Source organism: Ruegeria sp. HKCCD7255 (assembly GCF_013031565.1).
Taxonomy (GTDB): domain Bacteria; phylum Pseudomonadota; class Alphaproteobacteria; order Rhodobacterales; family Rhodobacteraceae; genus Ruegeria.
In genome coordinates this window covers 1-228,038 of sequence record NZ_WQAG01000005.1, presented here as the reverse complement: position 1 = coordinate 228,038, position 228,038 = coordinate 1, and the positions used below count along the sequence as shown (strand labels likewise).

General features: G+C 57.6%; 224 protein-coding genes, 2 tRNA genes and 1 pseudogene. 104 read left to right on the top strand and 123 right to left on the bottom strand.

The genetic code is table 11. The features are described from left to right. Positions 1 to 224 precede the first annotated feature (224 nt). The 5 genes from GOX45_RS11855 to GOX45_RS11835 form a co-directional block, all read right to left on the bottom strand. The gene (locus GOX45_RS11855; RefSeq protein WP_171101132.1) at positions 225 to 1,529 is read right to left on the bottom strand and encodes an FAD-dependent oxidoreductase; all 1,305 of its coding nucleotides are present in this window, start codon (positions 1,527 to 1,529) and stop codon (positions 225 to 227) included. A gap of 497 nt (positions 1,530 to 2,026) precedes the next feature. Beyond that, positions 2,027 to 2,311: a hypothetical protein gene (locus GOX45_RS11850; protein ID WP_217350389.1), complete on the bottom strand. Its 285-nt coding sequence runs from the start codon at positions 2,309 to 2,311 to the stop codon at positions 2,027 to 2,029. 790 nt (positions 2,312 to 3,101) lie between these two features. Next, positions 3,102 to 3,178 (bottom strand) — tRNA-Arg (locus GOX45_RS11845). A gap of 21 nt (positions 3,179 to 3,199) precedes the next feature. After that, positions 3,200 to 3,676 carry a GNAT family N-acetyltransferase gene (locus GOX45_RS11840; RefSeq protein WP_171101128.1) on the bottom strand — a complete coding sequence of 159 codons (477 nt, stop codon included), beginning with the start codon at positions 3,674 to 3,676 and terminating at the stop codon, positions 3,200 to 3,202. Then, entirely contained in the window at positions 3,677 to 3,988 is a 312-nt protein-coding gene (locus tag GOX45_RS11835) for an ETC complex I subunit (protein ID WP_171101126.1), read from the bottom strand. A gap of 267 nt (positions 3,989 to 4,255) precedes the next feature. Here GOX45_RS11835 and uvrB point away from each other — a divergent pair, with 267 nt between their 5' ends. After that, positions 4,256 to 6,442, top strand: a complete 2,187-nt coding sequence (uvrB, locus tag GOX45_RS11830) for an excinuclease ABC subunit UvrB (RefSeq protein WP_171101124.1) — start codon at positions 4,256 to 4,258, stop codon at positions 6,440 to 6,442. A 90-nt stretch (positions 6,443 to 6,532) separates the two neighbouring features. After that, positions 6,533 to 6,961 (top strand): hypothetical protein, encoded by a 429-nt coding sequence (locus tag GOX45_RS11825; protein ID WP_171101122.1) that lies wholly within the window; start codon positions 6,533 to 6,535, stop codon positions 6,959 to 6,961. 120 nt (positions 6,962 to 7,081) lie between these two features. On the opposite strand, the gene GOX45_RS11820 is transcribed toward GOX45_RS11825, so the two are convergent. Next, complete coding sequence (locus GOX45_RS11820; protein ID WP_254446007.1) at positions 7,082 to 7,345, bottom strand: hypothetical protein; 264 nt, start codon at positions 7,343 to 7,345, stop codon at positions 7,082 to 7,084. 249 nt (positions 7,346 to 7,594) lie between these two features. Here GOX45_RS11820 and GOX45_RS11815 point away from each other — a divergent pair, with 249 nt between their 5' ends. After that, positions 7,595 to 8,302 (top strand): ORF6N domain-containing protein, encoded by a 708-nt coding sequence (locus GOX45_RS11815; protein WP_171101118.1) that lies wholly within the window; start codon positions 7,595 to 7,597, stop codon positions 8,300 to 8,302. Between the two features lie 6 nt (positions 8,303 to 8,308). On the opposite strand, the gene GOX45_RS11810 is transcribed toward GOX45_RS11815, so the two are convergent. From GOX45_RS11810 to GOX45_RS11800, 3 genes are all read right to left on the bottom strand, one after another. Next, positions 8,309 to 8,749: an excalibur calcium-binding domain-containing protein gene (locus GOX45_RS11810; RefSeq protein WP_254446006.1), complete on the bottom strand. Its 441-nt coding sequence runs from the start codon at positions 8,747 to 8,749 to the stop codon at positions 8,309 to 8,311. Between the two features lie 80 nt (positions 8,750 to 8,829). After that, on the bottom strand, positions 8,830 to 9,237 hold the full coding sequence (locus GOX45_RS11805; RefSeq protein WP_171101116.1) for a universal stress protein: 408 nt from the start codon (positions 9,235 to 9,237) through the stop codon (positions 8,830 to 8,832). A 73-nt stretch (positions 9,238 to 9,310) separates the two neighbouring features. Next, positions 9,311 to 9,628, bottom strand: coding sequence for an antibiotic biosynthesis monooxygenase (locus tag GOX45_RS11800; protein ID WP_171101114.1), 318 nt, complete (start codon positions 9,626 to 9,628; stop codon positions 9,311 to 9,313). A 13-nt stretch (positions 9,629 to 9,641) separates the two neighbouring features. On the opposite strand from GOX45_RS11800, the gene GOX45_RS11795 reads away from it, so the two are divergent. After that, a complete protein-coding gene (locus GOX45_RS11795) occupies positions 9,642 to 10,442 on the top strand; it encodes a hypothetical protein (RefSeq protein ID WP_254446005.1) in 801 nt (266 codons plus the stop codon). 41 nt (positions 10,443 to 10,483) lie between these two features. Here the strand turns inward: GOX45_RS11795 and GOX45_RS11790 are convergent, their stop codons facing one another. The 3 genes from GOX45_RS11790 to GOX45_RS11780 all read right to left on the bottom strand — a co-directional run bounded on the left by GOX45_RS11790 (position 10,484) and on the right by GOX45_RS11780 (position 14,925). After that, entirely contained in the window at positions 10,484 to 12,769 is a 2,286-nt protein-coding gene (locus tag GOX45_RS11790; protein ID WP_171101113.1) for a glycosyl hydrolase family 28-related protein, read from the bottom strand. Positions 12,770 to 12,900: 131 nt separating this feature from the next. Further along, positions 12,901 to 13,302: a DUF4864 domain-containing protein gene (locus GOX45_RS11785; RefSeq protein ID WP_171101111.1), complete on the bottom strand. Its 402-nt coding sequence runs from the start codon at positions 13,300 to 13,302 to the stop codon at positions 12,901 to 12,903. A 48-nt stretch (positions 13,303 to 13,350) separates the two neighbouring features. After that, entirely contained in the window at positions 13,351 to 14,925 is a 1,575-nt protein-coding gene (locus GOX45_RS11780) for a lysine--tRNA ligase (protein WP_171101109.1), read from the bottom strand. 170 nt (positions 14,926 to 15,095) lie between these two features. On the opposite strand from GOX45_RS11780, the gene GOX45_RS11775 reads away from it, so the two are divergent. Together GOX45_RS11775 and GOX45_RS11770 are read left to right on the top strand one after the other, a co-directional pair. Beyond that, the gene (locus tag GOX45_RS11775) at positions 15,096 to 16,847 is read left to right on the top strand and encodes an adenylate/guanylate cyclase domain-containing protein (protein WP_171101107.1); all 1,752 of its coding nucleotides are present in this window, start codon (positions 15,096 to 15,098) and stop codon (positions 16,845 to 16,847) included. Positions 16,848 to 16,940: 93 nt separating this feature from the next. Then, the gene (locus GOX45_RS11770) at positions 16,941 to 17,363 is read left to right on the top strand and encodes a tellurite resistance TerB family protein (protein WP_171101105.1); all 423 of its coding nucleotides are present in this window, start codon (positions 16,941 to 16,943) and stop codon (positions 17,361 to 17,363) included. Positions 17,364 to 17,381: 18 nt separating this feature from the next. On the opposite strand, the gene dacB is transcribed toward GOX45_RS11770, so the two are convergent. The 3 genes from dacB to GOX45_RS11755 form a co-directional block, all read right to left on the bottom strand. After that, complete coding sequence (gene dacB / locus GOX45_RS11765) at positions 17,382 to 18,860, bottom strand: D-alanyl-D-alanine carboxypeptidase/D-alanyl-D-alanine-endopeptidase (protein ID WP_171101253.1); 1,479 nt, start codon at positions 18,858 to 18,860, stop codon at positions 17,382 to 17,384. Between the two features lie 66 nt (positions 18,861 to 18,926). Continuing rightward, a complete protein-coding gene (locus tag GOX45_RS11760) occupies positions 18,927 to 19,547 on the bottom strand; it encodes a nicotinate-nucleotide adenylyltransferase (protein WP_171101103.1) in 621 nt (206 codons plus the stop codon). A gap of 32 nt (positions 19,548 to 19,579) precedes the next feature. Beyond that, complete coding sequence (locus GOX45_RS11755) at positions 19,580 to 20,047, bottom strand: MOSC domain-containing protein (protein WP_171101101.1); 468 nt, start codon at positions 20,045 to 20,047, stop codon at positions 19,580 to 19,582. A gap of 233 nt (positions 20,048 to 20,280) precedes the next feature. Here GOX45_RS11755 and GOX45_RS11750 point away from each other — a divergent pair, with 233 nt between their 5' ends. The 5 genes from GOX45_RS11750 (at position 20,281) to GOX45_RS11730 (ending at position 26,004) form a co-directional block, all read left to right on the top strand. Then, positions 20,281 to 21,564, top strand: a complete 1,284-nt coding sequence (locus GOX45_RS11750; RefSeq protein ID WP_171101099.1) for a reverse transcriptase family protein — start codon at positions 20,281 to 20,283, stop codon at positions 21,562 to 21,564. Between the two features lie 76 nt (positions 21,565 to 21,640). Further along, a complete protein-coding gene (gene ettA, locus GOX45_RS11745; protein WP_171101097.1) occupies positions 21,641 to 23,296 on the top strand; it encodes an energy-dependent translational throttle protein EttA in 1,656 nt (551 codons plus the stop codon). Between the two features lie 857 nt (positions 23,297 to 24,153). After that, the gene (locus GOX45_RS11740; protein ID WP_171101095.1) at positions 24,154 to 24,894 is read left to right on the top strand and encodes a hypothetical protein; all 741 of its coding nucleotides are present in this window, start codon (positions 24,154 to 24,156) and stop codon (positions 24,892 to 24,894) included. Positions 24,895 to 25,086: 192 nt separating this feature from the next. Next, complete coding sequence (locus GOX45_RS11735) at positions 25,087 to 25,293, top strand: cold-shock protein (RefSeq protein ID WP_170378838.1); 207 nt, start codon at positions 25,087 to 25,089, stop codon at positions 25,291 to 25,293. Between the two features lie 153 nt (positions 25,294 to 25,446). After that, a complete protein-coding gene (locus GOX45_RS11730; protein ID WP_171101092.1) occupies positions 25,447 to 26,004 on the top strand; it encodes a L,D-transpeptidase in 558 nt (185 codons plus the stop codon). Here the strand turns inward: GOX45_RS11730 and GOX45_RS11725 are convergent. Beyond that, positions 26,001 to 26,645 (bottom strand): arylesterase, encoded by a 645-nt coding sequence (locus tag GOX45_RS11725; protein ID WP_171101090.1) that lies wholly within the window; start codon positions 26,643 to 26,645, stop codon positions 26,001 to 26,003. The genes GOX45_RS11730 and GOX45_RS11725 overlap by 4 nt on opposite strands. A gap of 42 nt (positions 26,646 to 26,687) precedes the next feature. On the opposite strand from GOX45_RS11725, the gene GOX45_RS11720 reads away from it, so the two are divergent. Both GOX45_RS11720 and GOX45_RS11715 read left to right on the top strand, forming a co-directional pair. After that, on the top strand, positions 26,688 to 27,383 hold the full coding sequence (locus GOX45_RS11720) for an ABC transporter ATP-binding protein (protein WP_171101087.1): 696 nt from the start codon (positions 26,688 to 26,690) through the stop codon (positions 27,381 to 27,383). Next, positions 27,380 to 29,908 (top strand): ABC transporter permease, encoded by a 2,529-nt coding sequence (locus GOX45_RS11715; protein WP_171101085.1) that lies wholly within the window; start codon positions 27,380 to 27,382, stop codon positions 29,906 to 29,908. The genes GOX45_RS11720 and GOX45_RS11715 overlap by 4 nt, the downstream gene beginning before the upstream one ends. Here GOX45_RS11715 and GOX45_RS11710 read toward each other — a convergent pair. After that, positions 29,905 to 30,357, bottom strand: coding sequence for an Rrf2 family transcriptional regulator (locus GOX45_RS11710; protein WP_171101084.1), 453 nt, complete (start codon positions 30,355 to 30,357; stop codon positions 29,905 to 29,907). The genes GOX45_RS11715 and GOX45_RS11710 overlap by 4 nt on opposite strands. A gap of 95 nt (positions 30,358 to 30,452) precedes the next feature. On the opposite strand from GOX45_RS11710, the gene GOX45_RS11705 reads away from it, so the two are divergent. Further along, entirely contained in the window at positions 30,453 to 31,022 is a 570-nt protein-coding gene (locus GOX45_RS11705) for a gamma-glutamylcyclotransferase family protein (RefSeq protein WP_171101082.1), read from the top strand. An 81-nt stretch (positions 31,023 to 31,103) separates the two neighbouring features. On the opposite strand, the gene gltX is transcribed toward GOX45_RS11705, so the two are convergent. Continuing rightward, complete coding sequence (gltX, locus tag GOX45_RS11700) at positions 31,104 to 32,429, bottom strand: glutamate--tRNA ligase (RefSeq protein ID WP_171101080.1); 1,326 nt, start codon at positions 32,427 to 32,429, stop codon at positions 31,104 to 31,106. 215 nt (positions 32,430 to 32,644) lie between these two features. Between gltX and GOX45_RS11695 the strand changes: the two genes are divergently transcribed. Continuing rightward, on the top strand, positions 32,645 to 33,577 hold the full coding sequence (locus GOX45_RS11695; RefSeq protein ID WP_171101078.1) for an MBL fold metallo-hydrolase: 933 nt from the start codon (positions 32,645 to 32,647) through the stop codon (positions 33,575 to 33,577). A 144-nt stretch (positions 33,578 to 33,721) separates the two neighbouring features. Here GOX45_RS11695 and GOX45_RS11690 read toward each other — a convergent pair whose 3' ends face one another. The 4 genes from GOX45_RS11690 to GOX45_RS11675 form a co-directional block, all read right to left on the bottom strand. Continuing rightward, positions 33,722 to 35,125 carry a calcium-binding protein gene (locus GOX45_RS11690; RefSeq protein WP_171101076.1) on the bottom strand — a complete coding sequence of 468 codons (1,404 nt, stop codon included), beginning with the start codon at positions 35,123 to 35,125 and terminating at the stop codon, positions 33,722 to 33,724. 246 nt (positions 35,126 to 35,371) lie between these two features. Further along, complete coding sequence (locus tag GOX45_RS11685; RefSeq protein WP_171101074.1) at positions 35,372 to 36,703, bottom strand: FAD-binding oxidoreductase; 1,332 nt, start codon at positions 36,701 to 36,703, stop codon at positions 35,372 to 35,374. A 143-nt stretch (positions 36,704 to 36,846) separates the two neighbouring features. Continuing rightward, complete coding sequence (locus GOX45_RS11680; RefSeq protein ID WP_171101072.1) at positions 36,847 to 37,155, bottom strand: hypothetical protein; 309 nt, start codon at positions 37,153 to 37,155, stop codon at positions 36,847 to 36,849. Between the two features lie 266 nt (positions 37,156 to 37,421). Beyond that, positions 37,422 to 39,077, bottom strand: coding sequence for an NAD+ synthase (locus tag GOX45_RS11675; RefSeq protein ID WP_171101070.1), 1,656 nt, complete (start codon positions 39,075 to 39,077; stop codon positions 37,422 to 37,424). A gap of 156 nt (positions 39,078 to 39,233) precedes the next feature. On the opposite strand from GOX45_RS11675, the gene GOX45_RS11670 reads away from it, so the two are divergent. After that, complete coding sequence (locus GOX45_RS11670) at positions 39,234 to 40,700, top strand: MORN repeat-containing protein (protein WP_171101068.1); 1,467 nt, start codon at positions 39,234 to 39,236, stop codon at positions 40,698 to 40,700. 7 nt (positions 40,701 to 40,707) lie between these two features. Here GOX45_RS11670 and GOX45_RS11665 read toward each other — a convergent pair whose 3' ends face one another. After that, entirely contained in the window at positions 40,708 to 41,373 is a 666-nt protein-coding gene (locus GOX45_RS11665; RefSeq protein ID WP_171101066.1) for an SDR family NAD(P)-dependent oxidoreductase, read from the bottom strand. Positions 41,374 to 41,658: 285 nt separating this feature from the next. Here GOX45_RS11665 and GOX45_RS11660 point away from each other — a divergent pair, with 285 nt between their 5' ends. Further along, positions 41,659 to 43,233, top strand: coding sequence for a 2-isopropylmalate synthase (locus GOX45_RS11660; protein WP_171101063.1), 1,575 nt, complete (start codon positions 41,659 to 41,661; stop codon positions 43,231 to 43,233). A gap of 155 nt (positions 43,234 to 43,388) precedes the next feature. Here the strand turns inward: GOX45_RS11660 and GOX45_RS11655 are convergent, their stop codons facing one another. Next, complete coding sequence (locus tag GOX45_RS11655) at positions 43,389 to 44,174, bottom strand: 23S rRNA (adenine(2030)-N(6))-methyltransferase RlmJ (protein ID WP_171101061.1); 786 nt, start codon at positions 44,172 to 44,174, stop codon at positions 43,389 to 43,391. 156 nt (positions 44,175 to 44,330) lie between these two features. On the opposite strand from GOX45_RS11655, the gene GOX45_RS11650 reads away from it, so the two are divergent. From GOX45_RS11650 to GOX45_RS11625, 6 genes are read left to right on the top strand one after another with little or no spacing between them, the layout of a single operon-like run. Beyond that, the gene (locus GOX45_RS11650; protein ID WP_171101059.1) at positions 44,331 to 45,377 is read left to right on the top strand and encodes a rod shape-determining protein; all 1,047 of its coding nucleotides are present in this window, start codon (positions 44,331 to 44,333) and stop codon (positions 45,375 to 45,377) included. Between the two features lie 56 nt (positions 45,378 to 45,433). Beyond that, the gene (mreC, locus tag GOX45_RS11645; protein ID WP_171101057.1) at positions 45,434 to 46,336 is read left to right on the top strand and encodes a rod shape-determining protein MreC; all 903 of its coding nucleotides are present in this window, start codon (positions 45,434 to 45,436) and stop codon (positions 46,334 to 46,336) included. Continuing rightward, a complete protein-coding gene (locus GOX45_RS11640; protein ID WP_171101055.1) occupies positions 46,329 to 46,865 on the top strand; it encodes a rod shape-determining protein MreD in 537 nt (178 codons plus the stop codon). The genes mreC and GOX45_RS11640 overlap by 8 nt, the downstream gene beginning before the upstream one ends. After that, positions 46,862 to 48,811 (top strand): penicillin-binding protein 2, encoded by a 1,950-nt coding sequence (gene mrdA, locus GOX45_RS11635; protein WP_171101053.1) that lies wholly within the window; start codon positions 46,862 to 46,864, stop codon positions 48,809 to 48,811. The genes GOX45_RS11640 and mrdA overlap by 4 nt, the downstream gene beginning before the upstream one ends. Continuing rightward, positions 48,808 to 49,947: a rod shape-determining protein RodA gene (gene rodA / locus GOX45_RS11630; RefSeq protein ID WP_171101050.1), complete on the top strand. Its 1,140-nt coding sequence runs from the start codon at positions 48,808 to 48,810 to the stop codon at positions 49,945 to 49,947. Before mrdA ends, rodA begins: the two co-directional genes overlap by 4 nt. 14 nt (positions 49,948 to 49,961) lie before the next feature. Then, a complete protein-coding gene (locus tag GOX45_RS11625; protein ID WP_171101048.1) occupies positions 49,962 to 50,894 on the top strand; it encodes a glyoxylate/hydroxypyruvate reductase A in 933 nt (310 codons plus the stop codon). On the opposite strand, the gene GOX45_RS11620 is transcribed toward GOX45_RS11625, so the two are convergent. The 6 genes from GOX45_RS11620 to GOX45_RS11595 all read right to left on the bottom strand — a co-directional run bounded on the left by GOX45_RS11620 (position 50,891) and on the right by GOX45_RS11595 (position 57,536). Beyond that, the gene (locus GOX45_RS11620) at positions 50,891 to 52,906 is read right to left on the bottom strand and encodes a M3 family metallopeptidase (protein WP_171101046.1); all 2,016 of its coding nucleotides are present in this window, start codon (positions 52,904 to 52,906) and stop codon (positions 50,891 to 50,893) included. The two genes, GOX45_RS11625 and GOX45_RS11620, sit on opposite strands and share 4 nt — an antisense overlap. A gap of 144 nt (positions 52,907 to 53,050) precedes the next feature. After that, entirely contained in the window at positions 53,051 to 54,100 is a 1,050-nt protein-coding gene (locus GOX45_RS11615; RefSeq protein WP_171101044.1) for a molybdopterin-synthase adenylyltransferase MoeB, read from the bottom strand. Continuing rightward, positions 54,100 to 54,555, bottom strand: a complete 456-nt coding sequence (dut, locus tag GOX45_RS11610) for a dUTP diphosphatase (protein WP_171101042.1) — start codon at positions 54,553 to 54,555, stop codon at positions 54,100 to 54,102. The genes GOX45_RS11615 and dut overlap by 1 nt, the downstream gene beginning before the upstream one ends. Before the next feature lie 24 nt (positions 54,556 to 54,579). Beyond that, positions 54,580 to 55,773, bottom strand: coding sequence for a bifunctional phosphopantothenoylcysteine decarboxylase/phosphopantothenate--cysteine ligase CoaBC (gene coaBC, locus GOX45_RS11605; RefSeq protein ID WP_171101040.1), 1,194 nt, complete (start codon positions 55,771 to 55,773; stop codon positions 54,580 to 54,582). A gap of 63 nt (positions 55,774 to 55,836) precedes the next feature. After that, a complete protein-coding gene (locus tag GOX45_RS11600) occupies positions 55,837 to 56,661 on the bottom strand; it encodes a ChaN family lipoprotein (RefSeq protein ID WP_171101038.1) in 825 nt (274 codons plus the stop codon). Then, complete coding sequence (locus GOX45_RS11595; RefSeq protein WP_171101036.1) at positions 56,658 to 57,536, bottom strand: RNA polymerase factor sigma-32; 879 nt, start codon at positions 57,534 to 57,536, stop codon at positions 56,658 to 56,660. Before GOX45_RS11595 ends, GOX45_RS11600 begins: the two co-directional genes overlap by 4 nt. Before the next feature lie 102 nt (positions 57,537 to 57,638). On the opposite strand from GOX45_RS11595, the gene cobU reads away from it, so the two are divergent. From cobU to GOX45_RS11575, 4 genes are read left to right on the top strand one after another with little or no spacing between them, the layout of a single operon-like run. Then, entirely contained in the window at positions 57,639 to 58,160 is a 522-nt protein-coding gene (cobU, locus tag GOX45_RS11590) for a bifunctional adenosylcobinamide kinase/adenosylcobinamide-phosphate guanylyltransferase (RefSeq protein WP_171101034.1), read from the top strand. Next, positions 58,157 to 58,735: a histidine phosphatase family protein gene (locus tag GOX45_RS11585; RefSeq protein WP_171101032.1), complete on the top strand. Its 579-nt coding sequence runs from the start codon at positions 58,157 to 58,159 to the stop codon at positions 58,733 to 58,735. The genes cobU and GOX45_RS11585 overlap by 4 nt, the downstream gene beginning before the upstream one ends. Before the next feature lie 58 nt (positions 58,736 to 58,793). Beyond that, positions 58,794 to 59,669 (top strand): glutathione S-transferase, encoded by an 876-nt coding sequence (locus tag GOX45_RS11580; protein ID WP_171101250.1) that lies wholly within the window; start codon positions 58,794 to 58,796, stop codon positions 59,667 to 59,669. 58 nt (positions 59,670 to 59,727) lie between these two features. After that, positions 59,728 to 61,242, top strand: coding sequence for a YifB family Mg chelatase-like AAA ATPase (locus GOX45_RS11575; RefSeq protein WP_171101030.1), 1,515 nt, complete (start codon positions 59,728 to 59,730; stop codon positions 61,240 to 61,242). Here the strand turns inward: GOX45_RS11575 and gshB are convergent. The 3 genes from gshB to rsmI all read right to left on the bottom strand — a co-directional run bounded on the left by gshB (position 61,239) and on the right by rsmI (position 63,475). Then, complete coding sequence (gene gshB, locus GOX45_RS11570) at positions 61,239 to 62,171, bottom strand: glutathione synthase (RefSeq protein WP_171101028.1); 933 nt, start codon at positions 62,169 to 62,171, stop codon at positions 61,239 to 61,241. The two genes, GOX45_RS11575 and gshB, sit on opposite strands and share 4 nt — an antisense overlap. Before the next feature lie 73 nt (positions 62,172 to 62,244). After that, complete coding sequence (locus tag GOX45_RS11565) at positions 62,245 to 62,616, bottom strand: YraN family protein (protein WP_254430549.1); 372 nt, start codon at positions 62,614 to 62,616, stop codon at positions 62,245 to 62,247. A gap of 1 nt (position 62,617) precedes the next feature. Continuing rightward, complete coding sequence (rsmI, locus tag GOX45_RS11560; protein WP_171101026.1) at positions 62,618 to 63,475, bottom strand: 16S rRNA (cytidine(1402)-2'-O)-methyltransferase; 858 nt, start codon at positions 63,473 to 63,475, stop codon at positions 62,618 to 62,620. 87 nt (positions 63,476 to 63,562) lie between these two features. Between rsmI and GOX45_RS11555 the strand changes: the two genes are divergently transcribed. Genes GOX45_RS11555 through murJ form a run of 3 tightly spaced genes read left to right on the top strand, consistent with a single transcriptional unit; the run spans position 63,563 to position 69,052 of the window. Next, positions 63,563 to 64,735: a penicillin-binding protein activator gene (locus GOX45_RS11555; protein ID WP_171101024.1), complete on the top strand. Its 1,173-nt coding sequence runs from the start codon at positions 63,563 to 63,565 to the stop codon at positions 64,733 to 64,735. Then, on the top strand, positions 64,695 to 67,514 hold the full coding sequence (locus tag GOX45_RS11550) for a [protein-PII] uridylyltransferase (RefSeq protein WP_171101022.1): 2,820 nt from the start codon (positions 64,695 to 64,697) through the stop codon (positions 67,512 to 67,514). The genes GOX45_RS11555 and GOX45_RS11550 overlap by 41 nt, the downstream gene beginning before the upstream one ends. Continuing rightward, positions 67,511 to 69,052 carry a murein biosynthesis integral membrane protein MurJ gene (murJ, locus tag GOX45_RS11545; protein WP_171101020.1) on the top strand — a complete coding sequence of 514 codons (1,542 nt, stop codon included), beginning with the start codon at positions 67,511 to 67,513 and terminating at the stop codon, positions 69,050 to 69,052. Before GOX45_RS11550 ends, murJ begins: the two co-directional genes overlap by 4 nt. Here the strand turns inward: murJ and GOX45_RS11540 are convergent, their stop codons facing one another. Beyond that, on the bottom strand, positions 69,053 to 69,739 hold the full coding sequence (locus GOX45_RS11540; RefSeq protein ID WP_171101017.1) for a rhomboid family intramembrane serine protease: 687 nt from the start codon (positions 69,737 to 69,739) through the stop codon (positions 69,053 to 69,055). Between the two features lie 85 nt (positions 69,740 to 69,824). Between GOX45_RS11540 and trpS the strand changes: the two genes are divergently transcribed. From trpS to GOX45_RS11475, 13 genes are all read left to right on the top strand, one after another. Then, positions 69,825 to 70,853, top strand: a complete 1,029-nt coding sequence (gene trpS / locus GOX45_RS11535) for a tryptophan--tRNA ligase (RefSeq protein WP_171101015.1) — start codon at positions 69,825 to 69,827, stop codon at positions 70,851 to 70,853. A gap of 69 nt (positions 70,854 to 70,922) precedes the next feature. Next, positions 70,923 to 71,786: a branched-chain amino acid aminotransferase gene (locus GOX45_RS11530; RefSeq protein ID WP_171101013.1), complete on the top strand. Its 864-nt coding sequence runs from the start codon at positions 70,923 to 70,925 to the stop codon at positions 71,784 to 71,786. Between the two features lie 68 nt (positions 71,787 to 71,854). Further along, positions 71,855 to 72,310: a universal stress protein gene (locus GOX45_RS11525; protein ID WP_171101011.1), complete on the top strand. Its 456-nt coding sequence runs from the start codon at positions 71,855 to 71,857 to the stop codon at positions 72,308 to 72,310. A gap of 9 nt (positions 72,311 to 72,319) precedes the next feature. Continuing rightward, on the top strand, positions 72,320 to 72,913 hold the full coding sequence (locus tag GOX45_RS11520) for a 2-hydroxychromene-2-carboxylate isomerase (protein ID WP_171101009.1): 594 nt from the start codon (positions 72,320 to 72,322) through the stop codon (positions 72,911 to 72,913). Positions 72,914 to 72,982: 69 nt separating this feature from the next. Further along, on the top strand, positions 72,983 to 73,546 hold the full coding sequence (locus tag GOX45_RS11515) for a NifU family protein (protein ID WP_171101007.1): 564 nt from the start codon (positions 72,983 to 72,985) through the stop codon (positions 73,544 to 73,546). Continuing rightward, positions 73,536 to 74,126 carry a tRNA (adenosine(37)-N6)-threonylcarbamoyltransferase complex dimerization subunit type 1 TsaB gene (gene tsaB, locus GOX45_RS11510; RefSeq protein ID WP_171101005.1) on the top strand — a complete coding sequence of 197 codons (591 nt, stop codon included), beginning with the start codon at positions 73,536 to 73,538 and terminating at the stop codon, positions 74,124 to 74,126. The genes GOX45_RS11515 and tsaB overlap by 11 nt, the downstream gene beginning before the upstream one ends. Beyond that, positions 74,123 to 74,536: a GNAT family N-acetyltransferase gene (locus GOX45_RS11505; RefSeq protein ID WP_171101003.1), complete on the top strand. Its 414-nt coding sequence runs from the start codon at positions 74,123 to 74,125 to the stop codon at positions 74,534 to 74,536. The genes tsaB and GOX45_RS11505 overlap by 4 nt, the downstream gene beginning before the upstream one ends. A gap of 163 nt (positions 74,537 to 74,699) precedes the next feature. Further along, complete coding sequence (locus tag GOX45_RS11500; RefSeq protein WP_171101001.1) at positions 74,700 to 75,698, top strand: BMP family protein; 999 nt, start codon at positions 74,700 to 74,702, stop codon at positions 75,696 to 75,698. A 95-nt stretch (positions 75,699 to 75,793) separates the two neighbouring features. Then, the gene (locus GOX45_RS11495; protein WP_171100999.1) at positions 75,794 to 77,323 is read left to right on the top strand and encodes an ABC transporter ATP-binding protein; all 1,530 of its coding nucleotides are present in this window, start codon (positions 75,794 to 75,796) and stop codon (positions 77,321 to 77,323) included. A gap of 3 nt (positions 77,324 to 77,326) precedes the next feature. Then, positions 77,327 to 78,421, top strand: coding sequence for an ABC transporter permease (locus GOX45_RS11490; RefSeq protein WP_171100998.1), 1,095 nt, complete (start codon positions 77,327 to 77,329; stop codon positions 78,419 to 78,421). Next, positions 78,421 to 79,389, top strand: coding sequence for an ABC transporter permease (locus GOX45_RS11485; RefSeq protein ID WP_171100996.1), 969 nt, complete (start codon positions 78,421 to 78,423; stop codon positions 79,387 to 79,389). Before GOX45_RS11490 ends, GOX45_RS11485 begins: the two co-directional genes overlap by 1 nt. Before the next feature lie 258 nt (positions 79,390 to 79,647). Continuing rightward, positions 79,648 to 80,565: a sulfite exporter TauE/SafE family protein gene (locus tag GOX45_RS11480; protein WP_171100994.1), complete on the top strand. Its 918-nt coding sequence runs from the start codon at positions 79,648 to 79,650 to the stop codon at positions 80,563 to 80,565. 2 nt (positions 80,566 to 80,567) lie between these two features. Continuing rightward, entirely contained in the window at positions 80,568 to 81,332 is a 765-nt protein-coding gene (locus GOX45_RS11475) for a TIGR02186 family protein (protein WP_171100992.1), read from the top strand. 28 nt (positions 81,333 to 81,360) lie between these two features. Here GOX45_RS11475 and GOX45_RS11470 read toward each other — a convergent pair whose 3' ends face one another. The 6 genes and pseudogenes from GOX45_RS11470 to GOX45_RS11445 all read right to left on the bottom strand — a co-directional run bounded on the left by GOX45_RS11470 (position 81,361) and on the right by GOX45_RS11445 (position 87,541). Further along, complete coding sequence (locus tag GOX45_RS11470; protein ID WP_171100990.1) at positions 81,361 to 82,893, bottom strand: ATP-dependent RecD-like DNA helicase; 1,533 nt, start codon at positions 82,891 to 82,893, stop codon at positions 81,361 to 81,363. Between the two features lie 61 nt (positions 82,894 to 82,954). Then, positions 82,955 to 83,592 (bottom strand): annotated as a pseudogene (locus GOX45_RS11465) (acyl-homoserine-lactone synthase). Positions 83,593 to 83,675: 83 nt separating this feature from the next. Further along, on the bottom strand, positions 83,676 to 84,395 hold the full coding sequence (locus GOX45_RS11460) for a LuxR family transcriptional regulator (protein ID WP_171100988.1): 720 nt from the start codon (positions 84,393 to 84,395) through the stop codon (positions 83,676 to 83,678). Continuing rightward, positions 84,334 to 84,552 (bottom strand): hypothetical protein, encoded by a 219-nt coding sequence (locus GOX45_RS11455; RefSeq protein ID WP_171100726.1) that lies wholly within the window; start codon positions 84,550 to 84,552, stop codon positions 84,334 to 84,336. The genes GOX45_RS11460 and GOX45_RS11455 overlap by 62 nt, the downstream gene beginning before the upstream one ends. A gap of 202 nt (positions 84,553 to 84,754) precedes the next feature. After that, positions 84,755 to 86,047 (bottom strand): crotonyl-CoA carboxylase/reductase, encoded by a 1,293-nt coding sequence (gene ccrA / locus GOX45_RS11450; protein WP_171100986.1) that lies wholly within the window; start codon positions 86,045 to 86,047, stop codon positions 84,755 to 84,757. 135 nt (positions 86,048 to 86,182) lie between these two features. Then, positions 86,183 to 87,541: a 1-acyl-sn-glycerol-3-phosphate acyltransferase gene (locus GOX45_RS11445; RefSeq protein WP_171100983.1), complete on the bottom strand. Its 1,359-nt coding sequence runs from the start codon at positions 87,539 to 87,541 to the stop codon at positions 86,183 to 86,185. A gap of 147 nt (positions 87,542 to 87,688) precedes the next feature. Here GOX45_RS11445 and GOX45_RS11440 point away from each other — a divergent pair, with 147 nt between their 5' ends. The 3 genes from GOX45_RS11440 (at position 87,689) to deoD (ending at position 90,810) form a co-directional block, all read left to right on the top strand. After that, a complete protein-coding gene (locus GOX45_RS11440; RefSeq protein WP_171100981.1) occupies positions 87,689 to 89,656 on the top strand; it encodes a protein meaA in 1,968 nt (655 codons plus the stop codon). Positions 89,657 to 89,772: 116 nt separating this feature from the next. Further along, positions 89,773 to 90,081 carry an H-NS family nucleoid-associated regulatory protein gene (locus GOX45_RS11435; protein WP_171100979.1) on the top strand — a complete coding sequence of 103 codons (309 nt, stop codon included), beginning with the start codon at positions 89,773 to 89,775 and terminating at the stop codon, positions 90,079 to 90,081. A gap of 18 nt (positions 90,082 to 90,099) precedes the next feature. Next, positions 90,100 to 90,810 carry a purine-nucleoside phosphorylase gene (gene deoD, locus GOX45_RS11430; RefSeq protein WP_171100977.1) on the top strand — a complete coding sequence of 237 codons (711 nt, stop codon included), beginning with the start codon at positions 90,100 to 90,102 and terminating at the stop codon, positions 90,808 to 90,810. Positions 90,811 to 90,834: 24 nt separating this feature from the next. On the opposite strand, the gene GOX45_RS11425 is transcribed toward deoD, so the two are convergent. The 11 genes from GOX45_RS11425 to GOX45_RS11375 all read right to left on the bottom strand — a co-directional run bounded on the left by GOX45_RS11425 (position 90,835) and on the right by GOX45_RS11375 (position 100,865). Beyond that, positions 90,835 to 91,698: a DUF1989 domain-containing protein gene (locus GOX45_RS11425; RefSeq protein ID WP_171100975.1), complete on the bottom strand. Its 864-nt coding sequence runs from the start codon at positions 91,696 to 91,698 to the stop codon at positions 90,835 to 90,837. 377 nt (positions 91,699 to 92,075) lie between these two features. Next, positions 92,076 to 92,855 (bottom strand): succinate dehydrogenase iron-sulfur subunit, encoded by a 780-nt coding sequence (locus GOX45_RS11420; protein ID WP_170414955.1) that lies wholly within the window; start codon positions 92,853 to 92,855, stop codon positions 92,076 to 92,078. A gap of 97 nt (positions 92,856 to 92,952) precedes the next feature. After that, positions 92,953 to 94,611 carry a glycosyltransferase gene (locus GOX45_RS11415; protein ID WP_171100973.1) on the bottom strand — a complete coding sequence of 553 codons (1,659 nt, stop codon included), beginning with the start codon at positions 94,609 to 94,611 and terminating at the stop codon, positions 92,953 to 92,955. A gap of 71 nt (positions 94,612 to 94,682) precedes the next feature. After that, a complete protein-coding gene (gene sdhA / locus GOX45_RS11410) occupies positions 94,683 to 96,488 on the bottom strand; it encodes a succinate dehydrogenase flavoprotein subunit (protein WP_171100971.1) in 1,806 nt (601 codons plus the stop codon). An 18-nt stretch (positions 96,489 to 96,506) separates the two neighbouring features. Beyond that, positions 96,507 to 96,878: a succinate dehydrogenase, hydrophobic membrane anchor protein gene (sdhD, locus tag GOX45_RS11405; protein WP_171100969.1), complete on the bottom strand. Its 372-nt coding sequence runs from the start codon at positions 96,876 to 96,878 to the stop codon at positions 96,507 to 96,509. An 11-nt stretch (positions 96,879 to 96,889) separates the two neighbouring features. Further along, positions 96,890 to 97,276, bottom strand: a complete 387-nt coding sequence (gene sdhC, locus GOX45_RS11400) for a succinate dehydrogenase, cytochrome b556 subunit (RefSeq protein WP_171100967.1) — start codon at positions 97,274 to 97,276, stop codon at positions 96,890 to 96,892. Between the two features lie 215 nt (positions 97,277 to 97,491). Continuing rightward, positions 97,492 to 98,154, bottom strand: a complete 663-nt coding sequence (locus GOX45_RS11395) for a DUF1194 domain-containing protein (RefSeq protein ID WP_171100965.1) — start codon at positions 98,152 to 98,154, stop codon at positions 97,492 to 97,494. Positions 98,155 to 98,199: 45 nt separating this feature from the next. Then, on the bottom strand, positions 98,200 to 99,228 hold the full coding sequence (locus GOX45_RS11390; protein WP_171100963.1) for a MaoC family dehydratase: 1,029 nt from the start codon (positions 99,226 to 99,228) through the stop codon (positions 98,200 to 98,202). Further along, on the bottom strand, positions 99,228 to 99,434 hold the full coding sequence (locus GOX45_RS11385; RefSeq protein WP_171100961.1) for a DUF1737 domain-containing protein: 207 nt from the start codon (positions 99,432 to 99,434) through the stop codon (positions 99,228 to 99,230). Before GOX45_RS11385 ends, GOX45_RS11390 begins: the two co-directional genes overlap by 1 nt. 12 nt (positions 99,435 to 99,446) lie before the next feature. Then, a complete protein-coding gene (locus tag GOX45_RS11380) occupies positions 99,447 to 100,001 on the bottom strand; it encodes an NnrU family protein (protein ID WP_171100958.1) in 555 nt (184 codons plus the stop codon). A gap of 6 nt (positions 100,002 to 100,007) precedes the next feature. Beyond that, positions 100,008 to 100,865, bottom strand: coding sequence for a CoA ester lyase (locus GOX45_RS11375; protein WP_171100956.1), 858 nt, complete (start codon positions 100,863 to 100,865; stop codon positions 100,008 to 100,010). A 183-nt stretch (positions 100,866 to 101,048) separates the two neighbouring features. On the opposite strand from GOX45_RS11375, the gene GOX45_RS11370 reads away from it, so the two are divergent. Continuing rightward, complete coding sequence (locus GOX45_RS11370; RefSeq protein ID WP_254446010.1) at positions 101,049 to 101,342, top strand: hypothetical protein; 294 nt, start codon at positions 101,049 to 101,051, stop codon at positions 101,340 to 101,342. Here the strand turns inward: GOX45_RS11370 and GOX45_RS11365 are convergent. Continuing rightward, on the bottom strand, positions 101,339 to 102,094 hold the full coding sequence (locus GOX45_RS11365; RefSeq protein WP_171100953.1) for a sulfite exporter TauE/SafE family protein: 756 nt from the start codon (positions 102,092 to 102,094) through the stop codon (positions 101,339 to 101,341). The two genes, GOX45_RS11370 and GOX45_RS11365, sit on opposite strands and share 4 nt — an antisense overlap. 161 nt (positions 102,095 to 102,255) lie before the next feature. Between GOX45_RS11365 and mdh the strand changes: the two genes are divergently transcribed. The 9 genes from mdh to lpdA all read left to right on the top strand — a co-directional run bounded on the left by mdh (position 102,256) and on the right by lpdA (position 113,450). Beyond that, a complete protein-coding gene (mdh, locus tag GOX45_RS11360; protein WP_171100951.1) occupies positions 102,256 to 103,218 on the top strand; it encodes a malate dehydrogenase in 963 nt (320 codons plus the stop codon). A gap of 319 nt (positions 103,219 to 103,537) precedes the next feature. Next, a complete protein-coding gene (sucC, locus tag GOX45_RS11355; RefSeq protein ID WP_171100949.1) occupies positions 103,538 to 104,731 on the top strand; it encodes an ADP-forming succinate--CoA ligase subunit beta in 1,194 nt (397 codons plus the stop codon). Positions 104,732 to 104,737: 6 nt separating this feature from the next. Beyond that, positions 104,738 to 105,355 carry a hypothetical protein gene (locus GOX45_RS11350; RefSeq protein WP_171100947.1) on the top strand — a complete coding sequence of 206 codons (618 nt, stop codon included), beginning with the start codon at positions 104,738 to 104,740 and terminating at the stop codon, positions 105,353 to 105,355. Then, entirely contained in the window at positions 105,355 to 106,236 is an 882-nt protein-coding gene (gene sucD / locus GOX45_RS11345; protein ID WP_170462664.1) for a succinate--CoA ligase subunit alpha, read from the top strand. The genes GOX45_RS11350 and sucD overlap by 1 nt, the downstream gene beginning before the upstream one ends. Positions 106,237 to 106,678: 442 nt before the next feature. Next, positions 106,679 to 107,218: a DUF805 domain-containing protein gene (locus GOX45_RS11340; RefSeq protein WP_171100946.1), complete on the top strand. Its 540-nt coding sequence runs from the start codon at positions 106,679 to 106,681 to the stop codon at positions 107,216 to 107,218. Beyond that, the gene (locus GOX45_RS11335; protein WP_171100944.1) at positions 107,215 to 110,172 is read left to right on the top strand and encodes a 2-oxoglutarate dehydrogenase E1 component; all 2,958 of its coding nucleotides are present in this window, start codon (positions 107,215 to 107,217) and stop codon (positions 110,170 to 110,172) included. Before GOX45_RS11340 ends, GOX45_RS11335 begins: the two co-directional genes overlap by 4 nt. Before the next feature lie 2 nt (positions 110,173 to 110,174). After that, positions 110,175 to 111,686 carry a 2-oxoglutarate dehydrogenase complex dihydrolipoyllysine-residue succinyltransferase gene (gene odhB, locus GOX45_RS11330; RefSeq protein WP_171100941.1) on the top strand — a complete coding sequence of 504 codons (1,512 nt, stop codon included), beginning with the start codon at positions 110,175 to 110,177 and terminating at the stop codon, positions 111,684 to 111,686. 2 nt (positions 111,687 to 111,688) lie between these two features. Then, positions 111,689 to 111,958, top strand: a complete 270-nt coding sequence (locus GOX45_RS11325) for a hypothetical protein (RefSeq protein WP_171100940.1) — start codon at positions 111,689 to 111,691, stop codon at positions 111,956 to 111,958. Between the two features lie 103 nt (positions 111,959 to 112,061). Further along, complete coding sequence (lpdA, locus tag GOX45_RS11320) at positions 112,062 to 113,450, top strand: dihydrolipoyl dehydrogenase (RefSeq protein WP_171100937.1); 1,389 nt, start codon at positions 112,062 to 112,064, stop codon at positions 113,448 to 113,450. 20 nt (positions 113,451 to 113,470) lie between these two features. On the opposite strand, the gene GOX45_RS11315 is transcribed toward lpdA, so the two are convergent. Next, positions 113,471 to 114,049: a TetR/AcrR family transcriptional regulator gene (locus tag GOX45_RS11315; RefSeq protein ID WP_171100935.1), complete on the bottom strand. Its 579-nt coding sequence runs from the start codon at positions 114,047 to 114,049 to the stop codon at positions 113,471 to 113,473. Positions 114,050 to 114,150: 101 nt separating this feature from the next. Here GOX45_RS11315 and GOX45_RS11310 point away from each other — a divergent pair, with 101 nt between their 5' ends. Beyond that, entirely contained in the window at positions 114,151 to 114,744 is a 594-nt protein-coding gene (locus GOX45_RS11310) for an NAD(P)H-dependent oxidoreductase (protein ID WP_171100933.1), read from the top strand. Positions 114,745 to 114,757: 13 nt separating this feature from the next. On the opposite strand, the gene GOX45_RS11305 is transcribed toward GOX45_RS11310, so the two are convergent. The 4 genes from GOX45_RS11305 to GOX45_RS11290 are packed head-to-tail and all read right to left on the bottom strand — an operon-like array spanning position 114,758 to position 117,663. Then, on the bottom strand, positions 114,758 to 115,363 hold the full coding sequence (locus GOX45_RS11305) for a pyridoxamine 5'-phosphate oxidase family protein (RefSeq protein ID WP_171100931.1): 606 nt from the start codon (positions 115,361 to 115,363) through the stop codon (positions 114,758 to 114,760). Continuing rightward, positions 115,350 to 116,090 (bottom strand): 1-acyl-sn-glycerol-3-phosphate acyltransferase, encoded by a 741-nt coding sequence (locus GOX45_RS11300; protein ID WP_171100929.1) that lies wholly within the window; start codon positions 116,088 to 116,090, stop codon positions 115,350 to 115,352. The genes GOX45_RS11305 and GOX45_RS11300 overlap by 14 nt, the downstream gene beginning before the upstream one ends. After that, positions 116,090 to 116,989 carry an ABC transporter permease gene (locus GOX45_RS11295; RefSeq protein ID WP_171100928.1) on the bottom strand — a complete coding sequence of 300 codons (900 nt, stop codon included), beginning with the start codon at positions 116,987 to 116,989 and terminating at the stop codon, positions 116,090 to 116,092. The genes GOX45_RS11300 and GOX45_RS11295 overlap by 1 nt, the downstream gene beginning before the upstream one ends. Then, a complete protein-coding gene (locus GOX45_RS11290) occupies positions 116,986 to 117,663 on the bottom strand; it encodes an ATP-binding cassette domain-containing protein (protein ID WP_171100925.1) in 678 nt (225 codons plus the stop codon). Before GOX45_RS11290 ends, GOX45_RS11295 begins: the two co-directional genes overlap by 4 nt. Positions 117,664 to 117,848: 185 nt before the next feature. On the opposite strand from GOX45_RS11290, the gene GOX45_RS11285 reads away from it, so the two are divergent. Next, positions 117,849 to 118,604, top strand: coding sequence for a zinc-ribbon domain-containing protein (locus GOX45_RS11285; RefSeq protein ID WP_171100923.1), 756 nt, complete (start codon positions 117,849 to 117,851; stop codon positions 118,602 to 118,604). A gap of 9 nt (positions 118,605 to 118,613) precedes the next feature. Here GOX45_RS11285 and GOX45_RS11280 read toward each other — a convergent pair whose 3' ends face one another. The 5 genes from GOX45_RS11280 to argH form a co-directional block, all read right to left on the bottom strand. Next, positions 118,614 to 121,154 carry a TIGR02302 family protein gene (locus tag GOX45_RS11280; RefSeq protein ID WP_171100921.1) on the bottom strand — a complete coding sequence of 847 codons (2,541 nt, stop codon included), beginning with the start codon at positions 121,152 to 121,154 and terminating at the stop codon, positions 118,614 to 118,616. Between the two features lie 36 nt (positions 121,155 to 121,190). Then, positions 121,191 to 122,456, bottom strand: coding sequence for a diaminopimelate decarboxylase (gene lysA, locus GOX45_RS11275; protein WP_171100918.1), 1,266 nt, complete (start codon positions 122,454 to 122,456; stop codon positions 121,191 to 121,193). 68 nt (positions 122,457 to 122,524) lie between these two features. Continuing rightward, positions 122,525 to 122,674, bottom strand: a complete 150-nt coding sequence (locus tag GOX45_RS11270; protein WP_171100916.1) for a hypothetical protein — start codon at positions 122,672 to 122,674, stop codon at positions 122,525 to 122,527. Between the two features lie 22 nt (positions 122,675 to 122,696). Next, positions 122,697 to 122,879 (bottom strand): argininosuccinate lyase, encoded by a 183-nt coding sequence (locus tag GOX45_RS11265; RefSeq protein ID WP_171100915.1) that lies wholly within the window; start codon positions 122,877 to 122,879, stop codon positions 122,697 to 122,699. Further along, a complete protein-coding gene (argH, locus tag GOX45_RS11260; protein ID WP_171100913.1) occupies positions 122,879 to 124,267 on the bottom strand; it encodes an argininosuccinate lyase in 1,389 nt (462 codons plus the stop codon). The genes GOX45_RS11265 and argH overlap by 1 nt, the downstream gene beginning before the upstream one ends. Positions 124,268 to 124,288: 21 nt before the next feature. Between argH and GOX45_RS11255 the strand changes: the two genes are divergently transcribed. The 7 genes from GOX45_RS11255 to GOX45_RS11225 all read left to right on the top strand — a co-directional run bounded on the left by GOX45_RS11255 (position 124,289) and on the right by GOX45_RS11225 (position 130,597). Continuing rightward, positions 124,289 to 124,855, top strand: a complete 567-nt coding sequence (locus GOX45_RS11255) for a TlpA disulfide reductase family protein (RefSeq protein WP_171100911.1) — start codon at positions 124,289 to 124,291, stop codon at positions 124,853 to 124,855. Positions 124,856 to 125,085: 230 nt separating this feature from the next. After that, a complete protein-coding gene (locus GOX45_RS11250) occupies positions 125,086 to 125,277 on the top strand; it encodes a hypothetical protein (RefSeq protein ID WP_171100909.1) in 192 nt (63 codons plus the stop codon). A gap of 94 nt (positions 125,278 to 125,371) precedes the next feature. Beyond that, positions 125,372 to 126,205, top strand: a complete 834-nt coding sequence (locus GOX45_RS11245) for an EAL domain-containing protein (RefSeq protein ID WP_171100907.1) — start codon at positions 125,372 to 125,374, stop codon at positions 126,203 to 126,205. 193 nt (positions 126,206 to 126,398) lie between these two features. Next, the gene (locus GOX45_RS11240; protein ID WP_171100906.1) at positions 126,399 to 127,574 is read left to right on the top strand and encodes an acetyl-CoA C-acetyltransferase; all 1,176 of its coding nucleotides are present in this window, start codon (positions 126,399 to 126,401) and stop codon (positions 127,572 to 127,574) included. 189 nt (positions 127,575 to 127,763) lie between these two features. Next, positions 127,764 to 128,486, top strand: a complete 723-nt coding sequence (phbB, locus tag GOX45_RS11235) for an acetoacetyl-CoA reductase (RefSeq protein WP_170379024.1) — start codon at positions 127,764 to 127,766, stop codon at positions 128,484 to 128,486. A 303-nt stretch (positions 128,487 to 128,789) separates the two neighbouring features. Further along, positions 128,790 to 129,734 (top strand): transcriptional regulator GcvA, encoded by a 945-nt coding sequence (locus GOX45_RS11230; RefSeq protein ID WP_171100904.1) that lies wholly within the window; start codon positions 128,790 to 128,792, stop codon positions 129,732 to 129,734. After that, on the top strand, positions 129,731 to 130,597 hold the full coding sequence (locus GOX45_RS11225) for a DMT family transporter (RefSeq protein WP_171100902.1): 867 nt from the start codon (positions 129,731 to 129,733) through the stop codon (positions 130,595 to 130,597). Before GOX45_RS11230 ends, GOX45_RS11225 begins: the two co-directional genes overlap by 4 nt. Here the strand turns inward: GOX45_RS11225 and GOX45_RS11220 are convergent. The 3 genes from GOX45_RS11220 to GOX45_RS11210 form a co-directional block, all read right to left on the bottom strand. Next, complete coding sequence (locus GOX45_RS11220) at positions 130,594 to 130,758, bottom strand: YdcH family protein (RefSeq protein WP_170350663.1); 165 nt, start codon at positions 130,756 to 130,758, stop codon at positions 130,594 to 130,596. The two genes, GOX45_RS11225 and GOX45_RS11220, sit on opposite strands and share 4 nt — an antisense overlap. Before the next feature lie 124 nt (positions 130,759 to 130,882). Further along, positions 130,883 to 131,653 (bottom strand): tRNA1(Val) (adenine(37)-N6)-methyltransferase, encoded by a 771-nt coding sequence (locus GOX45_RS11215; RefSeq protein WP_171100900.1) that lies wholly within the window; start codon positions 131,651 to 131,653, stop codon positions 130,883 to 130,885. Further along, a complete protein-coding gene (locus GOX45_RS11210) occupies positions 131,650 to 131,865 on the bottom strand; it encodes a DUF2007 domain-containing protein (RefSeq protein ID WP_170353555.1) in 216 nt (71 codons plus the stop codon). The genes GOX45_RS11215 and GOX45_RS11210 overlap by 4 nt, the downstream gene beginning before the upstream one ends. Positions 131,866 to 131,921: 56 nt before the next feature. On the opposite strand from GOX45_RS11210, the gene GOX45_RS11205 reads away from it, so the two are divergent. After that, positions 131,922 to 132,920: a polyprenyl synthetase family protein gene (locus GOX45_RS11205; RefSeq protein ID WP_171100898.1), complete on the top strand. Its 999-nt coding sequence runs from the start codon at positions 131,922 to 131,924 to the stop codon at positions 132,918 to 132,920. Here GOX45_RS11205 and GOX45_RS11200 read toward each other — a convergent pair. The 4 genes from GOX45_RS11200 to soxR form a co-directional block, all read right to left on the bottom strand. Further along, positions 132,913 to 133,722 carry a 4-(cytidine 5'-diphospho)-2-C-methyl-D-erythritol kinase gene (locus tag GOX45_RS11200; protein WP_171100896.1) on the bottom strand — a complete coding sequence of 270 codons (810 nt, stop codon included), beginning with the start codon at positions 133,720 to 133,722 and terminating at the stop codon, positions 132,913 to 132,915. The genes GOX45_RS11205 and GOX45_RS11200 overlap by 8 nt on opposite strands. After that, positions 133,712 to 135,424, bottom strand: coding sequence for a tetratricopeptide repeat protein (locus tag GOX45_RS11195; RefSeq protein WP_171100894.1), 1,713 nt, complete (start codon positions 135,422 to 135,424; stop codon positions 133,712 to 133,714). The genes GOX45_RS11200 and GOX45_RS11195 overlap by 11 nt, the downstream gene beginning before the upstream one ends. Before the next feature lie 103 nt (positions 135,425 to 135,527). Then, entirely contained in the window at positions 135,528 to 137,174 is a 1,647-nt protein-coding gene (locus GOX45_RS11190) for an electron transfer flavoprotein-ubiquinone oxidoreductase (protein ID WP_171100892.1), read from the bottom strand. A gap of 124 nt (positions 137,175 to 137,298) precedes the next feature. Then, positions 137,299 to 137,766: a redox-sensitive transcriptional activator SoxR gene (gene soxR, locus GOX45_RS11185; RefSeq protein WP_171100891.1), complete on the bottom strand. Its 468-nt coding sequence runs from the start codon at positions 137,764 to 137,766 to the stop codon at positions 137,299 to 137,301. A gap of 84 nt (positions 137,767 to 137,850) precedes the next feature. On the opposite strand from soxR, the gene GOX45_RS11180 reads away from it, so the two are divergent. The 3 genes from GOX45_RS11180 (at position 137,851) to GOX45_RS11170 (ending at position 139,946) form a co-directional block, all read left to right on the top strand. After that, the gene (locus GOX45_RS11180) at positions 137,851 to 138,231 is read left to right on the top strand and encodes a VOC family protein (protein ID WP_171100889.1); all 381 of its coding nucleotides are present in this window, start codon (positions 137,851 to 137,853) and stop codon (positions 138,229 to 138,231) included. A gap of 234 nt (positions 138,232 to 138,465) precedes the next feature. Beyond that, a complete protein-coding gene (greA, locus tag GOX45_RS11175; RefSeq protein WP_171100886.1) occupies positions 138,466 to 138,936 on the top strand; it encodes a transcription elongation factor GreA in 471 nt (156 codons plus the stop codon). Between the two features lie 14 nt (positions 138,937 to 138,950). Then, positions 138,951 to 139,946 (top strand): hypothetical protein, encoded by a 996-nt coding sequence (locus GOX45_RS11170; protein ID WP_171100884.1) that lies wholly within the window; start codon positions 138,951 to 138,953, stop codon positions 139,944 to 139,946. Here the strand turns inward: GOX45_RS11170 and glp are convergent. The 5 genes from glp to GOX45_RS11145 form a co-directional block, all read right to left on the bottom strand. After that, positions 139,943 to 142,018: a gephyrin-like molybdotransferase Glp gene (gene glp / locus GOX45_RS11165; protein ID WP_371808971.1), complete on the bottom strand. Its 2,076-nt coding sequence runs from the start codon at positions 142,016 to 142,018 to the stop codon at positions 139,943 to 139,945. The genes GOX45_RS11170 and glp overlap by 4 nt on opposite strands. Further along, positions 142,015 to 142,506, bottom strand: a complete 492-nt coding sequence (mobB, locus tag GOX45_RS11160) for a molybdopterin-guanine dinucleotide biosynthesis protein B (RefSeq protein WP_171100882.1) — start codon at positions 142,504 to 142,506, stop codon at positions 142,015 to 142,017. The genes glp and mobB overlap by 4 nt, the downstream gene beginning before the upstream one ends. Then, a complete protein-coding gene (mobA, locus tag GOX45_RS11155; RefSeq protein ID WP_171100880.1) occupies positions 142,503 to 143,147 on the bottom strand; it encodes a molybdenum cofactor guanylyltransferase MobA in 645 nt (214 codons plus the stop codon). The genes mobB and mobA overlap by 4 nt, the downstream gene beginning before the upstream one ends. A 59-nt stretch (positions 143,148 to 143,206) precedes the next feature. Beyond that, complete coding sequence (locus tag GOX45_RS11150) at positions 143,207 to 144,160, bottom strand: AEC family transporter (protein ID WP_171100878.1); 954 nt, start codon at positions 144,158 to 144,160, stop codon at positions 143,207 to 143,209. 110 nt (positions 144,161 to 144,270) lie between these two features. After that, on the bottom strand, positions 144,271 to 145,161 hold the full coding sequence (locus GOX45_RS11145; protein ID WP_171101245.1) for a formate dehydrogenase accessory sulfurtransferase FdhD: 891 nt from the start codon (positions 145,159 to 145,161) through the stop codon (positions 144,271 to 144,273). Positions 145,162 to 145,210: 49 nt separating this feature from the next. Here GOX45_RS11145 and GOX45_RS11140 point away from each other — a divergent pair, with 49 nt between their 5' ends. Then, complete coding sequence (locus GOX45_RS11140) at positions 145,211 to 145,921, top strand: AzlC family ABC transporter permease (protein ID WP_171100876.1); 711 nt, start codon at positions 145,211 to 145,213, stop codon at positions 145,919 to 145,921. After that, positions 145,918 to 146,250 carry an AzlD domain-containing protein gene (locus GOX45_RS11135; protein ID WP_171100874.1) on the top strand — a complete coding sequence of 111 codons (333 nt, stop codon included), beginning with the start codon at positions 145,918 to 145,920 and terminating at the stop codon, positions 146,248 to 146,250. Before GOX45_RS11140 ends, GOX45_RS11135 begins: the two co-directional genes overlap by 4 nt. On the opposite strand, the gene GOX45_RS11130 is transcribed toward GOX45_RS11135, so the two are convergent. The 7 genes from GOX45_RS11130 to GOX45_RS11100 all read right to left on the bottom strand — a co-directional run bounded on the left by GOX45_RS11130 (position 146,239) and on the right by GOX45_RS11100 (position 152,756). Beyond that, on the bottom strand, positions 146,239 to 146,871 hold the full coding sequence (locus GOX45_RS11130; protein WP_171100872.1) for a hypothetical protein: 633 nt from the start codon (positions 146,869 to 146,871) through the stop codon (positions 146,239 to 146,241). The two genes, GOX45_RS11135 and GOX45_RS11130, sit on opposite strands and share 12 nt — an antisense overlap. 21 nt (positions 146,872 to 146,892) lie before the next feature. Then, positions 146,893 to 147,027: an aa3-type cytochrome c oxidase subunit IV gene (locus GOX45_RS11125; protein ID WP_171100870.1), complete on the bottom strand. Its 135-nt coding sequence runs from the start codon at positions 147,025 to 147,027 to the stop codon at positions 146,893 to 146,895. A gap of 68 nt (positions 147,028 to 147,095) precedes the next feature. Beyond that, the gene (locus tag GOX45_RS11120) at positions 147,096 to 147,656 is read right to left on the bottom strand and encodes a hypothetical protein (RefSeq protein ID WP_171100868.1); all 561 of its coding nucleotides are present in this window, start codon (positions 147,654 to 147,656) and stop codon (positions 147,096 to 147,098) included. Then, on the bottom strand, positions 147,643 to 149,484 hold the full coding sequence (locus GOX45_RS11115; RefSeq protein WP_171100866.1) for a glycerophosphodiester phosphodiesterase family protein: 1,842 nt from the start codon (positions 149,482 to 149,484) through the stop codon (positions 147,643 to 147,645). The genes GOX45_RS11120 and GOX45_RS11115 overlap by 14 nt, the downstream gene beginning before the upstream one ends. Positions 149,485 to 149,549: 65 nt before the next feature. Further along, positions 149,550 to 150,002: a DUF6173 family protein gene (locus GOX45_RS11110; protein WP_171100864.1), complete on the bottom strand. Its 453-nt coding sequence runs from the start codon at positions 150,000 to 150,002 to the stop codon at positions 149,550 to 149,552. 4 nt (positions 150,003 to 150,006) lie between these two features. Beyond that, positions 150,007 to 151,053 (bottom strand): MBL fold metallo-hydrolase, encoded by a 1,047-nt coding sequence (locus GOX45_RS11105; RefSeq protein ID WP_171100862.1) that lies wholly within the window; start codon positions 151,051 to 151,053, stop codon positions 150,007 to 150,009. Continuing rightward, positions 151,053 to 152,756 carry an acyl-CoA dehydrogenase gene (locus GOX45_RS11100; protein WP_171100860.1) on the bottom strand — a complete coding sequence of 568 codons (1,704 nt, stop codon included), beginning with the start codon at positions 152,754 to 152,756 and terminating at the stop codon, positions 151,053 to 151,055. Before GOX45_RS11100 ends, GOX45_RS11105 begins: the two co-directional genes overlap by 1 nt. 125 nt (positions 152,757 to 152,881) lie before the next feature. Between GOX45_RS11100 and GOX45_RS11095 the strand changes: the two genes are divergently transcribed. Continuing rightward, complete coding sequence (locus GOX45_RS11095; RefSeq protein WP_171100857.1) at positions 152,882 to 153,829, top strand: L-threonylcarbamoyladenylate synthase; 948 nt, start codon at positions 152,882 to 152,884, stop codon at positions 153,827 to 153,829. On the opposite strand, the gene GOX45_RS11090 is transcribed toward GOX45_RS11095, so the two are convergent. After that, on the bottom strand, positions 153,826 to 154,380 hold the full coding sequence (locus GOX45_RS11090; protein WP_171100855.1) for a YqgE/AlgH family protein: 555 nt from the start codon (positions 154,378 to 154,380) through the stop codon (positions 153,826 to 153,828). The two genes, GOX45_RS11095 and GOX45_RS11090, sit on opposite strands and share 4 nt — an antisense overlap. A gap of 162 nt (positions 154,381 to 154,542) precedes the next feature. On the opposite strand from GOX45_RS11090, the gene GOX45_RS11085 reads away from it, so the two are divergent. After that, entirely contained in the window at positions 154,543 to 155,349 is an 807-nt protein-coding gene (locus tag GOX45_RS11085) for a protein-disulfide reductase DsbD domain-containing protein (protein ID WP_371808973.1), read from the top strand. A 4-nt stretch (positions 155,350 to 155,353) separates the two neighbouring features. Next, a complete protein-coding gene (locus tag GOX45_RS11080; protein WP_171100851.1) occupies positions 155,354 to 155,773 on the top strand; it encodes an NUDIX hydrolase in 420 nt (139 codons plus the stop codon). Here GOX45_RS11080 and GOX45_RS11075 read toward each other — a convergent pair. The 6 genes from GOX45_RS11075 to GOX45_RS11050 all read right to left on the bottom strand — a co-directional run bounded on the left by GOX45_RS11075 (position 155,770) and on the right by GOX45_RS11050 (position 163,268). After that, complete coding sequence (locus GOX45_RS11075; protein ID WP_171100849.1) at positions 155,770 to 159,171, bottom strand: efflux RND transporter permease subunit; 3,402 nt, start codon at positions 159,169 to 159,171, stop codon at positions 155,770 to 155,772. The two genes, GOX45_RS11080 and GOX45_RS11075, sit on opposite strands and share 4 nt — an antisense overlap. Before the next feature lie 5 nt (positions 159,172 to 159,176). After that, positions 159,177 to 160,631: an efflux RND transporter periplasmic adaptor subunit gene (locus GOX45_RS11070; protein ID WP_171100847.1), complete on the bottom strand. Its 1,455-nt coding sequence runs from the start codon at positions 160,629 to 160,631 to the stop codon at positions 159,177 to 159,179. A gap of 107 nt (positions 160,632 to 160,738) precedes the next feature. Next, positions 160,739 to 161,281, bottom strand: a complete 543-nt coding sequence (gene moaB / locus GOX45_RS11065; protein ID WP_171100845.1) for a molybdenum cofactor biosynthesis protein B — start codon at positions 161,279 to 161,281, stop codon at positions 160,739 to 160,741. A gap of 6 nt (positions 161,282 to 161,287) precedes the next feature. Continuing rightward, entirely contained in the window at positions 161,288 to 161,908 is a 621-nt protein-coding gene (locus GOX45_RS11060) for a LysE family translocator (RefSeq protein ID WP_171100843.1), read from the bottom strand. After that, on the bottom strand, positions 161,905 to 162,504 hold the full coding sequence (locus GOX45_RS11055) for a metallophosphoesterase (RefSeq protein ID WP_171100841.1): 600 nt from the start codon (positions 162,502 to 162,504) through the stop codon (positions 161,905 to 161,907). Before GOX45_RS11055 ends, GOX45_RS11060 begins: the two co-directional genes overlap by 4 nt. Next, positions 162,501 to 163,268: a uracil-DNA glycosylase family protein gene (locus GOX45_RS11050; protein ID WP_171100839.1), complete on the bottom strand. Its 768-nt coding sequence runs from the start codon at positions 163,266 to 163,268 to the stop codon at positions 162,501 to 162,503. The genes GOX45_RS11055 and GOX45_RS11050 overlap by 4 nt, the downstream gene beginning before the upstream one ends. Positions 163,269 to 163,340: 72 nt before the next feature. Between GOX45_RS11050 and GOX45_RS11045 the strand changes: the two genes are divergently transcribed. The 9 genes from GOX45_RS11045 (at position 163,341) to GOX45_RS11005 (ending at position 169,118) form a co-directional block, all read left to right on the top strand. Then, positions 163,341 to 163,976 carry a scavenger receptor class F, member 2 gene (locus GOX45_RS11045; RefSeq protein ID WP_254446004.1) on the top strand — a complete coding sequence of 212 codons (636 nt, stop codon included), beginning with the start codon at positions 163,341 to 163,343 and terminating at the stop codon, positions 163,974 to 163,976. Positions 163,977 to 164,035: 59 nt separating this feature from the next. Then, complete coding sequence (locus GOX45_RS11040) at positions 164,036 to 164,971, top strand: aspartate carbamoyltransferase catalytic subunit (RefSeq protein WP_171100837.1); 936 nt, start codon at positions 164,036 to 164,038, stop codon at positions 164,969 to 164,971. Beyond that, complete coding sequence (locus GOX45_RS11035; protein ID WP_171100835.1) at positions 164,968 to 165,486, top strand: hypothetical protein; 519 nt, start codon at positions 164,968 to 164,970, stop codon at positions 165,484 to 165,486. The genes GOX45_RS11040 and GOX45_RS11035 overlap by 4 nt, the downstream gene beginning before the upstream one ends. After that, complete coding sequence (locus tag GOX45_RS11030; protein ID WP_171100833.1) at positions 165,471 to 165,857, top strand: hypothetical protein; 387 nt, start codon at positions 165,471 to 165,473, stop codon at positions 165,855 to 165,857. The genes GOX45_RS11035 and GOX45_RS11030 overlap by 16 nt, the downstream gene beginning before the upstream one ends. Beyond that, positions 165,854 to 166,315, top strand: a complete 462-nt coding sequence (locus GOX45_RS11025; RefSeq protein WP_171100831.1) for a hypothetical protein — start codon at positions 165,854 to 165,856, stop codon at positions 166,313 to 166,315. Before GOX45_RS11030 ends, GOX45_RS11025 begins: the two co-directional genes overlap by 4 nt. Further along, entirely contained in the window at positions 166,312 to 167,592 is a 1,281-nt protein-coding gene (gene pyrC / locus GOX45_RS11020; RefSeq protein ID WP_171100829.1) for a dihydroorotase, read from the top strand. Before GOX45_RS11025 ends, pyrC begins: the two co-directional genes overlap by 4 nt. Then, complete coding sequence (gene plsY / locus GOX45_RS11015) at positions 167,592 to 168,197, top strand: glycerol-3-phosphate 1-O-acyltransferase PlsY (protein ID WP_171100826.1); 606 nt, start codon at positions 167,592 to 167,594, stop codon at positions 168,195 to 168,197. The genes pyrC and plsY overlap by 1 nt, the downstream gene beginning before the upstream one ends. Beyond that, entirely contained in the window at positions 168,194 to 168,469 is a 276-nt protein-coding gene (locus tag GOX45_RS11010; protein ID WP_171100824.1) for a hypothetical protein, read from the top strand. Before plsY ends, GOX45_RS11010 begins: the two co-directional genes overlap by 4 nt. 172 nt (positions 168,470 to 168,641) lie before the next feature. Next, on the top strand, positions 168,642 to 169,118 hold the full coding sequence (locus GOX45_RS11005; RefSeq protein WP_171100822.1) for a YHS domain-containing (seleno)protein: 477 nt from the start codon (positions 168,642 to 168,644) through the stop codon (positions 169,116 to 169,118). Positions 169,119 to 169,175: 57 nt separating this feature from the next. Here GOX45_RS11005 and GOX45_RS11000 read toward each other — a convergent pair whose 3' ends face one another. The 3 genes from GOX45_RS11000 to GOX45_RS10990 form a co-directional block, all read right to left on the bottom strand. Continuing rightward, positions 169,176 to 170,159, bottom strand: a complete 984-nt coding sequence (locus GOX45_RS11000; protein WP_171100820.1) for a quinone oxidoreductase — start codon at positions 170,157 to 170,159, stop codon at positions 169,176 to 169,178. A 66-nt stretch (positions 170,160 to 170,225) separates the two neighbouring features. Continuing rightward, a complete protein-coding gene (locus tag GOX45_RS10995) occupies positions 170,226 to 171,212 on the bottom strand; it encodes an NAD(P)H-quinone oxidoreductase (RefSeq protein ID WP_171100818.1) in 987 nt (328 codons plus the stop codon). A 60-nt stretch (positions 171,213 to 171,272) separates the two neighbouring features. Next, positions 171,273 to 171,965: a COQ9 family protein gene (locus GOX45_RS10990; protein WP_171100817.1), complete on the bottom strand. Its 693-nt coding sequence runs from the start codon at positions 171,963 to 171,965 to the stop codon at positions 171,273 to 171,275. Positions 171,966 to 172,075: 110 nt separating this feature from the next. On the opposite strand from GOX45_RS10990, the gene rpsU reads away from it, so the two are divergent. Both rpsU and GOX45_RS10980 read left to right on the top strand, forming a co-directional pair. Continuing rightward, positions 172,076 to 172,282, top strand: coding sequence for a 30S ribosomal protein S21 (gene rpsU, locus GOX45_RS10985; RefSeq protein WP_005614280.1), 207 nt, complete (start codon positions 172,076 to 172,078; stop codon positions 172,280 to 172,282). 313 nt (positions 172,283 to 172,595) lie between these two features. After that, positions 172,596 to 173,717, top strand: coding sequence for a CAP domain-containing protein (locus GOX45_RS10980; protein WP_171100816.1), 1,122 nt, complete (start codon positions 172,596 to 172,598; stop codon positions 173,715 to 173,717). Positions 173,718 to 173,769: 52 nt separating this feature from the next. Here GOX45_RS10980 and ppk2 read toward each other — a convergent pair whose 3' ends face one another. Next, positions 173,770 to 174,687, bottom strand: a complete 918-nt coding sequence (gene ppk2 / locus GOX45_RS10975; protein WP_171100815.1) for a polyphosphate kinase 2 — start codon at positions 174,685 to 174,687, stop codon at positions 173,770 to 173,772. 243 nt (positions 174,688 to 174,930) lie between these two features. Between ppk2 and GOX45_RS10970 the strand changes: the two genes are divergently transcribed. Continuing rightward, positions 174,931 to 175,770, top strand: coding sequence for a CPBP family intramembrane glutamic endopeptidase (locus GOX45_RS10970; RefSeq protein WP_171100814.1), 840 nt, complete (start codon positions 174,931 to 174,933; stop codon positions 175,768 to 175,770). Here GOX45_RS10970 and GOX45_RS10965 read toward each other — a convergent pair whose 3' ends face one another. Further along, positions 175,771 to 176,229: an Lrp/AsnC family transcriptional regulator gene (locus GOX45_RS10965; protein ID WP_171100812.1), complete on the bottom strand. Its 459-nt coding sequence runs from the start codon at positions 176,227 to 176,229 to the stop codon at positions 175,771 to 175,773. 135 nt (positions 176,230 to 176,364) lie between these two features. Between GOX45_RS10965 and ald the strand changes: the two genes are divergently transcribed. After that, the gene (ald, locus tag GOX45_RS10960) at positions 176,365 to 177,483 is read left to right on the top strand and encodes an alanine dehydrogenase (RefSeq protein WP_171100810.1); all 1,119 of its coding nucleotides are present in this window, start codon (positions 176,365 to 176,367) and stop codon (positions 177,481 to 177,483) included. A 183-nt stretch (positions 177,484 to 177,666) separates the two neighbouring features. Here the strand turns inward: ald and GOX45_RS10955 are convergent, their stop codons facing one another. Then, a complete protein-coding gene (locus GOX45_RS10955; protein ID WP_217350384.1) occupies positions 177,667 to 178,479 on the bottom strand; it encodes a mechanosensitive ion channel family protein in 813 nt (270 codons plus the stop codon). A 217-nt stretch (positions 178,480 to 178,696) separates the two neighbouring features. Here GOX45_RS10955 and GOX45_RS10950 point away from each other — a divergent pair, with 217 nt between their 5' ends. Beyond that, entirely contained in the window at positions 178,697 to 179,395 is a 699-nt protein-coding gene (locus GOX45_RS10950; protein WP_171100806.1) for a glutathione S-transferase family protein, read from the top strand. A 45-nt stretch (positions 179,396 to 179,440) separates the two neighbouring features. On the opposite strand, the gene GOX45_RS10945 is transcribed toward GOX45_RS10950, so the two are convergent. Both GOX45_RS10945 and GOX45_RS10940 read right to left on the bottom strand, forming a co-directional pair. Further along, on the bottom strand, positions 179,441 to 179,890 hold the full coding sequence (locus GOX45_RS10945) for a YtoQ family protein (RefSeq protein WP_171100804.1): 450 nt from the start codon (positions 179,888 to 179,890) through the stop codon (positions 179,441 to 179,443). An 86-nt stretch (positions 179,891 to 179,976) separates the two neighbouring features. Further along, positions 179,977 to 180,609, bottom strand: coding sequence for a class I SAM-dependent methyltransferase (locus GOX45_RS10940; protein WP_171100802.1), 633 nt, complete (start codon positions 180,607 to 180,609; stop codon positions 179,977 to 179,979). Positions 180,610 to 180,695: 86 nt separating this feature from the next. On the opposite strand from GOX45_RS10940, the gene GOX45_RS10935 reads away from it, so the two are divergent. Then, a complete protein-coding gene (locus GOX45_RS10935) occupies positions 180,696 to 181,571 on the top strand; it encodes a LysR family transcriptional regulator (RefSeq protein WP_171100800.1) in 876 nt (291 codons plus the stop codon). Positions 181,572 to 181,616: 45 nt separating this feature from the next. Here GOX45_RS10935 and pheT read toward each other — a convergent pair whose 3' ends face one another. From pheT to GOX45_RS10895, 8 genes are all read right to left on the bottom strand, one after another. Continuing rightward, the gene (gene pheT, locus GOX45_RS10930; RefSeq protein WP_171100798.1) at positions 181,617 to 184,013 is read right to left on the bottom strand and encodes a phenylalanine--tRNA ligase subunit beta; all 2,397 of its coding nucleotides are present in this window, start codon (positions 184,011 to 184,013) and stop codon (positions 181,617 to 181,619) included. Between the two features lie 78 nt (positions 184,014 to 184,091). Then, positions 184,092 to 184,898, bottom strand: coding sequence for a PHB depolymerase family esterase (locus GOX45_RS10925; RefSeq protein ID WP_171100796.1), 807 nt, complete (start codon positions 184,896 to 184,898; stop codon positions 184,092 to 184,094). A gap of 265 nt (positions 184,899 to 185,163) precedes the next feature. Next, positions 185,164 to 185,439, bottom strand: a complete 276-nt coding sequence (locus GOX45_RS10920) for a hypothetical protein (RefSeq protein WP_171100795.1) — start codon at positions 185,437 to 185,439, stop codon at positions 185,164 to 185,166. 21 nt (positions 185,440 to 185,460) lie between these two features. Continuing rightward, positions 185,461 to 186,534 carry a phenylalanine--tRNA ligase subunit alpha gene (gene pheS / locus GOX45_RS10915; RefSeq protein ID WP_171100793.1) on the bottom strand — a complete coding sequence of 358 codons (1,074 nt, stop codon included), beginning with the start codon at positions 186,532 to 186,534 and terminating at the stop codon, positions 185,461 to 185,463. A gap of 84 nt (positions 186,535 to 186,618) precedes the next feature. Continuing rightward, entirely contained in the window at positions 186,619 to 187,989 is a 1,371-nt protein-coding gene (locus GOX45_RS10910; RefSeq protein ID WP_171100791.1) for a glutamate--cysteine ligase, read from the bottom strand. A 64-nt stretch (positions 187,990 to 188,053) separates the two neighbouring features. Next, positions 188,054 to 188,581 carry a hypothetical protein gene (locus GOX45_RS10905; protein WP_171100789.1) on the bottom strand — a complete coding sequence of 176 codons (528 nt, stop codon included), beginning with the start codon at positions 188,579 to 188,581 and terminating at the stop codon, positions 188,054 to 188,056. Continuing rightward, the gene (locus GOX45_RS10900; protein WP_171100787.1) at positions 188,578 to 189,423 is read right to left on the bottom strand and encodes a GNAT family N-acetyltransferase; all 846 of its coding nucleotides are present in this window, start codon (positions 189,421 to 189,423) and stop codon (positions 188,578 to 188,580) included. The genes GOX45_RS10905 and GOX45_RS10900 overlap by 4 nt, the downstream gene beginning before the upstream one ends. Further along, the gene (locus GOX45_RS10895; RefSeq protein ID WP_171100785.1) at positions 189,420 to 190,145 is read right to left on the bottom strand and encodes a 16S rRNA (uracil(1498)-N(3))-methyltransferase; all 726 of its coding nucleotides are present in this window, start codon (positions 190,143 to 190,145) and stop codon (positions 189,420 to 189,422) included. Before GOX45_RS10895 ends, GOX45_RS10900 begins: the two co-directional genes overlap by 4 nt. Positions 190,146 to 190,157: 12 nt before the next feature. Here GOX45_RS10895 and ubiA point away from each other — a divergent pair, with 12 nt between their 5' ends. The 3 genes from ubiA to GOX45_RS10880 all read left to right on the top strand — a co-directional run bounded on the left by ubiA (position 190,158) and on the right by GOX45_RS10880 (position 193,418). Further along, on the top strand, positions 190,158 to 191,120 hold the full coding sequence (ubiA, locus tag GOX45_RS10890; protein ID WP_171100783.1) for a 4-hydroxybenzoate octaprenyltransferase: 963 nt from the start codon (positions 190,158 to 190,160) through the stop codon (positions 191,118 to 191,120). Between the two features lie 66 nt (positions 191,121 to 191,186). Continuing rightward, a complete protein-coding gene (locus GOX45_RS10885) occupies positions 191,187 to 193,097 on the top strand; it encodes an OmpA family protein (RefSeq protein WP_171100781.1) in 1,911 nt (636 codons plus the stop codon). Beyond that, positions 193,098 to 193,418: a hypothetical protein gene (locus GOX45_RS10880; RefSeq protein WP_171100779.1), complete on the top strand. Its 321-nt coding sequence runs from the start codon at positions 193,098 to 193,100 to the stop codon at positions 193,416 to 193,418. A 6-nt stretch (positions 193,419 to 193,424) separates the two neighbouring features. Here the strand turns inward: GOX45_RS10880 and GOX45_RS10875 are convergent, their stop codons facing one another. Genes GOX45_RS10875 through pgsA form a run of 3 tightly spaced genes read right to left on the bottom strand, consistent with a single transcriptional unit; the run spans position 193,425 to position 194,789 of the window. Then, positions 193,425 to 193,868: a molybdenum cofactor biosynthesis protein MoaE gene (locus GOX45_RS10875; protein WP_171100777.1), complete on the bottom strand. Its 444-nt coding sequence runs from the start codon at positions 193,866 to 193,868 to the stop codon at positions 193,425 to 193,427. 4 nt (positions 193,869 to 193,872) lie between these two features. Then, positions 193,873 to 194,118 carry a molybdopterin converting factor subunit 1 gene (gene moaD / locus GOX45_RS10870; RefSeq protein WP_171100775.1) on the bottom strand — a complete coding sequence of 82 codons (246 nt, stop codon included), beginning with the start codon at positions 194,116 to 194,118 and terminating at the stop codon, positions 193,873 to 193,875. 2 nt (positions 194,119 to 194,120) lie between these two features. Next, a complete protein-coding gene (gene pgsA, locus GOX45_RS10865; RefSeq protein WP_171100773.1) occupies positions 194,121 to 194,789 on the bottom strand; it encodes a CDP-diacylglycerol--glycerol-3-phosphate 3-phosphatidyltransferase in 669 nt (222 codons plus the stop codon). Between the two features lie 179 nt (positions 194,790 to 194,968). Between pgsA and GOX45_RS10860 the strand changes: the two genes are divergently transcribed. Beyond that, positions 194,969 to 195,853, top strand: coding sequence for a DMT family transporter (locus GOX45_RS10860; protein WP_171100771.1), 885 nt, complete (start codon positions 194,969 to 194,971; stop codon positions 195,851 to 195,853). Here the strand turns inward: GOX45_RS10860 and uvrC are convergent. The 6 genes from uvrC to GOX45_RS10830 all read right to left on the bottom strand — a co-directional run bounded on the left by uvrC (position 195,850) and on the right by GOX45_RS10830 (position 202,517). After that, a complete protein-coding gene (gene uvrC, locus GOX45_RS10855; protein ID WP_171100769.1) occupies positions 195,850 to 197,712 on the bottom strand; it encodes an excinuclease ABC subunit UvrC in 1,863 nt (620 codons plus the stop codon). The genes GOX45_RS10860 and uvrC overlap by 4 nt on opposite strands. A gap of 290 nt (positions 197,713 to 198,002) precedes the next feature. Next, a complete protein-coding gene (locus GOX45_RS10850; protein WP_171100767.1) occupies positions 198,003 to 198,782 on the bottom strand; it encodes an SDR family oxidoreductase in 780 nt (259 codons plus the stop codon). A 15-nt stretch (positions 198,783 to 198,797) separates the two neighbouring features. Beyond that, the gene (locus tag GOX45_RS10845; protein ID WP_171100765.1) at positions 198,798 to 199,760 is read right to left on the bottom strand and encodes a calcium/sodium antiporter; all 963 of its coding nucleotides are present in this window, start codon (positions 199,758 to 199,760) and stop codon (positions 198,798 to 198,800) included. Positions 199,761 to 199,928: 168 nt separating this feature from the next. Then, entirely contained in the window at positions 199,929 to 200,726 is a 798-nt protein-coding gene (locus GOX45_RS10840) for a S49 family peptidase (protein WP_171100763.1), read from the bottom strand. A 103-nt stretch (positions 200,727 to 200,829) separates the two neighbouring features. Beyond that, positions 200,830 to 201,591, bottom strand: coding sequence for an ABC transporter permease (locus GOX45_RS10835; protein WP_171100761.1), 762 nt, complete (start codon positions 201,589 to 201,591; stop codon positions 200,830 to 200,832). Then, positions 201,588 to 202,517, bottom strand: coding sequence for an ABC transporter ATP-binding protein (locus GOX45_RS10830; protein WP_171100759.1), 930 nt, complete (start codon positions 202,515 to 202,517; stop codon positions 201,588 to 201,590). The genes GOX45_RS10835 and GOX45_RS10830 overlap by 4 nt, the downstream gene beginning before the upstream one ends. Before the next feature lie 152 nt (positions 202,518 to 202,669). Here GOX45_RS10830 and GOX45_RS10825 point away from each other — a divergent pair, with 152 nt between their 5' ends. Further along, a complete protein-coding gene (locus GOX45_RS10825; protein ID WP_171100757.1) occupies positions 202,670 to 203,797 on the top strand; it encodes a CaiB/BaiF CoA-transferase family protein in 1,128 nt (375 codons plus the stop codon). Between the two features lie 42 nt (positions 203,798 to 203,839). Here the strand turns inward: GOX45_RS10825 and hemE are convergent, their stop codons facing one another. Beyond that, positions 203,840 to 204,874 (bottom strand): uroporphyrinogen decarboxylase, encoded by a 1,035-nt coding sequence (gene hemE / locus GOX45_RS10820; RefSeq protein WP_171100755.1) that lies wholly within the window; start codon positions 204,872 to 204,874, stop codon positions 203,840 to 203,842. Between the two features lie 107 nt (positions 204,875 to 204,981). Between hemE and hemC the strand changes: the two genes are divergently transcribed. Then, the gene (gene hemC, locus GOX45_RS10815) at positions 204,982 to 205,938 is read left to right on the top strand and encodes a hydroxymethylbilane synthase (RefSeq protein WP_171100753.1); all 957 of its coding nucleotides are present in this window, start codon (positions 204,982 to 204,984) and stop codon (positions 205,936 to 205,938) included. 205 nt (positions 205,939 to 206,143) lie between these two features. Here hemC and GOX45_RS10810 read toward each other — a convergent pair whose 3' ends face one another. From GOX45_RS10810 to GOX45_RS10800, 3 genes are read right to left on the bottom strand one after another with little or no spacing between them, the layout of a single operon-like run. Beyond that, the gene (locus GOX45_RS10810) at positions 206,144 to 208,393 is read right to left on the bottom strand and encodes a CHASE2 domain-containing protein (RefSeq protein ID WP_254446003.1); all 2,250 of its coding nucleotides are present in this window, start codon (positions 208,391 to 208,393) and stop codon (positions 206,144 to 206,146) included. Between the two features lie 39 nt (positions 208,394 to 208,432). Continuing rightward, positions 208,433 to 209,404, bottom strand: a complete 972-nt coding sequence (locus GOX45_RS10805) for a FecR domain-containing protein (RefSeq protein WP_254446002.1) — start codon at positions 209,402 to 209,404, stop codon at positions 208,433 to 208,435. Between the two features lie 27 nt (positions 209,405 to 209,431). Next, entirely contained in the window at positions 209,432 to 209,626 is a 195-nt protein-coding gene (locus GOX45_RS10800) for a hypothetical protein (protein ID WP_171100750.1), read from the bottom strand. 78 nt (positions 209,627 to 209,704) lie between these two features. Here GOX45_RS10800 and GOX45_RS10795 point away from each other — a divergent pair. The 3 genes from GOX45_RS10795 to GOX45_RS10785 all read left to right on the top strand — a co-directional run bounded on the left by GOX45_RS10795 (position 209,705) and on the right by GOX45_RS10785 (position 211,019). Further along, positions 209,705 to 209,794 (top strand) — tRNA-Ser (locus GOX45_RS10795). A gap of 147 nt (positions 209,795 to 209,941) precedes the next feature. Beyond that, the gene (locus GOX45_RS10790; RefSeq protein WP_254446001.1) at positions 209,942 to 210,337 is read left to right on the top strand and encodes an Arm DNA-binding domain-containing protein; all 396 of its coding nucleotides are present in this window, start codon (positions 209,942 to 209,944) and stop codon (positions 210,335 to 210,337) included. Between the two features lie 532 nt (positions 210,338 to 210,869). Beyond that, the gene (locus GOX45_RS10785; protein ID WP_171100748.1) at positions 210,870 to 211,019 is read left to right on the top strand and encodes a hypothetical protein; all 150 of its coding nucleotides are present in this window, start codon (positions 210,870 to 210,872) and stop codon (positions 211,017 to 211,019) included. A 406-nt stretch (positions 211,020 to 211,425) separates the two neighbouring features. On the opposite strand, the gene GOX45_RS10780 is transcribed toward GOX45_RS10785, so the two are convergent. Then, a complete protein-coding gene (locus tag GOX45_RS10780) occupies positions 211,426 to 212,529 on the bottom strand; it encodes a GFA family protein (RefSeq protein WP_171100746.1) in 1,104 nt (367 codons plus the stop codon). A 382-nt stretch (positions 212,530 to 212,911) separates the two neighbouring features. On the opposite strand from GOX45_RS10780, the gene GOX45_RS10775 reads away from it, so the two are divergent. Genes GOX45_RS10775 through GOX45_RS10765 form a run of 3 tightly spaced genes read left to right on the top strand, consistent with a single transcriptional unit; the run spans position 212,912 to position 218,132 of the window. After that, the gene (locus GOX45_RS10775; RefSeq protein WP_171100744.1) at positions 212,912 to 216,496 is read left to right on the top strand and encodes a PAS-domain containing protein; all 3,585 of its coding nucleotides are present in this window, start codon (positions 212,912 to 212,914) and stop codon (positions 216,494 to 216,496) included. Next, a complete protein-coding gene (locus tag GOX45_RS10770) occupies positions 216,493 to 216,879 on the top strand; it encodes a response regulator (RefSeq protein ID WP_171100742.1) in 387 nt (128 codons plus the stop codon). Before GOX45_RS10775 ends, GOX45_RS10770 begins: the two co-directional genes overlap by 4 nt. Then, complete coding sequence (locus GOX45_RS10765) at positions 216,876 to 218,132, top strand: response regulator (RefSeq protein WP_171100740.1); 1,257 nt, start codon at positions 216,876 to 216,878, stop codon at positions 218,130 to 218,132. The genes GOX45_RS10770 and GOX45_RS10765 overlap by 4 nt, the downstream gene beginning before the upstream one ends. Positions 218,133 to 218,646: 514 nt before the next feature. Here GOX45_RS10765 and GOX45_RS10760 read toward each other — a convergent pair. Further along, positions 218,647 to 219,603, bottom strand: coding sequence for a helix-turn-helix domain-containing protein (locus GOX45_RS10760; RefSeq protein WP_171100738.1), 957 nt, complete (start codon positions 219,601 to 219,603; stop codon positions 218,647 to 218,649). A gap of 106 nt (positions 219,604 to 219,709) precedes the next feature. Between GOX45_RS10760 and GOX45_RS10755 the strand changes: the two genes are divergently transcribed. From GOX45_RS10755 to GOX45_RS10745, 3 genes are read left to right on the top strand one after another with little or no spacing between them, the layout of a single operon-like run. Then, positions 219,710 to 219,865, top strand: coding sequence for a hypothetical protein (locus GOX45_RS10755; protein ID WP_170380012.1), 156 nt, complete (start codon positions 219,710 to 219,712; stop codon positions 219,863 to 219,865). A gap of 14 nt (positions 219,866 to 219,879) precedes the next feature. After that, positions 219,880 to 221,553 carry a sulfatase-like hydrolase/transferase gene (locus GOX45_RS10750; protein ID WP_171100736.1) on the top strand — a complete coding sequence of 558 codons (1,674 nt, stop codon included), beginning with the start codon at positions 219,880 to 219,882 and terminating at the stop codon, positions 221,551 to 221,553. A 47-nt stretch (positions 221,554 to 221,600) separates the two neighbouring features. After that, positions 221,601 to 222,386: a hypothetical protein gene (locus tag GOX45_RS10745; protein WP_171100734.1), complete on the top strand. Its 786-nt coding sequence runs from the start codon at positions 221,601 to 221,603 to the stop codon at positions 222,384 to 222,386. 636 nt (positions 222,387 to 223,022) lie between these two features. Here GOX45_RS10745 and GOX45_RS10740 read toward each other — a convergent pair. The 4 genes from GOX45_RS10740 to GOX45_RS10725 form a co-directional block, all read right to left on the bottom strand. Next, positions 223,023 to 224,339 (bottom strand): DUF1214 domain-containing protein, encoded by a 1,317-nt coding sequence (locus GOX45_RS10740; protein WP_171100731.1) that lies wholly within the window; start codon positions 224,337 to 224,339, stop codon positions 223,023 to 223,025. 122 nt (positions 224,340 to 224,461) lie between these two features. Then, positions 224,462 to 225,526 carry a DUF1254 domain-containing protein gene (locus tag GOX45_RS10735; RefSeq protein WP_217350378.1) on the bottom strand — a complete coding sequence of 355 codons (1,065 nt, stop codon included), beginning with the start codon at positions 225,524 to 225,526 and terminating at the stop codon, positions 224,462 to 224,464. A gap of 80 nt (positions 225,527 to 225,606) precedes the next feature. Then, positions 225,607 to 226,551 (bottom strand): transporter, encoded by a 945-nt coding sequence (locus GOX45_RS22100; RefSeq protein WP_254446000.1) that lies wholly within the window; start codon positions 226,549 to 226,551, stop codon positions 225,607 to 225,609. A gap of 101 nt (positions 226,552 to 226,652) precedes the next feature. Beyond that, a complete protein-coding gene (locus GOX45_RS10725) occupies positions 226,653 to 227,624 on the bottom strand; it encodes a helix-turn-helix domain-containing protein (protein ID WP_171100728.1) in 972 nt (323 codons plus the stop codon). Between the last annotated feature and the right edge of the window lie 414 nt (positions 227,625 to 228,038).

Here is a 228,038-nt window from a genome sequence, read left to right as displayed (position 1 = left end):
TGTTGGGCAAAGGAGACTGTTTATCCGTCCTGTTGGTTTGTTAACGGATTCCGCAAAGCGCGGAAAGCGAACGTTCGCGTAAAACACTGTAAGACAGGTTTGTGCCGCATCGCAGTCATTAATGTATTGCAGAGAGAATGGCTCCTTTGCGAACTGAGCTGCCCTTCACATCCGACGATCGAACGTCCGCATTTGCGTAGTTACCATTATCGGCTGCCAACCCGTCACGACACGTCGTGTTCAAGCACTCTTAACCGGTTGATGCCATTTGCAGACAAGCGCCGAACCAGATTCTTCGTTGGGACGGCCTGAACTGCGATGCCTGATCCCAGGGCCATCGCCGCTGCTGTCCCGGTGGCTTGCCCCATCGCCATGCATTGCGGCATGCCACGCACGGAGGCGAATGCAACCGCGTCTGCTGACAGGATCCGCCCCGCAAACATGAGGTTCGTGATCTCTTCAGGTACCAGCGACCGGAATGGAATTGTATAGTACTGCCCGGATTGGATGGCGGCGTGATGGGTCATGTCGCCCTCAGCACGCATCACATCATCGATAGGGTTGTCACAGGCTACAATCCCATCCTCGAACTTGGTCGCAGATGCCAAATCCTTTCCTGTCAAGCGATACATGCCTTGTAATTTGCGCGTCTCGCGCACGCCAACCGTTGGTGAAAGCATGGCCATATGGGCCCGCTCAAAGCCTGGGACGTCACTACGCAGGAACGCAGCCAATTGGCGGCACCTGCGGCGCCCCTCTTGGGTGGCAGCACTCACGGCCAGAGGATCCGTGCCGTCTACCCCACGGACGTGGACAGAATTACAAAAGACCGTCCCCTCATGAAAGCCGCGCATGAGGTACAGCTTCATAAGATCGCTGTGCAACCTGCCATCTGCAACACCAATCGCTGCGTATTTCTGGAAATACGGGTCCGGATCGGCGAAAGCGCGGTCCCAGTCCACACAAATCATGAAGAAAGAAATCGTCACCGCCATCATGTTGCCGGACGCATCGCCAAGAACGTAGGGCACTCCAGCCTTGGCTGAGATGTCGCCGTCACCCGAGCAATCGATCACGATCTTCGGCTGAATTGTAAAAGGCCCGTGTCGGTCACAGCACGAGACTGATGCAATTTTAGTGCCTTGCATCTTGGGTTCGAGCGCGATGGCACCTAGCCTGATACGCACGCCCGCTTCTTCGAGCATCTCAAACATCGTGAGCGTCGCCACATCATGGTCATATATGATTTCAGGTCCGAAATTGTCGAGCGTGCAAGCCCGCTTCTCGGCGGCTGGCGGGATCATCGATGCAAGACGCTCTGTGAGTTCCTCAATGATGCCGCCGATAATTTGATCCATCGGATAGGCACCGCCCCAGGGCATACCAGGGCAGAACGCCATTACGCCGCCGATCTTGCTGGTCGCTTCCAGCAAAGTGACCTGAAGCCCTTCGCGACCCGCAGCGATCGCAGCACCGAATCCGGCTGTACCGCCGCCAATAACGAGGATGTCAGTGTGTTCTGTCTTCATCGCTGTCTGGCATCCCTGGTGTTGAAGAAACCGTCCGTTCCGAAACGACGCTGATCCTGCAAAATCAATTCGTCAAGACAAGAAAGCCGCCGTTGGTGCAACGCGCAGCATCGGTCACTTTGGGCTCAAAGCAGTCTTTTGCCGCGTAGTGCATCAATGACCGCTATGCGGACAAAGCCGCCATTTATTGTCCAACGCAATCTGCACTCGAATTACCTCGGTCGGTGAATACTCCGCACTAAATTTGTTCACTTTCCAACCGGCGTCGGTTCTATTGACACCATACTTATTGGTCACCCAGAGATATGGTAGTGTACTTGCGCAGACAACACGTTGGATCGCGAATTGACCGAGTTTAGGTTTTCCCCGTCGAAGTATCCCCACCTACAATGCACTGCCACCAGCAAACGTAGTGGCAAGCGCTGTAAACGATGTCGTCGCCCTGGGTGGGCCGTATGCCGGATGCATGGGGCTGGAGGCCGATGCACAGAGGCACGTCAAAAACCAGAACCTAGTGTTGGATCGAATAACCAGAAAAATCGGATGGTGAAGATGGGACGCCGCCTCGCGCGCACCGCCGTTAGCGTGTCCAACCCCGGGTAGACCGCGACGTCCTTGTCGATGTCACCAATAGTGATGTGGCCTTTGTCCTCACCTTCGTATTTGACCAATCGTGCAGCCATTTCCGGATGTTGTGCATCTGGTGCGTCGCACTCGAAAACACGCTCTTCCGCGAAGGCGGCAATCGGTAGAAAAATGAGGAAAAGTGGCGAGAATTTCATTTGGAGTTCGGTCCATTTCTTATGTGGCATTTCAGCCGCGCATATTGACCGTTTCGGGCGGGAATTTGTCTAAATTCAGGCGGTTATACATTGAATTTTTCTGTTACGCGGCAGAACGCTTCTCCACTCAGATACCGAGCGGATCGTAGAAATAGAAACAGGCACACTGATGCGCAGAGCGCTTTAGACAAAGCGCCGTCTTTGGCTGTCTCAACTCGATGAATGCGATACCTAAAACACGGAAATCAAAACGCTCGCAGCTCCTGCGAAACCGGCAAATGCCGCCACGCTTGCTAAGGTAATACAAATTATTTCCACTGCCGTGAGTTTCATTTCGAACCTCGCCTATGCCTCGCGACCGAAATAGATCAACATGCACGTATCGCAAAGTGAGCTAAAACTAACGTAGCGGAAAGCTGCTGCGCATACGGCGTGTATTCGCTCAAACCGCTGACTGAACGATTCCTCCCCGGTTGTTGAGATACGAATTGAACCTTGACCTGTGGCACATGCGCATCATCACTCGTTCCGCCAATGAGAAAAGGGCGTACTCGCATCGAGTACGCCCCAGTGGCAGGGAGGACAGTGAAAAAAACTCGCGCTCGCAACACAACATGAGCGCTAACTCTTTAACTGCATCCAATTTGAACGAGTTTGCGCATGCGTTCAGTGAAGCGGATTACATAGCGCTGACTTTTTTGACGAACGGAAAAATTCGCCAATTTGTGGCTTACCGCGATACCACCCGAGCAAGAACCCGCGACACAATACTGTAACCCGCTGTTTTTGATGGCGATCCCTGAAGGACTCGAACCCTCAACCTGCTGATTAGAAGTCAGCTGCTCTATCCAGTTGAGCTAAGGGACCGCTGCGCCCTTCTTGCGGTTTTTACGATCCGGGTTCAAGAGCCAAGCGCATGAAGGCGCTGTTTGGGTCTAGGGCATAGCCATAGATCGGGTCACAATAGGAATATCCCAAGGCTTCATACAGCTTACGCGCAGCGTCGTATTCGGGCAGGTGCGCCGCCCCGGTTTCCAACACCAAGGCAGACAGCCCCTCATCCCGTGCGAGATCAGCCAAATGTGTCATCATGACCCGAGCCAGCCCACGCCCCCGCGCCGCTGCGATCACATGTACGGATTTCACCTCGGCCGTTCCATCTGGCAGGGTTTTCAACGCGCCGCACCCCAAAGCTGTATTGTCCTCATAAAGCGCCCAAAAGCGGATACCCGGCTCGCGCAGAGCTTCTACATCCAAGGTGTGATTGGATGTCTGCGGTGTTGCGCCCCAGCTATGGGCCAGATGGGCCTGGATGATGGGGCGAAGATCCTCGGATCCCGGATCAGCTTCGCGAATGTCGATCACTTAGTGCGTCCAAGGGTTGCGGCGGTCCGTTGCGAAATTCTCACCATACCCGCGCGGACGCAGGTTCGGTTTGCGCTTATGCGGCTCGCTGACCTGCACCTCGATCCCATTGTCTTTGGCGTAATCCAGCGCTTCTTCTTTGGTCTCGAATTTAAGGCGCACCTGGGTCTGCGTATCGTTGGACGAGGTCCAGCCCATCAGCGGATCCACCTCGCGCGAGGATGCAGGGGCATATTCCAGAACCCACTTGCGGGTCTTGGCCATCCCCGAGGTCATCGCGTTTCGCGAAGGCTGGTAAATCCGTGCGCGCATGTCGCCTCTCCGTACTCACTTGGCTGACCCGTTTATGCGTCAGCGGAAGCCTCGGGACAAGATGTCAATTGTCACAACTGGTCACGAGCGCTGATGTCAAAAACTGTCATGAGCTGCGCCTATCAAGGGCGCAGAATTTTGAAACATCGACCAAGATAGTCATTGATGCACACAGCCTCTGATCCCGGAAACAGACCTGAATCCCGATCCGCCCTTGCAGCCGGACAAAATAAGAACAAATGTAAGGGCCTGACTCGGAGCCCAACCATGCCCTATGCCCATTCCGACAAAACCCAACTGACCGCCGAAGACGTGCGTGCTCGCCTGAAACTGGAAGGCGGCAAGCAGTTCGTCATGCAGACCGAATTCAACCCTGCGGGTGATCAGCCGACAGCGATCAAGGAACTGGCGGGCGGTGTTCTGGCTGGCGAGCGCGATCAGGTTCTGCTGGGGGCGACGGGTACCGGCAAGACCTTTACCATGGCCAAGGTGATCGAAGAGACTCAGCGCCCGGCGATTATCCTAGCCCCCAACAAGACGCTGGCGGCGCAGCTATACGGAGAGTTCAAGGGCTTCTTCCCCGACAATTCCGTCGAGTATTTCGTCTCGTATTATGACTATTACCAGCCCGAAGCCTATGTGCCGCGCAGCGATACCTATATCGAGAAAGAATCCCAAATCAACGAACAGATCGACAGGATGCGCCACTCGGCCACACGGGCTCTGTTAGAGAGGGACGATGTGATCATCGTAGCCTCGGTCTCATGCATCTACGGCATCGGCTCGGTCGAAACCTATGGGGCGATGACGCAGGACCTGAAGGTGGGCAAAGACTATGACCAGCGGCAAGTGATGGCCGATCTGGTCGCCCAGCAATACCGCCGCAACGATCAGGCATTTCAGCGCGGCTCGTTCCGGGTACGCGGGGACAGCTTGGAAATCTGGCCTGCCCACCTTGAGGACCGCGCCTGGAAGCTGTCTTTCTTTGGTGAGGAACTGGAACAGATCACCGAGTTTGACCCCCTGACAGGGGAAAAGACCGACACGATGGAGCATATCCGTGTCTATGCCAATTCCCACTACGTGACGCCCAAACCCACGATGCAGCAGGCGATCATCGGGATCAAAAAGGAACTGCGGATCCGGTTGGATCAACTGGTGGGCGAAGGCAAACTGCTGGAAGCGCAGCGACTTGAACAGCGCACCAATTTCGACCTTGAGATGCTTGAGGCCACCGGCGTTTGCAACGGGATCGAAAACTATTCGCGCTATCTGACCGGCCGCGCGCCGGGCGAGCCACCCCCGACCCTGTTCGAGTTCATACCAGACAACGCCATTGTCTTTGCCGATGAAAGCCATGTCAGCGTGCCGCAGATCGGTGGCATGTACCGGGGCGACCATCGCCGCAAATTCACCCTGGCCGAACACGGGTTCCGCCTGCCCTCCTGCATGGACAACCGCCCGCTGAAGTTCGAGGAATGGGACGCCATGCGCCCGCAATCCGTCTTTGTCTCGGCCACCCCGGCTGCGTGGGAGCTGGACCAGTCAGGCGGCGTCTTCACCGAACAGGTGATCCGCCCCACCGGGCTTTTGGACCCCGAGGTCGAAATCCGCCCTGTCAGCATGCAGGTCGATGACCTGCTGGACGAGGTCCGCAAAGTGGCCGCCGATGGTTTCCGCACGCTGGTCACAACTCTGACCAAACGGATGGCCGAGGATCTGACCGAATACCTGCACGAACAGGGCATCAAGGTGCGCTACATGCATTCCGATATCGACACGATCGAACGCATCGAAATCCTGCGTGACCTGCGCTTGGGCGCGTTTGACGTGCTGGTCGGCATCAACCTGCTGCGAGAGGGCCTCGATATCCCCGAATGCGGCTTGGTCGCCATTCTCGACGCGGATAAAGAGGGGTTCCTGCGATCCGAGACCTCACTGATCCAGACCATCGGCCGCGCCGCGCGCAACGCCGAGGGTCGGGTGATCATGTATGCTGACAAGATCACCGGCAGCATGGAGCGCGCGCTGGGAGAAACCAACCGTCGCCGCGCCAAACAGATCGCCTATAACGAAGAACACGGCATCACACCTGAGACGGTCAAAAAGAATGTCGAGGACGTTTTGGCCGGGCTTTACGAAGGCGATGTCGACATGAACCGCGTCACCGCGACCATCGACAAACCGATGCACGGTGCGAATTTGGAAGCGCATCTGGACGGCCTGCGCGAGCAAATGCGCAAAGCCGCCGAGAACCTGGAATTCGAAGAGGCCGCCAACATCCGCGATGAAATCAAACGCCTCGAAGCGGTCGACCTGGCCGTCGCCGACGACCCCATGGCGCGCCAATGGGCGGTCGAGAAAGCCTCAGAGGACGCTGTGAAATCGCGCGGACGGTCAACGGCGGGGCGACCGGGGCAGCGGGGCGGGAATGTGAAGCGGAGGAAGAGGTAGACTGACAACGGCTTAATTCAAAGATGCTGCGCTCGGTGTCATTTGATTCAGCCGCCTTGCCTAACTGAATTCTGTAGCTAGTTTCAGGTTATGCGAGCCGTTCTGTTATTAATGATCCTTAGCACCCCCGCCTACGCGTGGGATGCAACCGTTGGTCAAATTTGCACCCTCTCACACCAGTCCGAAGCGTCGACGATATTCCTCACCTACGATCCGTCAAAACCGCTTTATTCAATCACCGTGACCCAAACGAACTCCGTTTGGACACAGACGCCATGGTTCGCGATGCGTTTCGAGGGCTCGTCACCGATCGAGATTGCTACATCCCGCCACGTTCTTTCGGATGGCGCAACCTCTTTGACGGTTACGAATACGGGTTTCGGCAACGTGCTTGATGGGTTGGAATACAACCAAAAAGCTTACGCATTCACGCAGGATCAGGTGACCGAATTCTCGCTGGTCGGCGCTGCGGAACCGGTGAGGGTTTTCCGCGAATGCGCGGGAGCTCAGCTGTCCTAAGTCAGTTGAGATTCCTAGAATCCAGATAGATTTCGACGAACGCTTTCAATTCGTTTGCAACTAATCTCAGACGCTAGAAACGCTGTGACCCGAGCGAGTTTTTTTCGCTCGGGCACGTATTTACCCCTTATCCCAATGCGCAATCACATCGAATCCGACGGGTGACGGCGGGCCTTCCATGAACTCGGCGAAATGGCCCCATAGTTCGGCCACTTTGGGCGCGTTTGCATTCGATGTTGCTTCGCTCTCGACCACAGAGATCACATAGCCAGAGCCATCTTCGTTCATAACATTGGTGAAACTATGTATCCCGGGCATGCCCATAATCTCGGATTTCAGTTCATTCATTTTTGCCGTCGCCGCCTCACGCGAACCAGGCTTCATTTTGTATTGAGTAATCCGTGCAAACATAACTTTCCTCCCTCGTCTGGCGAAATTGCCCTAGGGCGCTGCCGGAACGGCTTCGCCTAGTGAAAGTTAGCACGGCAGTATTAAATCTCGTATTGATACTTAGAGATTCAGCGTTTTTTCAACCTTATGCCTCAACCAATTTTGGACACCAACACTTCAAGGTTGCAGCCCAGCGCCCTCTCCGCCACGTTGACATCACAAATTGTGATTCCAAACGCTGCCATGACGAACCCCAACACCCTGCCCAGCACGCATGAGGTCCAAAGCGCCATTCATAAGGTGCGCGGTACCCGCGTGGTTTTGGCCGAGGATCTGGCGCAGTTCTACGGAAAGTCCGTCAGCGCCTTCAATCAGGCCGTATCGCGCAACAAGGACCTGTTCGAGGGCTATCGCTTTCAACTGACCGATGCTGAGGTTGCCGATTTGCAATCACAGAATGTGATTTCAAAACCGAAAGGTCGCGGCGGGCGGAGGGTTAATCCGTGGGTCTATACGGATTACGGCGTGGCCATCGCCTCAGCCCTGTTCAAAGACCCGCGCGCCATCAAGATCACACGGATGATCACCGAAGCCTTTGTCGATGGCGCAAACGCGCTGGCTGAAACCCCGCGCAGCGTACCGGAAATTCTACCGCCCGAGGGAGCTCCCGCGCCTCTGCTGCCAAATGGTGAACAACTGCGCATGCTGGCCGAAAACATCCTCGATTCCGGCCAGCAGAGCCTTGTCGATTACATCGCCAACCCAACCACCAAGCGGAAGCAAGCGGTGGCGGTGATCATGAAGACACTGGCCGAAACAGCCGGGGAAGAAGTGCGCACCCAACAGGAGCGTCTGCGCCTGCGCATCGCCGAACGATTGGCGACCGGAGATTATGTCGATGATGCGGATCGCAGGGGCCTGTTAGACTTGCTGAACGCGATGAAGGCCTAGCCCTCGTTAGTTCTCCGGGGTGATGAATTTAGCGCTGCCAACAGATCGGGGAGCTGGAGCTTGTGTGCTCACCGGCTTCAGAGCTTCGGCGGTCAGAGGAACCTGAGCGTGAAAGACCGACGGGCATGAGACACCGTCGCCATCGGGATCATATTTCTTGTGATACCCGGGCTCACCCTCGCGGAAATGCCCAAATCCAATAGCGGCAACAGCGTCGCATCCGGCCATGGCGACCAGATGGATAATCGCCTCATGTCGTTCGAAACTAGTGGCGCGTGGATAGATCGCCAACACAAGCATGGCCGTGGTCAGCGGAAGCGCCACGATCATCAGAAGGATACGCAAGGGCGACAATGCCTTCTTGCGCAGCCTTTCCGCCTTGGCATGCCGCCGTTTCGCGGCTCGCCCAAGTTTTCGTGATGTCTTTGGTTCCGGGGCCGCTGTCATGACCCAACCGGTACAGCCCGGATGTGGCAACTCTATGGCACAGCTTGCGAAACCGCTGCCTTGGCGTCTAAGTGACTGTGTCAGCGCACTACATGAACCGCACATTTCGCGTGCCGGACAACATGCGCTGCAGTTGAGCCAAGCAAGAGGTCCTGCATACCCGGCCGGTGCGAGGCCATGATAATCAGGTCGGGCTTGTTGGCTTCGACCCAGTCCAGAATGGTCCGCCCGGAATGCCCTTCAACCACTTCGCCTTTTGCATTCGGCAGCTGCGCCGCCAGCGTGTCCAGTTCGACCTTTACCGCCTTGCGCGCTTCGGTCAGATATTCCGAGGGCACATAGGTGATCGCATAGTCAGGTATATGTTCGACAACATGCAAAAGCGTGACCTTCGCATCCGGTGTGGCCAGAACCTGAGCCAGTTTCAAAGGGCCTGACGTGTCGCGTTCGGCGTCGAATGAAATCGGAACGAGGATATTGTGATACATGGGCTGCGCCTCCTTCATTGCGCCGCCACGATGCATCTTTTGCCGAATTTCAGCTTTGATTCAGGTCAGAAAGTCAAAAGGTTTCGGCCACATCGTACATGACCGGTTCAAAGCTTTTGCACAGCTCGTTGATCTTCCGGTTCCGCTCGCGCATCTCGGGTGTCCTGAGCATCGCAAGGAAATCATCACGATTGACCCATTGGGAATAGTTCGCGATCCGCGTTTGGGCATCATTCACATGCAGCCCAGCGGATATGAAACCGGGTTGTTTCGAGATGAAGGACGCATAAGCATCGGTCAACGCCTCGAGCAAATCCTGGCAGGTGCCGGGCGTCATCTCGAAGGTTGTGATCACTGTCTGACAGCTGGCGTCTTTTGAGATTTTGGGCATCTGGATCCTCCTCTTGGCTGATCTCAGCCTAGCACAGCTTTGCAAACAACGATGTGTTTCCGACGGAAATATCGCATCGCAATGGAAATTTCTCGAAATCGAAACCTTTACTAACGATGCGTTAACCATGCTTGGTGATGCTGCACGAATGTGTCGTTTTGTGTCTCTTCTACTAGTATGTCTAGCGCTATGCGGTCCCGCCTGGTCAGGCGCCTGGCTGCGCGAGAAAGGAACAGCATTTACAGCGTTTTCAGCTACGGCATTTAAGGAAGACCACGGCATCTACTCCTACAAGACCAGTTTCTACTCGGAATGGGGTCTGCGGCCGAAACTGACCATAGGTTTGGATGCAGAAGAGAGGCACGACTATTACGGGCACGCGCTGGTTTTCGCCCGCTTTCCCCTGGCGGATTTCAACGCAAAAGGCCGTCTGGCTGGCGAGATCGGCGTTGGCGCCCACCATGAGGGGCTGCGCGCGTGGGCCTTGTACAAAGCAACGCTGTCCTACGGAAAAGGCTTTGACTCAGCTTTTGGGAACGGTTGGATCGCAATCGATTCAGCGCTTGAATATCGACACCCTTTAGATCTGTTCCGTAAACTGGATTTCACCGTCGGGCTGTCTTCGAAACGTCGGTTCGACCCGCTCCTGCAGATCGAAACCACATATATTTCGGGGCAACCTCTTTATTGGGCTGCGAGACCTTCGCTGATGTACCGCCCAAAGTCGGGGAAGCAGACCTGGATTATTGGCATCGAAGCAAACGCAGTTCAAAATCGGCCAGGACTGAAATTCGCTCTATGGCAAACCTACTGAAAGGCTGGCCGCTTCTGTAAGGCGGCCAACCTCAACTTGCTCTATTGCTCGACACGCATGGTTACCGAGACCGTCCCGCGGACTGCTTCGGGCCACTGTAATTTCACGTTGTTTCCCGAAGATCCCTGCGCCAATTCCACATATGGCGAATAGAAAGTATCCGCATTCAAATTATTTCTCATGCGGCTCAATGAAACAACCGAGTCACAACTTCGCGCTTTACCCCCGAAAGGCAACCGACCGCCAGAACCAATGGTCCACCCCTTGGCGTTTGAGCTCTGAACATGTCTGATCCTCAGCGGGTTCGCACAAAAAGTAGTAATCCCATGGAATGTGTTGTTATCAAAAGTAACGTTCGCATAGCGGTCTTTGTTTAGATTGGCGAATGTCGTATCGACGCTATCAACCCGAGAGATACTGCCTGCGTTTGACCTGAAAGTATTCCCGGTAACGGTCAACCCGTTCAGGAAATGTCCTGAACCATAAGGTCGCACGACGATATATCTGAACCATGGCGCTACATCGCTGCAATAAAAGACATTGTCCGTAATACTCAACGCACTGAACGAAAAGCTCGAACTAAAGTTTGGATTGGCATCACGTTCGTTTGTCCATTGGATGAAGCAATTGTCGACATAGTTCTCTGCGACGGATGAGCTGTTATAAGCACCGATCAACACGAGCCCCGCGTTGCGAACGCCATTTGGTACTGAATCGCCTTGAAAGAAGTGGTTGCCCAGAACAAGGTTATTGCTGCCGCCCAGCACGGCGAAATGGTGGAATCGATTGGCCCGGTTGTGGCGCAGCTTCACGTCGTTGCCATTGGAATTGACCGCAATCGAAGTTCTGTCCGCAACGTCCTCGCCTTCTTCGCTGGACAGAAACTGGCACCCGTCGATCAGCATACCCTGGCACCCCGAACCGATCGAGGTGATGCCGCGATCCATGGGACGGCTGACAAAGCAGTCTTTCAAAGCAAAGGTATTACCCGTCGGCGCGAGACGGATCGCGCTGCATCGGCTGTTACACTGGAACTCGATGCTTTCCATGTTGAACTTCTGCACCATGCTGAAGCCGCTGAAATCCAACAGGTACTTGAAATCTGTGAACGTAAAGGTTTGGGTCCCAGCCGCGTTGTAGATGGGGGCGCTCAGCGTGATCTGAGCCGCGCCAACATTCTTGTCCCGCACATAGATCTCGCGCCCTACACCGCTGCCGGTGACCAGTGATCCCACTGGAATATTCGCCACATTGGCCACGTTGGACAAGTGCGAGGGATCACTTGTCGAATAGGTCGCGACCGAAGTGTAGACATCGGTATCCCAGGCGGAACTGCTTTTAACGTCGAACTGCCCGTTACGAATGACCCGACGTGTGGCATAGCTGTCGCGGTTGGGGACAGCGGCCTGCATATCAATGGGTTCGCTCACCGAAATCTTGCGCCCGCCTAAATCCAACGAGTCATGGTCGGAGTTGTTCAACAGCGCCTGAAACGCCTTTTTGAACGCCAGCGTCTCGTCCCCGAAGGCCGAGATATAGGTGGGCAGATCAAAGCTCTTTGTCAGCAGCAACATTGTCTCAGGCGCCATGGTCACAGTGCCATCGAACACCGCCTCGGAATTCAGGCTGACGTCCTGCCCCAGGAAATAAACACCTTCGGGCACATAGACCTTCCGGCCATTCGCCGCCTGATCCGCGGCCTCGAACGCGGCGGCATCATCTGCAACACCGTCGCCAATAGCACCGAAATCGCGCACATCGACGATACCGATCATGTCGCGCAGGAATACGCTGGTTGCATCGGTGATCTCAATATCATCCACCCGCACAACCGCGCCATTTGTACCTTCGATATCGATGCCAAAATGCCCATAAATCGCGGTGGGCCCCCAGGGCATATCCACACCCGCACGGTAGCCGGTACCAACGATTGCCGTGATCTCATGCACCGTCCCATAACCGCTGAGCTGCGTGGCCGGCCCCTGCTGCACAACTCCTGCAACGTTGACATCCCCGGCGGCCCCAGCCCAACCCGCTATCGGGACCTGCGGCAGCGGGCCACTGATCGCTTTGACCCGCGCCTTAATCTGCAAATAGCAGCCAGGCTGCAATGGCGTCTGTCCCATATATCGCAGCTGCTGGGTCGGGTTGGTTTTGAAGATTTCCAGGCACCCGGCGAAATCCGCATCAGAGGGCACGAACGCCCCGCTACCCGATCCGTCATAGGTCGGTGTACCCGGCGTCCCGTCGCCGCTGGACCACACCCCCAGGCCATTTGCAAAAGCAGGTGGCATGAACACGATGCCGTCGGTGATTGCCTTGTTCATAGAAATCCCTTTCCCAATCGCGCCAAGCGCAGGCGCGCCAAACCATTTGCCCGGGGCATGCCCGGACGCGCTGGTTTGAGTAAAGGAAAGGAGTTAACTGCCGCTCTGCCCACCGTGACGGTGGTGTTGCATCAAGCGGCAGGGTCGGCATTCCCCAAAAGCTGAACCCCGTTGATCTTCCAGCCGTTTTCTCTCTGGATCATCTGATAATCCAGCAGGTGAACCTGCCCCGAGCCATCCGTGATCATGACCTTCTGCCAGAGCGTGCCCGAGATTTCACGCAGCTCCAAAAACCGCACATCGGCAGGCCGCCAAACCATCGGATAGCCGTTGCGCACCATGGCGCCAAAGTTCTCGGGCGTTTGGAACAGTCTTTGAATATTCGGGCTGGCGAAGGTGAAGGCGGTGGCAAAGTCATCCGCCTTGAACGCCTGTATCTGGGCCGCGATATTCGCCTCGATCTCATCACTCTGGGCCAAGGCCGCGGATGTCAGTCCTGCGCTCAGGAAAACGGCTAACAATAGGTTTCGCATGGGGCTACCTCCTGCATCAACAGTAGCCCCTTGCGACCCCGGGTCAAATTAGACCAGCTCTCCGGCCAAGGCTTTGTCTATCAGCGCGATGGTCTCGGGCACACCATAGAGCGCGATGAACCCCCCAAACCTTGGTCCTTGTGAGGCCCCCAACAGCACCTCGTAGAGTGCCGTGAACCAACCCCGCAACGGATCAAACCGATCGCGCCCCACGGCATAAACCACCGATTGCAACGCCTCGTCCTCAATCGGTCCATCATAGGCTTCCAGTGCCGTTTTAAGCGCCTCCAGTGCCTCGCGTTCCTGATCCGTTGGCGCACGGTGTTTGCGCGTCGGTTTGACGAAATCGTTGAAGTAACGCACAGCAAACCCAGCGGCCTGATCCAGATCGGGATGCGTTTCGGCTGTGGCTTCAGGTGCGTAGCGGCGGATAAAGCCCCACAGCGCCTCTTTGTCTTCCGCCCCAGAAACCGAGGCAAGATTCAACAACATCGCAAAGGGAACGATCAGCGTCGATTCAGGCACATCCCCACCGTGGATATGCCAAACCGGGTTGTTCAACTGCGCCTTCAGATCCTGCCCCGGATAGGCCCGCAGCTGCTGATGATATTCATCATAGGCTTTCGGGATCACATCGAAATGCATCCGTTTCGCCGTCTTCGGCTTTTGGTACATGAAATAAGCCAGCGACTCGGTCGGCGCATAGGTCAGCCATTCGTCAATCGACACACCATTGCCGGACGACTTCGAAATCTTTTGGCCATTCTCATCCAGAAACAGCTCATAGCTGAAATGCTCGGGCGCGCGGCCACCCAAGCCTCGGCAAATTGCGTCATAGATCTTTTCGTTTGTCGCATGTTCCTTGCCATACATCTCGAAATCCACGCCCAGCGCCGCCCAGCGCGCACCGAAATCCGGCTTCCACTGCAACTTGACGTTGCCACCGGTGACGGGAACGGTCCACTCTTTGCCGGTCTCGTCGTCGAAGGTCACTGTATAGGTCTCGGCACAGACCTTCTTCATCGGCACATACATCACCCGACCGCTTTCGGGGTGCAACGGCAGGAAGATCGAATAGGTCTGCTGGCGCTCCTCGCGCAGGCTTTTCAGCATGATCGCCATGATCTCGTCATAGCGTTCAACCGCGCGCTTGAGGATCTCGTCGAACTGACCAGACTCATAGAACTCCTTGGCCGAGTAGAACTCATACTCGAACCCAAAAGTGTCCAGAAACCGACGCAACATCGCGTTGTTATGCGCGCCAAAGCTGTCGTATTCGCCAAACGGATCCGGCACAGATGTCAGTGGGCGCTGCAAATGCTGTTCCAAAACCTCGGGATTTGGCACGTTGCTTGGTACTTTGCGCATCCCGTCCAGATCATCCGAGAAACAGATCAGCTTGGTCGGAATATCCGACAACGCCTCGAACGCGCGCTTGACCATCGTAGTCCGCGCGACCTCACCAAACGTCCCGATATGGGGCAAGCCCGAGGGGCCATATCCGGTTTCAAACAGCACATATCCCTTCTCGGGCGCACCCTGCCGGTAGCGTTTGAGCAACCGGCGCGCCTCTTCGAAAGGCCAGGCCTTAGACGACATCGCGGTTTCACGCAGTTCAGACATAGTTTCAGCTCCAAAGGGATAAGCGCCGATTGCCCCGTGCAACCGACCGCGCCCCTCCTATTGTGCTGGCGCAGCATGAGTCAATAAAGCGTCCACAAAATAGCCGGTAAACACCGCAAAACATCGATTTTCATTAGGTGATAAACCATAGGGGGGATAGGGTCTGGAAAATGTCGGACCAGTATCAAAGAAAACTCACTTCGATCTTTGCTGCGGATGTCGTCGGGTATTCCGCCATGATGGCCGAAGACGAAACCGGAACCATCAACGCTGTTCGGGCGCTCAAAAACGATCTGATCGAACCGATTGTACAAAGCCATTCCGGACGGATCGTCAAAACAATGGGTGATGGGTTCCTGATAGATTTCCCGTCGGTCGTGGACAGTGTCGAGGCAGGAATTGCGCTTCAAAACAAATTGTCAGACGCCGAGGGCGAGCCTCTGAACGACAAAAGTATCGCGCTTCGGATTGGCATCCACCTGGGCGATATTGTAATCGACGACGGGGATATTTTCGGCGACGGCGTCAATATCGCCGCGCGTATCGAACCGTTGGCCCAATCCGGAGGCATCAGTCTTTCAGACGAAGCCTATCGTCAGGTTCGGGACAAGGTTGACGTCACATGGGCCGACGGGGGCGAGCATACCGTCAAGAACATGAACCGCCCCATTCGCGTTTGGCATTGGGAAAACGGAAAAACACTGCCCGCGAAAGACCCCGAGTTGAACTTACCGGATCTTCCTTCGGTCGCGGTGCTGCCCTTCGACAACATGTCCAGCGATGGCGAGCAAGACTATTTCGCTGACGGGCTGACCGAAGATCTCATTACCGACCTGTCAAAAATCTCGGGCCTGTTTGTTGTCGCGCGCAACTCGACATTTGTCTTCAAAGGGCAAGCCATCGACATTCCGACCATTGGTCGGCGACTTGGGGTGGCAAATGTGATCGAGGGCAGTGTGCGCAAGCTTGGTCAACGGGTCAGAATCAATGTCCAGTTGATCGATGCCAAAACAGGCGGCCACGTTTGGGCAGATCGCTATGACGGAACTCTGGATGAGGTTTTCGAGTTGCAGGATCTGGTTTGCAACGCCGTGGTCGACGCTATGTCGGTAAAGCTGTCAAAGTCTGAAACCAAACGGCTGGGTACAATTCACACCACTGATATTGATGCCTACGAGCTGTTCGTGAAGGCAAAATCAACGCCCTACCCGCCAATCCCGGCCCGTATGGCCGCTGCCAACGAATTGTTTAAACAAACCGTCCAGAAAGCCCCCGACTTTGCCGGCGGCTATGCCGGTCAGGCTTGGATTGTTGGGTTTGGCGCCTTGTGGGGACATGAGGATCCGCAACCGATTGGCCTGCGCGCCGAAGCTCTGGCGTATAAGGCCATATCGCTTGACCCCGAGTTTGGGTGGTCGCAAACCGTCCTCAGCCTTGCCTTGCTTGCGCAACGCAGGTTTGACGAAGCGCAACAAGCTGCAGAAAAAGGTCTTTTGCTGCTGCCCGGCGATGCGGACGCCCATGTGTTTTCTGCCATTGTCAACGGAGTGCGTGGGAACTTCGCCGCTGCGGTTGACGCTGCCGAAGCTGCGTTCCGTTTAAGCCCGAATTTCGTGAACGGGCCCTATTTGAACGTGATTGCCCACGCAAATTTCATGGCAGGAAACCATCACGCCGCACTTGCCGCATATGAACAGAATGTCGCCCGGGGTGGACCAGTAGGACCGCCTGCTTTGTGCTGGGCTGCGGCCTGCTATCATGCGACCGGCCAAGCAGACAAAGCCAGCATGACCCTACAGGATTTGACGGCAGGGTTTCCACAGTTCCGTCTGTCGAACTGGAACTTCATCAAGCTGATCGAAACGGAGCACACACGCCGGGTCATCGAATCCTCGTTTAGGGACGCTGGCCTGCCGTTTTGACTGGCGAAAGGTCGCAAGCGAAAACAAGCTGTTGAACCTGCCAGCGCCGCCCCATATCGTGCGGATGCAATTTTTGGATGCAGGACCAGAACAATGCCCGAACAGAACACTCACTCCTTGTCCCCGCAAGACTGCCTTGTGGCAATCATGGTCGCCGTTTCTGTCTCGGATGAGAAAATTCGAACCGCAGAACTGGTCAAGATCGAAGCAGCCGTGAACCTGCTACCGGTTTTTGCGGATTACGACATAGACCGCACGCGTCGCGTGTCGCAGATCGTGTTTGATCTGTTCGAACAAGAAGACGGGTTGGACGCACTGTTCGGATTGATCCGCGAGAACTTGCCCGACCGTTTGAATGAAACAGCATATGCTTTGGCATGCGATGTGGCAGCCGCAGACGGATCTTTGGCCGAGACAGAATTACGATTGCTGGAAGAAATCCGTTACGAGTTGAACGTCGATCGCCTGCACGCCGCCGCTATCGAGCGTGGCGCCCGCGCGCGTCACGTCGTCTGATCCGCCCGTGCACGAACTCTAGCTACCGTACAAAGCTCCCCACCGCTCGATCAAAGCCCGTTGCATCTTTCGCGACCGACTGTTCCAACTGCGCGCTCCGCTGGGGCGTTCGCGTTGCGATCGTGGGATTGTGGCGCGATGTTCGACATCGGCAGTGAATATGGCAAAGGCCAGTTCCGAGCCACCCGCAGTGGTCAAAAACCCTCCAAGACCCGACACAAAGTTCAACGTCCCGGTTTTGGCATCCACCTTGATCGGATGATCCCGCACCACGCGCCCCTGACGATCCGTCAAAGCAAATGGCTTCAGCAACGGTCGCAAAGCCCCAGTTTTCCGTGCTATGACCAAAGCAGCGACCAGGTCTCCCGGGGCCATCCGCGACATATCACCAAGACCCGAATGATCAACCATTGCGATCCGGTCGACACCATAGGTCTCAGCCGCCCAACGGTTCATCTCCTGCGCCGAATCCTGCAAGTTTCGAATATCGGCGCCGCGTTTAATCGAAGCCGCCATGCCAACCATTTCGGCAGTGATATTGGTCGAGTATTTCAGCATTCCCCTCAGAATGCTCTCAAGCGGATCACTTTGATGAACCACTAGAACCTTGCCGCTGGGCATTTCACGCGTGATTTGCGCGTCTTTCAGAACAATACCGTTCGCCCGAGCCAAAGTGCGGAAAACATCGCCAGCATACCGACCTGGCTTTCGAACGGGTAACCAGCGCGCACCTTCCGCACCCAAAGCCGCGCGTGCGACGCTCCATCGGTCCTGTCGTGCGCTGCGGCTGTAGGTGTAGATCGGTGTTTTCCGAGGCTCGACGCGCATCGTCGCCATGTCCACATCCGGGCGGTACTTGGCACTGCGCGCATCCATGGTCACCGCATATGTACTACCGCTGCGTTTCCACTCAAAGTGAACTCTGTTGAAGTTCAGTGAAATCCCGCTGATCGATGGGCTATACCCGACATGATCCGGCTGTTCAGGATCGATGCTGAAGACATAGGGCAAAGCACCAACATAGACCTTAAAGGCACCGCGAACCTCAGTAATACCCGCCTCGCGCAGAGCAGTGGCCATTTTGGCCAGGTCATCAGTGTCCAGCAAAGGATCACCACCGCCGACAAGGATAAGGTCACCGTTGAGAATACCATTTTCAATGGCTCCGGTCGCCAGCAGCCGAGTTTCAAACCGATGGTCCGGCCCCAAAACGTCAAGTGCGTATAGCGCAGTCAGCGCCTTGGCAACGCTGGCCGGAGGCAGACCCATGTCGCCACCCATTTCTTCAAGTTGAACACCGGTCGAGACGTCAGCCACCGCAAAGACCACATCCCCTTTCAACCCCGCCGCCTGCACGATCCGCTCTGCACCCGACGGCTGCGCGCCTCGCAAAACCGGCCGCAATGACACAAGCGGCGCGTCGGCAAGAGCCGGAGCAGAGATCGCCATCGACCCAAGCCCGGTTAGAAACAATCGGCGTGACAGATGTTGAACCATGAAGAGATTAAAATCCCAGCGCTGAATCTCAGACAACAGTCGAAATTCAATATCAGCGAAAGGGGGCTATTCCGGCAACACTCCATCCTGCCAGATGCCGCGATTGCGAAGATCCGTTGAACTCAAGTTGATCATCGGAACGTTCACAAAGCACCAGGCGGGCGCTTCAGCGCGGCCCAGCAGGTGGCGCGCCTGCCCATCCACCCGGTATTTCGCATAGACCCGCGCTGCAGGCGACATACGGGCCGAAATTCGATCCCCGGGGCGCGCCACAACGCCAACGGGCACGCTGTCCATGATCAGCCGCCAATCCTTCCACTTGTGGAACTGCGCCAGATTATCGGCCCCCATCAGCCACACGAACTTTACCTGCGGGTATAGTTTGCGCAGCGCGGCCAGGGTATCCGCCGTTGCCCGCGTCCCGGTCAGGGCTTCGATATCAGTGACCTCTACATCAGGGTGCTGCATTACTTCCTTTGCAGCGCGCAATCGCTGCGAAAGTGGCGCAGGCCCCCTTTGCTTCAGGGGGTTTCCAGGAGACACGAGCCACCAGACGCGGTCCAGCCCAAAGGCTTTCATCGCCTCAAGCGTGACATGCACATGTCCGCGATGCGGCGGGTCAAAGGACCCTCCGAACAGCCCGATGACCTGCCCGGGTGCGGCGTATGGGATGTCAAATCGTTCCATCCCCCGCTGATGTTCAGAACTCTTGCGGCTTGTCAATCGACTGGTTGAACCGGATCACCTAACCGGGCCTGCCCTGGCTTCAGAACCTCAGCACACCAGCCGCCATGTCCGCGCACCGCAGAATACCCGCCCTCGCCCAACGCCTCCTCCATCCGGCTGCACGGCGCGCAAATGCTGGTGAACCGCAATACCGCTTGTCCCACCTGCACCTCTCGCCCCTTAAGCGCCGACAGATTGATCCCCGAGACCACCAAATTGCGCCGCAACACATCGGGTGCCACCGCTCCTCGCCCCAAATACCCGCCAATTGCACTCAAATGCTCGTGCTGGATCAACGTCACTGCCCGTTTGCCCGCACGCGCCCAGTCGCCCTCGATCCCATCGGTCAGAATCATCGCGGCCTCCACAACCTGCATCCCGGCCCGGCGCTGGGGCCGCAGACCGATCCATTCGATACGACCCGGCTGTGCCCAACCTGCGATAAGCTCTGACAGCGACATTTACTACTCCAACTGCAAACCGATTGACGACCAATCCAAGTTCTGTTGATCTTCCCGTGTCAGGCCGCCCCTCAAGACCGTGGGCAACCACATTCTGCGGGGTTTCCCCGTGGCTTACGACCTGACTGCATACATTCGGCGCATGACCCAGGCTTGCCGTTGGCAAGGACAGGTCATGCCGAACAGAGATATGGTTGAGGGACGGTTCTGATCAGACCAAAGCTATTAAAAAGATGCATTTACAACAAGCCATTCAGTCCCTTGCGGCTTCACTCTCTCAGGCGCAGTGGACCTATTTTGATACAAAACTGATCCTTCAGCAGCGCCTGCCACCCAGACTGCAACACCTGGCGCCAAGCTTGGCCCGCAGGCTGGTGTCTGCCCTGCCGCAACCCTATGCGCCATCCGCAAGGACAATCGCTCAAACATTGGCGAGCTTTCCTGAAACGGGGCAGATTGCGCGATATGCTGAACCCCGCAAGCTTGTTGCGCCGTTTCCGATCGCGCCTCAGAAATTTGCCCCCATCGACATCTTTCAGTCGCTCAACCTGCCTGACCTGTCCAGTTGCGATGAACTGGCTGAATGGCTTGCAATCCCTCCGATCCAATTGGTGCGCTTTGCCGACCTGAACGGGCTGTCAAATCGAACCAAGAATGCGTTTGCCCCTCACTACCGGTTCCATATCATTCCAAAAAGCGACGGCACATCGCGCCTGATCGAGGAACCCAAGCCCGTCCTCAAACGTCTGCAAAGACGCGTTCTGCGATCCATGCTGAACCAGGTTCCCGCCAGTCCCCACGCCTTTGGATTTGTGCAAAAACGAACCTGCATTCAGGCTGCGGCGCGTCATTGCGGTGAACCCGTGGTGGTTTCGTTCGACCTGAAGAACTACTTCACATCCATCACCTATCCACGCATCTTCGGCGTATTTCGATGCTTGGGATACCCCGCCGACGTCGCCCGACACCTGACCGGCCTGGTCACTCTGGTGACCCCGGCACATGTTCGCGCCCAATTGGGGCGAATTGGCCATCACGACCTGCGCCGCCGACATCTTCCTCAAGGCGCACCGACATCGCCCGCACTTGCAAACCTGTGCAGTTTTAACCTGGACCGACGCCTTGCTGGGCTCGCACAGAGCCTTGATGCGACCTATACGCGATATGCCGACGATCTCACCTTTTCCGGTGAAACCCACATTGCGCGAACCCTGTGCCGCGCGGTCCCAGATATCATCCGAGACGAAAGGTTCACGACCAACCCAGACAAAACGCGCGTCATGCCAAGCCATAGATCTCAGGTCGTGACCGGGATCGTCGTCAATCACCATGTCAAAATCACTCGCAAAGACTTCGACCGGCTCAAAGCACGCATCCATCGCCTCAAGTCGCAGGGCAAAGACCAGCCGGAAACACTCCAACATCTGGACGGCCAAATCGCATGGGTGGAACAAGTCAATCCACACAAGGGTGCAAAGCTGCGCCAGCGCTTCGAACACGCATTGTCTTTGACCTGACCAACTCCATTGCCCCCACCAACCGCATCCGCTATCACACCGGCCAATTCAATTTCCCCGACCCAGAGGACGCGACATGGCCGCCTATCAATATGTCTACCACATGCAGGGTGTCTCAAAGACCTATCCCGGTGGCAAAAAGTGTTTTGAAAACATCCACCTGAGCTTTCTGCCCGGCGTGAAAATCGGTGTCGTCGGTGTCAACGGCGCGGGTAAATCGACCCTGATGAAAATCATGGCCGGGCTCGACAAGGATTTCACCGGCGAGGCCTGGGCGGCCGAAGGCGCCAAGGTCGGATATCTGCCGCAGGAACCGCAGCTCGATGAATCCCTGACCGTCCGCGAAAACGTGATGCTGGGCGTGGCCGAGAAAAAAGCCATTCTGGATCGCTATAACGATCTGGCCATGAATTATTCCGACGAAACCGCCGATGAGATGGCCAAGCTGCAAGATGAGATCGACAGCCAGAACCTGTGGGACCTCGACAGCCAGATCGATGTCTCGATGGAGGCGCTACGCTGCCCGCCGGACGATGCCAATATCGCCAACCTCTCGGGCGGTGAGAAACGCCGCGTGGCGCTCTGCAAGCTGCTGCTGGAAGCGCCCGACATGCTGCTGCTCGACGAACCGACCAACCACCTGGATGCCGAGACCATCGCCTGGCTGCAGCAGCACCTGATCGACTACAAAGGCACCATCCTGATCGTCACCCACGACCGCTATTTCCTGGACGACATCACCGGCTGGATTCTCGAACTCGACCGGGGCCGTGGCATTCCGTATGAGGGGAACTACTCCTCGTGGCTGGAACAAAAGGCCAAACGGCTGGAGCAGGAGGCCCGCGAGGACAAGTCCAAGCAGAAGACCCTGCAGCGCGAGTTGGACTGGATGCGTCAGGGCCAGAAGGCCCGTCAAGCCAAATCCAAGGCTAGGATCAACGCCTATAACGAACTGGCCGAACAGTCCGAACGCGAAAAGCTGACCCGCGCCCAGATCGTCATCCCCAACGGCCAGCGCCTTGGCGGCAAGGTGATCGAGGTCGAAGGCCTGTCGAAACACATGGGCGACAAACAACTGATCGAAGGGCTGGACTTTGCCCTGCCCCCCGGCGGCATCGTCGGCGTCATCGGCCCCAACGGTGCAGGTAAATCGACCCTGTTCAAAATGCTCACCGGACAGGAACAGCCCGACAGCGGCACCATCACGCTGGGCGACACCGTACAGCTGTCTTACGTGGACCAGTCCCGCGACGATCTGAAAGACAACGACACCGTGTGGGAGGCGATAACCGGCGGGGCCGAGATCATCCAACTGGGTGACGCCCAAGTCAATTCCCGCGCCTATTGCTCGTCGTTCAACTTCAAGGGTGGCGACCAGCAGAAAAAGGTCTCGTTGCTGTCAGGGGGTGAACGCAACCGCGTCCACATGGCCCGCCTGCTGAAAGAGGGCGGCAACGTCCTGCTGCTGGACGAACCGACCAACGATCTGGACGTCGAAACCCTGCGTGCACTGGAAGACGCCCTAGTCGATTTCGCCGGCTGCGCCGTTGTGATTTCCCACGACCGCTTCTTCCTCGACCGGATCTGCACGCATATCCTGGCATTTGAGGGCGACGCCCATTTGGAGTGGTTCGAGGGCAATTTCGAGGATTACGAAGAGGACAAAAAGCGCCGTCTGGGACCGGACGCGCTGGAGCCCAAGCGATTGAAGCATAAGAAGTTCGTTCGATAAATCGCAACGCGATTTTCGGACGGGCGCGAGGCAGCGTCCGCATAGCGGGCGCGTTCGCGCTCCGTAGCTTTGAGTGCAAGCTTGGCATCTATTGCACCTTCTCTACACAGCTACTACATTTAGTGCCGGTAGCGGAGGTGCTCAAACCACCGCGTGGCGAGCATGAGACCCACGAAGTGGGTAACCTCAGCGTTTGCCCAGAAGCTGCAAGTGCTTAGCGGCGCTATGTTGAAACCTTAGCAGGAAGTAAGCTAAGGCGGTCCGACAGGACTCGTGGTGGTGCCACGAATAATCTGAGCGGGTGACCGTCGAACGGCAGTTCCAAGTGATCATAGGAGCATGCCAAACCGCTAATAATTGGGGCGGTATATAAACACTGAGCGAAGTGTAACGCTCATCCGGATGAGCATCGCTGAGGTAAAATCCAATGCGGTTTTCATTCAAATTGAAAGGGCGAGTGTCTTATGCCGATGTTATTGGCACTATTTCACTCTTGCTAACGATACTCGGACTATTCTTGTAACGTTGGGCGGTCTTCTGGCCGCCCTTTCAACTTCAGTCTAGAATAGACTGTGACTACAAGTATGGGACGGGTTGACCGATCGTGTCTTCTTCCACCAATCCACCCGAGATTACCCAACCAGCGCGGGCGTCACCGTTAGCCAGTGAATACGACCAATCGGGCGGGAGTCTCGCCGAAGCATGTTCAAGTGATCTGAACAGAAAAGACGCACTGCGTAAGTCCCACCTAACCCCAACCCCTTTTGAGGTGGCACCCCGCCACTCTTCCATATAGTATTAACGAGATACGTTCCCGAAACGGGGCGGCAACCGATTAAGCACAAGACATTCTCGCGATGAGTGACGTTCTGAAGAAGTGTTCAACCCGGTGGATGCGTAGCGCGCAGAAGAAGGTTGCGCTTGTGCGTTCTCAGATTCAGCCGGAACGGCGTCTGAAGCATCGGGTGATTGTGGCCAGCAATGGGCGCGCGGGCAGCACGTTGACCTATTCAGCCTTGATGGAAGGTCTGAACAAGACCGACCCTCGACCCGTCAAACGGGCGCGGTTTGTGCCTCGGCTGGCCCATGCGGAACACTCGGCGCCCTGCCTGTTCAAGACGCATGATTTCCCCGCAGCCCTGGGCGCCTGGCCCGAGACCACGCGGGCGGTGTTCTGCTTTGGCGACACGCAGGATTCGGCGCTGTCGGTCTATTCCGCCAAGTCGCGCTACGGCGACGAATGGGTTACGGAACATTTTGAGCATCTTCAGGCCACCGGCAGCTTTGACGAGTTGTTCGAACGCGATGTGCTGCAACAGGCGCGCCAGGTCAAGGAATGGGCCATCTTCGAACAGGTGCCCGTCCTGTGCGTTCACTATGATGCACTGTGGGATCATGAAGAGACCATCTCGGACTTCACCGGGATCGCCTTCAAGGCCCCGCCCAGACGCGCTCGCGTCGCCAAGGACATCCCATCGGATCTCAGACAAGCGGCCGAGCGGCTTTATGGGCCGATTGATGCGCTGATCAACCAGCTTCCCAAGTGTTTCGTGGCCGGGCCGCAATACAAAGGTTTGGTCAGCAAACTACCCTCCTGAAGCCTGCGGAAATTTGCTGGGGCGTTCATAAGCTACTCTTGCGTCAGACCATTCGGAGTGACATACCAATGGGGCTTACGTTTTTCTATTTCGACCTACTGTCTCCTATCACGGCGCTCAGTCACTCGATCCAGACCGACGACGCCAGGCTGCCGCAACCCCGTGGGCAGCATCAATCAGGAGACAACGGATATGCCCGCAGGCACCGTTAAATGGTTTAACACCACCAAAGGCTACGGCTTTATCGCGCCCGAAGACGGCGGCAAAGACATCTTCGTCCACATCTCGGCCGTCGAACGTTCGGGTCTGACCGGATTGGCCGACAACCAAAAAGTCACGTACGAGCTGCGCTCGGGCCGTGATGGCCGCGAAAGCGCGGACAATATCGAGCTTGCATAAGCTCTGAAAGGGCAGGGTCTTTCCCTGCCCTTTGCACCGGCAACACATGTCAGAAAGAACATGTGAAATTTGAATACGCCCTAAAATTGACCAATTGTGCTATCATACTTTCGGTAAAGTTTTGATTGTAATGGTTAATTGATGAGGCCTGCCATGTTCACGCGCCGCACGTTCCTTGCCGCGACGGCGAGTTCCAGCCTTCTGCCCACGTTCGCTCAGGCAAAGAAGGCCGTCGAATACGACCCGACACCGCAATTTGTTCGCATCAAAAAGCAGTTCCTGCCGGGGCAATTGCTTGTCGTTCCGCGCTCATTCTATCTGTATTTCGTGACCGAGCCGCGCAAAGCGATCCGGTACGGGTGCGGTGTCGGACGGGCCGGGTTAGAGTTCACCGGATCCGCCACGATCGACGTCAAGAAAGAGTGGCCGACCTGGCGGCCCACTCAAGAGATGATCGAGCGTGAGCCGATCACCTATGCCCGATTCAAGGACAATGACTATGTTCAACCCGGTGGCAGCGACAACCCGCTGGGCGCGCGCGCGCTTTATCTGTTCCAGAATGGGGTCGACACCTATTTCCGAATCCATGGCACGACACAGCCGCAAACCATTGGGCACGCTGCGTCAAACGGATGTATTCGTATGCTGAACGAGCATGTGATCGACCTTTATCAGCGTGTTCCACTGGGTACGGTTGTCACCGTAGTCTAATCCCGGGCCTTGGCCACAAGCTCCAACACGTGCGGGCCCAGCCCCTCGACGATCTGGGTTACGCCGCTTGTATTTGGGTGAATGCCGTCACTTTGCATCAGATGGCGCGCGGCCTGTAAATCCTGCCCGTTCGGGAAACCCTGAAAAAAATTCGGCGCGTATAGCGTGCCGAAGGCCTTCGCCAGTTCTGGGTATATCCCGTCGAAAGCGCGCTTGTATGCGGCCCCGTAGTTTGACGGAGCTTCCAGCCCCACCAACAGGACCTCGACGTCAGCAGCGCGCGCGGCCTTGAGGATCTTGCCCAGGTTCAAACGCGCGTATTCGGGATCAAGCCCCCGCAGCAGATCATTCCCGCCCAAAGCCACGATCATCGCGTCCACCTCTGGCGTCAGCGTCCAATCCACCCGCACAGCTCCTCCGGCTGTGGTATCCCCCGACACGCCTGCGTTTATCAGGCGTACATTCGCCCCCTGCGCCAGCAGCCAGCGTTCCATCTGCGGCACAAATCCGTGCTGAACCGGCAGCCCATAACCTTGGGTCAAGGAATCGCCCAAAGCGGCAACAACAATGGTTTCCGCTTTGGCAGCAAGACCACACAGAACGAAAATGAATGACACCAAGACCTTGCGTATCAGCTGCATCGCGCCATATCCCACATTATCGCTCTCCTTTCCGGACCGACCATGACCGAACCTGTACTTGCCCTTCAAAATGCATCACTGTCCCTGGATGGCAATGCCGGGCGCGTGGATATTCTACGCGATATCTCACTGACCGTTAACCATGGAGACTCCGTAGGCCTGATCGGGCCATCCGGTTCGGGCAAATCCTCACTCTTGATGTTGATGGGCGGCTTGGAGCAGGCGACAAGTGGAACGATTACCGCGTTGGGGCAAGATCTGACGTCACTGTCCGAAGACGCACTCGCCCGCTTTCGCCGTGATGCGATGGGCGTGGTGTTTCAGAACTTCCACCTGATCCCGACGATGACCGCGCTGGAAAACGTGGCGACCCCATTAGAACTGGCGGGGCACACCGACGCCTTCGCCCGCGCCGAGGCCGAGTTGGATGCGGTTGGCCTTGCCCACCGCCGAGACCACTACCCCGCACAGCTATCGGGTGGAGAGCAACAGCGTGTGGCGCTGGCGCGTGCGTCTGCCCCAAGACCAAAGATATTGCTGGCCGACGAGCCGACGGGCAATCTCGACGCCGCCAACGGACAGGCCATCGTCGATCTCTTGTTCGGCCTGCGCGACCGCCATGGCGCGACCTTGGTGCTTGTCACCCACAGTCACAGCCTGGCGCAAAAATGCGATCGAGTGATCCGGCTGCGCGATGGTAAGATCTCGGAAGACGCCTTGAATGAGGCCGCTGAATGAGCCTGAAACAAGCCAGCAGGCTGGCGCAGCGCGAGCTGCGGGGCGGCCTGCTGGGGTTTCGTGTGTTTCTGGCCTGCCTTGCCCTGGGTGTCGCCGCCATCGCTGCAGTAGGCTCGGTCCGGCAGGCGATACAGACCGGGTTGGCCCAAGAGGGCGCTGCTCTACTCGGCGGCGATGCCGAGCTGGAATTCACCTATCGCTATGCCACGGACGAAGAACGCGCCTGGATGACGACAAACGCGCAAACGGTGTCCGAGGTGGTCGACTTCCGTTCTATGGCGGTGAAAGACCCCGACGGGGCACCAAAACGCGCGCTTACGCAGGTCAAATCGGTCGATGACGCCTATCCGCTGATCGGTGTGCCGGTCTTGGAGCCCGACATTTCGTTGGCCGATGCACTGGACGGCGCGGATGGCCTGCCCGGTGCGGTCATGGATCCGACGCTCATTGCACAGCTGCAGTTATCTGTCGGCGACAGGTTTGCGCTAGGCACCCAAAGCTTTGTGCTTTCTGCAGCCCTGATCCACGAACCGGATGGGGCTGCTGACGGGTTTGCCCTTGGGCCCCGCACTCTGGTGCGCACGACCGACCTGCAAAACTCAGGCCTGTTATCTGCGGGCACTCTGTTCTCGACCAAATACCGCCTTGATCTGCCCAGCGACGCGGATCTTGCCCAGGTTTCGCGCGACGCAGAGCAAAGCTTTGACGGCACCGGAATGCGTTGGACCGACGCGCGCAACGGTGCCCCGGGGATTACCGAGTTTGTCGCCCGTCTCAGCGCGTTCCTGGTTCTGGTTGGTCTTTCTGGCCTTGCGGTAGGCGGCATCGGCGTGTCCGCCGCTGTGCGGGCTTATCTGACGCAAAAGACCGAGACAATTGCGACCCTGCGCACTTTGGGCGCCGACCGTGCCACGGTATTCCAGACCTATATGATCCAGATTGGCATCCTCTCGGTTGTCGGCATTGTTGTCGGGCTTGTGCTGGGGAGTGGCGTCCCGTTGATGCTGGCCCCCATCATTGAAAGCCAACTCCCCGTCCCCGCCGTCTTTGCGCTCTATTTCGGCCCTTTGGGCGAGGCCGCGCTTTACGGCTTGCTTACCGCATTCCTCTTCACCCTCTGGCCTTTGGCGCGGACCGAGGAGGTACGCGCCGCGACCCTGTTTCGGGATGCGATGACCACCACACGCGGCCTGCCGCGTCTGCCCTATCTGGCAGCCACAGCGCTTGGGTTGGCTGTGCTGATTGCCGCAGCCGCTTGGTTCAGCGGCTCGCCCCGTTTGACCCTATGGACAGCAGGCGGCTTGGCTGGTGCGCTGTTGCTGTTGTCCCTGGCCGCCGTTGCAATCCGGTGGCTAGCGCGTCGCGCCGCCCCTCTGGCGCGCGGCTGGCCTGCGTTGCGTTGGGCGCTGTCCGCCATTTCCGATGCCCGTGAAGGGGCCGCGTCCGTTATTCTATCTCTTGGCCTTGGACTTTCGGTTCTGGCCGCCGTGGGCCAGATCGATGGCACCTTACGCAATGCGATCACGGGCAATCTGCCAGACGTCGCACCGTCGTTCTTTTTCGTCGACATCCAGAAAGACCAGATGCCCGGCTTTACCGCGCGCCTCGACAGTGATCCCGCGGTCACGCGGCTGGAAAGCGCCCCAATGCTGCGCGGCGTGATCACCCAGATCAACGGTGCCCCGGCGCGCGACGTCGCCGGTGACCATTGGGTTCTGGATGGCGACCGTGGAGTCACCTATTCCGAACAACCGCCCGAAACCACGCGCATCACCCGAGGCTCATGGTGGCCCGAGAATTACGACGGTGCGCCACAGATAAGCTTTGCGGCAGAAGAGGCCGAAGAAATGGGGCTCGAACCCGGTGACGAGCTGACAGTTAACATCCTGGGCCGCGATATCATCGCCGAGATTACATCATTGCGCGAGGTTGACTTTTCGACCGCTGGCATGGGCTTTGTCATGTCCATGAACCCGGCCGCTTTGGCCGGGGCGCCACACAGCTTCATCGCCACTGTCTATGCAGAAGAACAGGCCGAGGCGGCGATCCTCAGCGATTTGACCGGTCAGTACGCCAATATCACAGCGATCCGTGTCCGGGACGCAATCGACCGTGTCTCAAACCTGCTCGCTGGTCTGGCTGCAGCAACATCCTATGGCGCAGGGGTGTCCATCCTGACAGGGTTTTTGGTTCTGATCGGAGCCGCAGCAGCCGGTGAACCTGCGCGACGCTACGAAGCTTCGATCCTGAAAACCCTCGGCGCGAACAGACGCCAAATCCTCGCCAGCTTCGCGCTACGGGCGGTTTTGCTGGGAACAGCCGCCGGATGCGTCGCACTGACCACCGGAATCCTCGGGGGATGGGCGGTTGCGCGCTTTATCTTCGAGGTTGACTATGCCGTTATCTGGCCTTCGGCTTTGGGGATCATTATCGCAGGTATCGCGGTCACGCTGGCAGCAGGACTTGGCTTCGCCCTGCGCCCGCTGTCGGTCCGCCCGGCGCGTATTCTGCGGGCCAGCGACTAAGCGCTGTGGGCGCAGGCCAAAGGTTGCAAAATCTTCAATAAAGGCGCGTTGTCACAAACCAGCGCGTCCAGCGTAATGTGGTCAAGCGATGCGTAAAAAGCCTGCGCCGCATCTTGCAGCGCAAGGCGCAATCGGCACGCGGCAGTCAGTGGGCAAGTATTGTCCGCATCTGCAAAGCACTCAGCAATCGGCAGCTCACCTTCTACGTCGCGAAACACAGCCCCAATCCGGATTTGATCCGCAGCTTTGGCCAAGGTCATGCCACCATTCCGGCCGCGCTGCGTGGCAAGATACCCCAACTGTGCCAGCTGATTGATAACCTGGGCTAGATGGTTCTCCGAGACATTACAGACCTCTGCAATCTCGGATTTTGTCACCAATCGGCCTGGATGCGCTGCACAATACATCAGCAAACGCACAGCGATATTGGTCCGTTTAGTAATCCGCATGAGGCCCTCCCGGTTTTGTCGATGCTGCGTTATTGCATGATCGGGAAAAAACCGGTTTGACATACATCAATCGGCCTTAAAGGACAGAACAGCGCATGGCAGACCCCTATTTCTTTGGCTACGGCAGCCTGGTGAACCTGGCCACGCATGACTTCCCCGACCCGCGCCCTGCCTCTCTTAAAGGCTGGCGGCGCGTTTGGCGGCACACCGACCTGAGGCCCGTTGCGTTCCTGACGGTCGAACGTGACCCCTCCACCGAAATCGAAGGTATGGTCGCCCATGTTCCCCGCAATGATTGGGCAGCCCTGGATGCGCGCGAATGGGCTTACGATCGCGTGCCCGCCACACAGGCTGTGTCACACCCTCTGCGACACGAGGTCGAAATCGCGGTCTATGCCGTGCCTGAGTCCCGACAGAACGCGCCAAGCGATACTCATCCGCTGCTGCTCAGCTATATTGATGTGGTGGTCCAGGGATATCTGCGAGCGTTTGGCCCCGAAGGCGCCGACCGGTTCTTTGCCACAACCGATGGCTGGGATGCGCCAATCCTGAACGATCGCGCCGAACCACGATATCCGCGCCACCAACAACTCAAACCAGACGAAACCGACTTCGTGGATCAGCGCCTGCACCAACTCTCGGTCCGGCTTTTACAACCCAGCTAGAGAGCCAAGGCTAATAGCTCCCACAGCTTCTTCTGTTCAAAAATACCTCTGCCGGAGGCATGTGCCGACAGGCACAATCGCCTAGCCGCGCGCGCGGATGACTTGCAGCAACGGCAACAGAGTCGCCATCTCAGGCCCCCGCTCCATCCCGGTCAACGCCTTGCGCAGCGGCATGAACAGCCCTTTGCCCTTGCGACCGGTCGCCTCTTTCACAGCTTTGGTCCAAGTCCCCCAAGTGTCACCATCGAACGGGCCGTCCGGTAGCAGATCCATTGCCTCGGCGATAAACGCGCGATCCTCGTCATCGATCAACGGCTCAGCCCCATCGCGGCACAGATCCCACCATGCTTTGAGATCCCCCAGAGTTGTGATGTTCTCACGCGCCATGGTCCAGAACGGCTCTGCCAGATCAGCCGGAACACCTGCGTCCGCGACAGCCTCGGACACGTCGGCCAAGGGCAGCGATTGCAAATGCTTCGCGGTCAACGGAAACAGATCTTGCACGTCAAACTTGGTCGGCGCCGCACCAAAGCGGCCGATATCGAACCCGTCAATCAGTTCAGACATGTCCGCGCGCAGCTCGACCGGATCGGACGAGCCCAACCGCGCCATCAGGCTCAGCAAAGCCATTGGTTGCACACCCTGTTCGCGAAGATCGCGCAGCGCCAGAGTACCCAGACGTTTTGACAACGCTTCCCCTTGCGGGCCCGTCAACAAAGAATGGTGCGCAAAGCGCGGGCAGGTTCCGCCCAGCGCCTCGATGATCTGGATCTGTGTGGCCGTGTTGGTCACATGATCTGATCCCCGCACAACATCCGTGACCCCCATTTCGGTGTCATCGACGACCGACGCAATCGTATAGAGAACCTGCCCATCACCGCGGATCAGAACCGGATCCGAGACCGAGGCCGCATCGATAGAGATATCGCCCAGAATCCCGTCGTTCCATTCAATCCGCTCATGATCCAGCTTGAACCGCCAGACGCCATTGCCACGCTCTGCGCGCAAGGCTTCCTTTTCGGCCTCACTCAAGCTCAGCGCAGCGCGGTCATAGACCGGGGGTTTGCCCATATTCAGCTGCTTCTTGCGTTTCAGGTCCAACTCGGTGGGCGTCTCAAATGCTTCATAGAACCGGCCAATCTCGCGCAGCTTGTCCGCCGCCTCGGCATAACGATCCAAACGGTCAGACTGACGCTCAACGCGGTCCCAATGCAGGCCCAACCACTCCAGATCCTGCTTGATCGCATCGACATATTCTTCTTTCGACCGCTCAGGATCGGTATCGTCGATGCGCAGAATGAATGTCCCGCCCGCCTTACGGGCGATCAAGTAATTCATCAAAGCGGTACGCAGGTTGCCCACATGGATATAGCCGGTGGGCGACGGGGCGAAACGGGTGGTGGTCATGGAGTTCTCCTGTTGGCGCGGCTCTTGTCACAAAGCCGCGTTTTTGTCCAGCAGGGGTTTCATTCACCCCAGGCAGTCAGAACCCGCGAGATCGCGAAGTGATCAAAAATGAACACGTAATGTTCATCCGTGCAGGCCGAAGACCGGGCTATACACTGGCGCATGGCCCACTTTGGGCTAGCTCGTACTGGACGACCTGACAGGGAGACGACGACATGGCCATTAACTTGACACGCAGAGCGGCCCTGGGTGCCGCAGCAGCCCTTCCATTTGCGTCAGCGGCAACACCGCTGTTGGCAGCCGGGGCCCAGACCAAGGCGAACACCACTATTGCCAGATCATTCCAGCTTGGCGACTTCACAGTCACAACCCTGCTGGACGGCAGCCTGCCGCGCGACGGAGCAAAGGAAATCTTTGGCGGCGGCGCATCTGACGAAGAGTTTGCAAAAGTATCCGCCGAGAACTTCATCTCGCCCGACGTGGCACAGTTCTTCTTCACGCCGACATTGGTGCACACCGGATCAGAGCTGGTTCTGTTTGACACAGGGCTCGGACAAGGTGGCATTCAGGCTGCGCTGGCAGATGCCGGCGTTTCGCCCGACCAGATCGACGTTGTTGTCATCACCCATATGCACCCTGACCACATCGGCGGCATGACGACAAATGATGCAGCAACGTTCCCCAACGCGCGCTATGTCACAGCGGCACAGGAATATGACTTTTGGGCAGCCCAAGAGGCCGGAAACCGCGTGGGCGATCTGGTTGCCGCCAAAGTAACACCGCTGGCCGAGAAGATGACCTTTGTCGAAGATGGCGGCGATGTCGCGTCCGGCATCACCGCGATGTCCGCCTTTGGACATACCCCGGGCCATACGGTCTTTCACCTCGAAAGCAACGGTCAACGTTTGATCCTGACAGGTGACCTGGCCAACCACTATATCTGGTCCTTCGCACATCCCGAGTGGGAAGTGCGCTTTGACATGGACAAGGCCGCAGCCACAGAATCGCGCCGCAAGGTCCTGGGCATGCTGGCCGCCGATAAAGTGCCCATGGTCGGCTATCACATGCCCTTCCCCGGCGCAGGCTTTGTAGAAACACGCGGCGACGGCTTCCGCTTTGTGCCCGTCAGCTATCAGATGATGGGCTAAGCTTCCGCGGTAATGGACCGGCACTGCCGTTCTTTCAGGAGGTTTTGTGACATTGTACAAAACCTCCTAACCCACCCGGTGAACCACGTCTAAACAGCGATTTCGCCAAAGCTAGAAACCGTGGCTTTTGACTTTTCTGCTTTGTCAGAGCAAGAACACGTCGTCGATGTAGAATTCATCCCCGACACCTGCTTCTACGGTGAATTGAACCACGTCGGTCGCGTTTGTGAATTCCAAAACTCCATTGGCATCCAAGTCGGCATCCGTGACAGTAACCGAACCCAGAACATTTCCGCTTTCATCAGCGAAATAGAAGTTCGCTTCTTCACCCGGATCAAGCCCCACGATTGTCATGCCGCCCAGGTCAAAGGCCTCATTGTCCTTGTGCTTGAAATTCATTTCATGCGTGGTTCCGTCAAGGTCGGTCCAAACACGAAATTCATCGTCGCCATCGAGGTCATAGTCGTAGTTGCCACCCGCAGACAGATCTCGTTCTTCGAACCAGTTCGTGGCATTGGTTAGCTGGCTTATCCAATATTCTCCATTTGGACCATCCTGGTAGATATGCCCCAGAATTGCCGAGGCGAACGGGTCGTAAAGTGGCACCATCGACTCAAAGGTTACATCGCCCGGTGGTGCAGGATACGTGACCTGAAAAGTCACGTCGCCATAAGCCGTGGCTCCATTTCTATCGCTCGCCTCATACCAAAAAGACACGGTTGGCGAGGTGCCGTCGTTCGACTGATAGACACCGTTCGGGTCCCAAGTCACGGTTCCGTCTGCCAACACTGTCAAAATCGATCCATCATTCAGCAGGCCGCCATTGCTGTAGTATGATAGTGGCTCACCATCAGGGATCAGGTCGTAGTCGTTGATCCCATCGCCATTCAAATCAAGCTGAATGTCATCGATTGCAGAAAGTGTCAGACCTTCACCCAGGTTCCCACCCTCGATGTAGTCGTTGGCAAGTACATTGACGGTTATTGTCGAAGCATTATCGACAGAGGCAAAATCACCCTGCGTGATAATCTCCCCGGCTTGAGGAACAACTTCGATATTCACGCTCGCCACATTGGTAATATAGTCAACGTCGCCCGAACCATCGTTGGCAAACACTTCGTAGGCAACCACGACTTCTTTGGCTTTCTTTCCGTTGCCTTGGATCTCGGTAATCTCGTTGATTGTATAGTCCGTCTCGCTGTTGGCGAAATACAAGACTGTATCAATTCCGCTACCGCCATCGATGATGTCACTGCCTGCGCTTCCGATGATCAGATCTGCACCATCACCACCATTGATAATGTCGTCACCGTCACCACCGTTCAGAGTATCGTTTCCGGCTCCGCCTTCGATGGTATCGTTCCCTGATCCACCGTCGATCTCATCGTCACCGTCAAGGCCCCAAATGACGTCGTCCAATGGTGTGGCACTCAGGGGTGATGAGGTGGGCGTAATGACGTCGGCGCTATCTGTGCCAACGATCGCTCCGGGCGGTGGAGCTACAGTATCTTGGTTCTTCCCCCCACCGTTGCTGTTAGGCTTCGGCATTTTTCTTCTCCAATCCAGACACGAGCCGCCTCAGCCTAAAAATCTGGCAGATCGGCGACTATGTAGAGACGAAACCACAATAAAGGCGTAAGTAGGTCGGATTCTCGCCTTTTTGTGCCCATTGTCCCGTGCAGAGAGCGGATAAATTCGGAATCAGAGCTTTGTTTCTAAAAATTCGAATATGATCTTACTTTGTTCTTTCACGTCCAAAACTGCGAAGCAGCCGATAACCGTCAAGGATTTCAACTAGTATCCCGGATTCGGCCGCACTTTTGACCCATCCGTAAAACGGGATAAGCGAAAGGCGGTCGGGTCCACGCAGGGTTTCGACCGCGTGACCATCTCGGCCACTAAGCGCCCTGCGCCAGGACCTATTCCAAAGCCGTGTCCGGAAAACCCGGTGGCGATGAACAGACCCGGCAAGTCATCTACATCCGAAATAACCGGGATGGCGTCCGGGGTGACATCAATCATCCCGGCCCAGCTTTCGACGACCTCGGTAGACTGCAATTCTGGAAACGCACGGCGGGCATTGTCCCAAGATTTTCTGAGCAATTTTTGCGACGGTTCAGGATCCAGCACGCGACATTTCTCAAACGGAGTAACGTCACTGGGTAACCACGTCCTGTCCTCGCCCGCTTCAATACGCCAGCGTTTAGAAAGGCGAAAGCGCAGCGAGCGCCATTCCTGCGCGAAGGCAGGCATAAACGCGCGCGCCAGACGGAAACTGTCAGGCACGATATCCACGGTGTTCTGGTTGCCCATCGCGATGGTGAACCCACCATCGGCACGCCTGCGAATGGCAAAATCATCCGACCACAAAGCCGTCTCGGGGCCAGCATCGACCGGAGCTGTACGCAATACAGTGTTCAGCACCTTCAACTGAGGCAGCGCGATCCCCGCATTTCCCGCAAACAGGCGCGACCACGCCCCACCGGCCAATACCACTTGCGTGCAGGCAACACGGCCTCGCTCTGTAAATACCCCGCTCACGCGCCCATCCTGCGTGTCAATGCTGCGCACCGCGCAATTGGTCATCACGGTGGCGCCATTGTCGCGCGCGGCCTCGGCAACCGCAGGTGCGGCCGATTGCGGTTCGGCCCGCCCGTCCTGCGGGGTATAGAGCCCTGACGACAGTCCAAGCGTGTTGCCTGGCAGCAAATCCTCAAGTTCAGGCCCCAAAACCATGCGGGCCCCTGTGCCCAGCCCTTCCAGGTTGCGCAGCCAGCGGTTCAATTGGCTTTCCACTTTGGTGGTCGCTGCGCCAAAAACTATGCCGGACTGCACATACCCGGTATTGCGCCCAATGCGCGTGTCCAGGTTTTCCCAAATACGGATGGATTCCTGCATCAGCGGGATTTCACGAGGGTCACGCATGGCCAGACGCACCCAGCCCCAATTGCGCGAACTTTGCTCGCCCGCGATCCGTCCCTTCTCGCACAGCAAAACAGAACGTCCTCGCCGGGCCAGTTCGAACGCGGTACTGACCCCGATTATTCCACCGCCGATCACGACCACCTCGACCGATTTCGGCAGGTTGAGATCTGATTCTACTGGGGAAGGTCTGGGACCAGGCATCGACCGCTCGAACTGTTTGCTTGGGCCGACATCAGGCCTCAGGACATCGGCACTGACAATCCGAAAAACAAAGGTGGCCTGCAATACAGGCCACCTGTGGCGCAATCGCCATGCGCATATCTATATTTCGTCAGCAAAAACCGTTACGCGGCACCCGACAGATGCGCCCAAGTCTGGCGCAACAGATGCTTGACGCCATTTTCCTCGGCTGCGAGCTCTTCATCGATGATTTCATCCACCTCTTCCTGCGCCGCTAGCTCGGGCAGGTCACGGCCGGGCTCTGGTTCCAGATCGCCCTCGGACCCGAGATCGCTGATGAGGCTTGAAATTGCCGCGTCAACTTTTTGCTCGTCCAGTTCCTGACCGGGCGACTTCATCATCTTCATGCGCGACGGCGCATGCAAAGGCTTGTCGTATTCATTAAACATATCGACCACCAACACTCTGTACATCAGCACCCAAAAACACAGGCGCCTGGTTTCCCAATGCAACGACGCAAATTCACAGGCCAACATCGGCTCGACATCCACATCGCGTCACGATTGCCAAACATAAGGCAAACCCCGGCCATAAATGTGTCAAAAAAAGGACAAGCTGGCAAGCAAAACAGAAGAAAACGACGGCTAGGCCGCTGATAATAATAAACAATCCAGAAGCCAGATTAGGATTGTCCACAAGAGGTGAACGATCAACGAATTCTTACCGCTTTTACCGCGACTCAGCGGTCACGCCAGCGATTAACAATCGGGTATCTGCGGTCCAGCCAGAAGGCTCTGGGCGACAGTCGCGTCCCCGGTGCAGACTGAAAACGCTTGTATTCGCTGATATAGATCAGATGCTCGACCCGCCGCGCGACATCGGCATCAAATCCGGCGGAAACACAGTCGGCGATCGAGCCATCCTGATCCACCAATATGTCCAGTATACCGTCCAAAACCGGATAGTCAGGCAAGCTGTCGGAATCCTTTTGATCCTCACGCAGCTCGGCACTTGGCGGTTTGTCAATAATGGAGGGTCGAATCACCTCTCCGCCCGGTCCTTGCATCCAGTCACGATGGTTGGCGTTTCGCCAGCGGCAGGTCTCAAAAACCCGGGTCTTATAGAGATCCTTTATCGGGTTATAGCCACCGTTCATGTCGCCATAGATCGTGGCATAGCCCACCGCAATCTCGGACTTGTTGCCTGTGGTCAGCAACATGTCACCAAACTTGTTCGAAATCGCCATCAGCAGCAGCCCGCGCAACCGCGACTGGATGTTCTCTTCGGTCAGATCCTCGTCACGCCCGACAAACAATGGCGCCAGTGTGTTTGTGATCGCCGCCCGCCCTTCGGAGATCGGCACAAAGTCGTATTGCACGCCCAGCGCTTTGGCCAAGGCCTCGGCATCATCCAGCGACGACTGGCTGGTATATTCCGAAGGCAACATGACACAGCGCACATTCTCGGCCCCGATCGCGTCAACGGCGATTGTGGCAACCAGGGCCGAGTCGACCCCGCCCGACAACCCCAGAACCGCGGATTTGAACCCGGTCTTGCGCATATAGTCGCGCAACGACTCGACCATGGCGCGGTAATCCTGCTCCCACACATCGGGTTGCGGAACAATCTCGGCCGGAACAATGCGCCAGCCTTCGTCGCCGCGCTCCAGATCGACATGGGTGATGGCGGTGTCAAAGACAGGCATCCGGAACGCCAGTTCTCCACCCGGGTTCAGGCCAAAGGTTGCCCCGTCAAAGACCTGATCGTCTTGCCCGCCCACCATGTTCAGATAGATCAGCGGCAGATCGGTTTCGACAACGCGCGAAACCATGTGGTTCAACCGAATGTCGTATTTGTCGCGAAAATAGGGCGATCCATTGGGGATCAGCAGAAACTCAGCACCGGTCTCAACCAAAGTCTCGGATACATCTTCGTGCCAGCCATCCTCGCAAACCGGGCTGCCGATCCGGAAGTTGCCAACTGAATAAGGTCCGCCCAGCGGACCCGCATCATACAGGCGCACCTCATCAAACACCGTTTCATTTGGCAAATGGTGTTTCAGCACCTTGCTGGCGATCCGACCGCCTTTCAGGATGAGATAGGCGTTATACAGTTTCCCATCTTCCGCCCAGGGCCCACCGATTGCCAGGGCGGGGCCATCTGCGCAGGATGTCGCCAAATCCTCGACAGCGCGCATGGCGGCCAGATGGAAAGAGGGCTTGGCGATCAGATCCTGCGTATTGTAGCCGGTGATGAACATTTCGGGCAGCGCCACAAGGTTGGCCCCCGCGTCGCGCCCCTTTTGCCAGGCATCCTTCGCTTGGGCAGCGTTACCATCGATATCGCCGACGCACGGGTTCAATTGCGCCAGTGTGATGCGGAAACGGTCGGCCATCGATGCCCTCTTATGTTCATCGTTTCCATCGCATTTAGCAGATCGGGCGGCGAGGAAAAGCCAAATGCTGCAAAAGCCGTTGCCCTGCGTTCAGCGGTGGCCTAGTTTTGCGCCAGTTGTGTGGGAACCTTAGAACAGGGCAAACCAGTTAGTACCATGAGTGTAATCCGTAATATCCTTGCTATCTCCGCCCTCAGCCTTTCGGCGCAGCTTGCCTCTGCACAAGACGGGCAAATCATCACCAAGGATGACGAGGTTGGCGGTGTCTATGAAGGCACTTTCCAAAACGGCCTGCGCCATGGCACCGGAACGTATCGTTTGCCCAGTGGGTTTGAATATACCGGTGAGTGGGTCGAAGGCGAGATTCAGGGCCAGGGCACGGCCCGCTATGCGGATGGGTCGATCTATGAAGGCACGTTTGTCAAAGGCCAACCCGAGGGTCTTGGCAAGATCACATTTGCCAATGGCGGCACCTATGAGGGCGAATGGCGCGACGGCGCGATCAACGGCAACGGCATCGCACAATACACCAACGGTATGCGCTATGAAGGCGGCTTTCGTGACGCTCAGCGCCACGGCGAAGGCGTTCTGACCGACCAGAAGGGTTATGTCTATGATGGGGGCTGGGTCGACGGGGTGAAAGAAGGGTTTGCCAAAATCACGTATGCCGATGGTGGCACTTATGAAGGCGACATGAAGGCCGGCCAGCGCCACGGCAAAGGCACGGTGACCGTACCCGACAGCATGACCTATACCGGTGATTGGCTGGAAGATCAGATCACAGGCACCGGCAAACAGGTGCTGTCCAATGGCGACGTGTACGAAGGCGAGCTGATCAACGGTCGCCGACACGGCAAAGGCAAGGAAACCTATGCCAATGGTACCGTTTATGAGGGCGATTTTGTCGACGACCTGCGCCATGGTCAGGGCACCCTGACCGGGGCGGATGGCTACAGCTATACTGGCGCCTGGGTGAATGGCCATATCGAAGGATTGGGTGAGATCACCTATCCTGATGGCGCGGTCTACACCGGGGATCTGCTCGACGATCTGCCCCATGGCAAAGGCCGGACCACATATCCCAATGGGACCTCTTATGATGGCGAATGGATTGCCGGAGTGTTCGAAGGCACGGGCACCGCGACTTATTCCAACGGCACTATCTACACCGGTCAGTTCAAGAACGCGCAATATCACGGTACCGGAAAACTGACCCATCCGAACGGTTATCAATACGAAGGCGACTGGGTGGAAGGTGTTCGCTCTGGGACGGGAAAAACCACATTCGCCGATGGCTCGGTCTATGAAGGTGACTTCAACAATGGCGAACGGCACGGCAAAGGCACGCTCACCACGCCCAACGGTTTCAAATATGAAGGCGACTGGCGCGAAGGCGCGATCAACGGTATCGGCACGGCGACTTATGCCACCGGCGATGTCTATGTTGGCAGCTTTGTCGACAACAAACGTCAGGGTGACGGCACGATGACCTATGCCAATGGTGTGGTGGAATCCGGCACGTTCGAAAACGGTGTTTTTGTCGAAGGCTCTGGCACCACCGAGCCTGCAGCACAAGACGAGCCGACAGAGAGCCCCGCGGAAGACACAAGCTCGGACGGCTAAGCGTCTCTCACCACGGGATAGGCTTACCGGCCCAATCGAAAAACCCGCCGGACTGATCCGGTGTCAGGCTCTCGATTACACGCAACAGGTTTTCGGCAGCCGCTGACGGTTCGACCGCTGGATGGCGGCCCAGGTATTTTTGCGTGAACTTGGTTTTGACCGTACCGGGGTGCAACGCCACACAAACACCTTTGGGATGGGTGCGTTTCAGCTCAATAGCTGCCGTGTGGACGATCTGGTTCAATGCCGCCTTGGCCGCGCGATAGCTGACCCAACCGCCCAGCCCATTATCTCCGATCGACCCGACTCGCGCCGACAGCACCGCAAACACCGAAGGCCGGTCACGGGGCAACAAACGAACGGCGTGTTTCAGAACCAAAGCCGGTCCAACCGCATTCAGCGCAAACTGGTCCATCATGGCTTGCGCCGTGACTGCGCGCAGCGACTTTTCGGGCACGGCGCCATCGATCTCAAGCGCCCCCGTTGCCACCAGCACCAGATCGAAAGGGCCAGCGATGCGGTCCAGAATGGGCTCGGCCAAGTCGGGCCGGGTCAAATCCAACCCGTGTTCCGACCGCGACAACCGGGTAACCGCAACCCCTGAGGATTCAAGTCGGGTGCAGACCGCCTGCCCGATCCCGCCGCTTGCCCCGATGATCAACGCTGTGCTCATGACCCTCAAGCTAGAGGCCCAACCACCAAGATCAACGCGGGCCCTCGGATACCTGGCACCGACATCGGCATCATTTTCCCACTTTTCATTCCGACCCCGCGTTGTATAAGGTCGTCCTCATGATCGACCGCGCAGATATCACACTTGTCGACACCGCCCTTCGCGGTGCATCGCTGCGTGGCCTACTGATCCTAATCCGCCTCTGAGCGTGCCATCCGGCGCGCCCGCTCAGAGGAGGACGCCGGCGCGCCATAGGCTTTAGGACAGAAGAAGAAAGAGAATCCCATGACCAACGTGACCGACCAAGACCGCGTCTTGATCTTCGATACCACTTTGCGCGACGGCGAACAAAGCCCCGGCGCGACCATGACCCATGATGAAAAGCTGGAAATCGCCGAACTGCTGGATGACATGGGCGTCGATATCATCGAGGCTGGCTTCCCCATCGCCTCGGAAGGTGATTTCAAGGCCGTGTCCGAGATTGCAGAACGGTCCAAAAACAGCCGCATCTGCGGACTGGCGCGCGCCAATTTCGCCGATATTGACCGCTGCTGGGAGGCGGTGAAGCACGCCAAGAAGAACCGCATTCACACCTTTATCGGCACCTCGCCGCTGCACCGTGCGATCCCGAACCTGACCATGGATGAGATGGCCGACAAGATCCACGAAACGGTCAGCCATGCACGCAACCTGTGTGAAAACGTTCAATGGTCGCCCATGGATGCAACCCGGACGGAATGGGATTACCTGTGCCGTGTGATTGAGATTGCGATCAAGGCGGGGGCGACCACGATCAATATTCCCGACACTGTCGGTTATACCGCTCCAGTGGAAAGCGCCGACCTGATCAAGCGCCTGATCGAGACTGTTCCGGGCGCTGATGAGGTGGTCTTTGCCACCCATTGCCACAATGACCTCGGCATGGCGACCGCGAATTCTCTGGCGGCCGTCGCGGGTGGAGCGCGTCAGATCGAATGCACCATTAATGGTCTGGGTGAGCGCGCGGGCAATACCGCGCTGGAAGAGGTGGTGATGGCGCTTCGTACCCGCAACGATATCATGCCCTGGAACACGGGTATCGACACCACCAAGATCATGCATATCTCACGCCGTGTGGCGACCGTGGCTGGTTTTCCGGTTCAGTTCAACAAGGCGATCGTCGGCAAGAACGCCTTTGCCCATGAAAGCGGTATCCACCAGGACGGGATGCTGAAAAACCGCGAGAATTTCGAGATCATGCGCCCCGAGGACATCGGTCTCTCCGGAACCTCGCTGCCGTTGGGCAAGCATTCGGGCCGCGCCGCGCTGCGCGACAAGCTGGAAACACTGGGTTATGAGGTCGGGGACAATCAGCTCAAGGACATCTTTGTGCGGTTCAAGGATCTGGCCGACCGTAAGAAAGAGGTCTTTGACGACGACCTGATCGCTCTGATGACGTTGGACGATGACGAGGCGAACGATCACCTCCATCTGGTGTCGATGAAAGTCACCTGTGGCACTGGGGGCCAAGCGGAATCAACCGTCGAACTGGAAGTGGATGGTAAGGATGTGATCGCCACCGAGCATGGTGACGGCCCCGTTGATGCGACCTTCAAAGCAATCCGTGCGATCTATCCGAACAAAGCGCATCTGCAGCTCTATCAGGTGCACGCCGTCACCGAAGGCACAGATGCGCAAGCAACAGTGTCGGTACGTCTGGAAGAGGACGGCATGATCGCCACCGGACAATCGGCCAACACCGACACGGTGGTTGCCTCGGCCAAAGCCTATATCCACGCCCTGAACCGCCTGATCATGCGCCGCGAAAAGGCGGGCCCCGGGGCGGACACGCGCGAGATCAGCTACAAAGACCTGACCTGATCGCCGCTGGCTGGCAGGGCTCCCGCACCCGCGGCTGTCCGGCTACGCCGAACATCCTGCCGGCTTTGGGCCCGGCACCGCGCTTTCGCGGTGCCGGGCCCAACACGTTTGACCGCATCTTTGATGCTGGCAAACGGGGCGGGCGCTTCTGCGGGTCACAACTTCTGAAACAACGTTGTCAGGCGCGCGGCTTCGTCTTCGATGCCAAAGGGTGCGTTCAGAAAGAACATACCAGACCCGACCATGCGGTGGCCTTCGCGCGCGGGAGGGAAGCGGACTTCATGACAGAATGCTTTCGGAAACCCTTGCGCCTTCAGTGCTGCAAGCATCGGCTTATGCCGACCATCAGTCAAAACGGGATACCAAAGCGCGATGATCCCCACATTCCATTTCCGGTGCAGTTTGGCGATCAGTTTGGGCAGACGCTCGTAATCCGCCTTCACCTCATAGCTTGGATCAATCAACATCATTCCGCGCCGAGGCGTCGGCGGTAGCAAGGACTGTGCAAGCTCAAACCCGTCCTGCGGATAGGTTTTCGCCCCGAATGCAGAGGTCGCAAGCTCCAAGGCCGCATATTCCCGCGGATGCAGCTCGGCAAAGTGCAGGCTGTCATGTTCCCGCAACTCATGAGCCGCAATCAAAGGCGATCCAGGATAGGCCAAGGCCCCATGGCTCGCCTGCACTCGGCGCAATACATCCGACATCGGGTGATCAGGGCCAAACCACCCCTCGCGCTGCGCCCTCAGAATGCCGGCCTGCGCCTCACCTGTCCGAACCGCCTCTGCCGCATCCAGCTGATACAATCCACGCCCCGAATGGGTCTCGATATAGCTGATTGGCTTGTCCTTTTGCGTCAGATACCGCAGCGTCCACGCCAATAATGCGTGCTTTTGTACATCAGCCAGATTTCCAGCGTGGTAAATATGTTGATATGAGAGCATTTTGCCTTCTAAAGTCCGTATCAATAAGGCGGAAAGGTGCTGATTGTCGCGGAATCAACCCTTTTACCGGGCGGGTTCGCACCCTATAAGGCATCCGTCCCGGAACCGTCGAGTCGCGGGCAGATTATAAGAACGTACAAGCAGGATCAGGGACATATGGGATTCTTTGGCAATCTGGGCGGTCTGTTTACAGCAGATATGGCCATCGACCTAGGTACAGCGAACACGCTGGTCTATGTCAAGGGACGCGGGGTCATCCTGTCGGAGCCCTCGGTGGTTGCCTATCACGTCAAAGACGGTGTCAAAAAGGTCCTGGCCGTTGGCGAAGATGCCAAGCTGATGCTGGGCCGCACACCCGGTTCAATCGAAGCTATCCGCCCGATGCGTGAAGGTGTCATCGCCGATTTCGACACCGCCGAAGAGATGATCAAGCACTTCATCCGCAAGGTGCACAAACGCTCGACCTTCTCGAAGCCCAAGATCATCGTCTGCGTCCCCCACGGAGCCACCCCGGTTGAAAAACGCGCGATCCGTCAATCTGTGCTGTCTGCCGGAGCACGCCGCGCCGGGCTGATTGCCGAGCCGATTGCTGCTGCAATCGGGGCGGGCATGCCGATCACTGACCCGACAGGCAACATGGTCGTGGATATCGGCGGCGGTACCACTGAGGTTGCTGTTCTGTCACTGGGTGACATCGTCTATGCGCGCTCGGTGCGTGTGGGTGGTGACCGGATGGATGAGGCAATCATCTCGTATCTGCGCCGACAGCAGAACCTGCTGGTGGGTGAGTCCACTGCTGAGCGGATCAAAACCACCATCGGCACCGCACGGATGCCCGACGATGGCCGGGGCCAATCAATGCAGATCCGGGGGCGCGACCTGTTGAACGGTGTGCCCAAGGAAATCGAAATCAGTCAGGCGCAGGTGGCCGAAGCGCTTTCGGAACCTGTTCAGGCGATTTGCGAGGCGGTGATGACCGCTCTGGAAACCACTCCGCCAGATCTCGCCGCTGACATCGTTGACCGTGGCGTGATGCTGACAGGTGGCGGTGCTTTGCTGGGTGATCTGGATCTGGCACTGCGCGAACAGACCGGCTTGGCCGTGTCGATTGCCGATGAAAGCCTGAACTGCGTGGCCTTGGGCACCGGCAAGGCTTTGGAATACGAAAAACAACTGCGCCACGCGATTGACTACGAAAGCTAAGGCGCGCACCCTTCTTAGGGTAAAAGACGGATACGAGCAGCACGGGAAGGTAACCTGTGGCAAAGGACCGTTCACAGCGCGATGAATACACAACCCCTCTGCGCAGATTGCTTACGGGTCTTGTTGTGTTGTGCCTGCTGGGAATTTTCCTGATCTGGCGGATCGACAGCCCGCGGGTCGAGCGGTTTCGGGCTCAGGTTGTTGATGCCGTGGTCCCGTCGATGGAATGGGCCATGGTCCCGGTCACCGGGCTGGTCAATCTGTTCAGAGACTTCCAAAGCTACCAACGGCTCAGCGAACAAAACCGCGAACTGCGCAGTGAGCTGCGCCTGATGCGCGCCTGGAAAGAAGCCGCGCTGCAGCTGGAGCAGGAAAACGCGCGCCTGCTGGACCTCAACAATGTACGGCTTGACCCGCGTCTGACCTATGTCACGGGCGTTGTCATGGCTGATAGCGGATCCCCCTTCCGCCAGTCGGTTCTGCTGAATGTTGGTGAGCGCGATGGCATCGTCGATGGATGGGCAACGATGGACGGGATCGGTGTTGTCGGTCGGATTTCCGGCGTCGGACCAGATACGGCGAGGGTTATCCTGCTGACTGATGCATCCAGCGCCATTCCGGCGACCATTCAACCCTCTGGGCAAACCGCGTTGGTGACCGGCGACAATACCTCAGCCCCGGTGATCGAATTTCTGGAGAACCGCGAACTGGTACGTCCCGGAGATCGCGTTGTGACCTCGGGCGATGGTGGCGTGTTCCCGGGTGGGTTGCTGATTGGTCAGATTACAGCTGATCCGGGTGGGCGATTGCGCGTGCGCCTGTCAGCCGATTTTGAACGGTTGGAATTTCTCCGTGTCCTCCGGTTTCAATCCGCCCCGGCGATCCGCGACCCGGGCGGGCTTGTTGGCCCGCAGCGCCCCGAAGCCGCCCTGACACAGCCGGAGGCCGGCGATGGATAGACCGGTTTCACAGCTTTGGGGCAAACGCTGCCTATATCTGGGCCTGGCATTGGCGATCATGTTCCTGCACCTGTTACCGCTGGATACGAAACCTGATCGCTGGCCGTTTCCCGATTTTTTGATCGCACTGACCTTTGCTTGGGTGATGCGCAGACCCGAATTTGTACCAATCGTCAGCGTCGCTGCAGTCATGCTGATGGCTGATCTTCTTCTACAACGCCCGCCCGGCCTGCTGGCCGCTTTGGTTGTGCTTGGCACCGGTTATCTGCGCAACGCGGCACCGGGGATGCGAGATGCCGGGTTTCTTGCTGAGTGGAGTACAGTTGCGGCTGTGATCACTGCAATTTTTGTCCTGAACCGGATGATCCTTGCTATTCTGTCGGTGCAACAAGCTGCGTTAGGTCCAGTGGCGATACAAGTGATGCTGACAATCGCGATTTATCCGATCATCGTTCTGCTGAGCCAGAGCGCCTTTGGCGTACGCAGATTCTCGGCCGCGGATACGGGCGCGATAGGAGCACGGGGATGAAGCGGCCAACGCAGAAAACAGAAGGCCGCGCCTATAAGCGCCTGCCGCGCCGTGCTCTGGTGCTGGGCGGGTTGCAAGCCGTTTTCATAGGCGGGCTGGCCGCGCGCATGCGGTACATGCAGGTGGATCAAGCCGACGAATACCGCCTGCTGGCCGAAGAAAACCGGATCAATATTCGCCTGATCCCGCCAACCCGGGGCCGGATTTACGACCGCAACGGGCAGATCATCGGGCAGAACTCCCCCTCTTACCGCATTGTCATCGTGCGCGAAGATGCCGGTGATATCGACAAGGTCATCGCCAAGCTCTCGGAGCTGATCCCGCTGACACAGGAAGAGATCGACCGCGCCAAGACTGAAATGCGCAGGTCTGCCCCGTTCCTGCCCGTGACTTTGGCAGACCAGGTCACGTGGGAAGACATTTCGAAAGTGGCCGTGAACGCCCCCGCCCTGCCCGGCGTGATCCCCGAGGTCGGCTCGACTCGGCAATACCCCCGTTATGAGGATTTTGCTCATGTGGTGGGTTATGTTGGCCCGGTCAGCGACTATGACCTGAGCCAGATCGAAGATCCCGAACCGGTGTTGCGCATCCCGCGCTTTCAGATCGGCAAGGTGGGGCTAGAAGCCAAACAGGAAGGGTCGTTGCGCGGCAAAGCAGGTGCTAAGCGGGTCGAAGTCAACGCGACCGGGCGAGTGATGCGCGAGTTGGACCGGCAAGAAGGCATTGCAGGCGCCGATCTGCAACTTTCGGTCGATGCCGACCTGCAGCAATATGCACAGGCGCGGTTGGCGGGTGAAAGCGCCGCTGCGGTGGTGATCGATTGCGAAACCGGCGACATTCGGGCCATCAGCTCGGCCCCCAGCTTTGATCCGAACCTGTTTGTGCGCGGGATTTCGGTGGCAGACTACCGCGTACTGACCAACGACAAATATCGCCCACTGGCGAACAAAACCGTGCAAGGCACTTATCCGCCCGGCTCCACCTTCAAGATGATCACCGCGCTGGCGGCGCTAGAGGCGGGTGTTATTGCACCCTCCAGCACCGTTTACTGCCCGGGCCACCTGAAGGTCGGCAGCCGCCGCTTTCACTGCTGGAAACGCGGCGGTCACGGAACGGTTGATCTGGAAACCTCGCTGAAACGCAGTTGCGACGTCTACTACTATGACGTCGCTCTGCGTGTGGGCATCGACAAGATATCGGACATGGCCCGCACCTTCGGGTTGGGTGTGAAACATGACATCCCGATGTCGGCGGTGGCCGCTGGGCTGGCCCCCAATCAGGAATGGAAACAACGTGTCCATGGGCAGGACTGGCTGGTGGGCGACACCGCCAATGCCTCGATCGGGCAAGGCTTCATGCTGGCCTCACCGCTGCAATTGGCGGTGATGACGGCGCGGATTGCCACCGGTCGCGCAGTGTCTCCGCGCCTGGTGCGGTCGGTCAACGGGGTCGAAGAACCGTCGGGCGCGGGCGAACCGCTGGCGGTGAACCGCAACAATCTGGAACAGGTTCGCCACGCGATGTGGACTGTTTCGAACGACCGACGCGGCACCGCCTATCGTAGCCGTATCATTGCCGATGATTTTCGCATGGCTGGCAAGACCGGTACCAGCCAGGTGCGCAACATCACCAAGGCCGAGCGCGCCGCAGGCGTGATCCGCAACGAAGACCTTCCATGGGAGCGCCGCGACCACGCGCTGTTTGTCAGCTTTGCACCCTACGACAAACCGAAATACGCCATTGCTGTTGTTGTCGAGCACGGTGGTGGTGGTTCAAAAGCCGCGGCCCCTGTTGCCCGCGACATCATGCTTCAAGCGCTCTATAACGGAACCCCCCCGCTCGAAGCCTATCCCGCAGCAGACCGCGAACGCATCAAAGAGCAGCAGATCCAGCTTGAGGGCGACCCCCGCCCCAAAGCGCGTCCTGACGCGAAGGACCGCGCATGAGCTATCTTGAAAGTACCGTCAAATCCACACCATCGGGATTTCGCAAAATCCTGTATCTGAACTGGCCCCTGACCCTGTTGCTGATCAGCGTTGCAAGTGCCGGTTTTCTGATGCTGTTCTCGGTCGCAGGCGGGTCATGGACCCCTTGGGCCGAACCTCAGATGGAGCGTTTCGGGCTTGGCCTGACAGTGATGTTCATCGTCGCCATGGTGCCCATCTGGTTCTGGCGCAACATGTCGGTACTGGCCTATCTGGGATCAATCGCACTGCTGGTCTTTGTGGAGCTGTTCGGCACGGTCGGCATGGGCGCGCAGCGCTGGATCGACCTGGGGTTCATGCGTCTGCAACCGTCCGAGCTGATGAAGGTTACGCTGGTGATGCTGTTGGCCGCCTATTACGATTGGCTTCCATCACAGAAAACCTCGCGCCCGATCTGGGTGATCATCCCGGTACTTCTGATCCTGATCCCGACCTTCATGGTGCTGCGCCAACCTGATCTGGGCACGTCTATCCTGTTGCTCGCAGCTGGTGGCGGGCTGATGTTTCTGGCTGGCGTCCACTGGGCCTATTTCGCGGCGGTGATCGCGGCAGGCGTCGGGCTTATCGCAACCGTGTTCAACAGCCGAGGCACGGAATGGCAATTGCTCAAAGACTATCAGTTCCGGCGCATCGATACGTTTCTGGACCCGTCGACCGACCCGTTGGGCGCGGGCTATCACATCACCCAGTCAAAGATCGCTTTGGGATCAGGCGGCTGGAACGGGCGGGGCTTTATGCAAGGCACGCAATCGCGCCTGAACTTCCTGCCGGAAAAGCACACCGATTTTATCTTCACCACTTTGGCAGAAGAGTTCGGCTTTGTAGGCGGGATCACCTTGCTGGTCCTTTATGCGCTGATCCTGATCTTCTGCATGGTTACAGCTTTGTCGACAAAAGATCGCTTCTCGTCTCTGGTCACCCTTGGGATCGCGCTGAACTTCTTCCTGTTTTTCGCTGTCAACATGTCCATGGTGATGGGGCTGGCGCCGGTCGTAGGCGTCCCGCTGCCAATGGTCAGTTATGGTGGTTCGGCCATGCTGGTGCTAATGGCCGCCTTCGGCATCGTGCAGAGCGCACATATCCACCGACCTCGCTAACTCAGAGGCTTTAGATGACCGTCAACATCCTGTTTTCCGCGCGCCCAGCCTTATGGCCGGTCTATGAACCCCTGCTTCGTCAAAATCTGTTGGACGCAGGGCTGGAATTTCATCTGTCGACGGATATCCCGCCGGATCAGGTCGATTATGTCATTTATGCCCCCAATGGCGGTCTGCGCGATTTCACACCCTACACGCGGCTCAAGGCTGTACTCAGCCTGTGGGCCGGAGTGGAAAGCATTGCTGACAATGAAACCCTGACCGTACCATTGGCCCGCATGGTCGATCACGGATTGACCCAGGGCATGACCGAATGGGTCGTTGGCCATGTGCTGCGCTATCATCTCGGGATGGACCAGCACATCACAACGCAGGATGGCACATGGGAGCCAGACCCACCGCCGCTGGCCTCAGAACGGACGGTCGGCATTTTGGGGCTGGGCACATTGGGCACCGCGTCGGCCTGCGCCTTGAACAGCCTGGGCTTTGACGTCATCGGCTGGAGCCGCTCGGCCAAAGAGATCGCAGGGATCACATGTTTGCACGGGCCTGAAGGTTTACGAGAAACTCTTTCGCAAGCAGAAATCCTGGTTCTGCTGCTGCCCGACACAGCTGCAACTGAGAATACGTTAAACACTCAGACCCTTGCGCTGATGCCCAAAGGTGCCAATATCATCAATCCGGGGCGCGGCCCTTTGATCGATGATGAGGCGCTGTTGGCCGCGTTGAATGCAGGCCAGATCGGACACGCGACGCTAGATGTCTTCCGTGTCGAGCCCCTGCCCACCGATCACACCTTTTGGGCGCACCCCAATGTGACGGTCACGCCTCATATCGCATCCGAGACCCGGCCACCGACCGCGGCTCAGGTCATTGTCGAGAATATCCGGCGCGGTGAGGCGGGAGAGCCCTACCTTCACCTCGTAGACCGCACTCTGGGCTATTAGGCCGCGATCAGACCCCGACCTTTCAGCAAAGCCTCAACGCCCGGCAGGCGCCCGCGGAAGGCTAGGTAGAGATCCTCGGCCTCGCGCGAACCACCGGTTGACAGGATATTGTCCTCCAGAGCCTTTGCCCGTTCAGCATCAAACGCGCCACCTGCTTCCTCAAAGGCTGCGAAAGCATCCGCATCCATCACTTCGGACCACATGTAGGAATAATAGCCCGAGCTATAGCCATCGCCCGCAAAAACATGGGCAAAATGCGGTGTGGCGTGCCGCATCCCGATTGCGTGTGGCATACCCAATTCGGCCAGCATCTCGGCCTGTTTTACCATCGGATCCGCCGGGGCAGCACCGTCGTGGAAGGCCAGATCAACAAGGGCCGAGGCCACATATTCAACCGTTTGGAACCCCTGATCGAAATTGGCCGCGTTCAACACCTTCGCCAGCATCTCTTGCGGCATGGGTTCGCCTGTTTCCGCATGTGTCGCGTATTCGGCCAGAACTTCCGGTACTTCCAGCCAATGCTCATAAAGCTGGCTTGGCAGCTCAACAAAGTCCCGCGCCACAGAGGTACCGGAGATGCTTTCATAGGTTACGTTCGACAGCATCTGGTGCAAGGCGTGACCGAACTCGTGAAACAAAGTGCGCGCGTCATCATAAGACAGCAAAGCCGGATCACCTTTGGCAAAGTTGCAGACGTTGATCACGACCGGCGCCTGCACCTTCGGGAATTTCGCCTGCGCCCGCATCGCGCTGCACCACGCGCCCGACCGTTTTGAGCCCCGCGCAAAATAATCCCCGATGAACACGGCCACATGCTGGCCATTGCGGGTCACCTCCCACGCGCGGCAATCGGGGTGATAGAGCGGCACATCCAAGGGGGCAAATTCCAGCCCGAACAAGCGGTTCGCACAGGCAAATGACGCCTCGATCATGCGATCCAGCTGCAAATAGGGCTTCAAAGCCGCCTCATCCAAATCATGCTCGGCCTTGCGGCGTTTTTCGGCGTAGTAGCGCCAGTCCCACGCCTCGAGCGGGCCATTGACACCGTCGTCCTGCATCATCTCGGTCAGAACCTCGGCATCCGCATCGGCCTGGGCCGTGGCCGGCTCCCACACCTGCATCAACAGATCCCGCACACGGCCCGGTGTGCGTGCCATCTCGGTTTCAAGTTTGTAGTCGGCAAAGCTGTCATAGCCCAAAAGCTGGGCGCGTTCCTGGCGCAGTGTCAGGATCTCAGCAGCGATTTCGCGATTGTCCGTCTCTCCGCCATTGGCCCCGCGGGCCGTCCAGGCCCGATAGGCCTTTTCCCGCAGGTCGCGGCGGGGTGAGAATTGCAGAAACGGAACGATGATCGAGCGCGACAGGGTCACCACCGGCCCGTCTACACCCTTTTCTTTGCCCGCCGCGCGCGCTGCATCGACAACAAAGTCCGGTAAGCCGTGCAGATCATCCTCGCTCAGGTCCATGTACCAATCGCGCTCATCGGCCAGAAGGTTCTGGGTGAAGCTTGTCCCCAAAGTGGCCAGGCGCGACTTGATCTCTTGCATCCTTGCATCAGCATCGCCTTCCAGCGCCGCCCCCGCCCGCACAAAGCCCCGATGGGACAGCATCAACACACGGGCCTGTTCTTCGGTCAAATCCAAACCGTCACGCCTGTCCCACAGATCTGCGACACGGCTGAACAGCGCCTTGTTCGACGAAATCGCCGCAAAATGCGCCGCCAGCTTGGGTGAAAACGCGCGCTGGAGCTCTTCACGTTTCGGGTTGCTGTCAGCCCCGGCCACTGTGAAAAACACCGACAAGACTTTGTTCAGATCCTCACCCGCTGCCTCCAGAGCCTCAACCGTGTTGGCAAAACTCGGTGCCTCGGTATTCGCGGCAATCGCATCAATCTCGGCATTATGCGCCGCCATCGCCTGATCCAATGCGGGCGCAAAATCATCGTCTGAAATCTGCGCAAAAGGTGCAAGTTCGAACGGGGTGGTCCAATCAGACAGGATCGAGTTGGTCATTGAGATCTCCTTTGCCAATCAAGCTAGGGAGGGCGGGCGCGATGGTCCAGTGGTTGAGCTTGGAAAACTCACTGGTAGGGAAGGAGAGGATGCGTCTTGGCGGTGTCGGCCCGGGCCGCGTGCCTTTGGCATGCGGCAATTGAGTTAGGGGTGCGATCCCGCGCAGATCGGGCAGTCGGGGTTTTGCGACAGGGTGATCTTGCGACTTTCCCCGTAGAGCGCGTCATAGATCAGCATTTCGCCACGCAGGGCTTGCCCCGCACCCGTGATCACCTTGATCGCCTCGACCGCCATCATCGACCCGACAACACCGGGCAAGGGGCCGATGACGCCAGCTTCGGCACAGGAGGGTGCCAGACCAGCGGCTGGCGCCTCGGGGAAGATGCACTGATAGCAGGGGCCGCCATTGGCGGGATCAAAAACGCTCAACTGTCCTTCCCACTGAGACAGAGCGCCGGATATCAGCGGTTTCCCCAGTGCAACGGCTGTGCGGTTGGCCAAATAGCGCGTGTCGAAATTGTCTGTGCCGTCAAGGATCAGGTCAAAGTCCTGGAACAGTTCGATCGCAATGTCCGGGCTCAGGCGACGGTGATAGGGGCGCACTACGACATTCGGGTTCTGCGCCTCCATCGCCTGCTGGGCCGAGAAGACCTTGGGGATGCCAATATCGGCGTCGCGGTGGATGACCTGACGTTGCAGATTGGCGTTCTCGACTACATCGTCGTCGATTACCCCGATGGTCCCCACCCCTGCGGCGGCCAGATACTGCAGTGCAGGTGCGCCCAGCCCGCCTGCACCGATCACCAGAACGCGCGCTTGTTTCAGGCGTTTCTGTCCCGGGCCGCCCAACTCTCGCAATACGATGTGGCGGGCATAGCGGTCGAGTTCGGTTTCGCTAAAGGTACCTTGGGGTTTTGGCATGTCCTGTTCCGGTTCTGCTGTTGCTCGGGAGCGCAGCGCCTTTACAACTTGGCCATAGCCGACCGCCAAAGCCGCAAAGCCAGCCAGCATCAACCAAAGGGCCGCAGACCCGCCGGTGGCCTGACGCAAAGGGTGCCCATCCGGTAGCACCAACTGCGCCAGGATCACGCCGATCAAAAGCACCGAGACCGAAACGACGCGCGCCGAGCGCGAGACACCGGCCAGATAGCCGATGCCCCAAAGACCTGCCGCCATAAGCAAAACCAGCAGCATCAGGCGCGTCCCGTCGACCCAAAGCCGCCAGCACCACGTTCGGTTTCGTCCAAGCTATCAACCAGCTCGAACGAGGCCTGCACGACCGGGGCGACCACCAGCTGAGCGATACGCTCGCCATGGGTGATCTCAAAACTCTCCTGCCCCGCGTTCAGCACGATGACACCCAGCGGGCCGCGATAATCACTATCGATCGTCCCCGGCGTGTTGGGCAGAGTGATGCCGTGTTTCAGCGCCAGCCCCGAACGTGGACGGACCTGTATCTCGAACCCTTGGGGGATTTCGACCCTCAGACCCGTCGGGATCAACGCGCGTGCGCCGGGTTCAAGCCGCACCGATGTTGCGTCAGGCAGGTTGGCACGCACATCAGCACCTGCCGCACCTTCGGTTTCGTAAGACGGCAGAGGAATGCTGGGATCAGCACCCTCATCACGGATGACACGGATAGATACCATGCTGGGTCCTTTGTTCTGTGTTTGTCAGCTCAGCGCCTCGGCAATCCGAAGTGCAAGACGGCGCGCAACCTCATCCTTGCTCATGCGGGGCCAATCTTCGGCGCCGGTATCGGAAATCAGCACGACCGCATTCTCGGACCCGCCCATGATCCCGGTTGACGGGCTGACATCATTGGCCACGATCCAGTCACAGCCCTTTCGGTCGCGTTTGGACGTTGCATTTTGGACCAAGTCATCGGTTTCCGCTGCAAAACCGACAACAAGTGTTGGACGCCCCTGCTCCATACGGGCCACTTGCTTGAGAATGTCTGGATTTTCGGCAAATTCCAGAACCGGCAGGCCATCCCGGCTTTTCTTCAACTTGCGATCCGAGGCTGAGGACACACGCCAATCGGCGACGGCTGCTGCAAAAACCCCGGCATCAACCGGTAGCGCAGCGTCGACCGCGTCGGCCATCTGTTGGGCCGTTTCAACCGGGACAACCTGAACGCCCTGCGGTGGAGGCACGTCTGCCGGACCCGTCACAAAAACAACCTCGGCACCCAGCGCCGCCAAGGCAGCAGCCACCGCGCTGCCCTGCGCCCCTGACGACCGGTTGGCGATATAGCGTACGGGATCAATGGGTTCATGCGTCGGGCCAGAGGTTACCAGAACCCGTTTGCCTTTCAGCGGCCCGTCACCCAACGCGGCTTCGACGGCCGACACGATCTCAAGCGGCTCGGACATGCGACCGGGGCCGAATTCTCCGCAGGCCATGTCGCCTTCATTCGGGCCCACAAAGCGGATGCCATCCGCCTGCAACTGCGCCAGATTGCGCTGTGTGGCGGGATGATCCCACATTCGGACATTCATGGCAGGTGCGCATAATACGGTCGTATCAGTGGCCATCAGCAGGGTGGAGGCCAGGTCATTGGCCAAGCCTCCGGCCATCTTGCCCATCAGATCTGCTGTCGCTGGGGCCACCACGATCAAATCAGCGGATCGAGACAGTTGGATGTGACCCATCTCGGCCTCATCCGTCAGATCAAAGAGGTCACGGTAAACCTTCTCTCCGGCCAGAGCGGAGACGGACAAAGGTGTCACAAACTCTTCGGCTGCACGGGTCAGAACAGGAGTTACGGCAGCGCCACGTTCATTCAGGCGCCGGATCAGATCCAGCGATTTATAGGCCGCGATCCCGCCGCCGATAATCAGCAGGATACGTTTGGATGCCAGCATGTTCAGCCCTTCCTGTCCCGGTCAGCGCCAAGCTTAGGCAAGGCGGGCAGACAGTTCCAGCGGTTAATTGCTGGTTTCAAAGGCTTTGCACGGGTCTTCCCGCTCGGGTGCCGGGCTGTCGACAACCGCGTCAAATTCCCCCGTGATCGCACCATCTTCGGACTGCCCCAGGGCAAAGACTTTCAGGCCCGGACGCAAGCGCGCCAGATAGGTTGGTATCCCCCAATCCTTGCGCGCATGTCCGTTACCCGTGATCACGGCAATCGGCCCTCCGGTCTCTGCTTCAGCCCGCAGGATCGCGCGTGCCAGCACCGCATCGCGCAGCCTTTGAATGGCCACCATCTGCGGCATGGCTTCGGCAGGAAGAGCATTGCAATGCGCCGCCATCTGTTCAGCTTTACGTGCGGCTTGCTCTGCTGCAGATAGGGGGATGGTGAGTCCAAACCGTGCCGCATCAGCTCCTAAAGCCGTCGCAGCCCCACGCTCCATCGCAGCACGGGCGGCTGATCGTGGCACCATGGCACCATAGACCGGAGCACGTGTCGCCTGAAACAAAGGGTAATACATGCTAAGCGGCGGCCAGCCGGATTCAGCCCAGCGCAAGATACGGGACAATTCATCAGGGTTTGAGACCGCGGTTTGCGCAAGCCGCTGCGCGCCTTCCTCGGTTACCATTTCCCAGACAACCGCAGACGGATCAATCGCCTCTAATGCCTCTTTCTGGACATAGTGGTGATCGGGATTGTCGTGGATTTCACCCAGAATGACGACATCCGCAGATTGCATCTCTGCGATGATCTCATCAGGTATCAGATCCGCTGCAACAGCCGCGCGACTTGCACCAAGGCACGCAACTGCGGCAACCACCAGAATCGCAAAAGTTCTCATGCGAGGAAGTGTTGCACCTCGCGCGATTGGGCTTCAAGGTTCTTACGCATTTTTGAAAAGGCGGCGGCTTCAAGCTGACGGACCCGCTCTTTGGACAGGCTCAGCTCCTGCCCCAGACTTTCAAGGGTGCGTGCCGGCTCACGCAATTTGCGTTCACGGATAATAAACCGTTCGCGATCATTCAAAGCGTTCATCGCCGCCAGCAACCATTCGCGCAATTGCTCGGTATCGTGGCTGTTCTCGACGGTCTCGGCAGCTTGCTCGCGCTCATCCTCAAGCGCGTCAATCCACTCGCGCCCGTCCTCATCCGCCGATTGCACCGCATTCAGCGAAAAATCCGAGCCCGACAGGCGACCTTCCATCATCTCGACATCGCGCAGTGGCACGCCAATCTCGGTTGCGATCAACTGATGCAATTGATGGCGATCCAGCTCTACCCCTTCGGTGGCGGCCTCACGCTCAAGCCGCGCCTGCACGCGCCGCATATTGAAGAACAGCGATTTTTGCGATGAGGTCGAACCGGTCCGCACCATCGACCAATTGCGCATTACATAGTCCTGAATACTGGCTTTGATCCACCACACGGCATAGGTAGAAAACCGCACCCCGCGATCAGGATCGAACTTGTCGGCGGCTTTCATCAAGCCCAGCCCGGCCTCTTGGATCAGATCGTTCATCGGCGCGCCATAGCGTTTGAACTTGGCGGCCATGGAAATCGCCAGACGCATATAGGCGGTGATCAAACGATGCAGCGCTTTTTCATCGCGGTCATCGCGCCATGCATAGGCCAGTTTCAACTCTGTCTCGGCATCAAGCAATTCGGCCTTCATCGCCTGCCGGGACATCGAAAAATCGTTTGCATTGTCCAAAGCCATGCAAATCTCCCTTTTTTACATAGGCGTTGGCCGGGCTTGCCTTGCCGACCTGGTGTCGATACGCAGGACATCACCGGTTGGATCACCAGAAAGGTATGATTTATGCGTCCCGATTTAACCTTAGTCTTGGGGGGCGCTGCATCTGGAAAGTCCGCATTTTCCGAACAACTTGTTGTTTCGTCTGGGAAAAACAGAGTTTACCTTGCGTCATCACAAGTGTTTGATGACGAGATGCGCCAGAAAGTCGAGCGACATATTGTCCAGCGCGGTGCGGGTTGGACCACGATAGAAGCTCCGTTCGATCTGGACCCGGCCCTTTGTGATTTGACCGCCGATGATGCCTGTTTAATCGATTGTGCCACGATGTGGCTGACCAACCATCTGCTGGCGGAACATGATTTGCAGGCCCAGCAGGACGCTCTGTTGCAAGCATTGCGCGATTGCGCCGCACAGGTTGTCATCGTCTCGAACGAGGTCGGGCATGGTATTGTGCCAGACAACGCCCTGTCCCGCAGGTTTCGCGAGGCACAAGGCCGCTTGAACATCGCGCTGGCCGCGCAGGCAGATTTGGTTGTTCAGATCACCGCCGGTCTGCCGCTGGTGCTGAAAGGGCAATTGCCGTGACGCGGCTGCATTTGGTGCGCCACGGGCCGACCCATGCGAAAACAATGGTCGGATGGTCCGATCTACCCGCAGACCTGAGCGACACCGCAGCCATCGCGCGCCTTCACGAACACTTGCCCGCGCAGGCCCTTGTGATTTCGTCCGACCTGACCCGCGCGGCAGACACCGCGTCGGTCATACAGGGGCAACGCCAGCGATTGGCTCATCGGGCAGACCTGCGCGAGATCAACTTCGGCACGTGGGAGCTGCGCGGGTTCAAAGAAATAGAATCTGAGGACCCGGAACTGGCCTTTGCCTATTGGGACAACCCCGGTGACGTCCGTCCACCCGGGGGCGAAAGCTGGAACGAACTGCGCGCGCGCGTCGATGCAGCCGTTGACGCGTTGATTGCCCAGTTCAGCGGTCAAGACCTAATCATCGTGGCGCATTTCGGGGTGATCCTGACACAGGTGCAACGCGCGCTGGATTTGACTGCTTATGAAGCGTTCAGCCATCGCATCGACAACCTCTCGGTCACCGAGGTGACCCATCATGGCGACCGTTGGTCCGTGGGACGGATCAATCACCGCCCGTGATCAGGCAGCGCACAAATCACTGATTTACGGATCACGACCCAGACGCCATCGTGGCGCCATGACTTATGATTTGTTTATCGGAGACCGCCTGTTTTCCAGCTGGTCGATGCGCGGCTGGTTGATGTTGGGAAAGTTCGGCCTGCCTTATCGAAGCCATATGATCGGCCTCTATTCTGGAACCATGGAGGAAGACATGAAGCCCCTCGCGCCGGCACGGCTGGTTCCCACCTTGCGCCTGCCCGACGGAACTGTCGTGGGCGAAAGTCTGGCTATGGCGGAAACACTGGCCGAACGCCATCCCGATGCAGGCTTCTGGCCCAGTGCCCCTGCTGCACGCGCAACAGCCCGCTGGTTATGTGCCGAGATGACAGCCGGGTTTTCTGCCTTGCGGGGTGAATGCCCGATGCAATTGAAACACTGCTGGCACGGGTTCAAAGCATCCCCAGAAACGCTGAAGGATTTACAACGGGTTGAAGAGCTTTGGGCCCACGCCCGCACGGTTTCAGGCAGCGATACCGGCCCGCTGTTTGGCGACTATTCTCTGGCGGATGTGTTTTATACCCCGGTCGCGGCTCGTATCATTGGGTATGACCTGCCGGTGTCTTCTGACAATAAGGACTATTGCCTGTTCCTTCTGGCCGACACCGCGGTGCGGCAATGGCGCGCGATGGGTCTGACGGTCAATTATGATCCCTTCCCCTATCAACAAGGACTGTCGCATCAACCTTGGCCGGTCGGCGGTACGTCAAAAGCAAAACCGGTGTCGCAGGGCCCGTCGCGCAATACGCATTGCCCGTATTCAGGCGACCCCGTGCGCGACTTTCTGGAACTGGACGGTCAGGTCTGGGGCTTTTGCAACCCGTTCTGCCGCGACAAAACCGTCGCAGACCCCGAGGCCTGGCCAAAATTCACCGCGATGATGGCCCAGCATTAACCATTCTTAAACCGCGCCCATGGCAGCAACGACCTGTTAACCAAGAAACAGGATCGCCATGGTCGCCTTTGCTCATACCGTTGCCTTTCAGGGGGTCGATGCCCGCCCGGTTGAGGTGCAATGCGCCGTATCCCCTGGGTTGCCTGCCTTTTCCATCGTCGGCCTGCCGGACAAAGCCGTGTCCGAGGCACGCGACCGGGTGCGCAGCGCGCTCAGCGCGATGGCCATTGCGTTGCCGTCCAAACGGATCACCATCAACCTGTCACCGGCGGATCTACCAAAAGAAGGCAGCCATTTTGATCTGCCGATTGCGGTTGCTTTGCTGTCCGCGCTTGAGATCATCCCCCGCGACGCCGCCGAAGGTGCCGTTTCGCTGGGCGAGCTTTCGCTGGACGGATCGCTCGTGCCCGTAGTGGGGGCTCTGCCCGCCGCGATGACGGCCGCTGCCGAAGACCGCACGCTGCTCTGCCCCCGCGCCTCCAGCGCCGAGGCGGCTTGGGTCGACGCGACGCAGGTAATCGGTGCGGGTTCCTTGGGCGATGTGGTACGCCACTTCACCGGACAATCGCCGCTGGCCGCTGCGACACCAGGAGAGGTCACATTGGACACGAGCCCGCGTGATCTACGAGACGTCAAAGGGCAGGAACGCGCCAAGCGCGCGCTAGAGATCGCCGCCGCAGGACGACATCATCTGATCATGATCGGGACACCGGGGTCGGGTAAATCCATGCTGGCGGCACGCCTGCCGGGCATCCTGCCGCCTCTGACCCCGACCGAGGCGCTGGAAACCTCGATGATCCAATCCCTCTGCGGCCTGTTGGACGAAGGCGGTATCAGCCGCACCCGCCCGTTTCGCGAGCCCCATCATACCGCCTCGATGGCGGCAATCGTGGGTGGTGGCAAAGGTGCGAAACCGGGCGAGATATCATTGGCGCATAACGGCGTTCTGTTCATGGACGAGTTTCCCGAATTCCCGCGCACAGTGTTGGAAACCCTGCGCCAACCGATTGAAACCGGCGAAGTGATGGTGGCCCGTGCCAATGCCCATGTGAAATATCCCTGTCGGTTCATGCTGGTTGCCGCTGCAAACCCGTGCAAATGCGGCTATCTCACCGATCCCGCCCGCGCCTGTTCCCGCGTTCCTGGATGCGGAGAAGACTATCTGGGGCGCATTTCAGGCCCTTTGATGGACCGGTTCGATTTGCGGATCGAGGTTCCTCCGGTCGCTTTCACCGATCTGGATCTGCCACCGTCTGGCGACAACTCAACCGCCGTTGCGGCCCGCGTGGACGCAGCGCGGCAGATACAGGCAGACCGATTCAAAGACACACCCGATACCCGCCAAAACGCGGATGTGGAGGGGAAACTGCTGGAAGAAATCGCCGCGCCTGATCCCGAAGGCAAAGACTTGTTGTTGAAAGCCGCCGAACGCTATGGCCTGTCGGCCCGCGCCTTTCACCGCATCCTGCGCGTGGCTCGCACGATTGCTGATCTGGCCGGCGAGGACGAAATCCGCCGACCGCATGTGGCCGAGGCGCTGAGTTTTCGCATCAGCGCCAAGGTGGCGGGTTAAAGCTTGGCCTCGATCGCCTGCCAGATCTTTTCGGCGATGTTCACGCCATCAAAGCGTTCCAGTTCCTGAATGCCGGTGGGCGAAGTCACGTTGATCTCGGTCAGGTAATCGCCGATCACGTCGATGCCGACAAAGATCTGACCTTTTTCCTTCAACAAAGGCCCGATGGCCGCACAGATCTCTTTATCGCGTTCGGTCAGACCGATCTTTTCGGGGCGCCCGCCCACATGCATGTTCGACCGCGTTTCGCCTTTGGCAGGCACCCGATTGATCGCGCCAACCGCTTCGCCATCAACCAGAATGACGCGTTTGTCGCCATTGCTGACATCCGGCAGGAATTTCTGAACGATCAGGGGTTCACGCGAAAACCCGGTGAAGAGCTCATGCAATGAGGTCAGGTTGCGATCATTGGCATCCAGCCGAAACACACCCGCGCCCCCGTTGCCATAAAGCGGTTTGAGGATAATATCGCCGTGCTTTTCCTTGAACGCTTTGATGGTCTGCAAGTCACGCGCGATGGTGGTAGGCGGCGTCAGCTCAGGGAAGTCCAGCACCAGCAGCTTCTCGGGATAATTCCGCACCCAAAACGGATCATTCACCACCAGCGCCTTGCCTTTGAGCCGGTCCAGAAGGTGGGTCGAGGTGATGTAGTGCATGTCAAAAGGCGGGTCTTGCCGCAGCCAGATCACGTCGAAATCGGCCAGATCAACCTCACGCTCGGGGCCCAATACAGCAGGATCACCCGGCACGCGCTGAACCGTCATGTCCTGTCCGCGCGCGGTAATGCGACCTTCCTGATAGGCGAGCTGATCGGGTCCGTAGAAAAACAGAGTATGCCCACGGGCCTGCGCCTCTTCGGCCAGACGGAATGAGCTGTCGGCGTTGATATCCACGGCCCCGATCGGGTCCATCTGAAAGGCAATTTTCATGGCGCGTCCCTCGTATTTACGCCTGATACATGGCGTAGCAGCGCCCCAGGTTCAATGGCGATTTCAATGGCGATCAAACCTGTCCGAAGGCATTTTCAATAATTTGAACCGCGCCCGAGGCGTCAACAAGCGCCGCGTCAAACCGCGCATTGGTCAGCTGCCCGGCCGGTTCGGTTTCCAGAAACTGCGCTGCCGATGCGTAAATACGTGCCATTTGGCGCTTACTGATACGGGCCGCAGCGGCGTCAAAGCTGTGGCTTTTCTTGACCTCGATAAAGACCAGACCTTCGCTGTCGCGCGCGATCAGATCAATCTCACCCCCGGCACCGCGCCAGCGGTGGTGGAGGATCCGGTATCCGCGCCGCGCATAGTCATCGGCCACCGACATCTCTGCCGATTGGCCTGCGTGATAGGCGAGTGTGCCGCGCGTGGATCGTGTGGCCAATTCATCCCTTTCCCAGCTTCAGCGCCTTTTGATATATCGGGCGGCGCGGCAACTTGTACATCTGCGCCACCAGATCCGCCGCATCGCGCACCGAATGGCTTTCCAAAGCGTCTTTCAACGCTTGATCTACGTCAGATTCGTTAACGCTTGGCGAATGGCTGCGGTCGACCAGCAAGACCACCTCACCCTTGACGGTGGTGGATTCATAATCCGAGGCCAATTGCGCAAGTGTTCCGCGCCGCACTTCTTCGAACTTTTTCGTCAACTCACGACAGATGGCAACCTGTCGATCACCGCCCAGCACATCGGCCATATCCGACAGGCAGGCCGCCAACCGCTTGGGCGATTCGTAAAAGACCAGCGTGCCGGGGATATCGCGCAGCGCCTCGATACGCGCTTTGCGGGCACCGGTCGCATTGGGCAAAAACCCGGCAAAGAAAAACGCATCTGTGGGCAAGCCCGCAAGCGTCAGCGCCGTCAACGCAGCCGACGGCCCGGGCGCGCAGGTGACCATGAACCCCGCCTCGGACGCCTGCCGTCCAAGGTCGTACCCCGGGTCGGCGATCAGGGGCATCCCCGCTTCGGACGCATAGGCAACGGACTTGCCGTCGCGCAGTGCATCAAGGATTTTCTCGCGCGCGCCTGCGCCGCTGTGATCGTGATAGGCCTGGATCCGCCGACCTTCCGGCGGGATGCCGTGGATCTCCATCAACCGGCGCAAACTGCGGGTGTCTTCTGCGGCGACTACATCTGCCGAGGCGAGTACGTCCAAAGCCCTCAGCGTGATGTCGCGCGCCGTTCCAATCGGCGTGGCCACAAAATACAGCCCGGCGTTCAATTTAGTTTTTACAAAATTCAAAGCTGGACCCTCACAGCGTGACGTTTATTATCGCGGCGCAATAGTATAGCAGCGTGCCAAGCCGCCGATCAGGGAGTTCTCATTTAGATGTTTACCGTTTGCAACCCCGTACGCAAGCTGGCGCGTTTCGCGACCGTTCTGGTCGCCGCAGCCGTGCTGGCCGCCTGTGAACCCGGTGGATTTGGTGGAGGTCCGTCGATCAATACCTCCGAGCCTGTGCCCGTTGCTTTGCTGGTTCCAAGCGGTTCGCCCCAATCCGGTGATGCAGAGCTTGCCCGCAGTCTTGAGAATGCCGCGCGTCTGGCCATGTCGGATCTGCCAAATGTGCTGATCGATCTGCGGGTCTATGATACTGCAGGCAGCGCCAATACAGCCGCAGCAGTGGCGCAGCAGGCTGTTGCCGACGGTGCCAAGATCATTCTGGGGCCCGTCTACGCCCAGGCTGCGAACTCGGCAGGCCTGGCTGTTTTGAACAACAACGTCAATGTGCTGTCCTTCTCGAACAACACCAGCATCGCGGGTGGCAACGTTTATGTTCTGGGCCCAACCTTCCAGAACACCGCCGACCGTCTGGTCAGCTATGCAGGCCGCCAGGGCAAGTCGAGCGCTGTCATTGTCAGCAGCAACGACGCCGCTGGTCAGCAAGCGCAGTCGGCAATTGCCTCGGCTTTAGGCAGCAGCCCGGTGGCCAATGCGGGGACGATTAATTTCGAACGTTCGCAGCAAGGTGTGATCGACTCGATCCCAACAGTCAAAGCGACTGTAGACGCCAACAACGCCGACGCGATGTTCCTAACCGCCACAACGGCGGGGGCCCTGCCGCTGTTCTCGCAACTGCTGCCGGAAGCAGGTGTATCACCGGCCACCACGCAGTATATCGGCCTGACTCGCTGGGATATCCCCGCGCAGACACTTGAATTGCCCGGTGTGCAAGGCGGGTGGTTCGCTCTACCCGACCCTGCCAAGGCGCAAGCCTATCGCCAGCGGTACAACAACACGTATGGCGAAGCGCCGCATCCAATCAGCGGGTTGGCTTATGACGGCATCGCTGCTATCGGCGCACTGGTCAGCCAGGGGAATTCCAACGCACTGTCCGGCGCCGCCCTGACCCAAGGGGCCGGCTTTCAAGGTGTCGGAGGCATCTTCCGCCTGCTGCCCAACGGAACAAACCAACGCGGCCTCGCGGTCGCGACAATTCAGAACAAACAGGTGGTTGTGATTGACCCTGCCCCACAAAGCTTCTCTGGCGCCGGATTCTGATTGGGCCCTTCGGATCGCTCCCCCGCTGGGGGAGCTGATTTGCCCGGCAGACGAAATCTTCGACAGCGCCGCGGTCAGCACTCAGCTTGCCAACGCATTCGAGACCATCACGGATAACACCGCATTACGTGCCGAAACGGTGCGCATTCTGCGGGACACCCAAAAAACAGGACGCAAAGCTATAGCAGAGGCTTTTGCCGAACGTCCTTTTGATGCCCGACCGCTGACCCGCTCATACGCCTATCTTACCGACCAACTCGTCTGCGTTGCCATGCAGGTATCCAGCGAAAAGCTACACCCGCTGGCCACGCCTACGCGCGGAGAGCGGATCGCAGTGATGGCGGTGGGCGGCTATGGTCGTGGCGAAATGGCCCCAGCTTCGGATGTCGACCTGTTGTTCCTGACGCCCTACAAGATCACCGCCTGGGCCGAGAGCGTCATCGAATCCATGCTGTACATCCTTTGGGATCTGCGGCTCAAGGTTGGCCATTCCTCGCGCACGATCAAGGATTGCCTGCGCCTTGGGGCCGAGGATTTCACGATCCGCACCGCAATGCTGGAACACCGACAACTGGCAGGCGACAGCGCCCTGGCGCAAGAGCTGGACACCCGGCTGCAAGAAGATCTGTTCAAAGGTTCTGAAAAGCAGTTCATCGAGGCCAAACTACAAGAACGCGAAGCGCGGCACCTCAAGCAGGGCCAACGCTATGTGGTCGAACCCAACGTCAAAGAGGGCAAAGGCGGGCTGCGCGACCTGCAATCGCTCTACTGGATCGCCAAATACATCTACGGCGTACAGGACGTGGCTGAATTGGTGCCACTCGGCCTGTTTACCGCCGAGGAGTTTCGGGGCTTTGTCCAGGCCGAAGAATTTCTGTGGGCGGTCCGGTCTCATCTTCATTTGGTTACCGGCCGGGCAACCGAACAACTGACCTTCGACCTGCAGGTCGAAGTGGCCGAGCGCATGGGGTACAAAGACCGCGCCGGGCGTCGCGGCGTCGAAATCTTTATGCAGCGCTATTTCCGCGAAGCCACAAGCGTGGGCGAACTGACCCGGATCTTCCTGACCAAGCTGGAAGCTGCTCATGTCAAAAGCGCGCCTCTGCTTGAACGGATCTTCCGCCGCCGCCCGCGGGTCAAGGACGGGTACAAGGTTGTACACGGGCGTCTGGATGTTGCAGATCCAGACACGTTCCTGGCCGACAAGCTGAATATGCTTCGACTGTTCGAAGAAGGTCTGCGCACCGGAATGCTGATCCACCCGGACGCGATGCGCCTGGTCTCAGCCAATCTGGATCTGATCGATGAAGATATGCGTAACGACAAGGAAGCGCAGCGTATCTTTCTGGATCTGATGCTGAAGCACGGAAACCCCGAGCGCGCATTGCGGCGCATGAACGAATTGGGTGTTCTGTCGACCTTCCTGCCCGAGTTCGAGCCCATCGTCGCGATGATGCAGTTCAACATGTATCACAGCTATACGGTGGACGAGCACATCATTCAGTGCATCACACATCTGGCCCGAATTGAACGTGGTGAGCTGATCGAAGCTTTGCCTTTGGCGTCCTCGATCCTGAAAAACGGGGTGAACCGCAAGGTTCTCTATGTCGCTTTGTTGCTGCATGACATTGCAAAAGGCCGCCCCGAGGATCATTCAATCCTGGGCGCCCAGATCGCGCGGAAGGTGGCGCCACGCTTAGGGCTCGGCAAGTCCGAGTGCAAAACGGTGGAATGGCTGGTGCGTTATCATTTGCTGATGTCGGACATGGCACAGAAACGCGACATCTCGGACCCGCGCACAATCCGCGATTTTGCCAAGGCGGTGAAAACCGTCAAACGACTGGATCTGCTGACGGTCCTGACCGTCTGCGATATTCGCGGCGTTGGGCCAAACACTTGGAACAACTGGAAAGCCACGTTGTTGCGCGCGCTACATGCCGAAACCAAGCGCGCGCTTGAGACCGGTATGGAAGACCTCAACCGCGCCAATCGCGGAGCTGAGGCGAAGAAGGCGCTGCGAGCCCAACTTGCAGATTGGCCCAAGGCGGACCTCAAGACCGAAACCGGGCGGCATTACGATCCCTATTGGCAGGGCCTCAACACCGCGACCCAGGTCGAATTTGCCGAGATGCTGCGCGCATTGGAAACCAGCGGAGACCCTGGCGCGATGGAGATCCGCCTGCATCCCGACGAGGATCGCGACGCTACCCGTGCCTGTTTCGCCATGGCAGACCATCCGGGCATTTTCGCGCGCATTGCGGGGGCTTTGGCGCTTGTTGGGGCCAATGTGGTGGATGCCCGCAGCTATACGACCAAAGATGGCTACGTGGCTGACGCCTTCTGGCTGCAGGATGCGCAGGGCCGGCCGTTCGAGGCTGATCGCCTGCCGCGTCTGACCAAGATGATCAGCCGAACGCTGAAAGGCGAGGTCGTGGCGCAAGAGGCGCTCAAATCCCGCGACAAGATCAAGAAGCGCGAAAAAGCCTTTAACGTTCCCACGCATATCACTTTCGACAATGAAGGGTCCGAGATCTATACGTTGATCGAGGTCGATACCCGCGATCGCCCTGGTCTGCTCTATGACCTGACGCGCGCGTTGGCGGCATCGAATGTCTACATCGCCAATGCAGTGATCGCCACCTACGGCGAACAGGTGGTCGATACATTCTATGTCAAAGACATGTTTGGCCTGAAATACCACTCGGAAAGCAAACAGCGCGCCTTGGAAAGCCGGTTGCGCAAGGCCATTGCCGACGGCGCCGAGCGCGCCGCGTCATGAAACAGATCCGTCTGTTCTCGGGCCTGTTCACAGTCGGGTTCTGGACGCTTGCCAGCCGTATCCTTGGTTTCGTTCGAGAGATCCTGCTAACAGCCTATATCGGACCCGGACCGGTGATGGATGCCTTTGTAGCAGCCTTCCGCTTGCCCAACATGTTCCGCCGGTTCTTTGCCGAAGGCGCCTTCAACGCGGCTTTTGTGCCGATGTTTTCCAAGCGGCTGGAAGGGGGCGAGGATGCGCAGGGCTTTGCCCAAGATGCGTTCAACCTGCTGGCCGTCGCGGTTCTGGCGCTGGTTGGGCTGGCCATGGTGTTCATGCCAGCCCTGGTCTGGATCACCGCCGAAGGGTTTTATGGCGACGAACGCTTCGACCTTGCGGTTGACTACAGCTATGTGGTGTTTCCCTACATCCTGTTCATGGCTTTGGCGGCCCTGTTTTCTGGGGTGCTGAACGCAACAGGCCGGTTTGCCGCCGCAGCAGCAGCCCCCGTCCTATTGAACATATTCGCCTGCTCGGCCCTCGTTTTCGGGGCGATTTCGGGGGGCGAAGTCATTCGTTGGCTGATCGCCGTCATCCCCGTTGCCGGGGTGGCCCAATTGGCGCTGGTCTGGGTTGCAACCGAACGCGCCGGGGTCGTAATCCGCCCCGGGCTGCCAAAACTCAGCCCCGAAATGCGCCATATGGTCCGCGTTGCTGTGCCTGCCGCTCTGGCGATGGGGGTCACTCAGGTCAATTTGGTGGTCGGGCAATTGGTGGCATCCAAGACCGAAAAAGCCGTGAGCTGGCTTTTTGCCGCTGACCGTCTCTATCAATTGCCGCTGGGTGTGGTGGGGATTGCGGTCAGTATCGTATTGCTGCCCGACCTGTCGCGCCGTTTGCGCGCTGATGACAAGGACGGCGCTCGCAACGCGTTTTCCCGCGCGGGCGAATTCACCTTGCTGCTGACCATTCCTTCGACCGTGGCTTTTGTCATCATCCCGCAACCGTTGGTGTCGGTCCTGTTTGAACGTGGCCAGTTCAGCACCGAGGATACAATCGCAACCGCAATGGCCGTGGCAATTTACGGCATCGGGCTGCCTGCCTTCATGCTGCAGAAACTGCTTCAGCCATTGTTCTTTGCCCGCGAAGATACCAAATCGCCGTTTCGCTCTGCGGTGGTGGCCATGGTGGTCAATGCGGTGCTGGCGTTCGGGCTCTTCCCGCTGGTGGGCTGGATCGCCCCGGCAATTGCGGCCTCGGCTGCGGGTTGGGCGATGGTGCTGTTGCTGGCCATTGGCGCGCGCCGCATGGGTGATGAGGCCCGATTTGATGAGCGTTTCAAACGCAGGATCTGGCGGATCATGGCGGCATCAGCCGGAATGGGTGTGGTGCTTTACGCCGCGATCGAACTATTCGGCTGGGCATTCCAGCTAGAGGGTTGGCGCTATTTGGCCCTGATTTTGCTGATCATGATTGCGGCGCTGGCCTATTTCATCCTTGGCCATCTGCTCAAGGCGTTCCAATTGTCCGAGTTCAAACGCGCCTTGCGACGGTCGTAATCACTCGCGACGGATGCGGCTTACGATCCGGGACCAGCCGCCCGGTGCCAGAAAGAAGGACAAACCAAACCCCGTAGCGAAACCGCCCAGGTCAGCGACCCAGTCCGACGTCCCCCCAAACAGCAAACCAAACACAAGCTGAATGCCCATCAGCATCGCAATCAGGCTGAAAGCCCGCGACTGGTTTTCTCCGATCAAAGACAATCTGCGCCACAACAGCCAGGTAAACGCGCCGATCAACCCATAGACCGGAGGGAACCCTCCGACCAAGGGATAGGCCGGGTCCAACAGCAGCACATAGGCCAAAGCGCCGCCCACACCGGACAGCACAAAGATCACCAGCATCTGCACGCCACCAAAAACCTCGGCCACCATCTTGCCCATCGCCAGTAAAAACACGGACACAAAAATGGCCTGAGTGAAGTTGCCCGAGACAAACGGATAGGTGACAAAGCGCATCACATAGTCCAGCGGCCAGCGCCCGTTTTGCACCATCCAGTTGAAGACATTGGGCGAAAACGAATATTTCTCAAGCGCCAGCAGCCGCCATCCGACAGCTTCGGGTCCGCCGATCAATCCGCGTGCGCCAAGGGTAAAGGCCAGCTCGATCCCCATGATACACAAAAACAGCGCCACAACGGCGGGTGGCAAGGGGTTCACGGCGTGTACATTGTGGTCACTGCTCATTGGGCGGCCCTTTGCGGCTGTTGACGTCCCTTGACCTCATGGGTAAGCGACGGGGGCTGATTTTTCCAGACGGGAGTTTCCTTCGATGACCGAGACCCAGTTCACGCCGCGCGTGTTTTCGGGCATCCAGCCTTCGGGCGGGTTGACCCTGGGCAACTATTTGGGCGCGATGAAACGCTTTGTGGACATGCAGGGCGCCGATTTCGAAACCATCTATTGCATGGTTGACCTGCACGCGATCACCACCTGGCAAGATCCAGCAGCATTGATGCACAACACCCGTGAACTGTGTGCCGGTTTCATTGCCGCAGGCATCGATCCAGAACAATCGATCCTGTTCAACCAAAGCCAGGTACCTGAACACGCCCAACTCGCATGGATCTTTAACTGTGTCGCCCGCATGGGCTGGATGCAGCGCATGACCCAGTGGAAGGACAAGGCCGGCAAGAACCAGCAGAACGCCTCGCTGGGCCTGTTTGCCTATCCGTCGCTGATGGCTGCAGATATCCTGATCTATCACGCGACACACGTTCCAGTGGGTGAAGACCAAAAGCAGCATCTAGAGCTGACCCGCGACATTGCGATCAAATTCAACAACGATTTCGGCGTTGATTTCTTTCCCATCACCGAGCCGGTTATCGAAGGAGCTGCCACCCGTGTCATGAGCTTACGTGACGGGTCCAAGAAGATGTCCAAATCCGACCCCTCAGATATGAGCCGCATCAACATGACCGATGATGCTGACACGATTGCCAAGAAGATCCGCAAGGCCAAAACTGACCCGGATGCTTTGCCCTCTGAGCTCAAGGGGCTGGACGACCGTCCCGAGGCGCGCAATCTGGTCAATATCTACGCGGCCCTCAGCGACAAGTCTGCTGCGCAGGTGCTGGGCGAGGTGGGTGGCAAGCAATTCGGGGAGTTCAAACCGATGCTGGCCGAGCTGGCGGTCGAGAAACTGTCTCCGATCTCGTCGGAAATGGCGCGCCTGATGGGTGACCAGTCCGAGATTGATCGCATCCTGGCGCGCGGGGCAGAACGCGCGAGAGAGATCACCGCACCGATCCTGCGCCAGACCTATGAGATCGTTGGAATGGTCGGCGCGGGTTCCGATTAAGCCGCGCTGACAATCCGCTGGACCTCTGCGTGATGCCCTCCTAGTTTGGCCCAAACTGTGGAGGGCATCATGGCAGTCGGAAAGAATATCCGTACCTATTTCGAAGGTCAGTGGCACGATGGCGACGCGCCGATCATGCGCGCTGCGGATCATGGCGCGTGGCTGGGCTCGTCAGTCTTTGATGGGGCGCGGTATTTCGATGGCATGGCTCCGGATCTCAATGCCCATTGTGCGCGGGTGAACCGGTCAGCCGAAGCTTTGATGCTGAACCCGACCGTGACACCCGAGCAAATGGTCGAGATCGTGCGCGAAGGCCTTCAATCCTATGCACCAGACGCCGCAGTCTACATCCGCCCAATGTATTGGGGTATCGACGGCGACATCACGGCAATTGTCCCGCAAAGCGACACGACCGGATTTGCCATCTGCCTGGAAGAGATCCCGATGGCACCCGAGGCTGCCTCCGTCACGCTGACAACCACCCGGTTCCGCCGTCCGGTCTTGGAATCTTCGGTGGTCAATGCCAAGGCCGGATGTCTTTACCCCAACAATGCGAGAATGCTGAAAGAGGCGCGGTCCAAGGGGTTTTCGAACGCGCTGGTGACGGATGCAATGGGCAACGTCGCCGAAACAGCAACCGCGAACATCTTCATGGTTCGCGACGGAGAGGTGTTCACCCCTGTCCCCAATGGCACTTTTCTGGCCGGGATCACCCGCGCGCGACATATGAAAAACCTGCGCAGCGATGGCGTCAAGGTCCACGAAACAGTGCTGAGTTTCGATGATTTCCACGCAGCAGACGAAGTATTCATGACGGGGAACATGAACAAGGTGACACCGGTAACTGCCTTGGATGAAACGCAATATCAGGTTGGCCCCATTGCTCGCCGCGCCCGCGAGATGTATTGGGATTGGGCTGCAAGTGCGGGTTAACCCAAACCGCTCTGGTTGCCAGCCTGTTCAGCTTCGGGCATGATCTGGGAAAAAGAAAGAGGACAGTAATGCGCAAGTTTCTGGTTGTTCTGGATGACAGTCGCGAATGCCTGAACGCGATGCGCTTTGCGGCGATGCGTGCGGCCCATACCGGTGGTGGCGTCACCATCCTTTCGGTCATCCCTCCAGACGAATTCAATCACTGGATCGGCGTGGCCGAAGTGATGCGCGAAGAGGCGCGCGAACGTATCCATGCCCATTACGAGGTCTTTGCAAAATGGATGCGTGACAAGCAAAAGGTTGAACCTGTGCTTGCGATCCGCGAAGGCGACCCGGTGGCTGAGATCATTGCACATGTGCAATCAGATCCGGAAATCGGTGTGCTGGTTCTTGGTGCGGGGACCGACAAGAAGGGCCCCGGCCCTCTGATCACGCAGTTGACCAAGAACTCGGGCAGCTTGCCGATCCCGATCACTATCGTTCCCGGTGACCTGAGCAAGGAAAAGCTGGAAGAAATCACCTGAGGGATCACCATGGGCGCGCAGCTTGAATTCTGGTTCGATTTCGCGTCCACCTACTCATATCTCAGCGCGATGAGGATTGAAGATGAGGCCGCCCGGTGCGGGGTGTCTGTGTCTTGGCACCCTTTTCTTCTGGGGCCGATCTTTGCCGAACAGGGCTGGGCGACATCCCCCTTCAGCCTTTACCCGGCCAAAGGGCGCTATATGTGGCGCGATATGGAGAGGTTGTGCGATGAACGCGGCCTTCCCCTGCACCGTCCGGAACCGTTTCCGCAGAACAGCCTGAAAGCCGCACGGTTGGCCTTGGCCGTCGATGCCCAGACGGATCGTACAGCGTTTTGCCGGGCCGTTTTTTCGGCCGAATTTGGCGAAGGCCACGATATTTCTCAGGACAGCGTGTTGACTGAATGCCTGCGAAAGGCGGATTTACCTGCCGAAAGCCTCGCGCTGGCGGCCGACCCCGCGATAAAAGCCGCCTTGTTTGAACAGGGCGCGCGGGCCAAGGCCTTGGACCTGTTTGGTGCGCCCAGTTTCGTGGTCGAGAGCGAGGTATTTTGGGGTGATGACAGGTTGGACGCTGCCCTGTCATATGCCAGCGCACTTTAGAACGATTCCAATTCTTGACTTCCTTGGCCCTCGGGCGCATATCTGAACCAACAGAAACGGAGCCGCGTCATGTTCATCCAAACCGAATCCACACCAAACCCGGCCACGCTGAAATTCCTGCCCGGACAGACGGTTCTGGACGCAGGCACGGCTGATTTTCCGTCCCCCGAAGCTGCCGAAAAATCACCGTTGGCGCAGCGTATTTTTGGCGTAAATGGCGTAACGGGCGTGTTCTTTGGCAATGACTTTGTCACAGTGACCAAAACCGACGATGTGCAGTGGGATCACATCAAACCGGCGATCCTTGGCGCGGTGATGGAGCACTACCAATCCGGTCAGCCGGTGATGGGCGAGGATGCGCAAGCCGCCTCGGGCCATGCTGAACATACCGGCGAGGATGCCGAAGTCGTCAACCAAATCAAAGATTTGCTTGACAGCCGCGTGCGTCCGGCGGTCGCGCAAGACGGGGGTGACATCACCTTTCACGGGTTCGACCGCGGTGTGGTTTACCTGCATATGCAAGGGGCCTGCGCGGGCTGCCCGTCTTCAACCCTGACGTTGAAAATGGGTATCGAGAACCTGCTGCGCCACTACATCCCCGAAGTGACCGAGGTACGCCCGGTTGCCGTCTGAACCCATAATACTGGCATTCGACACATCGGCCGCGCATTGCGCGGCCGCTTTGTTGCGGGGCGACGACATTCAATCAGCGCGGGTCGAGGCGATGACCCGGGGGCAGGCCGAACGGTTGATGCCTCTGCTGGAGGAGTTGTTGACGGACAGCAACTGCGCTTGGTCGGATCTGGATGCAATCGGTGTCGGAACCGGGCCCGGCAATTTCACGGGTATTCGTATCTCGGTCTCGGCTGCGCGTGGTCTTGCACTGGGGCTGGGCGTTCCTGCGATTGGCGTCACTGGGTTCGAGGCTCTGTCCCGCCTGGCCCCGCAGGATCAGCTTGCCGCGATCCCCGCCCCACGCGAACAGATTTATGTGCACCCAACGGGGCAAGACCCGCAGCTCATACCGCAAGACGCGGCTGCAAAGCTTGGTCAATTATTCATTTGTGATGACCCCAAAGATCATGTCTGCGCGATTGCGCATATAGCGGCGCAGCGCGCCTCGGATCCGGCTTCACCCCCTGCTCCGCTCTATATTCGCGCAGCCGATGCGGCCCCATCAAAAGACCGTCCACCGGTTCTGTTGGACGAATGACACCGCAAGAGATGGCCGATACCCATGCCGCTGCCTTCGTCACAGCGCGCGCCTGGACAGCAGACGAATTCGCCGACCTGAGCGCCAACCGGTTTACACATATTTTGGGCGACCCTCGGTGTTTTGCTGTGTTCACAGTAATCGCGGACGAGGCGGAACTGCTGACCATCGCGACTCACCCCAGGTTTCAACGTCAGGGTTTGGCCCGACATTGCATGACCCAATGGCAGGCCAGAGCCGCAAAATTGGGCGCGACACGGGCTTTTCTTGAAGTGGCTGCAGATAATTCCGCCGCGTTCGCGCTTTATGCGGCAAGCGGTTACCGCGAATGCGGCGTAAGAAAAGACTATTATTTACGCGACCATGGGCCCAAGATCGATGCGATTTTGATGGAAAAGCAGCTGATTTGACCCTTTATCGTGATTTTTTTGACCAATCGGGCAAAAAACCAGTTGATAGTCTCTGTTGCAAACCGGATAAATTCTCTTCATCACAATAGATATGCTCGCTCTGAGTGGGTGACCGGGGTTGTTGCGGCCCTGGACCAACGACAAAAACCAACGGGAGTAAAAAATGACCCTGATGAAATCTTTGATGGGTGCCGCCGCTGCTGTCGCTTTGACCGCAGGTGCCGCATTGGCTGAACCTGCGCTGATCTTCGACCTTGGTGGCAAGTTCGACAAATCTTTCAACGAAGCGGCTCATAATGGCGCGCAGCGTTGGGCCGACGAGACCGGTGGGACATACCGCGAAATCGAGCTGCAGTCCGAAGCGCAGCGCGAGCAAGCTCTGCGCCGCTTTGCTGAGGCCGGCGCAAACCCGATCATCACAATGGGCTTTGCCATGGCGGATCCGCTGTCTGCTGTTGCAGGCGACTATCCGGACACAAAATTCGTTGCGGTTGACGTGACCTGGCTGGACGCGCCGAACATCCGCCAGATCGGTTTTGCCGAACATGAAGGATCGTACCTGGTTGGCATGATGGCCGCGATGGCGTCTGAATCAGGCACAGTCGGCTTTATCGGCGGCATGGATATTCCGCTGATCCGTCACTTTGGTTGCGGCTATGCACAAGGCGCCAAAGCTGTGAACCCTGATGTCGAAGTTGTTGCCAACATGACCGGCACCACCCCGGCGGCCTGGAACGATCCGGTTAAGGGCTCGGAACTGACCAAAGCGCAGATCAGCCAGGGCGCTGACGTGATCTATGCGGCTGCGGGCGGCACCGGTGTTGGTGTTCTGCAAACTGCAGCCGACGAAGGCATCCTGTCGATCGGTGTGGACAGCAACCAGAATCACCTGCACCCAGGCAAAGTTCTGACATCGATGCTTAAACGCGTAGACGTTGCCGTTTATGACGCGATGAAAGCCGGTGAAAACCTTGAAACCGGTGTCTTCGCAATGGGTCTGGCCGAAGAAGGCGTGGGCGTTGCGATGGATGAGAACAACGCGCCGTTGGTCAGCGACGAGATGAAAGGTGCAGTCGACAAGGCGCGCCAGGACATCATCGACGGCAACGTGACTGTTGTTAGCTACTACGAAAACGACAGCTGTCCTGCTCTGCAGTTCTGATGTCTATTCAGATGGGACGGGGGATCACCTCCGTCCCATTTACGTTTTGCTGCGTTGCCATACGCAGGCACCCCTTCGGCAATTGAGGACAAGACATGACCGTCCCCGCCATTGAGCTCAAAGGGATTTCCAAAGCCTTTGGGCCGGTTCAGGCCAACAAGGACATCTCGATCAGCGTCGCCCCCGGCACGATCCACGGGATCATCGGTGAAAACGGTGCGGGCAAATCCACGCTGATGAGCATCCTCTATGGGTTTTATAAAGCCGATAAAGGTGAGATTTGGATCAACGGCACCAAAACCGACATCCCTGACAGCCAGGCGGCAATCGCCTCGGGCATCGGGATGGTATTCCAGCATTTCAAACTGGTCGAAAACTTTACCGTTCTGGAAAACATCGTGCTGGGCGCGGAAGATGGCGGGCTTTTGGCCCCCTCTCTGGCCAAGGCCCGTAAGGAACTGAAAGAGCTTGAGCAGGAATACGAACTGTTCGTCGATCCAGACAAGCGCATCGACGAGATTGGTGTCGGCATGCAACAGCGGGTAGAGATCCTGAAGGCGCTGTATCGTCGGGCCGAGATTTTGATTCTGGACGAACCCACCGGTGTTCTGACCCCTGCCGAGGCCGATCAGCTATTCCGCATCCTCGACCGTCTGCGCGCCGAAGGGAAAACGATCATCGTGATCACGCACAAGCTGCGCGAGATCATGGAGAACACTGACACCGTCTCGGTCATGCGACGCGGTGAGATGACGGCCACCGTCAAGACATCTGAGACCAGCCCTGAAGAGCTGGCCGAGTTGATGGTGGGCCGCAAGGTTCTGTTGCAGGTCGATAAAGCCCCGGCCACCCCCGGTAAGCCTATCCTTGAGGTCGAAAACCTGCGTGTCTTCGATCAAGCGGGTGTCGAACGTGTGAAAGGCATCGACCTGACCGTGCGCGCCGGCGAAATCGTGGGGATTGCAGGCGTTGCGGGCAATGGTCAGTCCGAGTTGCTTGAGGTTCTGGGCGGTATGCGCCCGGGCCAGGGGGTTATTAAACTGAATGGCACGCCCTTGGCGCTCAGCGGGGCGGGATCAGACGGCCAGGCGCGCCGCGCGCAGCATATTGCCCATGTGCCCGAAGATCGGCAGCGCGAGGGTCTGGTGATGGACTTCCACGCTTGGGAAAACGTGGCCTTTGGCTATCACCGCGACCCGGCATATCAGCGCGGGATGTTAATGAACAACGCTGCTTTGCGGGCGGACACCGAAGCCAAAATCGAAAAGTTCGACGTGCGCCCACCCGATCCTTGGCTGGCAGCCAAGAGCTTTTCCGGCGGCAACCAGCAAAAGATCGTGGTTGCCCGAGAAATCGAACGCAACCCAGACCTGTTGCTGGTCGGGCAGCCAACACGTGGCGTCGATATCGGAGCGATTGAATTCATTCACAAACAAATCGTCGCCCTGCGCGATCAGGGCAAGGCAATCCTGCTGGTCTCGGTCGAGCTGGAAGAGATCTTCTCGCTCTCGGATCGGATCGCGGTGATGTTTGACGGACATATCATGGGCGAACGTTTGCCTCATGAAACCGATGAAAAAGAGCTGGGCCTATTGATGGCCGGTGTTGCGGGAGAGGCCGCGTGAACCATGGATAAAATGCCCAAATGGGCCGATGTCGTACTGATCCCTCTGATCAGCCTGATCTTGGCCACGATCCTGTCGGCACTGGTCATTCTTGCCATCGGAGAAGACCCGATCGAGGCCGTGAACCTGATGGTGACCGGCGCTCTGGGGTCCACTTATGGCTGGGGCTACACGCTTTATTACGCGACCAACTTCATCTTTACCGGGCTGGCCGTTGCCGTGGCCTTTCACGCACGGCTGTTCAATATCGGTGGTGAAGGTCAGGCGATGTTGGGCGGGCTTGGCGTTGCGATTGTCTGTCTGTCGGTACAATGGCCGCATTGGACCATCGCTTTGCTGGCTGCCTCGGCCGCGGCAATGGTCTTTGGAGCGGCCTGGGCGGCCATCCCGGCCTATCTTCAGGCCAAGCGTGGCAGCCATATCGTGATCACCACAATCATGTTCAACTTTATCGCCGCCGCCCTGCTGAACTACATGTTGGTCAACATCATGCGCCCGCAGGGCTCGCAGGATCCGGCAACTGCGCGGTTCCCCGAGGCAGTGCATCTGCCCACGTTCCAATCCATGTTCTCAACCGCCGAAAACGTGATGTTCCGAGGCGCGCCCGCCAACGTGACCTTTTTCATCGCTTTGCTTGCCTGTGTGGTGGTCTGGGCGCTGATCTGGCGCACCCGTCTGGGCTATGAAATCCGTGCCTATGGCAAGACCGAAACCGGCGCCGTTTACGCTGGCATTTCGCCCGTTCGGATCACCATCATTGCCATGCTGATCTCTGGCGCACTGGCGGGTCTCATGGCTATCAACAACGTCATGGGCGAGGCGGAACGGTTGGTGCTGAACTCTACCGAAGGTGCTGGTTTCATCGGCATCGCGGTGGCGCTGATGGGGCGGTCGCATCCGTTTGGCGTGTTGCTGGCTGCGCTGCTATTCGGGTTCTTGTACCAAGGCGGTGCCGAATTGGCGCTGTGGACGTCGATCCCACGTGAATTGATCGTGGTGATCCAGGCGCTGGTCATCCTGTTCACCGGCGCGCTCGACAACATGGTCCGCATGCCGCTTGAAAAACTGTTCCTGGGTATGCGTCAGGGGGCCAAGTGATGGAGTTCTTTGTCACCCTCGTACAGGTACTCGATTCAACCATTCGCCTGGCCACGCCGCTGCTGCTCGCCTGTCTGGCGGGGCTTTATTCGGAGCGCGCTGGCATTTTCGACATCGGGCTTGAAGGCAAGATGTTGATGGCCGCATTCTTTTCGGCTGGTGTTGCCGCTGTGACCGGTTCGGTCTGGCTGGGCCTGTTGGCCGGAATCGCGGCCTCATTGCTGTTGTCGGGCCTGCACGGATTGGCCTCGATCACGTTCCGGGGCAACCAATTGATCTCGGGCGTCGCGATCAACTTTCTGGCCTCAGGTCTGACTGTTCTGATCGCGCAGAGCTGGTTCCAACAAGGTGGACGCACGCCCTCGCTTTTTGGTGAAGGACGGTTCGAGCCTATTGAGTTTCCGTTTGCCGAAGCTCTGAGCGGTGTGCCAATTTTGGGACCTATCTATGCCGAATTAATCTCCGGGCATTCGATCCTGGTCTATGTGGCCTTTCTGATGGTCCCGGCGACCTGGTGGATCCTTTATCGCACCCGCTTTGGTCTGCGTCTGCGTGCCGTGGGTGAAAACCCGGCCGCCGTCGATACAGCCGGTGTTTCGGTGGTTGGCTTGCGATTTGCAGCCGTTGCTATCTGCGGCATCCTTTGCGGCATTGCGGGCGCCTATCTTGCAACTGCATTGCAGGCGGGCTTTGTGAAAGAAATGACCGCAGGTCGCGGCTTTATCGCCCTGGCCGCCCTGATCTTTGCCAAGTGGCGTCCCTGGCATGCCATGTGGGCCTGTCTGTTGTTCGGTTTGCTGCAAGCCATTGCACTCCGGTTCCAGAATATCGATCTGGGTGGCGTGGTGATTCCGGTACAGGTCATGGACGCCCTGCCCTATATCCTGACAGTGGTTATTCTGGCTGGTTTTGTCGGCAAAGCCATTCCGCCACGTGCCGGGGGCGAACCCTACGTAAAAGAGCGGTAATGAGTCCAGTTCAGGACTGATCTTCAGTCCTGTTCGCTGCAAAGCGGCATACAGAGTTGATTTTGTGTGCCGCAAGCGCTCTAAGGGGGCACAGACGTGCTTCGCCACAGTTTCGCAGCATTCGAAATGCCCTGCCTTTTGCTTCTGAACCGGAACAGTCTGACAGGTCTGACTGTCGCGCGCATCGTCTTTTAAGTTTGAAATCCGCAACGGTTTTGTCGCATTCCGCGACGGCACCAGTTCCCGTTAGAAGAAACCATGCAAATCTACCTTCCTATTGCCGAAGTCTCCGTAAATGCTTTCCTGTTGTTGGGCTTAGGCGGCATGGTCGGGATTTTATCGGGGATGTTCGGCGTCGGCGGTGGCTTTTTGATGACGCCGCTTTTGTTCTTTATCGGCATCCCTCCGGCAGTGGCGGTTGCGACCGAGGCGAACCAGATTGTTGCCTCGTCCTTCTCCGGCGTTCTGGCCCATTTCCGGCGACGAACTGTTGATTTGAAAATGGGAACCGTCCTGCTATTGGGCGGCCTGACCGGCGCGGCTTTGGGTGTTGTTGTCTTCAACTACCTCAAAAGCCTGGGGCAGGTCGATCTGCTGGTGCGGCTTTGCTATGTCGTCTTCCTGGGCGTGATCGGCAGCCTGATGTTTGTCGAAAGCCTGAACGCCATCCGCAAGACGCGCAAAGGTGCAACGCCTGCCAAACGGCGTCAGCGCGGGTGGATCCATGCCCTGCCCTTCAAGATGCGGTTTCGGACCTCTGGTCTTTATATCTCGGTCATTCCGCCACTGGTCGTGGGTCTGCTGGTAGGTGTGCTTTCAGCCATCATGGGTGTTGGCGGTGGCTTTATCATGGTTCCCGCGATGATCTATCTGCTGGGTATGCCAACCAAAGTCGTTGTGGGTACATCCCTGTTCCAGATCATCTTCGTCACAGCCTTTACAACAATGCTGCATGCCACCACCAACTTCACGGTGGATGTGGTGCTGGCTGTGCTTTTGCTGGTTGGTGGGGTGATCGGTGCTCAAATCGGTACCGTGATCGGTGCCAAACTGCCCGCTGAACAGTTGCGGGTGATGCTGGCCGCTCTGGTTTTGGCTGTGTGCATCAAGCTGGGCCTAGACCTTCTTTTGCAACCGACCGAGCTCTATTCGCTCGGTACTGCAGGAGGGCACTAAGCATGTATCGTCTGATCGCCGCCCTATGCCTGTTCTGCTTGCCCGCAGCCGCCGCCCAAGAAGAGGTTGTGCTGGGTCTGAGCCAAGACCGCGTGTCCATCACTGCGGACTTCGACGGATCCGAGATCCTGATTTTCGGCGCTGTCAAACGCGAAGCGCCGATCCCCGAAGGGCCGCCACTTGAAGTTGTGGTCACTGTCGCCGGCCCGTCCGAGCCTGTTATCGTGCGCCGGAAAGAACGGAAGTTCGGTATCTGGGTCAATGCCGACAGTATCGAAGTTGATTCAGCGCCCAGCTTTTATGCTGTTGCAACCTCAGCCCCGTTTCACGACTCGCTGACCAACACCGAAGACTTGCGATACAAAATCTCAGTTGAACGTGCCATCCGTTCCGTTGGTGCCGACATGAATGTGGAAGGTGCTCAGGATTTCGCAGCTGCTGTTATCCGAATTCGCGAGAACGAAGGGCTTTATTCCATCCTTGAAGAGACCGTTGCTGTTGACGAACAAACCTTGTTTCGAACGTCAATTCAAATGCCCGCCGACCTGACCGAAGGCGACTATGCGGCGCGTATTTTTCTGACTCGCGGTGGCAAAGTCGTATCGACGTTTGAAACCTCGATCGACGTCCGCAAAGTGGGTTTGGAGCGCTTCTTATACAACATGTCACGCCAGCAACCCATCTGGTACGGGCTTATGTCCCTGGTGATCGCGATCGCCGCTGGTTGGGGTGCATCGACCGTGTTTCGCCTGCTGCGCGAAAACTGACCAAGGTTTTCGCGCGCGCACGTTGGCGTTAAAGCTCCTCGGCTTCCAACGTGAGCGAAGCCGCTGGAACCTTGCGCAGGTCGTCCACACGCAGCGGGTGCGTCGGCTTGGACAGCCGGTTACGCACAACCCAGATCAACCTGTCCTGCGCGCGCGTGATGGCCACATAGGCCAATCGCTTCCACAAAGGCTGCCCGGCCTCAGACCGCCCCATGCGCGCCGCTGCATAGATATCGGGCGCGAACACCTGAACCGTATCCCATTGCGAGCCCTGCGCTTTGTGGATCGTCACCGCCGCCCCGTGCAGAAAAGTTGCGCCCATGCGCGCGGCATAGGGGATGAAGGGCTCTTCCTCATCCGGCTTTTCGATCTGGACAATAGACGCCGCGCTAACCTGTGGGTCTTCTGCCCCCATGACATGCAGCCGCGAAAACCCTGGCTTGCGACCGGGGCCCAGATAGATGACCTGAGCTCCTTTGATCAACCCGCGCGCTTCTAGATCCAGCCGTTTCTTGCGGTGCTTCAACGGTAGCTCGATACCGTCGCAAATCAGCGGTTCACCTTCCAAGAGCTCGGTTTCAGGCGCACCGTGGACGTGACGAAACGCCTGGATCAGACGAATACGTGTTGCATTGCGCCAGACCAGAACCGGGCTACGGGCCATCAAGTCAACTTCGACCCGCTGACCCCAGACAACACGGTCATCCTTGCGCGCCGTGTCTTCGACCAAGCGCTCGAATTCCTCGAACCCCATTGCCGGGTCAGCCAAAGCGTGGGCCAAATCCAGAATGGGGTTGTCAGCAGTTTGACGATGCACCCGGTGTAGTGTCAGCTTACGCGGCTCGGGCAAACCCTCGAATACCATAGAGCCGGATTGATTGACAGGTGCCAACTGCGCTGGATCGCCGAACAACAAGAGCGTTGGAAAGATCTCTTTCAGATCTTCGAACTGGCGATCGTCCAGCATGGAAGCTTCGTCGACAAAGCCGATATCCAACGGCTCTTCGCGGCGTTTCCAGCCGGTGATGAAATCCGAACCACGCAGCCCGGCTGCCGCCAAAGCGCCTGGGATGGACTTGTTATTTGCGTAAAACGCCTCTGCCCGGTTCAAAGCTTCGTCGGTCAAACCCTCGATCTCGGGACGTTCTTCGTTACCCGCCAGCCATTCGGCAATATGCTCATATTCGGGGTCGTAGACTGGTGTGTACAAAATGCGATGGATGGTTGTCGCGGGCACACCGCGTAGACGCAAAACACTGGCGGCTTTGTTGGTCGGTGCCAGAATAGCCAAGCTGCGTTTGTCGCGAGATTTACGGCTTTCAAAGTCGCTCGACACCAGATTGACACCGGTTTCAGCCAATGCCTTGTAAAGCTCGGCCAGTAGTAGTGTTTTGCCTGACCCCGCCTTGCCAATCACGGCCATCACGCCGGATTTCCCAGCCCCTGGCAGCTTTAGCAGCGCGTCATCTTCCAGATCCACACCCGCACTTCGCAGCATTTCTGAAATGCTGTCATAGGCGGCGGCCTGGTCTTCGGAAAAGGTAACCTGGGGCAAGGACATGGCGCGACCCTACAGGGCCGCACCGCTATCGACCAGATGCCGATTTCGCTTTTCTGTGCCTTCAGGCAGACAAGGCGAACCGGTGTTGATTTGCTGCCCCAAAGGCGGTCTTGAACCACAGGCGCGACAGCTCACGCGGGATACCCGCTCGGGCAGCGACGCGATTGCAGTCTTCGGCGGAATAAGGCCACAAACCAACCGAGATCTGATCACGACCCGCCCCTTGCGAACCCAACACAACGGGAGACGATCCGACCATGCGGTAAATCCGGATCATACGCGCATCAAAGACACCTGCAATATGGGTCAACCCAAACCCTTCCATGATCTCACCACCGCTTAGCATTATGGCCCCAGCCGTGTGCGGATTGGCAGTGCGCGACAGGCAAAAGCGAGTGACCCCCAAATCAGCGGGCTGCGAATCGGGCTGCCTCCGGTCAGGTGGCCAAAGACCTCATTTACCATGACGGGCCCGATTGTCGGCAAAACCCGCATCGACCCGCCATGCGAGCCATCCGGCTCTTCCCAAATCACATAAAGCGGGTTCAGATCATCATATTGATCCCGCTCTTCCCCTTTTTCATTGACCGAAACGTCCCACCCTAGGCGGGTCTTGAATTGATCGGCACGGTCCCGAAACATCCCCTCGGCCAGCACCGGATATTTGTGCAATTCATCTGCATATACATAACGCAGCATGACGTATTCCCCTTGTGGTCCATGTCTGGAACAAAAGGAGTACGTAAGCTTGGTTAATTAACCATTTGGGCACCGTTCGGTGGTTAAACGACTATTAAACCTCTGGTTAGCGCGGTGGCGATCGCATGGGTCGTATTCTGCGCGCCCAGCTTTGATCGTGCGCTTTCGATATAAGCGCGCAGAGTATGTTCTGAGATTGAAAGCGAATGCGCGACCTGTGCCCGGCTGTATCCAAGCGCCAGCAAAGTCATCGCATCGATTTCGCGCGGAGACAGGTTGCGCGGTGTATCTGGCTGCCGCTCTCGGGCAAATTCCAAGGCCTTACGGTTGATGAAATGGGCAATCAGGATCAGATCGCAGCGATAATCACTGATAAAGCTCTCCCATTCCTCATCGCTGCAACTGTGATTAACGGTGAAAAGGGCAAATTGCCCATTAGGTCCGCGCAACGGGACGGAATAGCCTTGATTACCAACACCATGTTCGCGCGCATCCTGCAAAAACGCCTTTGCGGCCTTGCCTGACCAATCCAACTGTTTCCAGTCGACCGGGTGAAACCGTTGAAAACATCCCAGAATGACGGGATCGATACGGTGACAGTTGCGGGCTCTGTAGCGATCACCCCAAGCCTCGGAGTAGGTGAAAAACCCATATTGGTCACCAGCCCCATCAACCCAGTGATAGATAATATGGTCAAGCTTAAGATTGTCCCGCAGGCGGATCGACGCTTCGGTAAGCTCTTCAAGCGTGCTGGTGTTTTCCAAATCCTCTGGGATCTGGCTCAAGTCGAATTTTCTTCCCATTCGTGGGCGTCCGCGCCTCTTCCTGCATGGACGATATCTCGGCCGCAGCGATCAGCCGTGTATCATTCAGCTGTTCGGCAAGCGCGGTCATACCATTTGCCACCGCAAAGGCGTTGAGATCCGACAATACGTCCAATATCCACTCATTCTGCGCCATCAAGGTGTCCCCGAAATAGTTAACGAAGGGTTAACACAACCATAACATGTATGAGTTAATTCGGCATATTCACTGCTTTCTACTCCCCAAAAATAGTGGGCCATCAAAAAACAAGCCGTTGAAATCGCATCTATTGTGAAAACTGTTGACCGGCCCGCCGCGACAGTCTTCGTCGCAGCGGGCCCAAGGCATGGCACACGCGCTACCCGCGGCCTCCGGCAGCCAGAACTTCTTCCAGCGTGCGCATTCCGGTTTGTGGCGCTTGCACCAAAACCGACATATTGCCCGGCTTATGCTCGTTCCGCATCATCTTCATATGCGCCTCGGGCAAGTCCTTCCAGGTGAAGACCTCGGACATACACGGATCCAAACGGCGCTCTACCATCAGTTGGTTTGCCGCCGAAGCCTGTTTCAGATGGGCAAAATGCGAACCTTGCAGGCGCTTTTGGTGCATCCACATATAACGCACGTCAAAGGTCAGGTTATAACCCGTTGTGCCGGCGCAGATCACAACCATGCCTCCCTTTTTCACCACGAATGTTGAAACCGGGAAAGTGCTCTCACCGGGGTGTTCGAACACCATGTCGACATTCACGCCTTTACCGGTAATGTCCCAGATCGCCTTGCCGAACTTGCGGGCTTCTTTGAACCATTCGGCATATTCGGGGGTGTTCACCGTCGGCAGTTGCCCCCAACAATTGAAATCCTTGCGGTTCAGAACACCCTTGGCGCCCAGATCCATCACAAAGTCACGTTTGCTTTCGTCCGAGATCACACCAATGGCATTTGCACCCGCAGTATTGATCAACTGGATCGCGTAAGAGCCCAAACCACCCGAAGCGCCCCAGACCAGAACGTTTTGGCCGGGTTTCAGATCATGCGGCTCGTGCCCGAACAGCATCCGATAGGCCGTCGCAAGCGTCAGAGTGTAACAGGCGCTCTCTTCCCAGGTCAGGTGTTTGGGACGTGGCATAAGCTGCTGGGCCTGCACATTGGTAAACTGTGCAAACGAGCCGTCCGGCGTCTCGTACCCCCAGATCCGCTGGCTGGGAGAATACATCGGGTCACCGCCGTTGCAGTATTCGTCATCGCCGTCGTCCTGGTTGCAATGGATCACAACCTCATCGCCCACTTTCCAGCGTTTGACCTTGTCGCCAACTGCCCAGACAATTCCCGATGCATCAGAACCCGCGATGTGAAACGGCTGACCGTGGCCATCAAAGGGGCTGATCGGTGTGCCCAGAGACGCCCATACGCCGTTGTAATTGACACCCGCCGCCATCACCAGAACCAGCACCTCATGACTGTCCAGCTTCGGGACATCCACGACCTCAAGCTGCATCGCCGTGTCAGGATTGCCATGGCGCTCACGCCGAATGGCCCATGCATACATTTGTTTGGGCACATATCCCATCGGGGGGATTTCACCCATCTCATAGAGGTCTTTTTCCGGCGCCTCGTACGACGCGATGCCGCTGTCGATGTCCAAAGCCATGCTGGCCTCCTTACATTTTACCTATTGCCGCGATGCAGAATCGCGCCTTGTGAGACTGGAATATGGATCGCAAAGTAATTTTGCAACCGTTTTTGCTGTCAATTTGAAATTTTATAACCCTGCGACCGCAGAAATTCACTCTGCAACTGCAGCATCCGGTCTGGAATTGGTGGTTGCGGCTGATTCTGCGTAGTAGGTAAGCAGGTCTTTTCGCCGGCCCGAGGACCGCAAAACACCACCGTCTCGCACAAGGATGTTGCGCTCAATCAATTGCTCGACAGCGTCGTGAACAGCTTGTTCCGCATTTTGCAGCGTATCCAGCCCTGCCATGGCCGAGACACGCTGGAACAAATCGGCCTCTTTGACTTCGCCATCCTGATGAACGATGTGACATACGGCTGGAAGCGGCGCGAAAGGAACGGCTGATTTGATGCGGGTCATAAGCTCGCGCGCAAGATCGGTGGTCAGGTCGCGACCCGCGTGCTCTCGGAACTGGTGCAACGAGATCGGGCGGCCATAGCGTACTGCAGCAATTCCGAATCTTTTATAGCGCCCAATCAAGCGTCTCCAGATCTGCTTTAGCGTCCACCGCGTGATAACCCCGATCCGTGCATGGAACCGACGCTCCGAGCCAAGCGCGGCGGTTGTCAGAATTGTATCTTCAAGCACCCGGTCGTAATTCAGCGCGACCGGCACAAAGACCACGTCGCGGTCTTGCGCTTCGGTCGCGTCGATCATGTATTTCAACAATCCAAGCTTGGGGCGCCCAAGCCGCCCTGTCAGGCTAAGACCGCCTTCGGGGAACATCGCCTGGGTGACGCCTGCCTCCGTCGCCAGGCGAACATAGCTGGCCAGCACTTGCCGATAGAGGTCGCTGCCCGACTTTCGCCTTATGAAATAGGCCCCCATGGCACGGATCAAACGGCTGAGCGGCCAAACCCGCGCCCATTCGCCAACCGCGTAAGACAGAGCCGAACGTTGCGCTGCCAAGTAGGTGACAAGCACGTAATCCATATTGCTGCGATGGTTCATGACAAAGACAACCGTCGCGTTGGGGTCGATCGTGTTGATGGCTTTTTCGTCCTGATAGCTGAGCCGGACGTCATAAAACGCGTTACTCAGCATGCGCGCCATTCGGATCGCAAAACTGAAATAGGCAAAGGCAGAAAACGAGGGCACGATCTCGCGCGCATAGCGCCGCGCGGTTTCTGAGGCCACGGCTTCGGGCACATGCTCTTGCTGCGCATAGGCTTGAACGGCCTTGCTGACCTGCGGGTCATAGCGCAGCCGCTGAATCATGTCGTGGCGCCCAGCCAGCTTGAACGGCTGGATTGGGCGTTGCAGCCGGGTATTCAGCCGCGCAACCGCGCGTTCAAGCCGTCTGCGAAAGAACCATCGCACCGAGGGAAATAGGAAATGCGAGGCGAAGGTGACCGCGGCAAACACCAGGATCAGCACAAAGAGCCAAATCGGAACTTCCACGGTCTGAGTCATGGCGCAACAGTGCCATCAAACGCTGCGACCCACAATCTGAAGAAACACGGCATATGCCGCAACGCAGCGAATTGACATGTTCCGAAAATTACGGTTTAGAAGCATCAAGCGTAATTTTGTTACCCAGACGATCACGAGGTCTCACCCATGACGCAATCGCAGAAAGATCGCCCCTGGCTTATCCGGACCTATGCGGGTCATTCAACCGCACAGGCATCGAATGCCCTGTACCGCAGCAACCTGGCCAAAGGCCAAACGGGCCTGTCGGTGGCTTTCGATCTGCCAACACAAACCGGCTATGACAGTGATCATACGCTTGCGCGCGGAGAGGTGGGCAAGGTGGGCGTACCGATCTGTCATCTGGGCGACATGCGGGTGCTGTTCGACCAAATTCCGCTCGAACAGATGAACACCTCGATGACCATCAATGCCACTGCGCCTTGGCTTTTGGCACTCTATATAGCTGTCGCCGAGGAACAGGGCGCGGATGTGGCTCAACTGCAAGGCACCGTGCAGAACGACCTGATCAAGGAGTACCTAAGCCGAGGCACGTATGTCTGCCCTCCGAAACCGTCGCTGAAGATGATCGCGGATGTGGCTGAATATTGCTACTCCAACGTGCCGAAGTGGAACCCGATGAACGTGTGTTCCTATCACCTGCAAGAAGCCGGTGCGACGCCCGAACAGGAACTGGCTTATGCCTTGGCCACGGCCATCGCAGTATTGGACGAACTGCGCCCGCGTGTCCCCGCTGAAGATTTCCCTGCGCTCTGCGGTCGGATCTCGTTTTTTGTGAATGCAGGTATCCGCTTTGTTACCGAAATGTGCAAAATGCGTGCCTTTGTGGATCTTTGGGATGAAATCCTGCAACAACGATATGGGGTCGAGAACCCCAAGTTCCGCAGGTTCCGCTATGGCGTTCAAGTCAACTCGCTGGGGCTGACTGAACAGCAGCCGGAAAACAACGTCTACCGCATCCTGATCGAGATGCTTGCGGTGACGCTTTCGAAAAATGCACGCGCGCGCGCGGTACAACTGCCAGCCTGGAACGAGGCTTTGGGTCTGCCGCGCCCTTGGGATCAGCAATGGTCGATGCGGATGCAACAGATCCTGGCTTATGAGACCGACCTTCTGGAATATGGCGACCTGTTCGACGGCAATGCCGTGGTCGATGCCAAGGTCGAAGACCTGAAAGAAGGCGCCCGGGCTGAACTGGCCAATCTCGAGTCGATGGGAGGCGCGGTGGCCTCGATCGAATACATGAAGTCGCGGCTGGTAGATTCGAACGCGGAACGTCTGAACCGCATCGAACGGAACGAAACCGTTGTGGTCGGTGTGAACAAATGGACCGAGGGCGAGGCCTCACCCCTTCAGACCGAAGATGGTGGCATAATGGTCGTCGACCCTGCCGTAGAACAGGAGCAGATCAACCGATTGAATGCCTGGCGGTCCGAACGCGACAGCGCGGCGGTTGCCAAAGCGCTAGCCGATCTGCGGGAAACCGCGCGGGCGGGTGGCAATGTCATGCGACCCTCGATCGCGGCGGCTAAAGCCGGGGTAACAACGGGTGAGTGGGCGGAAGAAATGCGTAAGGTCTATGGCACCTATCGGGGGCCAACCGGCGTTTCCGGCTCGGTCTCTAACAAAACCGAAGGGCTGGAAGATCTGCGCGCCGCCGTTGACGCAGTCAGCGACAGGCTGGGACGCCGTCTTAAGTTTCTGGTCGGCAAACCGGGACTCGACGGACATTCCAATGGTGCAGAACAGATCGCCTTCAGGGCCCGCGATTGCGGTATGGATATCAGCTATGAGGGCATTCGCCTGACACCCGAGGAAATCGTCGCTGCCGCGCGCGAAGACGATGCCCATGTGATCGGCTTGTCGATTCTGTCAGGAAGCCACCTGCCTCTGGTCCAAGATGTCATGACCCAGCTTGCCGAAGCAGGGCTCAACCACATTCCGGTTATTGTTGGCGGCATTATCCCAGACGAAGATGCCGAGGCTTTGCGCGCCATGGGCGTGGCCAAGATATATACACCCAAGAACTTTGAGCTGAATGCTATTATGGGTGATATCATTACCTTGGCCGATCCAAAGGACATGGCAGCAGAATAACCCATATTCCATGTGAGAAACTTGGATTTTATTCCCCTTGAAAAGGGAATAAACGGGTCCAGAATTGCAAGATCCCGATGCCACCGTATTGGGAATTAACAATCTGGAGAATAAAAATGGCAATCGATCTTGAAAAAATGTCGCGTAAGGAATTGCTGGAATTACGCAATAAGGTCGACAAAGCGCTGAAAACCGCCGAGTTGCGCGACCGGAAAGAAGCATTGAAGGCCGCTGAAAAAGCTGCCGCCGAGTTTGGATTTGCTTTATCCGAACTGGCGCCCGGCACGGGGAAAGCCGTTAAATCCGCTGCCAAATATCGCAATCCGAAGGATGCCGCACAGACCTGGTCGGGTCGTGGACGCAAGCCGCAATGGGTCCATGAGGCGTTGAAATCGGGTGCTGGTCTTGCGGATCTGGAAATCTGACAAAAGGCGGATCGGGTTATGACAATTCATATCGGTGCTGAAAAAGGCGAAATTGCCGAAACGGTTTTATTGCCCGGTGATCCTTATCGGGCGAAATGGGCGGCTGAGACGTTTCTAAATGACGTCAAACAAGTCAATGACGTCCGGGGAATGCTGGGATTTACCGGAACGTGGAACGGAAACCCGGTTACAATTCAGGGCAGCGGCATGGGAATGCCGTCCCTTTCAATTTACGTGAACGAATTGATCCGGGACTACGGTGCAAAGACTCTGATCCGCATCGGCTCTTGCGGCGGGATGCAAGACAGCGTCAACGTTCGCGATGTCATTCTGGCGATGACTGCTAGCACGCTTAGCACCCCGTCGCGCGGGATCATGAAAGAGCTGAACTTTGCCCCTTGCGCTGATTGGAGCCTGCTGCACGCCGCAGCCCAAGCCGCGCAGGCCAAAGGCACGCCAACCCATGTGGGCGGCATTTATTCGTCGGACGTGTTCTATGACGAACGCCCTGATCTGAACGAACAGATGGTGCGCCACGGTATTCTTGGGGTCGAGATGGAAGCCGCCGAACTCTATATCCTTGCGGCGCGTCACAAGTGTCGGGCTCTGGCTGTGCTCACAGTATCAGATCACCTGCTGACCGGCGAGGCACTGCCCTCGTCTGATCGCGAGCGCAGCTTCGGGGACATGGTCGAAATCGCACTGCAAGCCGCGTTTCCCAATAGCTAAGTTGGCCGGGGCACCCTGCCCCGCCTATCGACCATGGCTGCGGTCATATCCGTTGGGTGGAGGGCTGTCCCAACCAGCCACTTCTCCTTCTGCCGGCGCGAAGACTTCGACCAGCAATGGATAACACGCAGCCGTATCCGAGGAATGCTCACTCGAACAATCGCCGCCGGGGCAGGCGCTGAGATTCCCCAGCAGGTCAATTTCGGCAAAGAATTCAAGGTAGTCCCCGGGCCGCACCGGCGAGGCCTTCATGAAATATTGCCCCGTATCCCGCGTGAACCCGGTGCACATGAAGACGTTCAGGACATCGTGCACGGCAGGCTCGGCCTGATCCAAAGGAATGTCCAAGTGATCGGCCAAGGCACGCGTCAGGTTCGAATGGCAGCAATGGTGGTACTGCGTGTCCGACAACAAATTCCCCGTGTACGGATCACAGCGGGTACCGATTACATCGTGCACAGACCCGCCAAAACCATCGATACCATACCAATCCAACGTATCCGCAGTGATCGTGGCCATTGGACGCAAATGGGGAAAGCTTGACCACATCCTCTCACCCGTCGTCAGATGCGTCCCATGCAGCGCGCGGGTTTTGCCTGAATAAAATCGCTCAGACAAATCGCTCAGGTTCCACAGGTTCAGGTCTCCCACTTGCGGACCCTCGACCGAGGTGATGCGAAAGAAATGACCGGCCGGAACTTCAAAACAGCGCGCGTCGCGCGGCGGCACCAAAACCTCATCCGTCTTGATGGCCCGCTGGCGTATGTCATGCATCCAGCCCAGATCGGGTTTTGGAAGTGATCTATTCGGATAGCAGATCACCGGGGCAACCGCACGGCGGGCTTCGGCGTCTTCTGGAACGAGGGCTGCAGGCATTAGATCGGTCATGGCCGACAGAGTGGCGCAGAACAGTAGCGCCGCAAAGCGCTAATTAGCGATCTTTTTTCTGCGCACAGGTAAGCGGCTGATCCTTTGCGGCCACGACAGCGCCACAAAAACTGCAATGCCAAGTGCCATGGCTTTTATCCTGCCGCCACCGGCAATCGCGCGTCAGCGAAGTCGTGCGCGAACGCCAGATAAAATAGGCAAATACCCCGGCGGCCAATATGAGCAAAAGAACGGGCATGGTTTTGAATCGCGGATTGGCCTGACTTTTTCAAGGTCACGCACGCTATCGGTTGGCCTTGGCTGTTCAAGCCTGCCCTCCTTTGGTCAAAGGAAGGCAGTGTTCAGCCACAAAGCAACGACTTGATCTTACGCGCCAATCAGACGGCGCGCTCAACCATCATCTTTTTGATCTCGGCAATCGCCTTAGCCGGGTTTAGACCTTTCGGGCAGGTCTTGGCGCAGTTCATGATCGTGTGGCAGCGATAGAGCTTGAACGGATCTTCCAGCTCATCCAGACGCTCACCCGTCGCCTCGTCCCTGCTGTCGATGATCCAGCGATAGGCGTGCAGCAATGCGGCGGGCCCCAAATAACGGTCGCCATTCCACCAATAGCTCGGGCAAGAGGTCGAGCAGCTGGCGCACATTACGCATTCATAAAGACCGTCCAGCTTCTTGCGGTCTTCGATCGACTGTTTCCACTCTTTCGCCGGGCGGTTGGTCTTGGTTTCCAGCCACGGCATGATGCTGGCATGTTGGGCATAGAAATGCGTCAGGTCAGGGATCAGGTCCTTGACCACCGGCATATGCGGCAGAGGATAGATCTTCACGTCGCCCTTGATCTCATCCATCCCGTAGATACAGGCCAGCGTGTTGATCCCGTCGATATTCATCGCACACGACCCGCAGATGCCCTCACGGCAAGAGCGGCGGAAAGTCAGCGTTGGGTCAATCTCATTCTTGATCTTGATCAGCGCGTCCAAAACCATCGGGCCGCAACTGTCCATATCAACGAAATAGGTGTCGACCCGCGGGTTCTGCCCGTCATCGGGATTCCAGCGATAAATCTGGAACTTGCGCACATTTGTGGCGCCTTCGGGCTTGGGCCAGGTTTTGCCGGTGGTAATCCGGGAATTCTTGGGAAGGGTCAGTTGTACCATTTTGAAAATCTCCGGCAAAGCGTCGACAGATTGATGTGGCGATCCGGCCGCAACGAGCCAAACCTTTTGGTGTCACCCCACCGAGGGCATGAGCATTTCATGTGTCGCCTCCATATTGTGGCTCCAGTGCGTAAGACCGATCGAGCGAATTAACGACCTCCAGAATGGTTCGCGCCCGCGCGGCAAAAGAGTGTCGCTCTCGCATTGACCTGGCAAATTCAAGCCGCTCCTTGCGCCGTTTGTCTGTTTCAGAAGATGCATCGCTTAGAGCCTTGTCAAAGCTTTCCTGATCTTCAAAGACGTAGACCAATTCCCGAAGGTCTTCCGGCAACCAACTGACCTTGTCGGTTACAGGAACCGCTCCGCAAGCTAACGTGTCGAAGATACGGTTCGAAGTTTGGCCGTTTTCGCGCATCTGAGGCGTATGATCGTTCAGCACAACGTCCGCGCTGGAGTATACATCAAGCAGCTGGTTATTTTCGACGCGCTCGCCGCAAAGAAATGATTCATATTCTGTGTTCCTCCAACCGGGGCCCCAAATCTTTAGATCACGCCCTGGTTTTGCAGCATAGGCGACCGAAAGACGATCAAACCCAGCCCGATTACGCCCTACGAACACCATACCTTTTCCTCGAAGCTGTTCTCGAGGATAGATGATTTCAGAGTCGAATGCTTGGGGTAGAAGCGACGACTTCTCGGCCATTTCACCGCCAAGCGCTTGCTTGTACATCGTTCCTGACGCCCAAAACACGTGATCCGCCTGAGCATAATTCATCGGTCGAATACCTTTGGAAATCGCCCAATAAAGACAAGTTCTGTCGCGCTGTTTGATAAAATTTGCTCGACCCTTCAACACCAGATCCACACCGCCGGGTCTTGTGTTCGAATACCATTCGTCCTGTGGGTCGATGGTTGTGAAATACCCTAACCGAGAAAAAGCTTTCGCCAGGCCCAGGGCAAAGAAATAGTCTCCCCACTCGGTCAATGCATTGCGATCGGGCGCTGCAACCTTGATCGCGATGTCTGGTTTGTTTTGCCAGCCAGGGGCCAACTGATGCGGACAGGCAGAATACCATCTGCTCTGCTCAGCCGGTACAAGGTCAAGCTCGTCGAAATAGGTGCTCACGCCGTATTCTTCGATCTTCAGATCAGTATATGATGCGATGATCTCGTCGTAAGAGTCTGACAACGCAGTATTTCGTGGATCAAGTCCTGATACGATCAAAAGCCCGGTTGGAGCGCAATCAACCACTTCTATTTCAAGATCGGGACGATAGTTGCGCAGGATCGGCACAATTTTCCAGACATCTCCTGTCCAATCCTTGGTGATCCTGTCACGTTCCGCGATGTCGCTGTTCCAAGGCACACAATCATGCATCACAATAACGCTGTCGGGCTTGCAGTGGCGCTCGGTGTTGATGAAATCCCGCAACAGAAATTCGACCAGGTGCATGCCGTCGAGGAAGACCAAATCAAATTCGACACCCATCGCGTTCAGCCGATTAGACGCAAAGAACTTGTCGCTTGTCTCCTGAAAAAGATGAAGTTCGGGTTTGTCCCCAATCAACTCGAGCTGCGCGATGAAGGCCGGATCAACAGAAATCGTTTTTGCGCTACTCAGTCTTAGGCTGGCACCGGTTTGAGTGCCAACCTCGAAATACCACTCCGGCTTCAAAGTCGCATGAAGACGCCTGAGAAACTCCAGGTAATGCAGCCCATCAGCAAGGCCGAAACCTTCTTGGCGCTGTCTGGCCATCCCTAGTTGATCCTCGGCTCAATGCGTTGCGCATTTTTCATGGCTTCGTTCATGCCAAACACAGTACCTCGTTAGAACGTACGGGCCTTGGGCGCGATACGTTTCAGGCTGATGCCGCCTTCGTCTTCAGTTGTCAGCGGATCCGTGATCACAGGGCGATAGCTGAGTTCGACCTTGTTACCCTCAACCCGGCTGACCGTGTGCACGCGCCAGTTTTCATCGTCACGCTCGGTAAAGTCCTCATGCGCATGGGCACCACGGGATTCCTTGCGGGCCTCAGCGCCAACGATGGTGGCCAGAGCACTGGGCATAAGGTTGGTCAGCTCCAGCGATTCCATCAGGTCGCTGTTCCAGACAAGGCTGCGGTCAGACACTTTCAGGTCGTCCATCTTGGCCGCAATCGCGGTCATCTTTTCGACCCCTTCTGCCATGGTTTTGGCGGTGCGGAACACGGCGGCGTCTTCTTGCATGGTGCGCTGCATCTCAAGCCGCAGATCGGCAGTTGGAACTGCGCCGCTTGCATTGCGGACGGCGTCAAAGCGGTCAAAGGCCTTGTCAACCGAGGCCTGATTCAGTTCGGGGTTCGATGCGGTCGGATCCACAACTTTACCTGCGCGGATCGCAGCAGCGCGGCCAAAGACCACCAGGTCGATCAACGAGTTTGACCCCAACCGGTTCGCCCCGTGGACCGAGGCACAGCCAGCCTCACCCACAGCCATCAGGCCGGGGACTACAGCGGTCGGGTTATCGGCGGTAGGGTTCAGAACCTCACCCCAATAGTTGGTCGGGATACCGCCCATGTTGTAATGCACAGTCGGCAGAACCGGGATCGGTTCCTTGGTGACATCAACCCCGGCAAACACGCGCGCCGATTCCGAAATGCCCGGCAGGCGTTCGGCCAAGGCTTCGGCGGGCAGATGGCTGAGGTTCAGATGGATGTGATCGCCATTGTCACCATGACCACGCCCTTCGCGGATCTCCATAGTCATCGAGCGCGAGACATAGTCGCGCGGCGCAAGGTCTTTGTACTGAGGCGCATAGCGCTCCATGAATCGTTCGCCTTCAGAGTTTGTCAGATACCCGCCCTCACCGCGTGCGCCTTCGGTGATCAGACAGCCCGATCCATAGATGCCGGTCGGGTGAAACTGCACAAACTCCATATCTTGAAGCGCCAAACCGGCGCGCGCCACCATACCGCCACCGTCACCGGTGCAGGTATGGGCCGAGGTGGCGCTGAAATAGGCCCGGCCATAGCCGCCCGTTGCCAAAACCACCATCTTGGCGTTGAACACATGCATCGTGCCATCGTCCAGCTTCCAGCAGACGACGCCCTGACACTGCCCGTCATCGGACATGATCAGATCGATGGCGAAATATTCGATGTAGAATTCAGCGTTATTCTTCAGCGACTGACCATAAAGCGTGTGCAGGATCGCGTGGCCGGTGCGGTCGGCGGCAGCGCATGTCCGCTGCACCGCGGGGCCTTCCCCAAACTCGGTGGTGTGGCCGCCAAAGGGGCGCTGATAGATCTTGCCCTCTTCGGTGCGGCTGAACGGCACGCCATAATGCTCAAGCTCATAGACCGCCTTGGGGGCTTCACGCGCCAGATACTCCATCGCGTCGGTATCACCCAACCAGTCCGAGCCCTTAACCGTGTCGTACATATGCCATTGCCAGTGATCTGGGCCCATGTTGGACAGCGAAGCGGCAATACCGCCCTGCGCCGCAACTGTGTGCGAGCGGGTCGGGAACACTTTGGTCACACAGGCGGTGCGCAACCCTTGTTCAGCCATGCCCAGAGTGGCGCGCAGACCTGCACCGCCAGCGCCAACAACGACCACGTCATATTCATGCGTTTCGTATTCGTATGCAGCCATTTCTTTCAGCTCCGGGAATTAAAGGGCAATGCGCGCGATGGCGAAAAGGCCAGCGGCGGCGGCACCATAAGACAGGCAGGTCACCAGAATGATCAGGACCTTCTCCATCGTGCCGTGAACATAATCTTCGATCAGCACCTGAGCACCTTCGGCAAAGTGCTTGAACCCGACCAGCAACGTCAGGGCCGCCACAATCGCGGGAAAGGGTTGGGCGTAGTAATCCAGCACAACGTCGAAGGGCTGACCCAGGATCGGACCAAAGGTAAAGATGAACAGGGGCACGAGGATCAGCAGAGCAACCGAGCTGACTTTCATGCTCCAGAAATGAGCGGTGCCCGATTTGGCCGAACCCAGGCCAGTCGCGCGCTTGCGGTCTGTCAGATAACGCATGAAAGCCTCCTTTACGCGACTATGAGCAGGGTCAGAAGGGTCAGCACAACCGACCCGATGATAACCGCCCAACCCAGCTTGTAGGCAGTGGGCAAATCCAACCCAAGGGCATTATCCCAGATCAGATGCCGGACGCCGGCAAGCGTATGATACCAGATACCCCACAGCGACAGCGTCATGATCAGATCACCCAGAACCGAAGTCAGCCACCAATTCGCGCGGGCAAACGCCTCGGGCGATGTCGCCGCCGCCAAGAACCACCAAACGATCAGAAGGGCGGCCAACAGCATGGCGTTTCCTGTGATGCGGGTCAGAATGGATGTGACCGACGTCAGCTGCGGACGATAGATCGACAGATGCGGCGAAAGCGGGCGATTGCCCCGATTTACATCGGCCATGGCGGCTCCTTTTCGGTTGGCTACGGACGGTTTTACTGTTTTTTGCACCTCTGTCACGTGCTGCGCGTGCAAAAACCGCCAAAATCAAGCCAATTTGACAGATTATTTCGTTTCGTGATCACACCAGATGACGTCGTGATCACAGAGCTGCTCCAACCCGGTGTATCTTAGTGTTTTCAACATGCAAGCGATGTGATCACGAATCCCAGAAACACCTATTTCAGACCTGCCGTTTGCTGCGTCACTTCGCGCAAAAGCTTTTTTCGAATTTTCTCGGGGTAATCAGCAAAGCCAGAGGCCGAAACGACAAAAGCCCCCTCTCCTACGATTACATTCTCAAAGAAATAGGCTGTGAGGTCTGGCTCGCTTTCCTCGATGGCAATCGCATTGACGGTTACGCCGTGAGCCCGCATCAAGCCATGCGTGTCTGTCGGCTCAACACCTTCGTTCGAAATCCCGTCACCCGAAATATCAATCAAATGCCGCGAGCAGTCGGACACCTCGTCGAAACTGGTCAGCGTCGTTTCCAGCGCCTCACCAATCGCCGTCGAGAAGTTTCGCCATATCCGAGGATCCGCTGCCACCTGATCTGCAAAGCGTTCAACCGCGGTGAAGCTGTCGATCTTCGTCCAGGGGATGGTGACTTGTTGGCGAGACGCACCGGTCCACTGCACCAGCATCAGACGCGCCTGCCCACGCACCAGCGCCTCGGACACAATGGGGTCGCGCAAACCGGCGGCCAGCCCGTCCATTTGAATGCGGTATTCCTCGGAATCCACTGACCCAGAAACATCCACCGCCAAGGCCAAAGCAAGATCACAGGCCCAAGCCGGAGGGCTCAGGCAGAGGCAAGTGACGAAGGCGCGCGCAAACAGCATTGCGCCAAGCTAGCACGGTTTTGCCCGCAGGCGATCACATCACCGTCAGATTGGTATCAACGCCCAATAGTCCAGATCCAGCAGCACATCGGCTTTGTACTTTCCATCCGGCCCGCGCAGTTCAAACGGTGCACCGCCTTTGGTGGCCACAAGACGCAGGCGCAGGGCCCCAACGCCGGGAACGCCAGTTTCTGCCTTATCCAGAACCTCGGACCACGCCTTGATCGTATCCCCAGCAAAGCAGGGGTTGGCATGGGCACCACCGTTCAATCCGACGATCATCTGCGCATTGGCGAGCCCGTTGAACGACAAAGCCCGCGCCATCGAGATCACATGCCCGCCATAGATCAGCCGACCCTCGGGCCGGAATGTCAGGTCGAAATGCACCTTGGCCGTGTTCTGCCAAAGGCGTGTGGCCAACATATGCTCGGCCTCTTCCACGGTGACACCATCCACGTGATCGATGGTCTCGCCGACCTCATAGTCGCCCCAGCGATGGGGTTCGCCAGCCAGGGCGAAATCATAGTCCGAAAAATCCAACCCCTGCGGGATCGTCAGATCATCGATGGACAGCGCGTGTTTCAAATCCGGCACGACGGTTTCCGGCGCCGGAGTATCCAGGTTCGATTTGCGCACCATGACCCAGCGAACATAGTCCAGCACGACCTCATCCCGCTGGTTCAGCCCTTTGGTCCGCACCCAGACCACACCCGTTTTTCCGTTCGAGTTCTGCTTGACCCCGATCACCTCGGACACCGAACGCAGCGTGTCACCCGGATAAACCGGCTTCAACCAACGCCCCTCGGCATAGCCAAGATTGGCAACCGCGTTCAATGAGACATCCGGTACCGTCTTGCCAAACACCACATGAAAGGCCGCCAGGTCATCAACCGGGCTTTGTGGCAAACCACTGGCCTGTGCAAACGCGTCCGAGGAATAGAGCGCGTGACGCGCTGGATAGAGCGCATGGTACAAAGCGCGCTCTCCTGTGGTCACAGTGCGCGGCACGGCGTGGTGCAACACTTGCCCCACCGCATAATCCTCGAAGAACCGGCCTGGGTTGGTTTTGGCCATTATTGCTGCCCCAGTTTCATATCCGGCTCATAGTCGCCCTCAATCTCTTTTGTGACCGCCTGCGCACAGCGCATCTGGCTGGTCGCGGGATCAAATGCGTAAGCGGGCGAGCCGTGCAAGTCCCAGCCCTTGGCCAACGCGTCCGAGACCTTGTGGCAGAAGGCCGAGGAATCCTCGGACGTCAATAGGCGGTAGAGTTTTGCCATGAGTTCAATTCCTTACGAGGTAAAGGGGGATGGGCCGACCAGCCCGTGAATATATCCAATGACGCCCAGCAGAACGATCGACGCGACAAAGAACATCGCATCTTTGCCATAAGTGCCAGGCTCGGATGGGGTCCATTCGGGTTCGGACTTGTTGATCACGATGACCTCGACCACCGCCCAGGCCAGCAATCCGCCGAACAGGATGATCGACGCCAGATCACCATTCACCAGCAGATGCGCAAAGGCCCAAAGCTTGAACCCGCCCAACATCGGGTGGCGCACACCGTTCAGTAGCCGCCCCTTGGTGCCTGCAGGGCTCATCAGAAAGATCGCAATCAGAACCAGCAGATTGTTGATATGCACCATGAAGGTCGGCGGTGCCCAGACATGGATGAAATCGGTCATCCGATAGCCAAAGATCATCAGCAGAATCGACACGACCAGCGCAAGCGCCACCGCGCCTTTTCCGGCATCACCCATCGCCGCGCGCCGTTCCGGCATCACACGTTTGAACAAATGCGCCGCCCACCACAGCGCCACACCCAAAATCAGAAGTAGAAAGCCCATGCTGGCTTACCCCGCTTGCAAAGCTAATATCGCCTCTGCTTTTGCCAGAATTTCACGTGCAGTTACAACGTGCAGGTTTTCGACGATCTTTCCATCCACGACCGCGACCCCCTGCCCCTGGGCTTCGGTTTCTTCAAACGCCGCGATTTGGCGGCGTGCCAGATCGATTTCGGCCTCGGACGGAGCGAAGGCTGCGTTGGTCACATCAATCTGCGCCGGGTGTATCAGTGTTTTGCCGTCAAACCCCATATCGCGCCCCTGTGCGCATTCTGCGGCCAACCCTTCAGTGTCTTTGAACGCGTTATAGACCCCATCAACAATGATTAGCCCTTCGGCCTTGGCCGCCAGCAGGCACAGGCCCAGCGAGGTCATCAAGGGTAGGCGATCTGGACGGAACCGGGTCTGAAGTTCTTTGGCCAGATCATTTGTGCCCATGACAAAGCCCGCCATCAGCGGGTGCGCTGCGATTTCGGCCGCGCTCAACATGCCACGCGGCGTCTCCATCATCGCCCAGATCGGCAAATCCCCGGTGATCGCGGCCAATGCGTCAACATCTGACGCCGCATTCACCTTGGGCAACAACACCACATCGGCATCCATATCGCGCACCGCTTGGGCATCCGCCTGCCCCCAAGGCGTGTCCAGCCCGTTGATTCGCACGATTTTGACACGTGCGCCATATCCCCCGACCGACAGCGCTTGTTTCAGTGTCTCGCGCGCGTTCTCTTTTTCGTCGGCTGCCACAGCATCCTCAAGGTCAAAGATGATCGCATCCACCGGCAACGACCGCGCCTTGTCCAACGCGCGCTCTTTCGAGCCAGGGATATAAAGAACCGACCGATAGGGGCGCTGACGAGGATCCATGGCGTTCTCCTTGAAATATTGTTGCGCGGAATGAGCCATTTTTTTCAATTTAGTTCAAGCCCAAAATCGCCGCGGCGCAGCAATTGCTGTTTCCAAGAGCGCAACGCGCGTTGGTTTAACCCGATTTAGGCGTCCTCTCTTCAGGTTAACGACACGGGTTATTTGGGGATTCAAATGAACAAGATGATGAAAGCGACTATGGGGATGGGGTTGTTGGTAATGACCGCCCAGCAATTGAATGCACAACCTCGCCAATGTGCACCGCGTGCTGATGTGGTGCAGCAACTGGAAGAAAACTACGGAGAGACGCGCCGGGGTCTTGGCCTTGCCCGGCAAGGCGCGGTGATGGAGGTCTTTGCCTCCAGCACGAGCGGTAGTTGGACCATTACCGTGACTCTTCCCGATGGCCGGACCTGCCTGATAGCGTCTGGTGAAAGCTATGAACCTCTGACCGAAGCGCTTCCACCCAACACCTAGGTCAATGCGTCCCAAATCAGCTTGCTGCCTGTGATGGTCAGCAAGACATAGGTGATCCCAAAGAACAGGCGTTCGGACATCATTACGTGCGCCCGAACGCCCAGCCAGGCGCCAAAAATCGCGAAAGGGGTCAGCAACAGGTCGGCCAAGGCCGTGTGCCAGGTGAACAGGCCCAAATAGGCATAGGGTATGAACTTCGCGATGTTGATAACCCAGAAGACAAGAACGGTTGAGGCCTGAAACTCGGTCTTCGACAGGCGCTGCGACAGCAGATACACAGCGGCGGGTGGACCACCAGCGTGACTGACAAAGCTGGTGAAGCCCGCCACAAGCCCGGCAACCACCCCGGCAATAGGTGGTAAACGATTGGCAAATCCTCGGATCCAGCCTTTGCTTTGCGCGATATGCCAGATCACAAATCCGACCGAAATCGCTCCGATCAGCAAACGCAACAGATCATCATCCGTGGCGCGATACAGCCATGCGCCCAAGGCGACACCCGGTACTGCGCCCAGGATCAGAAGCCACGAATCTCGCCAGCTCCAGCGCTTCCAATAGGGGCCCAAAGTGGCCACATCAATCACCATGAGGATCGGCAGCATCAACGCCAACGCCTGCCCCGGTGTCAGGATCAGCGCCAGAATCGATGAGGACGCAAAGGCCACGCCCGAGCCGAACCCACCCTTCGAGATGCCCGCAAAGATCACCGCCGGGATCGCTACGGCAAAAAACATCAGGTTCATCTCGAACATTTTATTTCCCGGAAATAGACATGAGTCACAGGCGGTTTAGCGCAACCGGCCAGGGGCGCGCAAACAGTATGCGGTGGCATGCCGCGCCGCAGAACACTTGCACGACGCCGCATTTACGACTAGCAAAACCGCGATTTCAAAACCCATCGGAGATATTCCAAATGGCCAGACCCAAGATCGCGCTGATCGGCGCAGGTCAGATCGGCGGTACGCTCGCCCACCTCGCAGCAATGAAAGAACTGGGTGATGTTGTCCTGTTCGACATCGCCGAAGGCACCCCGGAAGGCAAGGCGCTGGATATCGCCGAATCCGGCCCGTCGGAAGGTTTCGACGCCAAGCTCAAAGGTACCCAGTCTTACGAGGATATCGCAGGCGCCGATGTCTGCATCGTCACCGCAGGTGTTCCGCGCAAACCCGGTATGAGCCGTGACGATTTGCTGGGCATCAACCTCAAGGTCATGAAGTCGGTGGGCGAAGGCATCGCCGCCAACGCGCCCGATGCATTTGTCATCTGCATCACCAACCCGCTGGACGCGATGGTCTGGGCCCTGCGCGAATTCTCGGGCCTGCCCCACAACAAGGTCTGCGGCATGGCAGGTGTTCTGGACTCGGGCCGTTTCGCTCATTTCCTGTCGGAAGAGTTCAACGTGTCCATGCGCGACGTCACCGCCTTTGTTCTGGGTGGTCACGGCGACACCATGGTTCCCTCGGTACGCTATTCTACCGTGGCCGGTATCCCTCTGCCCGATCTGGTCGAGATGGGCTGGACCACGCAAGAGAAACTGGACGCCATCGTTCAACGCACCCGCGACGGCGGTGCCGAGATCGTTGGCCTGCTGAAAACCGGTTCGGCTTTCTATGCGCCGGCAACATCGGCGATCGAAATGGCGGAAGCTTATCTGAAAGACCAAAAACGCGTCCTGCCCTGCGCTGCCTATTGCGACGGCGAGTTGGGTGTCAAAGGCATGTATGTGGGCGTCCCCACAGTGATCGGCGCTGGTGGTGTCGAGCGTGTGGTCAACATCAAGCTCAACGAAGAAGAGCAAGCTGGTTTCGACAACTCGGTCAATGCGGTCAAAGGCCTGATCGAGGCCTGCAAAGGCATCGACAGCTCGCTGGCATAAGGTCAGTTTGACACTCAGAACACCGGCCCTCAACATGGGTCGGTGCTCCATCAAAGACCTTCGGTCTCAAAATTGTGGGCTAGTCACCTGTTGGCGCAAACCCCGCAAACACCTTTTTCAAAACTGTTTTCCTGGTTCAGCGCGCTGAATCGAATCAAGCTCAACTTACGCAGCTAAATTTGTGATCACACCCCAAAATGCTGTGATCACAAATAGTGAAAATCTTCGTGAAAAAGCTCTTCAACGTCAAAAAAGCCTTTAACCTTGCCCGCTAGACACCCCTATAACAGGGGAATTACAGTCAGACGGGACAAATTCGATGAACATTCACGAATATCAGGCCAAAGCGCTTCTTCGCAGCTATGGCGCTCCGGTCTCCGACGGTCGCGCCGTTCTGCGCGCCGAGGAAGCCAAAACCGCAGCCGGTGAGTTGGATGGACCCTTGTGGGTTGTCAAAGCACAGATCCATGCGGGCGGACGCGGGAAAGGCTCATTCAAAGAGGCTGACGCAGGTGAAAAGGGCGGTGTCCGTCTGACCAAATCGGTGGAAGAAGCCGCCGAAGAAGCCAAAAAGATGCTGGGCCGGACGCTGGTCACGCATCAGACCGGCCCGGCGGGCAAGCAGGTCAACCGCATCTATATCGAAGCCGGTTCTGGCATCGAGCGCGAGCTTTATCTCGCCCTGCTGGTCGATCGTCAGACCAGCCGCATCTCGTTCGTCTGCTCGACCGAAGGCGGCATGGACATCGAAGAAGTCGCTGCGGAAACGCCCGAGAAAATCCTGTCCTTCTCGGTTGATCCAGCCACGGGCTATCAACCCTATCACGGCCGCCGCATTGCCTTTTCCTTGGGCCTGCAGGGCGCACAGATCAAACAATGCGTCAAACTGATGAGCCAGCTTTACAAAGCCTTTGTCGAAAAAGACATGGAGATGCTGGAAATCAACCCGCTGATCGTCTCGGACAGCGGTGACCTCAAGGTTCTAGATGCCAAGGTCGGCTTCGACGGCAACGCGGTCTATCGCCACCCTGACATCGCCGAACTGCGCGACGAGACCGAAGAAGACCCCAAAGAACTGGAAGCCTCGAAATACGACCTGAACTATATCGCTCTGGATGGTGAGATCGGGTGCATGGTCAACGGCGCCGGTCTGGCGATGGCGACGATGGACATCATCAAGCTTTACGGGGCCGAGCCTGCCAACTTCCTCGACGTCGGTGGTGGTGCGACCAAAGAGAAAGTAACCGAGGCGTTCAAGATCATCACCTCGGACGAAAACGTCAAAGGCATCCTGGTCAACATCTTTGGCGGCATCATGCGCTGTGACGTCATCGCCGAGGGCGTTGTCGCCGCCGTGAAAGAGGTTGGCCTGAAGGTACCGCTGGTCGTGCGTCTGGAAGGCACGAATGTCGAGAAAGGCAAAGAGATCATCAACACCTCGGGCCTCGACGTGATCGCTGCGGACAACCTGAAAGACGGTGCTGAGAAGATCGTGAAGGCGGTTAAGGGTTAGTGCCAAATGTATAGTGGCGATCCGAATGTCGAAAGCCAGATGGCGCTGGCACAGGCATCTTTTCAAGATGCCCGTGCGGAAATTCTCATGCGCCTAGGATTTCGGGAAAAACTTGTCGAAATATATATGGTGGGTTCGGTGGCACTCGTTACCGCTCTGATTGCTGCTCGCCAATATGGGATACCGATGGAGGCCTATGCGATATCAAGCGTCTTTTCGCTTGTGGTAGCAGTTCAAATACGCGCGCACGTCGATGCAGTCGAAAAGTTAGCCAACTTTATCCGTTGGCAGTTAAACCCTTACTGGATCGAGAACAAAAACTGGGCGCCTACTTGGGACTGGTACACTCGTCAAGGTAATGTCGAAGAGCAAAAGACGTTTCTGAGATCTGCATCCCAAGCCATAAGCATACACCTCCCAAGTTTCTCCTCTCTCGTGATCTATGCCTACGTTCTTTCAACTGGCGAATGGAAAGGCTGGACACCGCCTACAATTTGGTTCGTTTCAATCGCCTTGTTCGTAATTGCCGTAGAAACAACTCGACGAACTTACAAATCTCGAAAGAATCAACCGTCTCCCGCGACACCGGAATGCTGGGAAGATAAATTAAAGGAGCCAAGCTAATGGCAGTCCTCATCGACGAAAATACCAAAGTGATCTGTCAGGGCTTTACCGGCTCGCAGGGCACATTCCACAGCGAACAGGCCATCGCCTATGGCACAAAAATGGTCGGCGGTGTGACCCCCGGCAAAGGTGGGATGACACATCTTGACCTGCCCGTGTTCAACTCGGTCCACGAGGCCAAGCATGTGACCGAAGCCAACGCCTCGGTGATCTATGTGCCGCCTCCTTTCGCGGCAGACTCGATCCTAGAAGCCATTGATGCCGAGATGGAGGTGATCGTAGCGATCACCGAAGGCATCCCGGTTCTGGATATGATGAAGGTGAAACGCGCGCTGGAAGGCAGCAAATCACGCCTGATCGGGCCGAACTGCCCCGGTGTCATCACGCCCGACGCCTGCAAGATCGGCATCATGCCCGGCCATATCCACAAGCGCGGCTCGGTCGGCGTTGTGTCGCGTTCGGGCACGCTGACCTATGAGGCCGTAAAGCAGACCACCGATGTGGGTCTGGGCCAGTCCACCTGCGTGGGTATCGGCGGCGACCCGATCAAAGGCACCGAGCATATCGACGTGCTGGAATGGTTCCTGGCCGATGACGAGACCCACTCGATCATCATGATCGGTGAGATCGGCGGCTCGGCCGAGGAAGAAGCCGCGCAGTTCCTGGCGGATGAGGCCAAGAAGGGCCGCAAAAAGCCGGTCGCCGGTTTCATCGCAGGCCGCACAGCCCCTCCGGGCCGCCGCATGGGCCACGCAGGCGCGATTGTCGCTGGTGGCAAAGGCGGTGCCGAGGACAAGATCGAAGCCATGCGCTCGGCCGGTATCGTAGTGGCGGAAAGCCCTGCGACCCTGGGTGAGGCCGTGTTGGAAGCGATTGGCTGATTGATGATTGCCCGTCGCACATATGTGCCAAGGGCAGCGCCCGACCGCGGGTGGGCGCAAAGCGCCCGCCCATGGGGGCGGTCGGGCGCTGCCCGGCAGTACCGCCGGGCGAGACTTACAGTGATACTCACGTGGATAGGCACGTCCCTGGCAGCTCAAAACACTGACGTCACCCCAATGGATCGGTTCATCGTTAGGGTTATTCCGGGCGTGCATGGTGCTGAGACCAACATATTGGAAGACGATAAAATCGCGTTCACATATAATAGGTTTCGCGTCGGCAAAGACGAAATACGAGCGGCGGCAGATATGTGGTGCTCACAACTCGACGGAACGGCCCGATTGGATTCCGATACAAGTGTCGGAAGCTTTCTTTGGTATTTGGGGCGTCGTCAAACCACCTATGACTGCGCAATCGAGAAATGAGGTGTAGGGATTTGTAATGACCTTCTCTGACGCCATCCGCACCTGTTTCTCCAAGTTCTTCACCTTCTCGGGTCGTGCCGCGCGGCCCGAATACTGGTTCTTTTTCCTGTTCATCGTGATCTGGAACATCATCGCCGGGATCATCGACTGGCAGTTTTTCACGCAGGTTTCGACCTCGCAAACCGACAGCAGCACAAGCGTTACGGCCACGTCCAGCCAACCGGTGCAATCCATCGTTGGCCTGATCGTCTTTTTCCCGCATCTGGCCGTCGCGTGGCGGCGGATGCATGATACAGGGCGCAGCGGGCTTTTTGCCCTTCTGCCGATCCTGTTGATACTCGGTGCGTTGGCCGTGCTCATCTTTGGCATTGGCCTTGCCAACCAGTTTCATGGTGGGACGCTGGACATCCTGTTCACGCGCGCCACGCTGCTGATCGTCATTCCGACACTGATCGTCCTGTTTGTGTCGCCCCTTCTGGTTCTGTGGTGGCTGACCCGCCCCAGTCAGCCAGGCCCCAATAAATACGGTCCCAACCCATATGAGGTACTCCCATGACCGAACATACGCCCAACACTGCCTTTCATGCCTCTAGCTTCATGCAGGGCCACAATGCCGAATATCTGGAGCAGCTATACGCCCAGTACACCAAGAACCCGGGCGCGGTAGATGCGGCCTGGGCGGAGTTCTTCAAGGCGATGGGCGATGCCACGCCGGATGTGCAGCGCGAGGCTGAAGGCCCGTCCTGGGCGCGGACCGACTGGCCGCCAATGCCCGCCGATGACCTGACGGGCGCGCTGACCGGGGAATGGGCCGAGATCGACGCCAAGGCAGCGGGCAAAAAGATCAAGGACAAAGCCGCGGACAAGGGTGTTGAGATCAGCGACGATCAGATCAAACGCGCGGTTCTGGACAGTCTGCGCGCGCTGATGCTGATCCGGGCCTATCGGATCCGGGGCCATCTGGCCGCCGATCTGGACCCGTTGGGGATGCGTGCGGCCAGCACTCACCCCGAGCTGGATCCGAAAACCTATGGGTTCACCGAAGCGGATATGGATCGTCCGATCTTTATCGACAACGTTTTGGGCCTTCAGGTCGCCTCGATGCGGCAGATCGTCGAGATCGTAAAGCGGACCTATTGCGGCACTTTTGCGCTGCAATACATGCATATCTCGAACCCCGAAGAGGCCGCCTGGCTGAAAGAGCGGATCGAGGGCTATGGCAAGGAAATCGCCTTCACCAAGGAAGGCCGCAAGGCAATCCTGAACAAGATGGTCGAGGCCGAGGGATTCGAGAAATTCCTCCATGTCAAATACATGGGCACCAAGCGGTTTGGCCTGGACGGCGGTGAAGCGCTGATCCCGGCGATGGAGCAGATCATCAAGCGTGGCGGTGCGCTGGGGCTGAGCGACATCGTTATCGGAATGCCGCACCGGGGGCGTCTGAATATTCTGGCTAACGTGATGGGCAAGCCATACCGCGCGATTTTCAACGAGTTTCAGGGTGGCAGCTTCAAACCCGAAGATGTCGATGGCTCGGGCGATGTGAAGTATCACCTGGGCGCTTCCAGCGACCGCGAGTTTGATGGCAACAGTGTCCACCTGTCGCTGACCGCCAACCCCTCGCACCTTGAGGCGGTGAACCCGGTGGTGCTGGGTAAGGTCCGTGCCAAGCAGGATCAGTTGAACGACACCGACCGCACGCGGGTGATGGGCATCCTGCTGCACGGCGATGCGGCTTTTGCGGGTCAGGGCGTCGTGGCCGAAGGCTTTGGCCTGTCGGGTCTGCGCGGGCACAAGACCGGCGGCACGATGCATATCGTGGTGAACAACCAGATCGGCTTTACCACTGCACCGCACTTCTCTCGCTCCAGCCCGTACCCGACGGATATCGCGCTGATGGTCGAGGCACCGATCTTCCACGTTAATGGCGATGACCCCGAGGCTGTGGTTCATGCAGCGAAAGTGGCAACCGAGTTCCGTCAGAAGTTCCACAAGGACGTGGTGATCGACATCTTCTGCTATCGCCGCTTTGGTCACAACGAGGGCGACGAGCCCATGTTCACCAACCCGGTCATGTACAAGCGGATCAAGACGCATAAGACCACGCTGTCCTTGTATACCGAACGTCTGGTCAAGGATGGCCTGATCCCCGAAGGTGAGATCGAGGATATGAAAGCCGCGTTCCAGGCGCATCTGAATGATGAGTTTGAGGCAGGCAAAGACTATAAGCCGAACAAGGCCGATTGGCTCGATGGCCGCTGGTCACATCTGGACAAGAACAAGGACGAATACGTCCGCGGTGAAACCGCAATCTCGCCCGAGACGCTGGCCGAAGTCGGCAACGCTCTGACCCGCGCGCCTGACGGCTTTGCGCTGCACAAGACCGTTGGCCGCCTGCTTGAGCACAAAAAGAAGATGTTCGAAACCGGTACGGGTTTTGACTGGGCCACCGGCGAAGCGCTGGCCTTTGGCTCGCTACTGACCGAAGGCTATCCGGTCCGTCTGTCGGGGCAAGACGCCACGCGCGGGACGTTCAGCCAGCGCCATTCAGGCTTTGTGCATCAGGAAACCGAAGAGCGATACTATCCGCTGAACAATATCCGCCCCGGCCAATCGCACTACGAAGTGATCGACTCGATGCTCAGCGAATATGCCGTTCTGGGCTTTGAGTATGGTTACTCACTGGCCGAACCCAACGCCCTGACCCTGTGGGAAGCGCAGTTTGGTGACTTCGCCAACGGCGCGCAAATCATGTTCGATCAGTTCATCAGCTCCGGCGAAAGCAAATGGCTGCGGATGTCCGGTCTGGTCACGCTGCTGCCGCACGGGTTCGAAGGCCAGGGCCCCGAACACTCATCTGCGCGGCTGGAGCGGTTCCTGCAGATGTGCGGTCAGGACAACTGGATCGTGGCGAACTGTACGACGCCTGCGAACTATTTCCACATCCTGCGCCGTCAGTTGCACCGCACCTTCCGTAAGCCGCTGATCATGGTCACGCCGAAATCGTTGCTGCGCCATAAGCTCGCGGTCAGCACAGCTGATCAGTTCACCACCGGGTCAAGCTTCCACCGGGTGTTGTGGGATGACGCTCAGCACGGCAACTCTGACACCAAGCTGGTGGCCGATGACAAGATCAAACGGGTCGTTCTGTGCTCGGGCAAGGTCTACTACGACCTGCTCGAGGAACGCGACGCACGCGGTATTGATGACGTCTATCTACTGCGGATCGAGCAATACTATCCGTTCCCGGCACATTCCCTGATCAACGAACTTGAGCGGTTCAAAGGGGCCGAGATGGTCTGGTGTCAGGAAGAGCCCAAGAACCAGGGTGCGTGGACCTTTATCGAGCCCAATATCGAATGGGTCCTGACCCGTATCGGAGCAAAACACACTCGCCCGGTCTATGCCGGACGCGCAACCTCGGCCTCACCCGCCACGGGACTGGCCAGCCAACACAAAGCCCAACAAGAAGCGCTGGTGAACGAAGCGCTGAGCATTGAAGGAAAGTAATGATGTCCATTGAAGTTCGTGTTCCCACGTTGGGCGAGTCGGTCACCGAGGCGACGGTTGCAACCTGGTTCAAGAAGCCCGGCGATGCGGTCGCCGTGGATGAAATGCTGTGCGAGCTGGAAACCGACAAGGTAACGGTCGAGGTCCCCTCACCCGCCGCTGGCGTGATGGGCGAAATCGTCGCTGCCGAAGGCGAAACCGTTGGTGTGGATGCACTGCTGGCGACAATTGCCGCCGGTGAAGGTGCAGCACCCGCGCCCGCCGCCCCAGCCGCTGAAGCCCCCGCAGCGGCTCCTGCTGCTTCAGGCGGTTCGGTCGATGTGATGGTGCCCACTCTGGGTGAATCTGTGACCGAAGCGACCGTTTCGACGTGGTTCAAACAGGTCGGCGACAGTGTCGCGCAAGATGAGATGCTGTGCGAGCTTGAAACAGACAAGGTTTCGGTCGAAGTTCCGGCCCCCGCCGCGGGCGTTCTGGCCGAAATCACGGCCCCCGAGGGTACGACTGTGGACGCTACAGCCAAGCTTGCGGTGATCTCTGGCTCGGCGACCGGCGCTGCCCCTGCTCCTGCTGCCGCTGCAGCGGCACCGGCTGCGGCAAACACCGGCAAAGACGTAGCCAACGCTCCGTCCGCTGAAAAAGCCATGGCCGAGGCCGGGCTGTCAGCGGATCAGGTCACCGGCACCGGGCGCGATGGCCGCATCATGAAAGAAGACGTGGCCAAAGCCGTCGCCGCAGCAGCGGCCCCGGCACCTGCAGCAACCCCTGCCCCTGCGGCCCAGGCGCCGCGTGCGCCAGTTGCCGCCGAAGATGCCTCGCGCGAGGAACGGGTCCGCATGACCCGTCTGCGCCAGACCATCGCCAAGCGCCTGAAAGACGCGCAGAACACTGCCGCGATCCTGACCACCTATAACGAGGTGGACATGACCGAAGTAATGGCTCTGCGCAACCAGTACAAAGACCAGTTCGAAAAGAAACACGGTGTGCGTCTGGGCTTTATGTCCTTCTTCACCAAGGCCTGCTGTCATGCGCTGAAAGAAGTGCCCGAAGTGAATGCCGAGATCGATGGCAACGACATCGTCTACAAGAACTTCGTGCATATGGGCGTGGCCGCCGGTACGCCACAAGGGCTGGTGGTTCCGGTGATCCGTGATGCAGATAGCATGTCCTTTGCTGCAATCGAAAAGGCCATCGCCGAAAAAGGCAAACGCGCGCGCGACGGCAAGCTGTCGATGGCCGAGATGCAGGGCGGTACCTTCACCATCTCAAACGGGGGTGTCTATGGCTCGCTGATGTCCTCACCAATCCTGAACCCGCCGCAATCGGGTATTCTGGGGATGCACAAGATCCAGGACCGTCCGATGGTTATCAACGGAGAGATCAAGATCCGCCCAATGATGTATCTGGCTCTGTCCTACGACCACCGGATCGTCGACGGCAAAGGCGCGGTCACCTTCCTTGTGCGCGTCAAAGAAGCGCTCGAAGATCCACGCCGCCTGCTGATGGACCTGTGACCATGGCGACCCATGTTCTGTGGCAAGCCGATGTGGCGGATTTCGATGTCTGGCTGAAAGTGTTCCGCGAAGACAAAAAGATGAGAGAGGCCGCGGGGATCCGCGACCTCCATATCTGGCAGGACCCCGCGCAAAAAGACCACGCGGTTGCGCTGTTCGAAATCACTAATCTGAACCGGGCCGAGAATTTCCTGCAATCCGAAGAACTGGCGATGCATCACGAACGCGGCGGTGTGGCCCATATTCAAATCAAGGTGTTGGAGCCTGTCTAGGCAGGCGGGCCGACCTTCACCTTACCTAAAATACTCCGGGGGACGCCCGGATCGGGCCTAGGGGCACAGCCCCTTCCCCGAAAACCCATAAAGGACCTGAGATATGGCAAATTATGACGTCATCGTAATCGGAGCCGGCCCTGGCGGCTATGTCTGTGCCATCCGCTGCGCCCAACTGGGCCTGAAAACCGCCGTTGTCGAAGGGCGTGAGACGCTGGGTGGCACCTGCCTGAACGTCGGCTGTATCCCGTCCAAGGCGCTGCTGCATGCCAGTCATCAATTGCATGAGGCCGAGCATAACTTTGCCAAGATGGGCCTGAAGGGCAAAAGCCCCTCGGTCGATTGGAAGCAGATGCAGGCCTATAAGGATGAGGTCATCGAAGGCAACACCAAGGGCATCGAGTTTCTGTTCAAGAAGAACAAGATCGACTGGTTGAAAGGTTGGGGCTCGATCCCCGCTGCGGGTCAGGTCAAGGTGGGGGACGAGGTTCACGAGACCAAGAACATCATCATTGCCTCGGGCTCTGAACCTGCATCGCTGCCCGGGGTCGAGGTGGACGAAAAGGTTGTTGTCACATCGACTGGCGCGCTGTCGCTGGGCAAGATCCCGAAAAAGATGGTGGTGATTGGCGCCGGTGTCATCGGGCTGGAACTGGGCTCTGTCTATAGCCGCTTGGGCGCCGAGGTAACGGTGATCGAATACCTCAAAGAGATCACACCAGGCATGGACCCGGAGGTGCAAAAGACCTTCCAACGGATCCTCAAGAAACAGGGCCTGAACTTTGTAATGGGCGCTGCGGTGCAAAAGACCGAAGCCACAAAGACCAAGGCCAAGGTCACCTATAAGTTGCTGAAAGATGACAGCGAGCATGTGATCGATGCAGATACCGTGCTGGTCGCTACCGGGCGCAAGCCTTATTCCGATGGTCTGGGACTGGACGCTCTGGGCGTCGAGGTGACGCCGCGCGGTCAGATCAAAGTGGGCAGCGATTGGCAAACCAACGTGCCCGGCATCTACGCCATTGGCGATGTGACCGATGGCCCGATGCTGGCGCACAAAGCCGAAGACGAAGGCATGGCCGCCGCTGAGCAGGTCGCGGGCAAACATGGTCATGTGAACTATGGCGTCATTCCCGGTGTGATCTACACCTGGCCCGAGGTCGCCAATGTGGGCGAAACCGAAGCCACGCTGAAAGAGCAGGGCCGCGCCTATAAGGTTGGCAAGTTCATGTTCATGGGCAATGGGCGCGCCAAGGCGAATTTCGCATCAGACGGGTTTGTCAAAATCCTGGCCGACAAGGAAACGGATCGCATCCTTGGTGCGCATATCATCGGTCCGGCCGCCGGAGACCTGATCCACGAGGTGTGTGTGGCCATGGAATTTGGCGCATCCGCCGAAGATCTGGCGCTAACCTGCCACGCGCATCCCACCTATTCCGAGGCCGTGCGCGAGGCCGCCTTGGCCTGTGGAGACGGCCCGATCCACAGCTAAGACCAAAGCCCCGGCGGCGATCACGCCGCTGGGGTCAACCACGCCTTCAGGTAGATGTCTAACCTGTCCTGAAAGCGCTCTGACCCGTGCAGGGCACAGAAGGTCAGTGCCATGGCCTGAATTGCAAAGGCCTGCACCCCTTCGGCCAGCAATTCCGACGTCACGTCGCGACGTGCAGGGACCGTGTTCAGCCAGGTTTCCACGACACGGACATAGCGTTCGAAACAACGGGCGATAGGCCCAATTTCGGTGATAGCCGCGGCTCCTGAATACCGGATCAACAGATCGAACACATACCGCTCGGATGTCATGAAGTCATGCACCGGAGCCAGGGCTTGAATAAGTTCGGCAACTGAACCAGGCACGGGATCTTGTTCAACCTGATCAAAGATCGCGGCCAGCTTTTCGCCGATCAGGTGTGCCATCAAAGCGTCTTTGTCCTGGAAATGCGCAAAGAACGTACCTTTGGCGACTCCCGCAGATTTTACCACATCTTCAACACGTAAAGCCTCGTACCCGCCTTGGCTTACAAGTTCAGTCGCCGCATCCAGTAGCCGGGCACGGGTCTTGAGCGTTCTCTTTTGCACAGTCTTTTGCATTGCCCCAGATTGCATGTTTTTTGACCGTGGTCAAATTTAATACTGACCGAGGTCACTTTTAGATTCTAGTAAATGACCACGGTCATTTTTGGAGAATCACCATGCCGCGTAAAAAGATCCTGATCCTTGACGGTCATCCCGCAGAAAGCAGCTTGTCCCGGACATTCGCGCAAACCTACGCAGACGCCGCACGTCAAAACGGCCACGACGTTCGCATGATTCACTTGTGCGACTTGCAGTTCGACCAAGATTTCGGCCAGGGCAGTTACGACGACTTCAAACCCCTAGAGCCTGCGCTTGAAAAGGTCTTGCAAGATTTTGAATGGAGCGATCATCTGGTTCTGACCACGCCCATGTGGTGGGGCGGCCTTCCGGCGAAACTCAAGGGTCTGATCGACCGAATGTTCATTCCGGGGCGCACTTTTGACACGCGCAATACAACCAAGCTTGGTTTCCCGGCACCGATCCTGACGGGTCGTACCGCGCGGGTTATCCTGACATCCGACACGCCGGGTTGGTTCATGCGACTGGTGTATCGCCAAGCCCTGATCCGTCAGGTCCGAGATCAGGTGCTGGGGTTTGTCGGCTTCAAACCCACACGGTTCACCTATTTTGCGGGGGCCAGCTATCCCAAGCCCGGACATGTCGACCGATGGATCAGCAAGGTCGCAAAGATCGGTGCGGCGGCTGTCTGACAGCTATGGGCACCTACCACATTGTCTTGGCGGCGCGCGGTCCCCAGTCTTTATCATATTGCGCGCCACCCTCTTCCCCGGATGAGGCTTCGGCCAGCAGCTGACCCACGCTGGGCAAGTTTGCGCTTTCATCCTCTGCGGACCAGGTGCCGGAACGCATCAACGCGCGGGCGCATTGCGAGTAAATCTCGGTGATCGAAATCACGATGACCGTCGCGGGATGTTTTCCGTTCTTGTCAAACCGCGCGCGCAAAGCCTCGTCCGCGGTCACGCGTGCCGATCCGTTCACGCGCACAACATTGTTCGAGCCTGGCACCATAAACATCAATGAAACCCTGGGGTCGCGGACTATATTGCGCAGGCTATCCAACCGGTTGTTCCCGCGCCAATCCGGCGAGGCCAGCGTTTTAGGGTCAAGTTCCAACACAACCGGGCCATCATCGCCTCTGGGACTGCCATCAACGCCTTCCGGTCCTACGGTGCTGAGGACGCACAGCCGTGAGGACATGATCCACTGACGATAGAGCGGCGTCAGATGATCAACGACTTTGCGCAACGACGGCGCCCCCGGGGCACCATAAAGAGCGGTCAGCGCCTCGATATCTTCAATGAACTCCATCCGGATCAAACCCCACTTCGCGCATCAAACTGTTCGAGCGTGTCTCGACCATCTCTTCCAAACGTTTCAGGAACAAGTCTTTTGGAACACCGGGCTCGATCGGATCAAGAAAATCGACAATCGCCAGCCCCGGTTTGCGCAGGATCCCGGTGCGCGGCCAGAACACGCCCGCGTTGGTCGCCACGGGGATACAGGGAAACGCAAGACCCTCGTACAGCACCGCCGTGCCCACTTTATATGGCTTCTTTACGCCCGGCGCGACCCGCGTGCCCTGCGGGTAGATCACCAACTGGCCGGGCTCGCTGAACTCTTTGGCCACATCTTTGACCATCTTCGCCACAGCTGCGCCTTTGCGCCCGCGATTGACGGGGATGCAGCCCAGGCGTTTCGCATAAAGACCGATGATCGGTGTCCACAGCAGCTCTCGCTTCATGATGAACTTGCCATGCGGCACCGCGTTGAAGATCATTATGATGTCCAGAAACGACTGGTGCTTGGCCCCCACAACAACTTCGCCGGTTGGAACACTGCCGCGCACTTCACATCTGATGCCAACCATCCAGCGCGCCATCCACATGGTTGTTCGTGCATAGGTCTTGCAGGCCCGCAACGCGCCTTGTTTGGCAAACAGCGCATAGGGCGCAAAGACGATGCCCAGGATAAGCATCCAGGCATAGATCACGATCATGAAGATCAGTGACCGGATCCATTGAAAGGCCGTGGCCATCACGAAAGCTCCTTCAACTTGCGCCGCGCGGCGGCCCATGTGGCCACAAAGGCAACGGCTGCGCCCAACAGGGGGATCAGAGCGGGCAGCAGCCATCCGATGCCCTGAAAGCCCAGCCCGGTCAGGAAACCACCTGCATCCGAGGCCTCGGGCAGCAACAAAACACCGGACATCCCGAACAGTGTCCCAACCGCAGCCCCAAACAGAGCGCGCAGGGTGAAGCGGCGTACAAAGGCACCTGCGATGAACCTGTCCCGCGCGCCGATCTGACGCAAAACCTCGATGATCTGCGCATTGGCCGCAAGGGAAGCATTGGCCGCAAGCGTGATCATCGCTGCGGTGGCCCCGCCGATCAGCAGGATCGAGATCCAACCAAGGCGCCTCAGTGACACCGCAGCCTCGACCAAAGGTTCACGCCAACGGGAATGGTCATCCAGCACGGCACCCGGCACCTCTGCACCCAATCGCAGGCGCAATCCGGTGGCGTCCAGGCCCGGCTCTCCCTCGACAATTTCGATCAGCTGCGGCACTGGCAAATTGTCAAGCGGCAGATCAGGCCCGAACCAGGGGGCAAGCAGGGCGACCTGCTCTTCGGTGGTCAGGGCGCGGGCAGACGCCACGCCTGGCGTCTGGCTCAGCACCGCCAAGGCGGCCTCGGTCTGTGCGGCACGCTGATCTGCCGGCGCGTTGATCCGCAATGTGGCAGCACCTGCCAGTTCCGAGGCCCAACGATCGGCCAATCGGCCAGAGGCCAACGACAGCGCCAGCGCAAAAACCGCCAAAAACGCCATCGCGCCAGAGACGAACAGGGTCAGTTGAGCAGTATAACCGGTGGGCGGCACCACACGGTCGGCGCTGCGGTCGCGTTGCAGCAGGGCGCGCAGGTCATCCTTGATCATAGATCCGCTCCTGCCAGTTGCAGCCCATGCTGCGAAATTCGCAGAACGCGCGCCTGAACCTGACTTTTGGCGGCGCGGATCAGGCTGAGGTCATGGGTGGCGATCAGGACGGTCTTGCCCATCCGGTTCAGCTCGACCAACAGGCGCAGCAACCGCTGCGACATCTCCCAGTCGACATTGCCCGTCGGCTCATCCGCAAGCACAACATCCGGTGACAGGATCACAGCCCGTGCCAAAGCGGCGCGCTGGCGTTCACCACCCGACAGCTCAGGCGGGTACGCATCGCGACGCGTGCCAAGGCCAACCCAATCCAAAAGCTCGCCAAGATTTGCATCTTCTGTCTCGGCGGCACGCCCTGACACCATCAGCGGCAAGGCCACGTTTTCGGCCACGGTCAGGTGGTCCAGAAACCGACAATCCTGATGCACTACGCCGACCCTTCGACGCAACAAGGCCATCTGATCCCGATCCTGCCGGGCGACATCGTCGCCGAAGACAGACAGTCGCCCAGCGCTTGCCTGCAACGCGCCGTAGCAGAGCTTGAGAAAGGTGGTTTTACCAGCGCCGGAGGGCCCCGTTAGAAAATGGAACGAGCCGGGCTGCAATTGCAGCGTAACATCGCTCAGCAACTCACCATCACCATAGCTGTAGCTGAGATTTTCCAGCTCGATCACAGCTGTCCCCTTTATCTTTTATGCACTGTGTCTTGCCCGAGAGTTGCGACGGTTTCAATGCTTCATCGGTTCCATTTTGGATACAGTTGCACCCCCTGATCGAAAACACGCTTTGCGGTAGCCTCGTATCGGAATATAAGTTTCGAAAAAAGGATGACCGGCCAGTAGGCGGGCCAGGAGGCAGAATGCGGATTACATGCCCGAATTGCGGTGCCCAATATGAAGTCCCTGACGAGGTTATTCCCGAGGGCGGGCGCGACGTGCAGTGTTCAAACTGTGAAAAAACGTGGTTTCAGGGAAAGAGCGACGAGATAGAGGTGCCAGAGGCCGCCGAAGACACGGTCGTGACCCCAAAGCCCGAGCCTGTTCCCGAGCCCGAGGCCGAACCGGCCGCGTCCGAGGCCACAACCGACGTTCCGGCAGAACCCGAACCGGTTGCAGAAGCAAAGCCCGAGACCAAGAAGTCCAGCAATCTGGACCCTTCAATCAGCAGCATTCTGCAGGAAGAAGCCGCGCGCGAGTCGGAGCTGCGAGCCAAAGAAGGTGGAAGCTTGGAAAGCCAGCCGGACTTCGCTCTGGATCCCCCACCGGTTCCAGCTAAAGTAGCGCCAAAACGGCCACCGGCGACTCAGACCGCAAGCGATGCCGGCAAGAAAAAAGAGCTGCCAGATGTCGAAGCGATCAATTCCGGGCTGCGCAGTGCGACGGTCGGCGATCTGAACGACGCGCCACCGGTGGCACGCAAATCCAACGGGTTTCTGCGGGGTTTTGCGCTGATTGTCATCATCGGTGTGATCCTGCTGCTGATCTACAGCAACGCCAACCAGATCAGCGAGGCGGTACCGCAAGCGGATCCCGTGTTGCAATCTTATGTATCGATGGTCGATCAGGCCCGTTTGTGGTTGCAAGCGCAATCAGACGCGGGCGCAGCGCAGAACTGACCCTTCGGGTCAGAACCGCTCCAACAGCCGTTTGAGATAGTCCAGCTCGACTTGGGGCCGATCCGTATCGCCGGTACGGCGGCGGATTTCGTCCAGCAACTCGCGGGCGCGGCGATAGACGTCTTCGCCCTGCAACAGGTTCTCATCGGTCGAGATTGATCCATTGGCGCCAGCATTCCGGCCCAAGGGGTCACGACTGTTGGCTTGTGCCTCCCCTTCCTGCGTTCCCTGTCCCGGTTGGTTCTGCTGGTTCTGAGCCATCGCCTCGCCCAAGGATCGCATACCTTCCCGCAGCGCTTCCATCGCCTCGGACTGGCGGTCAATCGCTTCGGCCAGATCATCCCCGCGCAAAGCGTCTTCGGCCTGATCCATGGCGCGACCGGCCCGATCCAGCGCATCCCGCGCGGCGTCACCTTCAGGCGTACCACCACCGGGCAGGCCCTGTTGCTGACGGCTCAACTCGTTGCGCAAAGCTTGCTGACGATCCGCCAGCGATTGCTGCTGGCCGGATTGGCCCTCACCTTCGCCATCAGGCGTTCCCTGGCCTTGGCCTTCGTGGCTTTCGCCCCGGCCTGAGCCGCCATTGCGCCCTTCATTGCCCTGACTGTCACCAGCCTGCGCGCCGGGATTGAACTGTTCTTGCAGATCACGAAAAGCCTGATCACTAAGCCCTTGCTGTTCGCGCAGCGTCTCGGCCAGTCCTTCCATAGCCTGCTGGCCCTCGGATTGACCGCCTTGGCCCTGGCCTTGGGTGACCCGCATATTCTCCATCATCTGCTGGAACTCCTCCAGCGCCTGCTGCGCTTCGGCCATACGGCCCTGTTCCATCAGTTCCTGAATGCGATCCATCATGCGTTGCAGATCGTCTTGTGACATCTGCATCGATTCACCGTTTTGACCTTGCTGCTGCTCGCCACCCTCACCGTTTTCCTGCGCCAGGCGTTGAAGTTGTTGCAGATAGTCCTGCGTGGCCTCGCGCAATTCCTGCATCAACTCGGCAATCTCTTCGTCGCTTGCACCATTCTGCATCGCTTCGGTAAGGCGCTCCTGTGCACGACGCATCCGTTCGAGCGCATCCGCAAGCGTGCCATCTTCGATCAGAATCGCCAGGTCCCACAATGCTTGCGCGATCTCTTCCTGCTGCTTGTCCTTCAACCCGTATTTGTCGAACGCCTCAAGCCGGCGCAGGGTCACGCGAAGGCGCAAATAAGCGGTCTCGGACCGGAACACGCCATCCGGCAGATGGGACACAGCCCGCAAAACCTGCGACACGCGCAGCGCGTTTTCCTTGGACCACAGCAAGTCACGGCGCTGTTCGATGATCGCTGCTGCAAGCGGGTCAAAGAACCTGCGTGCGGGCAGATCGGTCTGGTAGATCTCGGATGTCGCCACCTGCTCTGCAGCGTCCTGCGCCGAAAGCGTGATCTTGACCGGCAAATGCGCCCAGGGATGTTCCGAGAAATCTTCGATCAGGTCTTCGGTGAATTCACTGCGATCTCCGGTGATCGGCATCGGCAGGTCAACGGTAATCACGTCGCGCGGTTCGGCGTCGGTGGCCAGACCATAGCGGCGGTCGACACTGTCCAAATCCAGCTCAATCCGGGCCGTGCCCGAGATCACGCCGTAATCATCCGCCGCATCAAAGGGCAGTTTCATCTGTCCGCCTGCCTCGGCCTCGGCCCGACCCGAAACTGCGATCTGCGGAGCAGTGTCGGCAACGATCTGAACCGCCCATTCCTGAGCAGCAGGACCTTCGATCTTCAACTGGCCCGAGGTTTCGGCCACAAAATCCTGTTCCGGCTCGGTCGCCAGTTCGGCCCCGGTGGGTGATGTCGTCTCGGTCAGTGTATGGGCACCGACCTCACCATAGAACCGCAAGGTGATGCGGCTGCCTTGCGGCACTACCAGCGACGGACCACTTTGATCGGCCAGATAGAGCGTCGGCAATCCGGTATAGCGCGGAGGCTCAACCCAGCCCTCCCATGTCGCTCCCGGCCCGGCCTGTGCCGTACCCGGCGCCATCTCGGCCACGGACCCAATCCGCCAGAATGATCCGAACACCAGACCCACTACCAAGGCCAGCATCGCCGCATAGCGTAGGGCAAACGGGTCGCGCGAGGCGAGCCGAAGGTCAGGCGAAACAGGTTCGGCCTGGGCTGCGCGTGCTGCCATGCGGGCCTGATGGGCCTGCCACAGGGCAACGGAATCTGCGTCCATCGCACCAATCGCCTGATCATCCAGCAGCGCCTGTATAGGACGGCCCGGCAATGTCTCATCCAAACGGATCAAAGCTTCGGCCCGGGACGGTATGTGAACGCGCCGGACCCCGTAAACAGCTGTCACAACCAATGCGACAACCGCCACCACCGCGGCGCCCCAAACAGTTTCGACAGTGACAAGATCGTGCAGACCCAGCAACAACGCGGCCAGAACCAGCATCAGTACCGAGAAGAACGGCCAAAAGGCGCGCAAAACCTGCTCGGCCAGCAAACCCGCATGGGTCAGCCACAAGGACAGTCTAGGAACGGGCAGCTTCGAGTTGTCGCGCAAGGCGGGCCTCCTGATTGGGCCCGCGCGACCACCGCGTCAAAGCCACGTAGGTATGGTATCGCGGTTTATGATTTCGTCAAAGCTTGGGCGTTCACGAATTACGGCAAATTGATCCCCGTTCACCAAAACTTCGGGGATCAGAGGGCGCGTATTGTATTCGCTGGACATTACCGCGCCATATGCGCCTGCGCTGCGAAAGGCGATCAGATCACCGGATTGCAAGGGCGGCATGTTGCGCTGCTTGGCAAAGGTGTCCCCGGATTCGCAAACCGGGCCAACGATGTCATAGGGCTGTGGCTCGACACCAGCCTCAGGTTCCTGAACCGCAATAATGTCGTGATGCGCTTCATACATTGCGGGTCGGATCAAATCGTTCATAGCCCCGTCAATGATCAGAAAATCGCGGCCTTCACCGGACTTCACATAGATCACCTTGCTTACCATCAAACCAGCATTGCCCGCAATCAGTCGCCCCGGTTCAATCTCGATCTCGCACCCCAAATGTCCAAGCGTTTTCTTGACCATAGCCCCGTATTCAACCGGCAAAGGTGGTGCCTCGTTCGAACGGGTATAGGGAATGCCCAGCCCGCCGCCCAAATCCAAACGGCGGATATTGTGGCCCTCGGCACGCAACTGCGCGGTCAGATCGGCGACTTTGTTATAGGCCAGCTCGAACGGGGCCAGATCAGTCAATTGCGACCCGATATGAACGTCGATCCCGATCACCTCAAGTCCCGGAAGGCTGGCCGCGCGGGCGTAGACCTCGGACGCGCGTGAGATCGGAATACCAAACTTGTTCTCGGATTTACCCGTGGCAATCTTGGCGTGGGTTTTCGCATCCACATCGGGGTTCACCCGCACGGTAATCGGCGCGATTACGCCCAATTCCTGGGCAACCGCATTGATCACTTCCATCTCGGGTTCGGATTCCACGTTGAACTGACGAATTCCACCGGTCAGCGCCGTGCGAATCTCATCTGCCGTTTTACCAACGCCCGAGAAAACGATCTTGTCGCCGGGCACGCCAGCCGCCTTGGCACGCATGTACTCCCCGCCCGAGACGACATCCATCCCCGCCCCCACCTGCGCCAGTGTCTTCAGGATCGCCTGATTGCTGGCCGCCTTCATCGCATAGCAGACAAGGTGGTCCGTGCCTTCCAGCGCGTCGTCAAACAGCTTGAAATGACGCTGCAACGTCGCTGTCGAATAGACATAGAACGGCGTTCCGACCGCGGCTGCGATCTCGGAAATCGGGACATCCTCGGCGAAAAGCGCGCCGTCGCGGTAGAGAAAATGATCCATAAAGCGCGCTTAGACCAAAAAAGGCCTGCGGATCAATGGAGACTGGCGGATTTACACGCCGAACAAAGTCAAAAGGACGTTGAGCCACCCACACGCCCATATCCCGAGATCGAGATACCCGAAGACTTGGGCTCGGGCGTCGGCTCGGGGCGCGGCTGAGACGTAGGTTCACAAGCGGCCAAAGCCGCAAGCAGAAGAAACGGGGTCCATAATTTCATGATATCTTCTTTTCTAAAGGCCTCAGAACCCGACAAACAGGCTTATCGGGCCGCGTGTCGCGCCAACGCCAGCCGCCACATAGGTCCCGCTGGAGCCTACGCCAACGCTGGCATTCATTGTCGGTTGCAGCGGTTCACCATCTGCGCCGCAGCCTGCCAACACCGCACAGGTAGCTACCAAGATCGTTGCGCGCAGCAGAGTCATCAGACCATCGCTTTCCATCTTTGAACCTGGGCCCGCACTTGATCCGGTGCGGTGCCACCGTAGGACTGACGCGAGTTTACCGAATTTTCGACCGTAAGAACAGAATAGACATCTTCGGTGATGTCACCATGGACCGATTGCATATCGGCAAGGCTCAGATCAGGCAGGTCACAGCCTTTGTTTTCGGCCATCGCAACCAACGAGCCGGTGACATGGTGCGCATCCCGAAACGGCAGCCCGGGCACACGCACCAGCCAATCGGCCAGGTCCGTCGCTGTTGAAAAGCCTGACCCTGCAGCAGCGGCAAGACTGTCGCGATTGGCAGTCATGTCCTTGACCATGCCTTCCATCGCCGCCAGCGCCAACATCCAGTTGTCGGCGGCATCAAATACCTGCTCTTTGTCTTCCTGCATGTCTTTGGAATAGGCCAAGGGCAGGCCCTTCATCACCATCATCAGCGCAGTATTGGCGCCAAAGATGCGCCCCACCTTGGCCCGGATCAGCTCGGCCGCATCCGGGTTTTTCTTTTGCGGCATGATCGAGGATCCAGTGGAAAAGCGATCAGACAAGGTGACAAAGCGGAACTGGGCCGAGGACCAGATCACCAGCTCTTCGGCAAAGCGCGACAGGTGGACAGCGCAGATTGACGCGGTGGACAGGAATTCCAGCGCGAAATCGCGGTCGCTGACGGCGTCCAACGAGTTGGCGGCAGGTCGATCAAAACCAAGCGCCTTGGCCGTCATATCGCGGTCGATGGGGAATGAGGTTCCGGCCAGCGCCGCAGCACCCAAGGGGGACTCGTTCATCCTGGCGCGCGCATCGCGGACGCGCGACAGATCGCGGCCAAACATCTCGACATAGGCCATCATATGATGCCCCCAAGTGACCGGCTGCGCGGTTTGCAGATGGGTAAAGCCCGGCATGACCCAATCGGCCCCGGCCTCGGCCTGCGCCAAAAGCGCACGGATCAAAGCCAGCAAACCCGTTTCAGCCGCATCCAACTGATCGCGCACCCACAGTTTGAAATCGGTAGCGACCTGATCGTTGCGCGATCGGCCTGTGTGCAAGCGGCCTGCGGGCTCTCCGATAACCTCTTTCAGGCGCGCTTCGACGTTCATGTGGATGTCTTCCAGTGCGGCCGAGAACTGAAACTCACCCTTCTGGATTTCTGACAAAACGGTGAGCAGCCCTTCCCGAATGGCCTCGGCATCACTATCACTAATGACGCCTGTCGCAGCCAGCATGGCGGCATGGGCGCGCGAGCCTGCAATGTCCTGGGCTGCCATCCGCTGATCAAACCCGATCGAGGCGTTGATCGCCTCCATGATCGCGTCTGGACCGGCGGCAAAGCGGCCGCCCCACATCTGGTTCGAGGATTGATCGGTCATGAATGAAAACCCGGAGTTGATATGCGCCTGTTACGTCTGATCCCCCTTTATATGGCCCTTGCGTTGGGTGCAAACGCAGCTTTGGCAACGGATGCCGAAACGCTGGCACCCTTGCGGGATGGCTCTCTGAAACGGCTGATCTTGCATAGCGAACCCAAAGAGGCCAAGACCATCGAGTTCCAAATGGAAGATGACGGCGGCGTTGGCACGCTGGAAGACTATGCCGGCAAATACGTGCTGGTGAATTTCTGGGCCACTTGGTGTGCGCCTTGTCGCAAAGAGATGCCTCAGATTGCCGAGCTGCAAGAGGAATTTGGCGGCGACAAGTTCGAGGTTCTGACCCTGGCCACAGGCCGCAACTCTCCTGCCGGGATCAAGAAATTTTTTGACGACAATGGCATCACGGGCTTACCGCGCCACCAAGACCCAAGCTCGTCCGCCGCGCGTGAATTCGGTGTCGTTGCCCTGCCGATCACTGTGATCCTGAACCCCGAAGGCCAGGAAATTGCACGTTTGATCGGAGACGCGGAATGGAATTCCGACAGCGCCAAAGCGATCATCTCGACCTTGGTGGGCGCCGAAAGCTGACCCCTGCGGTCAACGTGAGACACGGAACCTTCGGGCGCCTGTAACGCCCGAGGGTAGTTTCATTTAGTCGGGCTTGGGCCATTTTATGCCCTGATTTCAAGCTTTCGGCACCAAACCGCTCAAGAAAGCGGCACCTGCGTCGGCAGAACCCAAAGCCGAAGCGACCCATATTGAAACGCCGATATTGGTTGCCACATGGATAACAGAAGACCGAAGCACCCGAGGACCGCATGACCCGTATCACATCCATCTCGACCTATATCGGCCTGCTGGGCCTTGTTTTGTCGATGGTTGCCGCTTTGGCAGACACGGTGTCCCCTGCGGCTTTGCTTTTTGGCTTTATCCTGATGCTGACCGGTATGTTTGGCGCGATTATCGGCGCTGCGGCCTCGTGGTCCTTTGAGCGCGCCCGATCAAACTGATCAATATTCTGAAACGTCTTAACCGCAGATTCATCTGTTTGCCCTGAAATCATGACCAACAGGGTTTGGCCATGACTGAAGGATCGTCACGGATATGCGGAACAAGAGGCTTGCGGACCTGCCGGAAGGGGTGGACAGCCCGCTGAACGCTGCGGTTTCGGCGCGGGATCGTTCGGCGGTTCAGATGGCGACCGAAGCGGTGAAACACAAGCAATGCAAGCTGGCGTTTCAGCCGGTCATGCAATCGCGCCCACCCCAGGGCGTCGCTTTTTACGAGGGGTTCATCCGCGTGTTGGATGAAACCCGGCGCGCCATTCCCGCGCGTGAGTTCATGCCGCAGGTCGAAAACACACCTGTGGGTCGCGATCTGGATTGCGTCGCGCTGGAAATGGGTATGCGGACTTTGATCCGAAACCCCGGCATCCGCCTGTCGATCAACATGTCCGCCCGTTCGATTGGCTATGCGCGCTGGTCGCGCCTGCTTGAGAAATTTCTCAAACGCGACGCGACACTGGGTGAGCGGTTGATCCTTGAGATCTCGGAAAGCTCGGCGATGCAGGTGCCGGAACTGGTGGTCGATTTCATGGATCGGCTGCAATCGCGGGGCATCGCCTTTGCTTTGGACGATTTTGGCGCCAGCAATTTCAGCTTTCGCCATTTTCGCGAGTTTCTTTTTGACGCGGCCAAGATCGACGGACAGTTCATTCGTGGCATCAGCCGCGACCCCGACAACCAGGCATTGGTGCGCGCACTGATCGCAGTCGCACGCGAGTTTGAGATCCTGGTAACCGCCGAATCGGTCGAAACACCCGAGGATGCCGAATTTCTTGTCGCCAATGGGGTCGACTGCCTTCAGGGGTTTCTGTTTGGCGCACCGACAGTCTCCCCACCCTGGATCGGGAAAACCAAAGCAAAAACCGGAACTTGATGCCCGTTTTCAGTGATCTGCCCAAATCAAACTTACGCTGAGACAAGCTGTCCGTTGCTGCAATTGCAGCATTGGGGTATTTCAGGCAGAGTTGAGCGGGGGAACATGAGGCGCTCTGACTCTGGCAGAGCGAAGCTTTGCAACTTGCGCCGTCAGATTTCCCACAGGACCATGACGGTAAAGGACTGATCAAATGACCAACGTAGTAATCGCATCCGCCGCACGCACAGGCGTCGGCAGCTTTAGCGGTTCGTTTGCGAACACCCCTGCACATGACCTGGGCGCCGCCGTACTCGAAGCGGTTGTCGAGCGCGCCGGGATCGACAAAGGCGAAGTCAGCGAAACCATCATGGGTCAGGTTCTGACCGCAGCACAGGGCCAGAACCCTGCACGTCAGGCGCATATCAATGCGGGCCTGCCGCAGGAAAGTGCGGCCTGGGGCATCAACCAGGTCTGCGGCTCGGGCCTGCGCGCTGTTGCACTGGGTGCGCAGCATATCCAACTCGGGGATGCTGACATCGTGGCCGCCGGTGGCCAGGAAAACATGACCCTGTCGCCCCACGCTGCCGCCCTGCGCGCCGGTCACAAGATGGGCGACATGAAATACATCGACACGATGATCCGTGACGGCCTGTGGGACGCATTCAACGGCTACCACATGGGCCAGACTGCCGAAAACGTTGCCGAGAAATGGCAGATCAGCCGCGATATGCAGGACGAATTCGCCGTAGCCTCGCAGAACAAGGCAGAAGCAGCTCAGAAGGCCGGTAAATTCGACGACGAGATCGTGCCCTTCACCATCAAGACCCGCAAGGGCGACATCGTGATGGACAAGGACGAATACATCCGCCACGGCGCGACCATCGAAGCCATGGGCAAACTGCGCCCAGCCTTCACCAAAGAAGGTTCAGTCACGGCAGCCAACGCGTCAGGCCTGAATGATGGCGCGGCCGCGACGCTGCTAATGTCGGCTGAAAACGCTGAAAAACGCGGGATCGAGCCTCTGGCCCGGATTGCATCGTACGCAACGGCTGGTCTGGACCCGTCTATCATGGGTGTTGGCCCGATCTATGCGTCCCGCAAGGCACTTGAGAAAGCGGGCTGGTCGGTTGACGACCTGGACCTGGTTGAAGCCAACGAAGCTTTCGCCGCGCAAGCCTGTGCCGTCAACAAGGACATGGGCTGGGACCCTTCGATCGTAAACGTCAACGGTGGCGCCATCGCCATTGGTCACCCAATCGGAGCCTCCGGTTGCCGCGTTCTGAACACGTTGCTGTTCGAAATGAAGCGCCGCGATGCCAAAAAGGGTCTGGCCACCCTCTGCATCGGTGGCGGCATGGGCGTTGCGCTCTGCGTGGAGCGCGACTAAGTGCCTTGACATCTAAATAGAAAAGGGCGTCCACTGGACGCCCTTTTTTGTTACAATCGTGCATTACCCAAACAGATGCGACAATATCGCCGGACAGAAAGAGACAATCGATCGCGAAACGATATTGCGAAATAAATACTCTCAGAGTAACAGAATTACCCAAGACGACCAAAATTGGAGGAGTCATCAATGGCACGTACAGCACTCGTTACCGGCGGATCTCGCGGCATCGGCGCAGCAATTTCCAAGGCGCTCAAGGCCGAAGGATACAACGTTGCGGCGACCTATGCGGGGAACGATGAAGCGGCGGCGAAGTTCACCGAAGAAACCGGCATCGCCACGTATAAATGGAACGTTGCCGATTATGACGAATCCAAAGCGGGTATCGAAAAAGTAGAGGCCGAGGTTGGCCCGATTGATATCGTCGTCGCCAATGCCGGTATCACGCGTGACGCGCCATTTCACAAGATGACACCCGAGCAGTGGCATCAGGTGATCGACACCAACCTGACCGGTGTGTTCAACACCGTCCACCCTGTGTGGCCCGGCATGCGCGAGCGTAAGTTCGGGCGGGTGATCGTCATCAGCTCGATCAACGGCCAGAAAGGCCAGTTCGCTCAGGTGAACTATGCTGCGACCAAAGCGGGTGATCTGGGCATCGTAAAGTCACTGGCACAAGAAGGTGCACGCGCAGGCATCACCGCCAACGCTATCTGCCCCGGCTATATCGCCACCGAGATGGTGATGGCGGTACCGGAAAAGGTGCGCGAATCCATCATTGGCCAAATTCCCGCGGGTCGTCTGGGTGAACCGGAAGAGATTGCGCGCTGTGTGGCTTTCCTGGCCTCTGATGATTCTCAGTTCATCAACGGTTCGACGATTTCGGCGAACGGTGCACAGTTCTTTGTCTAAGCCAAGCCGAGCTTGAAACGAATTGGGCCGGCCCCAAACAGGCCGGCCCTTTTGCATCCCGTAAGAACGCGCGCGCTGCGTTCAGCGGAAACTAAATACTTTCTTCAGCATCGCAATAATTGCCGTGCCCCGTGCTTCATGTGCGCGGTGAAAGGCGCGGCGGGCGGCTGGATTTGTGGTCATCTCGATCATCTTCGCGGTCCTTTCAGAACAGTTTCATTTGACTTGATCTGAATATTACCCTTAATTTCAAAAGCGACAAACGAGTAATTCTCGCAGTTCAGTTAAGAAAAATTTGACCGTATGCCAGACAGTCTGCCCCCGCTCACAGCCCTACGCGCCTTTGACGCCGCCGCCCGGCACATGTCTTTCGCCAAGGCCGCCGACGAGTTGCACGTGACCCCTGCTGCGCTGTCTTTTCAGATAAAATCGCTTGAGGAGCATTTAGGCCGTCCCCTGTTTCGCCGCCTGAACCGAGCCGTCGAGCTGACCGAAGCCGGTCGAACCCTTGCACCCGGTGCAGCAGATGGGTTCGCTACTCTTCAGGCCGCATGGCAAGCGGTACGCCGACAAGGAGACGACACCAGCCTGACCGTGACAGCCGGACCCGCCCTGACCGCCAAGTGGCTTGCTCCGCGTCTCTACGAATTTGCACGCGCACATCCGGAAATCGATTTGAAGTTCTCGGCGACTTTGCGAAATATGGACCTTGAACGGGATGACGTCGATGTTGCCATCCGGTTTGGCTATGGGCCTGACGAAGAGCTCTATTCTCTGCCCGTTCGCAAAGAGTGGCTGACCCCAGTGATGACCCCCGAACTGGCCGAGCAGTATCCAACAGTTGAAAGCTTGCAAGAAGCGCCGCTGATCCACGACGATTCGATCGCATTTCTGAAACCCCCCGCAAACTGGGCGACATGGTTCCGCGCGGTGGGCGTAGATTTTGAGCCCAAACACGGCGCCAGTTTCTCACATGCCGATCACACAATTGACGCGGCGGTGGCCGGTATGGGGGTCGCGCTTGGGCGACGTTCGATGATCATCAAGGACCTGACCGAAGGGCTGTTGGTCGCCCCTTTCAAAGTTGCGATTGAAACACAGGGGCGATTTCGCTTTCTCTGTCTGCCAGGTGCCGAGAAACGACCTCAGATCGCAGCATTCAGGGATTGGTTTGTCGCAGAGATCGAAAAGACCGCACATATCTCGGACGCGTTTCAGATCATCCCGGTCGAGGACATCGCGGCATGACTCGATCCCGCGCGACAAGTATCGGTTTTGTTGCCGTACTTCTGTGGTCTCTGCTTGCCCTGTTTACAGTTGGGTCAGCACCAACTCCTCCTTTGTTGCTGAACGCGATCTGCTTCAGCCTTGGTGGAACGTTGGGGCTGATCTGGACATGGCGTACGGGCGGCATCGCGCAGCTGCGCGCGGTCCGGTGGCCCATCTACATGTTCGGAACAGTCGGACTGTTTGGCTATCACGCGCTGTATTTCTCGGCGTTGCGGATGTCGCCAGCCGCCGAGGCCGGGCTGATTGCCTACCTCTGGCCGCTGCTGATCGTTTTGCTTTCGGGCCTGCTGCCAGGTGAGCATCTGCGCGCAGGACACCTGATTGGCGCCTGTCTGGGCTTTGCGGGGGCTGCACTGATCATCTTGGGTGGAGGTGGAGCAGGCTTTCAATCGGATCACCTGCCAGGTTATGGCCTGGCCCTGCTGTGCGCTTTGACATGGTCGGGCTATTCCGTTTTGTCCCGCCGTTTGGGCGATACGCCCACAAATTCTGTCGCAGTGTTTTGCGTGCTAACCGCTATTGCCTCTTGGATACTGCATTTCACGCTTGAGGACACGATCTGGCCCGACACCGCCCTCAGCTGGGCCTCTGTTCTTGCTCTTGGGCTCGGACCAGTTGGGCTTGCGTTTTACGTCTGGGATATCGGGGTCAAACAGGGCGACATTCAGATGCTTGGAACCAGCTCTTATGCTGCACCGCTATTGTCGACTCTGGTTCTGATCCTGGCCGGGATCGCCACCCCAACCTGGGGTCTGGCGATCGCGGCGGTTTTGATTACCGGTGGCGCGGTACTTGCAGCCCGCGCCAGCTTTGCGAATTAGGCCGACAGGCGCTCGATCTCTTCTTTCAGTTTCAATTTCTGCTTTTTGAGCTGGGCGATGTGGAGATCGTCGATGCCTGGCGAGCGCTGAGCTTGTTCTACTTCAAGACCGAGAGTTTCGTGTTTTTTCTTCAGTTCCGTCAGATGTGCGCTAACGCTCATGGCGATCCTCCTTGGTGGGTATACAAATAGTACGTGTGAAGTTGACCACATCAATTCAACCCTGTCACGCCGCAGCTGCACAGAATCTGTCACAAATCCTAGGAATTCGGCCGATCAATGCCGACTAGGGATCAAACCCGGCCAAGCTTGCACCGTTGCGCAGCACCGCGCTCAGTTCGGGGGCATAACTATCACCGTCCCGCTCGTGCCGAACGCCTTGATGCAGAATCACCGGTGGATGCAGCTTGAAAGCGGCCCGCCCGCCCTTGCGCGCGCGCAGGATCACAAGTTCGGCATCGCGACCAACCCGCGCCGCCAGAGGCAGAACCTCGACCGAGCCCAGATGGCCCGTGCAGGCCACCAGCATGTCCGGAAGCCGGTCAGCTTTCTGGATCATGCTTAAAAAGCCTTTTGGGGCCAGCCGTTTTGCCGCGACCTCAAGCCAAAGGGCAAGCGGCGTCTGTTCGCCCAAAGCGATGCTACGCCCGGTGTCTCGCGCTGTGCTGTGCGCGCCTGGTTTGTAATAGGGCGGGTTTGCAATCACGTGATCGAATTGCTTTTGCCGCAGATCGGCGGGCATTGCTGTCAGGTCTGCCTGGACAACATCCAGATCAACCGCGTTCTCTTGTGCATTCCTGCGCGCCAAATGCGCGTATTCTTCCTGCAATTCGACCCCGGTGAGCTGCAGTCCGGGCACCCGCGCCGACAGGCACAAAATGGCCGCTCCTGCGCCGCAGCCAAGCTCCAGCACCGACTGCCCCGGTGACGCGGGGACCGATGCGGCCAGAAGAACAGGATCAACTCCGGCACGATAACCTGCCTTGGGTTGCCACAGCCGAACACGACCACCCAGAAAGTCATTGCAGGTCAGGTCGATGTCATCACGCGCAGTCATCGACCCAAAGGGATGTCATTGTCGTGCATTACACGTTCTGCCCGGGTCAGATCATCGGCACGCACCATCAGCCGGCGAGGGAAGATTCCAATGCCGCCTTCGAGGATGCTCATATTTACGTCCATCTGAAAGCAGTCTATATCCTCGCCCTCAAGGAGAGCGGATGCAAAAGCCAGAATTGTTGGATCGGTGCTGCGCAAAAGTTCTTTCATGGGGATGGATGTAAGGGCAAGGCAAGGCGGAAGTCGAGCCTTGTATCAGGAGTGTGATGAATATCAGCACGATCTCGAAACCGCATGAGCGACTGGCCGGAATTCTGACCGAGGAAATGGCGGCGGTAAATGAATTGATCCGCACGCGGATGGTCTCGGATCACGCCCCGCGCATTCCCGAAGTGACAGCACATCTGGTCGAAGCTGGTGGCAAGCGGCTGCGTCCGATGCTCACTTTGGCAGCGGCCAACCTGTTTGGTTATACCGGCGACCACCATGTGCGCCTGGCGGCGACGGTAGAGTTTATTCACACAGCCACGTTGCTGCACGACGATGTAGTGGACGAAAGCGGTCAGCGCCGCGGTCGGCCTACAGCGAACCTGCTCTGGGACAACAAATCCAGCGTGTTGGTGGGTGACTACCTGTTTTCGCGCAGTTTTCAGTTGATGGTCGAAACCGGATCCCTGCGGGTTCTGGACATTCTCTCCAACGCATCGGCCACCATTGCCGAAGGCGAAGTGCTGCAAATGACCGCCGCAACGGATCTGCGCACGGATGAAGCGGTTTATCTGCAAGTTGTGCGCGGTAAGACTGCGGCCCTGTTTTCCGCGGCCACCGAAGTGGGCGCTGTGATCGCCGGGGCATCGGACGCGCAGGTTCAGGCCTTGTTCGACTATGGGGATGCATTGGGCATCGCGTTCCAGATTGCCGATGACCTGCTGGATTATCAGGGCGACAGCAAGGCGACGGGCAAAAACGTTGGCGATGATTTCCGTGAACGCAAATTGACCTTGCCGGTGATCAAAGCCGTCGCACAGGCCACACCTGAAGAACGCGCTTTCTGGCAACGCACTATCGAGAAGGGCCGCCAGGAAGATGGCGATCTGGATCACGCTCTGGCGCTGATGCACAAATACGGCACGTTGGACGCCACCCGCGCCGACGCGTTTGGATGGGCAACCAAGGCCAAAGCTGCGCTGGAAGGCCTACCCGATCACGAGTTGCGCGACCTGCTGCGCGACCTGGCCGATTACGTGGTCTCGCGCCTTAACTGAGCGTTGTTGCCCGCACCCACCAGTCCGGTTGGGCCGCGCCGATCTCATAGGCCGCAAAATGCGCCGCTTTCATCGTCGGAAAGAGTGCAAAGCAGGTTGAACCCGATCCCGACATGCGGGCCAGCAAAACATCGCGGGTGTCGCCCAGCGCGTCCAGCACATCGGGGATCTGCGGCGCAACCGAGCATGCCGGGATTTGCAGGTCATTGCGTTGGGTGCTCAGCCATTCGGCGCAGGCGGTGACACTGTCGAAAACGTCAATGTCGGCTGGCATGGCAGGGTTATCCTTGCGATCCAGCGCCTGAAAAACCGGCCCGGTGGGCACCGAAATACCGGGGTTGACCAGCAGCGCTGGCAAAGGCGGCAAGACGGCTGGGCTCAGGTCCTCTCCGATACCCTGCATCCGCGTGGCCTTGCCCCGACCACAGACTGGAACATCGGCACCCAGTGACAGCGCCACAGCTGTATCTGCGCCCCCAAGTGCCCGCAAGGTTGCCGCCGCATCCGAAGAACCGCCCCCGATGCCGCCACCATGCGGCAGAGCTTTGTTCAGGGTAATTTGCCCCGTCCAATCCACGGCCTGCGCAGCACGCCACACAAGGTTGCGATCGTCGGTCGGAACGCCTTGGGCAAACTCACCGCTGACCTCGATCGACAGCACTGGACCAGGGTGAAAGGTCAAGTGATCCCCAACATCGGCAAAAACAACCAAAGAATCCAACAGGTGATACCCGTCCGAGCGCTGGCCGGTCACATGCAGTGTCAGGTTGATCTTGGCCGGCGCGAAGGCCTCAGCCGTCATTGGCTACTTTCAAAGGGTCAGCGCCTTCTTCTTCCAGAACCACGTCCAGACCAACCTCTAGCTTGCGCCGAATGCGGTCCGGGTCGGCTTCGCCATCGCTGTCTTCGGGGTCAATGAAGGACAAGGCGCGCTTCCATTGGAATTCAGCCTCGCGATAGCGGCCAACCGCCCAATAGACATCGCCCAAATGGTCATGCACCACCGGATCAACGGCCATCAACTCGGCCGCGCGTTCCATATGTTCGACCGCTTCATCATAGCGTCCAAGACGGAACAACACCCATCCCAAACTGTCTACGATATACCCGCTGTCTGGTCGTGCCGCGACCGCGCGTTCGATCATGTCGAGCGCCTCATCCAGCTTTTCCCGCCGCTCCACAAGAGAATATCCCAGGTAATTCAGCACCTGCGGCTGATCCGGGTTCAGTTCAAGCGCTTTGCGAAAATCGGCCTCGGCCTTGTCCCAGTCTTTGAGACGCTCATGGGAAATCCCGCGCGCATAGTGCAAGAACCAGCTCGCATCGGCCCCTTGCGCCGTCAGATCAATCGCCGCGTCGTATGAGGTGACAGCTGCGGCATAGTTTTCCTGTTGCCGCTGCAAATCTGCCAGAGCCACATGCACGGCAGGCAAACCCGGCTGTTGAACAGCAAGGCTTTCCAGAACTTCGACCGCAGCATCCTCTTTGCCAGACCGGCGCAGAACTTCAGCCCGACCAAGCTCGGCCACGTGGTAATCCAGACTGTCGACAGGAACCTGTCGATAGGCCTCGACCGCCAGGTCAAACTGACCCAGATTTTCCAGCAACTCGGCGCTCATCAAAACAGCATCAATATGATCGGGACGCAGGTAGCTAGCGATGCGGGAATAAAGCAGAACATAGTCCTGCGCCGCCTCGTTGTTCAACGCTGCACCGACCGAATGGAATACTTCGGCTACGCCATCCTTGACGTTGCCAACATGGGTGAACGGAAGCGTTTCGCCCGCTGAAAGCCGCGCCTTGTAGTCATCGATAAAAGGGTCGCTCCCTGCCGAAAATACGTCTTCGATGAATTGCAGCGCGTCATCGTTACGATCCAATTGCGAAAGCACTTCGACCCGAGAAAGCGCGGCCCGGCGCGACAGACGCGACGCTGCTGCATCGCCCTCAGAGAACACTTCTTCTGCGCCCTCAAAGTCCCCGACCGAGGCCAGCGCAAGCGCCTTGTGGTACATCGCGAACGAGCGCAGACCCTCTTGCTCGGCAACGGTATCGAACTGCTCCATCGCCTTGGTCATAGCGCCCTGACCGATCTGCACCCAGGCAATCATCAAGCCATCGACCAGCGGACCAATGCCTTGGCTTTCCGGATCAAGCGCCAGAAACTCCTCGAATTGCTCGTTTGCGATCATCGTGGCCGCGATGGTCATATTCGCAGCCTGCGCCTGCCCGTCATATTCAGCCACCGTCTCAGCGATGGGTAATGCGCCCTCGATATTGCCCAGCGCAATCCGCGCCAACAACACGCTTTCCAGAAGTCGGCGATCTTCGGGGTTTGAACGTAAAGCGCGCGAATAGTAACGCTCAGCCGCTTTGTAGTCGCTTTCGTAGATCGCTTGCCGACCGGCAAGATAAGAGCCCGCGCCGACATCCGCTAAACCAGGAAGCGCAACAGAAGAAGAAAGAACCACAGCAAGCGCTGTGCGACGGATCAAGGAAAACACCGGAAAACTGCCTTGTTGCCTATTATCAGGAACAAGCTAGGGCCTCTGACCTCCAGAGGCAATGGCCGGACCATCACGACCCCACCATTGTCTGCATTTCTGCCTACATATTGGGGTAGTTCGGCCCGTCGCCGCCTTGTGGTGTTGTCCAGGTGATATTCTGGCTGGGATCCTTGATGTCACAGGTTTTGCAGTGCACGCAATTCTGAAAGTTGATGACAAAACGCGGCCCGTTTTCGTCCTCGACCACCTCATAGACGCCTGCCGGGCAATAACGCTGCGCTGGCTCGTCGAACTCGGGCAGGTTCACCTTGACCGGGATATCCGGGTCGGCCAGCCGCAAGTGACACGGCTGGCTTTCCTCATGGTTGGTCGCCGCGAAGGATACGTTGGTCAGACGGTCGAATGACAGCACTCCATCGGGCTTGGGATAGTCGATGGGCTGATGCTTGCTGGCATCTTCGGTCGATTCAGCATCGTTTTTGCCGTGACCCAGGGTGCCCAGCAGCGAAAAGCCAAGCGTGTTGGTCCACATGTCCATTCCACCCAGCGCAAGACTGGCAGTCAGACCGTATTTCGACCACAGCGGCTTGACGTTGCGCACTTTCTTCAGATCGCTGCCGATCGCGCCGTCCCGTACGACGGTCTCATAGGCGGTCAGCTCGTCGCCCGAGCGTTCAGCTTTGATCGCATCATAAGCAGCCTCGGCTGCGGCCTTGCCGGACAGCATCGCATTGTGGTTGCCCTTGATACGCGGCACGTTCACCATACCCGCCGAACAGCCCAACAAAGCCACGCCCGGAGCCACCAGCTTAGGCATCGACTGATAACCACCCTCGGTGATCGCTCGGGCACCATAGGCCACGCGTTTGCCGCCTTTCAAAAGCTCAGCCACCATCGGATGATGCTTGAAGCGCTGGAACTCCATATAGGGGTAGAGATAGGGGTTCTTATAGTTCAGATGCACCACGAACCCAACATAGACCTGATTGTTTTCAAGATGATAGATGAAAGACCCGCCACCTGCATTGCTGCCCAGCGGCCAGCCCATGGTGTGGGTGACCGAACCTTCCTTGTGCTTTTCGGGGTCGATCTCCCAGATCTCTTTCATGCCAACGCCGTATTTCTGCGGCTCTTTCCCGGCGGACAGATCGTATTTGGCGATGACCTCTTTGGACAGCGATCCGCGCACACCTTCGGACAGGAACACATACTTGCCGTGCAGCTCCATCCCGGGCTCGGTATTGGGGCCATACGATCCGTCAGGCTCCAGGCCAAAAACACCGGCCACAACGCCTTTGACTTCGCCATTGTCGCCATAGACCATTTCGGAACAGGCCATGCCCGGGAATATTTCGACGCCCAGCGCTTCGGCTTGCTCGGCCATCCAGCGGCAAACATTGCCCATCGAGACGATGTAGTTGCCATGGTTGTTCATCAACGGCGGCATGGGCGCGTTGGGGATGCGCAGCTGACCCGCTTCGCCCAGCATGTAGAAGTTGTCATCCTTGACCGGAACGTTCAGCGGTGCGCCTTTTTCTTTCCAATCGGGGATCAACGCATCCAGACCACAGGGATCAAGCACCGCACCCGACAGGATATGCGCGCCGACTTCCGACCCTTTTTCCAGAACCACGACATTCAGGTCAGCATCCAGCTGTTTCAAACGGATGGCCGCAGACAGACCCGCGGGGCCTGCACCCACGATCACCACGTCATATTCCATCGCTTCGCGTTCAATCTCGGCCATCGCGGGCTCCTTCGCTAACTTTCCGAATTGACGCTTTTCGCGTTCCGTCGGCGCAATTTTGTTTCACGGGTGATTACATGGTCGGAAAGACGTTGGTCAATCGAAACACGGCGTAACGGCGCCTCTAATCGTCACTTCTGCTTTCCGGTGCATCGCCCATTAGGTATCTGGGACCGCTGCCATGGGATTTGGCGCGATCATCGGGGTTGTAAAGCGCGCATTTGGGCAAGCTGAGACAGCCACACCCGATGCAGCCATCCAAATTGTCGCGCAGCTGGATCAGCGTATCGATTCGCGCGTCCAGATGCGCGCGCAAACCAACGCTGATTTTCTTCCAATCCTGCGGTGTTGGCGTGCGATTGCCCGGCAAGCCGGACAGGACCTCGCGGATTTCCGGCAAGGTCAGACCGAACTGCTGCGCGATCATGACGAAACTCAACCGCCGAATATCCGCACGCTGATACCTGCGTTGACCACCCGCATTGCGCCAAGGGGCAATCAAGCCCTGTGCCTCGTAATAGCGGATAGCCGAAACTGCCAATCCGGTTCGACGCGCCAACGCGCCAATTGCAAGCCCTTCGGAAGCTGCCATGAGACCTCGCAAGAATTTCCTTGACCTAAAGTTAGGTTTAGAAATTATCGTGAGTCGGGACAAGCCCTAATTGAAGGAGATCCCATGATGGCAACGCTTGAACACACCAACATCACAGTCCGCGATCCCCAGGCAACCGCAGCTTGGATGCAGGATGTCTTTGGCTGGAAAACCCGCTGGGAAGGCCCCGCGATATCGGGTGGATTCACGGTTCATGTGGGTGGGCCCCACACCTATCTGGCGCTTTACACGCCCGACAGTCCCAAACCATCCAACGAAAGCAGCTATGACGTTGTCGGCGGGCTGAACCATGTGGGTGTTCTGGTTGAGGATCTGGATGCTGCAGAAGCAAGCGTGCGCAAAGCCGGATTCGAACCTCATAACCATGCCGATTATGAACCGGGTCGTCGGTTCTACTTCCGTGATGACAATGGGATCGAGTTTGAGTTGGTGCAATATGATTGAGATGCTCTGGCTAACCACCCCCTCTGATCGATGGAGCAAAGGCCCCCGCAATGACATGAACCGCTGGCGTGGCGAAACCCGCTCCAAACGGCGCAAAGTCGCGAATTTACCGGCGGGGGGCGTCTGAACCCTTGCAATTCCCAATTCATTTGGGTCTGGTATTCTTCAACCAACACTTCGCCCCGACGCTTTTGTGCGGCGGGGCGACTCAATTTTACGTGGACGTTAAACAGTATGGAAAAGATCCCAATGACGCCTGCGGGCTTTGGCGCGCTAGAAGCAGAGCTGAAGAACCTGAAATCGGTCGAACGCCCGGCCATCATCGCCGCCATCGCCTCGGCGCGAGAGCTTGGTGATCTGAAAGAGAATGCCGAATACCACTCTGCCCGCGAAAAGCAGGGCTTTATCGAAGGCCGCATCAAAGAACTCGAAGGCATTCTGTCACTGGCTGATGTCATCGACCCCAGCAAGCTGTCCGGCTCTGTCAAGTTTGGCGCCAAGGTTACGCTGGTCGATGAAGACACCGATGAAGAAAAGACCTGGCAGATCGTCGGAGAATACGAAGCCAATATCGAAAAGGGCTTGTTGAACATTAAATCGCCAATTGCCCGCGCGCTGATTGGCAAGGACGAAGGCGACAGTGTCGAGGTTCGAACTCCGGGTGGGGTCCGGTCCTATGAAATTCTGAGTGTCGATTACGCCTGACCGGAGGGGCGATCATGTCAGAGCCATCACCTGATCACGACGCCAACAGACCGACATCGCTGGGCATCTATGATCGTCCGGGCGAACCGAAAGTAACCGGGATCGAGATCACTGCGGTGGCGCTCAGCCTGGCTTGGCTGTTGATTGCCATTGTCTTTCTTGTCTTGCCCAGCAACCAGCAAGGTGGCGGTGTGATCGTCATCTTTCTGGCCGTGTTCATGCCTGTGGCGATGATCTGGGTGGCGGCTGTTGCGATGCGCACCAGCCGCATCATGCGCGAGGAAAGCGCCCGTCTTCAGACCGCGATAGATGCCATTCGCAACACCTACGTCACGCAGCAGCAAAGGGCCGCCAGCACCTATGCACCGATGGTGTCCAAAAGGCTGGAAGACATCGCTCAAACAGCCCAAAACGCAGAAAGCACCCCTGCGACGTTTTCTTCTCACCGCGCAGAACCGGCCCGCCCGCTTTCAGCCCCGGCCTCTCGCAACGATCAGACATCGCTGGAATTGGGCGTACCCACCGAGGATATGTCGCCGCCCCTGCCAAAGGACGTTTTTATCCGCGCGTTGAACTTCCCCGAAACCCAAGACGACGCGCTGGGGTTCGATGCGCTGCGGCTGGCGCTCAAGGACCGGCAGGCCTCGCAGCTTGTGCAGGCCTCGGAAGACATCCTGACTTTGTTAAGCCAAGAGGGGATTTACATGGACGACCTGCGCCCGGACATGGCGCGGCCCGAAGTGTGGCGACAATTTGCCCAAGGCGCGCGCGGGCGTGCCATTGCTTCGCTGGGTGGCATTCGCGACCGCTCGTCTCTGGCACTGACCTCCGCGCGGATGAAACAAGACCCGATCTTTCGCGACGCGGCGCATCATTTCCTGCGCAAGTTTGATCATATGATCGTCGATTTCGAGCCCAACGCCTCGGATGCAGAGCTGACCGCATTGGGTGACACACGGACCGCGCGGGCTTTCATGCTGTTGGGCCGTGTGGCCGGGACCTTCGATTAAAGCCCGAAACTGCCAAAGGGCATAAAGCGCACCGGATCGCCAGGCTGAATATGCTGCGCGCCATCGCCAAGATCGACTAGTCCCTCGGCCCAGCTGAGTCCGCTGATCCGGCCAGACCCTTCCGAATGAAACACTTCGACGCGCCCGTCTCGCAAACGCGCGCGAAGGTATTCCCGGCGTCCCGGCTTTTTGCGCTTTTCAAACCCAGCAGGCACATCAAACCCTTGTGGCACCTTCCACCCCTCACCCGCCATCAACCCCAGCGCAGGACGGGCAAAAATCAGGGTGCAGACCATGGCTGCCACAGGGTTGCCTGGAAGGCCAAACACCGGGGTGCCGTCCCACATGCCCAAGGCCAGCGGGCGACCGGGTTTCAGTGCAATCCGCCATTCTTGCATCGCACCTGCCTGACGCAACAGGGCCGAGACATGATCTTCGTCACCCGCCGACGCGCCGCCACTGGTCAGGATCACATCGGCCTTATCAGAGGCCTGATCCAACCGGTCGCGCAACATCTCGCGATCATCGGCGACGCGGCCCATGTCGACCGGCTGAAACCCCATGCGCGCCATCATGGACAGCAACAACGGGCGATTGGCGTCAAAGATCTGCCCGGGCCCTGCCGGGTCGCCGGGTTCAATCAACTCATCCCCGGTCGACAGGACAGCAACACGCAAAGGGGCTTGCGCTGCCACCTCGGCCACGCCCACAGCGGACAACAACGCAAGATCCGCCGGAGTCAGACGGCGCCCCTTGGACAGCGCCAACGCGCCTTGCGCCACGTCCTCGCCTGCTTTGCGGGTGTTGGCGCCCTGCTTCAGCGGCCCGTGAAAGGCGATATGACCGTCCTGAACGGTAACATCCTCTTCCAGGATCACCGTGTCCACTCCCTCGGGCAGGGCCGCACCGGTCAAAATCCGCAACGCGTGACCTTCGGGGACCGCACCGTCAAACGGGATACCCGCCGCTGCGCGTCCGGGGGTCAGGGGTAATACGTGGCTCCCCTCGGACATGGCCCCCGCAAACCCATAGCCGTCCACTGCCGTATTGGGCTGCGGCGGATTGGACCGTTGTGCCACAACGTCCTCGGCCAGCACCCGGCCAATCGCGTCCTGCAAAGCGACGGTTTCGGGCGCGGTGACAGGGCGCAAGCGGTCCTTCAGCAAGCCCAGAGCCTCATCAACCGGCGTCCAATTGACCCCGGCGGGCAAGGCGAAACAGTCATTCCTGAGTGGCGGCGGAGCGATATCCGGCTTTTGTTGTGACACCCCTAAAATCCACCCTTCCTCTGCCGCGCTGACATCAAGTGCCTGCGCCAATTCCTGTTCCGACATCGCCGCCAGCCACAGCGCAACCTGTTCAACCTGCCAGGCGTCCTTGATCCGACCATCCGGTGCTGCGCCCAGTTTCAACGAAGGCCAGATTTCCACGAAGGCCACCGGTCTGTCCAGCGGATGGAACGGCCAAACCGCCACCTGCCCCTCGAATGCACGGCGCAAACGGTTGAGCACGGGCAACCCCATCATCACCTGTCCACCCACCGCCCCGGCGCCCCCCATCTGCCAGCATGTGAAACTGCCCTTGGCCTCGGGTATCAGTTCTACCCGGCGTCGTTCGGGAAACGGGTTATGATAGCTTGACCTGGATTTTGGCAACCCGTCGATCTTACGCTGCAACCCGTTGAACCAGAACGGCCCTTTGCCGCCGAACCTCAGGTTGATCTGGCCCGCCAGATCGAAACGGTTATTAGCCGTGGGTGTGTCCTGAATATGGGTTTCAAACCAGTCCCAAAGACGCAGCGGATCATCCGATCCGGTCAACGCCTGGGCAAAGCCTTTGGGATAGCCAAAAGGGAAATCGAACCCCAAACACAAGCGTCGCCCGGCCCGGATCTCGGCGTCAATCAGACTGTGCAACCAGCGTTCCGCGATCTGGCGGTTGCGGTGATAGACCGGCTCTTCGGCGCGCCCATCTTGCACGACACAAGACCAGATCGCATCTTTACGGGGCCTTGGGCCGGTGTCATTTCCACCGGACCAATCGACCATCGCAAAGCTGTCAAATCCGGTCACAAACCGACCTCGTGCAGGATGAAATCTGCAATCGCGGCCGTATCGTTCAAATCGAAAACCGGACGATCCAGAGACAGTGGTACGTCGCTGGCAACAGCGCGGATGGTGTCATTGCCCGTTGCAATCAGGGCGTTGCCCGGTTCTTGCCGAAACGCCTCGATCTTGGGATGCGCCTCTCGTTTGTATCCTTCGATCAACACCAGATCGACCGGAGACAGGCGGGCCAGAAGATCCGACAGTCGTGGCTCCTCGGCCCCGCGCAGTTCTTGTATCAGCGCCACGCGCTGACCCGAGGCCAAAAGCACTTCGTTCGCGCCTGCTGCGCGATGGCGGTAACTGTCACGGCCCGGCTGATCGACGTCAAAGCTGTGATGCGCGTGCTTCACGGTCGAGACCGAGAAACCACGGCCAGTGATCTCGGCCACCAACCGCTCCATCAACCCGGTCTTGCCCGCATTCTTCCAGCCGGTGACGCCAAAGACTCTCATGCCAGCCTCAACAGCTCTTGCGCGCGGGTCAGGTCGTCGGGCGTATTCACATTGAAAAACGGATCAAAGGGTTCAGCAGGGAACAATGCCTCACGCCCCTGATGCTTGTCCGTCCACAGCACCACCTTGCGCAGACCGTCTTGCAATTCAGCCCGCAAATCATCGCGCAACGCCACGGGCCAGAGCCCGAAGGTCGGGTGCCGGTTGACCCGCTTGCCGCCGCCGGATTTCAACACCTCGTTGCTCGAACGCGGTGTGGTCGCCAGAACCAAAGGATAATCCTGCCCCTCAGCCGCGTGTTGCAGACGCGCCACCAGATCATGCGGAAAGAATGGCGTATCCGCTGCAGCGGTGACGATACTGTCGGCCCCCTGCCCTGCCGCCCAATCCAACCCGGCCAAAACCCCGGCCAAAGGCCCTGCAAAGCCCTCTATCGTGTCCGGCACAACAGGCAGCCCAAGATCTGCAAACCGCGCCGGATCACCATTGGCATTCAGTGCAAGCCCACCCACTTGCGGCGCCAGGCGTTCAACAACATGGGACAACAGGCTCTGCCCGCCGATCTGCAACAGACCCTTGTCACCGCCACCCATACGCGTCGCCAAGCCGCCCGCCAGTATCACGCCCAGAGGTTTTCCCATTCCCGTCCCTTGTTTCATTCGCCGCAGCGGAACAACCTTTGAGGCTTTGTAGATCGAACTCAGTTCAATTGAAACGCGGTTGGATACAGATGGTGCAGGACAAACAACCAAAGTATCAGCGTTCCGACAGACAAAAAGGATGTCATGGACACGATATGGGCCGCTAGTTTGGGCTCTTGATTATAGTGTTTGGCCAAAAGGAAAACGTTTTTCGCCGTGGGCACCGCCGATGAGACGGTTGCCGCGATGGTCCACAGCGGATCGAGGCCAATCAGATGCGCCGCCAGCAGGACCAGCCCCGGTGCAACGATCAGCTTTGCACCCGTCAGGAACAGAAGCAGCGGCCCGGTCTGGACAATGGTACGCACGCTTGTCGTAAATCCGATGGCAAACAGCGCAACAGCCGCCAAAGCCTGGCTGAGCAGTTCAAGATAGTCCGAGACGGCGTTCGAGAAACCAAGCCCGGTCGCGGAATAGGCAACACCCAACAAAGTTGCAGCAATAATCGGGTTCTTCAGGACATTCAGAATGATTTTGTAGATTGGCGTCCTAACCCCCGCTTTGTGACCTGCGGTGGTTTCAAGCGTTGTGGTCATGATCAACAGCAATATAGCCACGACCAGATTGGCCAGCACAGCCGGCAACGCGCCTTTGGACCCAAATATCGCATGCAAGATCGGCAGGGCGACCAGCGCCGTGTTCGAAGCCACAGCAGCAAACGCCGCGACCGTGGCCGATCCGGCGTGAAAACCCGTCATGCCTTTGAGAATGAGAAACAAAACCACAAACAGCGCCAGCAGAGTCCCGCCATAGGCGATGTAGAAGCCATAGTTCAGAAGGTTGGCGAACTCTTCCTGACCGATCAGATAAAACATGATGGTCGGGATCAGGACAAAGACCGCGAATTGTACCAATGCATCTGAGGTATCTTCGCTCAGCAGCTTGGTCCAGGAAAAGACATATCCCGTCACGATGACTGCAAAAACAGGTGCTATGAGGTTGATGAGTTCCATATTCACCCGGGCAAAAATGCACCCGCTTTGCTGTTCGTATTATCGCCGCTTAACGAACATCTATCAGAAACGGCTGAAATTCCTAACCACTGCTGTCAGATGATGGAAACTCAGGACTGCGCGCTTTTTCGTTTATGCTTTTTATCGTCATGCGGAACCGTTGCCGGATCCACATCGCGCACCAAACGGTCCTCACCCGACAGACAGACAAACCGCTGACCCCGCATCCGCCCAATCAAAGTCAGCCCAACCTCACGCGCAATCTCGACGCCCCAGGCGGTAAAGCCCGAGCGGGAGGCCAGCACAGGAATGCCCATCATCGCCGTTTTGATCACCATCTCGGAGGTCAGTCGCCCGGTCGTGTATAGGATCTTATCCGCAGCGCTTTCACCTTCGGACAGCATCCAGCCAGCAATCTTATCAACGGCGTTATGGCGGCCCACATCCTCCATATAGACCAACGGGCGGTTTTCGTGGCACAGCACGGTGCCGTGAATGGCCCCGGCCTCAAGATAAAGCGATGGGGTGCGGTTGATCTTGGCGGCCAGATCATACAGCCACGAGGTGCGCACCGACACCTGCGGCAGGCGCACATCCTCAAGCCCTTCCATCATGTCGCCAAAGACCGTCCCCACCGCGCAGCCACTGGTGCGGGTCTTTTTCTTCAGCTTGTCCTCGTATGAGGTTTGCCGCGCGGTGCGCACCACAACGGTTTCCAGATCATCATCATAATCGACCCGGGTGATCTGATCATCCGTCAGCAGCATGCCCTGATTGCGCAGAAAGCCCAGCGCCAGATATTCAGGATAGTCGCCAATGGTCATGGCCGTCACGATTTCCTGAGAGTTGAGGAAAATCGTCAGCGGGCGTTCCTCAACCACGGAAATCTGGCTGACATCGCCGTTCTGATCCACACCTTCGACCGCGCGGGTCAGGCGAGCCGCCCTTGGATCTGGTGCGATCACATAGTCTGACAGGTCAAGCTCCGTGGCCAATTGCAACCCCTCCCCAAGACGGCTACTGCTGCTCTTGGCACCATAGGATCTCACCATGGCAATCACCACAAGCAAGTCATATTTCTGGACGGGTTTTCGCGAAGGTCTGCCCTTTGTGATCGTCGTTGGCCCGTTCGGAATGCTGTTTGGTGTATTCGCAACCGAGGCCGGGTTGAACATCGCGCAAACCATTGCCTTCTCTGCCACCGTCTTTGCCGGTGCGGCCCAGTTTACCGCGTTGCAATTGCTGCAGGACAATACACCCACAGTGATTACTCTGGCCTCTGCGTTGGCGGTTAATTTGCGGGTGGCGATGTATTCGGCCTCGCTGACCCCCTATCTGGGTGCCGCACCACTTTGGCAAAGGGCCTGCGCTGCTTATCTGATCGTGGATCAATCCTATGCCTGCTCGATCGTCCGGTTCGAAGCAGAGCCCAAACTGACCACAAAACAGCGTATGGCCTATTTCGTCGGATGCGTTAGCCCGGTGGCTCCGATCTGGATTCTGATGACCTATCTCGGCGCGGTTCTGGGTGCTCAGATCCCTGACAGCTGGGCGCTGGACTTTGCGCTGCCGATTGCCTTTCTGGCGATGATCGGACCGATGATGCGCACGCTGCCTCATGTGATAGCCGCCCTTGTTGCGATTGTTGTCGCGCTGCTTACCGTTCAGGTTCCGGCCAATCTGGGCCTGCTGATCGCCGGAGTCGCTGGCATGATGGCAGGCGCGCAGGCCGAACTGGCGCTGGAGAGGCACAAGCGATGACAACGGTAAGTGCAACAACCATCTGGATCCTGATCATCGGCCTTGCGATTGGCAGCTTTGCGCTGCGTTTTACCTTTATCGGGCTTGTCGGTGACCGCCCGATACCATCCTGGCTATTGCGGCATCTGCGTTATACCGCCGTGGCGATCATTCCAGCTTTGATCGCGCCGATGGTGGTGTGGCCCGCAGCGACCGACGGCCAGCCTGATCTGCCACGCATGGCCGCAGCAGCCGTGGCATTGACAGTCGGCTTGGTCACAAAAAACGTGCTGACAGCGATCTTTTCCGGGGCCGCTGTGCTCTATGCGTTGCTTTACTTAATTGGTTGAAGCCCCATCCAACGCGTTCAATTGCGCGTTGTTGGCTGCAAGACCTTTTTGCAAATCCGCGTCATCGTTTTCGCGATATTCAGCTGTCTGAACACCGGGCAAAGCGCCAAACTGCTCGGACAGCTTGACCGGATAAAAAGTGGTGCTGATCCCTTCGAACCCGGGCACCTGCTGAAGCAATTGCGCGGTTGCATTTGCACAGAACGCACCCGCGACCGGCCCGGATTGCTTGGCCAGTTGCAATGCGATTTCTGCCTGTTGTGGCGTAACTTCAATCGTCTGGATACGGGCGTAATGCGTTTCGCGCGCATGACTGCTGCGATAAGCCCGTTCGACATTTGGAGTTATTCCGTAGAGCACATCATCCTTGATCGGCACAACATCCGCGCGGAACGAACCTGCCGGGTCAAAGATCACACGCTCGCTACCGCTGATCATCAACGAGGTATGCGCACCCGATCCGTTGCGCGTGCTGATCATGGTGTAGAGCGTCAAAGTCGAGGGCCCTGGGTCGCGATAAGACCTGGCAACGATCTCGGCCTGCTCCGCCTGCGGGCGTTGCGACCCGGCGCAGCTTGCCAACACCGCAAGTATCAGACAAGCAGTCAGAACCCTGAACACAGGTGTCACCTCAAAGAAAGCTTAAGACGCAAACACCGCCAGGAACAGGCACAGGAGGGCGATGACCACAACGCACCACGTTGTGAATTTGATGAAGCCATCGAAAGTTTTGGTTTGGACGGTGATATCCATCTCGCCGTGCTTGTGTTCAGCCATGATCTAAAGATTCCCAATTCGCGTGTTTACGAGGTTGGATAATGCATTTTTCAGCCCCTGTCACCACGTCATTCGCGCGCACCTTCACGCGATGGAAAAACCGAGCATCCCGGGTATCCGAACCCCCAACGCCAAGGCAGACCGCTGCACGGACCACCACCAAAACGCACCGCCAAGAACATGGCTTCTGCCGTGATGGAATGAACCTGCCCGATCTGATCCTCCGTCATATCGTACCGCTCGGCATAGTCAGAAGCGAATTCCTGACCATGTGTCTTCACGCAGGACCGTAAAGCTTCATCAGCGTTCAAACGCGCCTTGAAACTGTCTTCTGCTGTAAGCGCGCCTCCTGCTGAATGGTAGGCTTTGTCATGCGTTATACAGCAGTATTCCCAAGGCGGATGCGCTTCATAGAGCGCACTGAATTTGGGAAAGGTATCAGCCACAAGGCTCCAACTGCTGGAGAGACCACCGGAACATCCATCGGTCTCAAACGGGGTCAGATCGGCGTCACCCCGTTGATCCATCAAAGCGCGATGCGCCGGCATCTCAATGCTGCTCATGATGTCTTGCGCCTGCACAGGGGTCGCGCAGACCAACAGAAGGCACAGACTGTTACGGATTGTCATCACGCATCGCCTGAGTATCGACAGACAGTCCAAAACTTGTGGCCAACCACAAGAGCAGTCGTTCGCCCGGGCCCATCTCAGCCCGCGCCTGCAACACCGCGTTTGCCATGGCCGGACGGTCGGTGATCAGGCCGTCAACGCCCATAGATGCCATTGCCGACATTTGCAGCGGATCATTGACCGTCCAGACATATATGTCCTTGCCCGCTTCATGGACCTTACGGATCAATCCCGGCGACACCGTCGCCGCGTTCACCGCAACAAAATCCCCCTCCAACCCCGAAAGATCGCCCACAGCCGTCGCTGCCAATACTCCCGCCCGCCAATCCGGGCGCAGCTTTTTCATCTTTTGGACTGCGGGGTATTTGAGAGACATGGTCGAGATACTGTCCTGCATCTCCATTTCTTCCACAATGCCCACCACGCGGTTTTCCAATTCGACGTCGTGGCCGTAATATTTCAGCTCAATAATCACATTGGCCCGCCCCTTCGCGGCCTCCAAAACCGCGCGCAGGGTTGGGGTGCGCTCCGCGGCGTATTCCGGATCGAACCAACTGCCGATGTCGATCTCGGCTACATCCGGCATGGTCGCGTCCCAAACCTTGAGGTTGACGCCGCCCAGCTTCATGAAATCACTGTCATGGGCCACGATCACTTCGCCATCTGCGGTTTCCTGAACGTCGATCTCGACCCAATCGGCCCCGTCTTCGATTGCTTTGAGCACCGAAGCCATCGTGTTTTCAGGCCTCAGCGCTGCGGCCCCCCGGTGGCCAATGACCTCGGCATGATCCGGCGTCTGCACACGCTCTAACAGCGCCTGCCCCGACCACAAACCGATCAGCAAAGCCACAGCGGCAATTGCTACCGTGACAAGAACGGGCCGTCGCACATTACTGCGGGGTTCGGGATGTGGCAGAGATGCGGTCTCGGGCTCGAAAAACCTGTCTAGCAGGACCGCCAAGGCCCCAAGAGCCAGCGCCGCCAAGACCAGCCCCGCCAGCGACCAAAGACCTGCCACCAAAAGGCCAATGCTCAGGGCGACACGCAGATTTGTACCCTCGCTAAGTGGGACCAGAGCGAAGGCCAGCCCTGCAACAAAGGCAATGGCTGCACCAATCGCCAAGCGCATGGCCAGCCACAAGATCAGCTCGATTTTCAACCGCCCCCGCTTTCCCTCCATCCGCTGCTGGCTCACGACAAATGCGCTGGCCGGGGGCGTGCCTTCAAACAGCACAAGATGCAGTCCCAAAGCCCAGCCTGACAAACGTCTGACCAGAACCCAGGCCAGAGCCAGCACCACGATCCCGATCAGGACAACAGCAATCCAGAAGGCCGGGGGGTGAAACGTGAGGTAGTAGTTGATGTCATACTCCGTCAGGGTCCACCACGCGATCAGGCCAGCAACCGCCACAAACGGAACCGCGATCACCAAAATCCGCAGGATCAACCGCGCGGCGAAGCCAAACAGGGAAGGTAAGCGTGAGATGATCAGCGAAATGGCGGAACTACTGGCGCGCCAAGGGTCAGGTTCCCCCATACGCAGCGATGCGGCCATTACGGCAAAGACAAAGACCTCGGCCAGCAGAAACAGGCTAAGCACAACAATCGCCGCGACGAACCCGATCGGAGACAAAAGAAACATCGCGATGGCCTGATCGGTCAAAGCAGATTGATCCGACAGCGAGACCGCAAAATTGAGGGCAACGGCTATGGCAGGTGCGATCAATGCCACCAACAGCAAGCGCACCGAGATGTAGATCGGCAGGAAAACACGACGTCGGGCCCAGGATCCGGCATATGCACTTGTAACGGCTGAGAAATATGACACGCGAGGTTCTCCTGAATGATCCACTCATTCAAGGCTGCGATTGCGTGAATTGCAAGGGTTCTGAGTCAGCTTTCTCCCAGATCGGCCGCAAGCCGGAAGCCGATACGGTTGGCCGGTTTATCCTCAACCGATTTCGGCAGCGCACGCAGCATGACATTCAGCTGAGTGACATGCTGAACCAATTGCGTTTTCGCACCCCCGCCATCTGAACCATAGAAGGTGACGATATCAGGCTCGAAAAACCCCATCCCCTCGATCCGCATCACGCCCGCTTCGCCGCCGGTGAATCCCATGGCGACCTCATGATCGGCATCCAGTGCTTTTTCGAAATTCTGGATATACATGATCAGCCGCTCATAGGCCCATTGCGCAGGGCTTTTCGCCTCGACAGGCTTCTGCAATGGCTTGGGCAGGTCTTTGGCACCAGACTTGGCGTCGGAATTGGCATGTACTTCGTAACAGCGCGGCAGCGCCGCCGCTTCGGCAGCTTCGGCTGACGTCTCGATTTCATCCTGCATGACGCTATTCCTTGCGCTGGTACATCCACGCACCATCATCCCTACGGGTTCTGGTAACCGCACCAATGTGGAAGAGATGGTTCATATGTGCAACTGCCTCGACCAGAGCCAGACCATATTCACCCTCTTTAATCGGACGCTTGAACAAAGGTGGAAAGCAATCGGCAGCGGTTCTCGGCTGATCCAATTCGTCCAGCAAACGCGCCAGCGCACCGTGGTGATTGTCAATCAGTTGCCGCATCCGGATCGGCAAACCGGTGAAGGGCAGTTTATGTCCGCCAAGAACCAGATGCTCGGGTCGGGCAAGCGATTGCAGGCGCTCGCAGGCCTCGAGCCAACCGGAAACGGGGTCGGCCATCGGTTCGGTTGCATACACCCCAAGGTTGGGACTGATCGAACTGAGAATCTGGTCGCCGCTGATCACCAGATCGTCGTCGCGGCTCCAGAAGGTTGCGTGTTCGGGCGAATGGCCGTTGCCGATATGGACATCCCAATCGCGCCCGCCCATGCGGATCACGTCATCCTGTTTGATCCGTGTGTAGCCCAGCGGCATCGGAAAGACGCCATCCGCAAAGTTGAACGGTCGGTCCGCCATGCGCTTGGCCAGAATATCCGGCGCCATGCCCGCGCTGCGATAGAAGTTCAGCGTCTCTTCCGGCCAGGTTTCTTGCACATCCAGCGTCAACATCCGCGCAAACAACCAGGCCGTCCGGGTCGCGACCAACTCGGCCCCGTGTTCGGATTGAAACCACCCTGCATTGCCGACGTGGTCGGGATGGTGATGGGTCACAACAACCCGGTGCACGGGCTTTCCGCGCAATGGCCCCGCCATGACGTTTTCCCAGATCGCGCGCGACTTTTTGGAAGAAAGCCCGGTATCGACGATCGTCCAGCTGTCGCCATCATCCAACGCATAGACGTTCACATGGTCCAGCGCCATTGGCAAAGGCAGGCGGATCCACAGCACGCCGTCGGCAATTTCGATGCTTTCTCCCGGTGCCGGAGGCTCCGGCCAAGGATAGCGGATGCTCTCGGGCCGATCACCGTCCATCAGCTGGCCAGCTCATCAACGCTGAGCGCATAGAGGTCCTCGGCCCCTTTCTGCGCCTGCGCCAACAGCCCGGAATACTCGGGCAGTAGCGCACTGATGTAATAGCGCGCCAGTTTCGCGCGGGGCCCTTCCGGGTCCGCCAAGGCAGCGGACAGGTGGTAATGCCCGCCCAAAACGCGCGCAAAAGCTGCCAGATAAGCCGTTGCCCCGGCAAAACGGGTGTTCATGTCCGTCTGCGACACCAGCCATTCGGTGGTTTCACGCAAGGATTCCGTGGCCTCCCAAACCGGACCGGCCAGATCCGGCAGGGCGGCACGGGCCTTTTCTGCCTGTTCTTCGATCTCGTCCAGCAAGTTCGAGGCGGCTTCGCCCCCATCCATCATCTTGCGCGCCACAAGGTCCATCGCCTGAATTCCGTTGGTGCCCTCATAAATCGCTGTCACGCGGACGTCGCGATAATACTGGGCCGCGCCGGTTTCTTCGATAAAGCCCATACCGCCATGGACTTGCACACCGGTCTCGGCCACCCGCATCCCGGTTTGCGTACCAAAGGCCTTTCCGATCGGCGTCAACAGCGCCGCGCGGGCCGCCCAATCCGCATCACCCGTGGCTTGGGTCATGTCGATCGCAGCCGCATTGGCCAGCAGGATCGACCGCGCCGCAAATACATCGGCGCGCATGTCCATCAGCATCCGCCGCACATCCGCATGGTCAATGATGGTGCCCGAGGGTGTCTTGCCCTGCTTACGCTCCAGCGCATAGGCCAGCGCGTGTTGATAGGCGCCTTCGGCCACGCCAACCCCTTCGCCACCCACCCCAAGACGGGCGTTGTTCATCATGGTGAACATGGCCGCCATACCGCCATGTTCTGGCCCAACCAGCCAACCTTTGGCCCCGTCATATTGCATCACACAGGTGGGTGAGCCATGCAGGCCCATCTTGTGTTCCAGCGAGACCACTTTCAGATCGTTTGCCACGCCGGGATTGCCGTTCTCATCCGGGATATATTTCGGCACCAGAAACAACGATATGCCCTTGGTACCCGGCACCCCGTCCGGCAGACGCGCCAGGACCAGGTGGCAGACATTTTCGGTAAAATCGTTGTCACCCCAGGAAATATAGATCTTCTGTCCCGAGATCGCATAGGTCCCGTCGCCATTCGGCTCGGCCTTAGACGTCAACGCACCCACATCCGACCCGGCCTGCGGCTCGGTCAGATTCATGGTCCCCGACCATTCACCGGCCATCATCTTGGGCAGATACAGCGCCTTCAGCTCGTCACTGGCATGATGTTCCAGTGCTTCGATCTGGCCTTGTGTCATCAGCGGCGCCAGTTGCAGCGACAGGCATGCCGCGCTCATCATCTCATTCACCGCGGTGGTCACGGTCATCGGCAGACCCATACCGCCATATTCGGGATCACCGCTCATCCCGACCCAGCCACCTTCTGCAATGGCTTTCCAGCCCTCGGCATAGCCGGGTGATGTGCGCAACACACCGTTTTCCAGATGCGCCGGGTGCAAATCGCCCGGGCGCTGCAAGGGGGCCAGAACCTCTTCGCACAGCTTGCCCGCTTCGGTCAGGATCGCGCTGACGACATCCGAGCTCGCATCCGAGAATTTCTCGGTCGCTGCGATCTGGTCGTAGCCGATCACATGGTTCAACAGAAATTCATAATCAGACAATGGGGCGCGATAGGTCATGGCTTCCCTCGGATTTGGTGCTGGCTGGCCTTGGAATTTCCAAGCCACGCCTGTATGCATCTGGGCTTGCAAGCTTACCTACCCGCCCGGGCCACGCAATCAACCAAAACGCCGCGTCACAAGTGATGAAACTGTTTCAAACCAAATATCTGTCCGCAGACACTGCGGGGTTGGCGCAGGCCGCAGATCTGCTGCGCCAAGGTCAGCTGGTCGCGTTTCCAACAGAAACGGTCTACGGGCTGGGCGGCGACGCGCGAAACGGAGAGGCGGTTGCGGCCATTTATGAGGCCAAGGGGCGGCCCAGCTTCAACCCCTTGATCGCTCATGTGGCGTCGGTAGAGGCAGCGCAGCGTTTCGTCGAATGGTCCGATCAGGCGCAAAGTCTGGCCGATGCATTCTGGCCCGGTCCCTTGACCTTGGTGTTGCCTTTGCGTCCGGGCCACGGGGTATCATCCCTCGTCACGGCAGGGCTGGACACATTGGCCGTCCGCGTTCCGGCCCATCCCATTGCGCGTTCGCTTTTGGAAGTCGTCGACGGACCGGTGGCCGCGCCGTCGGCCAATCCGTCGGGTCAGATCAGCCCGACAACCGCAGACCATGTGCAGTCGGGCTTGGATGGTCGGATCGCCGCCATCCTTGATGCGGGACCCTGCGGAGTAGGGCTGGAATCCACCATCGTCGGGCTCGCGGGCGAGCCTTCGCTTTTGCGACCGGGTGGCGTGGCTTTGGAAGAGGTCGAACACGCGCTGGATACACGGCTGCATATTCATCAATCAGGTGACCTTTTGACCGCGCCGGGTCAGCTGCAATCCCATTATGCGCCGAACGCGCCGGTCAGACTGAATGCCGAGGCTGGTGTTGGGGATGAAGTCGTTTTGGGTTTTGGCCCGGTAGACTGTACCCTCAACCTTTCCCAAAGCAGTGATCTGGTCGAAGCTGCGGCCAACCTGTTTGCGATGTTGCACGATTTGGACAAATCTCACCGTCCGATTGCCGTGTCACCAATCCCCGACCATGGGCTTGGCGCTGCGATCAATGACCGGCTGCGCCGGGCTGCGGCCCCCAAGACCTAAGCGCGCCCCGCGCTGGCTGAAAGCGTCAGTGGGTCAACGCCCAGCGTGGCCAGCGCGGCCTCCCACTTCTCGTCATCCGGCAGGTCAAAGACCAGTTTCGGATCGGACTCGGTGGTCAACCAGCCGTTCATCGCAATCTCATCTTCCAGCTGGCCCGGACCCCATCCGGAATAGCCCAGCGCAACAAGCGCATTGAGCGGCCCACGCCCCGAGGCCAGATCTTCCAGCACGTCCAACGTTGCGGTCATGCTGAAATCGCCGCAAATCTGCATCGAATGCAAATTTGCCTCATAATCAGATGAATGCAGAACAAAACCGCGCGACATCTCGACCGGACCTCCGAAATGCACCAGACGCTCACCCACAACCGGAATCCGACACGGAATATTGAGCTGCTCCAGAAGCACTTTGGTTCGCAGGTCCGACGGCTTGTTGATGATCAGCCCCATAGCGCCATCTTCGGCATGGCTGCAGATATAGACCACCGAATGCTCAAAGCGCGGGTCACCCATTCCAGGCATCGCAATCAACAGTTTTCCGGTCAGGTCCATGAAGCAAGGTCTCTTGTCATCCGTCCGAGCCAACAATGACCCGGTCCGGCAGGGATTGGCAAGGGATCAGCGCTTGTTCTGTGGGTATTCGGACGCATTTCATTCCTATGAACGGAACGTGACTTGGCAACCTGCACGACTATGCCCATTTAATAGGGCATGATGATGCATTGGACACCTGCTGCCGCCCTGCTGGCTGGCCTTACTTTTGCTGCGCCGACATTTGGTCAGAGCGCGAACGGACTTACGCAACTTGACATTCTGGATGGGGGTCGTTCAGCGGACGGGTCGTATCAGGGCGCATTGCGGATGACCCTGCAGGATGGCTGGAAGACATATTGGCGCGCACCGGGCGATGCCGGGATACCACCGCATTTTGATTGGGGGCCGTCCTCGAATGTCGGTGAGGTTTCGATCACCTGGCCTTCACCGGATGTGTTTGACCAAAACGGATACCAGTCTATCGGCTATGAAGGCGAACTAGTCCTGCCGGTGACAATCACTCCGAAAAACCCTGCTCAGCCGGTTCGGCTGCAAGGCAGCGTTGACATTGGCGTCTGCAAGGATGTCTGCGTGCCCGAGCGGCTGGACTTCGACCATGTTCTGGATGCCGAGGCCGGGCGCAATCCGACCATTGCTGCGGCGCTGGCAGAACGTCCCTTCTCACCGGCCGAGGCGGGGGTATCCGGCGCGGCCTGTCACTTGTCGCCCACAAATGACGGGATGCAGATCGAAGCGCGGATCACCATGCCACCCGCCGGTGGTGACGAGGTTACGGTCATCGAACCGGGCAATCCGATCCTTTGGGCCTCTCAAACCGTGACTGAGCGGCAGGGCGACACGCTGATCGCCCGGTCCGAGGTCATCAATGCCTCGGGCGAGCCTTTTGCGCTGAACCGTTCCGATATTCGCATCACGGTTCTTGGCGCGCATCATGCCGTTGATATCATCGGGTGCAGCGCGGGCTGACCGCATGACACAACTTCCCCGAATCGGCGCTTTGGCCGTTGTTCTGCACGAAAACCAGGTGCTGTTGGTCCAGCGCAGCAAGCAGCCCGATGCCGGGCTGTGGGGCTTCCCTGGTGGCCATGTGGAATGGGGCGAAACGGTTCTTGAGGCGGCTGCACGGGAATTGCTGGAAGAAACTTCCATCATCGCACAGCCCCTGTCCTACCTGGACAATCTCGACTTGCTGCGCCGCGACTCTCAAGGGCAGGTAAACTCGCATTACCTGCTTGTGGGTGTGGCCTGCCGCTATGTCTCGGGCACACCTCAGGCCGGTGATGACGCCTTGGATGCAAGCTGGTTTCCGGTCGAACGCATCTTGCAAGGCGATCTGAGCATGAGCGCGCGTGTGCCCGAGCTTTTGTCCACCGCTCTAAGGGCTGATTAAGTGCCCGCGCGCCCCGACAACCGACCATAAAGCAGCCCCGAAAGGGTAACGCTGACCAGCAAGATCAGCGCCGCACCCGCCGCAAACACCCCAAATCCCATGCGCAGCAGGGCCATCCCGTCTTCGTCCCCGTAAAACTGGGCCAAAGAGGTGAGCGGTGCGCCAGACACAACGGGCCAGACCATCGCCACCGCCAGCCAAACCGCCAAGGCAGCACCTGTCGCCACAACCGACCCCTGCACCACTCGATCAGGCGCACGCAACGCGCGGCGCATCGCGGTCATCGGGCGCGCGACATCGTTGAGGATCGCCAGCAAGGCCGGAACCAGCAGCAGCACAAGCAACATGCCAAAGCCCAGGCCATAGACCAGAGTGATCACGGTCGGTTTGAGGAATTGCGCCTGTTGCGAGCCTTCATAAAGCAGCGGTGTCAGACCAAGCACGGTGGTCAATGTGGTCAGCATCACTGGGCGCAGCCGGTCTGCGGTCCCTTCGATGATCGACGGCACCAACCCGCGTTCCTGCTGGTACCCGTCAATGGTCGTTACCAGAACAATCGAGTCGTTGATGATAATCCCTGTCATGCCAAGCAGGCCGACAACGGTGAACATGCTTAGCGGAACATCCCAGATGTAATGGCCCCAGATCGTGCCCACCAGACCAAAGGGAATGATCGACATGACCACCAGCGGACGGGTCCAGCTTGCAAAGACCCAGGCCAAAACAAGGTAGATGCCGGTCAGACACAGGATAAGCCCCGCCCCGGCTTCGGCCAGAAACTCGTTTTCCTGTTCGCTCAGCCCTGCCATGCGCCATTCAACCTGACGTTCCGCCGCGATGGTGGGCAGGATTTCTTCCTGCATGGCGCGGGCAATCTCGGCGGCTTGGGCTGGATCGTCCTCGGAAATGTCCCCGTTCACGGAAATCACCCGCAACCCGTTTTCGCGCCGCACCGTTGAAAAGCCCGATTTCCGCTCGACCGAGACGATGTCGGCCAAAGGCACGTAAACCCCATCTGGTGTGCGCATCAGCGTGCGTTCCAGGAAATCGGCTGTCAGTTCGCCTTCGGGCAGTTCAACCCGGATTTCTGCGCTACGTGGTCCGTCGGGATAGGTCGCGGCCTCGATCCCGTTCAACCGATCACGCAGCACGCGGCCCAGTGTTTCGATACGAAAGCCCAGCGCCTGTCCCTGAGGTGTCAGGTCCAGAATGAACTCTTCTTTGTCATAGGCCAGATTATCCTCAAGCGCCGAGACCTCGGGGTATTTTGCCAGTTCGGCCTGCAAATCCTCGGAGGCGGATTTCAGAGTGTTCACGTCCGCCCCAAAGAATTGCACATCGATGGCGTCACCGCCGGGGCCGGACCGCCAGCCTCGGAAGCTGAGGAGTTCGACCTTGGGATGGCGTGGCACGGTATCTTGCAGCTCACCCACGAATTCAAAGCTGGAATAGGGACGCAAGTCTGCGTCGATCAACTCAATCGAAATCCCGCCCAGCAGGTCTGCATCCTTACCATCGGCGGCCGAGAGACCAAACCCGGCCGATCCGCCAACCTCGGCCAGCACATAGTCAATCGGGTTTCGGCCATGGCGTTCTTCATAGACCGCACCCAGCTCTTCGGTGGCGCGCTGCACCATGCGCATCATTTCCAGGGTATCCGCGCGCGTCGCGCCCTCGACCATGATGAAATTGCCAGTGACCGAGCCACGCTCGGGTGCGTTGAAGAACCGCCAGTTCACGTCACCCCGAATGAACAGGGCCGCCTGACTGGCCAGGATCACAACCATGATCGCCACAACCACATAGCGCGCCCGGATCACCAGCCCGATCAACGGACGGAACAGCGTGTCGCGCACCCAGCGGAAACCGCGATTTACCACACGGTTGGGCCAATCATACCAATGTTCCTTGGCCGAATGCGCGATCGCATGCGCCATGTGATTGGGCAGGATCAGAAAACACTCGATCAGCGAGGCAATCAGAACCGCGATGACCGTAAAGGGAATGTCGCGGATCAACTCACCAAAGCGTCCGCCCACCAAGGTCAGGCCAAAGAAGGCGATCACTGTGGTCAGGGTGGCGGCAAAGACCGGCATGGCCATGCGCCGCGCAGCTCGTTCGGCGGCGACCATCGGCGGCTCGCCCAACCGGCGCGCACGGAAATCTGCGTGTTCACCCACCACGATCGCGTCATCGACCACGATGCCCAAAGTGATGATCAAACCAAACAGAGAGACCATGTTGATCGACAGCCCGCCCAGATACATGAACGCAACCGCTGCGGACATGGCCACCGGGATACCAACTGCTACCCAAAACGCGATACGCGCGTTGAGGAACAGAAACAGCAGGCAGACGACCAATCCCAGCCCGACCAAACCATTATCAACCAGGATATCCAGACGATCCGTGATGGCCTGCGCCCGCGTACGGATCAATTCGATAGAGATGCCTTCGGGCAGGCTGGCCTGCATTTCGGTCACAACATCCTCGACCGTGCTTTGGATGCCGATTGCGTCGCCAAGATTCGACCGATCCACGCGGATCGACATTGCCGGGTTTTCACCAACAAAATAGCTGCGGTCGCGGGTCACACCTTCGACCCGGATATCGGCCAAATCTCCAATCACCAGTTTGGAGCCATCTGGGAAATTACGAAGCGGTATGCGCTCAATCTCTTCGGGGGTGCGTTTTTCAACACCGGTGCGGATCCGCGCATTAGCGCCGGTGACATCGCCTGCCGGGCTTGCGGTCACTTCGGCGGCAATGGCCGCCGCGATCTCGGACAGGGTGATATCATTGGCAATCAACTGGACGGTGGGCACTTCGACCACCACACGCGGTGCTGCGATGCCCCGGATCGTGGTTCGGGTTACACCAGCAGCAAACAGACGGTTGATCAGTTCATCTGTCAGATTGGCCAGCTGTTCCGGCTCGGTCGGTCCTGTGATCACGACATCCGTCACACGGTCACGCCAAGCCCCACGCCGGATCGTTGGCTCATCCGCATCCTCGGGCAGCTCGGTCACGCTGTCCACTGCGGTTCGGACTTCTTCAACAGCGCGCGACATGTCCCAATTGGGCTCGAATTCCAGCCGAACCCGGGCCGAGCCCTCGCGTGAGGTCGATTCCGTGCTGGCCACGCCTTCAACCGCCAGCAGAGCAGGCTCCAGCAGTTGAACAATGCCGTTATCAACATCCTCGGGGCCTGCCCCATCCCAAGTGACATTCACATCGACGCGTTCAAGGATGACGTCCGGAAAGAACTGCGCACGCATGTTTGGAATGGCCGCAGCGCCCAGCACAAGCATCACCAGAAGTAGAAGGTTGGCCACGGTCCGGTGGCGCGTGAAATAGCTGAGGATACCGCCCGCAGCGTCTGGAATATCGCGCATCATGGTATCTAGCCCCCGGCTCGGGCTTCAAGCCGCTGCACCAGGGATGCGGGAACGCTGGCTTGGCTGAGTTGCCCCAGAAGCCGCTGCTTTACCGCCTCGGGCATCCTGCCGCTGGATTCGACCAAAGCCACCAGTTCAGCCCGGCGCTCGTCGGACAGCTCCAGCATCTCGGGTACCGAGGCCGCTTCGGCCTCTTGCCGCAAGGGTCTGACACGGACACCAGAACCCAGCAAAGGCGTGCGGCCGATCACGACCTCTCGGCCTGCCAGGCCCTCGCCGCGCAGCAAAACTTCATCGCCTTGTCGGCGGATCAACTCAACCGCCAGGGGCTCTAACCGGTCGTCGCCAGCCAGAACCAACACGTTTCCGGTTGCATCCAACACTGATGACGGCAGGCGCACCACGTTGTCCAAAGGCAGTTCTTCCACCGAGACGGTAACGAAGTCGCCCGGCTTGAAGCCCGCTGCCTCGTCCAGCCTTGCAAACAGCAAACGCCCGGTCTGCCCTTCACCCGCCGATCCGCTGTCGCGGCTGATCCGGCCTGTGGCCACCAGATCCGTCCCGGTAACATCCAGCGACACGGTGACAGGCGCCTTTATCAAGTCGCCATTCTGGTCCAGCAGGCGCACAAACTGGGCGGTTGAGACCCGGAATGCGACCTCAAGCGCGTTTGGGTCCACCAGTTCGGCCAGTTTTTCGTTGGCCGAGACCAACCGCCCTTCGACCAGAGTCACCTCGGTCAGCGTGCCCGCAAACCCGGCATAAACCGTCATGTCATTCAGATCGCGTTCTGCCGCCTCCAAGGCAATCACTGCCCGAGACAACAGCGTTGTCGCCTGATCCACGCGCGATTCCGCTTGCGCCAATGCGATCCGGCTGGACAGAACCGCCTGATTGGCCGAGGTCAGGGCCAGCTCGGCCTCCTCCACCGAGGCCGCAGCCCCGACACCACGATCCAACAGGTCCTGCTGACGCTGCAAGGCCCGTCCGCGCAATTCAACCTGTGCCTCTGCGGCGCGCAATTCATCTTGCGCCAACAACAATGAACGCTCGGCGTCGCGCTCTTCGAACTGGGCATCCAGCAGATCAGATTTGGCGCGATCCAGTGCAGATTGCGCATCTGCCGGGTCCAGCTCGACCAGCATTTCACCTGCGTCGACCGAACCGCCATCCTGGAAATCTTCGGCCAGCGAGACCACGCGCCCACCCAGCGCCGCGCGCAATTCCAGGCGACGGCGGCTTTGAACCTGCCCGAAGGCCTCGAGATACGGTGTGACCGTCTCAGGCTCGGCCGTGCGCACGCTGACCGCAAAAACCCTCTCACGGGCCTGCGGCGGTTGATTTTCGCGTGAAACGACATCCTGAACCGCGCCCGAGATCAGCTGAGCGGCCACAAGCAGCAGCCCCAGCGTCAAAAACGCCAGGAACACGCCCACAAGACTTTGCCTTAGAAATCGCATCAGTCAGTTCACTCCGGTTGCGCGCCGCTACCTGTTACAGATGGTAGCCGGGCAATCGCATCTGCCAAGCCACAATGACTTGATCCAGTGTTCAACGCACTACCAGACTACTTCCGTCGCAAGTGTTCGTCCAATCTGGGCATTATTTCCACAAAATTGCAGGGGCGGTGCCGATAATCGAACTGTTTTTCCAAAATAGCGTCCCACGCGTCTTTGCAAGCCCCAGGGCTGCCAGGTAGTGCAAACAGGTAGGTTCCGCCCGCCACGCCACCCGTGGCCCTTGATTGGACCGCAGAGGTTCCGATCTTTTCCATCGAGACGATAGTGAACACGGTGCCAAATGCATCGATCTCTTTTTCGTACACATCCCTGTGTGCCTCGACCGTGACATCCCGCCCGGTTAGCCCGGTACCTCCGGTCGACAAGACAACATCAATCTGGGGATCCGCGACCCAGGCACGCAGTTGATCGGCAATCTGGTCACGCTCATCCTGGATGATCTTTCGGTCTGCCACCAAATGGCCTGCCTTTTCGATCCGGTCCACCAGCGTTTGTCCCGAGCGGTCCTCGGCCAGAGCTCTTGTGTCCGAGACCGTCAGCACCGCGATGCGAATGGGAATGAATTCAAGTGTTTCGTCGATACGCGACATGCGGGGTTACGCCCTTTCCAGAATGGCAAGCCGGAGCGCTAGCGCCGCGAAAATGCTGCCCGTGATCCAGCCAAGAATTCGAGAGGCACGCGGATTGCCGACCAACATGCGCCCGGTGCCACCGGCAAAGATGCCCACAAATCCGTTCACGACAAAGCCGCCCCCGGCGATGATCACGCCAAAGATCAGAAACTGCATCAAAACCGAACCTGCGGATGGGTCAACAAACTGGGGGATAAACGCCAGCACAAACAGAATGACCTTTGGATTGGTCAGGTTCACCAGCATCCCATCCCGAAAGGCGCGGCTCATGGGGGCAGCCGGTGTTTCGGGGGCAACTGCGCCGTTGCGAAACGCGCCCCATGCGAGGAACAGCAGATAGCCCACGCCGAACCAGCGAATGACGTCAAAGAGCCAGGGCAAGGTTGCAACCGCGGCGCCCAAACCCAGCCCAGCCAGAAGCACATGCAGCATCACGCCCGTCGAAACCCCGGCGCTGGCGGCAAGGGCGGGGCGTGGGCCCGACCTCAGCCCCTGACCGAAACAGAACATCATATCGGCACCGGGCGTCAGTCCAAGCACAAGGGCCGCCGGAATGAAGGTCAGCAAAGTCGCTGTTTCGATCACGATCCCACCTCGAACCAATTCACAGTAGGACCAAGATTTGCCAGCTGGGTCTGGCCCAGATGGCCGCGATAGCCCCAGCTATCATGGATATGGCCAAACACTGCCAACCCAGGCTGTATTCGTTCGATCGCATCGCGCACAGCTATCGACCCTACCAACTGGCCCATCGAGGTTTCATCCCCATAGCCTTTGGGCGGAGAGTGCACTATCAAGACATCTGCGGAAACGCACCGAGCCAGCAGTTCAGTGGCAGCGCCTTCGGAAAGGTCGCAAGACCACTCTCCGAACGGTGTTTCCGGGACACCGTAACCAAGGCCGAAAAGACGCAGACCGTCTAGCTCCATGCCTGACCCATGCAGGACGTGAACACCTTCCGGCACCGTATCAGACAACTCCTCGGCGCTTTCGGCATTGCCCGGTACCAGAACCAAAGGCGCGGCCATGCCAGACAACATCGCCATCGCTTCATCCAGTCCCTGCCGCATGTTGCAATAGTCTCCGGCACCCACCACGAGATCCGCCGCCGCACTGGCCGCAACCAGATCGGCAGCCCGGCTGCGCGCCATGTGCAGATCGGAAAAAGCCAGAATTTTCATGCCCCTCCTCGCAATCGCGCTTTCAACTCCAGCAGATCGGCCCAGGCCTGTCGTTTCATTTGCGGCTGACGCAGCAGATAGGCCGGATGGAACATCGGGATGACAGGCAGATCCAGCGCCTGGTCCCAATTGCCGCGCAACCGGGTAATACCGCGTTTGCCCAGCAGCGCCTGACAGCTGATATTGCCCATCACAACAAGGATCTCAGGCCTGGCCAGGGCAACGTGACGCTCCAGAAACGGGGTCATCATGCCGATCTCTTCCGGTTTGGGATCTCTGTTTTGAGGCGGCCGCCAGGGCAGCACATTGGTGATATAAACGTTCTGCGCCCGGTCTAGATCAATCGCAGCCAGCATCCGATCCAACAATTGCCCGGCACGACCCACAAAGGGTTTGCCCTCACGATCTTCGTCGCGCCCCGGCGCCTCACCGATAATCATGACCTTTGCCCCCGGGACACCATCGGCAAACACCAACTGCCGCGCGCCGCGTTTCAGCTCGCAATAGGCAAACGTGTCCATGGCTTCGCGCAGGGCTTCAAGCGATTTCGCACCGCTTGCGGCCGCCTTGGCCACCGCAACAGGATCTACTGCCTCGGGCTTGGCAGGCGTCGCAGGTGCAGCCACCGGGGCCTTGGGTTTGGGGGACGTGTCAGGCAGGTCATAGCGGTTGATCGGCTCGTCCCCGATCGACTCGGTCACGCCAAGTTCGATCTGCCAGTCCAGCAGCGCACGCGTCGCATAATAATCCAAGCACGATTCCATGCGGCTAATTTACCTGCATCCCGGCTGAGGGAAAGCGAATAGACCTTGCCTTGATACCCGGACCTGTTGACCATGGACGCTGTTATGTTTCAGATCCTGCGCCTTTTGCTGATCGGATTGCTGCTGACATTGGCCAGCGGGCCCGAGGTTTCAGCCCAGCTTCTGGGTCGCGACAGCCAGTGCCGTGCCGGGCAGTTCCAATGTGGGCGGTCGTGCTGTTCCCCCGGTGAGCGGTGCAGTTTCGACGGAAACTGCATCCCTCTGGGCCACACCTATTGCGGTGGTGGACGCACGTGCGGACCGTTCGAGCGTTGTGTTGCAGGCGGTGCGCGCTGCGCTCCTGCCGGGGCCAATGCCTGCAACTCGCGCCTCGACTGTCCGGGGGGCAGCACTTGCAACGCCCGGGGGGAGTGCGAACGCATCCGGCCTGAATTTGACCCCACGCCGGCCCCGCGCGCGCGCTGTGACGATGGGCTAACCTGTGCGCGAGGCTCGACCTGTCTGCCCGGTGGCGGATGCTCGCGCCCGGGGTGGTTCTTGTGCGAAGAAACCGGATCACAATGCCGCCCGGGCTTCAAATGCTCGGCCCATCAAGGGTGCGTACCTGTCAAAGCTGTCGATTGCGGCTATGGCAAATGGTGTAAACCGGGTGAGCAATGCCTGCCCGATGGCGGCTGCGAGAAACTGCCGGACGGCACCGATCCCTAGCTTGCTTTGAACTACGCAGCTTTCTATAAGCGGCCCGATTGTCCGACAGGAGCCCGCCCATGCGTTTCGCCCATCGTCACCTTCTTGGGATCGAGCATCTGTCGCAATCCGATATCACCGCTATTCTTGATCTGGCTGAGACCTATGTCGACATGAACCGCCAGTCGACCAAACGCTCGGACGTGTTGTCAGGGCTGACACAGATCAACATGTTCTTCGAAAACTCAACCCGAACGCAGGCCAGCTTTGAACTTGCGGGCAAACGCCTGGGGGCGGATGTGATGAACATGGCGATGCAAGCCAGTTCGATCAAAAAGGGCGAGACGCTGATCGACACGGCGATGACGCTGAACGCAATGCATCCCGATCTGTTGGTGGTGCGGCATCCGCATTCGGGCGCGGTGGACCTGCTGGCGCAAAAGGTGAATTGCGCGGTGTTGAACGCGGGCGATGGGCGGCATGAGCACCCAACACAGGCCTTGCTGGACGCGCTGACCATACGCCGCGCCAAAGGACGGTTGCATCGGTTGAACATCGCGATCTGCGGCGATGTCGCGCATTCGCGCGTGGCGCGGTCGAACCTGATCCTGCTGGGCAAGATGGAAAACCGGGTCCGCCTGATCGGCCCGCCAACACTGGTGCCCGGCCAATTCGCCGAATTTGGCGCGGAAATCCATGACGACATGAACGAGGGACTACAGGGCGTCGACGTGGTCATGATGCTGCGCCTTCAGAAAGAGCGAATGGATGGCGGATTCATCCCCTCGGAACGCGAATACTATCACCGCTATGGGCTGAACGCCGAAAAGCTGGCGCTGGCCAAGCCCGATGCCATTGTCATGCATCCCGGACCGATGAACCGTGGGGTTGAGATTGACGGCACGCTGGCGGATGACATCAACCGATCCGTCATTCAGGAACAGGTCGAGATGGGTGTCGCCGTGCGTATGGCGGCGATGGACCTGCTGGCCCGCAATTTGCGAGACGCCGCATGAGCCCTTTGAAGGTTGCCCCCAATGAACGCGGAGTGCTTCGCTTATTCGCGCTGGATATGCCACCAGAAGAAGCCAAATTCCAACGCGAACCTGGTGCGGCCGATCAGATGCTGGGGATCGTGGGGCTGGTGGCAGATCAGATCGATGTTTTCCCGGTCTCCGACCTCGAAGACATGGGGCTTTATGGCTATCTGCACGAAGGCTGCGGCGTTTCGTTGGATCAGCTGGACCGGACTGCGCTTGAGGCCGTCAAGGGCTGGGTCATGGTTGTCCGCAGCGCAGCCTTTGGTGGCCGCGCCCTGCGTCTTGAACCGGACCCAAGGGTGCATTTGATCGGGCTTTATACCGAAGAGGCAACCAACTGGACAGGTGGAAAGATCGAAACCGGAAGCGCCAAGCCATTTTCGGCCCCGCAAGCAGCCCCTTCAGATCAAAGCCCGCAACGCCTTGGATCTGCGGTTCTGGCAGTGCTTGCATTGCTGATTATCGGAGGCGCCCTTTGGCTGATCCTGTGACCTTTTCTCCGGACAAATCGGCCTATATCCGCACCTATGCCTGGCTGGCGGCAGTGGCGATGGCTGGTGCGATGATCGTGCTGTGGGTGGTCGGTAACCCCTATGTCTGGACCGGCGCGCCCGCGGGTCTGGCGGCGGTGGGGATCCGGGCGTGGTACCTGGCCTCGGAGGATCTGGCCGCGGTGTGGGAAATGTCGGACACCACCCTAACGGGTCCTGGCCCGCGCACTGTCGCGCTTACCCAGATTGCTGAGGTCAAAACATTGGGCAGCTTTGTCCAGGTCATCACAAAAACTGGCGACAAGCACCTGATCAAATACCAGGCCAACCCCGCCACGACCAAAGCCGCCATCGAAAGGGCAATGCGATGACAGCCAGCAATCTAGATTGGTGGCGCCGTCAATTACCGGAAGACGCGCAAATCATTTGGTCGGGCAGGCCCTATCAGGGGTTTTTTCCACCTCATGTCCGCTGGGCATATGGCATTTTATGTGTTTGCCTGTGCCTGGCCTGGATCGCCAGCCCCTGGTACGCAGATACTGTGCGGGACTATTGGAAAATCGTTGGCTGTACGTTGCTGTTGGCCTTCTACATGTGGTGGGATCGATTCCTTCGGTCACGACGCGTTTACGTTGTGACCGACAATAATGTTTGGTGGCTGAGCGAAGTCTTCCCGACCAAAAGCCTTTCTATTCACCCCAATCTCAGCTTTTACCGAAGCGGCCAGAACATCGTGTTTTCTCGGCTTAGATTCCTCGTATTCGAATACCTGACTGACCCAGACGCTGCACTGGCGGCCTTAACAAAAGCCCGAGAATCGACGTCATGACCACCCATTTCTTCATCAACGCCCGCCTGATCGACCCCGAGGCCGGAACGGAAGCGCCCGGTTGGCTACAAGTGGCCGATGGCCGGATCGCCGCAAAAGGCGATGGCACCGTCCCTGTGGGCGATCATAAGGTCATCGACTGTCAGGGCCATTGTCTGGCCCCGGGCATCGTCGATATCGGCGTCAAAGTCTGTGAGCCCGGCGAACGGCACAAAGAAAGCTATAAATCCGCCGGTCTTGCCGCCGCTGCTGGGGGAGTGACCACTATGGTCACGCGCCCCGATACGCTGCCCGCAGTGGACACGCCTGAAACGCTGGAATTCGCCACTCGGCGCGCGCAGGCAGATGCGCCAGTGAACGTGCTGCCCATGGCCGCCCTGACCAAGGGCCGCGAAGGTTGCGAGATGACCGAGATCGGTTTTCTGATGGATGCAGGCGCCGTGGCCTTCACCGATTGCGACCATGTTGTCAGCAACACCAAGGTGTTTTCCCGCGCCTTGACCTATGCGCGATCCTGCGGCGCGTTGGTGATCGCGCACCCGCAAGAACCGGGCCTCAGCGCCGGGGCTGCCGCCACCAGCGGTAAATTCGCCGCCCTGCGTGGGCTGCCCGCTGTGTCGCCCATGGCCGAGCGTATGGGCCTGGACCGGGACATCGCGCTTTTGGAAATGACAGGTGCGGCCTACCATGCCGACCAGATCACCACCGCCCGCGCCCTGCCCGCACTGGAGCGCGCCAAGCGCAACGGATTGGACATCACCGCCGGTACATCGATCCACCATCTGACGCTGAACGAGCTGGACGTCGCCGACTATCGCACCTTCTTCAAGGTCAAGCCGCCGCTGCGGTCGGAAGACGACCGACAAGCGGTCATCGAGGCCGTTCGGACCGGCTTGATCGACACGATCAGTTCGATGCACACACCGCAAGACGAAGAAAGCAAGCGCCTGCCGTTTGAAGAGGCGGCCTCGGGCGCGGTCGCGTTGGAAACGCTGCTTCCCGCAGCGCTGCGACTTTATCATGCCGAGCAGCTGGATCTGCCGACCCTGTTTCGCGCCATGGCTCTAAACCCCGCCAACCGGCTGGGTTTGGAGAGCGGACGCCTGACCGCAGGCGCTCCGGCAGATTTGGTTCTGTTCGACCCGGATGTACCCTTTGTGCTGGACCGGTTCGCGCTGAAATCGAAATCCCAGAATACCCCGTTTGACGGCCAGCGGATGCAGGGTAAGGTCACCGCGACCTATGTGGCAGGAAACGAAGTCTACCGGAGAGCCTGATGCCCGTATTTGACAGCACCACAGAGCAGCTGATCCTGTGGGCGGCTATCGGGTATCTGATGGGCTCGATCCCTTTTGGCATGGTCATCGCCAAGGTGATGGGGCTGGGAAACCTGCGCAGCATCGGCTCAGGCAATATCGGTGCCACCAATGTTTTGCGCACCGGCAACAAGAGTGCCGCAGCGCTGACGCTGATCTTCGACGGGGCGAAGGGGGCCGTGGCGGTCCTGCTGGCGCGCGCTTTGGCTGGCGAAGACGCGATGCAAATCGCGGCGCTAGCCGCATTTCTGGGTCATTGCTTTCCGGTCTGGCTCGGGTTTAAGGGCGGTAAAGGCGTGGCCACCTTTCTGGGGTTGTGGCTGGCTTTGGACTGGCGCGTGGGCATCGCCTGTTGCCTGACCTGGCTGGTGGCCGCAGCAATCTGGAGAATTTCCTCGCTGGGCGCTTTGGCCGCCGCTGCTTTGTCGACGACATGGATCATGGTGTTTTCCGACGGATCGACCTTTGGTCTGGGGCTTATCCTGACAGTATTGGTTTATGCCCGGCACAGCGCCAACCTTGCGCGGATCAAGGCTGGGACGGAACCCAAGATCGGGAAATCTTGACCAGACAAGACGCGTTTCTGGGCGCCTTTTTTGCTCTGCCGCTTGGGACGTTCATCGGCCATGCGAAAGGGCGGCAGTATGCCGTGTCCCGGTCAGAGTTCGTAGTCGGCAAATCCCACAAGCTTGTCGCGCATGAGCTGGGCGGCACCGACTATATCAGCCTGAACCTCTATCTCACTCAGTCCAGCGGCGCGCTGCTACGCCCGTGTGAAATGTCGCCAGACAAAGTGATAAGCTTCGTTCTTTCCCTGCGTCCGAATGTGCGAAAATGATTGCTGATTGTTCGTCAACGCACAGTCACAATTCATTGAATTGAACGTGAACGCGCCGTCTCCCAATTGGGTTTGCATGGCAGCCAATTACCGGTGCCACGTAAAACAAATCCGGGTCGCCCGGGCAAAATTCAGGTGCTTCAAAGCGGCCCTGTTCACGAAAGGTGAAACCATGAACAAGATCAAATCCCTCATCGGCGGTGTCGCACTGTCCGTCGCAATCGCAAGCTCTGCTCTGGCTGCTGGTGTTGAGCTGAACGCAAGCTCAACCGGTCTGGCGCTGCAAGGCTATGACCCGGTTGCATACTTCACAGTTGGTGAGCCGACAAAAGGTGACTACCGCATCACAGCACTGCACAACGACGCGCTGTACCGCTTTGCCAACGAAGAAAACAAAGCCGCGTTTGAAGCAAACCCTGAGGCGTATCTGCCCGCCTATGGCGGTTACTGCGCGTTTGGTACTGCGATGGGCTTCAAGTTTGACGGTGACCCGAACTACTGGAAGATCGTTGACAACAAGCTGTACCTGAACCTGTCGAAAGACATCCAGGAACGCTGGGAAGGCGATATCCCGGGCTTTAACGAGCGTGCGGATGCCAACTGGAAAGACATCGCGTACAAGACCCCTGCGGAACTGCAAGAGCAGTAAGCCATTCGGCAAACCTCAGATTGATCGAGCCCGGCAGCGATGCCGGGCTCAGTCGTTTTATGGCTCAAGAACCGTGCTGCCGGTGGTTTGGCGTGCTTCCAATACCCGATGCGCCTCGGCCACCTGATCCAGCGGGAACTGCTGATCAACGTGAATCTTGACCTCACGACCGTCCACCTTGTTGAACAACCTGCGCGCCATCGCCTGACAGGTCTTGTGATCGGCGATATGGGTGAACAATGTGGGCCGTGTCAGCCGCAAAGAGCCCCGCTGTGCCAGCATCCCCAGATCAACAGGCGGAACCGGACCGGAGGCATTTCCAAACGAAATCATCATGCCCAGCGGTTTCAGGCAATCCAGCGACCCTTCAAACGTGTCCGCACCCACCGAGTCCATCACTGCATCCACACCTTTCCCACCCGTGATTTCGGCGACGCGTTCAACGAAGTTCTCTGTTCGGTAATTGATGCAGTGCGCCGCGCCATTGAACTGCGCCATGCTGCATTTCTCGTCTGTTCCGGCTGTCCCGATCAGGGTGATGCCTTCGGACTTGGCCCATTGGCAGGCAATCAACCCGACGCCCCCTGCTGCGGCATGAAACAGAACCGTGTCGCCCCGCTTGAGGGGTGTGGTCCGGTGAAACAGATATTCCACCGTCAGACCTTTCAGCATCATGGCTGCCGCGGTGCGGAAAGAGATGCTTTCCGGCAAAGGGCAAACCTGCGCGGCGGGCATGACCCGCGCTTGTGCGTAGGCACCGGGGGGTGCCGCAGCATAGGCCGCGCGCTGTCCAGGTTGCAGATGCGTCACGTCCTCGCCAACAGCCTCGATCACACCGGCGGCTTCCATGCCCAGCGCGTGGGGCAGCTCGAGCGGATAGAGCCCGCTGCGCTGATAGACGTCGATAAAGTTCAGACCGCAGGCATGGTGCCGAATGCGCACCTCGCCCGGGCCCGGATCACCCACAGGTCTGTCTTCGACCTGTAACACCTCGGGGCCGCCGGTTTCATGGATGACCACTGTTCGCGCCGTTTGCTGCATGCTGCTCTCCCATTGGTTTGCTGCAAAGCTATCACGGCTGCGAAACAGGGCAATGCATTCAATTGGTCAACCTGCCACCTCAAGAACGATTTTGCCAATATGACCCGAGCTTTCCATACGTTCGTGGGCTGCTGCTGCCTCGGACAGGTCAAAGCTGCTGTCCATAACCGGCGCGATCTTGCCCGCTTCGAGCAAAGGCCAAACGGCTTCGCGCAAGTTCTGGGCGATCCGGGCCTTGGCCAGATCACTTTGCGGGCGCAGGGTGCTGCCAGTCAGGGTCAAACGTTTGACCATCATCAAGGCAAAATTTACCTCGACAACCGGACCTTGCAGAAAGGCGATCTGCACAAGACGACCATCTTCAGCCAGAGCTTTGATGTTGCGCGGGATATAGTCACCGCCGACCATATCCAGGATCAGGTCAACACCGCCTTCCGCGCGCATCGCAGCCACGAAATCCTCATCCCGGTAGTTGATCGCCTTCTCTGCCCCAAGCTTGACACAAGCCTCACATTTTTCGTCGGATCCGGCCGTGGCAAAGACGCGGGCCCCAAAAGCGTTGGCCAATTGAATGGCCGTGGTGCCGATGCCGCTGGAGCCTCCATGCACCAAAAACCGTTCGCCCGCTTTCAATCCGCCACGCGTGAACACATTGGACCAGACCGTAAAGAAGGTTTCGGGCAGGCACGCAGCCTCTTTCAAGCCCATGCCTTTGGGCACCGGTAGACAATGCGCGGCTGGAGTGGCCACATATTCGGCATATCCGCCACCGGGCAGCAACGCACAGACCTGATCACCGATCGCCAGACCTTCGACCCCGGCGCCCAGCGCCACGACCTCACCCGAGGCTTCAAGCCCTGGCAGATCGCTCGCCCCCGGAGGCGGATCGTATGCTCCCGCCCTCTGTAGCGCGTCTGGGCGGTTCACTCCGGCATAAGCAACTTTCAGAACCACCTGACCATGGGCCGGTTCCGGCATGGGGCGTTCGGTCACTTGCAACACATCCGGCCCACCGGGCTTTGTAATTTCAACAGCGCGCATCATCTGGGTCATGGGCAGATCTCCTTTGCCCAATGCCTAGCAGGCCGCACAGCGAAGGCCCAGCCGTTCTAATCACTTTCGCGGGTTCAGCATCCCCGGCAGATCCGTACGCATCCGCATCGGAGCCTTGACCTGGCCCGCCAGCCAATTCGGTACCGCAAGAAATGGCTTGAACAAAGGATTGCCCTGAACCTGCGCCTTTAGCTTTTCGAACTGCATCACGCCTTCGATCCGACGATCGAGGAATTCCCATGTCTTTTGGTGGTCGGGGCTGTCGTCACCCAACCAGAAGAGAACGGTGGACGAATACACGCCGGACAGGGTTGCGCGTTTGGTATACCAGTTCACATCGTCCGAGGTATCGCCCAGCGCGTCCCAGATCTTGTCGCATGTGCCCCAGATTGCCTTGGCCCCATCCGCCGCATGGGTCGGCAGCGCAAACAGGGTCACACCACGGCGCACCGCCTCTTTGTCTTGAACCGCTTGCAGCCGAAAGCGAACGGCAGCCGCGATCTTGTCGCGAAACTTGAGGCCGCTCAGATCTTCGGTCGTGATGCGCTCCAGCATCAATTCATCCCCGCGTGCATGGTAGGCCAGCGCGAGATCGACCGCGCCCCGCGGACAGACCGCGCGCGCCAGCGTGTCTTCTATATCGCAATCAGCAATAGCCGCACGAAAGCTGGCTTCAGACCATCCATCAAACGGAACATGGTTCAAGATGGCATCAAGTAATTGGTTTTTGGCATCTTCGTAAGTCACGGTCATGGCGTTTCTCCGGGTTCCAAGGCCAGTACTAGACAAGTTAGGAGCGCTTTGCTATACGGCCACCTCCTGCAAATCCTTGCAACTCTATCTAGAAAGGTGGTGACAACCACATGCAGGTTAGTGTTCGCGACAACAATGTCGATCAGGCGCTTCGTGCCCTGAAGAAAAAGCTGCAGCGCGAAGGCGTGTTCCGTGAAATGAAGCTTAAGCAGCATTTCGAGAAACCGTCCGAGAAAAAAGCGCGCGAGAAAGCTGAAGCGATCCGCCGTGCCCGTAAACTGGCACGCAAGAAAGCCCAGCGCGAAGGTCTGCTCTAAGAGCTGCTCAAGCCTCGTCCAGCTTTGGATGACACGATTTGACGACCCCCGAGGCCCCGCCCGGGGGTTTGTCGTTTTTAGACGGAATTCTTGCAACAAAAGAGCTTGGCCGAAAATTTCCTATATTATCATAGGCTTGCGGTTCTTTCTCTGAGGCTACCTCGCACATGTCCGGCGATTTTTGACCTCAATTAGTTCAACTTTTGGTAGTATTTTGCCGAGAATCTTTTGCGGCAAAATTGTGACTGCTCTCTGCCAAATTCTCGCCACTAATGTCTCCTCAAAATAACACAACGCACCTGGAGGCAGAATCATGTCCGTCGCAAGTAATCTTGAAAGGCAAATGCTGACGCTTATCAACACAGAGCGCGCAGCCCATGGCCTGAGCCCTGTCAAACTGGAACTGCGGTTGAACAAGGCAGCCGAAGACCACAGCACGTGGATGCTGAACCAAGACATTTTCAGCCATACCGGGGTTGGCGGGTCCACACCTTGGGACCGTATGGAAGATGCCGGATTCGATTTTTCAGGTAGCTGGCGTGCGACAGAAAACATAGCGTGGCAAAGCATCCGGGGCGCTCCAGGGCTGTCTGACGACGTCGTCGACCTGCACAATGCGCTTATGAACAGTCCGGGACATCGTGCCAATATCCTCGATCCAAATGTGACCGTAGTTGGCATCGGTATCGAAGTTGGGAACTTCAATGGCTGGAACGCCATCATGGTAACCCAGAACTTTGCCCGCACGTCGGCCCCCGTGCAACTGGACACAGGCGCTACCCCTCCCCCTCCGTCTGCTCCCGCTCCTGCGCCATCAGATCCGGTCGCATCGCCTGTCGATCCCGCACCTACCGACCCCGATCCAGTAGAGAAATTTGTTGTTGCGGGCAGGGTTGGCAGTAATTCTGATGACTGGTTCACGCTGAAACCTAACCAAGCCGGCGTCCTGAAGGGACGCGACGGCGATGACCGATTGGTCGGTGCAAAAGGCCAGGACAAATTGTTGGGCCAACAAGGTGATGACGCGTTGTACGGTCGGCAGGGCGCCGATCGCCTCAAAGGCGCCAACGGAAATGACTCGCTCTTCGGCGGTGGTGGTAACGACATCCTCAAAGGTGGCGCCCACAACGACCGACTTGTCGGCGGTGGCGGCAAAGACAAACTGGCTGGTGGTGGCGGAAATGACGTCATGACCGGAGGCCGCGGGGCCGACCAATTTGTCTTTTCACCAGGCATCGATCTTGTGACCGACTTCCAGGGATCGGATGTGATCATCCTCAGGAACGTTCAAACGATCAAAGGCTATTATGACCTGTTCAAGAACCACATCTCGCAATCTGGCGACGACGTCATTATCGAGGACGGCAAGGGCAACGCGCTTATCCTAGAAGACACGTTGATCGCCGATTTGGACAAAGACAACTTCCTCATTTGAACTGTCGAATGATTAGCCGAGAAAAACACCCCGATGTCTCGGGGTGTTTTTTCTAGTAGATCTTGGGCACGTGCAATTCATCCGGCAAGATGCGCCGTTCATATTCCGGATTATAGCGGCGGTCCGGTAGAGTGACCTTTTCCTGGGGCACGTCCTCGTAAGGGATTTTGGTCAGAATATGTTCAATACAATTCAGGCGCTCTCGTTTCTTGTCGTTGCCCTCGACAATATACCACGGAGCTTCAGGGATATTGGTGCGGAAGAACATGTCTTCTTTCGCTTTGGTGTAGGCTTCCCACCGAATACGGGATTCCAAATCCATCGGCGACAGTTTCCACTGTTTCATCGGATCGTGAATACGCATGAGGAAGCGCAATTGCTGTTCTTCGTCGGTGATCGAGAACCAGTATTTCAACAAGATGATTCCGGATCGAACCAGCATGCGCTCAAATTCAGGAACGTCCTGAAAAAACTGTTCAACCTGATCATCGGTCGCAAAGCCCATTACGCGTTCAACGCCTGCGCGATTGTACCAGGAGCGGTCAAAAAAGACGATTTCGCCCGCGGCGGGCAAATGCGGGACATAGCGCTGGAAATACCACTGGCTTTGCTCCCGACGGCTGGGCGCGGGCAAGGCAACAACCCGGGCCACGCGTGGATTTAGACGTTGGGTGATCCGCTTGATCACACCGCCCTTTCCGGCACTGTCGCGCCCTTCAAACAAGATGCACACCTTGGCACCGGTGTGCTGCACCCAGTCCTGAACTTTGATCAATTCCGCTTGTAACCGCAGCAGGTTCTGAAAATAGACTTTCCGATCAAGCATCTCGGGGTGCTGCTCGCGATAGATCTTCCGTATCTCCATCGACAGCATCGGTTCGCTGAATTCGATCTCGATATCTTCGTCAAACGTATCCTCAAGCTCGGCCTCCAGCCAATCTTTCGGAGCGTTGTCGTTATCCTGTGCCAAGGTCTTTTCCTTTTCTTCCGTCGGGTTTGGACCGTATCGGGGCTGTGTAACCTGAAAATGTCATTCGACTGAGATACAAGTTCAAATTGGATGATATTCTATCAGCCTCGCCTCGATAGTCGAATTTGAACTGAAGCTGCCCGGGATACAAGCAACAGAACACCCAGATTGCGCCGGGTTGCACTGTTTGCTTGCTTTTTCCGCATCGTTCCTTGCATCAAACAAAGCATAGCGGAGGATATCTTGGCGTTCTTTCTGAGCTTGCTACCACAGATCTGGCCCTGGCTGGTCATCGCGGCCGCCCAGATCACTGCGTTGGGCGGGCGGCGCGAACTGGGCTTGGGAATGATCGCCATCCTCGGGGCATATGCGCTCAGCATTGGGGCGCTGTCACTCTCTGCAACACTTATCATCGCTTTAGGAATGGCCGGTGCCGCTGTACTTCCACGATTGGGTGGTCGTCTGGCTGTGCTCGGGCATCTTGCGTTTGTCGTATGGAGCGTGGCGTTGGGCGCGCATCTGGTGCCTGGCGTGCAGAACTTGCTGATACTGGATCAGGTCACGGCGGGACCGGACAGCGGGATGTTCACGCTTTATCTGAACCTGGACAAGCCCATGGTGTTTTTTGCGGCGCTGCTTGCATGGCCCGCTATCCTGCACACCCGGACCGAATTCAACCCTGCCCCCCTATTTCTGGGCCTCGCTCTGCTGCCCGTGCTTTTTGCCGTTGGGGTCTGGAGTGGTGCCGTGCGTCAGGAAATCGCGCTGCCCGACTGGTGGCTGTTGTTTGCCTTTTCAAACCTGTTCCTGACTTGTCTGACGGAAGAGGCATTCTTTCGCGGTTATCTGCAATCCGCCCTGTCAACGCGCTTTGGTTCCTTGATCGGTCTGATGCTGGCCAGCCTGCTCTTCGGATTGGCACATGCGCCAGGAGGTTTGGAGCTCGTCGTTTTCGCAAGTATTCTGGGACTGGCCTGCGGGTTGGGATATGCTGCGACGGGTCGCCTGTGGGTGCCGACGCTCATGCATTTCGGCTTCAATTTCGCCCATCTGACACTGTTCACGTATCCCGGTCCGGCCTGATCAAACCGGCAGCGCCGTGGTCTTGAACACCGTCCGCAGTGCAAACGAGCTTTGCATCTGTGCCACACCTGGCAACCGCGAGAGGTATTGGCGGTGAATTCGGGCGAAGTCCTCGGTGTTTTCGGCAACAACTTTCAGAATATAGTCAGCGGTTCCTGCCATAAGGTGGCATTCCAGAACGTCAGGTATGCGGGCGACACTTTTCTCGAAAGCTTCCAGTACTTCTTCCGCCTGCCCCTGCAAGGTGATCTCGACAAATACGGTTGTCGGCACCCCCATTTTTCGCGCGTTCAGCAGAGCCACATAGTCGCGGATATAGCCCTCGCTTTCCAGCCGCTGAACGCGGCGATGGCAGGCAGAGGGCGACAGATTCGCCTTCTCGGACAATTCTGCATTCGACATCCGCCCTTTGACCTGCAAGGCGGCCAGAATCTTTCGATCAGTTGCGTCGAGGCTCATTGTCGCACAATCCTTGCAGTTTTGCTTCAGTTCTTCGAATATCTTCCCGTATTTTTGAACTCGCGCAAGCAGAGTTTCACAAAAATTGCACGATAAACCGCCCATAATTTAGGCAGTTTATGAATGGAGATCCCCATGAAAGTCGGTTGCCCCAAGGAAATCAAACCGCAGGAGTTTCGTGTCGGCATGACGCCAAACGCGGCGGGCGAAGCTGTGGCGCGCGGCCACGAAGTGATCATCGAAAGCGGTGCCGGACTGGGCGCAGGTTTCGACAATGACGCCTATGTTGCTGCTGGGGCCCGCATCGTCGATACGGCGGAAGAGGTGTTCGCGACCGCTGACATGATCGTCAAAGTCAAGGAACCGCAGGCGGTAGAACGCAAGATGCTACGCGAGGGTCAGCTGCTGTTTACCTACCTGCACCTGGCACCCGACCCGGATCAGACCCATGATCTGCTTGCGTCGGGTTGCACGGCAATTGCCTATGAAACGGTTACGGATGCCTCAGGTGGCCTGCCGCTCTTGGCTCCGATGTCCGAGGTTGCCGGGCGTCTGGCCCCACAAGTCGGGTCATGGACCCTGCAAAAAGCCAATGGTGGGCGCGGCGTGCTGATGGGCGGTGTGCCCGGTGTCGGACCGGCGAAGGTTGTTGTTATCGGCGGTGGTGTTGTGGGGACACATGCGGCCAAGATCGCAGCCGGAATGGGGGCCGATGTTACGGTACTCGATCGGTCCCTGCCGCGTCTGCGGTATCTGGACGATGTCTTTGGTGCACAATTCAAGAACCGCTATTCGACCGCCGGGGCCACAGCCGAGTTGATTGCCGATGCCGATATGGTGATCGGTGCGGTGCTGATCCCTGGAGCAGCCGCGCCAAAACTGGTCTCGCGCGCGCAACTGTCGACAATGAAACCGGGCGCCGTTCTGGTGGATGTGGCCATTGACCAAGGCGGATGTTTTGAAACCTCAAGGGCAACGACCCATGCGGATCCGATCTATGAGGTCGACGGGATCATGCATTATTGCGTGGCCAATATGCCGGGTGCCGTGGCCCGCACGTCGACCATTGCTCTGGGCAACGCCACTATGCCGTTCATGCTGTCACTGGCAGACAAAGGCTGGAAGCAAGCCTGTCAGGATGATCCGCATCTGTTGGAAGGTCTGAATGTCCACGCGGGGCAACTGACCTATTATGCAGTCGGTAAAGCCTTGGGGATCGACGTCGTGTCCCCGAACCTGGTGACCAAGCCGTAACGCTCCCGCCCCTGAACGCTTCCACTCGCGTGGAAGCGCTACAGCGTTGGGCCAAGCGCCGCGCCAAGGGCGCGGCGCGGTTGCGCAAAACGGAAATACCACGCACATAAGCGCCGCGCGTCAGCGCGGCGCTGGGCCCAACCGGAAAAGGGTATTTCCAATACCTGTATGACGGGCGGGAGCTTACCCCTGTTTTTGTATTTCGACCGAATGCGGATAGGGGATCGACACACCTTTGGTGTCAAAGGCCTCTTTCACCACTTTGGTCAGTTCAAATTTCACGTCCCAATAGTCCGCTGCCGCGCACCAAAGCCGGGCGGTCAGATCAACCGAACTGTCCCCCAGATTGGTCACCCGCACCCAGGGTTCCGGATCGTCATGGATCCGTTCATCTGCCTTGGCGATATCCAGGATGATCTGCATCGCCTCATCGGCGCTATCGCCATAATCGATACCAAAAACCAGATCGACGCGGCGCGTATCATGAGCAGAGTAGTTGGTAATGACCGACCCCCAGGCCTGACCATTGGGCACGATGATTTGTACATTGTCGGGTGTGACAAGTTCGGTCGTGAACAGATTGAGGTCTTTCACGGTGCCCGCAGTGCCACCGATATCCACAAACTGACCCAGTTTATAGGGTCGGAAAACCACCAGCATCACTCCAGCCGCCAGATCGCTCAACGTGCCCTGAAGCGCCAGACCGATGGCCAGCGACGCAGCACCCAATATAGCGACAATGCTTGTCGCCTGGATCCCGAAGATGCCCAGGACAGCCACAAGCACGATGGCCAGCAAGGCCCATTTCACGATGCTCGCGACAAAATTCCCTAATGTTGGATCGATTTGTGGCGTCGCGTTGATCCGTCTCCGAACCATGCCGCTAATGGCACCTGCCAGTGTCCAACCGACAACCAAAACAATCAGCGCTTTGATAGCACTCAAGATAAGAGGCCCAAATGCGCCCACCTGTGCTGAGATCTCTTCCACCTGCATCTCCTCTGTCCAAACAAGCGAACCGCGCCCCGAGGCGCGGTTGTCTGCAGAAAGTCTGATCTATCGGAACACTTTTTTCTAGGGGAGTGATTGCGCATTTGGTCCCCTTTGTTCTTTAGCAAACATTCAGTGACCGATCATGCACAGAGTTGCGCCTGACGCGGCCCGCGAATCTTGCCAATCTACGCAGTAGACAAGCACACCAGGAGCAGACCAGATGAAAGACCTGTCAAGTTTCCCGATTATGGCCAGATGGCCCGTCAAAGACCCTTCGGTCTTACAGCTTTACTCCTACCCCACGCCAAACGGGGTCAAAGCTTCGATCATGTTGGAAGAAACCGGCCTGCCCTATGAGGCGCATCTGGTCACTTTGGCGGACTCTGATGTCAAAAGCCCCGAGTTCCTGTCGCTGAACCCCAACAACAAGATCCCTGCGATTATCGACCCTAACGGCCCGGACGGACAGTCCATCGGCCTTTTCGAAAGCGGCGCGATTCTGCTCTATCTGGCGGACAAGACAGGACAGTTCATAGGGCAAACGGCCGGGGATAAACACCGAATAACCCAATGGCTTATGTTCCAGATGGGTGGTGTGGGCCCGATGTTCGGCCAGCTTGGGTATTTCCACAAATTTGCAGGCAACCAGATTGAAGATCCCCGCCCGCGTGAACGCTATATCAACGAGGCCAAGCGCCTTTTGAACGTTTTGAACACACAGCTGGCAGATCAAGATTGGATTGCCGGAGAGTATTCAATCGCGGACATGGCTCTGGCGCCCTGGCTGAATGCGCTTGAGTATTACGGGACCAAAGACCTGGTTGAATGGGACAGCTACAGCAATCTGACGGCCTACCTCGACCGGTTCATGGACCGCCCTGCGGTTCAGCGGGGCAAATTGATCCCTGCGCAAAGCTAAAGAAAACCGAGGCCAGGGGCGCGCGCTCAGCGCCCCTAGCCATGCTCACCTCGGAAGCTTTCCGGTCAGTACATAGCGCAGGATTTCAACAACTTGCGCAGGCTCTTCGGCCACCGCCAAAGCTGCGGCATCCACTTCTTTCAGCGCGTGCTGATGATCTGGGCCGTGCAGAACGATCAGCGATTTTCCGAGGGCCGCTGCATAGCCCGCATCAAACGCAGCATTCCACTGCTTGTATTTGTCACCAAACCGGACCACCACAACATCGGCATCAGCAATGCCTTTGCGGGTGCGGATCGCGTTCACCATCGCTCCCTTGTGGTCGTGCCAATACTTGTTGGTCTCGGCGCCGAGAATGGCAACCCCGCAATCGTCGCTGGCCCCGTGATCGGTGACCGGGCTGTTGAAAGTCACATCCAAACCCTCTGCGCCATCAATGATTTGATCACGCCAATCGGTGTGGATTTCTCCGGACAGGTATACATTCAGGCCCATGGCATTCTCCGCTATTGCATCAGGCCCTGTTTAAAGCGTGCCCGTGCAAAGCCCAATGCGGAAACGATCTTTTGGTTGTACCTTTGTCACGTTTTGCGGGCGACCAGATACCGGGACGGAGGTGTCGCGGGGAAATTCCCGCTTTCGATGATCTCGAACCCGGCGTTTTCGATGGCCGACTCGAGCGTCTTGATATCCAGCTGATTGACAAAGGGCGCTTTGCCCAAAAGCTGCATCACCGGCAGCAACAGCTTCAACAGACCGAATTTGAACCCCAGACCGCCTTGGGCAAGGCACGGCGTCTTTGAAATGAACAAACCGCCGGGCTTCACAACCTCATGTATCTGCGCAAGCGTGGCTTCCAGATCCTCCACCAGATGTAGAAGGTTGAAGGCCATTGCCACGTCGTAAGACCAATTCGGAGGGTGGCTCGCATCCGCTTCGACAAAAGCGACATTCTCGATCTCTTGTTCGGCGGCTAGTCTGCGGCCAACGGCCAACATCCCAGGGGACACATCGCTGGCTGTAATCGTGTCAACGTAGCCAGACAGACGCAGGGCCGTGCGCCCTGTGCCACAACCCAGTTCCAACACGTTGTCTTCCTTCTTCAGGTAGGAAACGGTTCTGTCCAGCGTGTGCTCATAGGCGGCCATATCCCGTATCGGCGAACGGGAATACTTTTCGGCCAAACCATCCCAAAACTTTGCTGCAGTGGTCATAAGAGAGGTCTCCTTTGAGCACACGATACCTATACACTGATCGAATATGAATTGCTCAAATTCGTAGAGCAACTATACGTAAATGTATGGATGGATTTGATTGGAACCACATTCGCGCGTTTCTCGCGACAGCTGAGACCGGGTCATTGTCCGCCGCCGCGCGCAAATTGGGACAAACGCAGCCAACGCTTAGCCGTCAGGTAGCGGCGCTTGAGGATGATCTGGGTGTGATGCTGTTCGAACGGGTGGGCCGAACGCTTGAAATCACTCAGGCCGGGATCGAGCTCTTGGACCACACCAAAGCGATGGGTGAGGCCGCTGATCGTATCGCGTTGACCGCATCCGGGCAGTCCACGTCAATCGAAGGCCTTGTGCGCATCACGGCCAGCGACGTGATGTCCGCCTATATTCTGCCGGAGGTGTTAAAGATCCTGCGCTCCGAGGCCCCGCGCCTGCGGATCGAAGTGATCGCCTCGAACGACATCCGTGACCTGATGCGGCGCGAGGCCGATATCGCAATCCGCCATGTCCGGCCCGAACAACCGGATCTGATTGCCAAGCTGATCCAGGATGCCACCGGATACTTCTATGCCGCGACCGATTACTTGGATCGGATGGGGCGACCGAAATCCAAATCGGATCTGGCAGATCATGAATTCATAAGTTTCGGCGACACAGATCAGATGATCGGATATTTCAAACCGCTGGGTATTCCCGTCGACCGCGACAACTTTCGGCTCGGGTCACAAAACGGGATTGTTGCCTGGGAATACGCCAAACACGGGTTCGGGATCGCGCCAATGTCTGAACATGTGGGCGACATGACCCCAGGGATGGAGCGCGTTTTGCCAGATATGGACCCGTTTCAGTTCCCTATCTGGCTGACCACGCATCGTGAGCTGCACACCAGTCGGCGTATCCGGCTGGTTTTTGACGTGCTGAGCGCGTTTTTCTCGAAATGAAAAGCGCGCCGAAAGGCGCGCAGATCACTCTCTGTTCCAATGGGTTCAGCCGCGCAGCACGCCACCTGTGGCTTTGCTCACTTTGGCGATGATCTTTTCGGCAACAGCTTCGATGTCTTTTTCTTTCAGCGTGGAGTCTGTCGGCTGCAGGCGCACGGTGATGGCCAAGGATTTCTTGCCCTCACCCAGGCTGCCACCGATGAACTCGTCAAAGACACGCACATCTTCGATCAAGGCTTTGTCGGCGCCTGCGGCGGCGTTCACCAGCGTCAGTGCCTCGACGCCCTCATCAACGACAAAGGCAAAGTCACGCTCGACAGCTTGCAGATCGCGCAGTTCCAGCGCCGCGCGGGTGGCACCGGATTTACGCGGCATCGGGACTTCATCCGGCCAGATTGTGAAGGCCATTGCCGGGCCTTTGATGTCCATCGCCTGAAGGATACGCGGGTGCAATTCGCCAAAGACGCCCAAAACCTTCTTGGGGCCGAGACAAATCTTTCCATGACGCCCGGGATGCCACCATGCATCACCATCGCGCAGGATCTGAACCTTGGCTGGAGCGCCAATGGCCGTCAGAACCGCCTCGGCATCGGCCTTTGCGTCGAACAGGTCAACCGGGCGTGACCCGCCCTGAACATCTTTGGGCCCGTTGCGCCCAACCAAAAGGCCCGCAATCTGGGTTTTCTGGTCCCCTGGTTCGCCATCGTGAAAAACCGGGCCAACTTCGAACAGCGCCATATCGGCATAGCCGCGCGCCTGATTGCGCGCTGCGGCCTGCAACAGTCCGGGCAGCAGATCCGGGCGCATGTGGCTCATCTCGGATGAGATCGGGTTTTCCAGCTGCGTCGCCTCATCGCCGCCGCCGAACAGGGCGGCCGAGGCTTGATCAATGAAGGTGTAAGACACGCATTCATTATAGCCCAACGCCGCACAGGTGCGTCGTGCCATCGACTGTCGCCGCTGCGTCGGGGTCATCACCGGTTTTGGAATGCCATCGCTCACGCGCGGCAGCGGCTTGCCTTCCAGCTTGGTCAGTGACGCAATCCGCGCGACCTCTTCCACCAGATCAGCCTCCCCCATCACATCGGGGCGCCAGCTGGGCACATGAGCCATGTCCCCGTCCAGACGGAAGCCCAGACGGGTCAGCGTTTGCCGCTGATCGCTTTCGGGGATGTCCATCCCGACCAGCGACTGCACCCGCTCGGCATCCAGCTTATAGGCCCGCGCATGGTTCGGCGCTTTGCCCGCTTCAACCACGTTCGAAACCTCACCGCCGCAGATATCCAGGATCATCTGCGTCGCCTGCTCCAACCCTTCACGGGTGTATTCCGGGTCAACACCGCGTTCAAAGCGATAGCGCGCGTCCGAGTTGATTTTCAACGCCCGGCCCGTCAGAGCAATCTGCACGTGATCCCAGAACGCGCTTTCGAGAAAGACGTTCACAGTGTCTTCGGTACAGCCGGTTTCCTCACCGCCCATGATGCCCGCGATCGATTCCGGGCCCTTGTCGTCCGAGATCACCATCATGCCGGGCTGAAGGGTGTATTCCTTCTCATCCAGCGCCACCAGCGTTTCGCCACCTTTGGCGCGATGCACCCGCAGATTGCCCTTCACCTTGTCGGCATCAAACACATGCAGCGGGCGGTTATGATCGAAGGTCATATAGTTGGTGATATCCACCAAAGCCGAGATCGGACGCAGGCCAATGGCCTTCAACTGATCCTGCAACCACTGAGGGCTGGGGCCGTTCTTGACACCCCGGATCAAACGCCCGGTGAAATGTGGGCAGCCGTCCAGAGTGTCTTCATCAATCGAAACCTTGATCGGGCTTTCGAAATCCCCCGGAACCGGCGCATAGTCGCGCTGTTTCAGCGTTCCGATGCCGCGCGCCGCCAAGTCGCGCGCGATGCCCTCAACACCCAGTGCGTCCGGGCGGTTCGGCGTGATCGCAATCTCGATCATCGGGTCAACTTTGGACGGGTCGTTCTCGGCCAGCCAGTCGACGAACTGATCGCCAACCTCACCCGAGGGCAGCTCGATGATGCCGTCATGTTCGTCCGACAGCTCCAACTCACGTTCCGAGGCCATCATGCCAAAGCTTTCGACACCCCGAATCTTGCCGACACTGATGGTGATATCCAGACCGGGGATATACATGCCCGGCTTGCAGACCACCACAGTGATGCCTTCGCGCGCATTGGGCGCACCGCAGATGATCTGCAAATCGCCTTCGTCGGTCGCAACCGTGCACACACGCAGCTTGTCCGCATCAGGGTGTTTCTCGGCCTGTTTCACATGGCCCAACGTAAAGCCCGCCAGCCGGTCCGCCGGGTTCACGATTTCTTCGACCTCAAGACCAAGGTCGGTCAGCGCCTCGGCGATCTCATCAACCGAAGCATCCGTGTCGAGGTGGTCTTTCAACCAGGACAGAGTGAATTTCATTGCAGCGGGCCTTTTTGGGCAAACATCCGATTGGCACAGGCAATGGCAAAGATTGCACCAAGGTGCAAGCGCTGCGCGTCACGGATAGGTGGGGGTGCGGCCCAAAAGTTCGTCCAACTGCCGTCCGATCCAGCCATGGGGGATGAAATGCCCGCCGGGATGGGTGTCCAGCACCACCTGCCCTTGCGCGCAATCCGTCCATTCCACACGGCTGAGGGTCAGGAACGGCTCGACATTCCAATCCCCGCGCGGCGTTGCACCGTTACAGCTGTATTTCGCACGCCAGAGCGCCACCGGATAGGTCGTATCCCCGCCCGGGCCAAAGGGAAAATCCATCACCGTATCATCCAGCCCGTGTACGTGGCGCGCCTCGGCCGGGGCTTCGGGGCAGGTTTCGGTTTGCGGGATCGAGCCCGCAACGCCCAGCAACGCCGCAACGTCATTGCCGGACTGGCAAACATAGCGCCAGGCCATCGCGCCACCAAAGGAATAGCCCGAGACATAGATGCGTTCGGGATCAATCGGATAGCGCTTGGCCACATCCTCCAGCACCGCATCGGCAAACGGCACGTCATCGGTGTCAGAGGTCCAGAAATTCCAGGTCTTGCGCAGCCCGTTCGGGGCCACCAGCAACACGCCCCGCAGCTTGGTCGCACCCGCGATACGTTCGTGATTGACGACTACATTGCCCTGCCGCGCCCAGCCGTGGAAATGCATCAGCACCGGCAGAGGCGTCTCACCGTCCCAGCCCTCGGGCTCCAGCACATGGTACGAGCGATCGTCCAGTTCACAGGCCGTATCGCCATGGCAATCGGTGTTCCAGGGGCCCATGGCCAGGGCGGGGGTTGCTGTCAGCAGCAGCAAGCAAAGCAGTCGATAGATCATGAGGCGACCCTACCCAGACCGCTCCAGATGTCACGTCAAAAGCTTGTGCATGTCTGTTACAAGCCGCGCAATTTCCCAAGGCTCAGCCAAATACACAAGCCGCGCTATCGCCAGACCGCGGGATGGCGAAGTTCAGGCTGTGTTAGGCGCTTTATGCTAGCCAAATCCGCACTCTGTCCGAGCGTTGCACTGGTGGAACCAAATCGCCGCCCGTGCGGGCGGTCTGGCGATAGCGCGGCGGCCTATCGGCCTTGTTCCGCGCTGACTACTTTCGGAAACCCTTCAAGAGCTTTCGTGTTTTCTGGAGCTGCTCATACTGGTCTTGGCGAATGGTTGTTTCCTTCATCCAGACTTTCCCGGCGATCTGTAAAAAGTGGAGTACAGGCAGCAAGACGAAGGCGCTAAACAAATAGCCGATCAATTCCCCACCGAACCCAAAAGCCAGAAGCATCGCAACAAAACAGAGCGCGAACAATCCGATAATTTGCCACAACCGAATACCTTTAGCACGTCGATTGCACCAATCCACATAACGCGCCAAGCACACGCCCAGTAGGTGCACCTATCTACTCAAACCACCATGCAGGTTCGGCATATCCAGCGCTGCGAACCCGTAGTGCCTCAGCCAGCGCAGGTCGGAATCAAAGAAGGCCCGCAAATCCGGGATGCCGTATTTCAGCATCGCCAAACGGTCGATCCCGATCCCAAAGGCAAAGCCCTGATAGGCGTCAGGATCGATCCCGCCGGCGGCGATCACCTTGGGGTGGACCATGCCCGAGCCCAGGATCTCCAACCAGTCATCACCCTCGCCGATCTTCAGCTGACCGTTATCCCAGGAACAGCGGATATCAACCTCAGCCGATGGTTCGGTGAAGGGGAAGTGTGAGGCGCGGAAGCGCAGTTCGACGTCATCGACCTCAAAGAACGCCTTCACGAATTCTTCCAGAACCCATTTCAGATTCGCCATCGAGATGTCTTTATCAATCGCCAACCCCTCGACCTGATGGAACATCGGCGTGTGGGTCTGGTCATAGTCGGCGCGGTAGACACCACCCGGACAGATCACGCGGATCGGCGCGCCCTGTTTTTCCATCGACCGGATCTGCACCGGCGAGGTATGGGTGCGCAGTACATGCGGCGGGCGGTTGTCGCCTTCGGCGCGGTGCATATAGAACGTGTCCATCTCGGCTCGCGCGGGGTGGTGGCCGGGGATGTTCAAAGCGTCGAAATTGTACCAGTCGGTTTCAATCCGGGGCCCTTCGGCCACTGAAAAGCCCAGCTCGGCAAAGATCGCGGTCAGCTCCTCGGTCGCCTGGCTGATCGGGTGGATCGAGCCCTGACGGCGCGGGCGGGTCGGCAGGGTGACGTCCAGCCATTCGGTGCGCAGTCTTTCATCCAAAGCGGCATCAGCGAGGGCTGCCTTCTTGGCCGACAGCGCCGAGTTGATCTCATCTTTCAAAGCATTCAGCGCGGGGCCAGCTACCTGCCGTTCCTCGGGCGTCATCTTGCCCAGCTCGCGCATTTTCAGCGCGACTTCACCCTTTTTGCCCACGGCTGCAAGGCGGATCGCTTCAAGTGCGTCTTCGTCGCTCGCATCCGCGATCTGCCCCAGATATTTTGCCTTAAGATCGTCCATGACGTATTCCGAAACCGGCCTGTTCAATTTGGTCGAGAACCTGCTATCGGCCAACGCCTGTGAATGCAACCCGGCGCAGACGGCTCAATAACTGTATTCAGGATAAATCCGGGTCAGATCACCGTTCCAGTCGCCGTGATAATGTTCAAGCAGCTCATCCGCCGGAACCTGTCCGGTTTCGATACTGTCTTTCAGCGCGTTCAGGAAATGGGTCTCATCCTGCACCAATCCCCCGGCACCGGGGCGTGCACGGGCTTTCAGCCCCGCATCGGCAATACTGACCACTTCGCGAGCCAGATCGTGCATGTTGAGGCCACCCACCTGCGCCTGCAGACCATGGGTTGCGGCCTGAACGCGCAGCTCTTCGCGGGTTTCCGCATCCCAGCCTTTGACCAGATCCCAGGCTGCATCCAGCGCACCCTGATCATAGGTCAAACCAACCCAAAAGGCCGGCAAGGCGCACAGGCGGCGCCACGGGCCACCATCTGCGCCGCGCATCTCCATGAACTTCTTGATCCGCGCTTCAGGGAAAGCGGTGGTCAGGTGATCGGCCCAGTCGCTCAGCGTAGGTGTCTCGCCGGGCAAAGCGGGCAGTTTACCCTCAAGGAAATCTCGGAAAGACTGACCCAACGCGTCGATATATTTCCCGTCGCGATAGACGAAATACATTGGTACATCCAACGCATATTCGACCCAGCGTTCGAACCCGAACCCGTCTTCGAACACAAAGGGCAGCATCCCGGTGCGCGCATCATCCAGATGCCGCCAGATATAGCTGCGCCAGCTTTTCTGACCGTTGGGCTTGCCTTCAAAGAACGGCGAATTGGCAAAGAGAGCGGTTGCCACCGGCTGCAAAGCCAACGCAACGCGCAGTTTCTGCACCATGTCGGCCTCGGACCCGAAGTCGATATTGACCTGAACGGTGCAGGTCCGGCGCATCATGGCACGGCCCATAGTGCCGACTTTCTCCATATAGTCGTTCATCAGCAGATAACGCCCTTTGGGCATCAACGGCATGTCTTCATGAGTCCAGATCGGTGCTGCGCCCAGCCCGATAAAGCCCACACCGATCTTGTCCGAGATGTCTTTGACATCGCGCAGATGGGCGTTCACTTCGTCACAGGTCTCATGGATCGTTTCCAGCGGCGCGCCAGACAGCTCCAACTGCCCACCAGGTTCCAACGAGACATTGGCCCCGTCTTTCTGCAGGCCGATCAGCTTGCCGTTTTCTTCCAGCGGCTCCCAGCTGTGCAAGTCGCGCAGGCCCTGCAATACCGCCAGAATCGAGCGTTTGCCCTCATAGGGCAGCGGCTTGAGCGTGTCCTTGCAATAGCCGAACTTCTCGTGCTCGGTGCCGATGCGCCAATCTTGCTTGGGCTTGCACCCCGATTCCAGATATTCGGCCAGTTGTTCATGGCGTTCGATCGGACCGCCGCCGGACTGAGGGATGGACATGAACCGTGCTCCGATCCTGCTGTGTCTGTCTTTGGGCCAGTGGTGGGCTCAAATGAACCAAGTGTCAATGGAGGGTCAAATGGGGTGGGCGCGAGGACCTGCGTTCCCAAATGATCACCGGATGCAACGCGCCGCCGTTCAATTCCGACAACATTTGCTCGGTTTTCAGCCCCGGCAGGCTGGAAAACACATCGAACAGAGCTTCGGCCCCTTCAGCATTCACAGGAATGTGAACCGTCGGCTGACCGTCTTGTTCGAGAATCCAATGGGCCGGGCTGAAGGTGGGATCCAGCGCCAACCGTTCGATTTCGCGTGCTGCGATGATGCCTCCGTTGAGCGGACCCAGATAGGTGATCTGGCCTTCATCTATTGTGACAACGCCCGGCCCACCGGCACCGGTGCGAAAGCGCACGCGTTGAAAACCGATGACTGCAAGAGCAATCGCAACCGCAACCAAGACCCAGCCCAACCAACCCAGCAAACCACCGGGACCGGAAATCCAGCTGAGGCCAACGATCAGTACAACCCCGGCTGCCAGAACTTCGCGCCAGCGCCACAAGGCCATTTTAGCTTCGGGTCGAATAAAACTCATGTCATCACCTGTTCTGGATTCTGCAACAGGGCAATCCGGTACCAGCCCACCTGCTGAAACCCGATTGCCTCATAGACGCGGGCAGCGGGCGGGTTGTTGGCAAACAATATAGCCCAGCGCGCACCCTGGGATCGGGCCCTTTTCATCAGGGCAAGCGTGACCTGACGGCCCAATCCACGTGTCCTGTCGTGGCGCGGCACAAATACTCCGCCAACCTGGATTTGATCTGCGACAGATGCGTTGACCGCCGCCATTGCAACCGGCTTGTCCTGCTCCAAAAGAACGATGGTACGCTGCCCTTGCAATTCGGATTGGAACCGAGCCACGGCCATGGTCTGTGCCTCCTCCCCATGCGCCTGCCCCGTATCGGCAAAATAGTCGGCGAACCATGCTTCGATCAAAGGTGCATCTGTCGGTATCAGAGTCCGCGCCGGAGCTGCGCAATCTGGCGCCGTCTGAAGGTCAATCCGATAGAGCGGCTCGTCATCGAACAATCGATAATCCGCGCCACCAAGACCCAATGCGTCGAGTGTAAGCTGAACCTGTGGTGCCACTCCGGTCATGCCCAACACCGTTTCGCCCGCAATCGCCTTGGCAAAACCCGCAGCGGCTTCGGGCTCACATCCGGGCAGCTGAACCATCAGATAACCCTTTTTGGTCAAGCCAAAGACACCTTCGATCTGATCCGTGCCCCAAAGGAAATACCGGGAGGAGTGTTCAGAGGCACCAAACCCGACCCCGTGCTGCGACAGGTTGCTGCGCAGAAACATCGACGTCTCGGGATACTGCGATAGGTAATCTTCAAGCGCAGGTGCATCCGCGGGTACTGCTTCGCGGATCATGCCCAATCTCCCAAAGCCTGCTGCCACAAGGTCATCGCCGCCACAGCGGCTGTGTCAGCGCGTAGGATGCGCGGGCCCAGACTGACCACATGAGCAAAAGGCAAGCCGGTCAGCCGCGAGCGTTCGCGGTCGGAAAACCCGCCTTCCGGCCCGATCAGAATGGCCCAGGGCTGGCCTTTCTCGCGCGCGGCGAGGCTTAGGGCCGAGCCCACCTCGGCCTCATCGCAGAACATCAACTGGCGGCCTGCGGGCCATGTGTCAAGAAGGCGATCCAACCGTTCCAGCGCAGCCACTTCGGGCACATAGGTGCCACCGCATTGCTCGGCAGCTTCAACCGCGTGCGCTTGCAAGCGATCTTGGCGGATGCGTTCCGAATTGGTGAACTCAGTCTGTACGGGCAGGATGCGCGCAGCGCCCATTTCCGCCGCTTTTTCAACGATAAAATCGGTGCGCGCTTTCTTGATCGGCGCAAACAGAAACCAAAGATCCGGTGGCAATTGCAGCGGCTTGGTTTGCGTTTGGCACGTCAAAAGGCCAGCGCGCTTTCCAGCCTCGGCAACCTCGGTCAGCCATTCACCGTCTTTTCCGTTGAACACCGAAACCGAGGCACCCACGGTCAGACGCATCACCCCAAACAGGTAATGCGCCTGGTCACGCGACAAAGGAACGGATTGCCCTGCCCCAAGTGGCTGATCTACATACAGTCTGACTTTTGCACTCATGAGGCCTTACATATGCAAGGCAATGCCCCAACACCAGATGGTCAAGTCGCTGATGCGGTGCCCGACAATTGGGTTGACCGATACGCCCCTGCGTTCAGCCGCCCCTATCTGCGGCTCAGCCGGGCGGACCGGCCGATCGGCACCTGGCTGCTGCTGATCCCATGCTGGTGGGGCTTGGCACTGGCCATTCTCAGCGACGGCGCGGCACGGTTCGAGGACATCTGGATCGCCATTGGCTGCGCCATCGGAGCCTTCCTGATGCGCGGCGCGGGCTGTACCTGGAACGATATCACTGACCGCGAGTTTGACGGACAGGTCGAACGCACACGGTCGCGTCCCATCCCTTCGGGGCAGGTGAGTGTACGTCAGGCGGTGATCTGGATGGTGCTGCAATGTCTGCTGGCGCTGGGTGTATTGCTCACATTCAATCAGGCCGCCATTGCCATGGGCGTGCTGTCCCTGTTGCCGGTTACGCTCTATCCGTTTGCCAAACGCTTTACCTGGTGGCCGCAGGTGTTTTTGGGCCTGGCCTTCAATTGGGGCGCGTTGTTGGCCTGGGCGGCGCATACCGGAACGGTCGGATCCCCGGCGATCATGCTGTATCTGTCGGGCATCGCCTGGACACTGTTCTACGACACGATCTATGCCCATCAGGACGCCGAAGATGATGAGCTTGTCGGCATCAAATCCACCGCACGCCTGTTCGGAACGGATACCGCCAAGTGGCTCAAGTACTTTCTGGTGGCCACGGTGACCTGTATGGCGCTGGCGGTCATTGATGCAGGGTTGAACGTGGCTTCGGGTCCGGCCCTGTTTTTGGCGCTGGCCGGGCCTTGGGCCATGGGCTGGCATCTGGCCTGGCAATTGCGCGGCCTGGACATCGAAGACAACGACAAACTGCTGCAACTGTTTCGCGCCAATCGCGACACCGGCCTAATTCCGCTGATCTTATTCTGCATCGCCCTGCTGCTTTGATTGCACCCCGACGCGCGTGGATATATGAGTGCGGTCCATCCATTAGGGGGAGACTCGGTTCATCACATGCGACTGCCGTATTTCATCGTTGCGATTGTGATATTCGCGCTATCCGCGGCTCTGTCATATGTCGGGGCCGGATACGCGGTCACCAAGATCGAGGAAGAATCCGAATTTGTCGTTCGTCGCGCCCTGAACCTGGACGGTCACGATTGGGCCGAGGTGCAATCTGACGGGTTGCGCGTTGTTCTGACCGGGACCGCCCCCGATGAAGCAACCCGTTTTGCCGCCCTGACTTCTGCAGGGCGCGAGGTCGACACTTCGCGCGTCATAGACGAAATGGAAGTCGAACCCACTGCCGATCTGACCCCGCCACGCTTTTCCGCCGAGATCCTGCGCAATGACAGCGGCATCTCGATCATCGGGCTTGTCCCCGGTGCTATGGCGCGTGGCGATCTGGTCGAACGGCTGAATGCGGTGGCCCCCGGCACATCCGTGTCCGACCTTATGGAAAGCGCTGACTATCCGGTGCCCAAAGGCTGGGACGAGGCCATCGACTATGCGGTTTCATCCCTGATCCGTTTGCCGCGTGCCAAGATTTCGGCCAGCCCCGGTCTGGTCAGGATCACCGCGATTGCAGAAAGCCAACGCGAGAAGGACCGGCTTGAACAGGAACTCACACGTGCCGCGCCGCCCAGCTTGCGGCTTGGCCTGTCAATCTCGGCTCCACGCCCTGTCATTACGCCTTTCACCCTTCGCTTTCTGATCGACGACAATGGCGCAAGGTTCGACGCCTGTTCGGCCCAGGATGAGGTTGCGCGCGATGCGATTGTTCAGGCAGCGCAAACCGCGGGTATGGATGAAACCTATAGCTGCACGATCGGGCTGGGCGTGCCCTCGCCCAATTGGGCCTTGGCCAGCGTGCAAAGCATAAACGCGGTGAAAGAACTGGGGCGGGGCTCGGTCACCCTGTCCGACGCTGACATCACCCTGATCGCAGCCAAGGGCACAAACCCCGCCCAGTTCGACCGCGTGGTGGGCGAGCTGGAAAACGCGCTGCCATCGGTCTTTGCCCTGCATGCCGTTCTTCCCGAGCCCGAGGTCGAAGAGCAAGTCGGCCCACCCGAGTTTTCCGCCACGCGCAGCCCCGAAGGCCTGGTTCAACTGCGCGGTCGGGTCGGTGATGAAACCCTGCGCGACATGACCGACAGCTTTGCGCGCGCAGCCTTTGGCTTTGAACAGGTCCATACGGCCACCCGCATCGCACCTGATTTGCCGCCAGACTGGCCCATCCGTGTATTGGCCGGGCTTGAGGCATTGGCTCAATTGAATAACGGTGCGCTGACGGTGACGCCCGACACCCTGGATCTATCCGGCATAACCCACGACCAAGGAGCCCGAGCACGAATCGCGGGCCTGCTTTCGGAAAAACTGGGCGATGCTCAGGACTTCACCCTGTCGATCACCTATGTCGAGCCGCCAAAGCCCGAAGACGCTCTGCCCGACCCCGAGCTCTGTGAAGCACAGATCGCCGAAGTTCAGACTGGTGCGAAGATCGCCTTTGAACCGGGATCGGCCACCATTTCCGAAACCTCGCGCGATACCGTTAATCAGATTGCGGATATCCTGCGCGAATGCGGCCCGATCCGGTTGGAAATTCAGGGCCATACCGACAGTCAGGGCCGGGAAGAGATGAACCAACAGCTCAGCCAGGCCCGGGCGCAATCGATCCTGAACGAGTTGCGCGGGCGGCGTATCCCGACCTCCAGCTATTCTGCGGTCGGATATGGGGAAACCCAGCCCATCGCCGATAATGACACCGAGGAAGGGCGGGAAGAGAACCGGCGGATCGAATTCCGGTTGATCCGCCCCGAACCCATCGAACCGACCAAAACCGCGCTTGAGGCGATGGAGGCAGATACGGACGCCCCTGAGGACGCAGACGAAGGCGCGGAACCGGATGCAGGAGACCAGTAAGTGAACCGCCAAGAATTCATCATCGCCACCGCCGTCATCCTGTTTGCCGCCTTTTGCATGGGTTGGTTCGCCAACTGGCTGGCCCACCGCCTGTCCCGCGTCCGGCAAAGCGACGTGGCCGATCTGGACCGCATGAGCCAAGAGTTGCACGAAGCCGAAGAAACCCGCGATCAGGCGATCACGTATTTGCAACAACGCGAGGCGGAACTGTCCAACCAGCTCAGCCAGGTCGAAGCCGAACTGGCCGCCGCCATGGAAGGCCTGCGTACTACACGCCAAGAGGCCGAAGAACTGCGCGAACGTCTGAACAACGCGGATTGACCGCGTCTACCACCGGCTCAGCGCGTCTTCGTCCTCGTCTTTGGCGGCGACCCATTCAGCGCCTGCGCGTGTGATTTCCTTTTTCCAGAACGGTGCGCGGGATTTGAGGTAATCCATCAGGAACTCTGCCGCCTCAAACGCGTCCTTGCGGTGGGGTGAGGCTGTCGCGACCATCATGATTCGGTCACCTGGGGCCAGTCGTCCGTGGCGGTGGATGATCAGAACATCCCCCAAAGACCACCGCGCCATCGCATCCTCAGCAATCTTGGTCAGCGCGCGTTCGGTCATGCCGGGATAGTGCTCGATTTCCATCACATCCAGGTCACCTGAGGCCAGATCACGCACCACGCCGGTGAAGGTCACGATGGCTCCGTTGGCGTTATCGCCCGCGGCGAAGGCATTTGCCTCGGTCCCCAGATCGAACGGGGCTTCCTGAACCGCGATACGCATCAGATCAACCGCCCGTCATGGGTGGGAAGAACGCAACCTCGCGGACGCCAGCCAGGGGTGCATCAAAGTCCGACAATTCCTGATCCAGTGCCACACGCAGGGCCGAAAGATCGGCAAAGGCCGCAGCATAGCGATCTTCGCGGGCGCTGAGTTCAGCCACCAGATCACCTACCGTGGCTGCCTGTGTTTCGATACGTTCTTTCGGCAGGCCGATCCGTTCGCGTACCCAGGCAAAATACAGCACGTCCATCCCTAGCTCTCCTTCAGATGCGGCAAGGCCTTACGTAGGTAATCATAGCCGGTGATCAATGTCAGAGCTGCCGCCAGTAAGAGCAGCCACAGACCGATCTGGCCCGACCAATACATGCCGTTGGCGTTCCAACGCAATCCGTTCACATCCTCAACCTGACCAGACAGAACCTGTTCGACCAGAGCAGCATCCATACCAAAGCTGGCCATAACTGCGTAATGTTCAAAAATGCCCTGCGAGAATAGCACAGCGATGGCTACCATCTGCGTGGTGGTTTTCCATTTTGCCAATTTCGTGACCTTCAGCGTGCCCGCCACATCCCCCAGATATTCCCGCAGGCCCGAGACAAAGACCTCACGAAACAGGATCACTGTCGCGGGCAGAACCAGCCATGGGGTCCAGCTGTCTTGCGAATAGCCAACGATGATCATCAGCGCGATGACCACCATGGCTTTGTCGGCAATAGGGTCCAGCATGGCGCCGATCTTGGTTTCCTGTTTCCACGCCCGCGCAAGATATCCATCAAACCAATCGGTGATCGCGGCAGTCAGAAACAGGATCAGAGCGAACCAATCGGCATAAGGCCGAGTGAAATACAAAAACATCACTGCCAGACCGGGCGCGGCCAGCAAACGCAAAACGGTCAGGATATTCGGCAAGTTCCACTTCATAGGGCGAACTCTACATCGGCGGGATAAGACAGGAAAGCCACGCAAGCAAAAATCTGCACCAATCCCAGACGCTTGGTCCATGCTGCCGGAACGGCCAAGCACATCCATTTGCCCCTTGGCGTCGGATCGAATTGGCGTCAGATTGCCGTCGAACTGGTGGCAAGGCAAAACCGTTGAACATGACCCCCAATATTCAGACCGACGCGCGCTCAAACCTGATCGGCAGTGCGTGGATGATTGGCGCGATGGCCTGCTTTGCTTTGGAAGACGCATTCCTCAAAGCAGCCGCGACCGCGCTGCCGATCTGGCAAATCCTGGTGTTATTCGGCACAGGTGGAGCGGTCATTTTTGCATGTGTTGCCGGTGCGCGCGGGACGCGGTTGTTCCAATCAGATGTGATGTCACCCGCTATGAAAATTCGCGCCGTGTTCGAGATTTTAGGTCGGCTGTTCTACGTGCTGGCCATAACACTAACGCCGCTATCCTCGGCCACCGTAATCCTGCAGGCCACACCGCTTGTCGTTGTTGCAAGCGCGGCGCTGTTGTTTGGCGAAACCGTTGGTTGGCGACGGTGGAGCGCCATTTTCGTTGGCCTTATCGGTGTCGTTGTCATCATCCAGCCAACCGGCGACAGTTTCACCTTGTTGTCGTTGCTGGCCGTCCTGGGAATGTTGGGCTTTGCCGGACGAGATCTGGCCAGCCGTGCAGCACCAGCCAGCCTGGGAACCGAGGTGCTGGGGTTTTACGGTTTTGTCTGCGTCATCATCGCAGGGTTTGCCTTTCGCTTCTGGGAACAGGTGCCAGCCGCACCGTTAGAGATCTATACCAGCATATCTCTGGCCTGTGCCGTTGGTCTTGGCACGGTCGCATATTCATCTTTGATGAAAGCGATGCGCACGGGTGAAGTTTCTGCAGTGACACCCTTTCGCTATTCCCGACTTTTGTTTGGCGTCGCGTTGGGCGTGATCTTCTTTGGTGAACGGCTGGACCAAACCATGTGGCTGGGCAGCGGTTTGATTGTCGCATCGGGGCTTTACATCCTTTGGCGCGGGCGGCGCGCCTAGCCCTTTTCATGGAAAAAGTCGTAAACCTTCTGCGCCAGCCCGGCTGATATCCCCTCGACCGCTTTCAGATCTGCCAGATTGGCCCGGCTGACCGCCTTGGCGCTTCCGAAATGCGCCAGCAGAGCGCGTTTGCGCGCCGCGCCGACGCCCGGGATTTCGTCTAACGGTGTCGCCCCAACTGCCTTTGCGCGCTTGGCGCGGTGGGTGCCGATGGCGAACCTATGGGCTTCGTCCCGCAGGCGCTGAACGAAATACAACACCGGATCATTGCGTTTCAACGCAAAGGGTCGCTGACCAATGCGGTGGAATTCCTCTTTGCCGTGATCTCGGTCGATGCCTTTGGCTACGCCGATCATTGGGATGTCTTCGATGCCATGCTCCACCATGATCTCATGCACGGCACTGACCTGACCGGCCCCACCGTCGATCAGCAACAGATCGGGCCACAGCCCCTTGTCGCGATCCGGGTCCTCCTTTTGAAGGCGCGTGAATCGGCGGGTCAGAACCTCTTTCATCATGCCGAAATCGTCGCCCGGTGTCAGGTCATCGCCCCGGATGTTGAATTTGCGATAGGCGTTTTTCATGAACCCTTCGGGGCCTGCCACGATCATACCGCCCACCGCGTTGGTGCCTTGGATGTGCGAGTTGTCATACACTTCGATCCGGCTTGGCGGGCTGTCGAGGTCAAAGGCCTCGGCCACCCCGCGCAGCAGCTTGGCCTGCGTCGCACTTTCCGACATGCGCCGCGCCAGAGACTCGCGCGCGTTGCGCAGAGCACCAGCCACCAGTTCCTGTTTCTCGCCACGTTGCGGCACGAGGATCTCGACCTTGCGTCCGGCTTTTTCGCTCAGCGCGTCTTGCATCAGATCTGCGTTTTCGATCCCGTCTGACAGGATCAATTGCCGCGGCAGCTCCTTGTCGTCGTAGAACTGGCCAAGGAAGGCCTCCATCACTTCGGCAGGTGACACATCCGGCCCGACGCGCGGATAGAAATCCTTGTTCCCCCAGTTCTGATTGGCGCGGATAAAGAAGACCTGAACGCAGGCCTGTCCACTGTCCATATAGAGCCCGATCACATCCGCCTCGGCCACGCCGCGCGGATTGATGCCCTGGCTGGTCTGCACTTGCGTCAGCGCACGGATCCGGTCGCGCAAACCTGCCGCGCGCTCGAACTCCATCGCCTCAGATGCAACCATCATCTGCTCGGCCAGATCCTCTTGTACCTTGGTCGACCGGCCCGACAGGAACCGTTCCGCATCGCGGACGCTTTCACGGTAATCCTCCTCCGAGATCAGCCCAACACAGGGCCCTGAACAGCGTTTGATCTGATAGAGCAAGCACGGCCGCGTGCGGCTGTCGAACATGGAATCCGAGCAGTTGCGTAGCAGGAATGCCTTTTGCAACTGGTTCAGCGTCCGGTTCACCGCACCTGCGCTGGCGAAGGGACCGAAATAGGCACCCTTTTCCTTCTTGGCGCCGCGATGTTTCTTGATCTGTGGGAAGGCGTGATCCTTGGCAACCAGTATGTTGGGGAAGCTTTTGTCATCCCGCAGCAGCACGTTGTATTTCGGCTTGAGCTGCTTGATCAGGTTCTGTTCCAGCAGCAGCGCCTCGGTCTCGGTCCGGGTAGTGAGAAACATCATCGATGCGGTCGCAGCGATCATCTTTTCGATCCGCCCTGAATGACCGGGCCGCGTGTAATTCGACACCCGAGCCTTCAGATTGCGCGCCTTGCCAACGTAAAGAACCCGGCTGTCGGCATCCAGCATTCGGTACACACCGGGCGAGCTGTCCAGGGTTTTCACATAACGCTGAATGCGGGCATAGCCGGTCTGGGGGGAATCGCTCTGGGTAGTCATGTTACTGGGATATGATTCTCTGCATGTGGCTGCAATCTTGTGCCGTTTAGATCAAGAGTAAACAAATCCACGACTTCTGTGGATAAGTGTGCAGATAACTTTGTGAGCTTTGGGATTTTCCCTTGATTTATGACCTGTTCGCCGATTTGCCCAAAAAATAAGCAAAAATTTAAGTCATTGATTTAATGCAAAACTTTTTCGCATTCCGAACAAGTGTATGAAAAAAAAGACAAATTTGTAACGCGTTTGTAACAGAACCGAGAGCGGTGCAAAACTTCGATCCCGAAACGCTATTCGACACCCATGACATCCGGAGTTCGCCAGCCTAGATGCTGGCCTCCGTCCACGCAAATAAGCTGTCCTGTGACTGCCGGAGCGTCCAGAAAATAGCCCAGCGCAGCGGTTATGTCCGAGGGATTCGCTCCACGCTCGAGGATCGTATTTTCGCGCTGCGACTTGAAATGGATCTCGCTCTGTCGGTGGCCTTGCAAGGTTGGGCCCGGACCGATTGCATTGACCCGAATGGCTGGTGTCAGGGCCTGCGCAGACGTACGGGTCAGCGCCCACAGCCCCATTTTGGCAATGGTGTAGGTCATGAATTCGGGCGTCAACTTACGAACACGCATGTCGACCATGTTGACGATAAGACCGGTTGCCACCGGCTCGTTCATCTCATCTGTTTCCGGCTTCAGCCCTTGCCGGGCCATTGCCTGTGTCAGCACGAAAGGGGCGCGCAAGTTGCTGTCGATGTGCCGGTCCCAGCTTTCACGCGTCGCGGTCTGAATATTGTCGTACTCAAAGATCGATGCGTTGTTCACCAAACAGGTGATTGGACCGCCCAGGGCTTCGGACGCTTGCGGCAGCAACTGAGCGATCTGTCCCTCATCCAAAAGATCCGCCTGCAAGGCAGTTGATGATCGACCCAATGCTCGGATTTCAGCAACGGTTTCGTACGCCTCGTCCGCAGATGTTGCATAGTGGACCGCCACATCCATTCCTCGACGCGCCAAATAGAGCGCCATGGCCCGACCGAGCCGTTTTCCCGCGCCAGTCACCAATGCTCGGGTCATCGCAGATCTCCGTAATCAGGCTAGAAGGATAACGATATAGCCTGCATATAGCGCGGTCAGAACCAAGCCCCAAGTGCGTGTGATATCTTGTTTGAAGAACACAAAGGGCAGCAACAGAAGCGAGGCCCCAAGCATGACCCAAAGGTCAAAGTGCAAGAATTCTGGGTCCACCGGGATCCGACCAAACAGCGTTGCAATGCCGATAATGGCCAGCAGGTTGAACATGTTCGAGCCGATGACATTGCCCAACGCCACATCCGCCTGACGACGCAAAGCGGCCATGACCGTTGTCGCCAATTCGGGCAGTGACGTACCGATTGCAACCAAGGTCAGGCCAATCACAGTCTCGCTGACACCATACACCCGGGCGATCACGGTGGCGTTTTCCACCAACAGATGCGCCCCGACGGGCAAACCGATCAGACCCAGAACCAAATAAACCGACAGCTTCCAATAGGGCATATTTGGATCGGCCTCATCCAGACCTTCCAACTCATCATCATCGGCGCAGGCTTCGCCACAGGCTTTGCGATGGGCATGAGCTTCGCGAAAGGCGTTTGCCAGCACCAGCCCCAAGGCCAGCAGCAAAACCGCGCCGCTAAGCAGCGTAAACACGCCACAAAATGCCAGAGCAATGAACAGTACCGTCGCAAGCAACATGAACACATAGTTCTTGCGACTGTCGCACTCACTGGTGTGCAGCGTCGCCAACAAGGCCGGCAGGCCCAATACAAGAAGGATATTCGCGGTGTTCGAGCCCACCACATTGCCCAAAGCAATGCCGGGCGCGTTTTCCTGAACCGCACTGATCGCGATCAACAGCTCTGGTGCAGATGTCCCGAAGGCTACGATCGTCAGGCTGACAATCAGCGCAGGCACTCCAAGGCGCAGGCTCAGATTCACCGCGCCGCGCACCAGCGCGTCTCCTGCCAACAACAGGATCAACAGCCCAAGGCCCGAAAACAGCCACGCCGTCATCCGCGGCCTCCCTTTTCACAGGCGCAGGGGCCTTTGCCAATTCGAAACCGACCGCATCGAGGGCATTTGGCAGTGCTCAGCCGCTTTTGCCCCGGAAACCGTAGCTCGCCGAACATCGCCAACACGCCCATGCCAATCAAGAAAAAGGTGACCGCCTTGATGATCACGTCACAAACCGAAACGCGCGTAGGCCGCCCGCTCCTCAAGGCCTGCTATCGCGTCTTGTGCCAGCGACGCACCCAAACGAGACCAAAGCGGCTTGCGCTGCCCATAGCGGCGGAACTTGACCTTATCGCCGAAACGTTCCTGCATCTTGGGTTTCAAATGACCAATCCCGTCGATCAAACCCAGTTCCTGCGCCCGCCGCGCCAGCCAGACCTCGCCGGTAAAAAGTTCCGCGCTTTGGTCCAGCTTATCCCCGCGCCGCGCCTTGACGTGGTCGATGAAGTTGCCGTGGATGTCATTCAGCAAACCGGTCAGACGTGCGACATCCTCTTTCTTTTCAGGCGCAAAGGGATCGAGCATCGATTTGGATTTGCCTGCCGTATGCACCCGGCGTTCAAACCCCTGACGCGCCAGAAAAACATGGGCCCCAAAGCCCGACGAAATCACCCCGATCGATCCTAGGACCGAGCTGTCATCCGCCCAGATCTCATCAGCGGCCGCGGCCAGCCAATACCCGCCCGAGGCGGCCACATCTTCTACAAACGCAATGACGGGCACATCCAACTCTTCCGACAAGCGCCGAATCCGCGCCCCGATCAAAGAACTTTGCACAGGCGATCCGCCCGGAGAGTTCACTTCAAGCGCCACAGCAGCGGGCTTGCCCTTGCGAAACGCCTTTTCCAAAACCGGCGCAAGCGAAGCATCACTCATCGAATTGCGGCCAGCCATTCCGATGGCACCGGACAAACGAACCACGGCCACGCAGGGCTGTTTTTTGAGAAATGGCAGGCTGAACGTCATGGGTGCCGATGTAGAGTGCCCCAAGTCCTTAAACAAGGGAACGCCGCTGGCATATTCACCCCCTCAAGAAAAATAGCACTCATCATGGGTAAAAATGCAACGCTCAACTGCGGATACGCCAGCCTGTTTTGAAGATCCAGCCTATGATGCCAAGGCACAGACCCGTGAACCCAAGGATCGCCAGAAGGCTGAACACAATCGGTACATCCGCCAACCCATAGAACGACCAGCGAAAGCCGGAAACCAGGTAGACTACCGGGTTGAACAGGGTGATCGTCTGCCAAACTGGTGGAAGCATTGAAATCGAATAAAATGTCCCGCCGAGGAACACCAGCGGTGTCACAACCAACTGCGGAACCAGAGACATCTGTTCGAAATTGCTGGCCCAGATCCCGACAATGAACCCCAGCAATGAGAAACTGAGACAGGTCAGCACCAAAAAGGTTACCATGGCGATGGGATGCTCGACCCTTATTTCCACAAAGAACGTGGCCGTCACCAGAATAACGACCCCAACAAAAAGCGCCTTGGTGGCCGCCGCGCCGACATAGCCGATCACGATCTCGATGAAATTCACCGGGGCCGAAAGCAGCTCATAGATCGTCCCCAGGAACTTTGGGAAATAGATCCCAAAAGACGCGTTCGAGATCGAGAGCGTCACCACGGACAACATGATCAGCCCGGGCACGATGAAAGCCCCGTAAGACACGCCTTCCACCTGCTCGATCCGGCTTCCGATTGCGGTGCCGAAGACAACAAAATAAAGCGACGTCGAGAGTACGGGGGAAATGAAGCTCTGCGCCAATGTCCGAAAGAACCGTGTCATTTCAAAACGGTAAATGGCAGCAATTGCGGACCAGTTCATGCTGCCTCTCCCGAGACGAGGTTCACAAAGATCTCTTCAAGGCTGGATTGCCGAGTTTGCACATCCCGTAGCACCAGGCCTGCTTGCGCCACATCATTCAACAGGGTGGTGATCCCCGTGCGCTCGGCATTTGTGTCGTAGGTATAGATCAGCGCATCCCCTGCTGGGCTCAACACCAGGTCATGCGTGGCCAGGCTTTCGGGAATTGCCGAGATCGCTTCGGTTAACATAACCTCGATCTGTTTTTTCCCCATCTGAGCCATGAGGCTGTTTTTGTCCTGCACCAACAACAGCTCACCTTTGTCGATGACCCCTATACGATCTGCGATCGCCTCAGCCTCTTCGATGTAATGAGTCGTCAAAATGATAGTGACGCCGCTTTGCTTCAGCTCGGCCACGATCTCCCACATGTCCTTGCGCAGTTCGACATCCACGCCCGCTGTTGGTTCGTCCAGAAACAAGACCCGAGGCTCATGCGACAGCGCCTTGGCGATCAGCACCCGGCGCTTCATACCCCCCGACAATTCCTTGATCGCGTTCTTGCGTTTGTCCCACAGGGAGAGTTTGGTCAGAATTTCTTCGATCCGAGCATCATCTCGGCCATGGCCAAACAACCCACGCGAAAAGCGCACCGTATTCGAGACCTTTTCAAAAGGTTCAAGCGCGATTTCCTGCGGCACCAGACCGATCATCTTGCGCGCTGCGCGAAAGTCGTTTTCGATATCATACCCGCCGACCGTAACGGTACCTGATGTGGGTGTTGTTATACCGCAAACTGTTGAGATCAGGGTTGTTTTACCAGCACCGTTTGGTCCAAGCAAAGCAAGGATTTCACCTTCTTCGATATCCAGTGACACACCTTTCAGTGCTTGGAAACCATCGTCGTAAGATTTCCGCAGGTCCTTGATGGACAGAATTGTTGCCATGTCTTCCCTCGTTCTGGCCCGGACCCTATCGCGAAGGTCTCGGACGGAACAGGCCAAAATGATCCATGTCGAGCCCGAGACCCAACACGACCGCAAGCCTCCCCTTGTCAAACCCTGCCTCAGCGCCCAGCCTGACAGCTGGGAGGACGAGAATGCTGAACGGTATACGTGTGATCGAGATTGAGGCCTTGGGTCCGGGTCCATTCGCTGCGATGCAACTGGCTGATATGGGCGCCGACGTCATTACCATCCACCGCAAGGGCGGCACCAACGCGGCTGGCCTGACCGACCAGCACATTCTGGATCGCGGCAAACGGTCGATTGCGCTCGACCTCAAGAGCCCTGACGATCTTGCAATCGCCAGACGCCTGATCGCAACCGCAGATTCGCTAATCGAAGGGTTCCGCCCCGGTGTGATGGAAAAGCTGGGGCTCGGACCTGCCGCGTGCATGAAGATAAACCCGAAACTGGTCTATGGGCGCATGACGGGCTGGGGACAAGACAGCCCTTTATCTGAGCGCGCAGGGCATGACCTGAACTATATCGCGCTCTCGGGGGCGCTGTGGTACGGGTCGCAGCCCGGGCAAATCCCCCAAACCCCACCAACCCTGGTCGGCGATATCGGAGGCGGTGCGATGTACCTTGTCGCAGGCATCCTCGCCGGACTCGTACAGGCCCAAAAAACCGGACAAGGTACGGTGGTCGATGCCGCAATCTATGACGGTTCTGCCCATATGATGAATCTACTGATGAGTTTGGCGCAAAGCGGCAACCTGTCTGAAACCCGCGGTGAAAGCCTTCTGGACGGTCCCCATTGGAGCCGATGCTACCGATGCGCCGACGGTGGCTTCCTGTCCGTCCAATGCCTCGAGCCCAAATTCTATGCCTGTTTTCTAGAGGTTTTGAACCTGTCCAACGACCCGGATTTCACCGCTCAGTACGACCGCACCCTTTGGCCTGATCAGAGCGCGCGCCTAACTCGGCTTTTCGCCACCAAACCCCGCGACCACTGGGCAGATCTGTTTGAGGGAACCGATGCTTGCGTCGCCCCTGTTCTCAGCCCGCGCGAAGCCCAAGCGCACCCGATGAACCAGACGCGTCAGACCTGGATGACTGAAAACGGCGTCCCACAAGCCGCCGCGGCCCCGCGCTTTTCAACCTATGACTGGCATCTCAAACCCAGCCCGACCCGTGGTGCACACTCTGCCGAGATTCTGGCAGAGCTTGAAGAAAAGGAACGATCCGCCTCTTCATCTGGCCTCTCAACTCCCGGGGATTGAGAGGACCAAAGACCAAAAACAGGCTGGCCCCTTCCCTTTTGTCTAGCTGCCGCGCACGGTGTCGATCATCAGCTGTACATTGTCAGGATCCGCATCCGGCGTGATCCCGTGACCCAAGTTGAAAATATGCGGGCCCTTGCCAAACGCCTCAACAATGTGGCGCGTCTCGTCCACCAGGGCCTGACCGCCCGTCACCATATGGTGAGAGGCCAGATTGCCCTGCACGCAGCCATCGACCTGCACATGTTCCGCCGCCCATTCAGGCGACACGGAATTGTCCAGCGCCACACAATCCACACCCGTGGTTCTGGCAAAGCTCACATAGCCTTCACCCGCCTCACGCGGGAAGCCGATCACCGGCACCCCTGGATGCCGCGCCTTGATCGCCTGTGTGATCACCCGGCAGGGCTCGACCGCATATTTGCGGAAATCGTCACCCTTGAGTGATCCGGCCCAGCTGTCAAAGATTTTGACCACCTCGGCACCTGCCTCGATCTGCGCCGAGAGATATTCGATCGTAGCTGCTGTGATCCGATCCAGCAAAGCCTCGAACAGAGCAACGTTTTCTTCACGCAACGCATGGGCAGGCCCCTGATCCGGTGTGCCGCGCCCCGCGATCATATAGGTCGCCACGGTCCATGGTGCCCCGGCAAAACCGATCAGCGTGGTCTCAGTCGGCAACTCAGACGCCAAAATGCGCACCGTTTCATAGACGGGCGACAGGGTTGCGTGGATCTCATCGACCGGTTTCAGAGCATCAAATTCGGATTGCTGCGTGATCGTGGACAGGCGCGGGCCTTCTCCGGTGACGAACCAAAGGTCGGCGCCCAATGCCTGCGGCACTAGGAGAATATCGGCAAACAGGATAGCGGCATCAAAGCCGTAGCGTCGGATTGGCTGCAAGGTCACTTCGGCTGCAAGCTCGGGGTTGTAACACAGCGACAGAAAATCCCCGGCCTGCGCCCGCGTGGCCCGGTATTCGGGCAGGTAGCGGCCCGCTTGTCGCATCATCCAGATCGGGGGCACATCCTGAACCTCGCCAGCCAGCGCCCGCAATATCGTTTTTGATTTGGTCATCCCTGCCCCCGAACTGAGTATTGCAAATCACGGGTCGGGCCTCAGTGGCAATTTGTCAAGCACTGGCCCCATTGTCAGGGCAAAGTGACGCGACTAAAGCTTGATCCATGACACTGATCCTACCCGATCCCGCTTCGCCGTTGAAAATTGGCACCCGAGGCTCGCCGCTGGCGCTGGCACAAGCCCACGAAACACGCGATCGGCTGAGCGCCGCGTTTGATCTGCCAGACGACGCCTTTGAGATCGTGGTCATCAAAACCACTGGTGACAACCGCGCGATGATCGATGCGGACCGGCCGTTGAAAGAGATCGGGAACAAGGGTCTTTTCACCAAGGAAATCGAAGAGGCCATGTTGCGCGGCGACATTGATATCGCCGTGCATTCCACAAAGGATATGCCGGTCGAACAGCCCGAGGGTCTGGAACTGGATACGTTTCTGCCCCGCGAAGATGTGCGCGATGCTTTCATCTCACCGCGTTTGGGCGCGATCCAGGATCTGCCCAACGGTGCAACAGTTGGGACCTCTTCGTTGCGCCGCCGGGCGCAACTGCTGAACCGTCGCCCCGACCTGAATGTTGTCGAGTTTCGTGGCAATGTGCAGACGCGCCTGAAAAAGCTGGCCGATGGTGTAGCCGATTGTACGTTCCTGGCTATGGCCGGGCTGCGCAGACTAAAGATGGATGACCTTCCCGCCACAGCGATCTCGCCCGACGAAATGCTGCCGGCGATTGCGCAGGGCACAATCGGGATCGAACGTCGTACAGACGATAAACGCGCAGCCGAGATGCTTTCTGCGATCCACCACCCCGAAACAGGATATCGCCTGAACGCTGAACGCAGCTTGCTGGAGGGGCTTGACGGATCTTGCGAAACCCCAATCGCTGGCCTTGCTGAACTGCGCGCGGGCCAATTGACCTTGCGTGGCGAAGTCCTTCGCCCGGATGGATCAGAAGCGATTTCCGAACAGATCAGCGGGCCTATCGAAGACGCCGCCCAAATGGGCCAGCACCTGGCGGCGACGCTGTTGAGCAAGGCCGGTCCAAACTTTTTCGATTGGCGATAGAAATAATTTTAACCATCTGTGAACTTCGTCACTGAAGAGCTGTCACATTTCGTGCAATCTGGGATTGTACCAGCCAGGAAGTGTTGTCTGTCTCAGAATATCGAGAGTTTAGACCGGTTTTGTTTTAGCAGGTAATCGAGGGGGCGAGGCAGGCCACCCGGGCCTGGCACGGCGGGTCGCTGCACTACGGTTGCAGTGACCCGTTCTATTTTCGTCTGGCTTTCCGGTTTGTCATGTTCTTACCGCTGTTGTGGCTGAACACTAGCTTTTCAACCGACGCTCTAGACCGGAAGTCTGCCGTCCGATTGGGAACGCCATTATAGAATTGGAACAGGCCAGGCTCGACTTTTTGTCCAAGGCTTTGACATTCAGAACAGATTTCACGAATTATCTGACGTGGTGCACGGACGCGTATGGCATCAATCAACTGCTGGTGCGCGTTTGCCAGCGCAACAAATTCAGCTGAACCCTTCGTCTTGTTATCACCGACCAGAATGTAGACAGCTTCCGGCTCGCTTTTTCCTTTCAGGTCGATATAGCCGGCTTCCAGCATTGCCAAACGGTCTCCGACCTTGCGCCGGATCTCGGTGGAAAGCAAAATATCATAGTCAACATGACGACAGTTCTGTTCGATACGCGCAGCGACGTTCACAACATCACCTATAACGGTATAGTTGAATCGCTTTTGCGACCCGATATTTCCGACACAGGCGAAACCTGCTGCGCACCCGGTCGCCAACGCTATCGGAGGGTTGTTCTTCATGATGGGTGAGGCGTTGAACCTGGCCAGAGCCTGACGCATCAGCAATGCGGCCTGCGCGGCGCGCAACGGATGATCGGGCACCGGCAGGGGCGCGTTCCAAAACGCCATCACCGCATCACCGATAAATTTGTCTATTGTTCCCCGCTCGACCAAAATCTGATCGCCAATCTCTGAGAACAACGCGTTCAGGATCGCCACAAGATCGGTGGCCGACACGGCCTCGGACAAGGGTGTAAATCCCCTTATGTCGGAAAACATCACCGTTATGTCCTGCGTCTCGCCACCCAATTGCAGGCTTTGCCCACTGCTTTCCAGCTCATCCAGAATTTCCGGGGCGACGTAGTGCGAGAAGGTTTGCCGGATCATCCGTTTTTCACGCTCGGATGAGATGAACTGATACCCTACAAGCAGGCCAAAATTCGCCATCCCCCCGATTAGAGGGAAAGTGGCATCAAACAGCACAGCCTGATTCTGGAACGCCATCCAACTGATTGCCATTACGGCAGCGGCCGCGACGCCACCCGCGATGAAAGACGCCACCGCCCCAAAGCTGGACATAACCACCGTGACAACGACCCCAAGCGCGACAAACGCAACCAGTTCCAACGCTGAGGTTACATCGGTTCGATGCAGCATATCGCCCAGCAGGATCTGTTCTATGATCTGCGCGTGGATCGAAACACCAGGAACCGACTCGCCCAACGCCGTCTCGCGCATATCAAAAAGCCCGGCGGCAGAAGTACCGACCAGAATGATGCGACCCTCGATCTGATCGCGCAGAGCGGGATCGTCCTCCGTTTGCATCACATCATGGGCAGACAGATAGAGACGCGGGTCATCGCGCCGATAGCGCACCCAGATCTCACCGTTCTCGGTCGTCGGTAAGGTAAAATCCCCCAAGCCAACACCCAGCATGATCCCGACTTCATCCATTGCTCCGTCGGCAAACAAGACAGGCTCACCCAGCGCGACCCTCAGCGCTTCCAGTCCGAGACCGGGTAAAACACCGTCGGGACCCGACCACAGAACTGGCACTTTGCGAACGACACCCAACCCACCCAATGGTGAAACATTGACGCCTCCGATCCCCGCAGCATGATCTGCCAGAGGTGGGGCGAGCGTTGTCCAATGGGGTGTCGAGAAAAGCCCGACACTTGGCTGCTCGCCAATTTCGACCAGGCCCATTTTGGGCACAACGCCCTTGCCTCCATCGGTGAGCCGAGCAGCTACACCAAGAACGACGGGAAGCTGCTCCATCTTTTCGGCAAATACCCGATCGTTGTCCAATCGCGCGGTTGAGTCCTTGAGGCTCAAAACACCCGCAAGGGCCGGGTCTTTGATCAGCCGAGAGGGCGAATACCGATCAGGTTCGGCAAACAGCATGTCAAAGGCAACCGCAGCGGCGCCGTAGTCGCTCAACCGATCTACCAGCTCTCCCAATTGGGTTCGGGGCCATGGCCATTGCCCCGACCGAGCCAAAGACTTTTCATCGATATCGAGCACTCGCACCGGTAAATCCGGTGTAAATTCACGAGGTGAAAGGCGCTGTAGAATATCAAAGTAGGTCAGGCGCATTGCCCGAACAGGGTAAGGATCCATCACGCGAATGAAGCAGCCAAACAGTATCAACCCCAACCCCACCAGCTGGAAAGCCAGACGACGGGCATTTCGTTTTCTGATATTCGGGGTCAACTTCGCCTCCGATCCGAGACATCTGCCGGGATGTTCCCTTTAACCCGGCTCACTGATTGCTTCACTACCTAGTATTTCCGCTCCCGATTCGCGCAATTCATCGGCCTCGCTCTTGCGCGGCTCTCCCTCTCGTTCCTCACTTTTTTCCTCACGCGGCTCTTCGCGAGGTTCTTCTCGCGGCTCTTCGACAGTTTCTGGCTGAACTGGCTGAGGCTGCGGTGGCGCTGGCGGGTTGGCTTTCCGCGGTGTTCTTGCGGCACTTTTGACCTGCCTCGCCTGCTCTCGCGGTGGCGGTGGTGCTTGCTTAAAGTCGGATTTCGGTCGCACCCTCCTCAGGGCCGTTTGCTCGCCTGAGCAACCTTCGACTTCAACGCGCAGAGAGCTTTGCAGTTGAGCTTGCGATTGAATGAACGGGAAGCCTCGCTTCAGAGCCGCATCATATTGCGCCTGATCCACAGGTCGTCCGACACCGCCACCTCGCCCCGTAGCGAACAGGCTGCACACGCGCCCTGTTGCACGGCAAGAACCACCCGCGCTGCAGATCTGAACATTGCCTTGCAAAACAACCATCGCGCTTTGGGCGCTCGACGCGACCCAGATATCAAAGATTGTACCACGCACCGCCATGGTCGCCGTTGGGGTCTTGATCTTGTAGGCGCGCTTTCGGCTTTTCCCCGAAATAAAGCGAAAGCTTCCGCCAAGGGCCTGAACGGTGAAGTTTTTGGCTTTTTGCCTGCCACGCAACATCGTTACATCAAGAACCATCTGAGCATTTGGGCCGATGGCGATTTTGGTTTCGTCTACAAAAACCAACTGAACCAACCCGTTGCGATCCGTAGAGATAGCATCACCCGGAGAAACTTCCATTCCTTTTCGTAAGGTTTCAGAGGCACCCGAACGCGTGATCTTCGCGCCCTGCTTTACCTCAATAACAGTGCCGATATTCGCCAAAAGTTGCGACGGCAAGAACGAAAGAAAACAAAAAACAAGAAACACTTGTACCCAAGTCAAACGCAGCCCCTTCCCCCAAAAGGATCTTTATTGGCGCTTCGCGCCGCTGCCCTGTTGCCCCAGCAAGTCTTTTTTAAGTTTACAAAATATCCCCAAATATGCGCTAAAACATATACAAAAAGCAAGGGCACGCGCCGGCTGAGCAAAAGCCTGTGCCTTTTCGTTGCTTCGTTTTTCCTCAATACCCTTCGCGTCCAGACCCCGTGTCAGCAACTTGGGCACCATAGTCGGACAGAAAAATTCACCTGCGCCGGAAAATCGCCTTGTGTCCGGGGGACAGGCAAGGATATACCCGCCGGCGGAGACGTGGCCGAGTGGTCGAAGGCGCTCCCCTGCTAAGGGAGTAGGCGGGAAACCGTCTCGAGGGTTCGAATCCCTTCGTCTCCGCCACCAACCTATTTCAGTGGATTGGGATGGCCTGTCTACCATGCACTATTCTATTAAATAATAAGCGCTTTCTATCTCATAGTATTAGCTTGAGTTTTGTTGACTTCTACCTATTTTATTTCGTTGAGTGGTATATTTTGTGGTATTTTCATGGCTGCGCTCAGCGGGAAGCTGACAAAGAAACTGGTAGAGAATCTCGGCCCAGGTCGGCATGGCGACGGTTCTGGCTTGTACCTTGTTGTTGATCCATCGGGTGCACGGCGCTGGATCGTGCGCGTAACAGTCAAGGGACAGAAGAACCGCAAGGGCGCACCGCTGCGCACGGATTTCGGTTTGGGTGGCGCGGATGTGGTCACATTGAACCAGGCGCGGGAAAGAGCCCTCGAATACCGGCGAATGGCGAAAGCCGGGTTGAACCCTCGCTTCAACGCACAACGCGAAATCCCGACCTTTGAAGAACTCAGCCGTCAGATTCACATTGACCGCCTGCCCACATGGAAGAATGCCAAGCACGGCCAGCAATGGCTCAATACCTTGCGCGACTAGGGGTTCATGAAGTTATAGAGATACGGGTCGACCAGGTGATCGGATCAAAGAACCCGCGTTACCTGCTGCACAAAGGGAAAGAGGAGTTTGGTAGCGCGGGGTGCCTCAAACAAAGGATAGCCGGAAAGTAGGCCAATTCTCGACGCTGGGTCTGTGCCAGATGGACGCAAGGCTATTTCCGAAAACTCAATTGTGACCAACCGGACCGCCCATTTCCGGTGCGATCGGCAAGGGATGGTCTGGTGGCTCGACACCATGCCGTTCTAACCATTCCAAAACTTCACCGCATTGCGACTAAAGGGATGGTGCGTTGCGGTATTCATGCAGCATCTCCAACCGGCATTTCAGATCGAAGGGAGTTGTTCTAGGCCATCTGCGCATGACGTATGTTCATATTGTGTTCTCAGGCAAGTAAAGACAAACTGTTGCCCAATTCCTTAACTTTACCGCTGCAATGCAGGTACCCAGACACATAAGAAAATGGACTTCGCTTATCTTTTTTAGCGGATTGGCGACCGCCTTCTGGGTCGGAATGCATTTCGGGGTTGACCACACCGGGTGCAGGTCAAACCATTGCTTTATCCAAACGCTTCAAGAATGGGTGGATGACGGTTATCGGCCCTATGTCATCGTCGGTCTATATCTGACCGCGATGTTCAGCTTTCTGTGGGATCATCTTTGAGACACTTGCAACGGCCGTTGGGCAGACCATACATAACGCAATCGAACGAAAGGCTAATGTGCGATGGACGGGTTAGTTAGTTTGTTATTTCTCATCGTCTTAGGCGTTTTTGTGATCTGGCTTTATATCCTTCCGATCACAATGGCAGGACAACGCAACCGATCCGGTTTGATATGGTTTTTGATTGGTCTGGTCGGATCGCCATTGTTGGCAATTCTATTGCTGCTGGCTTTGGGTGACGCACCAGAACAACCTACGATTTGACGGAAGCCAAAAAGCGGCGACAAAATGTGTTGTTGTCTAGGGTTTGCGCCATTAGCGATTAACTGTTTAGTGCCTGCTCTCAGCTCAGAGCAGTCGCTCACTGCGTTCCGTTTGAATGAACGCTCTGCGGACAAACCTGCCGTTATTCACTGTCCTTTGCGGGATCAATCTTCTTTCCTTCTAGCCTGTTAGCAACGCGATCCTCTGAAAAAGGTGGAGTTGGTCCGGAGCTTGGTTCACCCACAGCAACCCAACGGGATGACATCCGCGGATCTTCTTCTGTTCTAATTCTGGGTAAGTCGTCATGTATGTCGACCCAAGGTATTTGACTTTCGACGCCATAGTGAAGCTCAGGCGGAAAATCAGCTGGATTGTCGAGCGTCCCCACACGGATCGAATAGTATCCGATGTCTTTGATGTCGGTATAAATGCTAGTCCCGCAATTCCTGCAAAATGCGCGCTCAGAGAGCTTTGAAGAAGCGTACAAGCCCGGTTCTTCGCCTTCGAACGTCACATTTGGCTTCTCGAAAATCGCCCATGCATTCAATGGCGAACCAAGAGCCAGTTGACAGTGTCTGCAATGGCAAAACCCAACAGCGACTGGCAGAGACCAAACCTGGTAGCGAATTGCTCCGCACAGACATCCGCCTGCAGTGACTGGTTCTCGTTTAGCTGCCGTGAGGAACGGCCAGCCAATCGGCTTGGTCTCTTCTCCTGCAGCCGTCAAAGTCGAACGATAAGCTCGGACAGGCTGCACAATGTTTTTTAGTTTTCGATGACCGAGATCTACAAAGGCATGCTCAATTTTGTCTTTGACCTGATCAAACACGCTGCCCGAGATACAAAGCTCACCTGGTTTGGCAATTTCTTGAAGGCGTGACGCCTGATTTACGCCGTCCCCAAAAATGTCATCGCCAATGACAACAATGTCGCCAATGTTTACGCCGGTACGAAGAGTTATTTTCAGGTCGTCGGCTATGTCGGCTTCCCGTTCCGCGATGACTTTTTGGACTTCCAACGAGCAGGCAACCGCATCTACTGCCGTTGGAAACTCAATCAACAGGCCGTCTCCCATTGTTTTAACAACACGCCCGTCATGTGCTGCGACCCGGCGCGAAACGATACCGTCGAAGCACACTCCAAGCCGTGCTAGGGTTCCCTCTTCATCAATTTGCATGAGACGCGAGTAACCAACGACATCGACCGAAACGATGGCCGCAAGCTTTCTGATCTTAGGCTTTGGCATCTCGGCAGGTTACGTCAGATTAGAGAGCTCGCATAGTGTGCATTGTTATCAGGGGTGTTTATGATCTTGCGTGAAGACTTAGCACACAAACATGCGCTTTGCGGCCATCGTGCATTCGAAGCGGTCGTTGTGCAGATCTAGGCGAGCGTCTGTGTAGCGGACAAAGCGGACTTTACGGGGATGTCGTATCTAACGCACGTGACCTAAAGGCTGGTGGAACGGGTTGGTCGGCTTGGCAAGCTCTGGAGCGGCAAGCTACGTTACCCTTTGAATTGCAGGAACTTTCTACAATAGCTCGTGTTCTCTAAAACCAAGCTTCTACGGTTGATTTTTTGACTCCACTCTTTGACTCAGTCATTCTTCTCCAGGGGGGGAACGCGATATGAATGGCGCTGACCAGAAAAGCCAAGCAGACAGGTACGAAGAAGGTATAGCGCTTCTGGATGTTGGTGTCGGCATATTCGATGACGCACTCCGACTGGTTTACTGCAACCCCGCATTTCGCGAGATGCGACGCTACCCACAAGAGCTCTGCCGCCGTGGTGTTAGTCTAGAAGATTTGCTGCATTTCAACGCCGAACGCGGAGATTTTGGCGCGGGCAAAACTAATCGGCTAGTGGCCGATCGAATGAATGAGATTGGTGCCTCTGGTGAGCGCGCGCTCGAGCATGAGATGGCAGACGGGCAGATTCTAGCGATCAGCTATCGCAGAACGGCCTCTGGAGGAACGATGGTCACCTACCAGGACCGCACCGCCGAACGAAAAGCAGAAAGAGCATTGCGAGAAAGTGAGGAGCGCTACGCGCTTGTTTCAGACGCTGCGGAAGAGGCAATCTACGATTGGCACATTACCGACGACCAGTTTTATGCGTCCCCACGACTTGAGACTTTCCTAGGGCTTGAGACCGGTCCTAGGGGAGAGAGAACGTGGGTATGGCAAGACATTATTCATCCCGACGATTTGCCCTCTTACTTGTCAGCGTTGGAGGCGCATATATCCGGCAAGAAGAAACGATGGGAATGTGAGTACCGACTCAAAGTAGCCAGCGGAAAGTGGCGCTGGGTATCGGATCACGGCACCTCGATTCGCGATACTAACGGCTACGCGACGCGTATGGTGGCCGCAATTCGGGACATTACACCCAAGATTGAACGGGATGCAGCCCTTGCCGCAAGTGAGGAAAGATACCAGTTGGTCACTCAAGCTACCAGCGATGGAATTTATGATTGGGACGTGACCAACGATGTTCTGTTTGTCTCTGCTGACCTGAACGATCTACTCAGTTTGGACGAGGCCAATTCATCTTCGACACGATGGGCCGAGCAGATCCATCCGGATGATTACGACGCTTATGTCAAGGCAATCGTTAACCATTTCAAGGGCGGGACTGATGCCGTTGAATGTGACTACCGGCAGAGGGCGCGTGATGGCGGTTACCGTTGGGTTCACGACCGAGGCGTTGGTGTGCGAAACGCCGAAGGCCGGGTCGTTCGGCTTGTCGGTGCCGTGCGCGACATAACTGAAATCCGGGATGCACGGGAACGAATTGCCCGAATTGAAGGTCGGCTACTCGGAGCAATTGAAACGATCGCCGATGGTTTGCTTTTGGTGGGACCTGAAAATCGCGTCGAGTTATTCAACGACCGCTACGTCCAGATCTTCAGCGACGCCGCTGGCGGCGCCGATTTGAGCAACCTAATTTATGAGGGCCGCGAATTCTTCGACATGATCCGCAACGGCTATGAGCTTGGGATGTTTACCGAACATCCAGACGGCGTTGACGGTTGGATCGCTGCCCGCCGCGTCGCTTGGGAGAAGCCAAAGGCGAACTGGGAACTAGAGTTGGGCAACGGTGTGTGGATCATGCTCAACGAACGTCGCCTGCCTGATGGTGGCCGCATCATGGTTTACAACGACATAACCGAGTTCAAACGCAGGGAGGCAGATGCGCAGGCCGCACGGCAGCGGTTTGAGGACGCAATTGAAGCGATATCGTCTGGTTTTGCATTGTGGGATGCCGAGGATCGGCTAGTTGTATGTAATGAGCGCTACCGCACCTACATGAGCGAACTCGCCGACAAGGTCGTACCCGGCGTGAAATTCGAAGAGATCATCGGTGCCGGCATCAAGCGCGGCCTATTTCCACTTTCCGAAGGAGAAGTAGAAGGGTATCTTGAGAGAATTGCCGAAAAACGCAAGAAAGCCTCGGGCGAACCACGCGAACAGCTAGTCGCCGGGTACTGGCTGCAGATTACGGATCATCGCACTTCGGATGGTGGCATCGTCTCGATCTATACCGACATTACCGAACTGAAGACCAAACAGCTGGAGATCGAACAACAATCAGCGATCCTCGAGTTAACAATGGAGAACATGGGCCAGGGGATTACGCTGGTGGATAAAGAGCTGCGCACAATTGCGTTGAATTCGAAATTCCTCGACCTCATGGAGTTTCCTCGCGAACGCTTTCGCCCCGGATTCACAATGGAAGAGGCATTTCGGTTCAATGCTGAACGAGGGGAATATGGGCCGGGCGACATTGATACCCAAGTGCGCGAGCGGGTGGAACTGGCCGCAAAATTCTTACCGCACAAATTTGAGCGTATTCGTCCTGATGGTACGGTGATTGAGATTATCGGCAACCCTATCCAAGGTGGCGGCCTAGTTGCAACTTACACTGACATTACGGACCGCAAACTCGCTGACGAAGCACTGAAAGCGGCACTGGCAGAATTTAACGCGGTCATCGATCACGTCGACTATGGAATTCTGTTCATGGGACCGGATTTACGTGCGCGTATAATAAATCGGGCATTTGCACGAATTTGGAACATCGATCAGAAATTCATCGACCAGCGACCAACTATGCAGGAGCTGATAGAGTACAACAAGGGCACAGGAGTCTATGATGTCGCGCCGAAGGACTGGGATGACTGGCTGTCCATGCGGGTCGAGGCAATACGGGCAGGAAACATGCCACCGGGCGAGTTGTGTCGGGCTGATGGCATGACTTTGAGTTTCCAATGCGTGGACCTGCCGGATGGCGGTCGCATGCTGACCTATTTCGATATCACCGAACTAAAACGGCGTGAGGCGGAGATTTCCAACGCGCGTGATGCGGCTGAACAAGCCCTCAACGATCTGCGGCAAGCCCAAGAACGGCTCATCCAGTCCGAGAAGATGGCCAGCCTAGGCCAACTTACTGCCGGCATTGCCCACGAGATCAAGAACCCGCTGAATTTCGTCAATAACTTTGCCAAATTGTCTGGTGAGTTGTTGGAAGAATTACACGAGATATTAGAACACCCGATCGCGGCTCTGGAGGAAGAGGATCGCGAGGAAGCTAAGGACCTATGGCAGACAGTACGCGGCAACTTAGGCAAGATAAACCAACACGGTCAACGTGCTGACAGCATCGTTAAAAACATGCTTCTGCATTCCCGTGAGGGGCCAAGCGAGTTGCAACGTGTTGCACTAAACCCGATCGCAGAAGAAGCGCTGAACCTTGCCTATCACGGTGCTCGGGCGGAGGATTCCAGTTTCAATGTCGAAATACGAGCCGACATTGATCCCGACGTTGGCCAAATCGATTGCTTTCCGCAGGATTTGATGCGTGTTTTTCTTAATCTCATCAGCAACGGCATGTATGCGGCCAACAAACGTAAAGACGCGGAAGAAGATGACTTTTCACCGACGATCTGGCTATCGACGCGAGCCAATGGTGACCGCGTCAACGTCACTATTCGCGATAATGGTACGGGCATTCCAGAAGAAATGAGGGAGAAAATTTTTCTACCGTTTTACACCACAAAACCCGCGGGTGAAGGCACAGGGCTCGGCCTTTCGTTGAGCTATGATACCATCGTCAAGCAGCATGGTGGAACTTTGACTGTGGACAGTAAGCCAGGGGATCACACAATTTTTGTCGTTTCGGTCCCGGTCCATTCTCAGGGGGACCTAGCATGACAGGACAAATTCTGATGGTAGATGACGAACCCGACGCACAGGACCTGATTCGACAAAATTTTCGGCGGGAGATACGAAGAGGAGTCTACAGTTTTGGGTTTGCCGGGTCTGGCGAGTCCGCCTTGGACGCAATAAGTCATTCGAAAGAAGAAGTAATGTTGGTGCTTTCGGACATCAACATGCCCGGCATGTCAGGAATCGAGCTTTTGCAGGAACTGCGCGCTCGCTGGCCTGAATTACCGGTTATGATGATCACCGCCTATGGTGATGCAGCGACCGAGGCGAAAGTCCGGGAACTGGGAGCGGAACAGTTCCTGACCAAGCCCGTCGATTTTGTTGAACTGAAAGAGCGGCTCTCACGATTTGTCGGAGATGCGACGTGACGCCGCCACGCATTCTTGTTGTCGATGACGAGCCCGACCTTGAAGCGTTGATTTCGCAAAAGTTTCGGCGTCGCGTACGCAAAGGGGAACTCGATCTATTGTTTGCTCATGACGGCAAACACGCCCTCGAAGTTCTCAAAGAGAACCCTAAAATAGATATCGTCCTTTCCGACATAAACATGCCCAGGATGGATGGCCTCACTTTGCTTGAGCGGTTGAGCGAGATGGAAACTGATCTGCAAACTGTTATGGTTTCGGCCTACGGCGACATGAACAATATCCGCGCGGCTATGAACCGCGGGGCTTTCGATTTCGTGACCAAACCGATCGAGTTCGAAGATCTCGACCGGACCATTGCCAAGACGCTGGAACACCTTGAGTTGCTCCGCCAATTGCGCACGGCCCGTGATAATGCCGAGCAAGCGAGATTGACGCTGTCACGGTATTTCTCTCCTACGGTGGTTGAGACGTTGTCGCGTGATCCAGAGGCAATAGAGGCCAAGGGCGAGCGCCGCGTAGCAACCTTTCTATTTACTGATCTGGCCGATTTCACTCAGCTGGTAGAAAGCTCGGATTCCGACCTGATCGTCGAAATTCTCAACGAATACCTAGATGGCATGACCCGAACAATCTTTTCGCACGGCGGAACAGTCATGAAAATCATAGGCGACGCCATCCAAGTAATATTCGGTGCGCCAGTTGACGACCCGGAACATGCCGCGCACGCGGTGGCCTGCGCCTTGGCGCTCGACGAATTTGCCCAAGGTTTTCAGAAGAAACTACTGGATCGCGGCATCGCGTTGGGAGACACGCGCATAGGTGTGAACAGCGGCGGTGCGATCATTGGCAATTTCGGCGGCAAGAGCTATTTCGACTATACAGCGTATGGCGATGCTGTGAACACTGCGGCAAGGCTGGAACAGGCTAACAAGACGATAGGGACGCGCATCTGCACTTCGGAAAGTGTTGCCAAGGGGATCGACAACTTCTCTGGCCGCCCAATTGGAAGACTCTTGTTGAAAGGCAAAACGCAAGCGGTGACCTGCTATGAACCCTTGTCAGAGGCGCTTGTCGACAGCGATCAAGTGAGAGATTACAAGGCGGCGTATGAGCTGCTAGAGGCGAGTGACCCCAAAGCGCGCCAATCCTTTGCGGCGCTTTTGGTCGAGTGCGAAGACGACCCCTTGATCTTGTTTCACCTTGGTCGATTGCTGGCCGGCGAAACTGGTGTAGACATTGAAGCAGTGGGTTGATCGCCAAACCTGTCCCAACGTCATTACCGCTAAACAACCATGATAAGGCTGCCCAACACTCGCCGCGAGCCGGTCGACCCCGACCCAACAATAACAAAAGGGTTGCCTATATCGGCGGCAAGAACTGCGATTATGCGACGTTTCATAGACGAGCAATACCACACAGCTTACTAACCAGCGCATGTCCACTTCGGGCTCTTAACAGTCTTTCGCTGCGGAGCTTCGCGCACAATTCTAATTAACGACAACATTGGGCTCGAAGCAGACCTTCGCTGCAATTAAGTCGAACGACTGCAATGCGGACTTTGCAGCCATCCGCATCTTTACTCCAAAGGACAGCAGTCAGCCCGAAGCGGACCTTCAAAATCCGACTTTGCAATTCTCGTGTTGCGGACAAGTTAGGCCGCGTACTGCCAAGGTCTCAGCGTCGCTAGCCACTGAACTCTGACAGTGGCTCCGCAACTACAATTGCTTAACACAAACTTTGCGCCAAAGACTTTTGCCAAGCTCTGTTTCAGTTCATTTTGCCTGACAACGTTTGTGTCGGCAGTTGTGCAAAGAGTGCTCTGTAGTCTCGCGCGAACTGACCCATGTGCCAAAATCCGTAAGCGTTTGCGATGTCCGATATACTCTCCTCTGGCGAGCAGGATACCAGTTCATGGCGCACAGCACCGAGACGGGCTCTTAGATAAAACTGCTTGGGGCTCACCCCATATGTTTCCTGAAACGCGCGACGAAGAGTGCATGCGGATACCTGAATATCTGCACATACTTCACCGATTGAAACGTTATCCATCAAATGGGCCCGCATGAACTCAACGGCTTGTTGTGCTAAACGGGTTCTATTTTTACTGTTTCGCCGATCACTCCATTTTTCGCCTACCACCAGCATTTCCAGAAGCTCAAAGATCATATCACTTTCTTCACTATCAGAGCTTGGTCCGGCCGCTGATCCAATTAGAAAGCGCGCTTTGTTTTTGACTAAGGAATGAAGCTTGCCAGCGTCGCTAACGAAAGATCTTAAAGCATCATTTCGCACGGTGCTGATATCAAGACCGCAATCGTCGGCGATCCGTTGAGCCCTTCGGATGTCGATGCCAAAGGTCAGGCCTGTGAGCGTTGAATTGCTCACGCCTTCAAAAGGGTCTCCGCTACCAAAATTCATCAGAGCGGTGTCTGAGGGTGAGCCGTTAAGCCAAGTCCGTACACTCCCTTTGTCTGGTAAGCCAAACGCTAGAATGTCAGGGCGAGAAACACCGGTTTGGTACACAGCCTTATCAAACGACAAGTCAATCATTTGAAGGTCAAGACCTGCCCAAACGGATACCGAAGAGTTCATAGTTCCCTCTTCAATTTGGCGTAGCTCGACGTCCCATTGGGACAGCTCGCGGAATTGCGAAGGGTCCTGCAAAAAAAGTGTGTTTGGGGCGCAGGTTTTTTGGGGGGCTGATCGTTTTTTGATGTCGTCCATTCCGCCCCGCAGGTAGTTTTCATGAAATGTTATTCGAATATGTAGGCTTGGACAATTGCAAGACAAAGCAGACAAATCGAGAGGGAAGAGGTTCGGACGCCCATCGTTGCCTGACGATACTGCGCGCACCGAACGCGTCGTAACGCTGCTAACCAAAAGCGAAAAAGAGTTGTTGCGCTCACAGGCTGAAGACAGCGAACTCTCCCTTTCAACTTTTTGCCATCATCTGATCCTTGAAGGTCTGAAAACAAGTAAATCATGAAACAGGGGTATCTCATGAAATCAAAACTGTTCCTCTCCGCGCTGGTCTTTGCCGGCTCCGCTATCACGGCGGCAGCTCAGGACAGCAATATCGTGCATGATGCGGAATACTATGTGCTGAAGCAGCAAAACGAAGCCGTTTGGGTCGAGAACGACGCACAGGTTGACCAACTGCTGGCCGGTTTTCGTGAGAAAAACGGAGGGAACCCTCCAAACATCTTCTACATCCTTATTGACGATATGGGTTTTGGCGACATGGGTATGCCCGAGATGAACGCGATACGCGGGTATTCGACGCCCAATATCAACGCGCTCGCAGAGGAAAGCATGCGGTTTGCGCGGATGTACACCGAGCCGTCCTGTACACCGTCGCGGGTCGCCTTCATGACGGGTCGCCAGCCGTATCGCAATGGGATGGGCGATACGGCCGTCGATATTTCAGGTTTTGGCCTTGCCGATGAGGAAGTCACAATTGCCGAAGTTCTGAAATCCGTAGGCTACAACACCTCGCATGTTGGCAAATGGCACATGGGCGACATTCAGGAATCTTGGCCTACTTATCAGGGCTTTGACTACGCCGCGTTCCCCATCCATCAGCAGGGCCAGTTGGCCATCTTCAACGAAGATGCAGCCAAGGAAGAAATCACCATGGCCATTGGGGAAGACAACTACAACTCCAAATACACGCTGGATGATTGGTTTCGCCCTGATCCGGGACACATGATTACCGGCCTTGAAGCTGTTATTGGCGGGGAGGTCCGCGAAGTCCATATGGAACCGGGTGAGAAATGGACCCAGGACAAATACAATGAAATGAACATCCGCTATCAGGCACAGGCGATGGAACAGTTGCGCCTGCTAGCAGAACGGGATGAACCGTTCTTCCTGCAATACTGGCCGCTTGTCCCTCTGTCGACAACGCGCACGACGAGAGAGGCGTTCACGACACCCAACGGCGGTACATTCGTTGAAAGCATGGAAGAGCTGGATGAATGGATCGGGGTCATTCTGAACGAAGTCGATGCGCTGGGGCTTAGGGACAATACCCTGATCGTTTTGATGGGCGACAACGGTCACTTCACCAAATATGCCCCCGGCAGTGGGTTTTCGCCGCTGGTCTTCCGCGGCGGCAAGGCCGATACGTCTGAAGGAGGCGTTCGGGTGGACGCGTTCGCCCGCCTGCCCGGCTTGATCGAGGGAGACTCGATTGTATCTGACATTATTCATATCTCTGATTTGTTCACGTCAATCGCGCGTATCGGCGGAGCGATGGATGCCATCCCCCGCGACCGGATCATTGACGGTGTCGATCAGACGTCCCTTATGTTTATTGGCGATACGCATGGGCGCAGGGATCATGTACTGATCTACTCGATCAATTCGCTGAAAGAGGTGGTAAAGGAACACATCAAACTCAAAGTTCCGGCCAAAGGTGAAAATGCTATCGTGGCCAAGTTCTACAACCTGTTCCGCGACCCCCGCGAAGAACAGAGCGTATCGACCGAGATCGGAGCATGGGCTGGACATGAGTTTAACCGCATTATTGCCCGCCACCTGAAATTCAAGGAAATGTACCCCGATCAACCGGCCGCGACTGGACGTCCCTATGAAGGTATCGTGAACCTTCGTCCTGAAACCGTCGCAGCGGTGGATGCCTTTGTCGCCAAGCGGGACATTCAGCCCGACTAAAAGGTGAAGCTGATAAGAGTAATGCAAGCCCCGCATCAGATAATGATATGCTTGATGTGGGGCTTGGCATCCACAACAAAAATTCTGGAAACAATATGAAAATCCGAGCGCTTGTCCTTGCATTGGCGACTGGCATCGTTGCGGCCCCAGCAATCGCCGATGAAAACGCTTCAAACCCTTTGGCCGCAGTTAATAACACGGACATCCGGTATCAGTATTTTGATTTGGGCAACGGTGCTGACAAGCAGGACGCCTTTATAGATGGCGCATACATGCTGCGGCCTGATCTGAAACTGAAATATGAGTTGCACTACAACTCAACGGATGTGACTGGAACTCGGTTCACTGACTTTGAGAAATTGAGCCTCAAAGCGATCTATTTCCCGTCTCAGAGACCGCTCAACGAAACGTGGGCCATCAAGTCGGCCATTGGTCTGGAGTGGATACTGGACTTTGGCGACCCGGAAAAAGGGATCGGAACCGGGTCCGATCAAATTGCGCCTTTTGGCGGGTTCGCCTTTGCAAACACAAAATCAAGGCTGACGCTGATCCCATTGCTCCAGCATTTTGCTTCATACAATGGCCCGACGGACATAAACCAAACCGCGATGCGGTTGATTGCGCTACAACCGTTTGGCGATGGGTACTGGGCCAAGGCTGATATCAAAGCGCCATATGACTGGGAGAACGATGCTTGGCCAGCGACCGCTGAGTTCCAGATTGGCAAGAACCTCAGTCCTGGCATCGCAATTTATGCTGATTTCCTCATCGGTATAGGTTCCGACCGCCCCTACGACAAAGGTGTCGGCTTAGGTTTGCGTTTCAACTACTAGTTCACCCACACCCAACCTCGGCGAAGATCATCTATTTCACAGTCCAGAACTCTGTTCAGCCATTTGTTTTCTGCGTCTATCTTGACCCTTCCTGGAACTGCCTTGAGCCAATCCCTGCCCGCTCCGGGTCGGTAGGAAATAATTGGCGTCACGCCGCATCATTCTATCTGGTCGCTCCGCTCTGAACTTTGGGAAGATCAACAGTCTCTGGGCGATCCGCTGAGATGGATTTGAACCTTGAAACTGAATCCGTCGTTCGCGCTACTAATCCCCAGCCAGCGATGCTTAGGCCCAGAGTTCTGAGAAAAGAGACTTCTATTACGATCTGTACCCAAGACCTTGCAAAGTCCGCTTTCTGCGCAGTGCTGACATTTGTACCGAACGCCACTTCGGTCACTTTGGGCTCGATGCGGTCGCTCAGCCAAATTCATTGAACGACTGCATTGCGGACAAAGCCGCCGACCGCCAATGTAACCCTTAGTTCTGCTTTGCGGCCCGTAGCTGCCATACGCGAGCGGATTGGAAGGCTACGGTGGGTCCGGTCAAACCGGTCATTTGCTTCACGTGCAAGAAGTTTGCCCTGCCGAGCTGCAAAATAGCACATCGCTCTCACAATACGCGGAATTGCCAGTCACTTTACTCGGCTCGCTTTATGTTCGGAAGCACCCAACTGTTGTCATACCAACTGTCCTTAGGACCATAGGAGCGGAACCAGACCATGAATCCTTCATTCGCATTGGTTTCGATCCAGTTTCGTTCTGCAATGCTTTCGGGCTTGTCCGGCGAGAAGTGCAAGACAGCGGTTCCATCTTCCTGCAATTCCAAGTCGTCGGCGTAGGAATTGACGCCCCACTGAAAAGACTCATTTTGAACCATGGATCTGTACCGCGCATCGTAAACCGTGATTGACCAGAAATCCTTCGCTGGCGGGTTTGCGGGGATAGTTAGAGTGTAATGGTGTGCGCCATCAAGCCACTGACCAGCATCATCCTTGGTCGCAAAGATATATTGAGATCCGGCACCGGCGGGTGGGCGTGTCATAGCGACAGAATTGAACGTCGCAATAAATGACCAAAGCCGATGCTGGGAACTGGCATAAGTGCCGCTGGTTCGGCCATTGAAGTTCTCGTCGACGAAGTTGTTCGCCCACTGCCAATTGCTCTGTCCGGGCCATTTTTCCGCGTCTTTGTCGCGGTTGTTGTATCCCAATGTGCGCATGTTCCGGTCGCCGGCGATGGCGGCTTCCCTCAACAGATCCGCATCGACGGATCCGTCAAAAAATCCAAGATCATACAGATCGCTGTAAACCTGCATGTGCATTGGATTTGCAGACGGTCCGTTCAGTTCGAAGTATTGCCGGATCATCGCAAACACGTCCGTTTCATCGTAGAGCATGTCCATGAAGTGATCGTCTAGCTTTGCCGATGTATTGTAGAATGTCATTTCAGGTGGGTCGCTGGCATCTGCGAGCGCATATGTCCGGATTCTGGCCTGCATATCGCGGACGGTCGCGGCGGTGTCACCGTTCTCGACAAACCCGCGCAAAAGCCAGAGCATGGTGTTGGCGGGACAGACAAAATGGAAATAGCCCTCGGGCACATCTCCTTCGAAATCAGGCCCCGTGAACAGGTATTTTCCACCTTCGCCCTTGTCCGGACCGAAGGCGCCGATGTCTGTGATGTTCCACCATCCGGGTGCATTGGCCATCCCAAGCATGCCCTTGGGCACCTCAAGCACAACCGCGCCGCCTTGTTCTTTCAAATTGACCGGGTGGACCGCATAAATCGTTTCCGAATTTGCGGTCAGCACACGTTGGCGGCTGTCCACCGATGTTTCCATAATCCCGACATGTGTGGGCGATGATCCTTCTTCCAGATAGGCGTTGTAAACCGACAGAAATCCGACTTCCGGGTGCATACTGCTGTACGCGCGGATAAGAGTTTGCAGATCCATTTCTCTGTAGATTTCTGTTGGATCAAGCGGCGGGTAATATTCTGGCTCTGCAAAACCGACGGACCCGGAAAAAACAAATGCAGCACAAAACGCATTGAGCTTCGACATGATCGCGCTTCCCTTCAATTCTGGCGCGCGAGCTTCAGGTTCAGCAGATCCGCGGGTATCGGCTCCGTACGGTTGTAGAAACGTGACGTTATCGAAAACCCATCATCATTTTTGTCGGCGCGGTTTTCATTTGTGCCGCAAGCGTTCTCTGATCCAAATCGCAATGTAATCGTGGCGTCATCATTGGGCTGCGTGTTTTGATTGTTCAAAGTGCTGTTATTTGAGGCGATATACCCATCCAGACCATACACCTGATAGGACCAGAACCCGGACCTGTCGTAGTCAACTGGCGGCTGATTGATTGTCACGACGGCGCAATCGTTGCCAAACTCTGTCATATCCGCCGTCGTGCCGTAGGTCGCATAGCGCTCCAATTGGCCGCCCCAGCCGATGGCTGAATAGAAATTGTGGATGAACGGTTCTGTTTTGCCGCGCTCGTTGTAGCCTTTTTCGGTGCCTTGCGCGACGATTTCTTCCAAATAGGGCACGAAGGTCGCCTGCATCTCGCGAACAGCATCGATGTCCCAATCACGCATTTGCCAGGTGGCCGGATTGTCCCCGTTTGTAGCGCGGACCTGATCCTGCAGCTTGCCCGCTTTGGCATCTCCTTCCGCAGTTTGATCGGTTTGGGTTCGCAGAAGAATGTATACGAAATCTGTAACCGCTCGATCCTTAGAAATCCGGATTGTGCGTTCTCTGTCACCGTAGGCTTGGTACGTGCCGATGTCGCCGGTTTCGTCAAAGTCGTCTTCGCGAACGATGAAGGTGTCATTGTCGATGACGAGAGCCGACATATAGAGATCACCTGCGGCGGGTAAGGTGATCGTCAAGCCATCCGTGACATCGAAAAGTCCCCACGAATAGAGCGTATCCCGGTTTTCCCGGATGATATTCTGGTTCTCTACACTTGAGACCTGACGCATGTGGACAAAACTGTTGTCCCCGCCGCGGTCCAAGACCTCCTTGAAGTAAATGTCCGCCATTGCCGAAGAAAAGTTTTCTTCGTTTGGCTGCATCCCATCGGCCGTTGCAGAGTGCGCCGTAATCGCAAGAATTGAAGTGAGTATTATTCTTTTCATTTGTTACTCCTACGAGGTTGTCGATCGGAAATTAGATACTAGCCGTCATAGCCGCTGGATGGCTTAGTTTTGGGCTCCAATTATTTCGGAAAAAGCAGAGTAACCTGAATACGTGCGCCTAAACCCTCCGGTCCGCTTTCGGGCCCATCGGCCCAATATCGCAAACCACCCCCGATGCTGACTGTCTGCGAGCCCACTTGTACCACCTTGCTAACGTTCGCAATCACAGGAATGGACCACTGCTCGCCCTCCCAATCATATGTCGACTCGGTGGTAAACGTGAACGTCCACGCGTCAGGTGTTGTGTAGGAAACAAAGGGTTGCACAAATGTTTGGCTGATGTCGGTGTCGCCGTCCACATCCCAAATATGGTTGGCCAACCCGCCAAAGGTCCATGGCCCTTGTTGTTTCAGTGCGACGCCAGTAACGCCGGCGCCCCATTCGCCTAAGCCCAAAACATCATTGCTGGACGTAGGCAATAAAAATACAGGTCCCGCACCCCAAATCCAGCCGCCTGCGCTCGGTTGCTTTGGAGAGAAAAATAAGCTTTGAACCGTATCTCCGAGGCCGGTTTCGCTGTCGCCACCTGAGGGGATCCCATCAGTTGATACGATTGGTACAATGGTCCGAGATATCAGGTTCCAGTCTTCGGTGAGGTCAATGGGAATGACAGGCTGGATATTCAAAGTCCATCGAGAGCCACTGTCGTCTGCACCGATATTGGTGTCGTAGTTCAATTGAAACGGTACGCTGATCAACGCCGCGACAGGATTGGAAAGTTGCTTTGCGAGCTCCTCAGAACTTGCCTGCGCAAAAACCATCTTCGGGGCAATGAAGAATAGTGAAACCACCGCCATGTTCAAAACGAGAAGAACATGACGCCCCTTTGTGTCGGTCCAATGGCATGCATTGTTTCGACATACCGTTAATTGGTTGTTTTGCAACTCTCTCGCCTCGCTTTTGAGTTGTCCGAAAACTGAGCGACGCTTCGAAAGCACGCTTTCGAAAAACGTTGCCCAATCCAATTGATAACATCCCAACCAAGTGTTGGACCGCACTGGTGAACCAGACAAAGCGTGCGGCAAGCCAGGCTGTACGTCTATTCACATCGTGCCAAATTTGGATTTCAAGCTGACTTAAGCCGTTCCATTGCATAGGCTCGGGTCGTTGAGGGTAATTCGTCGTACATGTCTCGGTACATTTTCGAAAACCGACCTGGTTGATCCAATCCCCATTGGTGTGCAAGCAACGCAATCGACTGTGGTGACTCCGGGTCTGTCAACAAGTCTTGCCGGACGCGATTTAGACGCGTTTGCTGCACATAATCGTAAGGGCTAACGCCTGCAGTCCCGAGGAAGGCTCGAAACAATGTGCGGCGCGATGTCATCGCCGCGGACGCCAGTTCGTCAACTGAAATCGGCTCGTGCATGTGATCTTCAATGTAATCCCGTGCTCTCTTGAATATTCTCTGGTGCCCGGATTGTTTCCATGTTCCGACAACGCCTTCTGGCGCGCGTCCGAAATGGCTAACCCAGCATCGCACAAATAGTTCTCCTGCAACCACAAGAGCGGGGCCCGTTCTTAACGCAAGTTCTGATTGTTTAAGCGCCTGTCTAATGGTTTTGACAGTACTGGGGCTCAGAGAGTAAAGGGACTTCCCAGTTGTCAGAACGTCTGGATCGAGCGTCAAATCCTGCAGACGAGCCGCATTCTCCAGCGCATCCATCGAAAGGTTTACGCCAATGTATTCCGAGTCTTTGACGTAGATTGCATCATGGTCTCCACCTGGTTGAAAAACACCGACTGTGCCGGTTTCTATTTCACCGCCCCAATGCCGCGACCCGTATGACGTCTTTAAGCATGCGCCAATCGTCCAATCCGTTTCGGACAAAGAGCCGCGCAACGATACTTTCCCGATGATCCTGCCAGAACTGATTTGCATTTTTTCGGTTGCGGCGAAGGACAACTTTCCACCTATTCGGCCAAGAGAATACTGTCGGGCATCAAGCCCAGCCCCAAGCACAGCATCGCGCAGATCTTCAATCTGGTCGAAGTTCTGCGTGAATGCGTTTTCGTCGAAGGCTTCCAAGCGATCCATGCTTTCGTTTTTAATGGGGAGCTATTTGACGCTAGGGTTTTCCAGGCAATTTTTCAAGATTTCTGGAAGCTTCGGCGCGCCCTTCGAAAACGTGGGGTCCAGCCTTCAAAAAGCAAAGGGAACCGTATCTACACTCACATAGGCAGAAGTCCGAGCAGGTTCAAAAACCTCCACAACATGGAGTTACGCACAAGCTAAGGAGCCGAAAAAAGGAGCACGGTGAACACAGTTGATGCGTTCAATGAGATAGATCACCGATTTCCGGAGATTTTCGCTCCGAATGTACAGCGGAAGAGAACGTCCGCTTTGCCGCCGTTTCTGCCAAAATGTACATGCCGCAGCATCGATTACTTTGGGCGTATTCCGTTGAAAAACTCTTCCTTGATCGACTGATGAGTCGCTGATTCAATTCGT

Bases quoted from the DNA above. Each gene is read 5' to 3' on its own strand.
- GOX45_RS11855 (WP_171101132.1), bottom strand. From the start codon at position 1,529: ATGAAGACAGAACACACTGACATCCTCGTTATTGGCGGCGGTACAGCC.
- GOX45_RS11850 (WP_217350389.1), bottom strand. From the start codon at position 2,311: ATGAAATTCTCGCCACTTTTCCTCATTTTTCTACCGATTGCCGCCTTC.
- GOX45_RS11835 (WP_171101126.1), bottom strand. From the start codon at position 3,988: ATGCGCGCACGGATTTACCAGCCTTCGCGAAACGCGATGACCTCGGGG.
- uvrB (WP_171101124.1), top strand. From the start codon at position 4,256: ATGCCCTATGCCCATTCCGACAAAACCCAACTGACCGCCGAAGACGTG.
- GOX45_RS11825 (WP_171101122.1), top strand. From the start codon at position 6,533: ATGCGAGCCGTTCTGTTATTAATGATCCTTAGCACCCCCGCCTACGCG.
- GOX45_RS11820 (WP_254446007.1), bottom strand. From the start codon at position 7,345: ATGAAGCCTGGTTCGCGTGAGGCGGCGACGGCAAAAATGAATGAACTG.
- GOX45_RS11815 (WP_171101118.1), top strand. From the start codon at position 7,595: ATGACGAACCCCAACACCCTGCCCAGCACGCATGAGGTCCAAAGCGCC.
- GOX45_RS11810 (WP_254446006.1), bottom strand. From the start codon at position 8,749: ATGACAGCGGCCCCGGAACCAAAGACATCACGAAAACTTGGGCGAGCC.
- GOX45_RS11805 (WP_171101116.1), bottom strand. From the start codon at position 9,237: ATGTATCACAATATCCTCGTTCCGATTTCATTCGACGCCGAACGCGAC.
- GOX45_RS11800 (WP_171101114.1), bottom strand. From the start codon at position 9,628: ATGCCCAAAATCTCAAAAGACGCCAGCTGTCAGACAGTGATCACAACC.
- GOX45_RS11790 (WP_171101113.1), bottom strand. From the start codon at position 12,769: ATGAACAAGGCAATCACCGACGGCATCGTGTTCATGCCACCTGCTTTT.
- GOX45_RS11785 (WP_171101111.1), bottom strand. From the start codon at position 13,302: ATGCGAAACCTATTGTTAGCCGTTTTCCTGAGCGCAGGACTGACATCC.
- GOX45_RS11780 (WP_171101109.1), bottom strand. From the start codon at position 14,925: ATGTCTGAACTGCGTGAAACCGCGATGTCGTCTAAGGCCTGGCCTTTC.
- GOX45_RS11775 (WP_171101107.1), top strand. From the start codon at position 15,096: ATGTCGGACCAGTATCAAAGAAAACTCACTTCGATCTTTGCTGCGGAT.
- GOX45_RS11770 (WP_171101105.1), top strand. From the start codon at position 16,941: ATGCCCGAACAGAACACTCACTCCTTGTCCCCGCAAGACTGCCTTGTG.
- dacB (WP_171101253.1), bottom strand. From the start codon at position 18,860: ATGGTTCAACATCTGTCACGCCGATTGTTTCTAACCGGGCTTGGGTCG.
- GOX45_RS11760 (WP_171101103.1), bottom strand. From the start codon at position 19,547: ATGGAACGATTTGACATCCCATACGCCGCACCCGGGCAGGTCATCGGG.
- GOX45_RS11755 (WP_171101101.1), bottom strand. From the start codon at position 20,047: ATGTCGCTGTCAGAGCTTATCGCAGGTTGGGCACAGCCGGGTCGTATC.
- GOX45_RS11750 (WP_171101099.1), top strand. From the start codon at position 20,281: ATGCATTTACAACAAGCCATTCAGTCCCTTGCGGCTTCACTCTCTCAG.
- ettA (WP_171101097.1), top strand. From the start codon at position 21,641: ATGGCCGCCTATCAATATGTCTACCACATGCAGGGTGTCTCAAAGACC.
- GOX45_RS11740 (WP_171101095.1), top strand. From the start codon at position 24,154: ATGAGTGACGTTCTGAAGAAGTGTTCAACCCGGTGGATGCGTAGCGCG.
- GOX45_RS11735 (WP_170378838.1), top strand. From the start codon at position 25,087: ATGCCCGCAGGCACCGTTAAATGGTTTAACACCACCAAAGGCTACGGC.
- GOX45_RS11730 (WP_171101092.1), top strand. From the start codon at position 25,447: ATGTTCACGCGCCGCACGTTCCTTGCCGCGACGGCGAGTTCCAGCCTT.
- GOX45_RS11725 (WP_171101090.1), bottom strand. From the start codon at position 26,645: ATGCAGCTGATACGCAAGGTCTTGGTGTCATTCATTTTCGTTCTGTGT.
- GOX45_RS11720 (WP_171101087.1), top strand. From the start codon at position 26,688: ATGACCGAACCTGTACTTGCCCTTCAAAATGCATCACTGTCCCTGGAT.
- GOX45_RS11715 (WP_171101085.1), top strand. From the start codon at position 27,380: ATGAGCCTGAAACAAGCCAGCAGGCTGGCGCAGCGCGAGCTGCGGGGC.
- GOX45_RS11710 (WP_171101084.1), bottom strand. From the start codon at position 30,357: ATGCGGATTACTAAACGGACCAATATCGCTGTGCGTTTGCTGATGTAT.
- GOX45_RS11705 (WP_171101082.1), top strand. From the start codon at position 30,453: ATGGCAGACCCCTATTTCTTTGGCTACGGCAGCCTGGTGAACCTGGCC.
- gltX (WP_171101080.1), bottom strand. From the start codon at position 32,429: ATGACCACCACCCGTTTCGCCCCGTCGCCCACCGGCTATATCCATGTG.
- GOX45_RS11695 (WP_171101078.1), top strand. From the start codon at position 32,645: ATGGCCATTAACTTGACACGCAGAGCGGCCCTGGGTGCCGCAGCAGCC.
- GOX45_RS11690 (WP_171101076.1), bottom strand. From the start codon at position 35,125: ATGCCGAAGCCTAACAGCAACGGTGGGGGGAAGAACCAAGATACTGTA.
- GOX45_RS11685 (WP_171101074.1), bottom strand. From the start codon at position 36,703: ATGCCTGGTCCCAGACCTTCCCCAGTAGAATCAGATCTCAACCTGCCG.
- GOX45_RS11680 (WP_171101072.1), bottom strand. From the start codon at position 37,155: ATGTACAGAGTGTTGGTGGTCGATATGTTTAATGAATACGACAAGCCT.
- GOX45_RS11675 (WP_171101070.1), bottom strand. From the start codon at position 39,077: ATGGCCGACCGTTTCCGCATCACACTGGCGCAATTGAACCCGTGCGTC.
- GOX45_RS11670 (WP_171101068.1), top strand. From the start codon at position 39,234: ATGAGTGTAATCCGTAATATCCTTGCTATCTCCGCCCTCAGCCTTTCG.
- GOX45_RS11665 (WP_171101066.1), bottom strand. From the start codon at position 41,373: ATGAGCACAGCGTTGATCATCGGGGCAAGCGGCGGGATCGGGCAGGCG.
- GOX45_RS11660 (WP_171101063.1), top strand. From the start codon at position 41,659: ATGACCAACGTGACCGACCAAGACCGCGTCTTGATCTTCGATACCACT.
- GOX45_RS11655 (WP_171101061.1), bottom strand. From the start codon at position 44,174: ATGCTCTCATATCAACATATTTACCACGCTGGAAATCTGGCTGATGTA.
- GOX45_RS11650 (WP_171101059.1), top strand. From the start codon at position 44,331: ATGGGATTCTTTGGCAATCTGGGCGGTCTGTTTACAGCAGATATGGCC.
- GOX45_RS11640 (WP_171101055.1), top strand. From the start codon at position 46,329: ATGGATAGACCGGTTTCACAGCTTTGGGGCAAACGCTGCCTATATCTG.
- mrdA (WP_171101053.1), top strand. From the start codon at position 46,862: ATGAAGCGGCCAACGCAGAAAACAGAAGGCCGCGCCTATAAGCGCCTG.
- rodA (WP_171101050.1), top strand. From the start codon at position 48,808: ATGAGCTATCTTGAAAGTACCGTCAAATCCACACCATCGGGATTTCGC.
- GOX45_RS11625 (WP_171101048.1), top strand. From the start codon at position 49,962: ATGACCGTCAACATCCTGTTTTCCGCGCGCCCAGCCTTATGGCCGGTC.
- GOX45_RS11620 (WP_171101046.1), bottom strand. From the start codon at position 52,906: ATGACCAACTCGATCCTGTCTGATTGGACCACCCCGTTCGAACTTGCA.
- GOX45_RS11615 (WP_171101044.1), bottom strand. From the start codon at position 54,100: ATGCTGCTGGTTTTGCTTATGGCGGCAGGTCTTTGGGGCATCGGCTAT.
- dut (WP_171101042.1), bottom strand. From the start codon at position 54,555: ATGGTATCTATCCGTGTCATCCGTGATGAGGGTGCTGATCCCAGCATT.
- coaBC (WP_171101040.1), bottom strand. From the start codon at position 55,773: ATGCTGGCATCCAAACGTATCCTGCTGATTATCGGCGGCGGGATCGCG.
- GOX45_RS11600 (WP_171101038.1), bottom strand. From the start codon at position 56,661: ATGAGAACTTTTGCGATTCTGGTGGTTGCCGCAGTTGCGTGCCTTGGT.
- GOX45_RS11595 (WP_171101036.1), bottom strand. From the start codon at position 57,536: ATGGCTTTGGACAATGCAAACGATTTTTCGATGTCCCGGCAGGCGATG.
- cobU (WP_171101034.1), top strand. From the start codon at position 57,639: ATGCGTCCCGATTTAACCTTAGTCTTGGGGGGCGCTGCATCTGGAAAG.
- GOX45_RS11580 (WP_171101250.1), top strand. From the start codon at position 58,794: ATGACTTATGATTTGTTTATCGGAGACCGCCTGTTTTCCAGCTGGTCG.
- GOX45_RS11575 (WP_171101030.1), top strand. From the start codon at position 59,728: ATGGTCGCCTTTGCTCATACCGTTGCCTTTCAGGGGGTCGATGCCCGC.
- gshB (WP_171101028.1), bottom strand. From the start codon at position 62,171: ATGAAAATTGCCTTTCAGATGGACCCGATCGGGGCCGTGGATATCAAC.
- GOX45_RS11555 (WP_171101024.1), top strand. From the start codon at position 63,563: ATGTTTACCGTTTGCAACCCCGTACGCAAGCTGGCGCGTTTCGCGACC.
- murJ (WP_171101020.1), top strand. From the start codon at position 67,511: ATGAAACAGATCCGTCTGTTCTCGGGCCTGTTCACAGTCGGGTTCTGG.
- GOX45_RS11540 (WP_171101017.1), bottom strand. From the start codon at position 69,739: ATGAGCAGTGACCACAATGTACACGCCGTGAACCCCTTGCCACCCGCC.
- trpS (WP_171101015.1), top strand. From the start codon at position 69,825: ATGACCGAGACCCAGTTCACGCCGCGCGTGTTTTCGGGCATCCAGCCT.
- GOX45_RS11530 (WP_171101013.1), top strand. From the start codon at position 70,923: ATGGCAGTCGGAAAGAATATCCGTACCTATTTCGAAGGTCAGTGGCAC.
- GOX45_RS11525 (WP_171101011.1), top strand. From the start codon at position 71,855: ATGCGCAAGTTTCTGGTTGTTCTGGATGACAGTCGCGAATGCCTGAAC.
- GOX45_RS11520 (WP_171101009.1), top strand. From the start codon at position 72,320: ATGGGCGCGCAGCTTGAATTCTGGTTCGATTTCGCGTCCACCTACTCA.
- GOX45_RS11515 (WP_171101007.1), top strand. From the start codon at position 72,983: ATGTTCATCCAAACCGAATCCACACCAAACCCGGCCACGCTGAAATTC.
- GOX45_RS11505 (WP_171101003.1), top strand. From the start codon at position 74,123: ATGACACCGCAAGAGATGGCCGATACCCATGCCGCTGCCTTCGTCACA.
- GOX45_RS11500 (WP_171101001.1), top strand. From the start codon at position 74,700: ATGACCCTGATGAAATCTTTGATGGGTGCCGCCGCTGCTGTCGCTTTG.
- GOX45_RS11495 (WP_171100999.1), top strand. From the start codon at position 75,794: ATGACCGTCCCCGCCATTGAGCTCAAAGGGATTTCCAAAGCCTTTGGG.
- GOX45_RS11490 (WP_171100998.1), top strand. From the start codon at position 77,327: ATGGATAAAATGCCCAAATGGGCCGATGTCGTACTGATCCCTCTGATC.
- GOX45_RS11485 (WP_171100996.1), top strand. From the start codon at position 78,421: ATGGAGTTCTTTGTCACCCTCGTACAGGTACTCGATTCAACCATTCGC.
- GOX45_RS11480 (WP_171100994.1), top strand. From the start codon at position 79,648: ATGCAAATCTACCTTCCTATTGCCGAAGTCTCCGTAAATGCTTTCCTG.
- GOX45_RS11475 (WP_171100992.1), top strand. From the start codon at position 80,568: ATGTATCGTCTGATCGCCGCCCTATGCCTGTTCTGCTTGCCCGCAGCC.
- GOX45_RS11470 (WP_171100990.1), bottom strand. From the start codon at position 82,893: ATGTCCTTGCCCCAGGTTACCTTTTCCGAAGACCAGGCCGCCGCCTAT.
- GOX45_RS11460 (WP_171100988.1), bottom strand. From the start codon at position 84,395: ATGGGAAGAAAATTCGACTTGAGCCAGATCCCAGAGGATTTGGAAAAC.
- GOX45_RS11455 (WP_171100726.1), bottom strand. From the start codon at position 84,552: ATGGCGCAGAATGAGTGGATATTGGACGTATTGTCGGATCTCAACGCC.
- ccrA (WP_171100986.1), bottom strand. From the start codon at position 86,047: ATGGCTTTGGACATCGACAGCGGCATCGCGTCGTACGAGGCGCCGGAA.
- GOX45_RS11445 (WP_171100983.1), bottom strand. From the start codon at position 87,541: ATGACTCAGACCGTGGAAGTTCCGATTTGGCTCTTTGTGCTGATCCTG.
- GOX45_RS11440 (WP_171100981.1), top strand. From the start codon at position 87,689: ATGACGCAATCGCAGAAAGATCGCCCCTGGCTTATCCGGACCTATGCG.
- GOX45_RS11435 (WP_171100979.1), top strand. From the start codon at position 89,773: ATGGCAATCGATCTTGAAAAAATGTCGCGTAAGGAATTGCTGGAATTA.
- deoD (WP_171100977.1), top strand. From the start codon at position 90,100: ATGACAATTCATATCGGTGCTGAAAAAGGCGAAATTGCCGAAACGGTT.
- GOX45_RS11425 (WP_171100975.1), bottom strand. From the start codon at position 91,698: ATGACCGATCTAATGCCTGCAGCCCTCGTTCCAGAAGACGCCGAAGCC.
- GOX45_RS11420 (WP_170414955.1), bottom strand. From the start codon at position 92,855: ATGGTACAACTGACCCTTCCCAAGAATTCCCGGATTACCACCGGCAAA.
- GOX45_RS11415 (WP_171100973.1), bottom strand. From the start codon at position 94,611: ATGGCCAGACAGCGCCAAGAAGGTTTCGGCCTTGCTGATGGGCTGCAT.
- sdhA (WP_171100971.1), bottom strand. From the start codon at position 96,488: ATGGCTGCATACGAATACGAAACGCATGAATATGACGTGGTCGTTGTT.
- sdhD (WP_171100969.1), bottom strand. From the start codon at position 96,878: ATGCGTTATCTGACAGACCGCAAGCGCGCGACTGGCCTGGGTTCGGCC.
- sdhC (WP_171100967.1), bottom strand. From the start codon at position 97,276: ATGGCCGATGTAAATCGGGGCAATCGCCCGCTTTCGCCGCATCTGTCG.
- GOX45_RS11395 (WP_171100965.1), bottom strand. From the start codon at position 98,154: ATGCTGTTTGCGCGCGCCTTCGTCACTTGCCTCTGCCTGAGCCCTCCG.
- GOX45_RS11390 (WP_171100963.1), bottom strand. From the start codon at position 99,228: ATGGCCAAAACCAACCCAGGCCGGTTCTTCGAGGATTATGCGGTGGGG.
- GOX45_RS11385 (WP_171100961.1), bottom strand. From the start codon at position 99,434: ATGGCAAAACTCTACCGCCTATTGACGTCCGAGGATTCCTCGGCCTTC.
- GOX45_RS11380 (WP_171100958.1), bottom strand. From the start codon at position 100,001: ATGGGCTTTCTACTTCTGATTTTGGGTGTGGCGCTGTGGTGGGCGGCG.
- GOX45_RS11375 (WP_171100956.1), bottom strand. From the start codon at position 100,865: ATGGATCCTCGTCAGCGCCCCTATCGGTCGGTTCTTTATATCCCTGGC.
- GOX45_RS11370 (WP_254446010.1), top strand. From the start codon at position 101,049: ATGATGAAAGCGACTATGGGGATGGGGTTGTTGGTAATGACCGCCCAG.
- GOX45_RS11365 (WP_171100953.1), bottom strand. From the start codon at position 102,094: ATGTTCGAGATGAACCTGATGTTTTTTGCCGTAGCGATCCCGGCGGTG.
- mdh (WP_171100951.1), top strand. From the start codon at position 102,256: ATGGCCAGACCCAAGATCGCGCTGATCGGCGCAGGTCAGATCGGCGGT.
- sucC (WP_171100949.1), top strand. From the start codon at position 103,538: ATGAACATTCACGAATATCAGGCCAAAGCGCTTCTTCGCAGCTATGGC.
- GOX45_RS11350 (WP_171100947.1), top strand. From the start codon at position 104,738: ATGTATAGTGGCGATCCGAATGTCGAAAGCCAGATGGCGCTGGCACAG.
- sucD (WP_170462664.1), top strand. From the start codon at position 105,355: ATGGCAGTCCTCATCGACGAAAATACCAAAGTGATCTGTCAGGGCTTT.
- GOX45_RS11340 (WP_171100946.1), top strand. From the start codon at position 106,679: ATGACCTTCTCTGACGCCATCCGCACCTGTTTCTCCAAGTTCTTCACC.
- GOX45_RS11335 (WP_171100944.1), top strand. From the start codon at position 107,215: ATGACCGAACATACGCCCAACACTGCCTTTCATGCCTCTAGCTTCATG.
- odhB (WP_171100941.1), top strand. From the start codon at position 110,175: ATGTCCATTGAAGTTCGTGTTCCCACGTTGGGCGAGTCGGTCACCGAG.
- GOX45_RS11325 (WP_171100940.1), top strand. From the start codon at position 111,689: ATGGCGACCCATGTTCTGTGGCAAGCCGATGTGGCGGATTTCGATGTC.
- lpdA (WP_171100937.1), top strand. From the start codon at position 112,062: ATGGCAAATTATGACGTCATCGTAATCGGAGCCGGCCCTGGCGGCTAT.
- GOX45_RS11315 (WP_171100935.1), bottom strand. From the start codon at position 114,049: ATGCAAAAGACTGTGCAAAAGAGAACGCTCAAGACCCGTGCCCGGCTA.
- GOX45_RS11310 (WP_171100933.1), top strand. From the start codon at position 114,151: ATGCCGCGTAAAAAGATCCTGATCCTTGACGGTCATCCCGCAGAAAGC.
- GOX45_RS11305 (WP_171100931.1), bottom strand. From the start codon at position 115,363: ATGGAGTTCATTGAAGATATCGAGGCGCTGACCGCTCTTTATGGTGCC.
- GOX45_RS11300 (WP_171100929.1), bottom strand. From the start codon at position 116,090: ATGGCCACGGCCTTTCAATGGATCCGGTCACTGATCTTCATGATCGTG.
- GOX45_RS11295 (WP_171100928.1), bottom strand. From the start codon at position 116,989: ATGATCAAGGATGACCTGCGCGCCCTGCTGCAACGCGACCGCAGCGCC.
- GOX45_RS11285 (WP_171100923.1), top strand. From the start codon at position 117,849: ATGCGGATTACATGCCCGAATTGCGGTGCCCAATATGAAGTCCCTGAC.
- lysA (WP_171100918.1), bottom strand. From the start codon at position 122,456: ATGGATCATTTTCTCTACCGCGACGGCGCGCTTTTCGCCGAGGATGTC.
- GOX45_RS11270 (WP_171100916.1), bottom strand. From the start codon at position 122,674: ATGAAATTATGGACCCCGTTTCTTCTGCTTGCGGCTTTGGCCGCTTGT.
- GOX45_RS11265 (WP_171100915.1), bottom strand. From the start codon at position 122,879: ATGACTCTGCTGCGCGCAACGATCTTGGTAGCTACCTGTGCGGTGTTG.
- argH (WP_171100913.1), bottom strand. From the start codon at position 124,267: ATGACCGATCAATCCTCGAACCAGATGTGGGGCGGCCGCTTTGCCGCC.
- GOX45_RS11255 (WP_171100911.1), top strand. From the start codon at position 124,289: ATGCGCCTGTTACGTCTGATCCCCCTTTATATGGCCCTTGCGTTGGGT.
- GOX45_RS11250 (WP_171100909.1), top strand. From the start codon at position 125,086: ATGACCCGTATCACATCCATCTCGACCTATATCGGCCTGCTGGGCCTT.
- GOX45_RS11245 (WP_171100907.1), top strand. From the start codon at position 125,372: ATGCGGAACAAGAGGCTTGCGGACCTGCCGGAAGGGGTGGACAGCCCG.
- GOX45_RS11240 (WP_171100906.1), top strand. From the start codon at position 126,399: ATGACCAACGTAGTAATCGCATCCGCCGCACGCACAGGCGTCGGCAGC.
- phbB (WP_170379024.1), top strand. From the start codon at position 127,764: ATGGCACGTACAGCACTCGTTACCGGCGGATCTCGCGGCATCGGCGCA.
- GOX45_RS11230 (WP_171100904.1), top strand. From the start codon at position 128,790: ATGCCAGACAGTCTGCCCCCGCTCACAGCCCTACGCGCCTTTGACGCC.
- GOX45_RS11225 (WP_171100902.1), top strand. From the start codon at position 129,731: ATGACTCGATCCCGCGCGACAAGTATCGGTTTTGTTGCCGTACTTCTG.
- GOX45_RS11220 (WP_170350663.1), bottom strand. From the start codon at position 130,758: ATGAGCGTTAGCGCACATCTGACGGAACTGAAGAAAAAACACGAAACT.
- GOX45_RS11215 (WP_171100900.1), bottom strand. From the start codon at position 131,653: ATGACTGCGCGTGATGACATCGACCTGACCTGCAATGACTTTCTGGGT.
- GOX45_RS11210 (WP_170353555.1), bottom strand. From the start codon at position 131,865: ATGAAAGAACTTTTGCGCAGCACCGATCCAACAATTCTGGCTTTTGCA.
- GOX45_RS11205 (WP_171100898.1), top strand. From the start codon at position 131,922: ATGAATATCAGCACGATCTCGAAACCGCATGAGCGACTGGCCGGAATT.
- GOX45_RS11200 (WP_171100896.1), bottom strand. From the start codon at position 133,722: ATGACGGCTGAGGCCTTCGCGCCGGCCAAGATCAACCTGACACTGCAT.
- GOX45_RS11190 (WP_171100892.1), bottom strand. From the start codon at position 137,174: ATGGCCGAGATTGAACGCGAAGCGATGGAATATGACGTGGTGATCGTG.
- soxR (WP_171100891.1), bottom strand. From the start codon at position 137,766: ATGGCAGCTTCCGAAGGGCTTGCAATTGGCGCGTTGGCGCGTCGAACC.
- GOX45_RS11180 (WP_171100889.1), top strand. From the start codon at position 137,851: ATGATGGCAACGCTTGAACACACCAACATCACAGTCCGCGATCCCCAG.
- greA (WP_171100886.1), top strand. From the start codon at position 138,466: ATGGAAAAGATCCCAATGACGCCTGCGGGCTTTGGCGCGCTAGAAGCA.
- GOX45_RS11170 (WP_171100884.1), top strand. From the start codon at position 138,951: ATGTCAGAGCCATCACCTGATCACGACGCCAACAGACCGACATCGCTG.
- mobB (WP_171100882.1), bottom strand. From the start codon at position 142,506: ATGAGAGTCTTTGGCGTCACCGGCTGGAAGAATGCGGGCAAGACCGGG.
- mobA (WP_171100880.1), bottom strand. From the start codon at position 143,147: ATGGGAAAACCTCTGGGCGTGATACTGGCGGGCGGCTTGGCGACGCGT.
- GOX45_RS11150 (WP_171100878.1), bottom strand. From the start codon at position 144,160: ATGGAACTCATCAACCTCATAGCACCTGTTTTTGCAGTCATCGTGACG.
- GOX45_RS11140 (WP_171100876.1), top strand. From the start codon at position 145,211: ATGGCAATCACCACAAGCAAGTCATATTTCTGGACGGGTTTTCGCGAA.
- GOX45_RS11135 (WP_171100874.1), top strand. From the start codon at position 145,918: ATGACAACGGTAAGTGCAACAACCATCTGGATCCTGATCATCGGCCTT.
- GOX45_RS11125 (WP_171100870.1), bottom strand. From the start codon at position 147,027: ATGGCTGAACACAAGCACGGCGAGATGGATATCACCGTCCAAACCAAA.
- GOX45_RS11120 (WP_171100868.1), bottom strand. From the start codon at position 147,656: ATGACAATCCGTAACAGTCTGTGCCTTCTGTTGGTCTGCGCGACCCCT.
- GOX45_RS11110 (WP_171100864.1), bottom strand. From the start codon at position 150,002: ATGCAGGATGAAATCGAGACGTCAGCCGAAGCTGCCGAAGCGGCGGCG.
- GOX45_RS11105 (WP_171100862.1), bottom strand. From the start codon at position 151,053: ATGGACGGTGATCGGCCCGAGAGCATCCGCTATCCTTGGCCGGAGCCT.
- GOX45_RS11100 (WP_171100860.1), bottom strand. From the start codon at position 152,756: ATGACCTATCGCGCCCCATTGTCTGATTATGAATTTCTGTTGAACCAT.
- GOX45_RS11095 (WP_171100857.1), top strand. From the start codon at position 152,882: ATGAAACTGTTTCAAACCAAATATCTGTCCGCAGACACTGCGGGGTTG.
- GOX45_RS11090 (WP_171100855.1), bottom strand. From the start codon at position 154,380: ATGGACCTGACCGGAAAACTGTTGATTGCGATGCCTGGAATGGGTGAC.
- GOX45_RS11085 (WP_371808973.1), top strand. From the start codon at position 154,543: ATGATGCATTGGACACCTGCTGCCGCCCTGCTGGCTGGCCTTACTTTT.
- GOX45_RS11080 (WP_171100851.1), top strand. From the start codon at position 155,354: ATGACACAACTTCCCCGAATCGGCGCTTTGGCCGTTGTTCTGCACGAA.
- GOX45_RS11075 (WP_171100849.1), bottom strand. From the start codon at position 159,171: ATGATGCGCGATATTCCAGACGCTGCGGGCGGTATCCTCAGCTATTTC.
- GOX45_RS11070 (WP_171100847.1), bottom strand. From the start codon at position 160,631: ATGCGATTTCTAAGGCAAAGTCTTGTGGGCGTGTTCCTGGCGTTTTTG.
- moaB (WP_171100845.1), bottom strand. From the start codon at position 161,281: ATGTCGCGTATCGACGAAACACTTGAATTCATTCCCATTCGCATCGCG.
- GOX45_RS11055 (WP_171100841.1), bottom strand. From the start codon at position 162,504: ATGAAAATTCTGGCTTTTTCCGATCTGCACATGGCGCGCAGCCGGGCT.
- GOX45_RS11050 (WP_171100839.1), bottom strand. From the start codon at position 163,268: ATGGAATCGTGCTTGGATTATTATGCGACGCGTGCGCTGCTGGACTGG.
- GOX45_RS11045 (WP_254446004.1), top strand. From the start codon at position 163,341: ATGGACGCTGTTATGTTTCAGATCCTGCGCCTTTTGCTGATCGGATTG.
- GOX45_RS11040 (WP_171100837.1), top strand. From the start codon at position 164,036: ATGCGTTTCGCCCATCGTCACCTTCTTGGGATCGAGCATCTGTCGCAA.
- GOX45_RS11035 (WP_171100835.1), top strand. From the start codon at position 164,968: ATGAGCCCTTTGAAGGTTGCCCCCAATGAACGCGGAGTGCTTCGCTTA.
- GOX45_RS11025 (WP_171100831.1), top strand. From the start codon at position 165,854: ATGACAGCCAGCAATCTAGATTGGTGGCGCCGTCAATTACCGGAAGAC.
- pyrC (WP_171100829.1), top strand. From the start codon at position 166,312: ATGACCACCCATTTCTTCATCAACGCCCGCCTGATCGACCCCGAGGCC.
- plsY (WP_171100826.1), top strand. From the start codon at position 167,592: ATGCCCGTATTTGACAGCACCACAGAGCAGCTGATCCTGTGGGCGGCT.
- GOX45_RS11005 (WP_171100822.1), top strand. From the start codon at position 168,642: ATGAACAAGATCAAATCCCTCATCGGCGGTGTCGCACTGTCCGTCGCA.
- GOX45_RS11000 (WP_171100820.1), bottom strand. From the start codon at position 170,159: ATGCAGCAAACGGCGCGAACAGTGGTCATCCATGAAACCGGCGGCCCC.
- GOX45_RS10995 (WP_171100818.1), bottom strand. From the start codon at position 171,212: ATGACCCAGATGATGCGCGCTGTTGAAATTACAAAGCCCGGTGGGCCG.
- GOX45_RS10990 (WP_171100817.1), bottom strand. From the start codon at position 171,965: ATGACCGTGACTTACGAAGATGCCAAAAACCAATTACTTGATGCCATC.
- rpsU (WP_005614280.1), top strand. From the start codon at position 172,076: ATGCAGGTTAGTGTTCGCGACAACAATGTCGATCAGGCGCTTCGTGCC.
- GOX45_RS10980 (WP_171100816.1), top strand. From the start codon at position 172,596: ATGTCCGTCGCAAGTAATCTTGAAAGGCAAATGCTGACGCTTATCAAC.
- GOX45_RS10965 (WP_171100812.1), bottom strand. From the start codon at position 176,229: ATGAGCCTCGACGCAACTGATCGAAAGATTCTGGCCGCCTTGCAGGTC.
- ald (WP_171100810.1), top strand. From the start codon at position 176,365: ATGAAAGTCGGTTGCCCCAAGGAAATCAAACCGCAGGAGTTTCGTGTC.
- GOX45_RS10955 (WP_217350384.1), bottom strand. From the start codon at position 178,479: ATGCAGGTGGAAGAGATCTCAGCACAGGTGGGCGCATTTGGGCCTCTT.
- GOX45_RS10950 (WP_171100806.1), top strand. From the start codon at position 178,697: ATGAAAGACCTGTCAAGTTTCCCGATTATGGCCAGATGGCCCGTCAAA.
- GOX45_RS10945 (WP_171100804.1), bottom strand. From the start codon at position 179,890: ATGGGCCTGAATGTATACCTGTCCGGAGAAATCCACACCGATTGGCGT.
- GOX45_RS10940 (WP_171100802.1), bottom strand. From the start codon at position 180,609: ATGACCACTGCAGCAAAGTTTTGGGATGGTTTGGCCGAAAAGTATTCC.
- GOX45_RS10935 (WP_171100800.1), top strand. From the start codon at position 180,696: ATGGATGGATTTGATTGGAACCACATTCGCGCGTTTCTCGCGACAGCT.
- pheT (WP_171100798.1), bottom strand. From the start codon at position 184,013: ATGAAATTCACTCTGTCCTGGTTGAAAGACCACCTCGACACGGATGCT.
- GOX45_RS10925 (WP_171100796.1), bottom strand. From the start codon at position 184,898: ATGATCTATCGACTGCTTTGCTTGCTGCTGCTGACAGCAACCCCCGCC.
- pheS (WP_171100793.1), bottom strand. From the start codon at position 186,534: ATGGACGATCTTAAGGCAAAATATCTGGGGCAGATCGCGGATGCGAGC.
- GOX45_RS10910 (WP_171100791.1), bottom strand. From the start codon at position 187,989: ATGTCCATCCCTCAGTCCGGCGGCGGTCCGATCGAACGCCATGAACAA.
- GOX45_RS10905 (WP_171100789.1), bottom strand. From the start codon at position 188,581: ATGAGTTTTATTCGACCCGAAGCTAAAATGGCCTTGTGGCGCTGGCGC.
- GOX45_RS10900 (WP_171100787.1), bottom strand. From the start codon at position 189,423: ATGATCCGCGAAGCAGTACCCGCGGATGCACCTGCGCTTGAAGATTAC.
- GOX45_RS10895 (WP_171100785.1), bottom strand. From the start codon at position 190,145: ATGAGTGCAAAAGTCAGACTGTATGTAGATCAGCCACTTGGGGCAGGG.
- ubiA (WP_171100783.1), top strand. From the start codon at position 190,158: ATGCAAGGCAATGCCCCAACACCAGATGGTCAAGTCGCTGATGCGGTG.
- GOX45_RS10885 (WP_171100781.1), top strand. From the start codon at position 191,187: ATGCGACTGCCGTATTTCATCGTTGCGATTGTGATATTCGCGCTATCC.
- GOX45_RS10875 (WP_171100777.1), bottom strand. From the start codon at position 193,868: ATGCGTATCGCGGTTCAGGAAGCCCCGTTCGATCTGGGGACCGAGGCA.
- moaD (WP_171100775.1), bottom strand. From the start codon at position 194,118: ATGGACGTGCTGTATTTTGCCTGGGTACGCGAACGGATCGGCCTGCCG.
- pgsA (WP_171100773.1), bottom strand. From the start codon at position 194,789: ATGAAGTGGAACTTGCCGAATATCCTGACCGTTTTGCGTTTGCTGGCC.
- GOX45_RS10860 (WP_171100771.1), top strand. From the start codon at position 194,969: ATGACCCCCAATATTCAGACCGACGCGCGCTCAAACCTGATCGGCAGT.
- uvrC (WP_171100769.1), bottom strand. From the start codon at position 197,712: ATGACTACCCAGAGCGATTCCCCCCAGACCGGCTATGCCCGCATTCAG.
- GOX45_RS10850 (WP_171100767.1), bottom strand. From the start codon at position 198,782: ATGACCCGAGCATTGGTGACTGGCGCGGGAAAACGGCTCGGTCGGGCC.
- GOX45_RS10845 (WP_171100765.1), bottom strand. From the start codon at position 199,760: ATGACGGCGTGGCTGTTTTCGGGCCTTGGGCTGTTGATCCTGTTGTTG.
- GOX45_RS10840 (WP_171100763.1), bottom strand. From the start codon at position 200,726: ATGACGTTCAGCCTGCCATTTCTCAAAAAACAGCCCTGCGTGGCCGTG.
- GOX45_RS10835 (WP_171100761.1), bottom strand. From the start codon at position 201,591: ATGAACTGGTCCGCAATTGCTGCCATTTACCGTTTTGAAATGACACGG.
- GOX45_RS10830 (WP_171100759.1), bottom strand. From the start codon at position 202,517: ATGGCAACAATTCTGTCCATCAAGGACCTGCGGAAATCTTACGACGAT.
- GOX45_RS10825 (WP_171100757.1), top strand. From the start codon at position 202,670: ATGCTGAACGGTATACGTGTGATCGAGATTGAGGCCTTGGGTCCGGGT.
- hemE (WP_171100755.1), bottom strand. From the start codon at position 204,874: ATGACCAAATCAAAAACGATATTGCGGGCGCTGGCTGGCGAGGTTCAG.
- hemC (WP_171100753.1), top strand. From the start codon at position 204,982: ATGACACTGATCCTACCCGATCCCGCTTCGCCGTTGAAAATTGGCACC.
- GOX45_RS10790 (WP_254446001.1), top strand. From the start codon at position 209,942: ATGGCTGCGCTCAGCGGGAAGCTGACAAAGAAACTGGTAGAGAATCTC.
- GOX45_RS10785 (WP_171100748.1), top strand. From the start codon at position 210,870: ATGCATTTCGGGGTTGACCACACCGGGTGCAGGTCAAACCATTGCTTT.
- GOX45_RS10780 (WP_171100746.1), bottom strand. From the start codon at position 212,529: ATGCCAAAGCCTAAGATCAGAAAGCTTGCGGCCATCGTTTCGGTCGAT.
- GOX45_RS10775 (WP_171100744.1), top strand. From the start codon at position 212,912: ATGAATGGCGCTGACCAGAAAAGCCAAGCAGACAGGTACGAAGAAGGT.
- GOX45_RS10770 (WP_171100742.1), top strand. From the start codon at position 216,493: ATGACAGGACAAATTCTGATGGTAGATGACGAACCCGACGCACAGGAC.
- GOX45_RS10760 (WP_171100738.1), bottom strand. From the start codon at position 219,603: ATGGACGACATCAAAAAACGATCAGCCCCCCAAAAAACCTGCGCCCCA.
- GOX45_RS10750 (WP_171100736.1), top strand. From the start codon at position 219,880: ATGAAATCAAAACTGTTCCTCTCCGCGCTGGTCTTTGCCGGCTCCGCT.
- GOX45_RS10745 (WP_171100734.1), top strand. From the start codon at position 221,601: ATGCTTGATGTGGGGCTTGGCATCCACAACAAAAATTCTGGAAACAAT.
- GOX45_RS10740 (WP_171100731.1), bottom strand. From the start codon at position 224,339: ATGGATCTGCAAACTCTTATCCGCGCGTACAGCAGTATGCACCCGGAA.
- GOX45_RS10735 (WP_217350378.1), bottom strand. From the start codon at position 225,526: ATGAAAAGAATAATACTCACTTCAATTCTTGCGATTACGGCGCACTCT.
- GOX45_RS10725 (WP_171100728.1), bottom strand. From the start codon at position 227,624: ATGGATCGCTTGGAAGCCTTCGACGAAAACGCATTCACGCAGAACTTC.